We start from the raw sequence: 230686 nt of genomic DNA, 5'->3' as shown, positions 1-230686 counted from the left end.
GTACACCCTGGTCAAACGCGACAAGGGGCTGGTCATGAAGATCCGCCCGGAATTCGTGAACGCGCCGGAGATGCTCGAAGTCGAGCGGATCTTCGGCCTCCGGCCGGGTCTGTCCGGCTACCGGATCAAGTCCGACCTGACGGAGAACGCGCTCGACGCGCCGAAGGCGCTGGACGAAGGAGAGGAGACGATCTACCTCCACATGAGGTCGATCCTCCAGATCATGATCTTCCTGTCCAAGGGGGTCTGCGTCCCGGAGGAACACGTCGTTGGCAACGTCGCGCCCAACACCCCGGGGCCCGACGGACGGCCTTACGACTGGACCCAGATCACCGCCGGCAACTTCTTCGTCCGCTCGTCCAGGCACCGCCCCAAGGGTGCCGAGATCGCCGTGCACTACCGGGGCTACTGGTTCTCCATCCCCGAGGACGACGTCGCCACCCGCTCGATCCTGGCCATCGTGGAGATCCTCGTCTCGCTCGAAGAGTCCGAGGTCCGCACCGGCGGCCCGCTGCTGACGATCCCCGTGGGGAACTGAGGCTCGGCGTTGAGTGGCCGGCGTCGGCCCGCTAATTTTGGGGGACGCGGCGGCTTCGGGAAGTTCCGGCCGCCGCCCGGAGACGCCATGACGTCCGATCAGCCCGAGGCCCGCCCGCCGCGCTGGTGCCTGGCGGGGAACATCGTCGAGGAGCGGCGATACGGCCCGCTCGGCGCGGAGACGCGCCGAGGGACCCGACTCTTCGCGCCCGGGGCCAAGGTGTACTGCCTTCCCTTCGAGTACGACCGTCTCTTCGCCTTCGGCCGCCACCGCAAGTCGGGCCGATTCATCGGCTCGATCGTCCCGGCCCGCCTGGTCGTCGAGCGTCGCGCCCAGTTGGTTTACCACCCGGAAGTCCTCCGGCGGATCGAGGAGCGGATGGCCGCCGGCGAGCACGGGGTCAATTCCCGATACCCCTGGGACGATCGGGAAAGCGTCGAGAGCCACATCGCGGCGCTGGACGCCCTCGACTCCGCCTCCGCAGGGCTCGTCGATCCGCTCCCGGTCGAGATCTACGACGAACTGGTCGCGAGCGGGACGATCGCGAGCGGCGCCCCGTTCGAGCTTCTGAACGGGGTGCTCGTCTGGAAGCCGCCGAAGGAGCCCCGTCGCTCGACCTGCGCGGAGCGAGCCCACGCCGAGATCGAGCGGATCGTGCCGGAAGGCTTCCATCTCCGCTGAGAAGGCCCGGTCCGGCTCCCTCCCTACAGTGAGCCCGAGCCCGCGATCTCGGTGGCGCGGGGCGGCACGAGAGACTACGACGTCAGGCATCACGGCCCGGCCGACGTGGTGCTCCTGATCGAGATCGCGGATTTTTACCACCTCGGTCGTCTCCGCGGCGAGAAGCGGAGCCTCTACGCCAGCGCCGGCGTCCCGATCTACTGGATCGTCGATACGGGGGCGGCCTGCGTCGAGGTCTACGAGCGCCCGCGCGGCGGCTCCTATTCCTCCACCTGCCTCGTCCCCAGAAGCGGGGCGATCGACCTGATCGTCGATGGGACGCTCTGGGGCTGCCTGGACGTCGCCGCGATCCTGCCCTGACGCGAAGGCCGTCGGGCTCAGGCCAGGACCTCGGGGATGACCTCGGCCTCGGCGACGAGCGGCAGGGGGCGGCCCAGGCGGTCCTGAATCATCGTGTTGGGGTCGATGCCCAGCAGGTGGTACATCGTGGCGAGCACGTCCTTCGGGGAGACGCGGCGATCGACCACGTCGCCGCCGATCTTGTCGGACTTGCCGACCACCCGGCCCCGGGCGACGCCGCCGCCGGCCATGAGGATCGAGTAGCAGCGCGACCAGTGGTCGCGGCCCCCGCCCTGCACGCTGCCGATCTGCGGCGTGCGGCCGTGCTCGCTCAGCAGCACCACCAGGGTCTCGTCGAGCATCCCGCGACGGTCGAGGTCCAGAATCAGGCCGGAGAGGGTCCGGTCCAGCCCCGGCAGCAGCTCGTCCTTCATGCGCGGGAAGTGGTCCCAGTGGGTGTCCCAGCCGGTCCCGGCCAGGCCGTACTCGTCCCAGAAGACCGAGACGAACCGGCCGCCGGCCTCGACCAGCCGACGGGCCGTGAGCGTGGCCTGGCCGAACAGGTTCATGCCGTAGAGGGCCCGATTGTCCCACGTCTCGGCGTCGATATCGAACGCCTGGCGGAAGGTGGGCGACTGGAGCATGCGGTAGGCCGTCTCCCGGTGGCGATCCGCCCCCGCCGAGCCGGGGGTCGCCGCGCGGCGCGCGTCTTCGAGCTGCTGGAGGAGGGAGCGGCGGCGGTCGAGCTGGTCCAGGGTCACGCCGTCGCCCGCCCCGCCGACGCCGCCGATCTGGAAGCGACTCTCCGGGGTGACGCCGCGATACAACTCGTAATCGTCCCAGGCCAGCTTCGCGAGCGTCTTCTGCGCCTTCCGAGTCCCCGCGCCCAGGAACTCGGTGCAGATCGGGTCGTAAGCCTGGCCGAGGAAGCCGCCGTACGGGCCGGCGCGGGCGACCTCGCCGATCCGCTGGCTGCTGAAGGCGAACGGAAGCTGCAAATTGCGGGGGATCTCGGGACGATCGCCGGTCGCTCGGGCGCGCTCACCGTCGATGTAGTCGACGACCGAGCCGATGTAGGGCCAGTGCGCCGGGTCGCGCGGGCTGAGTTCCATCGCCAGCGGGACCACCGGATTGCCGGTCGTCGCGTAGGCGACGCCGTGGACCGGGTAGAGGTGCGAGACCGATCGCACGACTGTGACCTTGTCCATCACCTGCGCCAGATTCGGCAGCCCCTCGCAGACGTCGAGGCCGGGGACGGTCGTTGGGATGCAGCCGAACTCGCCCCGGATCTGGGAGGGGGCGTCGGGCTTGGGATCGAACGTCTCAATCTGGCTGTGCGACCCGTAAAGGAACAGGAGGATGCACGACTTCGCCTGGCCGAACCCCGGCAGGGCCGACGTGGACGATGCCGCAAGGCCCGCGGCCAGCCCACCACGGCCGGCTCCGAGACCAGTCCCGAGCAGGCCCAGCGAGCCCACCTGGAGAAGATCGCGCCGAGTCAGGCCGTCGCACAACCGCTTGGGACCGCCGAGGACTCGGATCATGGATCACCTCGCCTGACCTGACCTGAATTGATCTGGCTCGAAGGACGACGCCCAGCCAGGGATCCCGGCCGATTCATCCCCAGGAACCATACCCGCCCTTCAAGACTTATTCAACAATCTCGCTATCGAAGATCGGCCGGGTCGGTTCTCCCCCTTGGCGAATTCGCCAGCAATTGTTAAACTTCGGATTTTGAACGCCTTTGGGATTGGGAAGTGGGTTCGCCCGCTCCATGTGTCAGGCATTCCTTCCTCGTGACGAGGGCGACGGCGATGAGCCAGCGACAGGTTCGGGAATCGGTCGGCGCGCGGATGTCGAGGCGGGGGTTCGTGCAGGTGGGCGGCTCCGGGCTGCTCGGGATGTCTCTCCCCGGCTTGCTCGCGGCGCGCCGGGCCTCGGCGGCGGCGGCCGGAACGGCCGCCGGACGGGCGAAGTCGGTGATCGTGATCCTGCTCAGCGGCGGGCTGGGCCAGCACGACTCGTTCGACATGAAGCCCGAGGCGCCCGACGCCATCCGGGGCGAGTTCAACCCGATCCAGACGGCCGTGCCCGGGCTGCACTTCTGCGAGCACCTGCCGAGGCTCGCGGCCCGCGCCCAGGACCTGGCGGTCGTGCGGTCGATGTCGCACCCCGAGGGGAACCACCTGGTCGCCACCCATCACGTCCTGACCGGGAAGCCCTCCTTCCCGCGAGGGGCGAGCGACCTCGACCGGGTCGCGTCGCGCGACGACTTCCCGTGCTACGCGGCGGTCGTCGACCATCTCCGGGACCGCCAGGAAGGGATTCCGAACGGCGTGGCCCTCCCCTTGAAGCTGATCGAGGGGCCGCTGACGTGGCCCGGCCAGGACGCCGGCTTCCTCGGCCCTCGCAACGACCCCTGGCAGCTTCGGATCGACCCCCACAAGCCCGACGCCCGCGACGACAGCCTGTCGCTCCCCGAAGGACTCAACCCCGAGCGGCTCCATCGCCGCAAGCACCTGCTGACGCAGACCGCCCCCTCGGTCCCCGGCGACGCCTTCGTCGACCAGCAAGACGCGGCCATGGCCATGCTCTCCAACAGCACGGTCTCGCGCGCCCTCGACCCCGGCCAGGAAGACCCTCGACTGGCCGATCGCTACGGCAGCCACGTCTTCGGCCGTTCGCTGCTGATCGCGCGTCGGCTCGTGGAGATCGGCGTCCCGGTCGTCCAGGCGACGATGGGGATCGTCCAGACGTGGGACACCCACGTCGGCAACTTCCCCAGGCTGAAGGACGAGCTGCTCCCGGCCCTCGACCGCGCGGTCTCGACTTTGCTCGACGACCTCAAGGCTCGCGGGCTGCTGGAAGAGACGCTGGTCGTCATGCTCGGCGAGTTCGGCCGGACGCCCCGGATCTCCCAGCTGACCCCGGGCGCGGTCCCGGGCCGCGACCACTGGCCGGCGGTCTTCCCGGCGGTCTTCGCCGGCGCGGGGGTGGTCGGCGGCCAGGTGATCGGCAAGTCGGACAAGCTCGGCGCGTATTCCGTCACCAAGACCTTCGGGCCGCCGGATCTCGCCGCGACCGTCTACCGGGCGCTCGGGATCGACCCGGGGGTGGAAATCCGCGACCGCCTCGGCCGACCGCTCCAGCTCTGCTCGGGCGACGTCATCGACCCGCTCTACACGGCCGTCGAGGTCTGAGGGAACGCCGCGTCCCGGAATCGACCCGTTTCCTCCCCTCCCCCGTAATCGAGGATTTCATGCCCATCGCCGCCCTGCGCCCGCTCGCGTTCTGCGCCCTCGTCTCGACGTTCGCCGGTTCGTTCGCCCTGGCCCAGGAGGCGAAACCGGGCGAGCCGCCGCTCGTGACCCGCAACCGGGTGGAGCTGAACCTGAGGGGCGCCGAGGTGATTCTGGACCACGCCCAGGTGAAGGCCAAATCCATGGGACTGTTGATGAACCTGGCGGTGGTGGACGCGGGGGGCCACCTGCTGGCCTTCGCCCGCATGGACGGTGCGCGGCCGGCGAGCGGCCAGACCGCGCTGACGAAGGCGGTCGCCGCCGCGACCTTCCGCCAGGAGTCCGGCCCGCTCCCCCCCGGCGGGGAGCCCAACCTGCTGCTCAGCCTGAGCCTGCCGGCGGCGGCGGCGGCCTCGGGGGGCAAGTTGACGGCGCTCAAGGGGGGCGTGCCGATCGTCGTCGACGGCCAGGTGATCGGCGCGGTCGGCGTCGGCGGCGGCACCGGAGAGCAGGACGCCGAGGTGGCGAAGGCCGGCATCCAGGCTCTCCTCGACCTCCTGAAGGCTCCCGACCCGCACGCGGCCGAATAATGCCAGATCGCCTCGATCACCGACCCTTGGTCGGCGCGCGGAGACGGGGGCGTCGTCGGCCGATTCCAGCCGAGACGCCCCCGTTTTCGCTATCGCTTCCGTACTCCGTCCGGCTCGTCCCGCCTCAGCGGACGACGGCCTGGAACGAGACGTAGCCGGAGGCGCCGGGGGGGATGGTCTCGCGGAGGTCCCAGCGCAGCTCGGTGGAGCCGACCTGGTTCTCGGCGACGGAGAACGCGGCTCCCTTCGGGCCCTTGGCGGTCCCGGCGACGTACTCCAGCCTGGGCAGGAGGCTGTCGACGATGCTGACGGAGCGGATCGGCGTGTTGCCCATGTTGCGATAGGCGATGGCGTAGGTGACCACGTCGCCCGGTTCGGCCTCGCTGACGTCCACCCGCTTGACCACGGCCAGGCCGGGCCGGTTGGGGGGCGTCTCCACGCCGGTCATCTCCAGGGTCGGCTGGCTCCGGACGGCCTCGCCGGTCCCCTGCACCAGGTCGGCGATCACGGGCGATTCGGCCGTCTTGATGCCCGACAGCTTGACCTTGTCGCGAGCGACGACCGGGGCCTGCCGCCGCCGCTCGGTCCCGGCCGCCTGGGCCTGCGAGCCGATCTTGGGCTGCTGGACGTTGCCATACCCCATCGCGCCTCGGACCTCGGATCCGACGCCGGGATAGACCTGGCCCCGCGCGGCCTGGACCCGGCGGCGGTCGCGGGCCAGTTCGGCAGACTGGTTCTGGACCAGGCGGCGGATGTCGTCGGTCTTCTCCGCCTGGACGGGCCTCTGGGTGAGGGTGTTGAGATTCACGCCGTGGATCTCGACGTTCTCGATGGTCCCGGTGCTGACCCGGACCTCGGCGAATCGGGGCGCGTAGATGCAAACCCGATTCGTCGGGAGGATCTTGGGGTCGGGATAACTGTCGACGCCGACGTCGAACCGGACGACGGCGTCGCGAGGGTCGATGCCCCGGATGGCACCGCCGACCCCGGCTCCGGCCTTGGCGCCGTGGTCGCCGCCGTCGCACAGGTATTCATCGCGAGGGAGCAACGGGCGGGCGCCGGGCTCCAGGGGAGGACAGGCCGGGCCGCTGGGGAGCGGGCACGGGGTCGGGCCGCAGGTGAACGGGCAGCGCCCGGCCGACGGGGCGGCCAGGTGGTCGAGGGCGACGTCGCCGGTCGCGCCGGCCTGGATCTCGTCCAGCGTCGGCCGGCGACCGCCGATGCGGACGACGGCGACCACGCGCCCCAGGGCGGCGGCCACGCGGACCGGGTCCTCGGCCGCGCCGACCTCGACCGCCGGGATCTGGTCCTTGCCCAGCTTCAGCGGCAGGGCCTGCTCAGGGTCTTCCAGATAGATGACCTTGGTGACCAGCCGGCCGCGGTCGACGACGTCCCACAGCTCCTCGTCGCTGAAGACGACGCGGATCGGGTACTTGCCGGGGTCGACCTCGGGCGGGCGGTGCATGTGACCGACGACCTGGACGACCGGGAAAAGCTCGACTCCCGGCCGGTTGGGGATCTCGCCGATCCGGAGCCGGTAACCGACCCCGCGCTGGAGGCCGGCGGTCAGGATCCCGCCGCCGTCGCCGACGCTCACCGGGATCGTCTGCGGGGCCAGAACCTCGACGGTCAGGCCCTGGGGCCCCTGGAACCGGACGACCTGGACGTTCGGGTCGAGCTGCGGGCTCACGGGGAGGCCGTGGCCCTCGGGCGTGACGATCCCCGGCGCGTTCGGGCCCGTCGCGGGGGCGGCCGGGGCCGGGGCCGGGGCCGGGCTTGCGGGCGCGGGTTCCAGGGGCTGCGCCGGGGTGAGTTCCGGGGCGACGCCGGCCGGCGCGGGGGCTGCGGGCCCGGGCGGGATCTCCTGCGGGGCCGCGTCCACCCCTCGCCATGCCGGCGCAAGGCCCAGGGCGATCGCGACGAGGCCACCTCTGATCCACCGGTGGTCGAGTGGTTTTGCGTGTCGGCTCATCGACCTCGATCCTTGCTCGTGAGGGAAGGGAACGGACGCTCGCCCCGGGCGGTCGTCGAAGGCCCCGACGGAAGGCGTCGCTGGTACGCTTCCGCCGGGGCCTTCGGGTTCGGGACGTCTTTCGCCGTCGGCCCGGAGATCAGAATTCCGGGGCCTCGGGGGCCGGCTCGGGGGCGGGGGCGGGGGCGGGGACGTCGGCCTGGGGCGGGGCCGGCGCGACCGGCTCGAGGCCGGGGGCCGGCGGAGCGTCGAGCGGGACCGCCTCGGAGGCCGCCGGAGCGGTCACGCCGGGGGGCAGGTCGCCCGGGGGCAGTTCGGTGACCGGCGGGACGAGGCCCGCGGCCGGGGCCGAGCCCGGGGTCGAGTTCAGGTTGATGACGCCGCCTTCGATCGGGGTCCCGACGACCGGGCCCGCGGGCACGCCGCCGACCACGCCCGAGGAGTTCTCCAGGTCGATGGCGCCGAGGCGGACGATCAGCAGGATCGTGCCCCGCTTGTCGGCCTCGATGATCGGGTCGACGCCCGGCTCCAGCCGCGTCGAGACCAGGGTCTCCACGCCCGAGACGGCGACTTCCTGATACTTGGGATCGGGGAGGTAGATGACCTTCGTGACGAAGTTGCCGCCGTCGACGACCTGGTCGAAATCCTCGGCCGTGAACTGGACCGGGATCGCGTTGTGCGCCAGGTAGGCGTCGGTGGCGGGGGTGGTCGGGGCGACCTCGATCGTGGGATACAGGGCGACGTTCTGACGGCCCGCGATGTTCGTGAGCTTCAGGCGGTAGATGTAGCCCTGGTTGAAGTTGTAACGGCCGGGGACGACCAGCGGGGCCCCGCCGTAGCTACGTTCGCCGGCGGGACCGGTGCCGGTCTGCCAGCTGATGTTCATGCCGTCGGGGTCCAGGAAGTAGACCTGGCTCCGCGTATTCACGAAGCGACGGCCCGCGGCGGCGCCCGCGGCGGCCCCGGGGCCCGCCATCGTGGCGGCGTTGAACTGAGGCCCGCCCGGGGGCGGGGTGTGCGAGCTGGCCACGACGTGCGGCCGCAGCCACTTCTTCAGGCCGACTCCGGCGTCGCCGTAGCCGAATCCGTCGCCGGTGGCGGCCGCCGCCAGCAGCAGCATTCCGATGGTTTGCATGGAAATCCTCTCCAGCTCCCGCGACCGAAGCCGGCCGGCCCTTGGCCGATCGCTTCCGATCTCCCGATCGGGGAGAATGCGTGTCGTCCTGACATCCAATGCGACCGAGCCGGCCCGTTCGAGCCGTCGTGTCCCGCGACTCGCCCGTGACCGTCCCCGCCCGTCCCCGCGTCGATCGCGAGGTCGGACGGTCCGTCCGCCGGACTTGCGTCTCCAGACGCCCAGGGATATGATCGGGCATCTTTCCCGTACCCTTGAGAAATTGCGTACACCCAGACCATGCGCATTAACCGGATCGCCCGTCCAATCACGCTCGCCGCGTCCCTCGCCGGGGCCTGGATCGCCTCGACGGTCCTCGCCCAGACGCCGGGCGGTCCGTCGCCGTCCACGCCGGGCCAGGCCCCCGCCGCGAACGCCCCCGCCGTCCCGGGCGGTCCCCAGGCCGAGAAGCCCGAGGAACCCCCCACCGAAGCCGAGACGGTCATCGATGAGGCGATCAAGAAGATCGCCGGCATCAAGGCCGTCTCCGCCGACCTGACCCAGGACGTCCGCATCCTCGGCCAGAAGTTCCAGATCAAGGGCCGCTACATCAAGGCCCCCTCCGCCCGGATCTATCTCCGGCTGGACGTCTCCGGCCTCCCCGGCGCGGCCGGGACCATGCTCCAGGTCTGCGACGGCGACGTCCTCTGGGATTACCAGAAGATCCTCGACGCCCAGTCCTACCGCAAGCTCAGCGTCAAGCCGATCCTCCAGCGCCTCGAGTCCCCCGAGATCGACGCCAATCTCCGCGAGCAGATCCTCTCCAGCCTCGGCTTCACCGGGCCCGAGGCCCTGCTGGCCGGCGTCCGCAAGGCCGTGAAATTCGACGCCCCCAAGGAAGAAGGGGAGCTCGACGGCAAGGCCGTCTGGATCCTCAAGGGAGGCTGGCGCGACCGCACCGGAATCGTCGCGCCGAACCAGACCCCCATCCCGGGCGTCGGCATGCTTCCCCCCTACATCCCGAGCTTCGCCACCCTCTACCTCGACAAGCAAAACGGCTGGCCCTACAAGCTCGACCTCCGGGGACGCCTGGTCACCTCCCTGATCGACACCCGCCAGGTCGGGATCGACGGCAAGAAGATCGGCGCCAAAAGCAGCATCGAGAAGCAAGACCCCAGCGAGCTGACCCTCACCTACACGAACATCCAGTTCGAGCCGACCCTCACCGACGCCGACTTCGCCTTCCAGGCCCCGCCGGACGCCAACGTCGAGGACAACACCGAGATCATCCTCAAGTCCCTCGACCAGGCCATCGAATTCCAGGCCCTCCAGAAGCGGACCGAGGCCGCCAACGCCGCCGGCTCCGTCCTCCAACAGCCCATCGAGGTCCCCGCCGCCCCCCCCGCGGCCGAGATCCCCAAGTAACCCTCCCGGGCCCGCCCCCAAGGAGCCGCCGTCGGAATTTTCCGACGCGCGGCCTCCGTTCCGTTTTGCCCCTGGTCAATACACGACCAAGTTCGCTAAGATAGTAAGGATTGAGTCGAGGTTCCGCGAAGAGGTGCGATCATGACCGAAGCGAACGGGGGCCCGCAAACGCCCAAGTTGAGCAAGAACGAGGGCCTCAAGGCGGCCAGCCGCTACCTCAGGGAGATGCTGGCCGACGAGGTGCACAACGACCGACCGACCTTCTCCGAGGACGCCAGCCAGGTCCTGAAGTTCCACGGCTCCTACACCCAGGACGACCGGGACCTTCGGGCGCGGCGGAAGAAGGAGAAGCAGGACAAGGCCCACATGATGATGGTCCGCGTCCGCCTGGTCGGCGGCCGCCTGACGTCCGAGCAGTACCGCGTCTGCGACGAGCTGGCGCGGGTCGTCGGCAACGGCACGCTGCGGATCACCACCCGGCAGGAGTTCCAGTTCCACGGCGTCCTGAAGCAGGACCTGGCCGTGGTGATCCGCCACCTCAACGAGAACCTGCTCTGCACCCTGGCGGCCTGCGGCGACGTCGAGCGCAACGTCCTGGCTTGCCCGGCCCCGATCAAGGACGCGGTGCACGACCAGTTGAACCTCGACGCCCAGACCTGGGCCTCCCACGTCGCCCCCCGCACCAGCAGCTACTGGGACATCTGGCTGGACGGCGAACGGATCCAGACCCTCCCCCCCGCCGGCGCCCCGCTGCTGAAGCAGCCCGGCGACGACCCGGTCGAGCCGATCCTGGGCAAGACGTACCTCCCGCGCAAGTTCAAGACGGCCTTCGCCTTCCCGGACGACAATTGCACCGACGTGCTGGCGAACGACCTCTCGTTCCTGGCGCACGTCGAAGGGGGCTCGATCGTCGGCTACAACGTCCTGGTCGGCGGCGGCCTGGGAACCACCCCGAGCGCCGATAAGACCTTCCCGTTCCTGTCGCAGCCGCTCGGCTACATCACCCGCGATCAGGTCCTGGCCGTCGGTGAGGCCGTCGTCCGGGTCTTCCGCGACTTCGGCAACCGCTCCGACCGCAAGCGGGCCCGGATCAAGTACCTGATCACCGACTGGGGCATGCCCGCCTTCCGGGCCAAGGTCGAGGAATACCTGGGCCGCCCCCTGGAGGACCCCAGAGACCTGCCGATCACCGACGTCGACGACCACCTGGGCTGGAACGAGCAGGGGGACGGCAAGCTCTTCCTGGGCCTTCCCGTGCAGAACGGCCGGATCAAGGATTCGGGCTCGATGCGCCTCTCCAGCGGCCTGAAGGCGTTCTTCGAGAAGTACCAGACCCCCGCCCGGCTGACCTGCCAGCAGAAGATCCTCCTGATCGACCTCGACCCGGCCTGGCGAGACGAGATCAACGCCTGGCTGGAAGAGTACGGGATCGCCAGCGTGGAGCAGGTGTCGACCGTCCGCCGTTGGTCGATGGCCTGCCCCGCCCTCCCCACCTGCGGCCTCGCCGTGACCGACGCCGAGCGGGCCCTCCCCTCGGTCATCGACATGCTCGAAGCCGAGCTGGCCCGCCAGGGACTGGAAGCGGAACGGCTGACGGTCCGCATGACCGGCTGCCCCAACGGCTGCGCCCGGCCCTACAACGCCGACATCGGCCTGGTCGGCCGCTCGGCCAAGCTGGGGCCCGACGGCATCCCCGGCCCCGGCACCTACACGGTCTTCCTCGGCGGCCGAACGCTGGGCGACCGGCTCAACGTCGAGTTCAAGGACTACGTCCCGCACGACCAGATCGCCGCCGAGCTGGCCCCGGTCTTCGCCCGCTTCAAGAGCGAACGACAGGCCGGCGAGAGCTTCGGCGACTTCTGCCATCGCGTGGGCGTCGAGGAGCTGGCCCAGGTCGGCGCGGCCGCCGCGGCCGACTGACCCTTATCGGATCGATCGCGCGACGCCGGGACGGAGGACGCGGACCGATGCTCTCCGACGACGATCTTCGACGCCTGTTCGAAGCCGCTCGGGAAGCCTCGGCCCGCGCCTACGCCCCGTACAGCGGTTTCCGCGTCGGCGCGGCCGTACTGAGCGGCCGGGGCGAGGTCTTCGCCGGCTGCAACGTCGAGAACGCCTCCTACGGGCTGACGATCTGCGCCGAGCGGAACGCCGTGTTCGGGCTCGTCGCCTCGGGCGAGGCCCCGCCGACGGTCCTCGCCGTCCTCGTCTACACGCCGACTCCGACGCCGACCGCCCCCTGCGGCGCCTGCCGCCAGGTCCTCAACGAGTTCGGCACGGCCTGCGAGATCGTCGCCGTCTGCGATGGTGCGGAGAGGCTGCGGACCACCCTGGACCGGCTCCTGCCGGACGCCTTTGGCCCCCGCAACCTGGGCTGACCCGGCGACGCCCCCGGCTCGCTTGAATCGTCCCGCCCGCGCGGGCTACAATGGGTCGGGTCGATCCCCTGGACCAAGCTAAGGTCGTGAAGCGTTATGCCTGATCGCGATTACTACGACGTCCTCGGGGTGGCTCGCGACGCCACCCCCGACGCCGTCAAGAAAGCCTACCGGAAGCTGGCCAGGCAATATCACCCGGACGTGAATCCGGGCGACAAGTCCGCCGAGAAGAATTTCAAGGAAGTCCAGCAAGCCTACGACGTCCTGTCCGACCAGGAGAAGCGGTCGATGTACGACCGCTACGGCGCCGCGGGCTTCGAAGGCATGGGCGCGGCCGGGCCGCGCACCAGCGCCTCGGAATGGACCGCCCGGTTCGGCGAGCCCGGCCAGGAGACCGTGGACTTCAGCGAGTTCTTCGGCCAGTTCGGGCAGGGCGGCGGCCGAGGGGCCGAAGGGGGGGCGGGCCTGTTCGACGACCTTCTGGGGCGGATGCGCGGCGGGAAGGCCGCCCGTCCCCGCGCCGGCCGCGACGTCGAAGCGCACCTGTCCATCCCCTTCCTCACCGCGGTCCGGGGCGGCCAGACCTCGATCGAGCTGCAGCGCGGCGACGGCCGGCGTGAGAGCCTGGTGGTCAAGATCCCGCCGGGGGTCGACGAGGGCTCCAAGCTCCGGCTCAAGGGCCAGGGGGAACCCGGCCCCAAGGGCTCCCCGGCCGGCGACCTGACGATCACGCTCGCGATCGAGCCCCATCCTTACTACAAGCGCGAGGGCCGGGACCTGCTGGTCGAGGTCCCCCTGACCGTCGCCGAGGCCGTCCTCGGCGCCAAGGTCGAGGTCCCCTCGCTCGACGGCATGAAAGCCCTGCCGATCCCCGGCGGGGCGTCGAGCGGCCAGAAGCTCCGGCTGAAAGGCCAGGGCGTGCCGGGCTCGGCGGGCAAGCCCGACGGCGACCTCTTCGTCGTGGTCAAGATCGTGGCCCCGAAGAACGTCGACGACGAAAGCCGCCGACTGATCCAGGAATTCGCCGACCGCAACAAGCAGAACCCGCGGGCGGGGTTGTGGTGACCCCCGGCCCTCCGTCGGGAAGGAGCGGCCCCCCTCGCGCAACCGAGACGCCTTATCCGAATCCGAGCCGGCCATGAACGAACGGATCATCCCCCGCGAAAGCGTCGCCCGGCATCTCTCGATCTCGGTCCAGATGCTCGTCCGCTACGAGGAGTTGGGCCTCGTCCACTCCGCGCGCGAGGGAGACGTCCTTGGCTATGAGCCCTCCCAGGTGCGCCGGATCTGGTCCATCATGACCTACCAGCGCGACCTCGGCGTCAACCTGGCCGGGGTCGAGGTGATCCTCCGACTCCGCGACCGGATGTCCCACCTGCATGACCACCTGGCGGACCTGGCCGACGAATTGCGGACCCTGGTCGACGAGCCCGGCTCCTCCGACCGCCCCTCTTGACCCGAACGGACGGCGTCCGCCCATGACGCGCGAGCAGCCCCAGCCGCACGACCCCCAGGCCCCGGCCGCCCCGGAGCCCAAGACCCGGCTGGGGCGGATCCTCCGCGATCATCCCGAGGCCCGCCCCCGGCTCGGCCGGGCCGTCGGCGGGTTGCTCGGCGCCTTGCTCGCCACGCTCGCCGCCGTCGGAATCCTCCTGATCTGGCACTTGCGACGCCGGGCCGACCTCGTCCGCGACCGCCTGGGAAACCTCCCCGCGGCCCCCCTCCCCGACCCCTCCGAACGGCGCCCCGAGCCCGACAAGGATCGCCCCGCGTGACGACCCCGGACCTGAGCTTCCGCCCCCACGAGCGCATCAAGGACCCCGCCGACTTCCGCCGGGCGTTCGATCGCAAACGCTCGGTCTCCGACGGCGTCCTGATCGTCTACGGCGCCGAGAACGGCCTCGGCCACCCCCGGCTGGGGGTCTCCGTATCGCGCAAGCGCGTCCGCAGGGCGACGGCCAGGAACCGGATCAAGCGGCTGATCCGCGAGGCCTTCCGGTTGTGCAAGGCCGACCTCGCGCCGGGCGTCGATCTCGTGGTGCTGCCGCGCGCCCCTCGGGCGGAGTTCGCCCAGGTCCAGGCCTCGCTCGCCGTCCTGGGCCGCGACGCCGCCCGCCGCCTGGGCGTCCGGAAGCGGGAGCGGGAGCCGAAGCCCGCGCCTCCGGCATGACCGCCCACCGCCCGCCCCGCTCGCGCTCGTTCGCGTCCGGAATCGCCGCCCTCCCCGGCCGGCTGGCGGTCGGCCTGCTGATCGCCGCCGTGCGGGCCTACCAGGCGACGATCAGCCCCCTCCTGGGGAACGTCTGCCGCTTCCATCCGAGTTGCAGCCGATACATGATCGAATCCCTGCGCAAGTACGGCCTGATCGTCGGCCTCGCCAAAGGTCTCCGGCGACTGTCTCGCTGCCACCCCTGGAACCCCGGCGGCTACGATCCGCCCTGAGCCGGGGTCCGAGGGACGGCTTCAGGCCGTGCCGTTCGTCAGAGCGAGTCCGACGAGACGACTTCGCCGCCGTTGCGGGTGGCGATCGACCGCCAGGTCGGCAGGCTCACCGAATCCTTGACGAACTGGACGTGGCCGTCGCAGAAGAGGGCGGAGACGCCCCCGGCGTGGTTGCTCCGGGCCGTCTTGATCGCCGGGTTGTGGGGCGGGCTCGACTGCCAGCAGTCGAACTGCCGGGCGTTGGGCGCCAGGTAGTGATTATACAGCGTCGTGCGATAGTCGCCGTCCCACCAGCCGAAGCCCTTGTCGAGCCGCCAGCCGGTCGGGGCCGCGCATCCGGCGTCGCTCAGAGGGGTGGAGCCGATTGCGGCGGCGCGGCGGACGTCGACGGGAGGGTTCGCGCCCACGACGGTCGCGGCTCCTCCGCCGGCGGTGCCGATCAGTTGCTCGGACGCGGCGATCGTGCCGCTCAGCCCGTCGGAGATGCTCGAAGCCGACTGCGGCGGCCCCAGCACGAACGCGCCGTTGGCCCCGACCGACAGCCCCGCGTCCCCGGGGGTCGCGCTGCCGGGCGAGCCGTCGCCGGTGCAGAACTGGTAGTTCGAAGGCCCCGAGAGGACGCCCCCCGGCAGGGTCGTCGGCGGCGGCGTGGAGTCGCTCGGGCAGAGGAAGAACGCGACCTTCGCCGCCATCACCGTCGTGTTCGCCCCGAACGGCGTCCAGGGCGAGGTCCCCAGCACGTTCGACGGTCCCGCCGCGATCGGCCAGTCCATGTTGAGCGCGTTGTAGACCGTGGACTGCTCCAGGTACGGCGACAGTTGCGCCAGCACCGACCACCGGTAATGCAAAGCCGGAACCCCGGGGTAGACCTGGCTCGCCCTCGGGTAGAGGAAGCCCACCGGGAAGACGTTCAGCGACGAATGATAGTTGTGCATCGCCAGCCCGAGCTGCTTCAGGTTGTTCGTGCATTGCGCCCGTCTCGCGGCTTCCCGCGCCGCCTGCACGGCCGGCAACAGCAGCGCGATCAGCACGGCGATGATCGCGATCACCACGAGAAGCTCGATCAGCGTGAAAGCTCTTCGCTTCGACATATTATATTCCGCCCCTTTGCAGATGGATCCCTCGGTGCGCGCGGCCGCCCGCCCCGGGGACGCCTCCAGGCGTTCGACGGGCGCGGCGGGCGCGGTCTCAGCTCCGATCAAATCGAATGCGGCGAGCCCCGAGCGCGTCGCGAGGAAGCGCGCGGGACGGCCTCGGCGGCGCAGGCCGCGAGGCTCAGGAGGCCGAGGGAGCTGGCTTCGGGGGTCGGTCGAGACGGTCGGGCCCTTCGGCGGGGAGCCGATCGGACGCGGGGGGCGGGATGCGGCCTTCTTCGCAGTCCGCTCGTCCACCGAACCCGGCGGCGAGGGCGTCATGTCCCGGTCGGATCGGAGCGGCTTTCGTCGGCGCGACGTCGTCGCCGCCGGGGTCCGCACCGAAGCATGGCCCGGCGGGGGCGGGCGGCGTGGGTTCGGCCGCGACCTTCTGTCTTGTCTCCGGCCTCGACCTGGGGGAGGGCTTCGCGGAGGGCTTCGGGACGCAGCAGCAGACGCCTCCCCGGCATCGCGGCCCGCATTTGCAGAAGCGGGCGTGCTCGCCCGGATCAGACGCCCTGGCCTCCCCTCCGACCGCCGCGAACAGCCCGAGCGCGAACAGCGCCGCGAGGACTCGCGAGCAGAAGGAGGACCGGGATCGACGCCGGGGCGAAGCGGGCATTCGTGTGTCGAGCCGGGGTGGGGAGAGAAGTTGGAGGAGGCCGCATGTGCGATGGGTCTATCTTTCAACGGGGTCGGGGCGCTGTCAAGCATCCAGCTTCCGGCGGCGACGCTCGGCCGGAGCGATCCTTGACAAAGCGACGGCGGCGTGCGACGTTGAACGTTCGTTGAACAGCCCTCCCACCACCCACCGCAGCGTCCACCCTCCAAACCAGAACGGGCGCGTTTCAACAAGTGCACGGAGCTGGATTCATGACTCGAGCCGGGCGATGCGGCCTGCTGGTATTGGGATTCCTGGTCGTCGCTGGGTCGGAGGCGTGGGCCGACCCGCCGAAGGTCAACGACGCCTCGCCGTTCGGGGCGCGTCGCGGCGAGCCCGCGGAGGTGACGTTGACGGGGACGGGCCTCGCGGCCAACCCCCGGCTGATCGCTTCGTTCCCCTTCCAGGTCGAGGCCCTCCCGCCCGAGCGGAGCAAGCCCGAAGGCTGGGCGTTCCGGCTGACCGTGCCCGCCGGCGTGCCGATCGGCGTCTATCCGATCCGGGTGCAGACCGATGAAGGAGTGTCCAACCCGCTCCTGTTCGCCGTGGGACAGCTCGCCCAGGTCGCCGAGGTCGAAGCCAACGACGGCTTCGAGACGGCCCAGGCGCTCGCCGCGACCCCCGTGGTCGTGGAGGGCCGTACGGCGGGCAACGACGTCGACCAGTTTCGGTTCGCGGGCAAGAAAGGGCAAAAGATCGTCGTCGACGCCCAGTGCGCGAGGATCGGGTCGGTGCTCGATCCGTCCATCCGCCTGACGCAGGCCACCCCTTCGCGGCGCTTCATCGCCGCCGCCGACGACACGCCGGGGCTGCTGACCGACGCCAGGCTGATCGTCGAACTCCCGGAAGACGGCGACTACGTCGTCGAAATCTCCGACTCGCGCTACGCCGGCGGGGGTCGGCCGGTCTATCGCCTCCTGGTCGGCGAGATTCCCATCGCCGAAGAGGTCTACCCGCTCGGAGGCCGCGACGGAGAGACGGTCGGATTCGAGCTGCGTGGGGGGACCTCGCCGGAGCCTCGGGCGGCCGTCGCCCGCCTGGAACCGATGCCGCTCGCCGAGGTCGCCTGGCCCCGTTTCGCGGGCGGGGCGAGCGGCATCGACGTGGAATCGATCCGTCCGCTGGTCGTCTCGCGCGTCCCGGAAATCCGCGAGCCGACCGACCCGGCCGCGCCGCCGATCCGAGTCGCCGCGCCGGCGGTGCTCAACGGCCGGATCGATCCGCCGGGCGACGAGGACCGTTTCGTCGTGGCGACCAAGCCGGGGGCCAAGCTCCGGGTCCGGGTGGAGGCCGCGAGCCTCGGCTCCTCGCTCGATGCCGTGCTCCAGGTCCTGAATCCCAAGGGAGCCGCGATCGCCCAGGGGGACGACCAGTCGATCGCCGGGGCGATGCGCGCCGGGGCGGCGGTGAACACGATCAATCCCGACCCGGCCCTGGCCGTGGACGTGCCGGCCGACGCCGACGAGGTCACCCTCGTCTTGCGAGACATGGAGAAGCGCGGCGGGGTCGGCTTCCCCTACCGGATCGTCGTCGAGCCCGCCTCGCCGAACTTCGGCCTGGCCCTGGATGCGTCCGAGGCCAACGTCCCGCGCGGCGGGACGAGGGTCGTCGGCGTAACGCTGACGCGCGAAGGCTATGACGGCCCGGTGAGCCTGACGGTGCAGGACCCGCCCGCCGGGCTGACGTTCCGGCCGGGGAGCGTGGCGGCGGGCCAGGCGATCGGCAAGCTCTCGCTCTCGGCCGCCGCCGACGCGACGTTCGCGATGGCCGACCTCAAAATCGTCGGCGAGGGCCAGGGCCCCGACGGCCCGATCCGCCGGGTCGCCTCCCGCCGCGACGTCTTCGCACAGCAAGAATACCTGGCGACGAACGCCCTGGAGCGAGAGACCCTCGCCACGGCCCCCGCGCAGCCCAGCGTCGTCACGCTCGACGCCCCCGCCGGGCCGATCGAGGCGATCCACGGCCAACCGGTCACGATCCCGGTCACGATCGCCCGGACGCCCGGCGCCGACGCGGCGATGGATCTGTCGGCCCTGCCCCCGGCGCCGGGCTTCACGGCCGCCGTCGTGAAGGTCGCCGAGAAGGCCGCCGACGCCCCGTTCGTCGTCGCCGTGGCCGCCGAGGCCGCCCTCGGGACGACGACTCTGGGCCTCTCGGCCAAGGGCAAGTTCGGCGAGGTCGAGCGGACCATCGAGGCCCCCGCCGTCACCCTCCAGGTCGTCCGTCCGATCGACCTGACACTGGAGACGCCGGCCGTCGAGGCCGCGCCCGGAGCGACGGTCGAGATCAAGGGGAAGGTCGTCCGCAAGGGAGCCTTCAAGGAGCCCGTCGTCGTCAAGCTCGACGGCCTCCCCGCCGGCCTCAAGGCCGAGCCCGTCACCGTCGCGCCGGAGGCCACCGACTTCGTCGTGAAGGCCGTCGCCGACGCCGACGCCAAGCCGGCCGAGGCCGCCGCCACGGTCGCCGCGGCGTTCCAGATCGACAAGAAGGACTACGCGTTCCCCCCCGCCCCGCTGGCCGCCAAGATCGTCGCCGCCCCGCCGAAATGACCCCGTTCCCCGCCCTCGCCCCAGCACCAGCACCAGCCCCAGCCCAAGAACCTCCGGGAGCCTGCGTATGTTCCGGCCCTGCTCGTCGCGACGACGCCTGATCGCCACGGTCCTGCTGCTTTCCCCGCCCCTCGCCCTGCCGGCCTCGGCCGAGGAGCCGACGGACCCGAAACCCGTCAGCTTCATGGCCGACGTCGCGCCCATCCTGGTGCGGAACTGCATCGCCTGCCACAACCCCAAGAAGCCCGAGAGCAAGTACGTCATGACGAGCTTCGACAAGCTCGCCAAGGGGGGAAAGGTCGGCGAGGACATCACCCTGGAGCCCGGCAAGCCCGACGAGAGCTACCTCATCGAGCTGATCCGCCCCGAGGGCGACCCGCGCATGCCGTTCAAGCAAGATCCCCTGGACGCCGCCGAGATCGCCCTGCTGGAACGCTGGGTGGCCGAGGGCGCCAAATACGACGGAAAGGCGGCCGACGAGGACTGGACGTTCCTGCTCCGCAGGACCCGGAAGGTCGACGTCCCCGACTCCTACCCCGTCGCCGTGCCGATCACGTCCGTCGCGTTCACGCCCGACAATGCCCGTGTCGAGGCCGCCGGCTACCACGAGGTGACGGCCTGGAACGTCGCCGACGCCGCGCTCGCCGGTCGGCTCCGAGAGCTTCCCGAGCGGACCTACGACGTCGCCTTCAGCAAGGACGGCAAGTGGATGGCGACCGCCGGCGGCGACCCCGGGCTCTACGGCCTGGCCAAGCTCTACGCCCTGGAGCCGGGCGCCGAGCCCAAGCTCGTCCGCGACCTGGCCGAGGCCCAGGACGCCGTGTTCGCGGTCGCGTTCACGCCCGACGGGAGCAAGATCGCCACGGCCGGCGCCGACCGCATCCTCCGCGTCTTCGACACGGCGAAAGGTGACCTGCTCTTCCAGGTCGAGGACCACGCCGACTGGATCCTCGACATCGCGTTCAGCCCCGACGGCAAGCTTCTGGCCACGGCCAGCCGCGACAAGTCGAGCAAGGTGTTCGACGTCGAGAAGAAGGAGTCACTAGTCACGTTCCCCGGCCACGGCCAGCCGGTCTACGGCGTGCTGTTCGCCCCCGACGGCAAGGCCGTCGTCTCGGCCGGCGGCGACGCCCAGGTGCGGATCTGGACCATCGACGGCGAGGCCAAGGAAGTCCGCAAGATCGCCGGCTTCGGCGCCGCCGTGTTCGCGATCGCCCTCACCCCCGACGGCAAGACCCTCGCCGGCGCCGGCGGCGATAACAAGGTTCGGGTGTACAACTTCGAAGACGGCAAGGCCCTCCGCACGCTCGAAGGCCACAAGGACTGGATCTACTCGACCGCCTTCTCCCCCGACGGCAAGCTCGTCGCCTCCGGGAGCTGGGACGGCGAAGTCCGCCTCTGGAACCTCGAAGACGGCAAGCCGCTCCAGACCTTCCTCGCCGCCCCCGGCTTCAAGCCCCCCGGCGACCAGGCGGCCCGCTGACCGTCCGCGAGGACGCGAGCCGTCGCCAGGCACCCTTCTCCCCTCGTGGGAGAAGGTGCCGCGCGGCGGCGGATGGATGAGGGGGGCGAGCACGAGAGCCGTCGCTTCCTTGGTCCATCCGCGACGACGATCCCCTCATCCGGCCTTCGGCCACCTTCTCCCACCAGGGGAGAAGGATATGATCCTATCGGCGCATGAATTCGTTGCGCCGATTCAGGCGATGACGGGAGCCGCGACGGGCTCGGAGAGGGCGTTCCACCAGGCTTCGGCCTGGTCCTCGTCCCAGTCTCGCGCCGAGGCGCAGGCGGCGAGGTCGCGGGCCAGCGCCTTCACGTTGGCGTAGCGGTCGTCGGGGGCCTTGGCGAGGCAGCGGAGGATCACGCGCTCGAGGTCCTCGGGCACGCCTTCGACGACCTGGGAGGGGGGGACGACGGGGTCCCGGACCTGGGCGATCATGACGGCCATCGCGGTCGTCCCCTCGAAGGGGGGGCGGCCGGTGAGGGCGTAGTAAGCGATCGCGCCCAGGGCGTAGACGTCGGTACGAGGGTCGACGGGACGGTCGCCGGTCGCCTGCTCGGGGGCCATGAAGGCGGGGGTTCCGCTCACGCTGCGATCGGTCGTCAGCTCGGGCGCGTCCGGGTCGGCGGTGAGCTTCACCAGGCCGAAGTCGAGGATCTTGGCGACGTCGGCCTCGCCCCCCCGGAGCGCGACGAAGATGTTGGCCGGCTTGAGATCGCGGTGGATGATCCCCAGGGCGTGCGCCTCGGCCAATCCTCCGCAGACCTGACGCAGCAGGTAGAGGAGCCGGCCGGGGGAGACCGGCCCGTGCTGCGAGACCAGGTCCTGGAGGCTCATGCCGGGGAGGTATTCCATGACGTAGTAGAACGTCCCCTCGTCGGTCCGGCCGTAGTCGTAGATCGCGATGGTGTTCGGGTGCGAGAGCCTCGCCGCCGACTTGACCTCGCGTTCGAACCGCGCCAGGGCCAGCGAGTCGCCGCCGGCGTCTCCCTTGATGAGCTTCAGGGCGCAGGGCCGTTTGAGGAGTTGATGCTCGGCCAGGAAGACCTCTCCCATGCCGCCGACGCCGATCCGGCGGCCGAGCTGATACTGCCCGAACTTGCGCGCGTCGTGCAGGTCCTTGCGGAGGCCGTTGAGGACGTGGGCGCAGTAGATCGCCAGCGAGGCCCCGCACAGCAGGGCGACGACGTTCGACCCCGAATGTTCCGAGGACCGCATCGCCTCCAGTTCTTCCACCAGATCCGGATGCTCGAATTCCAGCAGGAGGGTGAAGGCGACGACGGGGACGAGCGCCATGCTCAGGATGACCTTCGCGGCCGTCGCCGCGTCGTTGGGGATCAGGGCGCCGTAGAGGAGCATCAGGACGATCGACCCGATGACGCCGTTCTTCAGGTAGGTCGCCATCCCCAGCGCGTCGGACTGGCGGAGATATTCGACGCCGAGCAGGTACTGCGCGGCCCCGATCGAGAGCGCGATGGCCCCGAAGAGGCCGAATTCGAGTCCCTTGACCGTCCTCCGGGAGAGCGGCTCGCGGCTCAGGAGGACCGCCGCCACCCCGGACGAGAGGACGAACTGCCCCACTCGGATCAGGCTCGCCCCCCAGTTCCGGCCGAAATGGCCGGCGAGGAGGGACCAGGCCAGGAGCCCCGCCGTGATGAAGGCCAGGAACAGGGCGGCCGACGCCAGCCGACGCCGCCTCAGGTCCTGGGTCTCGGCCGCCAGGCTCCCCGAGAACTCGGTCGCCGCGCCGACGTGGGGCTCGAGGCGAGCCGTCATCAGCCCGTCGTCGGCCGGGGGGAGCTGGAACTCGGTGGGTATCAGGTCGATGTAGGAATCCCCGGCGGGTTCCGTGCGCATGTGGTCCGTGCTCATGGTGCGACTCGATTCCAACGAGGGTTCAGCGGCCGCCGACCTGGGAACTCGACCGGCCGTCGATCTTGGCGGCCTTGGCGCCGGACAACGAGGGGATGAACGCGAACGCCAGGATCACCAGGCCGATCGTCAGGATCGGCGTCACGACGCGGTGGGTGGGCCGCCTCAGCTTGTTCCAGTGGTCGATCGCATATTTGATCGTGTAAGGCGGGAACAGGAACAGGAGGCCGGTGGCCGGCCCCTCGCGGAACGGCACGGCCAGGATGTTCGCCAGGCCGCTGATGATCCGGCCGATGTTCAGCAGCACCACGGCCTGGGCGCCGAGCAGGGCCAGGCCCCGGTTGTGGGCCGTCGCCCCCAGGAGGATGAGCATCAAGAACGGGATCGAGAGCAGATAGGCGAACTCGTTCACCCGCCGGAAGAATTTCTGGACCGAGCCCAGGCCCCGCCTCCAGGCGATCCTGACCTCGCCGGCCGCTCCAGACCCCCGCCCCTGCTCGACGACCGGGATCTTGTAAGCCTCGACCAGGCCGTAGGGCTTGGAGTCTCCCAGGTCGTCCAGCGGGGTCGGCTTCGGGATGGGCTTGCGCAGGCCCGGCATCCGCTCGATCGTCAATGGTGCCAGCCCGACCTGGCTGCCCATGCGTTCCAGCCACCCGGGGCCGCCCGCGACGGACGCCGCCGCCGGAGTCGGAGCCGCCGCCGACTGTGCGGGGACGGTGATCCGCTCGCCGCAGCGTTTACAGCGGCCCGGCTTGCCGGCCGCCTGTTCGCCCACTTCGAACCTCGCGCCGCAATGCGAACAGAAGAAGATGATGCTCATCGTGGCCGCCCTCCTCGAAGGCCCGCGGGGCCCGTCGCTCCACGTCGCGTCACCTCTCGATGCGTCCGGTCGACACCGCCACCGTCAGGAGAATAGCTCGTAAATCGGTTCCGCGTCGGTCGAACCGGCGATCGGCGAGGGATCGACCCCGAGCGCGTGGTACATCGTGGCCACCCATTCCTGGGGCGAGACGGGGCGGTCGACGGGCGTCGCGGCGTGTACGTCGCTCGCGCCGATCACGCGGCCTCCCCGCACGCCTCCGCCGGCCAACACCGCGCTCCAGACGCCGGGCCAGTGGTCGCGTCCCCCGGAAGCGTTGATCCGGGGCGAGCGGCCGAATTCGCCGACGGCGGCCACCAGGGTCGTCTCCAGCATCCCGCGATCGTGCAGGTCGTCGAGGAGTGCGGAGAAGGCCCGGTCGAACGTCGGCAGGACCTCGCGCCGATAGTCGTCGAGCGTACTGAACGGCCGCGCGCCGTGGCAGTCCCAGGTGACGCGGTCGAACACCGATTCGTACATGTTCACCGTCACCACCCGCACGCCGGCCTCGACCAGTCGCCTCGCCGCCAGGCAGTCCCGGCCGAACCGGGTCGAGCCGTAAGCCTCGCGCCTTCGCGACGGTTCGTCGACGGTCGACAGGGCCCGCCGCAACCGAGGATCGGCGAGCGGCTCGGACGGGCGGTCGGCGGCGAGGAAGGCGGGCTCCCAGTCGGTCCCGAGTTCGCCGGCCGTCTGGCCGCGGGGGAGTTCGACCCCCGTGTTCCCGATCGGGCCGGGGACCGCCGCGAAGGCGGGCGTCGAGGCGTCGCGACGGCGGCCCAGGAACCTCGCGGTCGTCGCCCCGAAGTGGGGATGCTCGTCGGTTCGGCTCAGGCGGCCGGTCTGAAGCAGTTGCAGGCCCGTCTCGTGGATCGGCGCCTCATCGTGATTGAGCGACCGGATCAGCGCCAGACGGTCCATCCGGGCCGCGAGCCGGGGCAGATGCTCGCTGACGCGCACGCCCGGCACGCGGGTCGCGATCGAGCCGAACGGCCCGCGGACCTCCTCGGGCGCGTCGGGCTTCGGGTCGAAGGTCTCAAGCTGGCTGGGCCCGCCGACGAGCATCAGCAGAATCACAGCGCGATCCTTGGTCCCTTCGCTCGCCGCGAGTCGCACTCCGGTCCCCGAGAGGGTCAAGGCTCCCAGCCCCACGCCCCCGGCCCGCAAGAACTCGCGACGGTCCACGCCCCTGCAACGACGCCCCGATTTCGGTTCGTTCTGGCTCATCTGCGGCCTCGCTCCCATGCCCGGCTCGGCCCTTCGGAATCGACCCGAAGGGACATCCCTCGGATAACGTAACCCGCTCAAGTCCCGCAAAATAGAGTTTTCCAGGAAATCGCCGCGCCGGATCTGGTCCGACGACCACTCCGACGCAGATCACTTCCACGACAGGAAGGCTCTCCGGGTTATAGCGATAACAGGAAAGGCCGGCGGTTCCTTAAGTTTCGGTAACCCTGGCCAGATAGGTTGGTTCGATTCAACCGCTTCCGAGTCGTAGGCCGATAAGCCATCCGGAGCAGGATGCTCGAGGATTCAGGGTCGGTGATGGTCGGGGAGACGGCTTGCGTCGCCCTCAGGAAGTTAACGAAGGAGGAGCTTGTGACGACCCGAAGCGGCAGGAGGCGGCGGGACACGTGGGCCTGGGTTCTGGGGATGTCGTGCGGCCTGCTGATCCAGGCGACGACCTCTGAGACGGCGCTCGCCCAGGGGGGTCCGGGCTCGGCCGAGGAGGCGCTGCCCAGGGCGATGGGGGGGATGACCCCCGGCTCGCGGGAGTCTCGATTGGGGACGGCGCCCGGGACCGACTCGGGACCGTTCGGGATCCAGCCCGGTCAGGATCAACCGCTTCTGGGGGCAGGCGGCGGGACGGCGGTGCCACGCGTGCCGGCCTCGATCAGCATGCCCGAGGAGGGGCCGACCCCGCGCGCCCGGTCCCTCGGCGCTCCGGAGGCCTTGCCGATCCCCCGCGCGCCGCTGTATGGCTCGCTGTCGCTGCCGGACGGCGAGGAGTCGGAAGGCCCTCCCGGCGGCATGACGATCGAGGAGGCGATGGACCGGCTGATCCGGGAGAACCTCGACCTGCGCTCGAAGTCGCTGGAGATCCCCCAGGCCCGCGCCGACGTCCTGACGGCCAGCCTGCGGGCCAACCCGATCTTCTTCGCCGACGCCCAGATGATCCCCTACAGCCGCTACACCGAACAGCGGCCGGGCGGCCAGACCCAGTACGACGTCAACATCTCGCACCCGGTCGACTTCTCGCGCAAGCGGCGGGCCCGGACCGCCTACGCGGATCAGGTGATGCACATCACTGAAGCCCAGTACCAGGACGCCGTCCGGCTCGAGCTCAACAACCTCTACACGGCCTACGTCGACATCCTCTCCGCACGGCAGATCTTCCGCTACGCGCAGGCAAGCTCCGAGGGGTTCGATCGGCTGATCCGGGCCACCGAGCTACTCTACGAGAAGGAACTGGCCTCTCGGGCCGACGTGAGCCAGGTCCGTTCCCAGAAGGAGATCGCCGCCGTCGGGGTGCTCGACAGCGAGGAGAACCTGAAGCGCGCCAAGCGGACGCTGGGGATCATGCTGAACCTGCCGCCGGACCAGGCCGAGGCGCTGGAGTTCACCGGCTCCATCGAGGACCGCGCCCCGCCGCCGCCCCCCGTCGAGGAACTGGTTCAAATGGCGCTCGCCTGCCGTCCCGACGTCGTCTCCTACCGCCTGGGCGTGCGCGCGGCCGAGGCCGGCGTCCGGCTGGCGATGGCGAACCGCTACCAGGACGCCTACGTGCTCTTCCAGCCCTACACGTTCCAGGACAACTCGCCGACCGGGACCAAGAGCGCGCATTCCTGGGCGCTGGGCCTCACCGTCCCGATGCCGCTCTACAACCGCAACCAGGGGAACATCGAGCGGGCCCGGATCAACGTCCAGCAGTCCCAGCTCGAACTGGCGAACGTCGAGCGCCGGGTCCACAACGAGGTCGTCCAGGCGGCCCGGGAATATCAGATCACCCGCGACATCGTCGGCCGGATCCGGTCGGAGATCATCCCCGCCTCGGAGCAGTCGAAGAACGACCGGTTCATCCTGTTCCAGAGCGGCGAGGCGAACGTCGTGTCTTACCTGGAGTCCCAACGAGTCTACAACGACAACGTCAAAGCCTACCTCGACACGGCGGTCCGGCACCGGCGGAGCATGCTCAACCTGAACACCGTCGTCGGCCGTCGACTGCTCCCCTGACGGACTCGCCGGGTCGATCGGTCCTGATCCGGCCCGGAACCTGGATGCGGACGACGAAACAAGGCCGTGGCGACGTCGTCGCCACGGCCTTGTTTACGTCTTACTTTGAGCGGGGCCCGGCCTCGCCCTGGCGATCGCCGAGGTCAGGCGATCAGGTTCTTGACCACGCGGGCCAGTTCGGCGCCGGTGTCGGTGAGGCTGTAGAAGTTGTTCTTCCCCTGGCGGCGGGGGGCGATGATGTTGCCGTGGCGGAGCAGCGCCAGGTGGTGGCTGACCGCCGGCTGGCTCTGGCTGAGCTGGTCGCAGAGGGCGCCGACGTGGCGCTCGCCCTCGGCCAGGATCAGGATGACCTGGAGCCGGGTCGGGTCGCTGACGTGCTTGAGCAGGATGGAGGCGCGCTTCGCCTGCTGGAACCGCTGGTCGGCCGCCTTGACCGACTTGGGCCGGCCGGAGGCGGCCTTCGCCAGGGCGGAGCCGGAGGTCGCCTTCGCTGCGACGGGGGTCGCCTTCGACGTTGCGGCCGCCTTGGTCGCGGCGGCGCTGGGGGCCGCTTTCGTCGCGGCGGAGTTGGCGGCCGCTTTCGTCGCGGCGGATTTGGGACCGGCTTTGGCCACTGCCATGACTTCGTCCTCCTAGGCTGTACGTGATTTTGGCGATGCGACCGGGGTCGACGCCCTGGACGCGCTCCCGCCTCGCGCGGGGGGTCGGGCGGCGGATGAAGGCCGCAAGGGCGTTCCTCAGGAGGGCGGGCGTCGCCGGGGGGCCGACGCGATGACGCGACCAGCCGCGAGGACGGACCGAGCCGCCGGCACGCACAACGAGACGCTCACAGTCTTGCGCGAACGTATCTCAACGTGGGTGCTTGTCGATATCTTATAGTTAGTTTATTTCGTGTCAATCGCAAATCGCAAACTTTCATCACGTTGATTCGTGCATTTGTCCGCGCAAGGGGCCCGTCGGGCGGCGGCGTGGGGCCGCGGGCCGCCCGACGGGCCCGCCGGCCCGGGCTTTCGGCGGGGAGGGGGACGATCAGGGGGCGGCGGCGGGGAGGGCTTCGGAGATCGTCTTGAGGAGGTCCGCGGTCGTCCAGGCGTTGGACTTCGTCCCGACTTCGAGCCGGACCAGGCGGCCGTCGGGCCCGATGACGGCCGTGCAGAGGTTGTGCACGATTTCGTTCTTGACCGGGCCGAAGGTCAGCCCCAGGGCGGGGGCGATCCGCCCCAACTCCTCGTGCGACGCGGTCGCGAAGGTCCAGACCGGCGGCTCGGCCCCCCGGATCCGCGCATGTTCGCGCAAGACTTCGGGCGTGTCGTGGTCGGGGTCGAACGAGAGCGAGACCAGCCGCACCCGGGACGACCGGCTCGAAGTCGCCGAGATCGATCCGGATAGTTCGGAAAACTTGCGATCCATCATCGGGCAGAATTCCGGCAGCGGGCAGCGGGTGTAGATGAAGGTCAGCACGACCACGAACCCACGGAGGTCGGACAGCTTCCGCGACTCGCCGGCCTGGTCGGTCATCGTGAAGTCGGGCACCTCGTCCCCCGGTTGGAGCCGCGCGGGCTGGGCGACGAGCTTCGGGATCCCCTTCGTCACCTCGAGCAGCAGGGGCGAGCCGATCGCCGGCTTCGTGACTTCCAGGTCGACCAGGTCGTAGTCGACCGTCTCGCCGTTGCGGGAGAGGACCCGGAGCTTCCCCTCGACGACGTCGCCGGCCCGGAATTCGTCGAAGTCGGTCCCCTCGGGCATCTTGAACGGCATCGTCATGGCCGGCATGAAGCCGGGGATCGCCTCGTGGCGGATCTGGAGCTCGCGAGCCCCGGCGTCGACCTTACGGACCTCGCCACGGAGCGCGTAATCCTTCGTCTCGGTCGGGGGCTCGGTTTTCTTGGACGACCCATCGGCTTTCGAAGACGCGGCGGGGTCGGCCGGCCGGGGCGAACATGCGGCCGTCGCGAACACAACGAGCATCAGGCCCAGCCGAACGCCGACGCCGAGTTCCGACATGCCGACTCGCGTGGTCATGTTCCGATCTCCAAGCAGGACACTTGAGCATTCCTAATCGCGTTACGGCGACCCGTCGGCTTATTCCGAGGCGGGTCGGAACGGGAAGTCGGCGTCGAGGGGAGCGGCGGCGAGTTCGGCCAGGAACGCCCCGACGCGGTCGGCGACGAGTTCCGCGTACTCCTCCCCCTTGGCGGCGGTGGCGGCGCGGGGGTCGCCGGAGCCGGAGTTGGTGGTGAGCAGATGCCAGGGGCGGGTGAGCTCGACCCATCCCCGGGCGACGGCGTCGAACCGGGAGGGCCGCACGGCCCCTTCGTCGGCCTGGTCGAGCGTCACGAGTCCGGGGAAGAACGCCAGGCCCATGCTGGTCTCCATCTCGCCGGCGTGGTCCTCGGGCACGTCGAAGATCGCGGCCGAGCGGTCGGCGCCGACCTTGTACCAGTTGCACAGGAACAGGTGGACCGGGGTCGTGCCGTGGAGTTCGCGGAGGATCCACTTGAGGTCGTTGCCTCCGTGGCCGTTGAGCAGCAGGAGCTTGTGGACGCCGTGCTTGGCGAGCGAGGCGACGAGGTCGGCGATCACCCGGGCGAGGGTCGAGGGGTTGAGGTTCATCGCCAGGGGGAACTCCATCTGGTTGGTCTCGGTCCCGTAGGGGATCGAGGGGAGCTGGAGGACCCTGGCGCCCCGGGCCGCGGCGTGCTCGCAGGCGCGGGCGGCGATCACGTCGACCTGGAAGGTGTCGGTGCCGTAGGGGAGGTGGAGGTTGTGGGGCTCGGTCGCTCCCAGGGGGAGGACGGCCGCCTGGAACGGGGGTCCGGCCTTGACCTGTCCATAAGTGATCTCGGCGAGCTTCCAGGAGGACATCGCGCGGGTACCTTCTCGGGGGGAAGTCGGATCCGGGCGGCGGGCGACGCCGGCCTCGACGGGGGTGGGCCGGTCGCGCGATCGCCTTGCGGGTGGGGGGGAGGTCCGGTACGATCGGACCGGGTCGTCGGGCCATCCGTCATGGCGGGACCTCTCTGCTCCGTTATCCTTGGATCGGCGTCGCGATGCAAGCGTTCGAGGCCACCAGCTTCTATTTCGACCAGGCCGCCAGGCTGCTCGACCTGTCCGACAACATCCGGACGCTGCTCGTCACGCCCGACCGCGAGGTCCGCGTCGAGGTCGTCATCGAGATGGATTCGGGCCGGATCGGCAACTTCATCGGCTACCGGGTCCAGCACGACAACTCCCGGGGGCCGTTCAAGGGAGGCCTGCGCTATCATCCGTTGGTCGATCAGGACGAGGCCCGCTCGCTCGCCAGCCTGATGACCTGGAAGACGGCCCTGGTCGACCTCCCGTTCGGCGGCGCCAAGGGGGGGGTCAACTGCGACCCGTCGAACCTCTCTCGGGGGGAGCTCGAGCGCCTGACCCGCCGATTCACCGAGAAGATCCAGGACGTCATCGGCCCCGTCAAGGACATCCCCGCGCCCGACATGGGGACCGACGCCCAGGTGATGGCCTGGATCATGAACGAGTACGGCAAGTACGCCGGGTTCAATCCGGCCGTGGTGACCGGCAAGCCGGTCGAGCTGCACGGCTCGGCCGGGCGCGAGGCCGCCACCGGCTACGGCGTCGCGATCGTCGCTCGCGAGATGCTCGGCAACATGGGCCGGACCATCGGCGGCTCGACGGTCGCCATCCAGGGCTTCGGCAACGTCGGCGGCCACACCGCGCGGTTCCTGGCCAAGGAGGGGGCGAAGATCGTCGCCATCTCCGACGCTTACGGCGCCGTCTTCAACCCCGACGGGATCGACGTCGCCGCGCTCGACCGCCACGTCGCCGTCACCCGCAAGGTCGTCGGCTTCGAGGGCGCCCAGGCCTCGACCAACGAGGAGTTGCTGAGGGCCGACGTCGACGTCCTGATCCCCGCGGCCCTGGGGGGCGTGTTCGACAAGGCGACCGCCGAGGCCGTCCGCGCCCGGCTCGTGGTCGAGGCCGCCAACGGCCCCACCTGGCCAGAGGCCGACGCGGTCTTCAACGCCCGGGGCATCCCCGTCGTCCCGGACATCCTCGCCAACGCCGGCGGCGTCATCGTCAGCTACTTTGAATGGGTCCAGAACCTCCAGAACTTCAAATGGCCCCTGGAGCAGATCCAGCGCGAGCAAGAGGCCAAGCTGGTCACCGCGTTCCACGACATGCACGACCTGGCCGTCCGCAAGAACATCCCGATGCGGACGGCCGCCTTCTACCGGGCCATCGCCCGGGTCGGCCGGGCCCACGCCCTGGCCGGCATCTGACCCGACCCGGACTCGCGGGCGAGCCGAGACGTCGACGTTCGCCCTCGCCCGATCCCCCCCTTCGCCCCCCTTCCATTGATCGATCGGCCCATGAAAGACTATCAGACCTACGACAACCCCCTGATCCAGCGCTACGCCAGTCGCGAGATGGCCCACCTGTGGTCGCCGCAGGTCAAGTTCTCGACCTGGCGTCGTCTCTGGGTGGCCCTCGCCGAGGCCGAACGCGCCCTCGGCCTGAACATCTCCGAGGATCAGATCGCGGCGATGCGGGCCGCGGTCGAGGCGATCGACTTCCCCGCCGCCGAGGCCTACGAGCGGCGGTTCCGCCACGACGTGATGGCCCACGTCCACGCCTTCGGCGACGCCGCCCCGGCCGCACGGGCGATCATCCACCTGGGCGCGACGAGCTGCTACGTCACCGACAACACCGACCTCATCCTCACCCGATCGGCCCTGACCCTGGTCCGCGACCAGCTCGTGGGGGCGATCGAAGCCCTGGCCGACTTCGCCGCTCGCTGGAAAGACCTCCCCTGCCTCGGTTACACCCACTTCCAGCCCGCCCAGCTGGTGACGGTCGGCAAGCGGGCGACCCTCTGGTGCTATGAACTGGTCCTCGACCTCGGCGAGATCGAGCGTCGGCTGGACGACCTGCGGTTCCTGGGCGTCAAGGGGACCACCGGGACGCAGGCGAGCTTCCTCGCCCTGTTCGACGGCGACCACGCCAAGGTCCGCGAGCTGGACGCCCGGGTCGCGGCCGCCTTCGATTTCGACAAGACGTACGCGGTGTCGGGCCAGACGTACTCCCGCAAGGTGGACTCGCTGACCGTCGCCTCCCTGGCCTCGATCGCCGAATCGGCGCACCGCTTCGGCATGGACCTCCGGCTTTTGGCCCATGAACAGGAAGTCGAGGAGCCCTTCGAGGCCGAACAGATCGGCTCGTCGGCCATGGCCTACAAGCGGAACCCGATGCGAGCCGAGCGGATGTGCTCGCTCGCCCGGTACGTCATGAGCCAGGTCCCGGGCATCGCCGACACGGCGGCGACCCAGTGGCTGGAGCGGACCCTCGACGACAGCGCCATCCGGCGGCTGATCATGCCCCAGGCGTTCCTGGGGATCGACGCGGTCCTCACGCTCTATAACAACGTCGTCCCCGGGCTGGTGGTCCACCCGCCGGTCATCGCCAGGCACCTGGCCGAGCAACTGCCGTTCATGGCGACCGAGAACCTGCTTATGGCGGCCGTCCAGGCCGGGGGCGACCGCCAGGCGCTCCACGAGCGGATCCGGGTTCACTCACTGGAGGCCGCGGCGCGGATGAAGGTTGGGGCCGGCGTGAACGACCTGGTCGACCGTCTTCGCAACGACTCGGCGTTCCCGAAACTGGACTTCGAAGGGATCATGGACCCGGTCCGCTTCACGGGCCGCTCGTCCGCCCAGGTCGACGAGTTCCTGGAAGCCGAGATCGAGCCGATCCGCCGACGCTACGCCGGCCGCGCCGCGACCACGGCCGAGGTCCACGTCTGAGAGCCTCGGCATGAGCTTCGGCTCGGCTCGACCGCATTCGAGCCGAGCCGGGCGGATTCGAACGAAGCACCGCCCGGCGGCGCGAGGAGACGAAACTCCTGGCGCCGCCGGGCGGTCCTGATTCGTTCGAAGGGCGAGACGGGATCGTCAGGCCGGATCGTCGCGGGTCAGACCCGGGAGCTCTGGTGCTGGCGAGCCTTGCGGAGTCGCTTCAGTTCCTCGCGACGGCGCCGCTCGCTGGGCTTCTCATAGTACGCCTTCCGGCGCATCTCTTTGCGGAGCCCGCTCCGCTCGCAGAGCTTGCGGAACCGTCGGACTGCTTCCTGGATCGACTCTCCCGCGCGAACCCGTAACTTCACCACGTTGATCTTCCCTCATTTCCCTTCAGTTGGATCGGACCGGTAGCGCCTTCCAAACCGGCGGCCCCGAGGAACTCAAACACCCGCGAGCCTTGCGAATCGACCGCACTCCGGGCTTCGACGCGGCCTCCAGGCCAGGTCGGGAGCCGACTTCGGGCTGGGGGCCCGGGGCTCCGCCTTCGGCGTCGCGGGTCGCAGGTACCGGCGAGAAATCCAAAGTATACCCAGGGGGGTCGCCTTTGACTAGCTTCAGCTTCGGTCCTTCCACGCGAATTCGCGTCGGATCTCGAGGCGAGGTTTTCCGGCCGCGGCGAGGTCTGGCCAGGGGCGTCCCCGGCGCCGGAAACTCGGAGGCGGGCTCATGTCCGCCGACCTGGATCGCCGATCCAACTCCAACCGTCGTCAGGTGGGGGGTCCGAGGGAAGACTCAGACCCCGGCCAGGGCCGGCTCGGCGTGGCGATCCGCGGTCTGCTTGACGAGCAGCTCTTCGCGGTAGATCTTCACGTGGCCAGGGGCTTCGATGCCGATGCGGACCTGGCCGCCCTCGATCTTGACCACCGTCAGCACGATTCCACCGTCGATGACGATCTTCTCATTGACCTTGCGGCTGAGAACCAGCATCACGTTCCTCCTTGCTCGATGGCTGTAGCGTCTTGCGATTGAGTTAGCGTCCTTCGCCGGGTTCCTTACGAAGCCTTTCCGGTTTCGTGTCTCGAACCCCCAGCCTGGGTCGCCCTTGACACGGTTCACTCTAAGCAGCCGGGATGCCGAAGTCACCTCGGATTATCCTGAGAATAGCCGCAAACCCTTTGATTGACTAGCCTTGATTTTATTTAAGGATCCCGACGCGGATTGCCGATGGTCTAATCAAAAGTACAGGACCTGAACCTTCTCTTCCCAAAATTCCCAGCTCGAATGGGCAAACCTTCAAAATGGGAACGGTCGGCCGAGGGTCCCGTTGGGATAGTCAGCACTGGGCGCACCGGGTACCATCTCGTGCGCATCGCGATGCGTCCCGACCGCCGACGGCGTGAGGGGCGTCGAATCCCTGTCGGGGCGGGCCGGCACCCTCCGGGGGCTGGGCCGCCCCGGCGAAGAGAGGTTGGGAAGCGGACCCGTGCGCGTAGGAATCGGTCACGACACGCATCGCCTGGTGGAAGGTCGGCCGCTGATCCTGGGGGGCCTCCGGATCGAGCACCCGCTGGGCCTGGCCGGGCATTCCGACGCCGACGTCGTCTGTCACGCCGTGGCCGACGCCCTCCTCGGCGCCGCCGCCCTGGGAGACATCGGCGAGCATTACCCCGACACCGCCCCCGAATGGCGCGACCTGGACAGCACCCGGCTCCTCGCCGAGGTCGTCGCCCTGATCGCCGCCGAGGGCTGGAAGCCGGTGAACTGCGACGTCATCGTCCACGCCCAGGCTCCCAAGCTCGGCCCCCACAAGGCGATGCTTCGCGCCAACCTGGCGAGGCTCCTCGGGCTCCCCGACGGGGCCGTCAACGTCAAGGCCAAGACCGGCGAGCACGTCGGGCCGGTCGGCCGGGCCGAGGCGATCTCCTGTCACGCCGTCGTCCTGATCGAGCCGATCGACCCCGGGCGTTGACGCCCCGGACCGCGGCCCCCCTGCCCCCTTCCTTCCCCGCGAGAGCACGCGAATCCCATGGCGCTTCGAGTCTACAACACCCTGAGCCGGACCAAGGAGTCGTTCCAGACCGTCGCGCCGGGCAAGGTCGGCATGTACGTCTGCGGCCCCACGGTCTATTCCAAGAGCCACATCGGCCACATGGTCGGGCCGGTCATCTTCGACACAGTCAAACGCTACCTCGCCTATCTCGGCTACGAGGTCTCCTGGGTCGTCAACATCACCGACGTCGACGACAAGCTGATCGTCCAGGCCCAGAAGGACGGCACGACCGTCAAGGCCCTGGCCGAGCAGGTCACGGCCGACTACCTCGACTGCCTGAAGGCCCTGAACGTCACCGGCGTCGACCACATGCCCCGGGCGACCGAGCATATCGACGACATCATCGACATGAACCAGGGGCTGATCGACAAGGGGTTCGCCTACGCCTCCGGCGGCGACGTCTACTTCGACGTCTCCAAGGCCGACGCCTACGGCAAGCTCAGCCATCGCGACCCCGAGGAACTCCAGGCCGGCGCCCGCATCGAGCCCTCCACCCTCAAACGCAACCCCGGCGACTTCGCCTTGTGGAAGGCCTCCAAGCCCGGCGAGCCCTCGTGGGAAAGCCCCTGGGGGCCGGGACGGCCGGGCTGGCACATCGAGTGCTCGGCCATGAGCCTCAAGCTCCTGGGCCGGCATTTCGACATCCACGGCGGCGGCCTCGATCTGGTCTTCCCCCACCACGAGAACGAGCTCGTCCAGTCCGAATCCTTCACCGGGGGCCCGTTCGCCTCCTACTGGATGCACAACGGCCTGCTCACCCGGGAAGGCCGGAAGATCTCCAAGTCCGACCCCGACACGATCGTCCTGATGAGCGACCTGCTCGATGAGTACGAGCCCGACGTCATTCGGATGCTCCTCCTCTCCAGCCACTACCGTCGGCCGATCGACTACGGCCCGACCCGTCTGGCCGAGATCAGCCGCAGCCTCCAGACGTTCCACCGGGCCTTCGAGCGGTTCGAGGAGCTGACCGGCGAGCGTTTCGACGCGCTGGAGGCTCCGACCCGTCGGCACGACCAGGAGGGGGATGCGAGCCCGGAGCTGACCGAGCTTCGCCAGGGCTTCCTCGACGCCATGGACGACGACTTCAACACCGGCGGGGCGGTCGGCGAGCTGTTCGAGATCGTCCACGTCCTCAACCGGACGGCCGCGGGGCTCTCGCCGGACTCGCCGCCGCAGGAGCTGACGCAGTATCGCGAGGGGATGGTGGCCCTCAAGGAGCTGAGCAACCTCCTGGGCCTCTTCGCCAGGCTCCCGGACAAGAGCCAGGTCGGCGGCGACGCCCTGACCGGCGACCTGATGAGCCTCCTGATCGAGCTTCGGGCCCGCCTCCGCAAGGAGAAGCACTACGCCCTGGCCGACGAGGTCCGCAACCGCCTTGCGGGCCTGGGGGTCGTCCTGGAAGACGGCGCCGACGGCACTCGCTGGCGGGTCGAAGCCAAGCGCTGAGTTGAGAGCCCGGGGGCGGCCCAGAACCGCCTCGTCTCCCGACGGAGGAGTCGCCCCGATGACGTCCCGATCGTGCGAGTCCGAAGGGAGCCTCGACGCCGTCAAGCCCGGCGACGGCGCGAGCCCGCCGGTCTGGAGCCGGGTCGTCGGCATCGACCCGGGCCTCAACGTGACGGGCTACGCGGTCGTCGACCCCGGCCCGCGCGGGCCGGTCGTGGTCGAGGCCGGCGTGATCCGTCCCGGCTCGTCGAGCCGGGCCATGGGGCAACGTCTGGACTACCTCCATCGCAACGTCGTCGAGCTGCTGGCCGCGTACCCGCCCGGCGCCCTGGCGCTGGAGCAGGTGCACAGCCACGTGAAGTTCCCGCGCACGGCGATCCTGATGGGCCACGCCCGGGGCGTCATCGTCCTGGCCGCCGCCTCGCGGGGCATCCCCGTCTTCGGCTACGCCGCGGCCCGGGTCAAGAAGACCCTCACCGGCAGCGGCCGCGCCCCCAAGGAACAGATGCAGCGCGCCATCCAGACCGAACTGGGCCTGGACGAACTCCCCGAGCCCCACGACGTCGCCGACGCCTGCGCCCTGGCCCTCTGCCACTTCCAGATCGGCCGCACCCTGCGGAGCCTCAAGGGGATGTAGGACGAGCCGGTATTGGGTTCGTTCGCGCGAACCAACCCAGGCCGCAACGGACCTCTCCGGACGTGCCCGGCCGCTCCAGGAAGCGAGAATCCCCCTCCGCACGCCTCGAGAAAATTGGGTTCGTTCGTGCGCTTTCGACGCCTCGCGCGATCTGCGTAGGAGGCGGCCGAAGCCTGGACGAGGTCCACCTCGTCCGCCGCGAGGGAAGGAAGGAATGCTGGCGCGATCATGCCTTCCCCCCTGGTGGGGGTGGCCGCAGGCCGGATGAGGGGGACCTTCATCGCGGACGAAGGGAAGATGCGTCGGCTTGCGTGCTCGTCGCCCCCATCCGCCGCCGAACGGCCGCTTTCCCGTCCGAGGGACTGATCGTCCGAAATGGCACTTCTCGGCGGGTCACGCCCGGCGCGCGGGGCGTCGGGCGCTTGATCGCCGAAGGAACCGAGACTACATTGCCAAGGAACAGGCCGGGGACGGAGTCCTCCAAGCTGACAATGCGACGCTTCGCTCGATTGGAGCGGCTCCCGCGCACGAAACGCCCCCTTCCCGCCCGATTTCGCACCGACGCCCTCCCCCGCCGCATGAGGATGCCCCCATGAGATTCCTCCAGATCGCGCCCGCCCTGGCGGCGGCGCTCGCCTTCGTCTCGTCGCAGATGGTGAGAGGGGCCGACGACCTCGTCTGGGACGTGATGGCCGACACCTGGACGGCCACGGACGGGCTCGGGCGGACGACGCCGGGGTTCGACGAGGCGGGGCCGCCCCGCGCGGATCGGACCACGGGGATCTTCTACTTCCTCTGGAGCGAGGGGCAGAACCCCGTCTACGACCTCTCCAAGATCCTGGCGGCGAACCCGGACGACCCGAAGTTCGGGCCCAACCAGGCGTTCCACCACTGGGCCGAGCCGCTGTTCGGCTACTATCGGGACGACGATGCGTACGTCATCCGAAAGCATATTCAGATGCTCAACGACGCCGACGTCGACGTCCTGTTCTTCGACGTCACCAACGCCCTGACGTACGACTCGGTGCGCGACGCCGTGCTGAAGGTCCTCGACGAGTTCCGCGCGTCCGGCCAGCGGACGCCCCGGATCGCGTTCCTGACGAACTCGGCGAGCGCCAGGACGGTCGAACATCTCTACAAGACTTTTTACAAGCCGGGGAAGGGCCGTGAGCACTGGTTCGCCTGGGGCGGCAAGCCCCTGATCCTCGCGCCGACCGACGGCCTGAGCGACGAGGTCAAGGACTTCTTCACGATCCGCCGCTCCTGGGCCTGGACGAAGGGGCATTCCTGGTTCGGCGACGGCCGCGACCGTTGGCCCTGGCTCGACAACTCGCCCCAGACCCCCGGCTGGCATGAGGCACCCGACAAGCCCGAGCAGATCTCCGTGACCGTCGCGCAGCACCCCACGGGGAACATCGGCCGGAGCTTCCACGACGGCAAGCAGCCGCCGCCCGAGGAACGCCACCCCGAGCGCGGGCTCTACTTCGCCGAGCAGTGGAAGCGGGCCCGCGAGGTCGATCCTCCGTTCGTCTTCATCACCGGCTGGAACGAATGGATCGCCCAGCGGTTCATCGACCCCAAGGGGGAGATGTCGATGGGGGGCGTCCGGCTCAAGCCGGGCGGCACGTTCTTCGTCGACCAGTACACGCCGGAGTACTCGCGCGACATCGAGCCGGTGAAGGGGGGCTTCGGCGACGCGTACTATTACCAGCTCGTCTCCGAGGTCCGGCGCTACAAGGGGGTGCGCAAGCCGGCCGACGTGGCGAAGGCCAAGGTCCGGGTCGACGGCGCGTTCGGCGACTGGAAGGCCGCCGCCCCCGAATTCCGCGACACGATCGGCGATCCGGCCCGACGCCGGCACCCCGGCTGGAAAGGCGAGCCCGACTTCGTCAACGAGACCGGCCGCAACGACCTGATGGCTGCGAAGGTCGCGCCCGGCGACGAATTCGTCTTTTTTTACATCAGGACTCGCGAACCCCTCACCGCGCCCGCCGAGCGCTGGATGACGCTCTGCATCGACGCGGACCACGACCCGAAGACCGGCTGGCTGGGCTACGACCTCGTCGTCAACCGCGAGCAGATCGTCGACGGCATGGCGACCGTCGAGCGCCTCAAGCCCGACGGCGCGACCGAGCCGCTGGACGCCGCCGCCGCGGTCGCCTTCGACGGGAACGAGCTGGAACTGGCCCTTCCCCGCTCCGCCCTGGGCTTGGACTTCCCCGGCGACGGCTCCAGGCGAGTCGCCTTCGACTTCAAGTGGCTCGACAACGTCCCGATCGGCGGCGACGCCTCGACCTTCACCCTCGACGGCGACGCCGCTCCCAACGACCGATTCAACTACCGGGCGACGTGGGCCGAATGACCCCGATCCGGCTCCTCCCAGGACCGACCCCATGCACCGCTTCTTGCTGAGTTTCCCCCTCTGGCTGGCCGTTTCCGCCGTCGGGCATTCCGTCCGGGCCGAACCGCCCTGGACCGTGCGCGAGCACATCCCGCCGGGCGAGTTCATCGTCCAGGCGCATCGCGGAGCGGGCGAACTGGCGGAAGAGAATACGATCGAGGCGTTCGAACTGGGCTGGTCGCTCGGCTGCATCCCGGAGGCCGACGTCCGCACCACCAAGGACGGCGTCATCGTCCCGTTCCACGACGCGACGTTCGCTCGCGTCGTGCGGGGCGTGGACGCGGAGACGGCGAAGAAGGGGGTCGGGGACGTCACCTTCGAGGAGTTGAGCAAGCTCGACGTCGGCGCCTGGAAAGGGGAACGGTTCTCGGGCCGTCGCGTCGGCCCGCTGCGCGACGTCTTCGCGGCGATGGGTTCCGATCCGGCGCGTCGGCTCTACCTGGACATCAAGCAGGTGGACCTGCCCCAACTCGCGAAGGAAGCGGCCGAGGCCGGCGTCGCGTCTCGCGTCATCCTGGCGTCCACCAACTACCCGCTGATCCGGCGCTGGAAGGCGCTTTCGCCGGAGTCGAAGACGCTGCTCTGGATGGGAGGAAGCGAGGACGCCTTGCTCAGGCGGTTCGAGGAACTTCGCGCGACCGACTTCGCCGACGTCGATCAGCTCCAGATCCACACCAACCTCGCGCGTCCGGTCGCCGAGATTCGCCGGGACTCTCGGGACCCGTTCAAGGAGTCCGACGCGTTCCTGATCGCTCGCGGCGAGGAACTGCGCCGCCACGGCGTCCTCTACCAGACCCTGCCGTGGGGAGGCTCTACCCCCGACGTCTACGCCAAGCTCCTGGACCTCGGCTTCATGTCCTTCGCCACCGACCACCCGAAAGCGACCTGGGAAGCCGTACGCCGGTATTACCAGGTGGACTGACGCGGCGTGCCGCGTTTCAGACGGCCGGCCCTGTGCGTTCGGCCTGGTCGAACCATTCGGCGAGCGGGAGGCGGAAGCCGGGGAGGACCGCACCGCCGTCAAGGACGTCGGCGGCTGTCAGGGTGACGGGGTCGGCGGGGGACTCATAGACTCGGACCTCGCGGGCCTTGGGGTCGACGTACCAGACCAGCCGCACGCCGGCCTGGAAATATTCGTCGAGCTTCCGGGCCATCTCCTTGCGGGTGTTGGACTTGCTCAGGATCTCAACGGCCAAATCGGGGGCCACGGCGGGGATCTCGCCCGGTCGCAGCCCCTTCGGATAACGCCCCCACGAGATGAACGACACGTCGGGGATGCGGACGAGGCCGGGGAGCAGCTTCACCGTGCCGTCGGCACCCAGGACGACGCCGAGGTCGGTATCGCGGAGGAAGGCGATCAGATAGCTCGCCAGGAGGATCGCATAACGAGATTCCTCGAACCCCATGGTCTTCTCCACCAGGACGCCGTCGACGAGTTCGAAGAGTCGGTTTTCGCGATCGTGGGCTTCCACCACGTCGCGCTCGGTGGCGGTGCCGAGGGGTGGGTCCAGGCGAACGCGGAAGGCGGGGACGTCTCCGAGGCGTTCGAGGAGATCGGCCACGGTCTCGGGGGGCGACGTCTCGGTCTTGACGGACATGGACGTTCCTCGTGGGGGGTGGCGGGGCGCTCTCCTGGATTCTGCGCCCAGGTGGACTCGGAAGACAAGGGGCGGCGAGAGGAAGCGCGGGCGGAAAATCGGCGGTCGGGGCGGCATGGGAAGATCGCTCGCGGGGAATGTGAGCGAAAAGGCGACCTGAAAGCGAAAAACCGCCGATAATCCGACCTGTGCCGATGGGATCGACGTAGAATTTCGAGAGTCGGCGCTCCGGTCGGCCTTCGCTGTCGAGGGAAGTCGGGCTCTCGTCGACGCCGGGAAGCTGGCCCGCGATCCGAGCTCGCGGCGAAAACCTGGCGGTCGGCCGTCCCATTAAGTGGATCGTGAAAGCCGAAAGGCCGGCGTGGGGAGACCCACCGTCGCGGTTGACGAAATCCGTAAGTCCGTTGTAAGATGCAGTATTGCAATGACTTGCTGCAACGTATCATTCGCACGGGGACCACGCGGCAATGGAAGTGCTGACCGAGCTTTGGGATAAGACGACCGACGCCCTGTCGGCCCTGTCCGAGGGGGTTTCGGAAGGGCTCGTGCGAGTTTTCGGCAGCTCTAACGAACGGCGCATCCGGCAGATGCGTCCGATCGTGGCCCGGATCAACGAGCTGGAGCCCTCGGTCCAGACGCTGTCGGACGACGCCCTGAAGGCCAAGACGGACGAGTTCCGCCGCCGCCGCGAGGCCGGCGAGACGCTCGACCAGCTGATGCCCGAGGCGTTCGCCGTCTGCCGCGAGGCGGGCCGCCGCTATCTGAACATGCGGCACTTCGACGTCCAGCTCATGGGCGGCATGGTCCTGCACGGCGGCAACATCGCCGAGATGGTCACCGGCGAGGGCAAGACGCTGGTCGCCACCCTGGCCGCGTACCTGAACGCGCTGGACGGCAAGGGCGTCCACGTCATCACGGTCAACGACTACCTCGCCCGCCGCGACGCCGAGTGGATGAGCCCGCTTTATCAGGGCCTGGGGATGTCGGTGGGCGCGATCCAGTCCGAGATGGACTCGACGGAGCGCCAGGAGATCTACGGCCGCGACATCACCTACGGCACCAACAACGAGTTCGGCTTCGACTACCTCCGCGACAACATGAAGCCGACCGCGGAGTTGCAGTGCCAGGGCGAGCTCCACTACGCCGTCATCGACGAGGTGGACAGCATCCTGATCGACGAGGCGCGGACCCCCCTGATCATCTCGGGGCCGGCCTTCGACGACGTGCGGAAGTACGCCGAGGCCGACCGGATCGCCCGGCTCCTGAAGCGGAACGACCATTTCGAGGTCAAGGAGAAGGAACGGACCTGCCACCTGAACGACGCAGGCATCCGCGAGGCCGAGAAGATCGCCGGGCTGGAGAGCTTCTACACCCCGGGCAACATGGAGTGGCCCCACCTGATCGACAACTCGCTGAAGGCGCACCACCTGTACCGTCGCGACCGCGACTACGTGGTCCAGCCCAACGGCGAGGTGGTCATCGTCGACGAGTTCACGGGCCGGCTCATGGTCGGCCGCCAGTGGTCCGACGGCCTCCATCAGGCGGTCGAGGCCAAGGAACGGGTGAAGATCAAGGAGGAGAACCAGACCCTCGCGACGATCACCCTCCAGAACTTCTTCAAGCTGTACAGGAAGCTCTCGGGCATGACCGGCACGGCCATGACCGAGGCCAACGAGTTCTACAAGGTCTACGGCCTCGACGTGGTCGCCATCCCGACCAACCGGGGGCTGAGCCGGGTGAACTACCCGGACGTAATCTTCCGCTACGACCGCGAGAAGAACCAGGCCCTGCTCGACGAGATCAAGGAGGTCCACGCGACCGGCCGGCCGATCCTGGTGGGGACGGTCACGATCGAGAAGTCGGAGGAGCTGTCCGAGTACCTGACGCGGTACGGCATCGCCCATCAGGTGCTCAACGCCAAGCACCACGAGCGCGAGGCCGAGATCGTCGCCCAGGCCGGGCGCCGGGGGGCGGTCACGATCGCCACCAACATGGCCGGCCGCGGCACCGACATCATCCTCGGCGGCAACCCCGAGTTCATGGCCTGGTTCGACCTCAAGCGCGAGGTGAACGAGGACGGCCGGCCGCTCTACGAGACCCGCCTGGACGTCCCGCCCGAGGTCTGGCAGGCGGCCGTGGACAAGTACGAGCGAGAGATGAAGGCCGAGGGCCGCGAGGTCGCCGCCGCCGGGGGCCTGCACATCATCGGCACCGAGCGGCACGAGAGCCGCCGGATCGACAACCAGCTCCGCGGCCGATCGGGCCGCCAGGGCGACCCCGGCTCGTCGCGGTTCTTCCTCGCGCTCGACGACGACCTGATGCGGAAGTTCGCCGGCGAATGGGTGTCGGCCGTCCTGACCCGCCTGGGCATGCAGGAGGGGGAGGCCATCGAGAGCAAGATGGTCAGCCGCCGAATCGAGGGCGCCCAGAAGAAGGTCGAGGAGCGCAACTTCGACATCCGCAAGAACCTCCTCGAATACGACGAGGTCATGGACGAGCAGCGGAAGCGGGTCTACTCGTTCCGCCAGGCGCTGCTGGAAGGGTCGTCCCCCAAGGATCGCATCCTGGAGATGATCGACTCCCAGATCCAGGACGCCGTCGACCGCTTCCTCGCCGACGACTACGGCCAGGCCAGCTTCGCCGAATGGGCCTCCCAGCGCCTGGGGGCGGACATGACCGCCCGCGACTTCCGGGGCGTCGAGTTCGAGGACGCCGGCGAGATCGTCCGCCGCCGCGCCGAACGCCATCTGTACGAGGCGATCCGCGAGGCCCTGGACGAGAACGTCCCGGCCGACGCCGAGCCCGCCGACTGGACGTGGGGCGCCCTGGTCAACTGGGCGAACACCCGCTTCAACCTCTCCCTCAAGGATAAGGACCTCCGCAAGTTCGAACGCCGCGACGGCGACGAATCGGACCTCGACCGGCCGGGCCTGGAGGAGTTCCTGTACGATCAGGCCAAGGCCTCGATCGAGGGCCTCGACCTCGAGCCCGCCAAGGAGTTCCTGGAGCCCGACTGGGGCCGTCGCAGCCTGGCCGGCTGGGCCCAGCACAAGTTCGGCCTCACGGCCGAGCTCGACTCGTGGAAGGGGCTCGACCGGAACCGGATCGCCCGGAGCCTCAAGGAGCAGGCCCGAGAGCTGTACGTCGCCAAGGAGGCGGAGCTTCCCGTCCGGATCGCGACGACCCGCTTCCTGGGCGATCGCTCGCACGCCCAGAACCAGACGCCCCGCTACGACCGCGAAGGGCTCGCCGCCTGGGCTTCGGAGCGGCTGCACTGCGTCGTCGACCCGGCCGAGCTCCAGACGATGCTCCGGCCCGAGATGGAAGCTCATCTCATCGCCCTGGCCCACAAGAAGTACGACGGCGCCCGGCTCTCCGACGAGTTGACGGCCCGGCTCGACGCCGCCTTCCCCCACTCCTCGGCGCGCGACAAGCCGGCCCCGCCCGCGTCCCCGGCGGCCCTCGCCGGGCTGGTCGAATGGGCGCACAAGAACCTCGGCTCCTCGACGACCGCCGAGGAACTCGCCGCCAAGACGGCCGAAGAGGTCCGCAAGGAGCTCACGGCGGCCCTCGACGCCAAGATCCGCCCCGAGATGCGCGAGATGGAGAAGGTCCTCCTGCTCCAGATCCTCGACTCGAGCTGGATGGAACACCTCCGGGCGATGGACCACCTCCGCAGCTCGATCGGCTTGCAGGGATACGCCCAGATCGACCCCAAGGTCGAGTTCAAGCGCGAGGGGATGCGAATCTTCGGCGAGATGTGGAACGGGATCGGCGACCGCGTCACCGACCTGATCTTCCGCGTCGAGCAGTTCGATCCCGAGTTCCTGTCGTACCTCGGCTCGCGCTGGAAGCTCGACCGGGCCCAGGCCATCCATCAGGACGCCGACTCGGCCTCGTCGTCGCTGGCCGCCGTCCCCGACTCCGGCAACGGCGTCCGACGGGCCCAGGACGCCGCCATCCACGCCGGCGAATCGGCGTCCGACAAGAAGAAGGAGCCGGTCCGCAACGTTGGCAAAAAGGTGGGTCGCAACGACCCCTGCCCCTGCGGATCGGGAAAAAAGTTCAAAGCCTGCCACATGCGCCAGACGTCGTCCCCCGACATCTTCTGAGCATTCGTTGCATCCCCGCCGACCCCCCAGCCCCCCGGGACGACCCCCGGAGGGGCCGGGCGTCCGGGGCCGCCCGCGGCCTCGGGGCGTCCCGAGCGACGCCCCTATCCCTTTCGGATCAAGCGTTTGAGTCGACATCCGCTGGCCGTCGTGGGTTTTCCCATGCCGGCGGTGGCAAGCGAGGGCTCGGACGCCGCGACGGTTCGCGAAAGGTCGGTCAGGGGTCTCGAACGGCGGCGGGCACGGCGATTGCTTGATCAATTCGCGTCTCGTCGAGCGGACCACTCGCTCTCTATCGGGAAAGGATTCCCCGGGATGCCGCTGGTTTTGAACCTGATCTATGCCGCGACGTTGATCGTGCTGTCGCCGATCCTCGTATTCCGAATGGTGCGCTCGGGCAAGTATCGCGACGGGCTCTGGGAGAAATTCTCGGGGGATGCGCCCAACCGGATGGGGGGAGGCCCCTGCCTCTGGTTCCACGCCGTGAGCGTCGGCGAGGTCTTGCTGCTGCGCCCCCTGGTCCGCGAGATGGCCCGCCGACGGCCGAACTGGGAGGTCGTGATCTCAACGACCACCCCGACCGGCCTGGCCGTGGCCCGGCGGACCTTCCCCGAGCTGATCACGTTCTACGCCCCCTTCGACTTCAGCTGGGCGACCCGGCGGGCGATGACCCGCGTCCGGCCGACGGTGCTGGCGCTCGTCGAGTTGGAGCTGTGGCCCAACCTGATCAGGTCGGCCAAGCGGTCCGGGGCCAAGGTGGCGGTCATCAACGCCCGCCTGAGCGAGCGGAGCCATCGCGGTTACCGGCGGATCCGCCGCCCGCTCGGCCCCACGCTCCACCGGATCGACGCCGTCGCGGCGCAGGACGAGGACTACGCCCGCCGGTTCGTCGACCTGGGCGTCCCCGTCGACCGCGTGAGCGTCACCGGCTCGGTGAAATTCGACGGCCTGGAGAGCGATCGCAACAATGCCCGCACCCGGGAACTCCGCGCGGAGTTGGGGCTCATGGCCGCGGACCTCGTGTTCGTGGCCGGGAGCACGATGGACGGGGAAGAGGAAGCGGCGCTCGCCGCCTACCGCGGGGCGCGTCGCGACCACCCCCGGCTCCGGCTCGTCCTGGTCCCCCGCCACGCCGAGCGGTTCGAGGCGGTGGCCCGTTGGCTTGAGTCCGAGGGGGAGACGGTGGTGCGCCGCAGTCGCGGCCCCGTGACGCCTTCTCCGGCCGGCAAGCCGGCGCCGATCGTCCTGATCGACACCCTCGGCGAACTCGGGGCGGTCTGGGGCCTGGCCGACGTGGCGTTCGTGGGCGGCAGCCTCCTGCCCGGGCGGGGGGGCCAGAACATGATGGAGCCGGCCGCCTACGGCGCCTCCGTGATGTTCGGCCCGCACACGGCCAACTTCCGCGAGACGGTGGCCCAGCTCCTGGCGCGCGACGCCGCCCGACGGGTGGCCGGCCCCCGCGAGATGGCGATCCTCCTTCGCGAAGATCTCGACGATCCCGAGAAGGCCGCGGCGCGGGGCGAGGCGGGCCGTCGGTTCGTGCTCGCCCAGCACGGCGCCTCGGGGCGGACCCTGTCCGAGCTGGACCGGCTGGTCGAATCCTCCGGCGCGCAAAAATCGGCTTGATCGATTTTTTCGTTTCGCGATAGTCTGCACCTGATATCGTGGACCCGGGACCGAGAACTCGCCGTGGACTCCTCTCCCGGACACGGTCCAGGAACCGCACGGCGGCCCAAGCAAGAATAGGATGGATCTGGAAATGAGCGAGCCTGAGAACCCCACGCAGCAGCAGCAGGTGACCACCGAAGTCGTCGTCGACGATTCGGCCACGGTGCCGTCGTACTCGAACTTCTGCCGCGTGACGGCGACGCCGGAGGAGGTCATCCTCGACTTCGGCCTCAATCCCCAGCCGTTCGCTCAGGGCCGGCAGGACGTCAAGGCGAACCAGCGGCTCGTGATGAACTTCTACACGGCCAAGCGGCTCCTGACCGCGCTGGGTATGACGATCCAGCGGCACGAGGGGACCTTCGGCTCGATCGAGCTCGACGTCCGCCGCCGCGCCCACGTCCCGCAGCAGGCCCAGTCCGGCGGCGCCCCGGCCGGCCCCAAGGGCGTCGTCGAGTAAGTCGACCGACCCCCGATCGAATCCCGGAAATCCAATCGCGGGAGATCGCGAGGAGCCGTCCGCTCCTCGCGATCTCCCGCGTTGCGTTCGGCCCCTCCCCGCCCCCCTCCGGCCGGTCCTCGGCCTCGCCGCCCGCCCCACGGCCCGGAAATAGCGATTTTTCCGCTTGCGAAGCCCCTTTCGCTGATCGACGCCGCCGTCGCCGACCGATTCAGAAGGTGAGAAAAGATCCGAGTGCGCGGGTTGCAACCCGAGTCCGGGTCTTGCCGGATGTTTCGACTCATCGTCAAACGCCAGGTGCGCCGATACTGAGGATTGCCGGGCGTCTCGGCCTCGGTTCAGGACGGACGAGTCCAGCGTTAGGAGATCATGGAATGTCTCAGCCATCCCGACCGCGGGCTCAGGGCCCAGCGAAGCGGCGTCATCGCAACATCAAGCTCGAAGGCCCCACCCCCCTGGAGCAGCGCGCCCTGCTCGCCCCGGTGGTGCCGATCTTTCCGACGCAGGCCGTGTTCACGGCGGCGGAAACGCCGACCAACAATTTCCTGGGGACGGTCGTCGTCAGCTCGAACACCGAGGCCGACACGCTCACCAGCCCCGCGCCGATCACGTCGGTGGCCGAGCTGACCCCGCTGTCGTCGTTCGGCGGCGACATGGTCCGGATCCAGGCCGGGCCGGGCGGGATCTTCGGCAACGGCCTCTACGCCGTCTCCCGCGGCGGCGGCGACGTCGAAGGGGCCGTGGACCGCCCGGGCGTGATCTACCGGATCGACCCGGCGACGGGCAAGGCCAGCGTGTTCTTCGACCTGAACACGGTGATGAGCCAGATCGATCCCAACGCCCTGAACACTGACGGGAGCAACCCGGCGGCGAACTCGCTGGGCGGGGCGACCGGGGATGCGGTCGACGCGACCGGTCTCACCAACTGGTACGACATCGCGTTCGACTCCGAGGGCTACATCGACGGCAAGGCGTCGATGCTGGTCACCACGGCGGACCGCTCCGACCCGGCCAAGAACGCGATCTACCGGATCGGCGCCGACGGCTCGTTCATGGGGGCCTTCGTCACCCTGACCGACGGCCAGGCGGCGACCAAGTTCAACATCAACCCGACGGCCGTCGTCGTGCCGGGACCGGAGTTCCAGAAGTTCCTCCGCGGGGTGATCGCCGGCAGCGGCGTCAGCTCGACGGGCGGGACCATGGCGGCCCTGTTCTTCGACGCCAACCAGTACTCGCCGGGCCAGGTCATCTCGAACGCCGCGAGCCTCCCGAAGGGAGTCTCGGAGACCGGGATGTCGTTCGGGCCGATCGTGGGCATGACCCAGGCGAACATCGACTACTTCTCGCCGGTCTACTCCGCCTTCACCGACTTCGGCACGCCCTCGGGCGGCGGGATCCCGGCGACGCCGGGGTTCAGCGGCGTCCAGGGCTCCAACGGCGACTTCCTGATCGGCGCGACGGTGGTGACCGACGCGACGACCGCCGAGACCCTGGTGGTCGACGAGTCGTCGATCCTGAGCACGCCGTTCCGGCGGTTCCAGGACATCGCCTTCGACCAGTACAGCTACTTCGCCCAATCGATCGGCCTGGAGGCCGCCGACGCCGCCACCACGACCGGGACCACCACCGGCCTAACGATCACCGGCCAGCCGACCTACGCCGGCAACCTGTTCGTCAGCGACCTGGCGTCGGGCCTGTTCGTGCCCGTCACCTCGGTCGAGGAAGGGGACATCCCGGCCGGCGTCATCGTGAACGTGCCGGTGCAGGGGAGCGGCTTCATCGGCATCGAGAAGGCCGACCCGACGCAGCCCTACAACGCCGCGACCAACCCGCTGGTGCCGATCGTCCGCAACGGCAACACGACCGGCGGCAGCAACGTCGGCGGCCGGGTCATCCGGATCACGCCGGGCGGCGTCATCTCGGTGTTCGCCCAGGGTTTCAACACCTCGGGCGCCCAGGACTCGACCAGCTTCATGGATTCGACCCTGAGCATCACCTTCTCCGCCGACGGCACGACCTTCTACGCCTCGGACGGCGACGGCATCTGGCAGTTCAAGACGAGCTCCAGCCTCGCCGGCTCGACCTCCGGCTCGCTGATCGGCCTGAACGACCTCCGCACCCTGGGCGTGCCGTATGACGGCCGCGGCAGTGCGGTGGCGGTCGTCGACACGGGCGTCGACTCCCTCTCCTCCCCCTTCCGGGGACGCGTCGGGGCCGGCAAAAACCTCTACACCGGGGGCAACGGCAACATCGACGTCGCCTCGCTCGACACGAGCACCACGACCACCGGCGGCGGCGGCACCGGAGGCGGCACCGGCGGCGGCACCACCACCACCGGCACCGTCCTCGCCAACAGCTTCGACGGCCACGGCACGCCGGTGGCGGGCGTGGTCGCCCAGTTCGTGCCCCAGGCGACCCTGGACCCGGTGTCGATCTTCTCCCCCTACTTCGGCAACCGGACCATCTCCATCGGCGGGACCACCGGCGGCGGCGGGACCGGGGGCGGCACCGGGGGCGGCACCGGCGGCAACACCGGCGGGACCACCAGCCTGACCGCGGCGGCCAACGCCCTGACGACCACCAACGGCGTCTACAACGGCCTGGCCTACGTCGCCTCGCGGCCCTACGTCAACGACCCGGTGCGGCCGGGCCAGGTGTCCCGCGTCATCGCCTCGACGATGGCCTTCGGCACTACCCAGACCTGGACCAGCGAGGCCCAGGCGTACCGCAACTACCCCCAGATCGTCATCGCCCTGAAGCTCCAGCTCAAGAAGTTCCGCCAGCTCGGGATCGCGCCGATCGCGGCGGCCGGCCAGTTCGGCTCTCCGCTCGGGTTGGGCTCGGGCGGCGGGACCACCGGCGGCGGGACCGGCGGCGGCACCGGCGGCGGCACCACCACCGGCAGCACGAACACCGGCCAGTTCCGGAGCAACGCCGACGATCCCTCGCTGGGCGACACCAATGGCATGTCGCTGCCGGCCATCCTCAACGAGACGATCTCGGTGACGGGCGTCTATCCGTTCCCGTACGCCGGGGACGTCAACACGACGCCGAACAACGTCCCCGTGGGGGCGATCCCCAACCCGCGCGGCCCGATCCTGGTCTTCGGCAACGCCATCTCGATCGGCGGGACGGCCACCGCGGGCGGGACCAACGCCGGCGGCGGCGGGACCGGCGGCGGCGGGACCGACACCAACGTCGCGGGGAACGTCGACATCTTCGCCGGGGCCGACTTCAACATCTGGAACGACCGCATCCCGGGGGCCGTCAACCGCGGCATCGCCACCGACTTCGCCGCCCCGGCGATCGACGTGCCGACGTTCCGCAGGCGGTTCTCCGAGATCCAGGCCGGGAGCACCACCGGCGGGACCACCGCCGACAGCACCGGCGACGCCGCCAACCGCCTGACCTTCACCCAGGTCGGGACCTCGATGTCCACCGGCATCCTGACCGGCGCCTACGCCATGGTGGCCTCGGCCCTGGACTACTGGACCAACATCAACAAGGACCAGGGGATCACCTCGGACGCCTACCTGACCACCCCGGTCGGCGTCCGCACGCTGAACTTCGGCCAGCACGCGATCGGCGACCTCTCGGCCTACAACTCGCCCGACGGGATCAACGGCATCCTCGCCTGGACGGCCGTCCCCGCCTTCGACCTCAACGACGGCGGCAGCCTCGCCACCCCGGCCCTGGTCAGCTCGACCGACAAGCAGAACAAGTTCGTGGGGGCCAACGAGCCGCCGGCCTACGCCCGCGTCTCGGTCAGCAACGCCGTCGCCGCGATCGAAGGCACGATCGCCCTGAACTACCTGATCAGCCACAACATCCTGCCGATCATCGACGCCAACAACGACGGCGTCCTGACGGCCCAGGAGGTCCAGGACTTCACCGACACGGCCGCCACCAAGGGCATGCCCGAGGCCGGCGCCATGGCCCGGTTCCTCGGCGGCACCGCCACCTACGCCCAGCCCGAGGGAGGCATCAACAACCTCCTCTTCAACGAGAATCCGGACCAGCCCGCGGTCCTCCAGCGGCGGTTCAACTTCTTCGACTTCATCGCCAACGGCCAGCTCAAGGGCGGGGTCAGCCTCGAGAGCCTCAAGATGCTCTCGCAGACCCTCCTCCCCAAGCCGGACGACTATGTGGTCGTCGACCGCCAGCGGGCTTCGGTCAACGGCTTCCTCGTCGACCCCACGGCCCAGCGGAACACCACGGCCCTGCAGCACAAGCTGCCGAACTTCATGTGGGTCCCCAAGGCCGCCGTCGCCCGCTATCGCGGCATGTCGCCGGCCCGGTTCAAGATCGACCGCAACGAGGCCCCCGGCACGTCGTTCCCGGTCTACACGCTGTTCCAGAACTCCCCGCAGCACCAGCAAAGGGAGTCCAGGGCCATCTCGACCACCAAGGTGGTCAACGGCCAAAAGGTCAACCTCATCAGCGTCGTCCAGGGCGGGGTGATCTCTCAGAATCAGACCCCGACGCCGATCCCGGCGCCCACCCCGACCCCGACGCCGACCCCGACGCCGACCCCGACCCCGACGACCACGACTCCGGCCGCGACCGGCGACCAGTCGAACCAGATCGTGGCCGCCCTGGTCAACCTGGCGAACCAGAACCAGCAGACCGGCAAGCCGAGCACCACGCTGCCGACGGCCACGCCCCTGGTCGCCGACCAGACGACCGATCCGGCCGCCGCCGCGACGCCCGTGTCGACGGCCGCGGTCTCCACCGAAGTCCCGACGACGCCGACGACCCCCGACCCGTCGGCCGCCGCCAAGACCGCCGCGGCCGAGCTGGCCGCCCAGCAGCAGGCCGCCGCCCAGGCCCAGGCCGCCAAGGCCGCGGCCCAGAAGGCCGCCAAGGCCGAAGCCGGCAAGAAGAGCGCCCTCGAGAAGCTCTGGGACGACATCAAGAACCCGTTCACCTGATCCCGAACGGCTGAATCGTCGTGAAAAACGCGGCCGTCCCCGATCCCTGCCGGATCGGGGACGGCCGTTTTCCGTTGCGACCCGCCCCCGATTCCCGTCTACCGCCGAGACGGCCGAGCCACTCCGGAAGGAAGGCCTCGTGGTCCTCGACCGAGGCCGGATCGACACCCCGTCCCTCCTCGAAGATGTCGACGGAATCGGCCATGCGACCCAGCCTGGGTCACGGCACTCCGCTCCGGGGCCAACGCTCCATCACGCATCCCCGCCGGGTCGGAATCGGCTCCTCATTCCGATGCGGGGGCGATCTCGTCGCCGGCCCGATTGATCCACCTCCCCCAATAGTCGTGCAGGCACCTTGCCCCACCCCGATTGATGACGTCGCGCTCGACGATCTCGCCGTCGCGATTCCGAGAGACCTCGACCTCAAGGCGGAATCGGAGGTGATGCCCCTCGCCCAGGGGGAAGTCCGTCCCCTGATGGTTCAGAAAATGAAAAAACGATCGTATGAACCTGTCAGCCGAGGCCTCCGCCAGGAGGATTGCGACCTCGCGCTCGTCGTCGGCCAACTCCGAAGCCCCGTCGAACGGACGCCGCTGGATGGCCCCCAGCTTCGATCTGGCGACGGAATCCTCCGTCAGCGTCCTCGTCGATTCGTGATTCCTTCGCCGCAGCCACATCAGATAACGACCGAACAGGTCGACGATCGCTTCATGACGGGCCGTCGCGTCATCAGACATCGCGCCGTACCGCACATCGGCGCCGGGGAACAGCGGTGAACTCATGACAGCCTCTTTTGTGATGGCCGACCCCGGGGGTCCGCGAAAGACCGACCGCCCAGGATTCGGGCGGGGGCAACGGTGGGGAACGAGTGGGGATGGTGATGAGATGGGAGGAGGGGCGGGGATTGCCTTGATGGGCCGGGTGAGGGCCCTGACGCCCCGCCGCTTCGACGACGGCCGGCGACCGCGCGGCGGTGGGCGCCGCCACCATGGCGACCGGCTCCGGAACCTTCGGATCTCCGCATCATCGCGGGGCTTCCGCCGATGCGACGTCCGCCCCAGGGTCCGGGACGGTCAGCCCTTTCCTCGTATTGAAAATCGGGAGCCACCGGAAGCGACGCGAAGGCCTGGCCGCCGCAGCCTCCGCCGCCACTCTCCGGGTCGGATCCAGGCTTCGCGTCCACTCCAGGTAGAACTCCTCCTGGACCTGGACGGAGACCGGGTCCACGTCGGGCCCGTCGTCGAAGATGGAGACGAGGTCCTCAACGGCCCCCGGACGCCCCAGAAACATACGATAAGCGCGCATGCCGCCCCAATCCCGAGTCAATCGGGACGGGTACACGTTTCGACTGGCGCCGTAGCAGCGGGGAGCGAGGCCTCGCGGTTCGAGAGCCGACCGGATCGCGGCGAGGGCCGAGAAATACTCGCAATCGGCGACCGCGATTTCCTCTCCGTCGAACCTCAGCACCAGGCGATGGCCCTGGACTTGATCGCCGTCCACGGTCGAGAGCAGGAACTCCCCCGCCAGGACGTCGCCGGACACGAAAACCAACGTCACGGGTAGTCTCGTCGTCATGGACTCCATGATCGCCGCCGTCCTGTACGGATGGAAACGCGCCGGACTTCTCGTCGCATCGAAATGAGAGTAGGAGACCGAGGGCGGTTCGACAAGGGGCGGATCGTCTCCGTCGAGACGGCCCCTGGGTACGACGTCCGGCCTGTCGGGGATCGGTCCGACGACCATCCTGCAGCCCGTACGGGACGTCGCCGCTCCTCGGGCGGTCCGTTCATTCGAAAGCGACGAGGCCCGACGGCGATCGTTGGATCGCGGCCGGGCCTCGGGGGTTTGCGACGGCTTCGGCGCCGGCGTCAGATGGTGAAGTGGAAGGTCTTGGTAAGGAGCCGCCAGAGCCACCAGCCGAAGGTGTGGGTGCCGGCGTCGATCTTGGCGAACCCGCGCTGGCCGGGGTGGAACTCGAGGTTGGGGTTCTCGATGGGGATGACGACCTCGTAGACGGCGGACTGAGGCTTGATCTGGCCGGTCTTGGGGTCGGGGGAGGCGGCGATCTCACCTCCGGCGGTGTTGGAGAGCTCGATGGGGATCTCCTCGCGGTTCCGCTTGGCGATCTGGGCGACGGTGCTCTTGAGGGTGATCTCGGAGCGGCCGTAGACCTTGACCCAGGCCTGGGGCGGGGGCGAGAGGCGGATCAGCTCGATGTCGGACTGGTCGATGATCAGGTGGGCTTCGAGGTGGTGGGGGTCGGCGACCTCGCAGAAGGGCTTGCCGGGCTTGACCCACTGGCCGACCGTCTCGGGGTGGGGGACGCCGATGACCTGGCCGTCGCGGGGGGCGGTGAGGACCAGCTTGCCGAGCTGCTCGTTGATCTTGGCGAGCGTGGGCTCCAGCTCCTCGGCCATCTGCACGCTCTGGCGGGCCTGGGCGCGGCCCTCGTTCTCGGGGCTGCGGCCGTACCAGAGGGCCTTGAACCAGTAGGCGTCGTGCTCGGACTGGCGCTGGATCAGCTCCTTCTGCTTCTCGTGGTTGACGAGCTTGGCGATCACGTCGCCTTCCTTGACCCACTGGCCGTCGAGCACGGCCAGCTCGACGAGCCGGCCCTCGACCTCCGAATAGATCTCGGTGGGCTTGGCCGGCGAGAGGACGAGCGTCCCCTGGATGCGCAGCGGGGTGGGGATCAGCAGGACGCCGGCCACGAGGGCGACGAACGCCGCGGCGAAGGCGGCCGCGCGAGCTTTCTTCACTTTGCGCATCCTCCCGGGGGTGCGTAGGAATTTACCGATCTGGTAGATGGGCATCCCCAACAGCGGGACCAGCGAGCCGAGGGCCAGCATGTAGCTGAGCGCCTGGAGCTTGTACGGCTTGAGGACCTGGGACAGGAAGAACAGGATGCTGAAGGTGACGACCCAGCGGTACAGGTAGCTGGCGATGGCGTAGGTGACGAACAGGCTCCGCCGCGACCGCGGCATGTAGCTCTGGACGGGGATCTCCAGGCCGAGCACCTTCTCCTGGATCAGGTAGGTGAAGAACTGGGTGCTCTTGATCCGCAGATTGGGGATCTCCAGCCAGTCCGACATGACGTAGTAGCCGTCGTACCGCAGCAGCGGGTTGGCGTTGAACAACACGGTGTTGACCGAGCAGATGAACATGACGGCCATCGCGAGGCTGTTGAGGAGCCCCTGCTCGGTGTTGAACCAGACGAAGGTGGCGATGCTGGCGAGGAACAGCTCCACGTAGATGCCGGCGGCCGAGATCCAGATCCGATGCCACTTGTTGGGCAGGAGCCAGCTGTCGGTGACGTCGCAGTAGAGGGCCGGGGTGAGGACGAGGAAGAGCATCCCCATCTCGTGGACCTCGCCGCCGAAGTGCTTGGCGGTGAGGCCGTGGCCGAACTCGTGGATGATCTTCACGACGGCGAGGCTGATCCAGAAGGTGAAGATCGTCCACCAGTTGAAGAAGCTCTGGAACTCGGGGAGCTTGGCGTAGAACTGGCTCCACTGGCTGACCACCAGGGTCACCGCGGCGAGCATCAGGAAGACGCTGCCGGCGACGAACGCGCGGGTGAAGAGCCAGCGGAAATAGGGGTACATCCAGGTCAGGAGCCGCTCGGGGTCGATGACCGGGATCTTGATGAACAGGATGTTGGCGAGGAAGCCCCAGACCTTCTTCCACTTGTTCTTGCGACGGCGGCGGATCAGCGCGGCGGCCTGTTCCGGGCTGTCGATCTGGACGACGCCGGCCTCGTGGAGCTGGGCCACGAACCGGGTGAGGTCCTCGATCGAGATCGTCTGGGGCCGGTACTTGCGTTCGAAGGCCCGCTTGACGTCCTGGAGGTTGTTCTTGCCGTCGAACTGCTGGAGGAGGAAGTATTCCTCGATCTTGAACCGGAAGTACTTGAGGGCCAGCGGGTCCTTGATGACGTAGTGGGTCATCCCCTCATAGAACTGGGGCTGGACCACCAGGTCCCGGCGGAGCTTGACCCTGAGATGTTCGGCGGCCTGTCCGAAGGGCGCCGGGGTGGTGGAGGGTGCTGCGCTCATCGATCGGCGATCCTCGGCAGGGCCGTGCGGGGCGTCTTCGTGGGGGGGTTGCGGGCCCTCCCCGGCCGTCGAGGCCGGGTCGATCGGGCCCGCGTCGCGTCAGGTCAGCGGGCCGGTCGCGACGAGGGCCGGGCGGCGACCTCCTCGTCGTTGAGGTAGATGGTCATGGCCGCCTTGAGGCCGGGACGCAGCTCGAGGTCGGGGTTCTCGAACTCGGCGCGGATGCGGACGGCGCTCTCGGCGATCGCCTGGACCTCGGGGTCGACGAACTTGATGACGCCCCGGAAGGTCTTCCGCTCGATGGACTGGTCGCCGCGGCTGCCGTCGAGGCGGGGCTGAAGCTCGACGACCTGGCCGACCTTGACGCGGTAGGCGTAGTCGAGCGGGACGAACGCCGTGGCCGCGAGCCGGGAGAGGTTGCCCATCTGGACGACGGCCTCGTTGGCCTGGACGCTCTCGCCCGGCTCCTTGTAGCGCTTGATGATCATGCCGGAGAACGGCGCGTAGATCGTGTGCTCGCGGAGCATCTGCTCGGCCAGGGCGAGCTCGGCCATGTTGATCGCGATCTGCTCCTCGGCCTCCTTGACCTGGGCGACGGCGACCTTGAACTCGCCCTCGGACTTGGTCATCTCTTCCTGGGAGACCAGGTCGGCCTTGCGGGCGACGAGGCGGCGGTTGCGGGCGACGGCCGCCTCGGCGACCTCGCTGGCGGCCTTGGCCTTCTCGACGGACCCCCGGCTCTCGGCCGTGAGCTTGCTCTTGGCGACGCTCAGCTCGGCGATCTCCTTGTGGAGCGAGCCGATCTCGGCGCCCGCCTGGGCCGCGTCGCCGAGCCGCAGCTCCATCTTCTCCATGACCCCTTCGCGGAGGGCGGCGACGTCCGACTTCTCGATCCAGGCGATGGTGGCGAGCTGGTCGTGCGAGTCGAGGACCAGGGTGGCGGTCGGCGCCGAGGCCGGGGCCGTGGCGGGCCCGTTCTGGCCGAACGCGGCGACGGAGAGGGTCGCGAGGGCTCCGAGGGCGACGGATGCGGCGGTCTTCAGGGGGGACATGGGTCGGCGGACCTCCACTCGGGATGATCGATGGCGGTGTGGGGGAGGCGGCCCGGCCGACGCGCCGGGCTCGCGGATTCGGGGTTCTCGACGGCCTCGTCTCACTGGAGGAACGGCCAGCGGAAGAGGACCGACTCGTGCCAGACCTGGACGACCTTGCGGAAGAGGACGTAGGCCAGGCGGGCGTCGCCGCAGTCGATCCGGGCGCGGACCTCGGCGCCGGGGCGGAACTCCTGGTTGCGCTGGAGGAACTCGGCGCGGACCGCGTCGCTGAAGCCGACGGTGACCTTGACGGTGTGCCGCTGTTCGGCGCTCTCGGTCTTGGTCTCGGCCTTGGCGGCGATCCGGCGGACGTAGCCCTGGTAGCGGTGCTCGGGCTCGGTCATCACCACGAAGTAGGCCGCCAGGGTGGACCCGGCGGGCTTGGTCCCGGCGGCGACCTCGGCGTCGAGCCGGGCCTGGGCGGCCAGGACCGGGCCCATGTCGTCGTCCGGCACCTCGACCTCGAGCACCCATTCGCCCTCGGTCTCGGCGAGCTGGAGCAGGTCGGTGCCGATGTCGACCGGGCGGCCTAGCAGCGTCTTCTTGACGTCCCAGGTGGTGATGAGGCCGTCGTGCGGGGCGCGGATCGACATCTCGTCGATCTGCTCCTTGGTGATGTCGATCTGCTCCTTGGTGCTCCGGGCGGTGATCTGGGCCTCGGTGAGCTGGGCCTGGAGCTGCAGGCCTTCCTGCCGGTTCCGCTCGCGCTCGTTGGCCGACTCCTCCTGCTGGCGGAGGATCAGGCCCTGGGTGTTGGCCTTGTTGTACTCGGCGGTGAGCTTCTTGAGCTCCTTCTCCAGCTCGCGGCTGTCCAGGCGGGCGATCACGTCCCCCTTCTTGACGCGGTCGCCGTGCTCGACGGGGGCCTCGACGATGATGCCCGGGTTGGGGGCGTAGACGGTGTGCCGCTCTTCGGGGAGGAGCGAGCCTCGGCCCTCGATGCGGAGGTTCCAGGGGACGAAGGTGAGCGCGCCGATCAGGGCGACGATCAGGGCCAGCACGGCCAGGATCTTGGCCAGGGTCCGGCCCCGCAGGAGCCGCCAGGGGGAGCCCATCGCCTTGAGGACGGGCCGGAGGAAGATCCGGTGGTGCTCCTGGGCGTTCCAGAGGGCCGTCGAGGCGTGCCGCGAGACCACCTCGGTCCGGGCGTGCATGTCGGTCGGGGCGATCTCGTCGCCGATCTGCTCGGCGACCAGGCAGCCGTAGGCGACCTTCTCCTTGCGCTCCGGCCCCTCCTCCTTCTCGGGCTTGTAGAGGAGGACGACGGCGACGGCCTTCGAGCCCGACTCGTCGACGTAGAGTTCCAGGGCGTCGCGGATGTCCGGGGCGAACCCCTCGGTGTGGCCGGTGTAGACGAGGTCCTCGCCGGAGCGGAGCACCGCCTTGCAGAGCTTGGTCAGCTCGCGGACCTGGTTCGACCGCTGCTCGACGACCTCCTGGCCGCTGATCGCCTCGACCAGGGTCCGGCCCGAGATCTTCATGGCCACGCTCAGGCGGTCGCAGCCGACCAGTCGCTTGCCGTCGTTGACGACGGCGTAGGTGGTCTCCTTGAAGTCCAGCGTGTGGTGGATCTGGTGGGTGAAGGTCTCCAGCTGATTCCACATCCGCTGCTGCGAGACCATCTGCCGCATCTGGCGGTTCTTCAGATAGTTCGCGGCCAGGTCGGTGAGGTCGCCGACGAACCGCAGCGTGCTCTTCTGCTGGGCGGCCCGGCGGTTCGGGTCCATCAGGATTTCGAGCAGGCCGACCACCTGCTTATCGACGATCAGGGGGGCGAGGATGATCGTCAGGTGGGTCGGGTTGAACGCCTGTGGCATCCCCTCGATCACCGCGCCGGGGGGGATCACCTGGGGCTGCGAGGCCTGGACCATGCAGCCGAGCAGCGCGTCGTGGGAGGCGGTCTTCACCCGCCCGTCCATGAGGCCGGTCTGGGCGAAGTCGAGCTGATACTGGAGCCGGAGCCCGCCCCGACCGTCCAGCAGCCAGAACGCGCCGCCGGACGCGGCGGTCGCCGCCACGGCCCGGTTCAGGAATTCCCCATAGAATTCGCCGGGCTGGACGTCCGACTCGGCCAGATCGGCGATCTCGGCCACCAGCTTGCGGATCTGATTCTTCGTCTGCTCGAGCAGACCGGCGTCGATGGTTTCTTCCGGCATGGTGGTACCAGTTCGTTGAGGACCGGGGTCGTCTCGCACCCCGGCGGGATCCATGTCCACTCGGCGACGGCCGCGCCCCGACCTCCAAAGCTCCCGAACCGGCGCGCGACGCAGCTTGACATGGACAACGGGACGGCGACTCCCGGCACATTCCTGACGTTCCCGTCGAAAATCCGCGCGGGCGTCTCCCGGCGGGTTCCGACTTCAACGATCGGGGAATCAAGACCGTCCTCCGCAGGGTCGATAAAGCCCATGCCGGCTCATGCATTTGGGCCGTGATCCGTCGCGCCGCCGTGCGATGCGGCGATCTCGCGAAGGCAGGCGAAAGAGGCGGGCTGCGAAACGGATGAAGCCCAGGGCGATCCTCACACTCGCGGCGCTTTCCATCCCGGTCGGAGGCGTCGCGGCCGACGGACCCCCGACCGATCCAGCCCCCTCGCGCGCCGAGGCTCCCGCCGGCTCGCTCGACGCCCGCTTCCGCGACCTCGAGTCGATGAACCGGGCCATCCTGGAACGTCTCGACCGGTCCGAGCGCGACCGCCGGGCCGCCGACGAGCGCTATCGCTCGCTGGAGTCGAAGTACGAGGAGCTGCGAGACCGCCTTGAACGCCAGGACGGGCGGAACGCGGACGAGGGGTCGCCGGCGACGGACCTCGAACCCCTGCTCGGCTCGGAGGGATTCCGGGATTCGCCCTCGGACCACGACGAATCGACGGGCGACCAGGCGGACGAGGCGTCGGACAGGCCGACGTTCCCGGAGCTTCCCCTCCGCGCGGCCTTCGGCGAGGAAGGGGTCGCCCTGCGGTCGTTCGACGACGAGTACCAGCTCCGCTTCCGCATCCTGGATCAGACCGACTTCAAGCTCTTCTCGCCGGGCGACCAGATCCCCGCGTCCAGCGGCCTGTACATCCCCCGCGTCCGCATCTACTTCGAAGGCAGGCTGACCCGCCTCTTCGACTACGAGGTGTCCATCCAGAGGAGCGTCGAGGGAGTCTGGGACCTGCTGGACGGCAACGTCGACGTCAACATCGACCCTCGATTCCGGATCCGGTTCGGCCGTACCCTGGTCCCGTACAGCTATGATTGGTACGACCACCTGGAGCAGTACTTCATCACCCCGGAGCGTTCCCTCTTCCCGCTCAATTTCGGGCTCTCTCGGTCGGCGGGGCTGATGGCCCACGGCCTGCTGTTCGACGACCGCATGGAGTACGCCGTCGGCGGCTTCGACGGCCACCTGACCGGCCTGGCGGACGAGAACACCACCCGAGACGCCGTCTCCTACCTCAACTTCAAGCCGTTCCTGAAGACCGAACGGTTCCCCCTGCTTCGCGACTTCAATTTCGGCTTCTCCGGATATCTGGGAGAGCAGGTCGTCCCCCAACGGCCGCTCCCCTTGCGGACCTCGCTCCAGTCTTCCGAGAACGACGAGGCCGCCCGCCGCGCGACCTCGCTGTTCCTGGATTTCGAGGAGGACGCCTACCTCAGCGGCGACCATAGCGCGATCGCCGCGCATCTCGCCTGGTACGTCGGCGGGATGTCGTTCGAGGCCGAATGGCAGGGGAGCCGCGACCACTACACCCGAAGCGGGATGCCGTTCCGGCTGTTCTCGGTGCCGGCGACCGGCAGCCATATCACGCTCGCCTACTTCCTCACCGGCGAGAAGGTCCGGGATCGAAGCCGGGTCGACCCGCTCCGCCCGTTCGATCCGACGCGGAACTCCTGGGGTCCCGGAGCCGTCGAGCTGTTCGCCCGGTTCAGCGAGCTTCGCCTCAGCGACGAGGTCTTCCGCGCCGGGCTTGCCGACCGCGAGAAATGGACGAACGGCCTGGCCCTGACCGACATCGGCCTGAACTGGTACCTCACCAGCTACCTCAAGATCTATCTCGACTGGCAACGCTCCTACTACGACTCACCCGTCGAGCTCAACCCCCATCTCCACAGCCGGATCAACGACCTGTTCTGGATCCGCGGCCAGCTCTATTACTGACCCCGCCCGGGGGCCGGCCCCAAGGTTGCCGCTTGTGCTTTCGGATGGTTATCCGATAATTCAAGTGCCTGAGGCCGGCGACGGGCGTCTCGGAGCCGCCCCGTCGCGCCTCGATCACGAGGAAGACGCCGTTGAGCCGAAACACCGAGCCGCATGAGGCGATCCGGCGATCCATCCTCGAAGCGGGCCGTTCCCTGAGCGCCGTGGAAATCCTGGAACTGGCCCGGAGGGACGTCCCCGGCCTGGACGCGGCGACGGTCCAGCAGGTCATCGAGAGCCTGCTTGAAGAAGGAACCCTGATTCCCGTCCGGATCCCGGGCGCGGCCGACCGATACGATCTCCGGGACGCCGCCTCGAAACACCACCATCACTTCATCTGCAGCGCCTGCGGCCGCTCCTTCGACGTTCCAGGCTCCTCGGTGGGCTTCCAGATCCTGACGCCGCCGGGATTCGTCGTCGGCAGCCATGACGTGGTACTCTACGGCTGCTGCGATCGGTGCCCTGCGCCGGCGTACGACTTCTAATACATCCCCCGAAAGCGATCGAGGCCGACCCTATGAGCCGATTCGAAGGACCCCGACGCGCCCTCGTCACCGGGGCCACCGGCTTGCTGGGCAGCCACCTCGTCGCCAGGCTGCGCGCCCGGGGCGACCACGTCCGCGCCCTCGTCCGTGCGTCCAGCGACACGACCTTCCTGGACGAACAGGGAGTGGAGCCGTCCCAGGGCGACCTGCTCGACGTCCGCGCCGTGGAGCGAGCCCTCGACGCCGTGGACGTCGTCTACCACTGCGCGGCGAAGGTGGGCGACTGGGGAAGCTGGAGCGAGTTCCAGGTCGGCTGCATCGACGCCACGCGCGTGCTCGCCGAGGCGTCGGCGAAGGCCGGCGTCGGTCGGTTCGTCCACGTCAGTTCCACCAGCGCCTACGGCCATCCCCACGACCGCGAGGAGCCGATCCTCGAGTCCCACCCGCTCGGCGAGAACATCTGGGCGCTCGACTACTACACCCGGAGCAAAGTTGAGTGCGAGCGGCTCCTCTGGAGGATGGCCGAGACCGACGGACTCCCGCTGACCGTCGTCCGGCCGAGCTGGATCTTCGGCGAGCGCGATCGCACGACCATTCCCAGGCTGATCCGGGAGTTCCGCTGGGGCCGGGTCTCGATCGTCGGCAAGGGGGACAACCCCCTGAGCGCCGTGTACGCCGGCGTGGTCGCCGACGCCATGATCCTGGCGGCCGACGACCCGGGCTCGGTCGGCGAGGCGTACAACGTCACCAGCCATTCGGAAATCACCCAGCGCGAATTCCTCGACATGCTGGCCGACGCGGTCGGCGTCCCCCGCGTCACCTGGCGCTATCCGTACTGGTACGCCTTCTACGGCGGCTACGCCCTGGAACTGCGGGAGCGCCTCCTGCGGAACCCGAAGCCCCCCCGCGTGACGCGGTACGGCGCCTGGCTGCTGGGGCGCCGACTGAGCTACAGCACGGAGAAGGCCCGACGAATGCTGGGCTGGACGCCCGCCCTGACCTATCAGGAAGCCATTGAGCGCACGGTTCGCTGGTTCCTCGACGACGAGGAGGCGCGCATCCCCCGCCGTCGCACGCCGACCCTGGTGGCGATCCGTCGCGCCCTGTCGCCGGGGGGAATCAGAACGGCACGACCGGAGCGGCCGACTTCGTCGCCGGGCTCGCCGGATTCGACGCCGGCCGCGACGGCGACGACGGCGGAGCGCTAGCCGGGACCGGGACCGCGATCTCCGGCGCGGGGGCGAGCCGTTCGACCTGCAAGGCGCAGCGGAATCCGACGTAGGTGAGCCGCTTGTCCGGCGCGATCGGTTCGCGGCTCGACGCCGCGCCGAGCTTGCCCCCCTTCACCACCACGTCGTAACGACCCGTCCGAGGAGGAGCGGCGCCGGCGGGGTCGTCGACCACCCGCCCGGCCAGCGAGCGATAGTAGTTGCGGTCGAAGGCGTCGGCCGTCCATTCCAGGACGTTGCCCGCGAGGTCGAACACGTCGTAGGGCGAGCGATCCTCCGGGAACGACATCACCGCGTCGACCTGGCGCGGGACGCGCTTCCTGGAGTAGTTCGGCGGCTCGTCGCCCCAGGGATAGAGGCGGCCGTCGGTGGTCCGCGCCGCGGCTTCCCACTGCGCCTCGGTCGGCAGCGCCTTGCCGGCCCACTCGGCGAAGGCCATCGCGTCGGCCTGGCTGACCAGGACCATGGGCATCGCCTCGGCCGCCCTGGCCTTCGCCTCGTCCTTCTCGTCGATCGCGGGCCAGTTCCCGCGATAGCGGGTCTCGGAGACGAAGCGGCGGAACTGGCCGACGGTCACCTCGTGGCGGTCGATGTAGTAGGCCCCGAGGCGGACCTTGTGCTCGGGCGAGGCGAACTGCGGGTCGCGTTCCTCGCCCATCAGGAAGACGCCGCCGGGGACGAAGACCATGATCGCGCCGTCGCGGTCGCCGACGATCGCCAGGGGCCAGCCGCTGGGATCGACGCCGGCCTCGGGACGGGCCGCGAAGCCGGGCGGGAGCCTCCGATCGGGAGCCTCGCCGGGCGATGCGGGCTGGACCGCGACCTCGCCGGGGGCGGGAGGAACGACGAGGGTCTCGGCCGGATTGACCGGCGGCGCGAGCCGGGCGTCGCCGCCGACCTGGGCGTTCGGCGGTCGGGCGTCCACGACGGCCGGCGGAGGCTCGGGCGCGGCGGGGGGCTGGGGCGCAGGCGCATCGGCCTTGACGGTCGGGCCGTCCAGGAACAGGGGCAGGTTCTGCGAGGGCCGCTCCAGGGCCTCCTGCGCCTGGGCGGCGGTCCGGGTCTTGGGATACGCCTTCTTGAGCTGCTCCAGGAGGGCGATCGCCTCATCGGTGCGGCCGTTCCTGGCGGACTCCCGCGCCCGCGAGAGCATGGCGCGGGCCTCGAAGTCCAGGTCCGGCTTGGTCGGCGGGGGGGCCGCCTCGACGACGTAGCCGTCGTCGGGGGGGAGGTCGTCCATCGGGAACGGGTCGTAAAGGAAGAGGCTGTAGACGATGTAGACCGCCAGGCCGACGACGAAGACGAGCATCCCGCCCGTGGCCAGCCGGACCCGCTGGCGGGTCTCGTACGTATCGAAGACAGGGGTGTCCTCGATCAGGACTTTCTTCTCCCCCTTCTCGTTCAGGTCGGGCTTGGGTTTCAGCCCGGTCTTCCGGGTCGATCCCCCTTCGGCGGCGGGTGCGCCCCTCCGCGACGGCGGCGGCGGGGGCTCGGCGGCCCTGGGTTTCGGGCTCGCCGCCGGGCGTACGGGTGCGTCGTCGGGTTCGGACTTCCACATCCGAGGCAGCGGCTGTCCCGGGACTCGCGGGGCCGTGGGCTTCGGCGGAGGCGGCGGCTCGGAATCGAGCCGATCCGGCTCCGGAACGTCGGCCAGATCGTATTCGTCCGGTGCGTCGCCGTTCATGATCCGGGGTTCCCTGGTAATCGTCCGGGAGAGGAATTGGGGATTCCTCAAGCCTACTCCGTGACGGCCACGCGTGACAGGCGGAATCGCGGGACTCCACGGGAGTTCGGGCCGCGTCGCTTCGGACCTCGGTGGTAGAATGGGCCATCGATCGATCCGACGACGGGAGGCGAGGTCCATGCAAGAGCGAAGGTTCGGGCGGCTGGGATGGCGAGTCAGCGAGGTCGGATACGGCATGTGGGGGCTGGCCGGCTGGACCGGCAACGACGACCAGGAGACCACCGCAGCCCTGGAGCGGTCCGTCGCCCTGGGCTGCAATTTCTTCGACACCGCCTGGGGATACGGCGAGGGCCGAAGCGAGCGGATCCTCGGCGACCTGCTCAAGCGGCATTCCGAGAAGCGGCTCTACGTCGCCACCAAGATCCCCCCCAAGAACTTCCAGTGGCCGTCGCGCCGGGGGATGACGCTCGACGAGTGCTTCCCGCCGGACCATATCCGCGAGTACACCGAGAAGTCGTTGACCAACCTCGGCGTCTCGACGATTGACCTCCAGCAGTTCCACGTCTGGGAAGACGCCTGGGCCGACGACGACCGCTGGCTCCGCACCGTCGAAGACCTCAAGCGCGAGGGGCTGGTCCGGGGCTTCGGCGTGAGCGTCAATCGCTGGGAGCCGACCAACGTCCTGCGCACCCTGCGCACCGACGCCATCGACGCGGTCCAGGTGATCTACAACATCTTCGACCAGGCCCCCGAGGACGAGCTGTTCCCCCTCTGCCGCGAGCGGGACGTCGCCGTGATCGCCCGCGTCCCGTTCGACGAGGGGACGCTCACCGGCACCCTCACCAGGGAGACGAAGTGGCCCGAGGGGGATTGGCGGAACACGTACTTCGTCCCCGAGAACCTGTCGCGGAGCGTCGACCGCGCGGAGGCCTTGCGTCCCCTGGTCCCGGCCGGAATGACGATGCCGGAACTCGCCCTGCGGTTCATCCTCCAGGAACCGACCGTCTCGACGATCATTCCGGGCATGCGGAAGGTCCGCAACGTGGAAGCCAATCTCGGCGCGAGCGACGGCCGACGGCTCCCGGACGACCTGCTGGCCGAGCTTCGCAAGCACCGATGGGATCGGACGCCGACCTCCTGGTCGCAGTGACGCGACTGCAGGATCCGAACCTTCGCCTTGACCGATCCCGGGCGTTCGACCACGATCGCCGCCGCGTGGAGGATCCGCGCCGATCGCAGTCGATCTCGCCCGGTGGTCGCAAGGAGGTTCACGGATGCCGCTCTTGACCGCAATGCTCATGGCCGCAGGCGTCGGGATCGGACAGGCCCACACCCCCAGCAAGCTCGCCGAGGCGGCCGTCGCCGAACTCTCCTCGAAGACCACCGCGGCCGCCGAGCCTCCGCACATCGCATTCGAGATCCACGACCTCACGGCCGCGAACCCCGACTGGCGCGGGAAGATGCTGGCCAAACTCCAGCCGATCGCGCGGCGGGACGGCGTCGCCGTCTGGGCGCTCGACGCCGACGGCGTCCGCGAGCTGGTCGCGACCTGCCAGTCCGACCCCCAGGCCCGCGTCCTCCAGGCCCCTCGCATGGTCGCCCGGCTGGGCGACCCCGTGCGGATGTCGAACGAGGACGAGACCCACTACGTCGCCCACCTGAACCGGGTCTCCGACGGCCCGCCGAACGAGGGGACCCACATCGCCTTCCAGCCCGTCGTCGACCAGATCCACGACGGCGTCCGCGTCGAGCTCTCCCGGACCCGGATGAAGGGCCCGGTCCTCTTCGCCCACATGATCGTCCAGCACAACAAGCTCCTCGGCTTCGTCACCACGAGCTACAAGGAGAGCGTGACGAACCCGGAGGCCGACCCCGAGGTCGTCAAGACGTCGCTCCTGGGCAAGCTCCGGCCCGAAGCCGCCGACAAGACCGCCATCGCCGGCACGATCCAAGTCCCCGAAGTCTCCACGCGACGCATCGAGGGAGACTGGATGATACCCTCCCAGGGGGGCCTGGTCGTCAGCCTGGGCCCGCATTCCCTCGGTGTCAGAGGAGTCGGCCGCAAGCATTACGAGGAGCGCCTGATCGTCGTCACCGCGCGCCCCGAAGCCGTCGTCGCGACCGAACCCTCCGCGCCCACGCCGCCCGAGAAGTCCTCAGCGAAGGCCTTGCCCGGCGCCGAATAATCTTATCTGCTCCGACCTAGCGTCCCCGACCGGCGAGAAGCCTCGACATGCGCCCGTATCTGGATCTGTTGAAGGACGTGCGCGAGAACGGCCTGCGCAAGCCGACTCGGGCCGTCCTGCGCTCGACGGGCGAGAAGGTCGACGCCCTGAGCGTCTTCGGCCGCCAGATCCGGTTCGACCTGGCCGACGGCTTCCCCCTGGTCACGACCAAGAAGACGGCGTTCAACGCGATCGCCCACGAGCTGATCTGGTTCCTGCGGGGGTCGACGAACATCGCCTACCTCCGCGAACATGGCGTCACCATCTGGGACGAATGGGCCGACGAGGAGGGCGAACTGGGTCCGGTGTACGGCCGGCAGTGGCGGTCGTGGCAGGCCCCGGACGGTCGCGACATCGACCAGATCGCCGAACTCGTCGCCGGGATCAAGGCCGTGATCGCCGACCCGACCGCCTCGGTGGGACGGCGGCTGATCGTCTCCGCCTGGAACCCGGCCGAGATCGCCGAGATGGCCCTCCCCCCCTGCCACACCCTCTTCCAGTTCAGCGTCGCCGCCGGTCGGCTCTCCTGCCAGCTCTACCAGCGCTCCGCCGACCTGTTCCTGGGGGTCCCGTTCAACATCGCCAGCTACGCCCTGCTCACCCACCTGACGGCCCACGTCACGGGATTGGAGCCCGGCGAATTCATCCACACGTTCGGCGACGCTCACATCTACACCAACCATCTAGATCAGGTCGACGAACAGCTCGGGCGCGATCCCCTGCCCCCGCCCCGGCTGGAGATCGACGCCGGCGTCCGCGACCTGGCGACCGTCGAGCGGTCCCAGATCCGGCTGGTCGGATACCAATCGTGGCCGGCCCTGCGGGGAGAGGTCGCGGTCTGACCGCGAAGGAGCCGTGATGGACGTTTCCTTCGTGGTCGCCATGGCCCGGAACCGCGTGATCGGCCGCGACGGGGCCCTCCCCTGGCGGCTCCCGCGCGACCTGCGGCACTTCCGCGCCCTGACCTGGGGCAAGCCGATCATCATGGGCCGCAAGACCCACGAATCCCTCGGCCGAGCCCTGCCGGGCCGGTTGAACATCGTCCTGTCGCGAGGCTCGTTCCCGCACACGGCGGAAATCCAGGTCGCGCATTCGGTCGAACAGGCCCTGGAGCAGGCCCGGCTCGCGGGGGCCGAGGAAGCCATGATCATCGGCGGCGGCCAGGTCTACGAGGCATTCCACGCCCTCGCCACGCGGATCCACCTCACGCTCGTGGAAGGCGACTTTCCCGGCGACACGTACTTCCCGTTCGACCCGCTCGCCGCGCCCGACTGGCGGGCCGTCCACGACGAACGATGGGAGGCCGACGCATCGAATCCGTTCGATGCGTCGTACCTGGTCCTCGAACGCGGCTCGGGCCCGGCCGGTTCGGCCGACGCCTAGAAATCGACGTCCTGGCGGGCGATGGAGACGACGTCGCCGTCGTTGACGACGTAGACGACCCGCTTTTTCGCGCTCTTCCCCTTCTCGTTGACGAGGGTCAACTCGACCGGCCACTGGACGCCCGCGCCGAGGGGTTGGCCCTCGCCCTCGATCCGGTAGTCCGTGACCTTGGTCCCCTTCTGCCAGTCTCGGTCGAGGACCTGGACCGGCGGGGACTTCGCGGAGAGGTCGGCCTGCGCGCCGCCGGCCTTCCAGGCGTCGAGCGCGGCGGCGAGGTGGACGCGGGAGGCGGCCGGGTCGGTGGGCGACGGGGCCGCGTCGCCGCATCCCGCCGCGCCCCAGGCGGCGGCGACCAGGGCGACGGCCCAGGAGGATCGGACGATTCGTCGAACCTTCATATCAAGAATCCTCCGGCCGAATCACAGGGCGTCGCTGCTGATGATCTCGCCCATGTTGCGAGAGCCCATCGCGCGCCAGGTCTGGATGTTGACCGAATCCTTGACGAACTTGACCGAGCCGTCCCCCAGCAGGACGTTGACGCCGCCGGGGTGCTTGCTGTTGGCCGTGGTGGCGATCCGCAGCGGCGGGAACATGCAAGACCGGCTCTGGGGCGGGCCGACGTGGTAGTACGAGGTCGTCGAGTGGTAGCCGTAGAGCCAGGGGGCGCCGACGTCGGAAAAGCCCTGCTTGGAGAGGTCCTTCCAGTTCATCTCGCGGCAGGCCTGCACGGCCTCGTCCTGGGTGGCCGGATAGGCGCCGGGGTTGAACGTGTCGCCGTGCTCGCTGGCGATGGCCTGGCTGAAGTCGCCCAGGATGTGCTCGCTGAACATCGCGGTGTTGGACGTGCCGTCGCTGAGTTCGGCCATCCCCTTCGCCTCGTTGGCGAAGAAGACGCCGTCGGGGCCGCGGAGGGCGGCGTTCACGCCGGTCGGGTCGGACTTGCCGTGGCCGAACAGGAAGTTCGACCCTTCGCTGGCGCGGTAGTTGGTCCCGGCGTAGCCCTGGGGCACGGTCGTCACGGCGTCGGACGGGCAGAGGAACGCCGAGACCAGCGTGGCCCTCGCGGTCTTGTTGCCGTCGTAGCCGCCGTTGTTCGGGTCGGGGTTCCAGGTCAGGTTGAAGTTGATCGCCTGATACAGCGGCGACTGCTCGACGAACGGCAGGATCTGGCTGTGGGGCGAATAGGCTTTGTTGATGCTCACGGCAGAGCCGGCGACCTCCACCACCCGACCCAGCGGGAACTTCTGGTGGGTGTCGTGGTAGTTGTGGACCGCCAGGCCGATCTGCTTCAGGTTGTTGACGCACTGGGCGCGGCGGGCGGCCTCGCGCGCCGCCTGGACGGCCGGCAGCAGCAGGGCGATGAGGACGGCGATGATGGCGATCACCACCAGCAGCTCGATCAGCGTGAAACCACGGCGGCGAGACGTTGCGAGAGCGGTCGTCATGCGTGGAGCCTCCGGTCTAGGTTCTGATGAAGGGATGAAATGATTCGGATTCAAGGTCTCGTCAGAACTCCAGGGGGAGTCCGGCGGCCTCGGTGACGCGGCCGAAGAACGAGGCGACGGTCACGAAGTAGACGACCTCGGCGGTCTCGCGGTCGTTGTAATGCTTGCGGACGGCTTCGACGTCGGCGTCGGTGACCATGGCCGGGTCGACGGTCAGCTTCCTCGCCAGGTGGAATGCGGCCTTCTGGCCCGGCGTGAAGCGGTCGTCCGGGGCGTCGAGGGCGAAGATCGCGTCGTCCGACTGGCCGAGTTCCTGGAGCCGCTTCTTGGCGTGCCCGAGCGCGTACCAGGCTCGGTCCTGGCGGGCGGCGATCCAGGCGATCTGGGCGCGAAGCGTCGGGTCGAGGACGCCCTTGTCGGCCGAGGCCCCGGCGGCGAGGCTCACGATGCGGGCCTTGCCGGCCTCGGGGAAGTTCGCGAGGAGGCGGACCCAGTTCGGCAGCGGGGCGGCGGACCAGTCGTCGGGGAGGATCTTGCGGGCCTTCTCCTCTTCGACCAGCGGCAGGCGGGGCTTCCGATCGCGGGCCGCGGCCAGGCGGGCCTCCACGTCCGACCGCGACTCCAGCGCCGGGCGGTTCGCGGCCGAGGGCTTGCAGACGGCCTGCGCCGCCGCCCGACCCGGGTCCAGCGGCGCGACCAGGCTGGGGAGCTCGCGATAGGCCGCGGCGGTCGGGGTCAGGTAGTCGCGATGGTCCTCCTGGGGGATCGCCAGGCCGCCGGTCCAGCGGGTCATCGCGCAGTAGTTGCCGGTCGAGAAGATCATGTCGAGGATCGCGAGGTCGTCATGATGGCCGCGCAGCGCGTCGAGGTCGGCGTCGGCGATTTCCTGGGGAGCCTTCGCCAGCGTCTTCACGAACGCGAACGCCGCAGCGTCGGCCTGTGGGAACGCCGACCAGTCCGTGTCGAGCGCCGCGAGCTGGTCGTCGGTGACGCCGGCCGCCTTCAGTTTGACCTCCTGATGGCCGAGGCAGTAGTAGCAGTTGTTCGCCCTCGCGACGAGCCAGAAGAACATGATCCGCACCGTCGGGTCGAGCGGCATCGCCGGGTCGCCCGCGCCCATGCGGAGGATCGATTTGGGGTCGGTCTTTCCCACGTCCGACGGCCGCACGTAGAACTCGCTTCGGAACTCGGGGGCGAGATAATAATTGCGCATCCGGCCGTTGTTGACGATCCCCGCGAACACGCCGCGCTTGGGGTCGGCGGCGGCCTTCTCGGCGCGGGCCTTGTCCTCCTCGGTCAAGGGGGGGAGCGGCAGCCGGGGCTTGCTCTGCTTGGAACCTTCGAGCACCTGCTTCAAGCCGGGCCGCGTGACCGCCACCGGCGAGGGAGCGGAGGGCGATTCGTCGCCGGCCGTCGCGTGCAAGGTCGACAGCGCCGCCAGGACCGACGACGCGGCCATGAGTCGTCTCGTGATCATGAGAAGACCTTTCAATCGGAATGTTCGGGGATTCGGGGAACGGCGGTCGCGCACGCTTCTTGGGGCGCGACGGGGCGTCGTCGGGGCCGGTCCTCAGGCGCATCGTCGAGCCGGTTCGCCGCGACGCCGCGAGGGCGTGGACTGCGAACGGGCGGGGGCGACGCGACGGGACGCGGTGGTCGGCCCGCGCGTTGCATCTCCCGACTCGAGAGGGCGCGGGGCGCGATCCGGGCGTGAGGGGGCCGAGGGATCGGCGACGGTCAGCGGGGGGGGTGGAAGATGAGATCGCGGCGGAGGATCGGGTGGAGTTCGACCGAAGCAAGGATCGTCCGCGAGCGGCCGGGGCCGAGGAGATCGGCCCGGTCGACGGCGTGGGCCCAGAGTTCGACGCGGAGGTCGACGCCGCCGCTGAAATCCATGCCGCCGGAGTTGATCGGCTTGGAGCAGAAAGCCCCGGTGCAGCCGCCGGGCTTCAGGGGGGCGTCGCCGAACTCGGCGGCCGCGCGGGCCGCGTCGATGAGATCGGGCGAAAGCCCGAGAACGTCCGTCGTCTGGTCGCTCCCCCGATGCGCCAGTCCCACGCAGCCCGCGCGAGCGTTCGACGGCGAGGCCAGGGCGAGGGCCCCGGCGGCCAGGAACACTCCCAGGCGGAGCGCGAACAGGGATAGGCTGGCGCGTCGGTGCGTCATGTATTCGGGATCGTCGCTCGCGGGTTTGCGGCCCCGTCATGGAAGGGAGACGGGCGGGGCCTGACCGGATCGAACCGTTCTGCGAACTTAATCTATATCCCGACGACAGGTTAGTTCAAGGCGCAAGTCGAGATTTCGTCGCGTTTTCAGGACGAAGGAATTCAGAGCGGCCCCGAGGGCTGGGAGCGGCCCGAAGCCTTCGCGGCGGGGGCCGGGCCGATCGAGACGACCTGCGCGGGCTCGCGGCCTCCGCCCGCCGAGCACTTGCCGCAGGCGGCGCCGCAGCCGGCCGACTTCTCGCCGGCGACGCCGCGCCAGACGAGGCTGATCAGGTAGAGGGAGGCGCCCAGGACCACGCCGATCGCGACCGCGTCTTGCCAGCCCATTCCGCGCCTCCTCGCCGGGCCCTCACGAGCCGAGCCACGTCCCCACTTGATAGGTCAGGAAGGCCCCGATGTAGGCCAGGATCGTCATGTAAGAGAATGAGAGCGCCGGCCAGATCCAGCTCCCGGTCTCGCGCCAGACGACCGCCAGCGTGGAGACGCACTGGGCGCAGAGGGCGAAGAAGACCATGATCGAGAGCGCGACCGGGATCGTGAACAGGGGCTTGCCGGAGTCCGGCCAGGTCGCCGCCTGGAGGGCCTGGGTGAGCCGCTGCTCCCCCTCCCCTTCGGCCACGTCCTCGCCGACGTCGAAGATGACGCCGAGGGTCGCCACGACGACCTCGCGGGCCGGGAACGAGGCGATCGCCGCGCTGCCGATCCGCCAGTCCCAGCCCAGCGGGCGGACGACCGGCTCGATGACCCTCCCCATCCGGCCGAGCAGGCTCTGCCGCTGCTGGGCCCCGGCGATGTGGTCGTCGGCGGCCTGCACGGCCTCCTCGGCGTCGGCGGCCTGCGCCTCGTCGCCCGCCGACCGCGCCGCGTCCAGCTCGCGCCCGGCCTGCTCCTTCACGGCGAGCATCGGCGCCAGGTCGGCGTCGGAGAGCCGGGGGTAATACAGCAGGCCCCACATCACGATGGAGACGGCGAAGATGATCGTGCCGGCGTTGTAGAGGAAGTCCCAGCCCCGTTCGAGCATCCGTTTCACGACGACGACCGGCGAGGGCCACTGGTAGGCGGGCATCTCCATCAGGAAGATGGGAGTGGCGCCGCGGAGGAACGTCCGCTTGAGGATCAGGGCCACGGCCGCGGCCACGACCACCCCCACGAGATACATCCCGACCATGGTCAGCCCCTGGAGCTGGACCCAGCCCCCCAGGTACGCCCGCTTCGGGATGAACGCGCCGATCATCAGGACGTAGACCGGCAGGCGGGCGCTGCAGCTCATCAGCGGGGCGATCAGGATGGTCGTCAGTCGGTCGCGACGGTTCTCGATCACCCGCGTCGCCATAACGCCGGGGATGGCGCAGGCGAACGAGGAGAGGAGCGGGATGAACGACTTGCCGCTCAGGCCGACGTGGACCATGATCCGGTCCATCAGGTAGGCCGCGCGGGACAGGTAGCCGCACTCTTCCAGGACGGCGAGGATGCCGATGAGGATCATGATCTGGGGCAGGAAGATGACCACGGCGCCGATGCCGCCGACGATCCCGTCGACGAGCAGGCTGCGGATCGGCCCTTCGGGCATCGCCCCTTCGATCGCGGCCCCGACGGCCCCGATCCCGGCGTCGATCCAGTCCATGGGGATCGTCGCCCAGGCGAAGACCGCGCTGAAGGTCAGCAGCAGGACGGCGATCAGGATCAGCGAGCCCCAGAACCAGTGCGTGAGGACCGAATCGAGGCGGTCGGCGACTCGAGGGCCCGCCTCGACGCCGTGGACGACGACCCCCTCGGTCGCGTCGGCGATCCAGGCGTATCGCGAGGTCGTCTCCACCTCGGGCGTGCGGCAGCCGGCCTCGGCGAGCCGGTCCCGGACCTCCTGGACGCGGCCTCGAAGTTCCTGCCGCTCGGCCTCCGGGAGCCCCAGCGCCTCCTCGACGTACGAGCCGGCGTCCAGGACCAGGCGTTCGACCAGATATCGCGTCGAGTGGGCGCCGGTGAGGTTCGCCCCGAGCCGGCCGTCCAGATCCGCGGCCAACCTGTCGATCTCGCACTGGAACGGCTCGGGGAACAGGCCGTCGATCGTCGGTGGGTCGCTCACCCCCGCCCGCTCCACCGCATCCTTGAGGGCGTCGAGCCCCACCCGGCGCTGGGCCTGGACGGCGACGACCGGGATGCCGAGCCGTCGCGACAGGGCCTGGGCGTCGACCTTCGTCCCCTCGGCCTCGGCCAGGTCGTTCATCGTCAGGGCGAGGACGACCGGACGGCCCATCTCCATCGCCTGGCTGACCAGGTAGAGATTCCGGTCCAGATTGACGGCCGACGCGACGCAGATGATGACGTCGGGCGGCGGGACGTCGGCCCGACGCCCCAGCAGGACGTCGACCGTGACCATCTCGTCGGGCGAGCGTGGGGCCAGGCTATAGGTGCCCGGAAGGTCGACCAGCGACCACCGCCGGCCGTCGTGGGCGACCTCGCCCGTCCGCTTCTCGACCGTCACCCCCGGATAGTTCCCCACCCGCTGGGCGACGCCCGAGAGCGCCCCGAAGAGCGTCGACTTGCCGGTGTTGGGATTGCCCACCAGCGCAATCGTCCAGGTTGTCTTGTCCGAGGCGACCGCCATGGCAGGTTGATTTGGGTCCAAAGGGGAGGGAAGGACGACGAGACGGCGTCTCGCCGCCCGAGAAGGCGGGCGCGGGGCGAGGGCTCAGGAGGCCATCGCCGGGATGCGGACCAGGACGCGGGCGAGGTCGTCGCACCGGAAGCCCAGCCGCTGGCCGGCCAGGCCGATGATGCAGGGGCTCCCCTTGCGGATCATCTTGACCTTCGCTCCGTCATAAAACCCCATCTCGCGGAGTCGATGGACCAGATCGACGTGGCCGAGCACCTCGCCGACGCACCCGGTCTCGCCGACCCGGAGCAACGACAAGGGAACCATCTCCCCCGTCTCCTCTCCCTGAACCGCAAGCGTCTGCGCCTTCATGCTTGGACCTCGACCCACAGGATGCGGAAGAAGACTCGCCCCGGATCCCGCCCCAACGCGTGCGCCGAACGGGAGAAGACCTGCTCAGAATCGACCTCGACATTGAGATTGAATCTCAACAACAGATTATAACCGCGACGACGACGGATGACAATCGGTTTCGGAACCCAGTGCGGATCGTGGGTCCTCGCGACACGGGCCGAAGACGACCCACGGCACTCAAAGTCCGAACTCCAGGCGTGTGGGGCCACCCGAAGCCGGGAGACAGACGCCGTCCCGGACGGCCTTCCACCGAGCATCCGCCAGACGCGGGCCGGTCAGGACTTGAGCCTAACTACAACGCCTGCCGCCGAGGCCCCCCGCCTCGGCCCCGACTCCAATAAACGACGAAGGGGCCGAGGCGATGATGCATGGGCCGGCCTCCGCATCCGGTCGGTTTTCCACGCTCAGGCACCGTGAACGTTCACGCTGTAGATCGAGAAGTTGTTCGTCGGATTGATGCGAGATCGGGTCATATAGATTCGCACATACCGTCCTCCCGCCTTGAGATTCGCGTGTTCCACGACGCCCCCCGTCGTGGCCCCAACGACGTCCCGAACCATCGTCCAGTCGCTTCCGTCGTCGCTCACCTGGATCTGGTAGTCGACGCCGAAGGCGGCCTCCCAATTGAGTCTGACGCGGTCGATGTCGAATCGGGCACCGAGGTCGATCACGAGCCACGCGATCTGATTGTTCCGGGACCACTGCCCACTGGACCAGCGAGTCGTCTCGTCGCCGTCCACGACGTTGCCGGGGCCGAACGAGGAGCTTTCATTGATCAACGACGTGACGCTCTTGCCGCGGGCGAGGTCGATATTCGGGATCACGACCTCGACGCCCCCGACCTTGGGTTGGTCGGGTTGACCGGTGCCGTCGAAGTTCACGACGATCCTGCCGAGGGAATCGGCCGTCGCGTCGATCTCGCGCACGACCGCCTTGTATTGGCCCCCAGCCGCGGCGAGGATGTCGAAATGATCGAGCGCGAGCGATCCATTGACGGCAACGTTGAACGTGCGCTGGCCGGGCGCCGTCCAATAGTTCTCGGCGAAGTGGAGACGCACCTTGTACTTGCCGCCGGGTGCCAGCCCCGAGATCGTGTACGTGAAGTTCCCGTTTCGCTCGTTCTGATAGATCGACTGGGGGGCGGGGTCGACGACGGCGCTCACGTCGATGAACTGTCCGGTGGAATAGAAGTTGCCGCCGCTCGCGTGGGCCGCGTCGTCGCCCCACCCCGCGACCGTCGCCGAGCCGGCCTTGACCGCGAGGACCCGAGAGGTCTGGAGAGCGATCTCACCCACCTGGATGACCGAGCCTCGGTCGCCGTTGGCGTCCTTGCCGGCGAGGATGTCGTCGAATTTGTAGTATTTGAACGCCGTGGTGTTCGAGAAGCGATACGTCCGCGACGTGAAGTTCGCCGTGATCGCCTCGCCGCGACGCGAATCGAGGATCGTCCAGTTCGCGCCATCGTTCGACCCCTTGAGAATCCAACTCTCCGGGGCCCGAGTGGGAAATGTGGCCGTGTCGTTCGCGCTGGTGATCGTGTACTGCGTGACCACGTGCGCCGCCCCCGCCGCGAACTGATACTGGATCCAGCTCGAACCGGCGAAGTCCAGCCACTTGGTCTGGGCCGTGCCGTCGAACGCCTGCGCGGCCCCCTCGCCGCCGCCGGGGTTGCTGCCGCGAGCGGTGACGATCCCAGACGGAACCACCCGATTCGCGAGCATCGGAAGCTTCGCCATCGCGTGGATCGAGCTTATCACCACCGGGGGCGGCGTCGGCGCGTCGGTGTAGGTGATGTTGATCGTGAAGTAGCGTCCGGTCTCGTTCTGGTAGGGCTGGATGTACAGGTCGGCCGTGGTTCCGTTGCGGACCAGAACTGCCTTGTCCGTCGTCCCCGTGTCGCCGAACCACCAGGTGCCACCGCCCTGGCCATCGATCTTGACCTTCGAGATCGTCTTCCCCTCCGGAAGCCCCGAGAGCACCAGATGGACATCCTGGAAACCGTCCGGGCCCGTCGAACTCGAGCCCGAGCCGATGAAGTCGCGCCCGTCCTGCCCCCGAGAGAGCCCGGTGACGAGGGACGCGCCGGGCAGGTTGATCGTCCGCAATGGAGACCCCACGCCGTCGACCAGCGCCGCCGTCACCAGGATCGTCCCCTCGCCCCCCGCCGAGGCGTCCGCCCACCAGTTGTTTTGCGTGGTCAGCCGCAAGGCGCCCGGAGTGATCCAGGGATGGGCGCTCTGGGCATAATCCTTAAGGCCGATCTGCATCCCGGTCCCGGAGCCTCCCTCCCGGATGAACTTGTTGTTCGTGAACCTCCCCGTGAGGTAGGTGCGTCCGACCGTCGACGCCTTGTCGTGCGAAACCCCGATGACCCCCGTGTTCCCCCGGAACGTGTTGCCGTCGACCGTCAGGTCGAAGACGGGCATCAGCATCTTCCCCCAGATCACCTGGGAGGGATTCGAGCCCGGCGGATATTCCTGGGTTGCGTCGGCCTGGATTCGAAGGCTGTTGTTGCCGACGAAGGTGTTGTCGAGGACGCGGGTCCCCCAGGCGTTGTTCGTGATGACGAGGCCGACGGTCTCGTTGTGCCGCCCCGTCGTGTCGATCTCGTTGCCGCGGATGGTCGCGTTGACCAGCCCTCGTCCGATCGAGATCACGTAATCGCCCAGCGGCAACGGCTCGGTAAGCAGATACTCCGTGTCGCTGAACTTCGCCGCGATCATCCGCCACTGGCCGGCGTGGACTCCAGTCAAAATCGAGACGACGTCGCCGGCTTCCGAGACGGCCCCCTGGACGTAGGGAACCCGGACCACGTAGCCATCCGGGGAGATCGCCGACGGCTTCCCCTCGAATCGCGGCAGATACTGCTCGAACAACATGATCTCGGGGCTATTTCCCCCGAGCGGGGCGTAATTGTCGGGGGGTTGCCGATCCCCGCGCGAACCTTGTTGTTCTCGATGGCGAGGTTGAACCAGCGGCCGTGGTCCGACGAGCCGAACGAGAAGAACCGCAGCGCGTAGCCCTCCGCCTCCTCCTGTCGCAGATCGTTGCCCCGGATGACCACGTCGTGAAGGTGATAGCCCGCCAGGAAGGATTGAGCCGTCGTCCTCGCCACCGCCCCTAGATACTTGTTGTCGGCCACCAACCAGGGGCCGTGCCCCAGAACTACACTCCCCCCCTTCAGAACGTTGCCGGAAATGACCCCTGAGTCCTTGTCGTCGAAGTGCATCAGATCGAGCGCCTTCTGGTGGGGCTCACTGGGACCAGGCCGCGGAGCCTCGACATCCAGATTCGTGATCGACACATCAACATCCTGGTCGTCGGTTTTCCCCCGGATGACGGCCCATCCGTCCGGCGGCGAACCCAGAACGTCAGTGTATCCCTGAAACCGGATGGCGAAGCCGTCGAGCGCGACGTGGCTTGAATTCACGACGAAGGCTCCGGCGCTGCCGTAGTTCGTGTTGTTCAGAGCGAACGTCAGAGTCACTGTCACTCCCGGAGCGGCCTTGATGCGAACCGGGTAGTTGAGCGTGAGCGGCCCGTTGAATGTATAGGAGCCCGACTGAAGCTGGATCAGCGGCTTTTGAGCGTTCAACGCCGAGATCAGACTCGCCGCGCTGTTGACGTCCCAGGCGGTCTCTCCGATTCGCGAATCGGGATAGCGGCGGTTGATGTCGCTTTCCACTCCGGCGAAGCGGGCGAACGCCTTCTTGCCGTCGGCGAAGGTCAGAACCAGCGTGAGGTTCGATCCTCGCTCGTCGCGGACGGGGAGGAAGTCGAAGCGTCCCGCTCCCGCGTCGTACTTGAGTTGGTAAAGGTTGCCGTCGCTCAGGTCCATGTCCCAGGTCGTTCCGTGCTGGTTGCCGAGCCGGGCCTTCACGATCGCAGACGTCGTGGGCAGGCTCCCCGGAACGATCCGGATTCGGCTCTTCCCCGTGGCCAGATCCTGCGGCTCGCTGTACGCCTGGAACTGAGGCTGGTTCGCGTTCGCGACGGCGGGCATGGCGGCCGTCGCGCTCGTCACCGAGGTGACGGTGAATGTGACGCGGTGCGGCTTGTCCTTCCGATTATATTGGATCGGATCATCTGGGTTTCCCGGTTTGCCGTCGGCGTAAGTCACGGTCAACGTGAACGTCTGATTCAGGAAGTTCTCGTCCGCCCCGACGAACAACTCGGCCGTGGAGCCGGTGACGCCGGTTCGATTGCGAAACTCGGCGGTCATGTGGTCTTCCACGGCGACGGCTTCATTCTTGTTCCACCCCCAGCCCCAGATTCGGCCTCCTGAAGGCCCCTCCAGAACGACCCGGCGGATATCGGAGGGCGAGAGGTTCGCCAACTGGATACGCACGTCCTGGACGCCGTCGGGGCCGACGTTGAGGCTAGGGCTCGTCCAGTCCTGCGCTACCTGCGCCAGCGACGTGACTTGCAGTTGCTTGCCTGGCGCCCGCAGGGCCAGGTCGACCGCCGCCGTCGCCCTCGTGGTCGTCGTGACCGGCGCCGAATCACCGACGTACTAGACGGCGATCTCCTGGAAAAGATGGTTGGCGGAATAGGGATCGCGCGGCTCGATGTAGACGTGGCCGGTCGTGCTGTTGACCGAGTCGCGCGTGAAGTAGGCGGACTGGCCCTTGCCGGTGTTCCACCAGGTCCAGTCCCATCCTCCTCCTTCTTTCGCGACGTGGACCTTGGCGACCGTCTTGTTCGGGTCCAGACCGTCGAGCCGGATGTGGACGTCCTGGTAATCGTTGGGATAGGGGACGGCCCTCCCCACGCCGTCGGGCCCGCGATCCGTCCCCACGTAGTCGAGCCCGTCCTGACCGAGGTAGGCGGCCGAAAGGGCCAGCAGGCGACGCGATTCCAGCAACTCGATCGAAGGCGCGCGCAGCCGCCGCGACGCGCGGGTCTTCACAGTGGATACTCCCAAAGGTGTTCATCAAGGATGAATGTCACGCGAATCCGAGTTCGCGCCGAGCCGGCGATCCAAAACGTCGAACGCCGACGACATTCCCACGAAATACGACTTGACGCCGCCGTTGTCAAAGGTGCGGCGGACATTTTCGGCGGTCATTCCCGTCTCGACCGTCTCAACCAGACTTTCGGGCGAGCCGGACACTGGCATTGACCGATCGGACCATCCCAGCTACCGTCCCCGCAGGCGGCTTAAACAAGCGGAGGCGTTGGAACGCCCCCCCGCGACACCACGCAGGCACTCCAGGAAGGACGTAAACCCATGCCTCGCATCACCGGCCGTCTCCTCCCGCTTTATTGCATCGCGGCCTTCGGACTGCTCGCCCCAGCAGTCTCCGCAGCCCCCCTGCGCAACTACACCTTCACCAATCTGGGCCCCTACAGTGGGAAGGGAGGGCTCGACAACGGCGGCAACCTCATCGAGCGGCCGATCCGCACCATTCCCAATGGGCCGACGTACCGGGACGGTAAAGGATGGAGCGGAGGATCGAATCTCCATCTGCCGTCCTACGGCCATTCCACCTGGGCCGAGGTCGCAGACGGCACCCCCGACGGAAGCCTCATGATCACCAGCCTCGGCAACGGCTCCCCCGGCCGGTACATGTATAAAACCGTCGTACACACGCCCAACTCCCTCCCCAACCCGACCGGTTGGACCACCAGGATGCTGACGGACGACTACTGGAACTCCATCCAAGGAACCAAAATCAACGCCGCCGGCGAGATCATCGGCCAGATCTCGCGGGTCAACGATTACAGCAGGAGGGAGGATGGGGGCTATTTCTACGCCGCCGCGGGCGAGACGACCATCCACAGGCTGGCCGAACTCCTTCCCCCTGGATTGAACTGGAAGAACCTGAGCCTGCTGGACATCAACGACAAGGGCCAGATCCTCGGCATGGGCAATAATCCCGACGGGGTGTCCTCGAACTTCCTCCTGACGCCGAACAGCGTGCCCGAGCCCGGCGCGTGGGCCGTCTTCGCCCTCGCCGCCGCCGCCGGATGGGGGATGAAGCGACGCAACCGGGATCGGGAGAGGCGGCCGTCTTGACCAGCAAGCCTCTCAGGTGCGAGAACCGGCCGGCGTCCCCTGGCGTCGGGGCGGAGGAGGGGCCAAACTGGGCGAAATGAGTCTGGTCGGCCCGTCGCGGGCCCGTTCGATCGCGAGAGGTGCAAGGGATGCGTTCTCAAAGCTGGAACCGTCGTGATTTCGCTCGTCTGGCGCTGGGTTTCGGCGCGTGGTCGGCCCTTGGAGGCGCGCCGGCGCGGGCCTTCGCGGCCGGGCGCGATTACGGATTCAGCAGCACGATCTCGCGAGAGGTGCTAAAGAACTACCTATCGCGAGCGATCACGACGCAAGATCTGTTCATCGGTCAGGGGGACTTCGCCGACAACTTGCGCATGCTCACCTCCGTCGGGGCGAAGTTCCTGGGACGGAGTCTCTGTTTCTGGGGGGGCGAATCCCACCTGCTCGCGAAGATGGAGCGGGCTCAGGGGCTGATCCCGAAGGCCCACGAGGCCGACCCGGAGATGATCGCCCAGGCCTGCATCTTCGAGATCGTCTCCCACGAGGTCGACCGGGTGCCGATCCCGGCCTGGGCCTTCGAGGCGTTGGGGCTCCCGGCCGAGTCCCGCAACTTCCGATTCGCCGACATGGCCTTCCCCGACGGCGCGTTCCGCGATCAGTGGGGGAAGGGGACGATCGTCCCGGACGTGAGCCGGACGGAGACCCAACTCTGGTTCCACTTCCTGGCCGCGTCGTACATCGACATCGGCGTCGAGGCGCTCCACTACGGCCAGGTGGAGTTGATGAACCGCAACGACCGCGACCTGGCGCATTATGCGAAGGTCTTCGAGCGGGCCCGGGCGCACGCGGCGAGGAAAGCCCGGCGAGGGATCATCCTCTGCGACGCCCACGTCCCCGGCGGCGGCCTGGTCCGCGACGGCAAGCTGCTCCTGGACTTCCACTCGTTCCCGCTCCGGGTCAAGGAGATCCCCGAGAAGCCGATGGAGGGAGTGCTGGAAGTCGGCTTCCTCGACAGCTTCTACGGCCGCAGCCGGGGCGGAACGACCTTCAGCGGCTGGACCTGCGAGCACCTGCCGTATCTCGTCGAACTGGACAACTGGGGCCCCTGCGACAAGCCGGGCGAGCCCGGCCAGGGGGGCGTGTGGTGCTGGGGCTACGACGAGATCGGCTGGTTCGCCCACCTGCCCGCCGATCGCCGATCCGCCTGGCTCCGGTACGCCTGGGACTGGATCCGCGAGCACGCCCCGAACGGCCACCTGCAAATGCCCGGCGACCGCGTCCTCCACACCCCCGTCGGCGACAAGCACTGGTACTACGCCAACGCGGCGAGCCCCGCCGTCCCCCACGGCTTCGGCGACGAGTCGACCATCCGCGCCATCTGGGAGGCCGACTCGAAGCCCTGATTTCGATCCCGGCCCGGTCAGCCGAGGACGTCGCGGGGCTTGCCTCCCGTCCAGGTCCCCCGTCGCAGCGGGACGCCCGCCTTGGCCAGGCTGGTCAGCACCGCCGCGACGAAGAAGGCCAGCCCGATCACGATGTAATCGAGGCCCGGGATGTGGGACCGCAGCGCGTCGTAGCCCCGCCAGCCGCCCGCCGCCAGCCACGAAGCGGCGACCAGGGCGGCGGCCCAGAGCGGCGTGGGGTCGCGCACGATCAGGCCGTAACCGCACAGCGCGAGCCCGACGGCCGGCGGGTACGCCGCGACCGCCCACGGCGCGATTCCCGCAGGCGCCTCGATCGAGCCGATCGTCGCGACCAGGCAACTCAGCACGGCCATCGCCACGCCGAGCCCCCGGGCCAGCCGGGCGAAGGCGTCGTCGAACACCGCTCCGACGACGAGCGAGGCCGCCATGATCAGGTGGAAGGCGGCCGGCTCACGCCAGCCTGTCAGCGGGATGCCGACGCCCGACGGCGCGACGATCACGGCCGTGAGGGAGGCCGCCCCGATCAGGCAGCGCCAGGAGCTTCGATCCCGGAGCCCGATGGCCGTCTGGAGTGCGGCGATCGCCAGGAGCGGCAGCGGGCGGAGCGCCGCCAGCCCGTCCAGGCCGCGAGTCTCCGTCGCGACGAACGCCAGCGCGGCAAGGGCGACCGTCAAGGCCTCGATCGCCAGCGGGACGCGTCGCAAGGCCGCGACGGCGTAGAACAGCCCGGAAATCGCCAGCGTGAGGTGCAACGGGCTCCCCCCCAGCCGTCCTTCGAAACGGCCGAGGAACTCCTGGTAGGCCAGTTCGGGGCGATGCCCGATCGCGGCCAGGACCGTCGCGATCGCCGGCAGGGCGAGAGCGACGAGCTTCACGCCGGACCGCCGTTCCACCACGCCGATCTCCATCAGCACCGCCGCCACGGCCAGCAGGAACGGGGCCAGAAAGTAGCCGCCGAAGATGTAGGGCTCGGCGCCGTAAGCCTTCCCGGCGTGGTGCATGGACCAGCAGAGCATCGCCGACCGCGCGACGACCCCGAACGCGAGCAAGCCGAACAGCGTCCACGGATACCACGCCCAGCGCCACGGACTGCCGTTGTCGGCGACGTATCGCCGGCCGCGCCGGACGGCCGGGAGCAGGGTCAAGGCGATGAGCCCGGCCGCGGGCGAGAAGCCGAAGAGCGCCCATTGCAGGGCCTCGCTCTCGGGCTGGTCGAGGAGCGGCGCGAGAGCGACCGGGTACAGGAAGAACAGGGCCAGCGTCAGGTGGTACGGGACCCGGAACAGCGCGGGAAGCGCCAGGCGAGTCCCTCGCAGCAGGCCCTCGCTGACCGCCACGGCGAACAGCAACCCCAGGAGGTAGCAGGCCGCCCCTCGGACCGGGTCGCGCGTGAACACGTCGTCGAACGTCACCGACGTGGCGAGGATCAGGAGCACCACCAGAAGCATGATCGTCCGCACGTCGTCCCAAACGCCCACGCGACGCACCAGCAGGCACGCCGTGACCGCCAGGAGGAGCGTGTAACCGGCCATCCCGCCGAACAGGGCCCACGTCTGCGAGGCGTCGGCGTGGGCCCCGAACGACACCCGCAACCCCATACAGACCATCCAGGCGCTGAGAATGTAGAACGGATTGCTGGTGCAAATCCGGCGGGCCAGCCAACGAGGAAAGAAACCCGTCGCGCTGGCGCGTTCCGGCCGAGCTTCGAGCGGCATCATCGTGACGACCCTCGACGTGAAAGGGGAGGTTCCGGGGGCCCGAAGGAGACGAAAGGAGGTCCCGCGCCATCACTAACGGCCCCGGAGCCAGCCTGTGACATCTGTAAACGGTCGAATCCGGCGGGGAAACCGAACCCCGAGGGTCGGACGCCGAGCGGGCGTGTGGTCGGCTCGCGGACCTGCTAAAATCGGGGGAGTTCGCCGATCACGGTCTACGGGCCCTTCCCGCTCGCCCCCGCGGCCAGGACGCCATGCGCAAGATCACGCTCAAGCACAAACCGCCCGAGGGGCTGGCCCGGCAACTGGCGGAGGACCTGAATCCGTCGCAGCGCGAGGCGGCGGCGGCGCCGGACGGTTACAACCTGATCCTGGCCGGCCCGGGGTCGGGCAAGACGCGGGTGATCACGTATCGGGTCGCCTGGCTGATCGGCCGAGGCGTCCCGGCCGAGTCGATCCTGCTGGTCACGTTCACGCGACGGGCGTCTCGGGAGATGGTCGGCCGGCTCGGCGGGCTCGTCGGCAACGAGGCCGGGCGGGTCTGGGCCGGGACGTTCCACCACGTCGGCAACCGCCTGCTCCGGCGCTCGGCCCGCGAGCTGGGCTTCGAGCCGAACTTCACGATCCTCGACGGCGAGGACCAGACCGACCTCCTCCGGCTGGCGATGGACGACGGCGGGCTGGCGTCGAAGAACAAGCTCGCCCCCAAGCCCTCGCAGGTCCAGCACCTGATCAGCTTCGCCCTCAACACCAGGAAGTCGCTGGAGGAGGCCGTCGCCGAGACCGCCGGCGACCTCGTCGAGTGGACCGCCGAGATCCAGCAGGTCGCCGAGGCCTACGCCGCGCGCAAGCTGGCGAGCAACTGCATGGACTACGACGACCTGCTCGTCCTCTGGCTGAAGCTGCTGAACGAGCATCCCGCGCGGCTCGCCGAGCAAGGCAAGATGTTCCGCCACATCCTGGTCGACGAGATGCAGGACACCAACGCCCTCCAGATCGAGGTCGTCGAGAAGCTCGCCGCCGCCGGCGCGGGGAACCTGACGGCCGTCGGCGACGACGCCCAGTCGATCTACCGTTTCCGAGGGGCCGACTACGACAACATCCTGAAGTTCCCCGACCGCCACCCCGGCTCCAGGATCTTCCGCCTGGACGTCAACTACCGCTCGACGCCCCAGATCGTGGCGCTGACGCAGGCGTCGATCGCCTGCAACCAGACGGGGTTCCCCAAGTCGCTGGTCTCGACGCGCCCGGACGGCCTCAAGCCGGTGGTCGTCGCCGTGGCCGACGTCTACGAAGAGGCGGCCCTCGTCTGCCAGGAGATCCTGGAGACGCGCGATCGGGGCGTCCCCCTGTCCGAGATGGCCGTCCTCTACCGCAACCATTACGACAGCGTCGTCCTCCAGGGGGAACTGCTGGCGAGGAACATCCCGTACAACGTCCGCAGCGGCATCCGGTTCTTCGAGCAGGCCCACGTGAAGGACGTGCTGGCGTTCCTCCGCGTGGTCCTCAACCCCCGCGACGAGGCGTCGTGGCGACGGCTCCTGCTGCTCCTGCCCGGGATCGGCCCGGCCAAGGCGGGGGCCGTCTACCAGAAGCTCGCGTCGTCGGGCGACCCGTTCTCGGCCGTGGCCGCCGCCGGGACGATGGCGGCCGTCCCCCCCAAGAGCCGGGGGCTGTTCGCCGCGTTCGTGAACGACCTCAACCTGATCCGCGCGACCGACCCCGAGAACCGTCCGGCCGCCGCCATCCAGGCCGTGCTCGCCGGCGGCTATCCCGCCACGATCCGCCAGCGCTACGACAAGCCGGAGAACCGACTCAAGGACGTGGAGCAGTTCGCGGTCCTCGCCGCCAAGTACGAGAGCCTGGAGCGGCTGGTGGCCGACCTCATGCTGGCCGGCGACCTCTACGGCGTGGACGCCTCCGGCGGCGAGGACCCGACAGACCTGCTCGTCCTCAGCTCGGTCCACCAGGCGAAAGGCCTGGAATGGTCGCACGTCTTCGTGATCCGACTCGTCGACGACGGCTTCCCCAACCGCCGCGCCGTCGACGAACCGGGGGGCGAGGAAGAAGAACGGCGCATCTTCTACGTGGCCGTCAGCCGCGCCAAGAACGAGTTGATGCTGTCGTACCCGTCGACCATCAGCCGGGGCGGATACGGCCCGACCGTCTTCTCCACGCCGAGCCGCTTCATCACCGAGGTCGACCCCGAACTCTACGAACGCGCCGAGCTGGAACACGACTTCGAGGTCCTCGAAATCGAGGCGAAGCCGGGCGACGGCGACGACGAACGCCCGACGAAATGAGGGGGCTCGGAATGTCAGGTTTCCGGATTCACGCGCGGGTGGGATGGCTGGCGGCGGCGTTCGCGTGCGTCGCGACGGCCTTCGGAGAGGAGCCGGCGACGGCCGCGCGGCCGTTCCGGATCGTGGTGGTCGACGAGCAGACCGGCCGGGGCGTGCCGCTGGTCGAGCTGCGGACGGTCAACCAGATCCTCTACGTCACCGACTCCAACGGCGTCGTCGCGTTCGACGAGCCGGGGTTGATGGGCCGTCGCGTCTTCTTCTCGATCAAGAGCCACGGCTACGAATACGCCAAGGACGGCTTCGGGATCGTCGGCTCGGCGGTCGAGACGAAGCCCGGCGGCGAGGCCCGGCTGAAGATCAAACGCATCAACATCGCGGAGCGGCTCTATCGCGTCACCGGCGGCGGGATCTATCGCGACAGTCTGCTGACGGGCGTCCCGGCGCCGATCCGCGAGCCCCTCCTGAACGGGCAGGTCCTCGGCCAGGACAGCGTCCTCAGCGCCGTCTACCGGGGAAAGGTCCACTGGTTCTGGGGTGACACGAACCGGCCCGCCTACCCCCTGGGCAACTTCCACACGCCGGGGGCGGTCTCGGACCTGCCGGACCTGGGCGGCCTCGACCCGTCGAAAGGCGTCGACCTGACGTATTACGTCGACGAGAAGGGGTTCGCGAAGCCGACCTGCCAGATGCCCGGCGACGGCCCGACCTGGGTCACGGGCCTCGTCGTCCTGACCGACGCGGAGGGTCGCGAACGGATGTTCGCCAACTACGCCAAGATCAAGCCGCCGATGACGACCTACGAGCGCGGCGCCGTCGAATGGGACCCGGAGAAGAACGAGTTCGTCAAGCGCGCCGTGTACTCCGGGCCGCCCGAAACCAACCCCGGAGAGACCCTCAGCGGCCACACGTTCCAGCACCGCGACGGCGACCGCGACTACATCTACTATTGCAACCCCCTCCCCTTCACCCGCGTCCCGGCCGACCCCGAGAAGATCATCGACGAGGACGCCCTGGAGGTCTTCACCTGCCTGGAGCCGGGGACGGCGCCCGAGGACGGCAAGGTCGACCGCGACCCCGACGGCCGACTCCGCTACGGCTGGAAGACGAAGGCCCGACGCGTCGACCAGCGGAGCCAGGACGTGCTCATCAAGGACGACAAGCTGAAGCCCGAAGAGGCCCTCGTCCAGCTCCGAGACGCCACCACCGGCAAGCGGGTGACGGCGCACGGCGGGTCGGTCTACTGGAACGACTTCCGCAAGCGATGGGTCCTGCTGTTCGTCGAGATCGGCGGGACCTCGATGCTGGGCGAGATGTGGTTCAGCGAGGCCGACACGCCGCAAGGCCCCTGGACGTTCGCCCGCAAGATCGCCACCCACGACACATATTCATTCTACAACCCCAAGCAACACCCCATGTTCGACCAGGACGGCGGTCGCGTCGTCTACTTCGAGGGGACGTACACGGCGAGCTTCTCGGGTGCCAAGGAGCAGACTCCTCGCTACGAGTACAACCAGGTCATGTACCGGCTCGACCTGACCGACCCCCGGCTCAGCCTCCCCGAGCCGATCTACCAGGTCGACGCCTCGGTCGCGACCGGGGGCCTGGCGACGGGTCCGTCGCTGGCCGACGGCCCGAAGGGCAAGACGATCGCGTTCTACGCCCCCGATCGCCCCGGCGAGGCCGGGGTCGCGGTCGTGGAGGTCCCTGACGGAAAGGGTGGGAAGACGCTGGCCCTGGCCGGAGAAGGCGCGAATCCCGCCCCCGAGGGCTCGACGCCGCGGTTCTATCTCCTGCCGCCGGAATCCCGGCTTGCGGAAACGACGCCGATCTACGAATACTCCAGGGAAGGAACCGCGCGACGGGAGTACTCCATCGACCCGGACCGCGCGGAGGCGGGGTGGCGGCGCTCGCCGGAGCCCGTCGGCCGCGTCTGGAAGAACCCGGGGCCCTCGCAGGTCTGGTGACGAATGGATTCCCCCGCTCGACGGATCGAGACCCTCGCGGCCGAGCCGCCCCCCCTCTCCAACGACCCGATCGGGGCCCCCTCCCCGATCGACGAGTTGCTGGAAGGGCTCCGACTCGACCCCGAGGATTGCTGGGACGCGTTCCTGGGCCTGGAATCGCTCGACCCGGAAATCCGGGGGCCGATCGTCGAGGAGCTGCTCAAGGCCCCTCCGAGCGAAGGCCTGACGAGGCTCCTGCACCTGCTCGGGGCCAGCCGAGACGACCTCGTCCGCGCGACCGTCCGCGAGGCGCTCGGGACCGAAAAGCGGGGAGCCCCCGGCTCGCCCCGGAACGGGCCGACGCCCGCGCCCGGGCCGAAGCCGGGGCCGCCCCCAGGGTCCACGCTGCCCGCCGTCCACCTCGAGCCGCCGCGATTGGTCCGATCGCTGGCGACGGCCGTCGACGGCGAAGGCCTGGGGACGGTCGTCGTGTCGGGAGTGCGCGGCGGCCGGGCCACCACCGCCGCCTTCCTCTGCGACGTCCGCCGGGGCATCCTCGAGGTGCTGGGCGAGGCGGAGGAGGACTTCGACGCCGAGATCGACCTCTTCGAGCGGTTCCCGGAAATCGCCCGCGGGCCGCTCGTCGAGGACGTGCCGGAACTGGCGACGGGCCTCCTGGCCGGGAGCCTGATGCTCTCCGGGCGCGAGACGCCCCCCCAGGTCCGGGAGTGGCTGGACGCCACCCTGGGGCGAGGCTTCCACGCCGGGGCCTTCCTAGCCGCCAAGCCCGAATGGACCTCGGCGGCGGCCGAGCCGGCCGCCCTGGCCGAGCGCTCCTGGCGCGTCCTGGAAGCCTGTCCGGGCTGGCTGGACCGCTCGCTTTTGACGTTCGACCTCGCCGAGGAGATCACCGTCCGCGAGCGCCGGGCCGCCGCCGACCCGTTGCGCGACGCCGGAGCCTACCGCTTCCTGTTCGAACGGCGGATCCTCCACCGGCTGGAACTCTACCGCCGAATGCTCCTCTGGATGGCCTTCTTCTGGGACGCGGCCGACGAGCCCGCCCTGTCGCTCGCGGCCGGGGTCCTCGCCGACCAGCTCGGCGACCCCCAGTACGCCGTCCCCGCGCACCCCTTCACGGTGGCCCTCACCACCCGAAGCCTGCACGAGGCCCAGCGGCTCCTGAATACGCCCGCCGACCCCCGCCGACGCTGAAAACGGCCGCCTCGACGATCAAAGGCCGGTGCCGAGCCTCCTGATGGGGACGCACAGCGGCCGGCCTTCGTTGGGATCAAGGCGATGACGGCCGCGAGCGGCGGCTCATTTCTTCGGCGTCTTGGTCTCGGTCTTGGAGGGCGCGGCCGATTTGCCCGTTTTCGATTTCTTCTCGTCGGCCTTCTTCTTCTTGGCGATGTCGCGAGCGTCGCTCATGGGTGCGTCACTCCTTCGGATGGATGGACCGAACGGCCCGGCGGAAAGGGGGAGGCGTCGCCGTCGAAGGGGCGGCGACACTTCTGAAGATGCCGTTCCGATCGATGAATTTCAAGGTGCTTGGCGGAAATTCCCATCAGAATCCCCCACACCCGTTCGGATCAGCCTTCCCGAGTTTTCGCGATCCTGCTAAGCTCCCCCGCCGGTACGGACGCCCCACTACGATTCGACCCCATTCGTCACCCAACCAAGGAAGGCGGGCACGCTTATGATCAACCCCCGGAACTCCCACTCTCCCCTCCCGGACGATCGCCGCCGGCGCTGCCCGGTCTGCCGCCAGTCGGTCTACTCGAAGGCCGGGATTCATCCCCAGTGCGCCATCAAGCAGGCCGATCCCCTGCAGGCCGACGACGACCTGGACGTCGAAGCCGCCGCGCTGGAATCCGTCGGCGGCTCGTCCTCATTGGCCGTCAAGGCCCCCGAGAAGCTCAAGCGACTCGTCAAGAAGTGAGCGGACGGGCCCGAAAGTCCGGTCGCGCGGCGACCGCTCAGGGCTCGATCGGCAGGTCCGACCGCTCGCTCCACTCGTTCCACGAGCCGTCGTAATTGGCGAGGTCCGTGTAGCCGAGCCGGGCGAGGTTGAACAGGACCACCGTCGCCGCGACGCCGCCGTTGCAGTACGCCACGACCGGCCGACCGGGATCGAAACCCTCGCGTTCGGCCAGCGCGCGGAGGTCGTCCATCGACAGGAACCCGCCCCCCTCGGCGATGAACCGCTCGCGGGGGACGTTGACGGCGCCCGGGATATGCCCGCCGCGAGGCCCTCGACGCCGCGCCCCGGTGTACTGGCCGGCGTCGCGCGCGTCGACGAGCTGGAGGCCGGGCTCGCCCAACCTGGCGGCGAGCTGATCGACCGTCAGCCGGAGCGCCGGGCGCTCCTTCGGGGTGAACGTGGCGCGGGGGGGGGACGGGACCTCGGTGGTCGTCGGCCGGCCCTCCTCGACCCAGCGATTCCAGCCTCCTTGCAGGACGCTCACGCGGTCGTGGCCGTAATACGAGAGCGCCCACCAGAGCCGGGTGGCGTTCTGGGCGCCCATGTGGTCGACGGCGACGACGTGCGTCTCGTCGCCGATCCCCCGGATGGCCATCGCCTCGGCGAAGGCGGCGGGACGGGCGATCTGAGCCTTCACCGGATCGTCCAGGTCGACGATGTCGCGAGTCCAGTCGACGTAGACGGCGCCCGGGATGTGGCCGGCAGCGTACTCCTGCGGGGCGCCCTTGTAGTCGGCGTCCTCGACCCCCGGCGCGAGGGGACGGGAGACGACGTAGCCCCGGATGTCGACGACGCGCAGCTCGGGGTCGTCGAAGTGGGCTTCGAGCCATTCGGGCGTGACGAGGAATCGGTCTTCGGCCATGAGTGCGTCCCCTTGTGGGTTTTTCTTGGGCCTCGATCCTAGGATAATCAGGTTCCGACGTTTCCCCAAGAGCCCCGCGCCGGGCCGACCGCCCCGCCGCCGCCCAGCCGGAAAAGAAGCGAATCGACATGAAAGCCGCCGTCTTCTCCTCGTTCGGAGACCCTGCCGAGAGGCTCCAGGTCCGAGACGTCCCCACCCCCGAGCCGGGCCCCGGAGAGGTCCGCGTCCGGATGATCGCGAGCCCGATCAACCCGTCGGACACCATGGTCGTGGAAGGCCGCTACGGCGTCCTCCCCCCCCTGCCCGCCATCCCCGGCTTCGAGGGGGTCGGCGTGGTCGACAAGGCCGGGCCGGGCCTGATGGGCCGATTCGTGGTGGGCAAGCGGGTCGTGGTCATCAATCACAAGGGGGGGAACTGGGCCGAGTACGCCGTGATCCCCTGGAAGCAGGCCCGGCCGATCCCCGACGACATCTCCGACGAGCAGGCCGCGACGTTCTTCGTCAACCCGGCCACCGCGCTGGCGATGGTCCGCCACGTTTTGGCCGTCCCCAAGGGGGACTGGCTGCTCCTCTCCGCGGCCGGCTCGACGCTGGGCAAGATGATCATCCGGCTCGGCCGGCACGACGGCTTCAAGACCCTCTGCGTGGTGCGACGATCCGAGGCCAAGCGCGAGCTGATCGACCTCGGGGCCGACGCCGTCGTCAGCTCATCGGAAGGCCCCGTCCCCGAGCAGGTCCGGCGGATCACCGGCGACGACGGCCCCCGATTCGCGCTCGACCCGATCGGCGGCGAGGCCGGGACGGCGATCTATCAGGCCATGGGCCGAGGGGGCCGGCTGGTCGTCTACGGGTCGCTGACGGACCAGCCGATCGAGGTCGACCCGAGATCCCTGATCTCGTCGCGGAAGTCGATCGAGGGCTTCTGGCTGGGGTACTGGATGGGCGAGCGCTCCATCCCCGGGGCCTTGCTCCTCTTTCGGGAGATCGCCTCCCTGATCCGCAAGGGCGTCCTGACGGCCGATGTCGGGACCTCCTACCCGCTCGACCGGGTCCAGGACGCCGTCCGCGAGGCCGCGGCCGTCGGCCGAGGGGGGAAGGTCCTCCTGAGGATGCCGCAAGCCGGTGGCCCCCCCGGCGAATGACCCCGCCTCGCCGCAAGCCCCTGGCGGATCGCCGGATTCCGACGATCCCACGGACCGAGGGGGTGGTGAGTTTTTGAGATTTTATTCGCCGGTGCTCGGGGGAAACGCTACAATTCGTCGTGTAGAGACCATCAGCGAGATGTAGCTCCGGGAACGCGCCACGCCGATCCTTTGCGAACGGCCCGCCGCGCTTCCGTCGCATTTCGTTGGACCCCCGCCACCTCCGGCCTCGCCTTCGTCATCCATCGCGCTGGCATCATGGAGATTCGGCCCCAAGCCGCGTCTTCGTGTTTTCGTCGCGCGGGGTGTCGATCGCCGGCGCGACTCGGCCCGATGGTTCTACTCGATCAACGACTTGCAAGACGATGCCCGGCCGAGCTTTTCAACGGGTCGTACAGAACAAGTCCCGACGCGACGTGAAGTCGACAAACCAGGCCGCAGGATGCGGCGATGGTTGCGTCGGGCGGGGAATAATCGACGATGAGTAGCGGAACCAGTGGTGCTCAGGACTGGCGAGCGATCGCATGCCTCGCCCCCAACGGCGAACGTCTCCTCTGCGTGGGTGAGAGCTCCTCTCAGGTCCGCGCCGCGTACGCGGGGGCCTGGGGCGAAGTGATCCGGGACGAGGACCGTCCCACCGTGCGCGCCATCTCCCTGCAGCGCTGGACCGGCCAGTTCTGGTCGGGGCAGTGGGAGCACCAGACCTACCTCGCCGTCCCGGCGACCCGCACCGGCAAGGCCCCCGGCGGCGACGCCGACGCCGAGACCGATGGTGAGGAAGTCGAGGCCGATCTCGAAGGCGGCGTGGCCGTCGCCGTCGAGGACGAGGAAGACGATCTCCAGGAAGCCGGCGATACCCAGGCCTCCCAGAATTGATTGTGATCGATTGAATTGAAAGTCCCGGGCTTCGGCCCGGTCGACTTCTCGTCTTCCCCTCCTCCCCCGGAACACTCCGGGGGTCTTTCATTTCGAAGCGTTCTCGTCAGTGCGCCGCTGGAAGCAAGGCCCCCAGGCGACGTCTTCGATTCGACTTACCGGACCTCCGCCGCTGGAAGAAGCCGAGCACGAGGGCCGTCCACGTGACGGCCCGCGCTACGATCGGCGCGGGTCGGGGAGGATGGCCAGGGGGTCGGTCTCGTCGCGGCTAGGCCAGACGAGCAGGTCGGGGAAGGCCAGGGCGATCTGCTCGGCCAGGTCTTCGACGCCCGGCCGTTCGGTGGCGTAATGGCCGGCCACGATCAGGCCGACGCCGAGCGCGCGGGCCTCCAACGTCCGGTGGAATCGCGCCTCGCCCGTCAGCAGGACCTGGGCGCCGAGCCTCGCGGCGTCGACCAGGAAGTCGTCCCCCGCGCCGCAGGAGACGGCCACCCGCTCGACCGGCATCGCCAGGTCGCCGACGAGTTGGAGCATCGCGCCGCCGAGCGCTTCCGAAGCGGCGCGGGCGAACTCGCCGAAGGGTCGGGGTCCCTCCAGCTTGCCGATCCTCCCCGCGCCGAGGCCCCCGGGCGGGGTCTCGATCGGGTAGACGTCGATGGCCGGCTCCTCGTAAGAGTGCCGCGCCCGGATCGCCGCCAGGACCGCCGAGAGCCGATCGCCGGGGCAGACCATCTCGATCCGAAGCTCCGCGACGGCCTCCCGACGGCCCCGGGCGCCGACCGTCGGATCGGTCGACTCGCCTCCGAAGAACGTCCCCGCGCCGGGGATCGCGAACGAGCATTCGGTATAGTCGCCGATCCTCCCCGCGCCGGCCTCGAACGCCCCGGCGAGCACGGCGTCTCGATCCGTCTCGAGGGCGAAGACGACGACCTTGAACGTTGACGGCCCGGCGATCGGCCGGATCGGCGCGGCGTCGACCAGGCCCAGGCGTCGGCAGAGCCCGGCGTTGATCCCCTGCTCCGCCGAGTCGAACGCCGTGTGCGGGCTGGCGACGGCCACGCCGGCGCGGGCGAGCTTCCAGAGCGGGGCCGTCGCCGGGATGTCGGCGCGGATGCGCTTGGTCTCGCGGAACAGGATCGGGTGATGGCTGACGATCAGCCCGGCCCCCTCGCGCACGGCCTCCGTCGCCGACTCGTCGGTCACGGTGAGGCAGGTCATGACCCGCTCCACGGGCGCATCGGGATCGCCCCAGAGCAGCCCCACGTTGTCCCACTTCTCGGCCAGCCGCGAAGGGGCGAAGCCCTCCAGCCAGCCGGCCACCTCGGCGACGGTCCTCATCATGATCCTCCCGTTTCCAGCCACTTCAAGACGTCCGCGGACAGCCGTCGGGTCGTCGGCCCCGGCGCGGGGAATCGGGCTTCGCCCCAGCGGCCGACGGGGATCACCCCCCGCACCGCGTTGGTCAGGAAGACCTCCTCGGGGTGGAGCCGCCGGTCGAGCAACGAGAGCGACGCCTGCTCGACTCCGATCCCCAGCGACCGGGCCCGCTCGACGACCAGGCGACGCATGATACCCGGCACGATCCGGCCGTCGGCGGGAGGCGTGACGAGCCTCTCCCGGACGACGAAGAAGACGTTGGTCCGGCTCCCCTCGCACACCGCGCCGGTCTTGTCCACGAGCAGGGCCTCGTCGCAGCCCTCGGCCCGCGCGCGCTCGTGGAGCAGGCGGTACGGCCAGTAGTTCAGGGACTTGTAACCGGCCAACGGGTCCTGCCGGGCCGGGCCGATCGTCCCCAGCCGGGCGCCCTCGGGCGACGGAGGGGGCGGCAGCGGCGAGGAACGCATCCAGAGCGTCGATCCGGCCGTCGCCGAGAGCCCGCCGGTCAGCGTGATCCGCAGCAGGGCGTCCCCTTCGCGACCGTCGGCCTCCAGGAGCGCCCGCACGTCGTCGGCGGTCGGCTCCGCGTCTGCATCCACGGGGAGGCCGAGTTCCCCGGCCGAACGTCGCAGGCGGTCCAGATGCCGGGGGAGGAGCGCGGGCCGACCGTTCCAGGTGCGAAGGGTCTCGAACAGGCCCAGGCCGTGCTCGAACGTCCGGTCCAGGATGCTCACCTTCAGGGCGTCGTCGGCCACGATCTCGCCGCGAGTCCAGATCATCGGGCGTCCTCCCCCGTCAAAACCCGGCGCAATCCCCGGCCCTTGTGGAGCGTCTCCTCGTACTCGGCCTCGGGATCGGAATCGGCGACGATCCCCCCGCCGACCTGATAGCTGACGCGGTCCCCCTCGACGATCGCGGTCCGGATCGCAATGTTGAAGCCGCTGGTCCCGCCCCGGCTCAGGTAGCCGATCGCCCCGGTGTAGAGGCTCCGGCGCGTCGGCTCCAGCTCGTCGATGATCTCCATCGCGCGGATCTTGGGCGCGCCGGTGATCGAGCCGCCGGGGAACAGGGCGCGGACGACGTCGATCGGGCCGACGCCCTCGCGGAGCGTCCCCTCGACGGTCGCGACGAGGTGGTGCACCTGGGCGTAGCTTTCCAGCGTCAGGGGGTCGACGACCTCGACCGAGCCGTACCGGCAGACGCGGCCCAGGTCATTGCGCTCCAGGTCGACGATCATGATCAGCTCGGCGCGGTCTTTCTCGGAGGCGGTCAGCTCGGCGGCGAGCGCCGCGTCGGCCTCGGGCGTCGCGCCCCGGGGGCGGGTCCCCTTGATCGGCCGCGTGACGATCCGCCCGCCTCGGGTCTGGTAGAACCATTCCGGGCTCGCCGAGACGACCGCCAGGTCCCGCCACCGCAGGAACGCGGCGAACGGCGCGGGGCTCTCGTCCTGAAGCCGCAGGAACAGCCCGAGCGGATCGACGCGGCCCCTCGCCGCGAACCGCTGCGAGAGGTTGATCTGGAAGACGTCCCCGGCGCGGATGTAGTCCAGCACGCGGCCGACGGCCGCCACGTATTCCTCGCGCGTGAAGCCGCCGGTGAGCGGGCCGAGGGCCGTCGCGCCCGGCGGCCTCGGCGACGCGACGGCGTCTCGAAGCGCCCGCCGCCAGAACCGGGCCCGGCGTTCGACGGCCTCGCGACCCTCTCCCAGCAAGTCCCAGGCGTGGATCGCGGCCGTCCCGGCCTGGCGGTCGATCGCCACGGCGGTGTCGTGCAGGGCCATGCGGACGTCAGGGAGCCTCGAATCGCGGGCCGCCTTGCGCGGCAGGCGCTCCAGCGACGGGGCCAGGTCATAGCCGAAGTAACCGATCAGGCCGCCACGGAACGGGCAGGCGTCGGGATCAGGGCCGGGGTCGTCGGCGGGGTCGGCCAGGCGGAACTCACGGGCCAGGGCGTCGAGCCGGGCGAGCGGGTCGTCGCCGGCCTCCACCGCGCCGGAGTCGGTGCGGATCGACCACCGGCCGCCGACGGCCTCGAAGACCCTCCTGGGATAGGCGGCCAGGATGCTCCAGCGCCCGGCGGGGCCGAAGCCGGGTCCGCTTGCCAGGATGGCCGGCTCGGGCCATCCGCCCACGGCGGCGACCAGCCGGTCGGCCGGCAAGTCGAGTGGAATCCGCACGGTCGTCGTCGTCAGCGGCTCTCCCACGGGGGATTGACCTCTCCAAACCTGTCGGCGTCGCGTAACCTAGGGGAAGTATACGGGAGTCGATGATCGTCAACAGCCCCGACGGCTTCAACCCAGGCTCGATCGACCGCTACGATGATACGAAACCCACTTGGACTCAGGCTCGACCCAACTCAACCCATCCGCGGCCAGATCCAGCAGGCCGCCCGCCTCGGAGCCAAAGGCGTGGTCCTGGAAGCGTCCGGCGACCTCGCGCCTCATCGGCTGGGGGAGACGGGCCGGCGCGACCTCAAGCACCAACTCCGCTCGGTGGAGGTCGCCCTCACCGCGATGGTCCTCCCCACCCGCCGGCCGTTCGACTCGATCGACCAGCTCGACGAACGGCTCCGCCGCGCCGACGCCGTCTTCGCCCTGGCCTTCGACCTGGGGACGCGGCTCGTGCTGGCGCAGGCCGGGCCCGTCCCGGCCGCCGACGACGCGGCGCGTCGCGAGACCTTCACGAACGTCGTGGCGTCGCTCGGCGGCCGCGGCGACCATCGCGGGGTCCGCCTGACGCTGGAGTCCGGCTCCGAACCCGCCGACCACCTCCGCGCGTTCCTGGACGTCCTGGCGCATCCGTCGATCGCCGTCAGCATCGATCCCCCCAACCTCCTCCGCGCGGGGATTGACCCGGTGGCCGCCACGCGAGAGCTGCACGCCTGGGTCGCCCACGCCTACGCCGGCGACCCGACCGGCGGCACGCTCACCGCCCGCAACCCGCGAGGGATCGGCTACCCCGCCGGCGCCCTCGACTGGGAGGAGTACGTCGGCGCCCTGGAGGAGATCGCCTACCACGGCACGCTGACCGTCTGGCCCGAGCCCCCGGCCGACCCGTCGCGACTGTTCAAGGCGGTCGTCGAACGGGTCGCGGAGATCTCCTGAGGCTTGTCCACCCCTCGCGCCCCCGGCTACCATGGGCCCATCGGGGAGCCTCCCTCCCCCTTCGCCTCGAGACGACGAGGATGGAACCGATCATGAGCGAGAACGAATCGACGCCCGTCCCGGCGGTCTCCTGGGTGCCTCTCACCGCTCGCGAGCGGCGCGTGCTGGGGGTCATGGCCGAGAAGGCCAAGACGACGCCCGAGTACTACCCGATGACGCTCGCCGCCATCGTCACCGGCTGCAACCAGAAGAGCAATCGCGACCCCGTCGTCAACTACGACGCCGACGACGTCGAGGACACGCTCCACTCCCTCCGCAAGAAGGGGGCCGCGATCCTCGTGGAGTCCGGGGGCCGCGTCTCGCGCTGGAAGCACACCCTGTACGAATGGCTGAAGGTCAGCAAGGTGGAGCTGGCCGTCGTCGCCGAGTTGCTCCTGCGAGGGCCGCAGACCGAGGGGGACCTCCGGGCGCGAGCCAACCGGATGGAGCCGCTCACCGACCTGCCCGCCTTGCAGGCCCAGCTCGAAGCCCTGTCGGGCCGCAACCTCGTCGTCTACCTCTCGCCCCCCGGCCAGCGTCGGGGGGTCGTGGTGACGCACGGACTCTACCCGCCGGAGGAGTTGGAGAAGGTCCGGCAGGCGTTCGCGCACGCGGCCGTCGCCGAGGACGACGAGGCCTCCGCCCCCTCCCGGTCGTCCTCCGCTCGCGGGGAGTCGGCCCCCGGCTGGCGTGACGAGGCCGCCGGCCTGCGCACGGAGATCGAGGAGCTTCGCAGCCGGGTCGACGTCCTGACCGCCGAGCTTCGCGAACTCCGGACCGCCCTCGGAGCCTGATTGCATGAGCACGCCCGACGCCGCGCCGAACGAGCCCGCCCCCGAGTCGCCCTCCGGCGTCTTCGAGCCCTACACCGAGCCCCCCGCCCCCGAGCCGGTACCGGAAGCTCCCCCCGCCCCCCCCCGGACCGGATGGACGCTGACGGCCCTGATCCCCGACGCCGGCAAGGAGCCCTCGGCGGGCCTCACCGACGCCGAGGCCCAGGCCGCCTGGTGCGCCGTGACGGCCCTGTGGCACCCGTCGCTGCTGGCGAAGGCCGCGGCCACGCCCCGCATCGAGTCGATCACCGCCCCCACGCCGCCGGGCCCGGACGAGGTCCGCCTCGCGGTCGACGGCCTGCTCGACCGGCTCCCCTCGGGCTACCGGACCCAGGCCGAGGAATCCGGCGCGATCCTCCTCGAATCGAGCCCCGACCGCGACCGGACGATCCGGGAGCTTCAGGAACGGCTCGGCCTCGGCGAGCCGAGCGGAGACGCCGCGCTCGAGGCCTCGGCCCGCGACTTCCTGGCGCTGGGCCTGGTCCGCTGGATGGTCCGCGACCTCGCCGCCGCGATGGGACGGCCGGACGCGATCAACGAGGACGCCCTGGCCCGCGAGGCCCTCGCCGCCGCCGACGCCTGGGCGGCCGGCGACGCCGACGCGGTCCCCGGCCGGCTCAAGGCCGCCTTCGAGATCCTGACCCAGGCTCGCGAGCACGTCTATTCGGTCGACGCCTACCTCGTCGACCTCTGCCTGCTCGACCCCGCCCTCCCCGCCGGCGCGATCGCCACGGCACTGGAGACGAACGTCCCGATCACGTTCCTGGCCCAGGCCCAGGCGATCGAGGTCCAGGCGAAGCTCGACCCCGACGTCATCCCGGTCCTCGGCCAGGCGATCACCGACGGCTGGGTGGACGTCGCCGGCGGGACGTACGCGGAGGCCGAGGACCCGATCCTGCCGATCGAGTCGACGCTCTGGCAGTACCGCCGCGGCGCCGAGGTCTACCGCGAACACCTGGACGACCGGAACGTGGAGACCTACGCCCGCCGCCGGTTCGGGCTCTGGCCCCAGGTGGCGCAGCTCGGCCGCCGCCACGGCTACCGCTTCGCCGTCCACTTCGCGCTCGACGGCGGCCGGTTCCCGGTCCGCCGGGAACCGAAGCGGCTGTGGGAGAGCCCCGAAGGGTCCACCCTGGAGGCCCTCTTCCGGCTGCCGATCGCGGCCGACCGGCCGTCGCAGGGGCTGATGTTCCCGTGGAAGCTGGCCGCGACGATGCGCACCGACATGGTCGCGACGCTGCCGCTGGTCCACTGGCCGTCGCCGGTGGCCTCCTGGTACGTCGACCTCCGCCGCGCGGCGACGATCTCGCCGGTCTTCGGCCGCTGGGCCACGCTCAACGACTACTTCCAGCTCACCGACCGCCCCTACGAGACGTTCCGACCCGAGCCCGACGCCTACGCCTCGCCGTTCCTGGCGCAGGCCGCCGCGAGCCGCGATCCCGAGCCGATCGCGCGGTTCGCCCGCCACCACCGGCTCCGCGCCCGGCTGGAGGCCGTCCACTGGCTGCGGACCCTGGCGCGGGCCGTCGACGCCTCGCATCCCGACGCCGCCGCCATCGACCCGGAGGCGGTCCGGACCGAGCGGGAGGCGATCGAGGAAGCCGAGGCCGCGATCGAGACCCGCCGCCACGACGAGGCCGCGACGGCCCTCGACGCGCTCGAAGCGCAGTGGACGGCCGCGCTGGCCCGGAGCATCGGCTTCGGCGCCGAGCCGAAGGCCGACGCCCGTCCCGGCTACCTCGTCTTCAACCCGCTGGACGTGCCGAGGAAGGTCGCCGTCGTGCTGCCGGGGGCGTCCCCCGACCTGCGTCCCGAGGGGCCTTTGATCGCCGCGCAGCTCATCGACGAGGGGGTCGCGGCGGTCGTCGACCTGCCCGCCTTCGGCTTCGCCTGGGTCCCCCGCGACACCGACCCGGAACGGCCCGCGGCCGAGCAGGGCAAGGTCTCGGCCAGCGGGAACGTGCTCAAGAACGAGACCATCGAGGTCGAGTTCGACCAGGAGTCGGGCGGCCTTCGCGGCGTCCTGGCGATCGGCGAATCGACGGCCAGGCTCGCCCAGCAGGTCGTCGTGACCGGGCTCGACGGGGCCGACGGAAAGCCGGCCGCCTCGCGGATGAAGCGCGAGTCGTTCGAGGTCGAATACGCCGGGCCGGCGGTCGTGCAGGCCGTCGCCACCTCGCAACTCGTCGACCCGACGAGCGGCAAGGCCCTGGCGCGCGTCATCCAGCGCTGTCGGCTCTGGGTCGGGCGGCCGGTCGTCGAGCTGGACGTGAGCGTCCGCGAACTCGACCCGATCTGGGCCGAACGGGCCGCCGAGACCGACCCGTGGTCGCGACACCTGGCCTGCCGATGGGCCTGGCCGGACGCCACCTCGATGGTCCGTCGCCTGGCGTTCCTCGCCCCCGAGACGACCGACTCCGAGCGCCCCGAGACGCCCGACGCGATCGACGTCTCCACCCGCCGCCAGCGCACCGCGATGGTCTTCGGCGGCCTCCCCTATCACCAGCGGGCCGGCGGCCGGATGCTCGACACCCTGCTCGTCGCCGGCTCCGAGACCGGGCGCGACTTCCAGCTGGCCGTGGTGCTCGACTCCGAGCATCCCCACCGGGCCGCCCAGGAGTTCGTCACCCCCGCGATCGTGATCGAGACCGACGCCGGCCCGCCGCCCCTGGGCGACCGCGGCTGGCTCTTGCGGACCGACAGCCAGGCCGTCGCCGTCACCCACGTCGGCTTCCTCCACGAGACGTATGACGAGCGCGGGTGGGGGATCGACGTCCACCTCGTCGAGACCGCCGGCTACCACGCCCGCTGCCGCCTCCGCTTCTTCCGCAACCCCACCTGGGCCCGCCAGTACGACCTCCAGGGCGACGCGCAGGGCGACCTCTCCGTCGACGGCGACGGCGTCTGGCTCGACCTCATGGCCGGCGAACTGTACCGCGTCGTCGTGGCGTTCGGATGAGCTGAAATCCGCCAGTCGCACCCACCGCCGATTGGGTTCGCTCGCGTCATCCCGCGAGCGAACCCAATCGACGCAAATCCATATCCAATCGAAATTTAAATCGGATATTCCGATCACCGAATTGGCTTCGTTCGGCGTTTTTCATCAACGCGCGTCGCCTCACGCCGCCCGAGTCCGATCACTCTTCAACCGTTGCCGCGCGCAGCATCCCCTGACTGGATGATGCGACGTGTTCTCGAAATGCAAACGCGGAATCCGACGCGGCGTCCGGGCTCGTCCGGCCTGGCGAGCCCCACGTCCGTCATCACGGCTCCCTTCGGCGGCTTTCCCTAAGAAACCTCGACCGGCGTCGTCTATCATAGGAAGAGGGCGCCACTCCGGCAGGGAACGCCGACTCCGAATCCCGACCGTCTCGCGCGAGGCCGAAATGAAAATGTTCACCTTCGCTCTGCTCGCCGCCACGGCGTCTCTGGTCGTACTCGGCGGCGCGGTCGTCGGGTTCCCGGGCGCGGAACCTCCTCAGGCCCGGTCCAAGGCCGAGGCGGACGCCCTGATGGGCCAGGGGAATTTCAAGGACGCCTATGACGCCTACCGGGTCCTGGCCCTGGCGGCCGGGACCGATCCGGCCGAGGTCGAGGACTCCCTGAAACGGGGCCTCGAATGCCTGGCGCGGCTGGGCCGGCCCGACGAGTCGGACGAGTTCCTGGAGGCTGCGCTCGCCGTGAGGAAGGGAGACGCCCGGACGGCGATCGCCGTGGCCTCCTGCTACATGGACTCGATCAGCCACCAGGGCTTCGTCGTCGCGGGCGAGTTCTCGCGAGGCCGCCAGCGGCGGCAGGACGGCCGCTACGTCGACGCCTCCGAGCGCGACCGCGTCCGGGCCCTGCAACTCCTGACGGGATCGTTCGACGCCGTCCGGGCCGACCCCGACCGCGCCCGCGCCGGGCGGTTCTTCCAGACCCTGGCTCGCGCCCTGGCCTGGGGGCGGCACCCCGGAACGGCCTGGCGATTCCAGAGCCTGACGGCGCTCGACGCCCTGCCCGACTTCGAGGAGGGATATCGGTTCATGGGGGGCTGGGGAGGCTCGCAGACCGGCGCGCCGGTGGACGCCGAGGGCTCGCCCGTCTATTACCACGTCCCCGAGGGATTCGACAAGGCCGCCAACGACGGCGAGCGCTGGCGATGGGCGCTGGCGCAAGCGGTCGAGGCCGACGCCGAGTTGCTCAACGCCGTCCGCATGACGCTGGCCGACTTCGCCCTCAGCCAGTTCGGCCCCCAGACCCTGGGCGGCGGCCCCGAGCCCCTGTTCGTCGACGAGGACGGCGACGGCGAGCCCGACGCCCCCACGACGAGCATCTACGCCCTGGAGACCCTCAAGGACGACGAGACGGTCGCCCGGCTCGCCTCGGGGATCAAGCGGTTCACGCTCCCCGACGAGTTCAACCCGATCAAGATCTACCAATCCATCCTCGACGACCCCAAGACCGGCTGGGCCCAGGACGCGACGAACGCCCTGGCGGGGCTGTTCGAGAACCGCCGCCAGTTCGTCCGCGCGGCCGAATACTGGAAGCTCGCGAGGTCCAAATACGGCGACCCCGACGGGACGTATCAGCAGCGGCTGGCCCAGATCGAGGCCCCGTGGGGCCGGTTCGAGCCCGCCTCGACCCACCCCGCCGGCCGCGGCGCGACCTTCGATTTCAGCTTCCGCAACGGCCGCAAGGTCCATTTTGAAGCCCATCGCATCCTCGTCGACAAGCTCCTCAAGGACGTCAAGGACTACCTCAGGAGCCGCCCCGCCGAGGTCGACTGGCAGCGGACCGACGTCAACGAGGTCGGCGCGCGGCTCGTCTCGCAGAACCAGGCCCAGTACCAGGGCGAGTCGGTCGCCCGGTGGGACATGGATCTCGACCCCCCGGCCGACCACTTCGACCGGCGAATCACCGTGACGGCCCCGCTCCAGACGGCCGGCGCGTATCTGGTCACGGCGCGGATGGAAGGGGGCAACGTCGGTCGGATCGTCGCCTGGATCGACGACACCGTGCTCGTCCGCAAGCCGATGAGCGGCCGATCGTTCTACTTCGCGGCCGACTCCCGTACCGGCGCGCCGGTCGCCGGCGCGGACGTGAATCTGTTCGGCTGGCGCGTCCGGCAGATCGACGGCGGCCGACGTTTCCAGGTGGATGTCAAGGAGGAGGCCGGCAAGACCGACGCCAACGGCCAACTCGTCGCCGCCGTCGCCCAGACCGACCTGGAGGGCGGGATGTTCCAGTGGCTGGCGACCGCCCGGACCGCCGAAGGCCGGCTCGCCTACCTGGGCTTCACGCCCATCTGGGGGCTCGGCGAGCCCCAGGAAATCTACGACCAGGTCCGGGTGTTCACGATCACCGACCGCCCGGTCTACCGCCCCGGCGGGCCCGTGAAGTTCAAGTTCTGGATCGCACGCTCCCGCTATGACCAGGAAGGCGGCTCCGAGTTCGCCGGCCGCGAATTCCTCGTCGAGATCAACAACCCCAGGGGCGAGAAGATCTTCAACAAGGCCCTGACCGCCGACGCCTTCGGCGGCCTGGCCGGGGAGTACGAGCTGCCCTCCGACGCCGCGCTCGGGGTCTACGCCGTCAACGTCGTCAACCAGGGCGGGGGGACGTTCCGGGTCGAGGAGTACAAGAAGCCCGAGTTCGAGGTGAAGGTCGACGCCCCCGACAAGCCCGTCGCCCTGGGGGAGAAGGTCAAGGCGACGATCAAGGCCGACTATTACTTCGGCGGCCCCGTCACGCAGGCGACGGTCAAGTACAAGATCACGCGGCGATCCGCCGACGACCGCTGGTTCCCCGTCGACCGTTGGGACTGGCTGTACGGCTCGGGCTACTGGTGGTTCGCGTCCGACTACTCGTGGTATCCCGGCTGGAACACCTGGGGGATGCGGGCGCCGTCCCCCTGGTGGTGGCACCGCCCCGAGGGGCCGCCGGAGGTCGTCGCCGACGCCGAGGTGGCGATCGGGCCCGACGGCAAGGTCGAGGTCGAGATCGACACCGCCTTCGCCAAGGCCGCCCACCCCGACCGCGACCACCGGTACGAGGTCCAGGCCGAGGTGACCGACCAGTCGCGCCGCACGATCGTCGGGAGCGGCGAGGTGCTGGTGGCGAGGAAGCCGTTCACCGTCTACACCTGGGTCGACCGCGGCCACTACCGCGCCGGGGATACGATCCAGGCCGAGGTCCGCGCCCAGACGCTCGACCACAAGCCGGTCGTCGGCGAGGGGACGCTCCGGCTCCTGAAGGTGACGTACCAGGCCGACGGCAAGCCGGTGGAGACGCCGTTGGAGACCTGGCCCCTGAAGCTCGACGCCGACGGCCGAGGCTCGCAGCCGATCAAGGCCGCCGAGCCGGGCCAGTTCCGGATCTCGGCCACGGTCGACGACGGCCAGGGCCACACGATCGAAGGGGGATACCTGCTGACCGTCGCCGGCGGGGGCTTCAACGGCGCGAGCTACCGGTTCGGCGACCTGGAGATCATCCCCGACAAGAAGGAGTACAAGGCGGGCGAGAAGGTCCGCCTGCTCATCAACACCGACCGGGCCGACTCTACCGTCCTCCTCTTCGTCCGCCCGTTGAACGGGATCTACCCCGTCCCGTCCACGTTTCGGATGCGCGGCAAGACCGAGACGGTCGAGCTGGACGTGGCGACGGCCGACATGCCCAACCTGTTCGTCGAGGCGATGACGGTCTCCAACGGCAAGGTCCACGACCAGGCCCGCGAGATCGCCGTGCCCCCCGAGTCTCGGGTCTTGAACGTCGAGGTCAAGCCCTCGCAGGAGACGTACAAGCCGGGCGAGAAGGCCCGGCTCGCGCTCAAGCTCACCGGCCCCGACGGCCAGCCGTTCGTCGGCTCGACGGTCCTGACGGTCTACGACAAGGCCGTCGAGTACATCTCGGGCGGATCGAACGTCGGATCCATCAAGGACGCCTACTGGAAGTGGAAGCGGTCGCACGACCCCCGGACCGAATCGAGCCTCGACCGGCGGTTCTCCAACCTGCTCAAGGATCAGGAGACGCCGATGCTCGACCTGGGCGTCTTCGGCGGCGGCCAGGCCCCCGGCCGCGGCATGGGCGGCATGATGGGTGGCATGGGTGGCATGGGAGGAGGCATGGCTCGCGGGATGGCGATGGCGATGGCGCCTGAGGCGGCGCCCGCTCCCGTGATGGCCGGTGGTCGGTTGGAGATGGCGAAGACCGCCCAGGTGATGGCGGACTTCGATCAGGCGGCCCCACCTCCGGGCGGGGGCGAGGCCGGGCCGGCCCCGGCCGTGCGGACCAACTTCGCCGACACGGCCTACTGGGCCGCCGCGATCGAGACCGGGCCCGACGGCGCCGCCGAGCTGGAGTTCCCGGTCCCCGACAGCCTGACGACCTGGAAGGCCCGCGCCTGGACCCTGGGCGCCGGCACCCGCGTGGGCCAGGCCGAGGCCGAGTTCGTCACCTCCAAGGACCTGCTCGTCCGGCTCCAGGCCCCCCGGTTCTTCGTCCAGAAGGACGAGGTGGTCCTCTCGGCCGTGGTCCACAGCAAGCTCAAGGAGGCGAAGTCCGTCCAGGTCGCGCTCGAGCTGGAAGGCGGCGTCCTGGAGCCGCTCGCCGAGACCTCCAAGACGATCGAGCTGGCCGCCGGCGGCGAGGCCCGCGTCGACTGGCGCGTGAAGGTCGCGCACGAAGGTCAGGCCGTCGTCCGCATGAAAGCCCTGGCCGACTCGGACTCAGACGCCGCCCAGATGACCTTCCCGGCCTACGTCCACGGCATGCTCAAGATGGAGGCGATCGCCGGGACGATCCGGCCCGAGGAGTCCGAGGCGAAGGTGACGATCCGGGTCCCCGCGGAGCGTCGGCCCGAGCAGACCCGGCTCGAAGTCCGCTACTCGCCGACCCTCGCCGGGGCGCTTGTGGACGCCCTCCCCTACCTCGTCGACTATCCTTACGGCTGCACCGAGCAGACCCTCAACCGCTTCCTGCCGACGGTCATCACCCAGAAGGTCCTGATCGACCTGGGGGTCGACCTGAAGGCCGTGCAGGCCGCGCACACCAACCTCAACGCCCAGGAACTGGGCCCCAACCGGCCCCGCTTCCAGGGCGACGCCCAGCGCAAGAAGAATCCGGTGTTCGACCTCGACGAGGTCGTCAAGATGTCCCGCGCCGGGCTCGACCGCCTGGCCGACATGCAGCTCTCCGACGGCGGCTGGGGCTGGTTCTCCGGCTACGGCGAGCGGTCCTACGCCCATACCACGGCGCAGGTCGTCCACGGCCTCCAGATCGCCCGCCGCAACGACCTGGCCCTGGCCGAAGGGATGCTCGAACGGGGCGTCGCCTGGCTCACCAATTACCAGGCGGAGCAGGTGAATCTGCTGAAGAACGGCCTGACCGAGACCAAGCCCTACAAGAAGTCCGCCGACGAGCTGGACGCCCTCGTCTTCATGGTCCTGGCCGACGCCGACGTCCGAACGCCCGGCATGCTGGAGTTCCTGGAGCGCGACCGCCCCGGACTCTCGGTCTACGGCAAGTGCCTGTACGGCCTGGCCCTGCACAAGTTCGGCGAGGCCGACAAGCTGGCGAAGGTCCTCCAGAACGTCGCCCAGTTCGTCGTCGAGGATGAGGAGAACCAGACCGCCTGGCTGAAGCTCCCCAACGAGGGCTTCTGGTGGAACTGGTACGGCAGCGAGACCGAGACCGGCGCCTTCTACCTCAAGCTCCTCGCCCGGACCGACCCCAAGGGGCGGCTGGCCTCGCGGCTGGTGAAGTACATCCTCAACAACCGCGAGCACGGCGCGTACTGGAAATCGACCCGCGACACGGCCTACAACATCGAGGCCCTAGCCGACTATCTCAAGGCCAGCGGCGAGGACAAGCCGAACCTCTCGCTCGCCATCGCCGTCGACGGCGAGACCCGCAAGGAGCTGACGATCACCCCGGCGAACCTGTTCAGCTTCGACGCGTCCCTCGTCCTCGAAGGCGCGGAGCTTGATTCCGGAGAGCACGTGATCTCGTTCGTCAAGAAGGGATCGGGTCCGCTTTACTTCAACACCTATTTGACCAACTTCACCCTCGAAGACCCGATCACCCGCGCGGGGCTGGAAGTGAAGGTCGACCGCAGGGTCTACCGGCTGATCCGCGACGACAAGGCGGTGGACGTGGCCGGAGGCCGCGGCCAGGCGGTCTCCCAGCGGGTGGAGAAGTACCGTCGCGAGCCGCTGGTCGACGGGGCGACGCTCAAGAGCGGCGAACTGGTCGAGGTCGAACTCGCGATCGACTCCAAGAACGATTACGAGTACCTGATCTTCGAGGACTTCAAGGCCGCCGGCTTCGAGGCCGTCGAGGTCCGCAGCGGCTACAACGGCAACGACCTGGGCGCGTACGTCGAGTTCCGCGACGAGCGCGTCGCCTTCTTCGTCCCCAGCCTCTCGCGCGGCCGGCACAGCGTCGCCTACCGCCTCCGCGCCGAGATCCCCGGCAAGTTCCACGCCCTCCCCGCCCGCGCCCAGGCCATGTACGCCCCGGAGCTGAAGGGGAATTCGGACGAGATCCGGCTGGAGGTCGCGGACTGACCGGCGCCGCCCCCCGCGAGAAAATATAGATATACTGGCACGACCATGCCTTCCCCCTGGTGGGGGGGGCGGCCGCCGGGTGAGGGGGACCGTCATCGCGGACGAGCCGAAACGCCGACGGCTCGCGACGATCCCCGGCGCGAGCCGCCTTCCGGCAAGGCGGCGACGGCTCGCGCGGGACGGTGGGAGCGAGATCAGGTCAGCGGGTCGCCGTAGGCCGTCTTCCATTCGGGGGAGGCGGCGAGTTGGAGGCCGAGGCGGGCGAGTTCCTGCTCCTCCTCGGGAGAGAAGGGCTTGTACGCGGCGACGGCCGCGGCGGCCTTCTCCAGCTCGGCGACGCCGTCGACGCCGATGACGGCGACAGCCAGGCCCGGGATCGAGAGCGCGTAGCGCACGGCCTGGTCGTAGTGCTTGTCGTCCATCTTGAAGCCGGCGTCCGATCCCTTGGCGCCGCCGAGGACCTTCATGGCGACGAGGCCCAGGTTCATGTGCCGGGCGCGCGACCAGACCTTGTGTTCGAAGTCGTAGTTGTGGCGGACGATGAAGTTGACGGCGTTCATCAGGACGTCGATCTCGCCCGAGTCCATCGCCGCGTGGAAGCGGCTGGGGTGCAGGTGGCCGCTGGCGCCGATGAACCGCACCAGGCCCTCTTTCTTGGCCTCGCGGAGCGCTCCCATCGCCCCCTTGTCGCCGAAGACCAGCTTGTCGTCGCCCCAGATGTTCGAGTCGCCGAAGTTGTGCAGGTGGACTAGGTCCACGTGGTCGGTCTGGAGCATCTTGAGGCTGTGGCGGAGCGACTTCCAGGTCCCCTCGTAGGTGGCGTCGGGCGTCTTGGTGACGAGGAAGACCTTGTCGCGGACCTCCTTGTCGCGGAGGGTCGGCCCCATCTTCTCCTCGGCGGTCCCGTAGGCGGGCGCGGTGTCGAGGTAGTTGACGCCCAGCTCCAGGGCGCGGCGGATCGTGGCGCCGACGTCGTCGGGCGTGACCTTTTCGCGGTTGAAGTAGGCGCAGCCGATGCCCATCCTGGACACCTTCGCCCCGGTCCGCCCCAGGACGACCTGGGGGATGGGGCCGGTCGCCGCGTCGTCGCCCCGCGCGGCGGTGGTGGACGTGGCGGTCAGGGCCGCGCCGCCGAGGACGGCCCCGGCCCCGACGAAATGCCGTCTCGAGATCGTCGAATCCCTGGATTCCATACATGCCTCCGGTTTGGCGCCTGTCTGGGGCCCGGCCCGGCTCTCACGACGCCGGGGGCCTCGTTCCAACCCATCGTATCAGGTCCGTCCGGAGGTCTCGTCAGACTTCCAGCCAGTCTTCCTCATCGCGGGGCTTGGTCGGGAGACGCTGCGGTCCGTGGTCGAACCACTGGACCAGCCCGCAGCGCTCGCAAATCAAGGTCGTCGCGACGCGGGGCCTGTTCAACCGAGCCCATCCCTCCGAGAATCGAGCCCCGCCGCAGTGGGGGCAGGCGAGCGTTCGACCGCCGGCCGAGTAGGACGAAGGATTCCACCCTTCGACGAACGACCTCCTGGCACGCTTCAAATCGCCCCAGATCGAATTCCTGGCACGCCTCAGCCCTTCCCAGACGCCCATACGCCCCTCCTCCGATGGCGACGCCACGCCTTCATTCGGGGCGGGGTGGCGCGGCGAGTGTCCGCTTCGCTCGATCCCGTCGCGGCGCCTGCGCCGATTCAGCCTTTATTCGCCGGGAGCGGGTCGCTTATTGGCGGCGACCCAGTCGATCCCCTGGAGGACCAGCTTCCCGAAGTCCGGGTTCCGCAGCGGGTCGTCCTTGTCCGGGCCGAAGTCGCGGTGGCCGAAGACGGTGTGGAAGACGCGGCCTTCGCCGTACGTCCGGGTCCAGGCGACGGGCCAGTCGACCCCCTCGTACTCGACGACGGCCAGCGGCTTGAGGTCGGGCTCGGCCTGGAGGTGGTAGTACAGCTCGTCGTTCAGCTTGAAGTCGTGGAGGCCCTGCGCGACGGGGCTCGACGGGTCGACGAGGCGGACGGTGTACTCCCCCTTGCGGACCTTGCCGTCGGGGAGGCCGAAGTGGGAGAAGACGGCGCCGAGCATCGGCTTCCATTCGGGCTCCCAGTCGGCCGGCGCGTTGTCGGCGCCGTGGATCGAGACGTAGCCGCCGCCCCCCCGGACGTAGGCGAAGAGCGCCTCCTGCTGCCCCTTGGTCATCTTGAATTCGGGGTCGCGGCGATCCGACAGGCCGATGACCAGGTCGTACTTGGCCAGAGCGGGGGTCTCCAGGACGGCGGCCTCCTCGGTCTGCGTGACCTCGTACCTGCCGGTGTCTTCCAGCGCGGCGCTGAGGTAGAATGCCTGATCGCGATACCCGTGGTGCTGCCGCTGGCCGCCGGAGAGCAACAACACCTTGGCGCCGTCCGGGGCCTTCTTCTGGGCGGTCGCGGGGGCGCACCAGCTCCCGGCGAGGATCAAGAACGTGCAGGTCCGGGCGATCGCGGTCCGAGTCATGACGGCGCTCCTTGGCGAGCCGGGGGTCGAGTCGATTCGAGTCGAGATCCGAAAGCCAGGTCAGCGTATTCGCAATCCCGGGGCGTCGCAAGCGGCGGCGTCCCCCGACAGGCGTGAACAGCGAGGCCGAGACATGAATTTCGTACGTTCCACGGCGGCCCGGCGGTGGTCGACCCTCACGGCCGGCCTGGCCGCGGTCGCGCTCCTCCTGGGTGCCGACGATCCCAAGCAGAAGATCGAGGCCCGCGGCCTGAATTTCCAGGCCCCGGCGAGCTGGAAGACGGTCCCGACCACTTCGCAGATGCGCGCCGCGCAGCTCCGGGTGGAGCCCGTCGAAGGAGACGACTTCCCGGCCGAGCTGGTCGTCTACGTCTTCCCCGGCGGCGCCGGCTCGGTCGACGCCAACGTCGAGCGCTGGCAGAAGCAGTTCAAGGGCGCCGACGGCAAGCCCCCCAAGGTCGAGACCAAGAAGGTGAAGGCCAAGGGCGTGGAGGCCTCGCGCGTCGAGATCGCCGGCCACTACCACCCGACGGCCTTCCCGGGCATGCCCGCCGAGCCCGACCGCCCCGAGGCCCGGCTCCTGGGCGCGATCGTGATCACCGACAAGTACGGCTACTTCCTCAAGATGGTCGGCCCCGACAAGACCATGAAGGCGATCACCCCCGACTTCGACGAGCTGGTCTCCACCCTCGAAGCGGGCGCGAAATGAACCCGGAAGGGGCCTGAGCGATGTCGTCCGCGACGATCGTCTGCGCGCGTTGCACGTCGGCGAATTACGGGACGGACCGCTTCTGCGCGGGCTGCGGGCTGCCGATCGGCGGCGCGCAGCCCGACGCCGACGCGGGCTCCGACGCCCTGGGACCCTATGAAACCCCCGAGCCGACCGACCCCGACGTCGGCCGCGCGATCCAGCAGTTCCTGACCCGCTCCGGCGCCCCGCTCTCCCCTTCGGGACGGGGATGGAGGACCACCGTCCTCCTCGGCGGCCTCGACCGACGTCAGGCCGTCTACATCGGCCCCGGCGGGATCGACGCCGAGGGCCGCTCGCTCGTCGCCTTCGTCTCGGTCTGCGGGCCGGTCGTGGAGCGCGACTGCCGCAACCTGCTGAAGCTCAACGCCCGGACGACCGACGGCTGCTTCGCCATCCGGGTCCTCCGCGGCGAGGAGTATTTCGTCTTCGTCGAGAACCTTCCCGTCGACTCGCTCGCCTCGCTCGACGCCGGCGACCTCCTCCGCCGCATCGCCGCCGCGGCCGACGGCCTCGAAGGCCGCCTCTCGCGCGGGGGCGACATCTACTGAGACGCCGGCCCGCGCCTCGCGTCGGCCGCCCGATAGATCGCGATCGTCGAGTCGTCCGTCAGGGCGACGGGGGCGACGCCGTCGAGCGATCGGAAGAACCCGTCGGGGCCCCAGGCGCCGAACTGGAGCGACGCCGAAACGGCGACGAACGGCGTCGTCGCATCTTCGACGCGGGTCGGCGGCGACTGGCCCTCGTCGGCGTTGATGACGTGGTGCACGCCCTCGACGCCGTAATACGACGGGTCGACGTCGCCGAAATAGAAGAGCGTCAGGTCGCGGAGCTCGGGCCGCTCGCGCTGGAGACGCACGAGCGAACGGAGCCCCTGGCCCCAGTCGAGGTTCGAGTCGGCCAGGATCCGCCGGCCTCCCGTGCGACCGCCCGCGATCGCGTTGAAGTACGTCAATTCGTCGGGATGGACGCTCGCCACGGCCGCCGCCTGGCCCAGCAGCGCGACGGCCAGGACGACCCGGCGGAACCTGCCGAGGCGCGGTCGATCGTCTCCCTCGTCGTGAGCGTCGGCGCCGTCGCCTCGGGCCAGCCGCGACAGCCAGACGACGGCGAGCGGGGCCATCGGCAGCAGGTAGCGGACCCCGTAGTTCCGCGACGATCCGACCGACGCGGCGGCCATGAACAGCAAGGCCGCCTGGAGCAGCATCCGATCCGGGGCCTTTGTCAGGCAGCCTCGCAGGCCGTCGATCCGCACCCGGCAGGCCGCGAGCAGCCAGAACGTCAGCGGGACTTTCACGACCATCGCCACGAGGTAGTAGTACCGCCAACCCCCCAATCGGCGCTCGCCCAGCAAGTAGCCCGGCCCCCCCGACGCCTGATGCCGCACCTGCGCGGCGAACCCCACCAGATCCTGGGGGATCGGCGTCTCGTAGAGCCGAGAGACGAGCGAGCCCAGCGGGCCGAACCAGGCCGAGGCGCTGGGGTGGTCGCCCGACGTCGGGCTCAGCGGGAGCGTCGCGAAGCCCGTCAGGGCGAAGTCGCTCGCCAGCAGGGCGGCCACATACGCCGCCATCCCGGCCGCCATCCCTCCGGTGCGCCGCAGTCGGGCCGCGAAAGCCTCGTCCCGCGAGAGTCCGTCCAGCCACCAGATCACGCCGAGGATCGGCGGGTAGAGCACCACCGTGAACTTGCACGAGAACGCGACCCCGGCCATCGCCGCCGACGTCCAGAACCAGCGGCGACGGCGCGTCGTCAGGAAGCGCTGGAAGGCCAGGAACGATCCGGCGGTCGCCACGGTCACGGGCATTTCCATCGTCACCAGCGCCCCGTGCGCGATCAGATTCGGGCTCAGCGCGTAGAGCCAGGCGGCGAAGGCCATCGCCCAGGGCCCGTTCAGCCTCCGAGCCCACCAGGCGACGAGGCCGAGCCCCAGCAGCCAGATCCACGACGCGCCGATCCTCGCCAGCGGGAGCAGCTCGGCCTGGCGGCGGGGCTGGTCGACGATCAGCTCGCCCCGGCCCAGCAGGTCGAGCGCCCAGAAGACGGGCGCCTGCTGGAGCTTCCAGAACAGGATCGGCGAGCCCATGCGGGTGATCCCGACCTGGTCCCCTTCGCACCACCACCGCGAGCCGGCGTTCAGGTAGGTGGTCTCGTCGTACGTCGCCGAGGATGCGATCGCGGCGTGCCAGACGAGAAGCAGGCCGACGACGGCCGCTGCGGCGGTCCAGAACATCGGCCGTCGATCATGGTCATTTCTTGAGGAGGCTATGGGCACGTCTGGATCCTGCTCAGGCATGTCGGCTTCGCGCGTCCGACCGCGTCATTCCGGCTCGGGGGGATCTTCGGGCATCGAGAGCCAGGGGTGGCGACCGTAGTAATCGTACTTCCGGCGCATGGCTTCGTGCCACTTGCCCTTCTCGGTCGTCATCCCGATGTAGGCGGGCCCTTGTTCGGTGAGGATCAACGCCCCATCCATACCGGCGTGACCGGAGTGTTCGAGGGCGATCTCCAGGAGCCGGTTCCGCCGCCTGGCCAGCCCGACGCCCACGCCGAACAGGACGGCGACCACCGCAACGGCCAGGATCAGGTTGCGAACCGTGAGCCCGATTCGGAACCGGAGCCTGCGGAGGACGCGAGCCACGGCCGTCCGGAACGAGATGTACACCTTCCGATCCTCCTCCAGGGCCCGGTTCGGGGATCAGCTCGGCGGCGAATCCGGGCGAGGGACGACGCCCCCCCCAGACTGGCCTCGTTCCATGTCGCGGACGAGCCGGGCGATCTCCAGCGCGTCCCGGATCGTGGGCGCGGACGGGTCTCCCTGGTGGACGAGACGGTGGAACTGCTTGTTGAGCACGTCGCCCACGGTGGGCTCCGGGGCGAGGCGTTCCTCGTGGGCGCCATCGGCGTCCCACCACTGGATCCGGTCGGGCGGCTCCAGCCATGCGACCCCGCGTTCGGCGAAGACCTGGACGCCCGCCGGAGGGAGGAATCGGACGGCCTCGCCCCATTCCTCGCGATGGTAGCGCCCATAGGAGAGCTGGGCCGTCGCCCCGCCGGGGAAGACGGCCGTGAAGCTCTCGAAATCCGGCGCGTCGCCGCGAGACGGCAGCACGACCGAGCGGGCCGACGCGATCGAGGTCGGCGGGGAGCCGAGGACGAACGCGCACCAGTCGAGCAGGTAGCTCCCGGGGTCGACGGCCAGGGGGGCGGGGACGAGCTGGGAGGTCGGGCCGGGCAGGGCGTATCGGTCGAAGTCGGAGAGGCGGGAGTGGCCGACCACGAGCCTGGGCTTCCCCAGCTTCGTCGCGAGCAGCTCCCGGAGCCGCTGCGTGGCCGGGTAGCAGCGGCGGGCGAATTCGGGCATGAAGACGACCCCGGTCCTCTCCACCCGCGCCGCCAGCCGCTCCAGCTCCGGCAGGTCGCCGGAGAGCGGAAGGGCGCAATAGACCGGCTTGCCGGCCTCGCAGGCCAGGTGCGCCGCATGCAGGCCGAACCACTGGGGGGAGAGGAGATAGACGACGTCGACGTCGGACCGCTCGATCAGGCTCGACAGTCCCTCGCAGGCGACGCAGCCGAGCTGGGCCGCCTCGATCTCGGCGCGGCGGGCGACCTGGTCGTAGACGGCCGTGACGCGGAAGCGGTCGCGAAGGCGTATGAGCGACGGTTTGTGGCGGCTCTCCCAGAGGCGGCCCGGGCCGACGACTCCCACCCGAAGCCGTTGCGGTCTCGACGCGTCTTCCAAGTCCCGCCTCCTCGTCCCCCGCCCCGCCGCCACGCCACCGGACGGCCGCCTCCCGGCCCCGGCCGTCGCCCCCAAAGGTTATCACCTCCACGCCCGCCCGGCCACCCGGATCGACCGCCCGGCCCGGGGGCCGCTCGAACTCGCAGCCCGGGCGGCCGGGCCTTCTCGGAATGGAGACCGGCCCGGCCGCCCCCCTCGCATGGTGCGGGGGCACGGCCGGGCCCGACGGAATGGTCGACCGCTCGGCGGCGGCGATCGCGCCGGCTCTCGACGTCAGATCTCCTGGTGGTGCGGGCGGATGCTGACCTCCACCACGTCGCAGCGCTTCGGCTGGGTGAGGCAGTAGTAGACGCATGCGGCGATGTCTTCCGCCTTGAGCATCTCTCCTCGGTCCGCCTTGGCCGCGTGCGTCTCCTTGGCCGGCTGCATGTCGCTGCCGACGGCCCCGGGCTGGATCAGCGTCACCTTGACGCCGTGCGCGTTGACCTCCTTGCGGAGCGCCTCGCTGAAGCCCTGGATGCCCGCCTTGGTGGCGACGTAGACCGAGCTGCCCGTCTCCCGGACGTCCGCGCTCATGGAGCCGATGTTGACGATGTGGCCCGATCCGGCCTCCTTCATCCGGGTCACCGCCTCCTGCGCGCAGGCGAGGTAGCCGATCAGGTTGGTGCGGATTACGTACTCCCAATCTTCGCGGGCCTGGTCGACGATGCTCCCGGCGCCGAGGGCCGCGTTGTTCACCAACACGTCCAGGCCCCCCAGGACGCGGTCGGCCTCGGCGAAGACCCTCGCCACGTCCTCCCGCTTCGTGACGTCGGCGGTCAGGCCGTGGACCTCCCCGCCCGCCTTGCGAAGGTCGGCCATCGCGTCGGCGAGCTCCGGCTCGTGACGCCCGAAGACCAGGACCCTGGCCCCCCGCGCCGCGAGCAACAGCGCGATGGCGCGGCCGATGCCGGTGGTCCCGCCGGTGACGACCACCGCCTTGCCGGCGACCACCTCGGGGACGTCGTCAAGCTGCGTGTTCTTCTTCATCGTCGTCCTCCTCGTCCTGGCGTGTGTCGAGATGCAAGCGGGCTCACGGTTGGGGATGCTCGCGAGGGCTCGCCGTGGCCCGCCTGCCCCCGCCTTCTTCCCGGCGCTTCGGGCCCGGCCTCGGCGACGATTCGCCGACGTCTCGCCGACCTCCTCGCTGCGCTCCCACTCCAGGGTCGCTTCGGCGTCGCCGGGAAGGTCGAAGACGAGGCAGCCGAACTCGGTGCGACGTGCCTCGACCGCGCCTCGGCCTTCCACCGTGATCCGGGCCTCGGGCATCGGCGTGGTGTGGTCCGCCACCACCCAGGCCTGCCAGGTGCAGCGGCGGTCGCCGAGCGCCCGGAAGCGGGCCGTACCCCCGCGCGGCGTGGCCTCGATCTCGGGCCCCTGGATCGGGTAATTGCAGTGCAAGCCGAGGGCCGACCCTTGCAGCTCGTAGCCGTGCCGGGTCACGAAGACGAAGGGGGCCGCCGCCCCGTACACCTCCTGGCCGACCGTGCCGGCGCTGGTCCATCCGTCGTAGAGATCTTCCAGAGGGATCGAGAGCTGGCGGTTGAGGTGGCCCGACCGGGGCTTCTCCGCCAGGACGTCCGCCGGCAGCTCGCTCGGATAGTGATACCACGCCCGGTCGATCAGGTACTTGCAGTATTCCGGGAGCAGCACCCGCGCCGCGGGATGCACGTCGTCGCCGGCCTCGCGAAGGTAGTCGTGGAACGCGGCCAGCACCTCCAGCTCCTCGTACATCGCCAGGTAGCGCGCGTCCTGGAGAGGTGGCAGGCCGAGGAAGGTGCTGTAATGCCGGGCGTGGCCGTAGTCGCACTCCCAAAGCCAGAAATTCTTGACGAGGTTCGCCAGGCAGACCAGGCTGAGGTCGCGGAACGACTCGTCGCCCGTCTCGCGCCAGAGCCGCAGCAGCCCTCCGGCGCCGAAGCTGGTGTTGTTGAACTGGTAGCCGAGGCGGAAGCCGAGGCCGCGCAGGGCCTGGGCCGACCGGACCGCCTCGTCGAGGAAACGGCGCTCGCCGGTCAGGTCCCACGCCAGGAGCATGACGTGCGCGTACTGGGCGCCGACGTCGTTCTCGCCCCCTTCGCCGGGCGTCGCCTCGGCCTTGATGATCTCCAGAGTGTGCGTGTCGTAGAAGACGGGCCAGCGGTATTCGAACCGCTGCGCGACGCGCACGCCGTACTCGATCGAATCGAGGAACAACCGCTTCGCCGTCTCGTCGCCGCCGTGCCCCAGGCGGCCGAGGTTCAGATAGGTATGATAGAGATACCAGGAGTCCATGATGCGCGGCCCCATGTGCTCCTCCTTGCCCTCCAGGAGCCGCTCCTCGCCGGGCAGCCAGCGGACGACCGTGCCGATCTCGGGGTCGAAGAAGGTCGGCAGGTTCGCCCTCAGCGCGTCGATCAGCGGGATCTCCCGGTCCCGCGACCGGGCGTACTCGACCAGCGGGACCAGGACCGCCAGTTGCACCATGCTCTCCGGCGGTCGGTCGTCGGCGCCGACGTAGGCGAGCAGGTAGCGGTGCCCCTGCTTCTCCACGGCGCATTCCGGCGAATGCGTCAGCGAGGCGAGCGTCTCGTCGAGCCGCCGCGACCAGTCGCGATGGATCGGCTCCGGCCGGGGGAGGGCGAGGTAGATCTCGGCGTAGAGGTCGAGGAACTGGCGAGCGGCGGCGAGGTCGTCGTCCGGGGGCTCGGGGGCCGGCAGGACGTACGCGTCGGACAGGACGACCTCTCGCCCCGCCCCAAGCGGCTTGGCGGCCGTCGGCGGCGCGAAGCCCAGCTCCGGCCACGAGCCGCCGACCCGGTCCGCCGGCGACGCGCCGGTCTGCTCGCAGTAGTCGTTCAGGGAGGTGAAGTCCTGGACGTAGAGGAAGGAGCTTGCCTCCGGGCGGGTCGTCGACGCGTACAGCAATCCCCCCTTCGGTCCCTTCTGCGCCGCATGGACGATCCCCCGCGTGTTCAGCGGGTCGCCCGCCTCGTCGATCGGGAAGACGTCGCGGGGCCAGTAAGGGAGCACCAGATCCGTGGCCGGGAGCAGGGACGTCTTCCAGTGCAACACCCGCCGTGAACCGGCCGGCAGCTCGACCCGGACCCTCAGCACGCCGACGGCGGTGTCGAGCCGGGCGTCGAGCGTCGAGTCGTCGCTCCGCTCCACGACCAGGCTCGACCCTCCGGGCGCGTAGGCCGCGCAGAAAGCCACCCGGGCGCCGGACGGCCAGGACGCCAGGATCCAGAGCGAGGCCCCGGCGTGGCGCACCTCGAAGGTGCAGCCGCCCGCCTTCGCGCGAAGGAGCGGATCGCCGTCGAGCTTGCGCAGCTCGTCGCGCAGGAGCAGCAGCCACGGGCTGACGCCGACCACAGGGCTCTCATCGGCGATTCTCGATTCCACCACGTCCATTCCCTCCTCTCTTACGACCCTCAGATCGCCGCACGGCCCGCAGAGATCGGCCCACGCAAACGGCATACCCACTCGTCCCGACCGCGTCCGAGCCCGACGTCGCGGGGGTTCCGGGCACTCCCTACCGCGCGGGCTTCGGGACGGCTAAGATGTCCGGCGTTTCGATGATCCGTGCTTGCGAAGGAGCCTGCGTGGGATGCGAGCCGTCGTGCAACGCGTGTCGCGAGCCTCGGTCGAGGTCGAGGGCGAAATCGTCGGGGAGATCGGCCGGGGCTGGCTGGTCCTGCTGGGGGTCGCCCGCGAGGACGCCCCGGAGGACTCCGCCCGCCTGGCCGAGAAGATCCTGAACCTCCGCGCCTTCGAAGACGAGGCCGGCAAGATGAACCGCAGCGTCGTCGACGTCCGGGGAGGACTGCTGGTCGTCAGCCAGTTCACCCTGATGGCCGACTGCCGCGCCGGGCGTCGTCCCGGTTTCAGCGACGCCGCCGATCCCCAGACCGCCGAGACGCTCTACCTGGACTTCGCCAGGCGCGTCGGCGAGTCCGGGCTCGACGTCGCCACCGGGGTCTTCCGGGCGGATATGAAGGTCGCGCTCGTCAACGACGGCCCGGTGACGTTCCTGCTCGACAGCCGCCGCCAGTTCTGACATCGTTCGCCGAAACTCAAGGTCCTTCCCCCCTCGCGGGGAAGGTGGCCCGAAGGGCCGGATGAGGGGGAAGACGAGCACGAACACCGTCGGATCGGCACGCGACGCAATCCCAGCCACCTCCCCCAACCGCCTCCCCTCTCCATCGAAGACGAGACCTCCCCATGAGCAGCAAGCAACCGATCGTCCTGGGGCTCGACGTCGGCACCCAGAGCCTCCGCGCCGCCCTGGTGGACCTGAGCGGGAGGACCGTGGCCTTCGGCGTCGAGCCGATCGAGACGACCTATCCCAGGCCGAGCTGGGCCGAGCAGCACCCCCGCGACTGGTGGAACGCCGCCAAGTCCGCGACCCGGGCCGCGCTCGCCAAGGCGGGCGTCAGTCCCGATCAGGTGGTCGCGATCGGCCTGGACTGCACGGCCTGCACGGTCGTCGCCTGCGACCTGGACGGCGCCCCCCTGCGTCCCGCCCTGCTCTGGATGGACCAGCGGGCCTTCCGAGAGGCCGACGAGATCAGCGCGACCGGCGACCCGGTGCTCCGCTACGTGTCGGGCCGGGTCTCGCCCGAGTGGATGCTCCCGAAGGCCCTCTGGCTGAAGCGCAACGATCCCGAGACGTTCGCCCGAGCCGATCGGATCGTCGAGTGCACCGACTGGATGATGCACCGGCTGACCGGCGCGTGGACGCTCTCGCTGAACCACCTGGCGGTGAAGTGGAACTACGCCCGCCCCGACGGCGGCTGGCCGCTCGCCATGATCGCCGCGGTCGGCCTGCACGACCTCCCGGCCAAGTGGCCCGAGGCGATCGTCCCGCTGGGCAAGGGAGACGCCGTCCTGAGCAAGTCGGCCGCCGAGGACCTGGGCCTGAAGGCCGGGACGCCCGTGGCGCAGGGGGGCATCGACGCCTATCTCGGCATGCTTGGCCTGGGCGCCACCGGCGACGGCGACGTCGCGCTCATCGTCGGCTCCAGCACCTGCCACCTGGCGCAGACCCGCGAAGGGGTTTTCGGCTCCGGCGCCGGCGGCTGCTATCCCGACGCCACCGTCGAAGGGCTCTACACCATCGAGGCGGGCCAGACCGCGACCGGCTCGATCCTGGACTGGTATCGCCGCCACTTCGCCGGCCACGAGCAGGCCGAAGCCGACGCCCGAGGCGTCAACGTCTACACCGTGCTCGACGAGAAGGCCGCCGCCGTCCCCCCGGCGCCGAGGGCCTCGTCGTCCGCGAGGACTGGCAGGGGAACCGATCCCCCTACAAGAACCCGCAGGCCCGAGGCGCGATCGTCGGCCTCTCCCTGGCCCACGGCCCCGGCCACGTCTTCCGCGCCCTTTATGAAGCGACCGCGATGGGGACCCGGCACATCCTCGACGACGCCTCGCGACACGGCCTGAAGGTCGAGCGCGTCTTCATCGGCGGCGGCGGCGCCAAGTCCCCGCTCTGGCTCCAGATCCACGCCGACGTCCTGCAGAAGCCCATCCACCTGACCCGCGAGGGCGAGTCGTGCGCGCTGGGCTCCGCGATGACCGCCGCGGTCGCCGCCGGCGTCTACAAGGACTTCGACGAGGCCGCCGGAGCCATGGTCGCCATCGAGCGCGTCGTCGAGCCCGACCCGGCGAACGCCCCGGCCTACGACGAATTGTTCGTCCGCTACGTCGACCTCTACCGCCGACTGAACGATCCCGCGTGACCCGGATTTCCGAGGTCCTGACGACCCCTGTCGACCTGGAGTCGCATCGATGCCCCCCGACGACGAAGTTGCGACGCTCGAGCCGCCCGACGTCTATCGGCCGAGCGGCCGGATCGACTTCCTCCGACTGATCCCGCGACTCGTGGCCGGGGGGATCGTGGCCCTGGTCATGGCCGTGGCGCTCTTGCTGACGGAGGGGGGGTTCTATTTCTATCTCATCACCCCATTGATCCTGGCCGTCCCGGTCTTCGGGATGGTCTGGGTGGTCGTGCGGGGGGGCCGCTGCCGCAACCGAGGGTTCGCGGGCTTCGTGGGCATGGCCTTGGCGTTCGTGTATTACGCGGGCTACTGGGAGCTGAGCTACCTGGCCAACGTGGTCTCCCACGGCCCGGGAATGGTCGCGCTGACCGAGGCCGTGGGGGGCCTCCCGGGCCTGCCGGGGTACGTCGCCTTCCGCTGCAAGACGAGCCGGCCGGTCGACGTCGGCCGAGGGGGGGCGAACCAAGCCGCGCGTCCTCCCGGGGCCGTCGACGTGATCTTCAACGGCGTCTTCTTCGGGATGGAGACGCTCCTGATCGCCGGCGCCGCGATCGCGATCGGGCGTTCGTCGGCCTCGCGCGTCTACTCGGAACGGCTCCGGCGCTGGGCGAGTTCGACGGAGTGCAGCCTCCCCATCGCGGCGACCGACGGCGTGCTCGCCGCCGTAGAGGCGGGGGACTGGGCCGCGATCGGGGCCCTGCCCCGGTCGTCGAGCAAGATGAACGGCGGCGCGCCGAGCGTCGTCGTCCGGATCGAACACTTCCCGGAAGACGTCACGGAGCCTTCGTACGTCAGCGTGCTCGGCGGCAAGACGGGCCTGATCGCCCAGCGGTCGATCCCCGCCGACCAGATGGCCGCCGTCGCCCGCGAGTTCCCCGATGTGAAGCGGCCCGCGGGCGACGTCGTCGGGGACTCGCCGTCGGCGCTCCAGGAATCGATCGACCGCCTGGGCCTCGCCGCCGAGTCTCGCCCCGAGGCCGACGCCGACTTCCGCGCAGCGGCCGTCGCCGCCAGCCTCGCCCGTCTGAAGGGGAGACCGATCGAGGGGTTGGACGTCGTCCCGACCTCGCTCTGCACGCCCGCCTCGGAGGACGGCCGCCGCACGATGAGCCGAACATCCTGGGCCGTGTGCCTCCTGATACTCGCGCCGATCGTCGCGGCGTTCGGCTGGATAGGGGCGATGCTCTACCTGGCCTCGCGGGTGAATGGTCCGAACGGCGCCCCGACGCCTCTCAGCGAGACCTATTCCGTCGCGGGAATCCTCGGATTCTTCGGGTTCCTGGCGGCCGGAATGTTCATCTGGTTCGGCGGGTTCCGCCACTGGAGGGGGTTCCTCGCCCGACGCATCCACGGCCGCTCCGGCACGCCGGTCGACGGCCGTCCCGACCTCCCCTCGCGCGTCCTCGCACTTGAGGACGCCCGGACGTTCGACAAGCCGAAGCTGGTCGGCGACGACCTGGGGATCGCCTTCTTCGACCGGGCGGGCCGTCGTCTCATCTTCGAGGGCCTGACCCATCGCTACGTGATCCGGGGCGAGGACGTCGCGGCGTTGTGGCCGGTGCCGAGCCAGTCGAACGTCGCCGTCCGGATCGATTATCGCATCGGAGAGATCGTGCTCCCGCTGGTCTTCGCGACCCCGAACCCCTGGAACCAGGTCCCCCTCGCGGGCGCGCTAGCGAACCGACTCGTCATGGGCTACTTCGCCGACTTCACCGAGGCCCTGGGCTGCGAGATCGGCGCGGCCTCCACTCCATAGGCGAACGGTCGCGCCGGGCGGGACGTCCGGACGCGGGACGCTTGATTCGCGGGGCCGTCCGAGGCATGCTCTGGCATGGGCCTGAGCCCCGGGCGGTCGTCGTCCGGCCGGGCCCTCGCCGATCGCGAGCCGGAGACGCCCCATGTCCGACGATTCGACGATGGCCCCGGGAACGCCCGGGGCAGCCCCTTCGAGGCGCCAGTTCCACAAGGCCGCGGCCGCGGCGGCCCTCGGCGTCTTCGCGGCCCCCGCCTTCGTCCGGGGCCGGAACCTCAACGAGAAGCTGGACATCGCCTGCATCGGCGTGGGCGGGCGAGGCGCGGGAAATCTGGGCGACGTCTCCTCCGAGAACATCGTCGCCCTCTGCGACGTCTACGACGTGGCCGTCGAACGGGCCGCCGAGACGCGTCCCCACGCCAGGAAGTATCGCGACTTCCGCAAGCTCTACGACGACCTCAAGAAGTACGACGCCGTGGTGGTCAGCACCACCGAGCACACCCACGCCTTCGCCGTCCTCCCGGCCCTGCAACTGGGCAAGCACGTCTATTGCGAGAAGCCCCTGACCCACGACATCTGGGAGGCGAGGCTGATCCGCGAGGCCGCCGGCAAGGCCAAGGTCGCCACCCAGATGGGGACGCAGATCCACGCCGGCGACAACTACCGGCGCGTCGTCGAGTTGATCCAGGCCGGGGCGATCGGCGCCGTCAAGGACGTGCACGTCTGGGTCGGCCGCGCCTGGGGGCGGCAGTCTCCCGAGGAAGCCAAGGCCAACGGCGACATCGTCTCCGTCACCGAGCGGCCGGCCGGCTCGTCGCCGATCCCCGCCGGGCTCGACTGGGACCTCTGGATCGGGCCGGTCAAGTCCCGCCCCTTCCACGAAGTCTATTTCCCGGGCCCCAAGTGGTATCGCTGGTGGGACTTCGGCAACGGCACCATGAGCGACCTGGGGAGCCACTGGATCGACCTGCCGTTCTGGGCGCTGAAGCTGAAGGCCCCCAGCACGATCGAGGCCTTCGGCCCGCCGCCGCACGCCGAGATCGCGCCCGCCTCCATGAAGGCGGTCTATGAATACGAGGCCAAGGGGGACCAGCCCGCCACCCGCCTCACCTGGTATCAGGGGGCGATGAAGCCGGAGCCCTGGTCGTCGGGCGCCATCCCCAAGTGGGACAGCGGCGTGCTCTTCGTCGGCGAGAAGGGGATGCTCCTCTCCGATTACGGCCGCCACCTCCTCCTCCCCGAGGACGAGTTTCGCGACTACAAGCGGCCGGAGCCGACGATCCCGGCGTCGCTGGGCCACCACGCCGAGTGGATCCACGCCTGCAAGACCGGGGCGCCCACCACCTGCAATTTCGAGTACGCCGGCTGGCTCACCGAGGCCAACCACCTCGGCAACGTGGCCTATCGCGTCGGCGGGAAGCTCGAATGGGACGCCGCCGCCCTCAAGGCGACCAACGCGTCCGAGGCCGACGCCCTGATCCGCCGGGACTACCGACCGGGCTGGTCGCTGGGCTGAGACGTCGCGAGGGGAGAGGGGACGGCCGCCTCTCCCCTCCTCGGCTCACTCGGACTTCGTCGCGATCGGCCGGGCCGGGACGCCGACGACCGTCGCGCCTTTGGGGACGTCGTTGTTCTTGGTGACGACGGCGCCGGCGCCGACGACGGCCCCCTCGCCGACCGCGACGGGGGCGATCAGGACGGCCCCCGAGCCGATGTGGGCGTCGGCGCCGATCGTGGTCGCGTGCTTGCGCTCGCCGTCGAAGTTGGCGGTGATCGCGCCGCAGCCGACGTTCACGTTCGCGCCCACGCGGGCGTCGCCCAGATAGGCCAGGTGGCGGACGACGACCCCCGCGTCGAGCGTCGAGCGGCTGACCTCGACGAACGCGCCGACCTCGACGTCGTCGGCCAGCTCGGCACCCGGCCGGAGGTGGGCGAACGGGCCGATCTTGCAGCGGTCGCCGACCTTCACCGCGCCGTCGAGCACGCTGAACGGCCGGACGACGGTGTCGCGGCCGATCTGGGCGCGGCCGTCGATGTAGGTGTTCCGGGGATCGACGATCGAGACCCCCTCGGTCATCCAGTGGTCCTGGATCCGGGCCTGCATGATCTCCCCGGCCTGGGCGAGGTGCTGGCGGGTGTTGACGCCGAGGATGTCGTCGGCCGAGAGCACGTTGAGGGCCAGGACCTTGCGGTCCATCCGCATCAGCTGCTCGGGGGCGTCGGTGAGGTAGTATTCGCCCTGGGCGTTGCTGGTGCCGATCTGTTCCAGGGCCTCCCAGAGCGCGGGAAGCTCGAAGACGTAGCAGCTCGGGTTGACCTCGCGGATGGCCCTCTCTTCGGGAGTGCCGTCGCGTTCCTCGACGATCCGCAGGAACCGCCCGGCGGAGTCGCGGAGGATGCGGCCGAAGCCGGTCGGGTCGTCGACCTCGGCCGTCCCCAGCAGGCAGGCGGCCCGCTCGCGCTTCTGGCGATCGAGGAGGTCGGCCAGCGGCTCGGGGCGGAGCAAGGGCTCGTCGCCGACGAGGACCAGGATCGGGCCTTCGTAGCCCTCCAGCAGCGGCCGGCAGACCTTGACGGCGTGGCCCGTGCCGAGCTGTTCCTCCTGGACGGCGAATCGGATGTCAGGCTCGCCGTCCAGGGCCTCGTAGAGCTGATCGGCCGCATAGCCGACGACGACCACGATGGTCTTCGCCCCCGCACCCCGGGCCGCGTCGACGACGTAACTGATCATCGGCCTGCCGCACACCTCGTGCAGCACCTTCGCCCTGTCCGAGTTCATCCGCTTGCCCTGGCCGGCCGCCAGGATGATCGCCACCGGACCTTCGATCGCCATGAATCCGCCCCGATCCTCAGAGTAAGTAGTCCCCCGGCCGTCGCCCCGGCATCGCGAGGCCGGCTCGGCGTCGGGCCATCTTAGAAGCTCGCAGGGGCGGTCGTCAAACCGTCGCGGGTGCCGACGACGGCGGACCGGGCTTTAAGTTTCACCTAAAATGATTGCTTTCGCGTTTCTCGGCCGGTAGGATTCGGCCGTTCCACCACTTTTCCGCCTCCAATCGACGCCTCGGCAAGCCCCTTCGGGTGCCTCGCGAGGCGGTCTCCCGGCCCCAGTGGAGCCCCCCCATGAAGCGCATCGTCCTTTGTTTCGACGGCACCTGGAACGTGCCGGCCGATGAAGGCCGCGACCCGAGCGAGCGGGTGGAGACGAACGTCAGTCGGTTCCACGAATCGGTCCAGCCGGTCGGCCCCGACGGCGTCGTCCAGGCGAAAGCGTACTTTCGCGGCGTGGGGACCGACCACTGGGATCGGATCACCGGCGGCGTGCTGGGCGCCGGGCTTGCCGAGCACATCCGTGACGGCTACGGGAAGCTCATCGAGCTGTACGACGAAGGGGACGAGGTCTACATCCTGGGATTCAGCCGGGGCGCCTACACGGCGAGGAGCCTCGTCGGCATGATCCGCAACAGCGGCCTGGTGAGCCGGCGGTACGCCAAGCTCGCGGCGGCGGCGGCGTACCTCATCTATCGGACCCGGGGCGACGGCCCCGACACCGCGCGGGCCCGACGCTTCCGCGCCCGCTTCTCGCGCGAGATCCCGATCCGGTTCCTCGGCGTCTGGGACACCGTCGGGGCGCTCGGCATCCCTCTGGAGCTGGCGGGTCGGCTGAACGCCTCATATTTCCAGTTCCACGACACCGAACTCAGCGCCATCGTCGAACGGGCCTACCACGCCCTGGCGCTGGACGAGCACCGGGCCGACTATGAGGCGGCGCTCTGGAACCCCAAGGAGAAGCCGGGCCAGACGGTCGAACAGCGCTGGTTCGCGGGCGCCCACTCGGACGTGGGGGGCGGCTACGACGATCGGAGACTTTCCGACATCGCCCTGCGGTGGATGCAGGACCGGGCGGCCGACGCGGGCCTCGGGCTCTCCCGGGTCGCGGTCGGGGCCGAGAGCTTCAAGGGGACGGCCACCGACTCCTACGCGAAGTTCCTCCTGGGGCTCTACGCCCACCGCCATCCCCGGCACTTCCGCTCAGTGCTGGAGACGAAGGGGAACGAGGCGATCGATCCCTCCGTCGACCTGCGCCGCGGCGACCCCGCGCTGGCGTACTCGCCGCGCAACACGGGGCTGCCGGACCTGATCCTGACGGCCTGAGGACCGCGTCGGTCATTCGCCCAGCGGGTTCTCGCTGCGGGCGGCGGTCATCTCCGGGGCCCCGGGGACGGGCTGGGCGGCGGGCGTGGCGCCGGCGTCGTCGCCGCCGACCGGCCCCCGAGCCGTGCGTCGTCGCCGGCTCGGACGGCGGCGGAGAATTCGGCGTGGACGCGGGCGCGCTCGCGGTCCACCTGGTCGGGCGTGGCGCCGAGGCGGTGGAGCAGCGACTCGGTCATCGCCAGGGCGACCTCGCCTTCGCCCGAGAAGACGCTGTCGGCGCCGGCGGCGCGCATCTCGGCCACCTCGCGCAGGTAGGTCGTTCGGGCGAGGATGAAGACGTCCGGGTTGATCTCGCGGGCGAGCCGGATCGTCTCCTTGCCGCCGCTCATGGTCGAGCTGCTGAGGATCAGGCCGACGGCCTTGTCGACGCCCGCGTGCTCCAGGACCTCGCGATGCATGGCGTCCCCGTAGAGCGCCCGCACGCCCTCGTCTTCCAGGCGGCGGACGGTGTCCATGTTGAGCTCGACGACGACCGGGTCGATCCGGATGTCGCGGAGCAGCCGCGAGAGGGTCTTCCCCACCGGCCCGTAGCCGATCACGACGACCCGGTGCCGTCCCGAGGCCTCGGGCTCCTCCTCGTCGTGGTGGACCCGGTTCTCGACCGGGCTCGGGTCCTTCATGAAGCGCTTGAGGAGCCGCTCCATCGGGCCGATGGTCCGATAGAGGATCGGGTTGAGCGTGATCGTGATGATCGCCGCGGCGATCAGGACGTTGTTCGCTTCGTCGTCGATGATCCCGAGCGCCTTGCCGCCGGTGGCCAGGATGAACGAGAACTCGCCGATCTGGGCCAGCACGACCCCGACCGAGGTCGCCGCCCGCAACGGATAGCCGAGGAGGTGGACGATCGACCAGGCCGCCAGCGGCTTGCCCACGAGGATCACGACGAGCGTCCCGGCGAGCAAGCCGGGGGAGTCGAGCAGCGACCGGGGGTGGAAGAGCATCCCGACCGAGACGAAGAAGAGGACGGCGAAGGCGTCCCGCATCGGCAGGGCCTCGGTCGCCGCCCGCAGGCTGAACTGCGACCGGCCCACCACCATGCCGGCGAGGAAGGCCCCCAGGGCCATCGACACGTCGAACAGCTTCGCCGCCGACACGGCGATCCCCAGCGCCACCACGAGCACGGTCAGCGTGAACAGCTCGCGCGAGCGCGTCGCCGCGGCCTTGTCGAGCAGCCAGGGTATCGCCCGCTCGCCGACCACGAACGTCAGCGCCACCATCACGCAGAGCTTCACGGTCGCCATCCCGACGGCCGACCCGACCGCCCCCGCCCCCGACGCCCCGGGCCGAAGAGCGCCGGCAGCATCACCAGCAGGAAGACCGTGAACAGGTCCTCGACCACGAGCCAGCCCACGGCGATGTGGCCGGTCTGCGTGTGCAGGTCGCCGTTGTCCGCCAGCACTCGCACCAGCACCACGGTGCTCGCCACCGAGATCGCCATGCCGAAGACCAGGCCCGCCGACCAATCCCAGCCGTGGTAGTGGCCCAGCAGCGTCCCCAGGACCGTCGCCACCACGCTCTGGCAGACCGCGCCGGGGATCGCCACCCGCTTGACGGCGAGCAGTTCCTTGAGGTGGAACTGCAACCCGACGCCGAACATCAGCAGGATGACGCCCACCTCGGCGAGCTGGTCGGCCAGGTGCTGGTCGGCCGTGAATCCGGGCGTCGCCGGCCCCACCGCGATCCCCGCGAGAAGGTAGCCGACGATCGGCGAGAGCCGGAGCCTGAAGGTGATGTAGCCGAGGACGAGCGCGGCGGCCATGCCGCCGGTGAGGGTTACGATCAGGTCGATGTCGTGCATGGCGCGAAACTTTCCCGCAGAAGGCGCTCCGGTCTCCTGGCCCTTCCCCTCGCGAGAACGAACGGTTCGGCCCCGTGTTCGAGGGCCCATTATGGAGGATCGACCGGGCCGACACCAGACCGATTAACGGCCGTCCGCCGCCCCGAAGCCCCGGGGACTTCGCCGCCGGCCGCCCCGGGAACCCCCGCGGTCGAGGGCGGCCCCCGAGGCGTCCCCGCGCCTTGAAGCCGGGGGCCGGATCTGTCAGACTGGCCCGGTGCGCCGGGTCCGGTCGGGCCCGGCGGCGGGAATCCCAGGCGCGAGCGAGGAGAGAGCCGGACGATGTCGCTGTCGACCGAAGAAGTGGCCAAGGTCGCTGTGCTGGCGCGGCTGCGCCTCAGCCCCGACGAGTTGCGGACGTTCACCGGGCAGCTCAACGCGATCGTCGATTACGTGGCCCAGCTCCAGGAGCCCGACACCTCGGGCGTCGAGCCGCTGGCCCACGGCGTCGAGGTCCGCAACGTCTTCCGCGACGACGTCCGCGGCCCCGCCCTCCCCCGCGAGGACGCGCTCGCCAACGCCCCCAAGAGGAACGCCGAGAGCTTCCTCGTCCCCGCCGTCCTCGACTGAACCTCCCGACCCGCCGCCATTCCCGACGGATCGAACGACCGCCCGAACGACCGAGCCGAGATCCCGCCCCCATGAACGCCGACCTGCTGAAAGACGCCACCGCCGCGAGCCTGCTGGCCAAGCTGAACGCCGGGGAGATCCGCAGCGAGGAGCTCGTCCGGGGATACCTCGACCGCGCCGAGGCGCTCAAGCGGCTCAACGTGTACGTCCACCTGGACCCCGAACGGATCCTCGACCAAGCCCGGGCGATCGACGCCCGCCGCGCGGCCGGCGAGCCCGTGGGCCCGCTCGCCGGCGTGCCGGTGGCGATCAAGGACGTCCTCTGCGTCGAGAAGGAGCCGACGACCTGCGGCAGCCGGATGCTCAAGGACTTCCGGCCCCCCTACGACGCGACCGCGATCGTCAAGCTCCGCCGGGCCGGCGCGATCCTCTTCGGCAAGACGAACATGGACGAGTTCGCGATGGGCTCGTCCACTGAGAACAGCGCCTACGGCCCGACCCTCAACCCCTGGGACGAGACGCGGATCCCCGGCGGATCCTCCGGGGGCTCGGCCGCCGCCGTCGCCGCCGACCTCGCGCCGATCTCGCTCGGCACCGACACCGGCGGCTCGATCCGCCAGCCGGCCGCCGTCTGCGGCGTCGTCGGCCTCAAGCCCACCTACGGACGGGTCAGCCGATACGGCCTCATCGCCTTCGCCAGCTCGCTCGACCAGATCGGCCCGTTCGCCCACGACCTGGCCGACGCCGCGCTCTTGCTCGGGGCCATCTCGGGCCATGACGACCGCGACGCCACCAGCGTCGACCGGCCGGTCCCCGACTACGTCGCGAGCCTCGACCGCAAGCCCGAGTCGCTGCGCATCGGCGTCGCCCGCGAGTTCTTCGGCGAGGGGCTCGACCCCGAGGTCGAGGCCGCCGTCCGCGAGGCGATCCGGGTCTATGAGAAGGCCGGCGCGACCATCAAGGACGTCTCGCTGCCGAACTCCAAATACGGCGTGCCCGCCTACTACATCGTGGCCCCCGCCGAGTGCTCCAGCAACCTCTCCCGCTACGACGGCACCCTCTTCGGCCACCGCGCCGAGGACTGGTCCCCGATGCACCCCGGCGAGGAAGACCTGCACCCGCTGGTCCGCATGATGATGGCCAGCCGCGCCGAAGGGTTCGGGGCCGAGGTCAAGCGGCGGATCATGCTGGGGACGTTCTGCCTCTCGGCCGGCTACGCCGACCAGTACTACAACCAGGCGCTCAAGGTCCGCCGCCTGATCCGCAACGACTTCGACGCGGCCTTCCACGACGTCGACGTGATCCTCGGTCCGACCTCCCCCTCGCCGGCCTTCAAGCTCGGCGAGCGCACGGCCGACCCGCTGGCGATGTACCTCTCGGACATCTACACGATCACCGCCAACCTCGCCGGCATCCCCGGCCTGAGCCTCCCCTGCGGCTTCACGAAATCGGGCCTGCCCATCGGCTTGCAGCTCCTGGCGCCCGCGTTCGCCGAGGAGAACCTCCTCCGCACGGCCCGCGTCTTCGAACGCGAGACCGACTGGAACCGCAGGCGCCCGGGGCTGTCGTGACGCCCGGTCCGGCGGCGCGACAGGTCGCCGAGAACGCCCCTTTTTGAATCGAGAAAGCCCGGCGGGTCCCCCTCCTATGAGCCATCCCTACGACGTCGTCATCGGCCTTGAAATCCACGTCCAGCTCCAGACCGAGAGCAAGATGTTCTCGTGGTGCGGCACCGAGTTCGGCCTGCCGCCGAACACGCAGACGGACCCGGTCTCGCTGGGGATGCCGGGGACCTTGCCGGTCATGAACCGCAAGGCCTTCGACCTGGCCCTCAAGACGGCCCTGGCGCTGCACGCCGAGATCGCGCCGTTCACCAAGTGGGACCGCAAGAACTACTACTATCCCGACCTCCCCAAGAACTATCAGATCAGCCAGTACGACCTGCCGTTCTCCCTCGGCGGCTGGCTCGACATCCCCGTCCGCAAGGACGGCGGCGGCGGCGGCCGGTGCGCCCTGACGCGGGTGCACCTTGAAGAAGACACCGGCAAGCTCACCCACGGCGTCGGCGAGTACTCCGAGGTCGACCTCAACCGCGCCGGCATCCCGCTCTTGGAGATCGTCGGCGAGCCCGAGATCCGCTCCGCGGCCGACGCCCGAGGCTGCCTGGAGGAGCTTCGGCTCACGCTCCGCTACCTGGGCGTCTCCGACTGCGAGATGCAGGAAGGGTCGCTCCGCTGCGACGCCAACATCAACCTGCACATCCACAAGGACGGCCGGACGATCGCCACCCCGATCGTCGAGATCAAGAACCTCAACAGCTTCCGGGCCGTCGAGAAGGCCCTGAACTACGAGACCGATCGCCAGTACCGCAAGTGGGAGGAGGACGGCCTCACCATCACGGACTCGCCCAAGACCACCCGGGGCTGGAACGACGCCGAGGAGGTGACGAAGCCCCAGCGCGAGAAGGAGACGGCGGCCGACTACCGCTACTTCCCCGAGCCCGACCTCGTCCCCGTCGTCGTCGACGACGAGTGGCTGGCCCGGATCCGCGCGACCATCGGCGAACTCCCCGCGGCGCGCCGCGAGCGGTTCCAGACGGCGTTCGGCCTCTCCCCCTACGACGCCAACGTCCTCGTCGAGCAAGGCGAGGACGTGGCCGACTACTTCGACGCCGTCGCCAGGGAGACCAGCGAGTACAAGCTGGCGAGCAACTGGATCCAGCAGGACGTGCTTCGCACGATCAAGGACAGGAAGCTGGCGATCGCCGATTTCCCCGTCCGCCCCGACGCCCTGGCCGACCTGATCAACCGCGTCAAGCGCGCCGAGCTGAACACCAACCAGGGCCGCGAGGTCCTCGGCCGGATGATCGAGACCGGCGATCCGGCCGAGAAGGTGATCGAGCTGGGGGGCTACAAGATGGTCTCCGACAGCGGAGCCATAGCCGACGCCGTCGACGCGGCGCTCGCGGCCAACCCCCAGGCCATCGAGGATCTCAAGAAGGGCAAGAAGAAGCCCGAGGCCGTCAAGGGCTTCCTGCGCGGCCAGGTGATGAAGCAGACCGGCGGCAAGGCCAACCCGGCACTCGTGGGCGAGTTGCTGGAAGCCAAGCTCGCCGAACTCCTTGCGTGACGAAAGGCTCGAACCCATGCAGAGGCTCAACATCGACCGACGAGGATTCCTGGCGGCCGTCGGCGGCGTCGCGGCGGGCGCGGCGCTCCGCGGCCCTTCGGCGCTCGCGGCCGACGCCCCCAAATGGAAGCGAGCCTTCATGCTCGGCGGCCTCACCAAGGGCCCCGTGCTCCCCACCTTCAAGCTGCTCAAGGAGGCCGGTTTCGAGGGCGTCGAGCTGATCAGCCCCAACGAGCTCGACCTGAAGGAAGTCCTCGCCGCCCGCGACGAGACGGGCCTGGTCATCCACGGAGTCAGCGGCGGCCGACACTGGTCCGACCCCCTCTCCGACCCCGATCCGGCCGTCGTCGAGCGTGGCGTGGAGGCCATCAAGCAGGAGTTCCTGGACTGCAAGGCGTACGGCGGGACCACGGTCCTGGTCGTCCCGGCCGTCGTCAACAAGAACGTCTCGTACCGCCAGGCGTGGGAGCGGTCCCAGGCCCAGATCCGCAAGCTCATCCCGCTGGCCGAGGAGGCCGGGGTCAAGATCGCCGTCGAGGAGGTCTGGAACAAGTTCCTCCTCAGCCCGATCGAGTTCGCCCGCTACATCGACGAATTCGAGAGCCCGACCGTCGGCGCGTATTTCGACGTGGGCAACATCGTCGAGTACGCCTACCCCCAGGAATGGATCCGCGAGCTCGGCAAGCGGATCCTCAAGATCCACATCAAGGAATACGCCAAGCCCAAGCGGTTCGGCTACCCGCTCGGCGAGGGCGAGATCGACTGGCCGGAGGTCAAGCAGGCCCTCGTCGACGTGGGCTACGAAGGCTGGATCACCGCCGAGGTCGGCTTCGGCGACCTGGACGCCATGAAAGACGTCGTCGCCCGCATGAACCGGCTGTTGTTCAGCTGAGGACGCCGGCCCCGCCTCCGAATCCACGAACCGAATCCGGCCGCCTCGCCCCCCCGGGCGTAGGCGGCCGGCGTCGCGCTTCGGGCGAATCGTGGGCTTTCGTCGAGAAATCCGCATTCGTCGGGGGCCGGATCGGCATAATGGGTTAGAGCATGTGATTCGAAGGGGGCGAGGGCCGGAATCGCGATGATCGAGCGGGCCACGGATGCGATCTTGCTGAAGCGCTTCGCGGAGGAGCGGGAGGAGGCCGCGTTCGCCGAACTGGTCGAACGTCACGGCCCGCTCGTCCGGGGTGTCTGTCGGCGGCTCCTCCGCAGCGAGCACGACGTCGAGGACGTCTTCCAGGCGACGTTCCTGCTCCTGGCCCTCCGGGCCTCGGACGTGGCCTGGCGGGCGTCGATCGGCGGCTGGGTGCGCGACGTCGCCCGACGGCTGGCCCTGAACGCCCGGACCGAGATCGCCCGCCGCCGCCGACGCGAGACGCCGGTCTCCAACCTCTTGCCGGGATTGCGTTTCGGCGAAACCGGAGCCCTGCCCGACCGGGCCTGTCCGCTCTCCGTCTTCACGGACGAGGTCGAGCGCCGGGACGTTCGCCGGGTGATCGACGGCGAGGTCGACGACCTGCCGGAGAAGTACCGCGAGCCGTTGGTCCTCTGCTACCTGGAAGGCAAGACGAACCACGAGGCCGCCGCCGCGCTCGGCTATCCGGTGGGTTCCATGTCCCGTCGCCTGGAGAAGGCGCGAGGGCTGCTCCGCAAGCGGCTGATCGGCCGTGGGGTGACGCTCGGCGTCGTCCTGGCGCTGGTCGGCTGGCTCGTCGCCACCTCGCCCCGACCGGGAGGCCGGCCCGATCCGGGCCCCGGTTCGCCCCCCCTCGGCTTCGCGGCCCAGGCGGTCGAGTCGTCGAGTCGGTCGGAACTTCGAGAACTTCTCGCGGCTCTCCAACGTAATGATGGGAATGGCCTCGGCCGGGATCGGCTCGGACTCGCGGTCCGGCACGCCGCCGAAGCCGCCGAACTCGCCCCGGCCGCGAGCCGGGAGCGGCTGCTCGGATTCGCGGCCGAGACCCGGCTGGCGGCGCTCGACCTGTCGGGGATCGGCCCCGACGACGACCGGGCCGACGTCCCGCGACTCCTTGCGACGTGCGTGCGCTGCCACGTCGCGCTCCACTGACCGACCCGCCCGCCGGCCCCGACGAGGCTGTTCGCCCGTAGGGGCCCTGGTTTAGAATCGACGTATCCTGGGGCGGCCGGCGACGGCCCGTCCCAACCCGCCCGGCTCCCCCCCGATTACGATCCTCCCTCCTCGGCAGGTGCGACATCATGGCGACGGCCACCAAAAAGCCCCCCGGCCCCGTCCCTCGGCCCCCAGCCCCGGGCGGTCGATCGGCGGGCGGATCCTGGGCGCGATCGACGCGATCTACAAATTCCTCGCCTCGCTCAAGCTGGCCGTGCTCTCGCTGTCGAGCCTGGCCGCCGCGCTGGCCTTCGCCACCTGGTTCGAGTCCACCTACGGGACCCGGGCCGTGCAGTCGTTCGTCTACAAGAGCGCGGGGTTCGCCGTCCTCCTCGCGTTCTTGGCGATCAACATCTTCTGCGCGGCGTCGATCCGCTTCCCCTGGAAGAAGCGGCAGACCGGCTTCGTCATCACGCACGCCGGGCTCCTGGTCCTGATCGCCGGCTCGTACGTCCACTTCAAGTCGGGCGACGAGGGAATGGTGGGGATGCTCGAAGGGGAGTCGCGGAGCGAGATGCTCCGCACCGACGCGCCGATGTTCCGGCTCCGCGAGGTCGACCCGCACACCCAGAAGCCGTCGGCGAATTACGAGCTGCCGTTCGACGAGTCCGGTCCGTTCCCCTGGGGCGGGGGCTCGCAGCGGATCCGCAACCTGTTCGACCTGACGCTCAACCGCCTCACCGGGGGCCGTTATCCGATCGTCCGGGACGAGGCCGACGTCCTCAGCAAGGCGGGCGACCCGTTCAAGTTCGTGGTCAAGCAGTATCTGCCGGCCGCCACGCCCGACACGGTCCGCCGGAGCGATCCTTCCGGCCAGCCGATGGCCCGGCTCCTCCTGCGGTTCAAGGCCCCGGGGATGCCCGACGCCCGGCTGGCGAACGCCGAGGACGCCGCGCAGTGGTTCCAGCTCGACCGCCGCTTCTACCGGACGGCCCGGAGCGACGGCATGCCGGCCCTGGTCTCGTTCTCGTACGTCGACCGTCCCGAGTACGTCGAGGACTTCCTGAAGCCCCCGCTCGCCGAGAGCGCCGTGGGGGTCGCCCGGATCCGCTATCGGGACAAGGACGGCAAGGAACGCTCCCACGACTTCAAGCTGGAGACGCCGGCCGACCAGCCGGTCCCGCTCCCGGACAGCGACCTGATCGTCTCGCTCCAGAAGCTCGCCAACTTCCCGACCGCCGAGGCGGGCCTGGCGCGGGTGGTGGGCGCGGATTCGATCCCGATCGCCGTCTTCGACGTCCGCAAGGGGGACGCCCCCGTGGTCGAGCACGTCGCGATGGGGGCGATGCCGATGTTCCCCAACATCATCCCCCGCCCGACCGTCGACGGCGGCAAGCCCCCCGAGGCCCTCGTCAGGATCCACCTGATGCTCCCGCCGGACCTCGACCCCAAGTCGAGCGGCCTGTTCGGCCAGATCGACGTCCTGGCCACGCCCGAGAAGACCCTCTACCAACGCGTCTTCGGCCGCGGCAAGGACGGCAAGCCCGAACTGCGGAGCGCCGGCCCGATCGAGACCGGGAAGTGGATCGACGCCTTCGGCGGCGGCGCCGGGGCCGCCATGACCATCGGCTTCCAGGTCGGCGAATACCTGCCGACCGCCGTCGAGAAGCGGATCTTCCGCCCTCTGTTCCTGATCGGCAGCCAGATGGACGAGGCGATCCCCGCCTGCCTCGTCGAGCTGACCGTCGACGGCAAGACCGAGGAAATCTGGATCCAGCGCAGCGAGGCGCTGGAGGCCCCGGTCTTCCGTCCCGTGCCGTTCGGCGGCCGACTCTTCGAGATCGCCTACGACGCCGACCGCCGTCCCCTGGGCTTCGACCTCACGCTCGAGGACTTCGAGGTCGGCTTCGAGCCGGGGACCGAACAGGCCACCAAGTTCGTCAGCCAGGTGAAGGTGGACGACCTGTCGCAAGGGGTCCGGGACCAGCTCCACACGATCTCGATGAACGAGCCGATGACCCATCGCGGCCTCACCTTTTACCAGATGCGCTACTCGCCGATCGTCGATCCCCGCACCAACCAGCGGACCGGCCAGTTCCAGTCGGTCTTCCAGGTGGGGAGCAACCCGGGGAGGCCGATCATCTACGCGGGCAGCCTGCTGATCGTGCTGGGGACGTTCGTGCAGTTCTACATGCGCGCCGGCCTCTTCACCGACGGCGGCAAGCGGGAACGCGAGCAGGCCGCGAAGAAGGCCGGGGCGCCGACGCCCGTCGAGCCCCCCACGCCCGCGCAGTCCGATGAAGACATCCTGTGATGACGGGCGCGACGACCGTCCGGCCGAGGCCGGACCGGTCCCGACGCCCCTCGACCAGACCGCCCCAATCCGATCGACAGCCATCTCCGGGAGATCCGCGATGAGACGATACGGCCGACTTCTCTTTGGACTGGGCCTCTTCGCGGTCCTGGGGATCGCGACGGCCTCCGTCACGCCCCCCGACGGCGGGGGCTCCAACGGCGGCAAGCTGGGCGTCGGCCCGGCCTACGACCGCATCGGCCGGGTGGCCGTCATGCACCAGGGGCGCGTCAAGCCGCTGGACACGGTCGCCCGCGAGGAGGTCAAGCAGGTCTTCGGCCGCGAGTCGATCAAGCTCCTCGACGACCGCAACCAGATCGTCGAGACCTGGGGACCGGTCGGCGCGTTCGTCGACTGGATCGCGCGTCCCGAGTTCTGGGACTCGCAGCCGTTCATCCTCGTCGACTATCTGCCGCTCAAGCGTCAGATCCTCCTGGGCCCGATCCGCGCCCGCCTGGCGGCGATCGCGGCCCGGCCGGAGACCCCGGGCGAGGACAAGGAGCGGCTCGCGGTGCTGGCCGAGGACGACGGGCTCGACGCCGGCTCGCTCCTGAAGTTCGTCGAGACGTCGAAGATCGAGGAGGTCGACCGCAAGGCCGTCCTGGACATGGCGGCCAAGCTCCACGAGGACCGCAAGTGGCTGTCCCCGGACGACCTGGACGAGGCCAAGATCAGCCACGGCGACCACGAAGAGCCGTTCATGGAGTGGGTCGGCCAGCTCGACGATCAGAAGCGCAAGTTCGATTCCAACCCGACGCTCGCCGAACGGCTCACCGAGGTCGAGCGCCGGGCCATCGACGTCGGCCATCGGCTGGCGACCTACAAGGCGTATTCCGGCGAGGAGATGCGCACCGCCGGGCTGATCCGCATCATGCCCCGACCGTTCAGCCGGGCGGCCCTCGACTTCTACAAGGAAGTCATCCCCAAGGCCCGCACGGCCGCCAACCTCCGCGACCTCTCGCCGGTCGAGTTCGACACCCTCAAGGCGCTCGACACCTACTGGAACGACGTCCCCAGCAACGACCGGCACGACCCGGGCGAGGACGCCGGATTCGACGCCAAGTTCTCCTCCTGGCTCGCCGAGAACTCGGTCTGGACGCCCCTGAAGGTGCTGCTCAAGGCCGACGCCGAGTCGCTCGTGAAGGCCGGCTTCCCCGAAGCCGAGACCCGCGCGTTCCTCGACGCCTACAAGGCGTTCGAGCAGGCCGAGAACCAGAAGCCGGGGGCGATCCCGATCGAGACGGCCGACGCCCTGCTGGCGTCGTCGCGGGCCCTGGGAGAGGCGCTCAATCCGGAGCACTACCCCACCGCGGCGGCCGTCGAGCGCGAGTCCCACTTCAACGCCGTCAACCCGTTCTACCAGGCGCCGTTCGCCTACGGCGTCTCGATGGTCCTGCTGGCGATCGCGCTGGGGTTCTCCGGCGGCCGGGTGGGCCAGATGGGGACCGCGGGCCGGGCGCTGCACTCGCTGGGGATGCTCGGCCTGCTGGTCGGCATCGGCCTGGAATGCTACGGCTTCTACCTGCGGATCCTGATCACGGGATGGGCGCCGGTCACGAACATGTATGAGACCGTCATCTGGGTCGCCCTGGTGGCGGCGGTCCTGGCGTTCGCCTTCGAGCTGGTCTACCGCCGCACGTTCACCGCGCTGGCGGGGGCGGGCGTGGCCCTGCTGGGGACGATCACGGCGGCCAACGTGCCGCTCCTGGACCCCAGCATCAAGAGCCTCCAGCCGGTGCTGCGGAGCAACCTCTGGCTGACGATCCACGTCTTGACGGAGGTCTCCAGCTACGCCGCGTTCGGCCTGGCCTGGGCGCTCGGCCTGATCGCGACGGTCTATTACATGACCGCCACCTACCGCCGTTCCCCCTCGTACGGCGAGCTGGCCTCGCCGCTGGTCCCCGCCTTCCCGCTCCTGTCGGTCGGCGTCGGCGGCATGGCCGCCTCGTACGGGGCGTTCGGGCCGCAGTGGACGACCGGCGATCCGCTCTTCTACGTCTTCTCCACGATGGCGGCGATCGGCGGCATGGTCTCGCTGGGGACCGTCCTGGCCCTGCTGGGCGAGGCCGCCAACCGGCTGACCTCGCGCGGGATCGACGACGCCCCGGCCGTCGCGGCCGAGACGCCGGCCCCGGCCGTCTCGCCGCAAGCGCCCGGCGTGCGGCCCTCGGTCGAGGAGATCCGGGCGATGGCCGCCCCCGCCACGCTCGACGCCCGCGGCCAGGCCATGCAGGAGACGGCGGCGATGATCAAGCCGCTCTCGAACTTCATCTACCGCGCGATGCAGGTCGGCGTCCTCTTGATCGCCGCCGGCACGATCCTCGGCGGCGTCTGGGCCGACTACTCGTGGGGACGCTTCTGGGGATGGGACCCGAAGGAGGTCTGGGCGCTCATCACGCTCTTGGTCTACCTGATCCCGCTCCACGGGCGGTTCGCGGGCTGGGTCACCACCTTCGGCCTGGTCTTCGCGTCGGTGGTCTGCTTCCTCTCGGTCGTCATGGCCTGGTACGGCGTCAACTTCGTCCTGGGGGTCGGCCTGCACAGCTACGGCTTCGTGGAAGGGGGCTCGCAGGGCTTCATGGGCGTGATCCTCTCCGCCATCATGGCCCTGCCGCTGGGCGCCTACTGGCGTCGACGGCTGGGCCAGCTCCGCCCGGCCGCAACGGTCGCGTGAAGACGCGCACGGCCGAGCCCTCGGCGACGACGGGCTCGGCCGGCGGATCGTCGGCCACGGAGCGGGCGAAGGCGATCAGGGCGTCGAGGTCGAGCCCCAGGAGCGAAGGGCCGACCTCGGCGCGCACCTCCGCGAAGTGGTCGGCCGCCCTCCTCGCGTGCGATCGCACGCCCCCAGGCCTCCCCTGCCGGACCTTGACCCCGGCCGCGGCCAGCTTGATCAGGCCCTGCAACACCGCCGCAATCGGCCCCCGGCGGCCGTGCGCCAGCCAGAGCGGCTCCCAGGCTTCATGGGCCTCCCAGTAGCATCCGGCGTTGAACAGGTCGACCCCCCGCAGGTAAGCCGGCGACTCCGCCCAGGCGTCCCCCGCGATGGGCGGCGGCGACGGTCGGGCCTCGTCACGCGGGGGCTTCGGGCGGCCGGCTCCGGGGACGTAAGTCCGCGCCGGCGGCTCCTCGTCCTGGTATGATCGGATCGTCTCCCGCATCCTCCCCGCCTTTCTGGAGCCGGTCTCCGCGATGTCCCCACAGCCCTTCGTCGTCGTCAACGCCGTGGGACTGACCCGGCGTCTCCTCGTCCACGCCCCGCGCCTGAAGGCCCTGGCCGAATCCGGCTGGGTCCGCTCGCTGGAGGAGGTCTCCCCCGCCGTGACCTGCACGGCCCAGGCGAGCCTGCTGACCGGAAAGCTCCCGCAGGAGCACGGGATCGTCGCCAACGGCTGGCTGTTCCGCGACACCCGCGAAGTCCGATTCTGGCAGCAGTCGAGCGCCCTGGTCCAGGCCGAAACGGTCGAGACGACGCTCCGCCGCCGCGCCGGCGAACAGGGCCGCGAGATCCGCATCGCCAAGCTGTTCTGGTGGTTCAACCAGGGCGCCGACGTCGACCTGAGCGTCACGCCCAAGCCCTATTACGGGGCCGACGGCGCCAAGGTCTTCGGCATCGCCGGCACGCCCGACGGCCTCTGCGAGCGCCTGGAATCCAGCCTGGGCAGGTTCCCGTTCCACACCTTCTGGGGGCCGAACGCCGGGCTCCCCTGCACGGAATGGATCGCCAGGGCCGCCGCCGACGTCCTCGAACGCGACCGCCCCGACCTGACGTTCGTCTACCTGCCGCACCTGGATTACGAGCCCCAGCGCCGGGGGCCGTCCGGCTGCGACATGCCGAAGCTCGTCCGCGAGCTCGACGCCGCCGCCGCCCCTCTGCTCGACCGCGCGAAGGCCGAAGGCGCCCGCGTCTGGGTCGTCAGCGAGTACGGCCATTGCGACGTGAGCCGTCCGGTCCTCCTCAACCGCGCCCTCCGCCGGGCGGGCCTGCTCTCCGTCCGCCCCGGCCCCTTCGGCGAGATGATCGACACGTTCGGCAGCCGCGCGATGGCCGTCTGCGACCACCAGCTCGCCCACGTCTACGTCTCCCGACCCGAAGACGTCCCGGCCGTCCGCGACCTGATCGCGGCCCAGCCTGGGGTGGCTCGGACGCTGGCCGGCGCGGAGCGGGCCGAGATCGGACTCGATCACGCGCGGTCGGGCGAGATCGTCGCCCTGTCCGAGCCCGACGCCTGGTTCGCCTACCCTTACTGGTTCGACGACGCCCTCGCCCCCGACTTCGCCCGTACGATCGACATCCACCGCAAGCCGGGCTTCGACCCCTGCGAGATGTTCTTCGACCCCGCACTGTTCTGGCCCAAGGGTCGCGCGATCCGCCGCCTGATCCAGAAGAAGCTGGGCTTCCGCACCCTCTTCGACGTGGTCCCGCTCGACCCCTCCCTCGTCCGAGGGAGCCACGGCCTCCCCGCCGCCGACCCCCTCGACAAGCCCCTCCTCCTGGCCGACGGCCCGCTCCCGGCCGAGGATCGGCTCAGGACGACCGACTTCCGGGACCTGCTCCTGAACGCCTTTTCGCAGAGATGATCATGAAATCACCCTTGATGATTCTGGCGGCGGCGATCCTCTCCGCGACGGTCCCGGCGACGTCCGGCCGGGCGCAGCCGCCCGACGGGAAAGCCGACCGGCCCAACGTCGTCGTGATCTTCTGCGACGACATGGGGTACGGCGACCTCGGCTGCTTCGGGCAGACGAGATACGCCACGCCCAACCTGGACCGGATGGCCGCCGAGGGGGCGAGGTTCACCGACTTCTACGTCTCCAGCGCGGTCTGCTCGGCCTCGCGGGCGGCGCTCCTCACCGGGGCGTACCACGAGCGCGTCGGCATCCAGGGGGCGCTCGGGCCGAAGACGAAGGTGGGGCTGTCGCACGACGAAACCACGATGGCCGAGATGTTCAAATCGGCCGGGTACGCCACGGGGATGGCCGGGAAGTGGCACCTGGGATACCGACCCTCGCAGGCGCCGGTGCACCACGGCTTCGACGAGTTCCTGGGCCTCCCCTACTCGGGCGACATGTGGCCGCACCATCCCGAGCGGCCCGAGGGCTATCCGAAACTGCCGCTGATCGAGGGAGACCAGCCGGCCATCGCCGACGTCACCGCCGAGATCCAAAAGACGCTGACCAGCCGCTTCGCCGACCGCGCCGTCGACTTCATCAAGCGCCACAAGGACGAGCCGTTCTTCTTCTACCTCGCCCCCAACATGCCCCACGTCCCGCTGTTCGTCCGCGACGAGAACGCCGGCCGGAGCGGCGCCGGGCTCTACGGCGACGTGATCCGCGAGATCGACGACGCGGTCGGCGCGATCCTGTCGACCCTCCGCGCCGAGGGGCTCGACGAGCGAACCCTGGTCGTCTTCACGTCCGACAACGGCCCCTGGCTGAGCTACGGCGACCACGGCGGCTCGGCCGGGCCGCTGCGCGAGGGGAAGGGGACGAGCTACGAGGGGGGCGTCCGCGTCCCGTTCGTCGCCCGGTGGCCCGGCAAGGTCCCCGCCGGCCTCGTCCAGCGCCAGCCCGCCGCGACCATCGACCTGCTCCCGACGTTCGCCGCGATGATCGGCGGCCACCCGCCCGCCCTGCCGATCGACGGCCTCGACGTCCGCCCGCTCCTCTTCGGCGAGCCCGACGCCAGGAGCCCCCACGAGGCCCTCTTCTTCTACTACGGCGACGGCGAACTCCAGGCCATGCGCTCCGGCCCGTGGAAGCTCCTCTTCCCGCACGCCACGCGCACCATGAACGGCCAGGCCCCCGGCGGCGGCGGCGTCCCCGGCAAGTACCGCCCGCTGGCCGTCGGCCTGGAGCTGTACGATCTCGATGCGGACCTCGGCGAGACCCACAACCTCGCGGCCGACCGCCCCGAGGTCGTCGCTCAGCTTCAGGGCATGGCCGACTCGATGCGCGCCCGGCTGGGCGACCGGCTCACGAAAGCGGACGGCCCCGAGATCCGTCCCGCCGCGACGGCCGCCGACTGAGCGTGAGCGTCGATCACGCCTCGGCTCCACAGCCGCGCAGGTTATGCGCATCGTTCACGATCGCGGCCGTGAAGGAGGCGAGCACGGCGTCGACGTCGGCCGTCGATCGACATTCGTGGAGGTCCGCCGACGCGATGGTCCGCAGCTCGTCGCCGCCGGCCGAGACGTGCACGGCGACGAGCCGGACCCAGTCCCAGCTGCGCTCGTAGGAGATCGAAACGAGTTCGCCGGGTCGGCTCCAGTCGAGGAATTGCGGCGACCTCGTCCAGCGAGGACTCCTGCCGACGAGGAGGAAGCCGGCGTCCCGGAGGGCGGGGTCGACGGCGTCCCGAACGTCGGCCAGCAACAGGCCCACGCCGACTCCCTTGTAACGATTCGGGTCCCCTCGGCGACCGCGATCGTCGTCCCCGCACGACTCCCGGTCCATCACGTCCTCCCGATGGGAAAACTCAAATCAACCTTCAGGCACCCTTCAAATACACCGTTCCGTCAACCAGCCTCCCGCCTCTAGACCGACGACGACCTCTTGAGTTCGCGACGGGGAGCCGCTACTCTGGGCTAGCTCGACAGGTGCCCCAGGCCGAGGCCGCTCGGGGGGGAGAATAGGGAAGCCGGTGAGAATCCGGCGCGGGGCCGCCGCTGTAATCGGCCAGGCTTCGGACCGCAGGGCCACTGCCCCCCACGGGGGCGGGAAGGCCGTCCGAAAGCCGTCATGAGCCGAGAGCCAGAAGACCTGCCCGTCGAGAGCTGTCAGGATGCCCGACCGCCTGCATCCTCGGTGAACGCCTCAGCGGATCGTCCGCTCGGCGTGCGCCCGGGACGGTCGCGCCTCCGCCACGCTGCCCGTCCCGGCGGAAAGGTCCCCATGATGGTAGCTCCCTCGTAAGCTCTCGCGCGCCTTCCGGCGCGCCTTGCTCGTCGCGCGGGCCGCACGCCTCGCCCGGACCTCCTAGCCGGGCATTGAGCGGTCGTGCGCGCCGTCTCTTTATCCCTCCCGGTCGACGCCCCGTCGCGAGCCGGCCCGGTCGCCTTGCGCGCCGAGGCGGCTCCGCGGCCTTCGCTTCCACGCTTTCGATGTCTTCAGGATTCCATTAGATGAAATCGCGATCACTTTCTCTTGTGACATCCCTGGTCTTCGTCGGCCTCCTCGGCCTGGCTCCCGCCGCCCGCGCCGGCGTCGTCGACTTCGAGGATCTGAGCCTCTCCCCCGACTCCGCCACCGCCGGCCCGATGTCGGGAGCGACCTCCGCCCCCGGCTCCTGGGGCTCGACCGTCTGGACGGGGACGTTCGCCTCGGGGGGGGCGGAATTCGCGAACCGCTTCGCCGACTACGGACAGGGCGTCTCCACCTGGAGCGGCTTCGGCTATTCGAACCGGACGGACGCGACGACCGCCGGATACGGCAACGAGCTCTCCGCCTACGCCGGCTCGGCGCACTCGGGCGGCAACTTCGGCGTCGCCAGCGGGTACAGGAACCCGCCCTTCGCCCCCGCGAACCCGGCGGACCTGGCAGGCCTGCCGACGTTCTCGATCCCGACCGGGGCGTCCCTCGCGGGGATGTTCGTCACCAACACGACCTACGCCGCCCTCTCGATGCTCAACGGCGACTCCTTCGCCAAGAAGTTCGGCGGCGACTCCGGCGACGACGCCGACTGGTTCAAGCTCACGGCCTACGGAGTCACCGCGGCGGGCTCGCTCCTGGGGACCTCCGTCGATTTCTACCTGGCCGACTACCGCTTCGACGACAATTCGCTGGACTACGTCCTCGATACGTGGGCCTACATGGATCTGTCGTCCCTGGCCGGCGCGTCGCAGCTCTCGTTCAACCTGACCTCCTCCGACGTGGGCCGCTATGGGATGAACACGCCCGCCTACTTCGCAGTGGACGACCTCACCTACCGCCTGCCCCCCGCCGCCGTGCCCGAACCGGCGTCCCTGGCCCTGGCCGGTGCCGCCGCCGTCGTGCTGGGAGCCGCCCTGCGCCCCCGCCGCGCCGCGGCTTCGTCGAAAACGCCCTGAGGAGCGCTCAAGCGAGTTGAAGCCGCGCCTCTCTTCGACCTCTCGAGGAAGGTGGGTCGACCTGCCCGTCCTCCCCCAAACCTAACGGTCTTCCCCCCTCGCGGGGGAAGACAGACCCCGCAGGGGTCAGATGTGGGGGAGGACCAGCAAGTCGATCGTCGAAATTCGCAATCCAGTCCGAGTGTCCGCCGACGGTCTCCGTGCTCGTCCTCCCCCTCATCCGGCCCTGCGGGCCAATACTGTTCGGCACGAGATTTGAGCCGCAATAGGCATCCTGTAAGTCATTGGCCTGCAAAGGCTTGCCAAGACGATCTCAGGTGTGGATGACTCGCGGGAAATTAACAATCATAAATCAAGCTCCCCGTGGGCGTCCTTTTCGCTCTCGCCGAAACTCGACGTAACTCCTTGAGGCACCGTGCCGGCGAAGGTCTGGAGGCTGGTCCGTCGATCTTCTTCGTACGACGCTCTGATATGCAAGTCGTGCCGAACAGTATTGCCCTGCGGGCCATCTTCCCCCGCGAGAGGGGAAGGAATAGAAGGGAAACGGGTGCCTCGGCCTGGCGGCGCATTCCGCGTACGCAATTCGTGGGCGGGATGTATCGTGACTTCCAGGGGGTCCGGGTAGCCGGCAGGTCGATGATCGAACGGGGCGGGTCGCTCGCGAGACGAGGGAAAAGTGCCGAGCGAAGCCAATCGCCGAACCGATAAACCCACGCCAACTCTTTAACTAACAAGGATTTACGTCAAATGGCTTCGATTTCAGGCGACGGCGAGCGAAGCCAATTTCGCGGGTCCCGGGGTCAGTCGGCCGGGAGGATGGGAGGGGCCCAGGTGGGGAGGTCGCAGAGGCCGCCGCCGCAGTAGAGGTGGTGCCAGAGCTGGGTGGTGACGACGCAGGTCAGGCCGACGTCGTAGGTCAACCGAGGGATGGTCACCCTGGGGATCCGCGTCTGGCGAAGCCTCTGCCTGCGGACCCCTTCGGGGTCGAAGTAGCCGGTCTTCGCGAGCGATTCGGGGCTCAGGAGTTGGTCGACCCAATGGGGGCGGTGCGGGCCGAGGAACGTCCCGGACATGCTGGTGCGGAACATCGTCTTGGGGCGGTTGGCGATCTGCTTCGGCAGGATCCGCTCGGCGACGCGCCGGAGGATCCATTTCTCGGTCATCCCGCGCAGCTTGTATTCCGGGGCGATCCCGGCGGCGAACGAGACCACGTCGTCGTCCAGGAACGGATAGCGGGCCTCGACGGATGAATTCATGGCGATCCGGTCTCCCTTGGAGATCATCAGGAGGCCGGCGAGCATCACCTTGTAGCCGAGGTAGAGCGACTGGTTGAGCGGATCCCAGCGCGACATGCGCTCGTTGGGGACGTCGAGATCGGCGTACGGGTCGTGGCCGTCGAGCCTCAGCTGCATGCCGTCGGAGTAGAGGATCGGCTTGCACTGCGAGATCATCTCGTACATGTCTTGCTGGGCCGTGCGGACGCCGTGGACGGCCCCCTCGGGGGGGACGGCGAACCGTCGGCCGCTGATCGAACGGCCGATCAGGTTCCGAGCCATCCGGGGGAGCGTCCGACCGACGACCCGATACGCGGCGTCGCGGACTTTCTGGGTCTTGTACCAGATGTAGCCGGCGAGCGCCTCGTCGGCGCCCTCGCCGGTGAGCGTGACCTTGTAGCCCTGCTGGTGGACGGCCTGGGCCAGGCGGAGCAAGGCCGCGCACGACGTGTCCACGATCGGCCCCTCGGCCGCGAGGACCAGTTCGGGGAACGCCTCGGCGACCCGCGAGCGATCCATGACGATCGTGGTCAGGGGAGAGCCGAGGGTCTCGGCGGCCTCGGCCGCATGCGCGCGCTCGTCGGGTCCCGCCCGGTCCAGGCCGATGGTGAAGGCGGGGATCGGGTCCTTGCGGAGCCGGCTGCAAAGGCCCAGGACGACGGTCGAGTCGAGCCCGCCGCTGATGTAGGTGACGACCGGCACGTCGCTGCGGAGCCGTCGCTCGACGGCCGTCTCCAGGCGGCCCTGGAGCTCGTCGACGAGGGGCGTCGGATCGCTCATTCGGATCTCGTCGCCGGCGTCGGGGAAATCCAGATCCCAGTACACCTTCGGTTCGATCCGGTCTTCCCGCACCTTCAGGAAGTTGCCGGGGGGGATCGAGGAGACCCCCTGGAAGAAGGTCCGCGAGGTACCCGAGCAGAAGAACGTGAACAGATGATCGATCCCGCGCACGTCGGCCTCGGCGCGGACCAACCCGGAGGCGAGGATCGCCTTGATCTCGGAGCCCCAGAGGAGCCAGCCGTCGACCTTCGCGTAGTAGAGCGGGCAGATGCCGATGCGGTCGCGGCCGAGGATCAAGGTGCGGGTCTTGCGGTCCCAGAGCGAGACGGCGAACTGGCCCCGGGCCTGCTCGAACATCCCCTCGCCGAGGTCCTCGTAGAGGTGGACCCAGGCCTCGGTGTCGCAGCGGGTCGCCAGGTGGTGGCCGCGGTCGAGGAGCTTCTGGCGAAGCTCCGGGTATTCGAACAGCTCGCCGTTGAAGGCGACCCAGACCGAGCCGTCCTCGTTGGAGAGGGGCTGTCGGCCGCCGGCGAGGTCGATGATCGCCAGCCTGCGGGCCCCCAGCGCGACGCCGGGCTCGATGTGGATCTGCTCGTCGTCGGGGCCGCGATGGGCGATCGCGGCGGTCATGGCGAGCAGGCGGCGGGCGGGGAATTCACGCTGGCCGGTCAGGTCGTAGGCGCCGGCGATGCCGCACATTCCAGGGCTCCGGAGAGGGGGGACGAGGCGCCCGCGCGCCCCGCGTCCGTCCCTCGGCGTCGAGGGGCGGGCGGGGATCGATTCACTCGGCGTGGAGCGAGTCGAGATGGGGCGACGACGGCAGCGTGGGGTTGAGGAAGGTCAGGTCGCGACGGCGGTAGGCCTTGCGATAGATCACCCCCCCCATGACGCCGATCAGGAAGGTTCCAAGGCGGAAGACGCCGCCGCGCGGGCCGAGTGGGATGTAAAATGCCACGCCTTCAATCCTCGCTTCGCATGAATGGTGACGGGGGCCAACAGGAGATCGGGGCCGAGGCCGGCGCGGACCGGCTCGCCGTGGCGGCCGTCGCAGATGCTGCTGAGCCCGGCGAATCGGTCGTGGATCGTGGTGTGCAGCAGGGGGATGCGGGTCTGGGTCTCGCCGCACTGGTTGGCGAAGACGACCGGCACCCCCAGGTCCTGCGCGACCCGCGCGGGGATGTCGCTGCAGAGCGGCCCGACCCGGCCCAGGAGCCAGTGTCGACGACCGGTCCCGCGATCGGCGAATTCGGGCCAGGCGGACGAGACCACCGCGAGGTCGATCTGGCCGCGGTAATCCTGCCAGACCCGGTCGTAGATCATGTCGGCGCAGATGGCGAAGCCGATCCGGCCCCAGGGGGTCGGCACGATCAGGTTGCGGCGGCCGGGATGGAACCGGAAGCGTTCCCAGAAGACCAGGTTCCGCTTGCGATAGACGTGCAGGTCGCCGCCGGGGGTGCAGAAGGCGAGCGAGTCGTAGAGGTGCCGCCCATCGCGCTCGGCGTAGCCTGCGGCGATGTGCATCTTCCACTGCCGGGCGCGGCGGAGGAGGTAGGTGAGGGTCGGGCCTTCGGGCGTCTCGCTGTGCGGGCCGAAGTCGGGGCAGAGGCTGTAGCCCGTGTTGAACAGCTCGGGCAAGACCACGAGCTCGGCCCCGGCGTCGCGAGCCTGCCGGAGCAGGACGTCGGCGCGCTGGAGGTTGGCCGAAAGGTCGAGCAGGTCGCTCGGCATCTGTACGGCGGCGGCCAGTAACTTCACTTCAGTCCACCTCCACATCCCTGAGGACGGCGAACGCGATGTCGGGATCTCGGTTCGCGGGGGTACGGCTCCCCCGGTTCGGTTCGACCCCGCCGCTACCCCATCTTCGGTCGCGGCGGCGAGGTCGCTTGAGCCGGACGGCCCGGCTCGTTTCGGTTTCGGTTCAAATTCGGATCGGATCAGATCGGCTCAGGCCAGGTCAATCAAAGCCCAGCCAGGCGAAGAATCCGCGACGCCTCGGCGTGGGGGGCGCCTGGGACTCGGCCCGAAGGGCGTTGGCCCGATCGTACAGGTCGTTGGCCGCGGGCGCCTGCGCCGGCTGGAGTTCGTACTTGTACTCGCGCTCGTCGCGCAGGGTGAACGGCACCACGTTCTCCGCGAAGAACTCGGTGAGCAGGTTGTCCCACCAGGGAGCCGGGACCGGCTGGATGACGGTCTTGGTCTCGAAGCCGTCCTTGACGAGGGTGATCTCGCGATCGCCGTAGAAGGTGAACGCCTTCGAGACCGGCGTCGGGCCGATCTCCTCATCATTGACGATCACCTGCGCGCCGGGGGGCTCGCTCCGGATCGTGTAACGCCGGATCACGCAGCCCGTATCCAGGACCAGGCACGCGGCCGACAACACGAGGCTCGCCGCCGCGCGACGGCCTACCTTCGGGGATCTCACCATCCTTGGCTCTCCCATCTCGCCGGCCTGACCCGGCCTCTTCCGAGGACGACCCGCCGGGGCGCGTCGGCGCTCGGGGGGTCGGGGGCGGCCGGGATTCTAACCTTGACGGCGAAACCCGACAAGGCGGGTTAATCCGCCAAATCGACGTCGTCGTCAAGCCTCATCCGCCCCGGCGAGCGTCAGATGCAGCAGGGGGAATGGGTTGCCCTGGCCGTCGCGCGGCGAACGCCCCGCCTCGCGGAATCCCATCCGCAGGTAGAACCCGACGGCCTGCGGGTTTTGTTCGTTCACGTCGACGTCGACGCAGCCCAACCGGCCGACCGCATGTTCGACCAGCGCCCGCCCCACGCCCTGGCCGCGATGCTCCGGGGCCACGAACAGCATCTCGATCTTCCGACCGGACGTTCCCAGGAATCCGAGCAGAGTCCCCTCCCCGTCCCGGACCGCCGCCAGCTCGACCGCCCCGAGGTATTCGTGCAGGAGCAACGGCTTCATGACCTGGATGTCCGCCTCGGTCAGGAAATCGTGGGTCGCGCGGACGGACGCCTCCCAGATTGCGACCAGGCGGGGGTACTCGGCCTCGGTGACGGAGACGATCGTGATCGTCATGGGGGCGCGGCTCCCGGGGCGTCGGCGACGGCGCGGCGGTCCTTCTTCTTGCCGACCAGCCGACGATCGCCTTCGTCCATGATGCCGCCCCGGGCCCGCCGTCGCGAGGGGGAATCGGCTTGGCGCGTCCGGAGATCGTTGCGATCATCGGGTTTCGAGGTCCCGGTCGATGGTCGCGACGAATTCGATGGTCCGGGCCCGCTTCACACCGCAAGGACCGAGCCCGCCATCATGACGATCAGCATCATCCGGCAGCCGCTGGCGACCGTGGACGCCCCCTGGGTCGCCGCCGGGATCTTCGACAAGGACGGCGGGCCCGCGTCGGACCTCCGGGGCTCGGCGGTCGAGGCGCTCGTCGTCCGGCTGCTGGAGGAGAAGGAGATCAAGGGCTCGGCCGGCGAGACGATCGCCCTCCACGAGCCGGTCGGATTCCGGACCAGGGCGCTGCTCCTGGCGGGACTCGGCGCCAAGGCCAGGTTCGACGCCCGCGCCGCCTACACGGCCGGCGTCGCGCTGGCGAAGCGGCTGGCGAGCAAGCCCAGGGAGAAAGTCGGGGTGAGCCTGGCCGCCGTCCTCGAAGCGGGCGACCCCGCGCTCGTCTCCTCGCTGGTCGAAGGGGTCTGCGTCGGCATGCAGGGCCCCGGCCTGCACAAGACCGAGCCGAACCGCCACCCGTTCGAGGTCGTCCTCATCGCCCCCGAGGGGACGACCGACGAGGCCCTCGCGGACCTGGAACGCCTCGCCGCGCGGGGCGGAATCGTCGGCCAGGCCGTCAACCTGGCGCGGATGCTGGCGAACACGCCGCCGTCGGAGAAGCCCCCGGTCGTGCTGGCCGAGGTGATCCGCAAGGCGGCCGAGGAGCACGGCGTCGACGTGCAGGTCTGGAACGAGGCGCGGATCCGCGAGGAGCGGTTCGGCGGGCTGCTGGGGGTCGCCGCCGGCTCGGCCGAGCCCCCGGCCTTCGTCACGCTCGAATACCTCAACGGGGGGGACGCGCCCGTGGTGGCCCTCGTCGGCAAGGGGGTCACGTTCGATTCGGGCGGCCTCAGCCTCAAGCCCTCCGCCTCGATGGAGGACATGAAGAGCGACATGACCGGCGCGGCGGTCGTCGTCGCCTCGATCCTGGCGGCGGCCCGGCTCCGGCTTCCGATCAACGTCAAAGGTTATGTCGCCCTGACCGAGAACATGACCGGCGGCCGGGCGATGAAGCTGGGCGACGTCCTCACCATGCGCAACGGCAAGACCGTCGAGGTCCTCAACACCGACGCCGAGGGCCGGCTGATCCTGGCCGACGCCCTGAGCTACGCCGCCGAGGCCGGGCCGGCGCGGATGCTCGACCTCGCCACCCTCACCGGGGCCTGCCTCGTCGCCCTCGGCCCCAAGATCGCCGGCCTGTTCAGCAACGACGACGGCTTCGCCCGCGACCTGGCCGACTCGAGCCGGAAGGTCGGCGAGCGGCTCTGGCAGATGCCCCTGGACGACGACTTCAAGGAGGCGCTCAAGAGCAGCGTGGCCGACCTCAAGAACGTGGGGGGCCGCTGGGGGGGCGCGATCACCGCGGCCAGGTTCCTCCAGGAGTTCACCGCCGACGTGCCGTGGGCCCACCTCGACATCGCCGGCCCAAGCTGGGTCGACGCCGAAGGCGCGGCGCGCGACGCCGGAGGGACCGGCTGCTTCGTCCGAACCCTGACGGCCTACCTTGAAGCCGCCGCCGCCGTTGACGGCGTCGCCAGGGACTGAGCGGAGATGGGATGGAAGGCCCGGATCAGCCCGCCGCGTGGCGATAGCGCGGTCGGGCCGGGTCGAACTGGCAGGAGAGCCGCGAGCTGTTGACGTCGAGGAGCGTCAGGATCGCGCGGACCTCTTCCATGGGCTGGCCGACGTCCATCGCCCACTGGATGATGTGGAGGTTTTCCTCCCCCCACCGGAAACGCTCGACGATCGTCTCGGCCAGCGGAGAGTCGACCAGCCCCGGCCTCCGCAGGATGGCGAAGGTCCTGGCGTCGAACTCGATCCAGTGGACATCGCCGGCGAGGTGCTCCAGCCAGTGCTGGCGCAGGAACCGATTCCAGAAGCGACCGATCCAGAGCCGGATCGCCGCCTCCCCAAGATCATGCCCCGCCTTCTCGCTCTCGATCCACTTGAACCGCAGGGCCTCCAGCTCGGCACGTTCCTGGAGACTACATCGAACCGCCGGATCGATCTCCACTTCAGCCATCGAAAGAGGCGGCATCGACCCCTCCAAAGCAAGGACGCGACCCAATTCCCGGGGCCTCTCCCCACAGCTCACGAGCGCTGGCGAATCATACGAGCCATCGGCCCTACCCTCTACCTACTGGTAAACGGGCGGAAACGTGGGAACGTGATGATCACTCTTTCATCGAGCTCGGGCTTGGATCGAGGTTACGTCCTTTTTCTCCCATCGGCAAGTCTCTTCTCGATCCCCCGCGCGCCGTCGAGGCCGGATGCCCCCCCTTCGGCGAGTCCGCCCGGCTCGCGATGACTTCACGCAACATCCGGGCCAGAGGCGTCCCGAGGCGAGGATCAGCCGGTTTTCCCGTTGGAGAACCAGGCGAGGTTGCCGCCGATCATCACGGCGACCCCGGCCCGGCCCGCCGCGCACGGGCCGACCGGCTGGGGGGCGACGAGCCGCCAGCGGATGCGGCCGTCGAACCCGGCGCAGAGGACGTGGACGTCCTTGCGGACGACGCGGAGGGGGCGGCCGTCGGCGTCGAGCAGGTAGACGTCGTTGGCTCCGCCGCTGGGCCCTCCCTCGTGGCGCACCTCCCCCGAGCCGTCGAACGCCAGGGCGCGGCCGTCGGCCGCGGCGATGACGGCGAACGGGCCGAGGCGGGAGAGGGACCAGGCCTCCCAGGGGAGGCGGCGGGTCCAGAGGACGTCCCCCGCAGGCTGTGCCCCTTCAGCTCCTGCGCCCGGCGGGCGAGCGTGATCCAGGCCAGCCCCGGCGGCGAGCCCTCGGGCGCCTCGATGAGGAACGGGGGGTCGGCCGCCTCGAAGCCGGGGGTCGGCGTGATCTCGCCCGCCGGGTCGAAGACCAGGAGCCGGCCGTCGTTGGTGGTGGCCGCCGCGAAGCCCTCGACGCCGATCGCCAGGTCCTCGATCGCCGTCGGCAGCTCGTGCTTCCAGACCCAGCGGCCCGAGGCCGTCGCGCGGCCGATCCGGTCGCGCTCCTGGACGATCGCCAGGCCGAACGAGTCCGGCTTGATCGCCAGGTGGGTCAGCTCGACCAGCCGCAGGTCCACCCGGCGCTGCTCCCCTCGCCTCAGGTCGCACAGGGCGACCTGGCGGTCGGTGGCCGCCGCCAGCCACCCCGGCGCGGCGCGGAGGATCCGGCCGACGCCCGTCGTCTCGGGCCCCTTGCCCAGCTTGCGGCCGTCCGTGCCGAACAGCTCCAGCCGGTTCGGGCTGGAGAAGAGGGCGATGCAGGGCGGGTCGTCGCAGACGATCGACACGACGGTCTCGGCCTGCTCCTCCGATTGCACGGCGGGGACCGACCAGTCCGGATTCCGGATGGAGCCGGTCCCGCCCTGCCCCCTCCCGCCCCTCGCGGCCGCGCCCGAGGACGCCGCCGACGCGCGAGCGGGCCGGGACGACTCGCCGCCGGGGGGCGGTCCGAAGAAGTCCAGGCGGGTGATCTCGCCGGTGGCCCGGCCGTGGATCGCGAACCGCCCCAGGGGGTCGATCTCCAGCGCGATGGCGGGGCGGTCGAGGCGGGTCCGCCAGCGGACGTTCCCCGCCGAGTTCATGATCGCCAGCTCCCCCTCGATCGTCGCCGCCGCGATCGTCCGGCCGGCGAAGTCGGGGACGGCGTGCGAGACGGTCCCCCCCGGGTGGTACGCCCCCTCGTTGCGGCCGTCGAGGCCGAACCGCTGGATGCCGTGGGTGAAGCAGCTCGCCAGGATCATCGAGCCGTCGCCGCTGGTCGTCAGCCGGCCCACGTTCGACATCAGCCGGTCCTGCCAGACGACCTCGGGCTCCAGCCGGCCCGGCGTCCGCGACGGCTCGATCTCCACCCCCGCCAGCATCCCGAACGCCGCCGCCCCCACCAGGAACGGCCGATCCGGGATGAAGCAGAGGTGGGCCATCGGCTGGATCGTCTCGATCCGCCCCGCCGCGCGGCCGTGGCGGTTCACCAGTTGCACCGCGCCCAGGCGACTCCCCACGGCGACGTAGCGGCCGAACGGGTCGGTCGCCACGAACGACGCCTCCCCCGGCGCGGCGCGCTCGGCCTGGATCTCCAGGTCGCCGCTGAGCAGCAGCAGCCCGGCCTCGTCGTTGTCGCAGAGGATGGCGACCAGTGAGCCGTCGTCGCTGATCGTCCCGGCCAGGACCCGGTTCGGCGACCGCGTCGACGACGTCATCTCGCCGTGGACGTTCAGGAGATAGAGCTGGTTCCCCTCGTCCCAAGCGAAGATCCGGCCCGCCTCGCGCGCGAACGCCATCCCCTTCAAGGGGGACTCGGTGACGACCGTCCAGGACTCCTCCGGCTCCAGCCTCGTGCTGCTGCGACCGCTCATTTCGGACATGGGGAGCGTCTTCACCCTCGTCGAAGTTCCGGGGAAGTCGGATCCGACGAGCGTCGGACTCACGACGTCGATCGTCGCGTGCCGGCCCCCGAAAGGCAACCCCCACGGCGGTCGGGTTGACAGGATCGCCGACCGGGGTATGAAGGGGCCTCTCGAACGGGCGGACAGCCCGGCCTCGAAAACGGTCTTCCCCCCTCATCCGGCCCTGCGGGCCACCTTCCCTCGCGAGGGGGGAGGGGCGTGATGACGGCCCCTCCAAAATCCGTGACGCTCAGGATCATCCACACCGGCCGCGTCGAGGACCCAAGTGCATTCCCAGCCTTTCTCGACCCCAAGGACTCAAAGACTCGCCCGGATCGCCGCAACGGGCGCCTGGTGGGGCCTGGTCTTCTGGTGTCTCCGGGCGACCTTGCGGACCCGCGACGCCGGCGCGGAGCACCTGATCGCCGCGACGGTCCTGGCGTACCTCGCCGGATGGGGCCCGCCGCTGGCGCTTGCGCGATGGAGCCCGGCCGGGAAGCTCGCGCGGTTCGCGGCGTGCACGGCGTCGATCGTCGCGGCTTTCCTCGTGGTCGAAATCCCCGCCGCGCTGGGGGTCGTCGATTATCGCGAGGTCTTCCACACGCCGACGCCCCCCTGGAGGCGATCCGGGAATCTTCCCGACCCCGACCTGCTCTACGCCCGAAAACCCAACCAACGGCTGCGGCTCTGGTTCCAGGGATCGGATCGGCACGGGCTCCGCGACGCCCCCCCGCGCGGGCCTACGCCTGCGACGCCACGCTCGACGGCCTGGGCTTCCGCAACCCCGACGGGCTCGAGGCGGCGGAGGTCGTCCTGATCGGCGATTCCTTCGTCGAGGGGCTCCAGGTGGGGGACGCGCAACTGGTCTCGGCCCGCCTCGCCGATCGGATCGGGGCGCCGGTGGCGAACCTCGGGCGGACCGGCTACGGACCTCCACAGGAACTGGTCGTGCTCGACCGTTACGCGGGAAGGTTCAGCCCCCGGACGTGCGTCTGGTTCTTCTACGAAGGGAACGATCTCCAGGACCTGAACGGCTACGAGGCGGAGCGGGCGCGCGTGCGGGCGCTTCGGGCCGAGTCGCCCCGGCGAGCCTGGTACGGCCGGTCGTTCGTCCGCAACGCCGCGGGCTGGTCGTCGCGGTCGGGGACCGCCGCCGCCACGTTCCCCGCGCGGTCGCGGGCCGGGACGTTCCGCGACGCCTCGGGCGCGACGACCGAGTTCTATTTCTCCTGCGGCGTCCACGAGGGGGCCGCCGACGCCGTCCCCGAACGCGCCGCCCCGGAGACGATGGATCGCCTGAAGGAGGTCTTCGCCGAGGCCGGGGCGCTCTGCCGGGCGCGGGGCGTCGATCTGGTCGTGGCCTTCGTCCCGGCCAAGTTCCGGGTCTACCGGGACCTCTGCCGGTTCGAGGCCGACTCCCCCTGCGCCGACTGGCCGATCGACGACCTGCCGGGAGCGGTCGAGAAGGTGGTGCGCGACACCTCGCCGGCGATCGGCTTCGTCGACCTCACCCCCCGGCTCCGCGCCGAGGCGGAGGCCGGAGGGTTGGTCTATTTGACGGACGACACCCACTGGTCGGCCGAGGGTCATCGCGCCGCGGCCCTCGCGGTCGCCGAGCTGCTCGACGACCGCGGGCGGGAGCGAGAGCGAGGCGACGCGGCCGACGCCTCAGCTCGCGGTCACTTCGGGGCCGTCGCCGCGCCCTGAGCCGGGGCCGGGCTGGCGGACCGGATCGAGCGGACGAAGGCGATCAGGTTTTTCAGGTCCGCCGGCGTCAGGTCCTGTTCGAGCCCCTCGGGCATGAGCGAGATGCCGGTGGAGGCGATCTGCTCGATCTGGTCGCGGGGGACGACCTCGGCGACCCCTTCGGCCCGCTTGAGCACCAGCGCGGCGGCCGACTCGGAGGCGATGAGGCCCGAGATCACGCGGCCGTCGACCGTCGCCACGTTGTAGTTGAGGTAGTTCGCCGCGACCTCGCGGTTGGGGTCGAGGACGTGGGTCAGGATGTCCTCCGGCGACCGCGCCGCGACGGTCGCCAGGTCGGGCCCGACCTCGACGCCCTGGCCCTCGGCCCGGTGGCAGGTGGCGCAGGCCTTGAGGTAGACGGCCAGGCCCTTCTCGCGATCCCCCTCGCCGTCGAGCGCCGCGCGGTACGCCGTGATGACCGCCGAGCGTTCGCGGGGGGCGTCGGCGGAGCCGAACGACTTGAGGGCGCGGTCGCGGATCGTCGCGTCGGGGTGCTCGCGAAGCTGCTTGAGCCGCAGCGGGTCGATCTCGGCCGTGGCGAGCCTCTTGGACTCGACGGCTTCCAGAAGGGCGTTGATCCACTCGACCCGGCTGAACAGGACCTCGGCGGCCTCGCGACGCGCCGAGGGGCTCATCGCTTTCCACTGGCCGAGGACCCCGTCCGCCACGGCGGGCCCCCCCTGCTCGGCCAGCGCGCGGAGCGAGGCGAGCTGGATTTCGGAGGGCTGGCGGGCGTCGAGCAATGGGGGCAGGGCTTCGAGCGCCCGGTCGGGGCCGCTGAGGCCGACGAGGGCGACCGCGACGGCCCGGCGGCCGGCTGGCTGGTCGGATTCGGCCGTCTCGACGGCGGCGTCGAACAGCGGGTCCAGCCGCTTCCAGGTCGCCTCGGAGAGCGTCGCCTTGAGCGAGCCCCGGGCCCGCTTGAGGCCGGCGCCGACGGCCAGGACCACGCGGCCCCGAAGGTCGTCGGGCAACTCCTTGGCGAACAGGTCGGCGACGACCTTCTCGATGACCTCGGCGTCCTTGGCCTGGCCGATCATGGTCGCCAGGTCGTCGAGCCAGGGACCGCCCTCGGGTTCGGCCAGGAAGCCGCCCTCGGCCAGCCGGGCGAGCAGGTCGGGGGCGCGGCCGCCGATCGAGGTGAGGACCGCCGCGCGGGTCCAGCGGTCGCCGGCGTCGCGGCGGGCGATGGCCGCCAGGGCGTCCAGGGCGCGGCGGTCGTCGTTCACGTCGCCCAGGGTGAGGGCCGCCTGGAAGCGGACCATCGGGTCGGGGTCGTCGGCCAGGGGGAGGACGTTGGCGATCAGGGCGCGATCGGAGATCACGCGGCCCTCGGCGAGCTTCGCGGCCCGCTCGCGGACGCGAGGGTCGGGGTCGGCCAGGGACATCGCCACGTCGGCGTCGTCGAGGACGCCCAGGGCGTCCATCGTCCAGAGGGCGTGGAGCCGGGCGAGCGCCGTGGGCCGGTCGGCGGCCAGCTTGCGGAGCGCGGGGGCGGCCGAAACCTCCTTGCGCTCGATCAGGAGTCGCTGCGCGGTCTCGCGCCACCAGGCGTCCGGGTCGGCCAGCAGCGCGACCAGTTCGGCGGCCGGGGCCTGGCTCAGCCTCGGCTTGCGGAGCGGGCGCGGGCCGTCGGCGAGCAGCTCGTAGAGCCGGCCCCGGTCCTTGCCGCTGGTCAGGTCGAGGTGCTTCTTGATCGGCTCGGGGATCGAGATCGGGTGCTCGATCGTCTCGCGGTACATGTCGACGACCAGGAGCGTCCCGTTGGGCGTGTTGGCGAAGTTCACCGGGCGGAACCAGTTGTCCTTCGACGCCAGGAACTCGACCCCCTCGTCGGCCCGGTCGGCGACGTAGGTCGCCCCGGCGACCTTGAGCGTCTTGCGGTGCACGAGGTTGCCGCCGACGTCGCCGACGAAGGCGTTGCCGCGATAGGCCTCGGGGTAGGCCGAGCCCCGGTAGATCGTGACGCCGGTGGCCGACGTGAAGTAGCCGAAGGCGAACTGCTCGGTGTGCGAGAGCCTCTTGAGCATCTCCGGGTCGGCGACGCGCTGGCGGGTCCGGACGATCCGCCAGGGCTCGGGGTCGCTGATGCGGAAGACGGGCCCGGAGGGGCCGTCGCTGGGGATGTCGAGGATCACCGCCGGCGGCACGTAGGCCGGGTTGCGCTCGACGTCTCGCGACGGCAGGACGATCTGGCGGATGTGGTTGCTGTTGCCGCAGGTGAACTCGTGGCCCCAATCGTCGGTCGTGAAGCCGAACTGGCCGCCGCCGGAGATCGCCTGGAGTTCCAGCGTGTCCGGCTTGAAGCGGAAGTCTCGGCCGCGGACGGAGACGGCCGGGCGGTCGGCGTGCTCGACGGTGCGGATCAGGCCGCCGTTGCTGCTGGTGACGCCGTGGATCCAGCCGTCGTCGCCCCAGTGCAGGCTGTTGACCAGCCCCTGGACGTTGCCGGTCTCGAAGCCGGTGAAGACGACCTTGCGGACATCGGCCTTGCCGTCCCCGTCGGTATCCTTGGCGTAGAGGATCTCGGGGGCGACGGCGATGAAGACGCCGCCGTCGTACGGGACCACGCCGGTCGGCCACATGAGGCCGTCGGTGAACACGACGCGGGAGTCGAACCGGCCGTCGCCGTCGCGGTCCTCCAGCCGGGTCACCGAACCCGAGGGTTTGTCCTCGAGGAACGGATAGCCGCGCATCTCGACGACGTAGAGGACGCCGTCGGCGTCATAGGAGACGGCCACCGGGCTCTTGACGAGGGGCTCGGCCGCGATCTGGTCGAGCCGGAACCCGGGATGAACGGCGAACGTCGCGAGCGCCTCGGCCGGCTCCTTCGCCGGGATCCTCGGCAACTCGCGGGCCAGATCGTCCTGCGCGCCGACCATCGACGCCGCCCCCAGCCACGTCGCCAGGGCGAGACCTTGAATACGCTTCAGCATCCTTCCGCGACTCCTCGATAGGTGTTCCGGAACCGGGCCGAGAAGGACCCGGCCGGCGACACGACGAACCATTCAGCGATGGCGGGAGAGGAGGCCGAGGTCGCGCCTCGGCGCACCCAAGGGGAAAGAAAGCGGGAGCGGGGGCCTCAGCCCTGGATCGCGTTGGTGCGTCCCAGCGCGATGTCGAAGTCGCCGACGGCGGGCACGAGCATCGCCATGAGGGCGAAGCCGTAGACCCCGGCGCTGACGAGCAGGGCGGCCATGAAGTCTCCGTTGAGCAGGCTGATGATGCAGTAGAACGAGCAGAACGGCGTCAGCAGGGCCACCAGCGCGATCGCCCGCGAGGGGTTCTTCGCCCCCAGCGATCCGAAGAGCGCCACGCTCCCCGCCCCGATGAAGATCATGAAGCTCAAAAGCTGACGGCCGAACTCGCGGTCGCTGAAGATGATCAGGTAGGCGCAGAGCAGGATGCCCACCATCAGGAAGAAGATCGTCCCCAGGCTGTGCGCCACGGCCGTCCGGCTGCTGATATAGGTGATCGCGTCGTGCAGGCCGAGCATCGCCGCGAAGTGGCAGAAGAGCAGGTAGTCGATCAGGAAGAAGGCGAGATTCTCTCCCGACATCCGACCCGTCCACCAGAGGTAGGCCGCCAGCAGCATCGGCAGGAGGACCATCTCCTTGGCGTTGTACAGGACGCCGAAGAGCTTGCCGTAGATGAAGTCGCCCGGCGACAGCTCGGTGACCAGCAAAAGGTCCAGCGCGCCGGTGTCGCGTTCGCTCGTCAGCGAGGTCACCCCCTGGGCGTTGATCAGGACCAGGCTGAGGATCGCCAGGCCGACGGGGATGAGCCCCAGCCCGGTCGCCAACGGCTCCTCCAGGCCCTGCGAGAGCCCCAGGAAGAAGCCGACGCCCAGCGCGAAGAGCAGGAGGTAGCAAGCCTTGATGATCAGGGGACGGGAGCCGTAAGCGCGGGTCATCAACTCCCGCCAGAGGATCGGGTTGGCCCAGGGCTTCCTGTAGGGCCGGGGCGCCGAGGCCAGCCGGCGGTGGGTGCGGCGAGGGACGTGCAGGCCGGTCGTGCCGCCCGCTCCGGCGTCGGCGTCGCGGCCGGCGTCGGGCCCGCCCCCCAGGGCCGCCGCGGTCGCCGTCCGACCGACGGCCGCCGCGGGCTCGCCGCCGATCGCGGCGGACGCCCCCGAGAGCGCCGGGACGGCCTCTTCCTCGCGGACCTCGACCAACGTCTCGACGACCTCGGCGTCCTCCTCGCCCTTCTCCCTCGGCTCGTTGTGGCCCGGGTTCCAGACCCGGAGCATGGCCGTGCCGATCGCCACGATCGAGGCCGCGAACGTCAGCCGGACGCCGATGTAGACGAGGCTCGTCGTCCGGACCAGCCCCGTGGCCTGGTCGGACGTCGGATAGAGCACGGCGAGCATCGCCCTGTAGGGGTTCAGGACCTCCGCGACCGGTACGCCCAGGAACTCCAGGTCGGGGAAGAAGACGCTGAAAAGCTCCACCCCCGTGACCGAGAAGACCACCATCAGGATCGTCAGCGAGATCGACTGGAACGTCCGATCCCGCCAGAGCGCGACCAGGAGCCCCATCGCCCCGCCGGCCACACCCGACGCCGCCGTCACCGCGAACAGGTTCACCACCTGGCCGAACGAGATCCCGCCGAACAGCGCGCAGAGCGACAGCAGGCCGATCCCCGCGCCCAGCATCACCACGATGTGCAGGAGCCCCGCGACCAGCTTGCCCAGGACGATCTCCAGGTCGCTGAGCGCCGTCATGAGCAGCAGGGTGAAGGTGCGGCGGTCCTTCTCATAAGCGACGGCCGCCGCCGTCGCCAGGGGGGCGAAGAAGAGCATCAGCGTGAGCTGGAGCATGGCGAACATGCCGTAGAGCACGCCGCCGAACCGGGCCATCAGGCCCAACTCGCGGACGTCCTGCCAGCCCACGATCGACTGCCAGGCGGTCCAGAGCAGGATGAACAGGAAGCAGGCGAAGGACGCCCGCCAGAGGTAGTACCGCAGGCTCCGCGGCGAGGTGAGCACTTCCCGGGCGATGATCGGTCCGGCGAACAAGAGCGGATCCCCCAACGAGCGGAGAACGGGCGGACGGGGCACGGGCTGATGGATGAAGGAAGAGGAGGGCCCCCGGAAGCGTCCCCTGATCTGAAAGTGTAGCAAACCCGGGCGCGGCCGACCAAGGGGTCGCGCGACGAGCCGATTGACAGGATTCCGACCGGTCTCGTAAAGTGCGACGATCCCTCTCAGCCTCGCCTGTTCAATCGTGCGGAGCCCTTGGACCTTGGATGACTCCGGTCGCCCGAAGATGGGACGATCCCGGCCCCGCCTGGCGATCGCGGTGGCGGCCCTGATCCTCGCCGTCTCCGCGCGCGACTCCCGGGCCGGCGGCTGCCACGTCCCGGATCGCCCGATCCTCGCGCGATCGACGTCGTGGGACGCCTGGGCGACGACCGGCCCGGCGATCCTGGTCGAGTTTCCGGCCGCCCCCGCCGCCTTCCGTCCGCTCCCGTGCGAGGTGGAGACCCCCTCTCACTCGGGCCGAGACGTCCCCCCGGCCCCGTCCGCCTCGACTGCGTCGCTCGCGATCGCGACCCCCCCGGCCGTCGGCTCGCCGCTCCGCCCCGCCGAGGAGCCCATCGCCCCCACCTTCATCGCCACGCCCCCGACCGTCCCCCCGTCCCTCCTGACGTCCGTCTCCTCATCGGAACAACGCGACTTTCCAGGCATGGGAAAGGGTTAAGGCGTGGCTCACGCATCGCTCGTCCTCGCGCGTCGCGACGTCGGCATCGGCATCGTCGCGTCGGTCCTGATCCTCTTCGGGTCGGGGTGCGACCTCTCGTCGACGGCCCCGACGGCCGCCCCCCCGCTCGCGCTCTCCGGGGCCTGGAAGCCGGTCGACCGCTCGACCTGGCTCGCCCCCGGGGTCCGGCTGGCGGCCTGGTCGGGGCCCTCGGGCTCGTCGCTCACCGTCTACCGAAAGCCGCCGATCCCCGAGGGGACGGCCGAACAGATCGTCGAATCGATGGTCAACCGGATGACCCATCTCCCGGGCTTCCAGGTCGTGGAACGTCGCGTCGAGACGATCGCCGGCGTCCCCGCGGCCCGGGTCGAGATCGTCGCGCCGGGGACGGGGTCCGAGATCGCCCCCAGCGGCCTGAACGCGGCCGTCGCCCCTCCGGGGGCGACCCTGACCCCCACCCGCGAGATCACCGTCGGATTCGCACGCTCGGAGGGGGCCCTGTTCCTCGTCTGGCGGATGCCCGAGTCGGCCCGCGACGCCGTCGCGCCCGAGGTCGATTCGACCCTCGCGGCGCTCGCGCTGCCGCCGGATCGGACGCCGGCGACTTCCCGTTACTGATCCCGGATCGGCCCTCCATCCCGCATCATTCTTCCTTCTTCCAGATCCTCGACGAGTTCGCCTCGCCGGACGCGCGGCGGGGGACCGGAGCCCATTCATGTCGACGCCCACCGCCACCCCCCGCGACCGCGCCGGGAGGGTGTACAAGCCCGCCATCGGCCCGAAACTCCGGCCGCTGCTCTGGGCCATCCTGATCGCCTTCGCCGTCCTGGCGGCCAACGGCTTCTATCTATCGAGCGTCACCGCGCTGACGTGGTACACCGCCAGCGTGCAGCAGACCTATTTCTACTTCCTGATGGCCCTCCTGCACGTCCTCCTGGGGCTTTTGCTCGTCGTCCCGTTCGTGGCGTTCGGGCTCGCGCACCTCGTCACCTCGTGGAAGCGGCCGAACAAGTCGGCGGTGAACTACGGGCTGGCGCTGCTGGCGGTCGGGATCGTGGTCCTGGTCTCGGGGATCATGCTCGTGCGGATCGGCGGCTTCGAGGTCCGCGACGTCCGGATCCGCGACGCGGGCTACTGGGCGCACGTCGTCGCCCCGTTGCTGGCGGTCGCGCTCTACGTCAAGCATCGCCTGGCCGGGCCTCGGATCCGCTGGGTCTGGGCGCGTCGGTTCGCGATGCCGGTGGTGGGGTTCGCGGTGGTCATGGGGGTGCTCCACTTCCAGGACCCACGGACCTTCGGCGCGCGGGGGCCGAAGTCGGCCAAGCAGTACTTCTATCCCTCCGAGGCCGTCACGGCCAACGGCAAGTTCATCCCGGCCGAGACGCTGATGATGGACCAGTACTGCCTGAACTGCCATAAAGACGCCTACGACGGCTGGTTCCACTCGGCGCACCGCCTCAGCTCGTTCAACAACAAGGCTTATCTGGCCAGCGTCCGCGAGACGCGGCAGGTCTCCGTGGAACGCGACGGCACCACCCAGGCGGCCCGCTGGTGCGCCGGCTGCCACGACCCCGTCCCCTTCTTCTCCGGCCAGTTCGACGACCCGAACTACGACGACGTGAACGACCCCACCGCGCACGCGGGGATCACCTGCACCACCTGCCACGCCATCACCACCGTCAACAACACCCGAGGGAACGCCGCCTATACCATCGAGGAACCCGAACACTACCCCTTCGCTTTCAGCGAGGACCCGATCCTCAGGTGGATCAACCACACGCTGGTGAAGGCCAAGCCCGAGATGCACAAGAAGACGTTCCTCAAGCCGGTCATCCGCTCGAACGAGTTCTGCTCGACGTGCCACAAGGTCGGCCTGCCGTTCGCCCTCAACGAGTACAAGGACTTCACCAGGGGCCAGGACCACTACACGACGCACCTGCTGTCGGGCGTCTCGGGCCACGGGGCCCGGAGCTTCTACTACCCGCCAGTCGCCAAGTCCAACTGCGCGGATTGCCACATGGAGCTGAAAGACTCCAACGACTTCGGCACCCAGGACTTCGCGAGCAAGGGGGGGCGCCAGATCCACGATCACACGTTCCTCGGCGCCAACACCGCGCTCGCCCATTTCCAGGGGGACTCGAAGACGGCGACGGCGCAGGAGAAGTACCTGGCCGACAAGAAGGTCCGCATCGACCTGTTCGCCCTCCGCGAAGGGGGCGAGATCGACGGCCCCTTCCTGGGCCCGCTCCGCCCCGAAGTCCCGACGCTCAAGCCCGGCGGCAAGTATCTCGTGCAGGCCGTCGTGCGGACGCTGGGCCTGGGCCACCCGCTGACGCAGGGGACCGCCGACTCCAACGAGATCTGGGTCGAGCTGATCGCCCGCGACGGCGACCGGATCGTCGGCCGCTCGGGCGGGATCGGCGAGGACGGCGCGGTCGACCCGTACTCGCACTTCATCAACGTCTACATGCTGGACCGCCACGGCAACCGGATCGACCGCCGCAACCCGCAGGACATCTTCGTCCCGCTCTACAACAAGCAGATCCCCCCCGGAGCCGGCCAGGTCGTCCACTTCGGCCTCGACCTGCCGACGGGGACCTCCGGTCCGATCACCCTGGAGGCCCGGGTGAACTACCGCAAGTTCGACCGGACCTACATGAACTTCCTGTTCGGCAAGGGCGAAGGGCCCGAGATCCCGATCGCCCTCATGGCCAGGGACTCCGTGAAGCTGCCGGTGGAAGGGGGCCCTTCGGTCGAGAACGAGCCCTCCCCCATCAAGGAGACCTGGCAGCGCTGGAACGACTACGGGATCGGCCTGCTGCTCGAAGGGGGCGACAAGGGGGGCCAGAAAGGCGAGCTGAAGCAGGCCGAGCCGGTCTTCCTCAAGGTCGCCGAGCTGGGCAAGGCCGACGGCTGGGTGAACCTGGCGCGGGTCTACCAGAAGGAGGGTCGCATCCCCGAGGCGCTGGCGGCCCTGGAGAAGGCCGCCGCGCACGAGGAGCCCGCCGCCCCCTGGACGATCAACTGGCTCACCGGCCAGATCAACGCCCGCAACGGCCTGCTCGACGAGGCGGTCGCCAACTTCGAGTCGGTCCTGAACACCCGCATCCCCGAGCGGAAGTTCGACTTCAGCCTCGACTACGTCGTGATCAACGAGCTGGCCCAGGCCTGCTACAGCCGCGCCCGGATCGAGCCGATCGAGAGCGAGGAGCGCAAGGCGTGGCTCACGAAGGCGATCCGGAACTACCACCGTACGGTGAGGATCGATCCCGAGGACGTCGCCTCGCATTACGGCCTGGGGCTGGCCCTGGGCGACCCGGCCTGGGGCCCGAAGCCGGACGAGCCCGACGCCCCGGGCGAGCCGATCGACCCCGAGAGCCTGGCGGCGCAGGTCCCCGGCGTCGCCGACGCGGGCGCCCCCGTCGCGGCCCGCAAGGAGCGGGCGCTCAAGCTGGCCGCCGACGTCTCCCGCTACATGAAGGGCCCGCGACCCAGGGACCAGTCCCGTCTGGAGCCGCTGTACGAGGTCACCGACGGCCTCGCCCTCGCGTGGGAACAGGCCGCGGACCCCGAGGTCCGGTCGGCGATCGGCCGGATCCTGGAGGTCGGCCACAAGGCGCTCCACGAGCGGCTCAAGCCCGACGAGACGGCCGAGGGCCGGGCCTTCGCCATCGCCCGCCGGAACGACCCGGCCGCCAACATGAACGCCCAGCCCATCGTCATCCACCCTCTGAACCGCCCCGGCGCGCCGGGGATCGACCCGCCCCCGAATCCGACTCCGAACCCGACCGCCGCGACGACCGCGCCGGAAGGCCCCGCACGCTCCGAGGAGAGTGGACTATGACCTACCGACCGATCCCGTCGCCGTCGCCGCGCCGCCTCCTCACGCCGGCGCTCGTCGCCGCGCTCGCCCTGGCGGCCGGCGGCTGCTCCAGGGCCCCGGAGCCGACGACCGTCGCCGCCGCGGTCGCGCCCACGCGGCCCAAGGTCGTCGAGCCCGCCTCGCTGCCGACCGTCAAGTTCGTCGACGTGACGAAGGAGTCGGGCGTCGACTTCACCCATTTCAACGGAGCCAGGGGCGAGAAGCTCCTCCCCGAGACGATGGGCTCCGGCGCCGCCTTCCTCGACTACGACGGCGACGGCGACCAGGACCTCCTGCTGGTCAACTCATCCCCCTGGCCCGGCGACCAGGCCGATCCCGCCCCCACCCAACGCCTCTATCGCAACGACGGCCGCGGGAAGTTCGAGGACGTGACCCGGGTGTCCGGGCTCGACAAGACGTTCTACGGCCAGGGGGTCGCCGTGGGCGACTACGACAACGACGGCCACCCCGACGTCTACATCACCGCCGTCGGCCGGGGCCACCTCTTCCGCAACGACGGCAAGGGGAAGTTCGAGGACGTCAGCGAGGCCGCCAACGCCAGGGGCCCCAACGGCTGGCTCTCCGGCGCAGCCTTCTTCGACATGGACAACGACGGCGACCTCGACCTCTTCGTCTGCAACTACATCACCTGGACCCCCGACATCGACAAGGTGCAGGGCTTCCAGCTCACCGGCCTGGGCCGCGCCTACGGCCCCCCCACCTCGTTCAACGGCTCGCTCTGCGTCCTTTTGCGCAACGACGGCGGCCGGTTCACGGACGTCAGCGAGGACTCGGGCGTCCAGGTCCGCACGCCCGACCTCAAGGCCCCGCTGGGCAAGTCGCTGGGCGTCGCCCCCTTCGACGTCGACGGCGACGGCCTGGTCGACGTCGCCGTCGCCAACGACACGGTCCAGAACTTCCTCTTCCATAACAAGGGAGGCGGCAAGTTCGAGGAGATCGCGCTCCTCTCCGGCGTGGCGTTCGACCAGTCCGGCTCGCCCCGGGGGGGGATGGGCTGCGACTGGGCCTACTTCCTCGACGACGACCGCCTCGGCCTGGCCATCGGCAACTTCGCCAACGAGATGACCGCGCTCTACGTCACCGACCAGCCGTCGAGCCTGCAATTCTCCGACCTGGCCAACCTCTACGGCCTGGGGGCCGCCACCCAGCCCCCGCTGAAGTTCGGCCTCTTCTTCTTCGACTACGACCTCGACGGCCGCCTCGACCTGCTCTCGGCCAACGGCCACCTGGAGCCTGACATCTCCAAGGTCCAGGCCAGCGAGGCCTACGAACAATCGGCCCAGCTCCTGTGGAACTCCGGCCGGCCCGGGCGCGAGCTGTACGTGAACATCGACGCCCAGTCCGCCGGCCCCGACCTGTTCAAGCCGATGGTCGGCCGCGGCAGCGCCTACGCCGACATCGACGGCGACGGCGACCTCGACGTCGTCCTCACCGCCAACAACGCCCCGGCCCGGCTGCTCCGCAACGACGGCGGGAACGCCAACCGCTGGGTCCGCCTCGAACTGACCGGCGACGGCAAGGCGTCCAATCGCGACGCCATCGGCTCCAAGGTCGCCGTGAAAGTCGGCGACAAAACCAGCCGACGCCAGCTCTTCCCCGCCAAGAGCTATCTCTCGTCGGTGGAGCACCCCCTGACCTTCGGCCTCGGCCAGGCCGAGAAGGTCGACGAGATCACGATCACCTGGCCCTCGGGCAAGGTCGTGCGGCTCGAAAATCTCGACGCGGGCCGGACATACCACGTCGACGAGATTTCCGGTCTGCGCTGATTCCGCACCTCGTCCTGCGAGGCCTCCCCGATTCACCCTGGATTCCCGTCCGTGGGGGGTTTTCTCGTGTGTTATAATTCGAATCGAGCGGGGGACCCGGTGGAATTCGGCCCCCGTCGATCGACCGATCTCGAGCCGGCCCGGGCGGGCGGGCTCGGCGTACGTCGTGACCGCCTGATTGAACGACATCTATCGATTTGCAACAGACGGATGCGGTGCTTGCGAACGCAAATCTCAGCAGGCCAGTGGGTTGAATCCTCAGGATGACCGTCGGAGCCGGACTCGAAAGCCCTCGACCGTCGTAATCCTCGATCGACGACCACCCTAGCGGCGCCTGATGCGGGTTGGCCTCCTTCCCAGCACCGCCTCCTTCCGGGAGGACGGTCGACCATGCGCCGGATCGGAACCCCTCGCTTGGCCTGGTTGCTCGCGGCGCTGCTATTCTGGACGCCCGGCTCGTCGAGCCCGGCCGCGCCGCTCGAGGGCCCGGCCGCATCGAACGCGTCGATCGAGCGTTCGAACGGCGAGGCCCCCGACGCCGCGCTCGAGCGCGGCCTGGACCAGGAGCGTCGCCGGAACTGGTCGTCGGCGATCGAGACTTACCGGGGCGCCCTCGAGCAGTGGCCCAGCCGCACCGACTTCCGGCGCCGCCTACGCCTCTGCGAGCTTCACTTCAAGCTGGGCAAGCGCTACCATGACGCCAGCTTCCGGACGGTGCTGCTCAAGCTCCCCCGCCACCAGGCGTCCGAGCTTTACACCGAGGTCCTGGAACGCATCCAGAACTTCTACGTCGACGACGTCCCCCTGGAGCCCCTGCTCCGCCACGGCCTCGACAACCTTGAAGTCGCCCTCCGCGACCCGACCTTCCTCAAGCTGAACGCCACCGCCACCGAGCCGGAGCGGATCGCCTGGCTCCGCGAGCAGTTCAAGACGATGCGGGGCCGGCTGGACGTCGCCGATCGCGACGGGGCGCTCGCCCTGGCCCTGTCGGCCGCCGACCTGGCCCGTCACGGCCTGGGGATGGAAGCCACGCCGGTCCTCCTGGAGTTCACCTACGGCGCCTGCGACGCCCTCGACGACTTCACGAGCTACCTGACCCCCGACAAGCTCGAAGACCTCTACGCCATGATCGACGGCAACTTCGTCGGCCTGGGCGTCGAGCTGAAAGGGACCCCGGAAGGGCTCAAACTCGTCGGCGTGATCCGGGGCGGCCCGGCCTGGGAAGCCGGCCTGGGCGCGGGCGACCAGATCACCAAGATCGCCGGCCAGCCCGTCAAGGGCCTGGCCCTCGACGACGCCGCCAATCGCCTGCAAGGGACCGAGGGGACCAGCGTCGAACTGGAGATCATCAAGCGCGACGCCACCATCCGGACGGTCCGCCTGGTCCGCCGCCACGTCGACGTCGAGAGCGTCACCCGCTCCAAGATCGTCGACGAGTCTCGCGGGATCGGCTACATCCAGCTCGCCGGCTTCCAGAAAAGCTCGACCGAGGAGATGGACCAGGCGATCTCGGGCCTCGTCGACCTCGGCATGCGGACGCTGGTGCTCGACCTCCGGGGCAATCCCGGAGGCCTCCTGAACGTGGCCGTGGACATCGCCGACCGGTTCCTCGACGAGGGGGTCATCGTCTCGACTCGCGGCCGCGCCTCGGGCCAGAGCCAGGTCTTCCAGGCCGGGGGCCGCCCCCGCTGGAGGATGCCCATGTACGTCCTCGTCGACCGCGACAGCGCCAGCGCCAGCGAGATCCTCGCCGGGGCGCTCCAGGACCACAAGCGGGCGGTCATCGTGGGAGACCGGACGTACGGCAAGGGCTCGGTCCAGAGCATCTTCTCGCTCCGATCGGCCCCGGCCGGGCTCAAGCTGACCACCGCCAAGTTCTATTCGCCGCACGACCGGGCGTACAGCGAGCGGGGCGTCTCGCCCGACATGCCCGTCCAGACCCGCGTCGCCGCCAAGCCCGTCGCCCCGGACGCCGATCCCGAGAAGGATCCGGCCGACGAATCGACCATCGGCGACCCCCGCTATGACATGGTCCTCGCCGCCGCCCTCCGCGCCTCCAGGGGCGAGTCCCAGACCCAGGCCGCGGCACGCTGAACCGACCGCCTACCCGCCGCCCCCGGGCCTTCCCCGGGGGCGTTCGCTTTTCGAAGGATGAATCCACCGTGAAAATCGTCGTGCTCGATGGGCGGACCTTGAATGACGACCCCAAAGCCTGGGCCGGGCTGGCCCCCTTCGGCGAAGTCGCCTACCACGACGTCACCGAACCCGATGAGGTCCTGGAGCGCGCCTCCGGGGCCGAGGTGCTGATCGTCAACAAGTGCGCGATCCGCCGCGACGTCATCGCCGGCCTGCCCGACCTGCGGTTCATCGCCGTCACGGCCACCGGCTTCGACTGCGTCGACGTCGAGGCCGCCAGGGAGCGCGGGATCGTCGTCTCCAACGTCCGGGGCTACAGCACCGACTCGGTCGCCCAGGTGACGTTCGCCCTGCTCCTGGAACTCACCCTGCACGTCGGCCTCCACTCCGACGCCGTCTTCGCCGGCGAATGGGCCGCCCAGCCCGACTTCTCGATCCGCAAGACGCCCCTGATCGAGCTGGCCGGCAAGACGATCGCGATCGTCGGCCTGGGCCAGATCGGCCGCCGCGTGGCCGGGATCGCCCAGGCCTTCGGCATGAACGTCGTCGCGCACCGCCCCAGCGGCAAGCCGGCCGACCCGAACGACCCGATCCCCGCCCTCACGCTCGAAGAAGCCTTCGAACGCGCCGACGTCGTCAGCCTGCACTGCCCTCTAACGCCGACGACGCAGGGGATGGTGAGTCGCGAGCGGCTGGCCAGGGCGAAGCCCTCCGCCTTCCTGATCAACACCGGCCGGGGCGCCCTGGTCGTCGAACGGGATCTGGCCGACGCACTGAACGAAGGCGTGATCGCCGGCGCGGCCGTCGACGTCGTCACTCGCGAACCGATCGCGCCCGACAACCCTCTGCTGAAGGCGAAGAACTGCATCATCACGCCGCACATCGCCTGGGCGACCGCCGAGGCTCGCGAGCGGCTGATGGCCGCCACGGTCGAGAACGTCGCCGCCTACGCCGCCGGCAAGCCGATCAACGTGGTCGGCTGAGGTCGCGGGGGGTCACGGCCTCGGAGCCTTCCGGACCCCTCATGAACCACAACCGCAAGCGTCGCGAGGCGGAGGACCGGGAGCGGCGTCGGCGCGAGGCGGCCATGAAGGACGCCGTCCCGGTCGACCCCGCCGCCCTCTCGCCCTGCAACAGCTACTTCCCGCCCGATTTCGTCGAGCGCGGCTACTACCTCGACCTCCCCTTCACCTGCGCCTCGTGCGGGTCGGACGAGGTCTGGACCGCCGCGCAGCAGCAATGGTGGTACGAGACGGCGAAGGGCTCCCTCTACTCGGGGGCGAGGCTCTGCCGGCGATGTCGTCGGGACGCCCGCCTCAACAAGGGGAAGGCCCACCCCTTGCAGGATTTCAATCGCTGGCTCGCCCTGCTCCGGGACGAGCTTGAGCCGACCCTGACGGCCGCCGACTGGACCCCCGTGGTCGGCGTCGGCGAGACACGGCCGGGCCTGTTGAGCTACGACCGAAACGACGTCCTGGTGCGCTTCCGCTGGGACCACGGTTGCCATCACACGACCTTGCTCCTCGAGCGCCGAGACGGGCGGGACGCCCCGTTCGAGACGCTCGCCCAGGTCGAATGCGATTCCCGCAACATGACCCACCAGGAGCTGCAACGTCGCTTCGACCGTCTCCTGACGGATTCCCGGATCGCCCTGGGCCTGGTCGAGAAGCCGTGATCCGGGCGACCGCGTTCGAAACGCCGACGGGCCGGGCGTCGCGGTGAGGCGAGCCCGGCCCGTTCGGTCGTTCGGTCTGCTGGATCAAGGGGCGATTCGCCCGCTCGATCCAACTCACTCGTTGACGGCGGCGGCCCGGACGGGGGCGGCGGCGAGGACCTTGGAGCCGAGGGTCAGGTAGTCGCCGACGATCCGGAGGACTTCGTCGTTGTAGAAGTCGCTCATCCAGACCTCGCGCTCGATGTACTTCTTCTTGGCCTTCTTGTCCTTCTTCTCCTTCTCGTCGTCCGCCTTCTCCTCGTCGTCGGGGACGAACACGGCCTTGAACTTGGCCTCGTCGAGCGGGATCGAGTGCTTCGCCTTGCGTTCGACGTACAGCTTGATGCGCTCATCCAGCTTCTGGAACTTGGGGTCGGCCTTGCGACGCTCGGCGGACCGGGCTTCGAGGGCGGCGACGAGGTCGTCGGGCGTCCGGTTGTAGTTGTCGTGGGCCAGCGGGGCCACCTTCTCGAACTTCAGGGCGTTGTCCATCTTCCCCTCGCCCACGTCCATGTAGTCGCGGATCGAGGGGATGTGGATGTGCGGGGCGACGCCGTTGATCTGGGTGCTGTCGCCGTTGGCCCGGAAGAACTGCTGGATGGTGAGCTTCAGGGCCCCCCGGTTCTTGGTGCGGTCGCGACGCCGGGCGTGCTCGCCGATGTTCACGATGCTCTGAACAGTCCCCTTGCCGAAGGTGCTGGAGTCGCCGATGATCAGCCCGCGGCCGTAGTCGCGGATCACGCCGGCGAAGATCTCCGAGGCGCTGGCGCTGGACTTGTTGATGAGGACGGCGAGCGGGCCGTCCCAGGCGGTCCCGTCGTCGTCGTCGTCCAGGTGCTTGACCCCGACGACTTCCTTGATCTGGACGACCGGGCCGGTGTCGATGAACAGGCCGGAGAGGGTCTTGGCCTCTTCCAGGAGCCCGCCGCCGTTGTCGCGGAGGTCGACGATCACCGCGTCGACGCCGGCCTGCTTGAACTCGCCCAGGAGCTTGCGGCAGTCGGCCGTGGCGCTCACGGCGTTCGGGTCGCCGCGGAGGATGGCCATCGTGTCGCCGTAGAAGGCGGGGAGGTTGATGACGCCCAGCTTGATCGCCTTGCCGTCGACCTCGGAATCCAGGACCTTGCCCTTGGCGTGCTGCTCGGTCAGCTCGACCTTCTCGCGGACGATCGAGTATTCCTTGCGCTCCTTGGTGCCGGCCGGCTGGACGATCAGGTGGACCGTGGTGCCGCGGGGCCCTCGGATGTAGCGGACGACGTCGCTCAGCTTCTTCTCCACCAGGTCGATCTCGCCGCCTTCATCCTTGCGGATGGCCACGATCTTGTCGTCGGGCTGGAGCCGGCCGTCCTTGTCGGCGGCCATGCCGGGCACGACCTCGGCGACGACCGCATAACCGTCCTCGGACCGCAGCGACGCCCCGATCCCCTCCAGCGACAGGTGGAGCTGCTGGTTGAGCATGTCCTCCAGGTTCTTGGCGCTCAGGTAGGACGAGTGGGGGTCGAAGGTCCGCGTCAGGCTCGACAGGTAGACCTCCAGCAGCTCGCTGGAATCGAACTGGTGGAACAGACGGTTGCGGTCGCGGTAGCGCACGGTCAGCTTCTGGACGACCTCGGCGGGCTCGATTGAGCCGTCGATCCGGAGCTGGAGCTGCTCATACTTGAGCTTCTTCCGCCACCGCTCGTCGGCCTCGGCCTTGTCGACCGCGTAGTCGATCTTGTCGGGGTCGTCGGCCAGGAACTCGTCGACCGTGAAATCCATCGGCTTCTGGAGCAACTCGGTCACCGTCTTGTAGCGCTCGTCCTGGCGCTGGAGATAGCGCTCGAAGACCGTGCGGGCGAAGTTGATGTTCCCCTCGCGAACCTGGTCGTCCAGATCCTTGGAGCTTTTCTTGAACTCCTCGACGTCCGCCTTCAAGAAGTAGTACTTCTGGGGGTCCAGATCCTTGATGAAATTGTCGCACCACTTCTCCGAGATCTCGTCGTCGATCACGGGACGGGCCATGTGGCCGCGTTCGAGCAGCTCGATCACGGTCCGGGCGATTTCCTGATCCTCCGTGGTCGGCACCGGGGCCTGGGCACCCACGATCGCCGCCATCAGGAACAGGATCGCGACTAGCGAGAGCGGACGTAATGCAAGTCGGGGCATAGGGATGTGTTCCTGAATACCTGATCTGGAGGTGAACGGGAGGCGCCCTGTCCGTCGCGCCAATAGTAGCTCTAGGCTCCGGTTCGGACAAGGTCGTCCCTACAATCGACGAATTCGCCAAAACCTCTCGAAAACGAGACTTCGACGGATCGGCGGATGTTGCGAGGACTCCTTCCTTTCGCCGGCGGCCCCCCGAGAGTTCGGCGAAATCGGCGCCGTACCGGCGCGTTTCGCTCGGCGCCCACTCCTAATCAGTCGTCAATCGGCTCCGAGATGCGCCGCCGGAACGCCCCGAAAAAATGATTCAAGTCGGCGGGCGAAACCGTCGACCTGAATGAATAAGGATGAGGCGCAGTCCCTCCGACGACGCCCCCGCCCCCTTCGAGACGCGCACCATGAACCGCCAGATCCTACCCAGCATGCTGCTGAGTGTGTTCATCGTTTGCTTCTTCGCTGTGGTGCTCCGCCCCGTCGAGCCCGCGGGGGGGAGCACGACGATCGCCACGTCCTCCCCCGGCCGAACCGAGTCGTCGGTGAAGCCCCAGGCCGATCCCGAAGCCCCGCCGCCGCCACCTGCGACTACGGAGCCCGCCGCCGACGCCGCTCCGGCATCGACGGAACCCGCCGCGTCGGGCTCGCCCCCGATTCCCCAACCGGAACCGGCTTCCGCCTCCGTCTCCGGACCGTCGCCGGCTCCCGCCGAGACGACCGCGCGTCCGGTGCAACCGATCGCCCCGATCGCGAGCGTCACGCCCGCCAGTCCCCCCGCGCCGGTCGTCGCCGCTGTCGCGGAGGCGGCCCCAGCCCTGGCCCCGACCCCGCCGACTTCCGAACCGGAACCGAGGCCCGAGCCGCCTCCCGAACGGCCCGCGCCGAGGCGCCCGGCCGAGACGTCGACGAGGATTGCGACGACCCCGGCGCCGCGACGCTCGCCGCCCGTCACCGTCCCCTCGCCCGCCGCCGCCGCCCCCGCCCCGGCGCCGCAGCCTCCGGCGGCCGTGGCGATCGAGACGGCGCCGGCCTCGGAGCTGATCGTGATCCCACGCGGGGAGCCGGAGACGACCGTGGCGGCCGCGGGAGAGACGCTCGAAGACGTGGCCCTGCGGGTCTACGGCGACCGGAGCGGCGTGGAGATTCTGCTCCAGGCGAACCGCGGGCTGGCCTCGCGCCGAGGGCCGCTCCGCGCGGGCGCCCTGCTTTGGACCCCTTCGCGGTAGGACCGGCCGACGAGGCCTTCCCCGCACGGCGGGCGACGGCCGAGGGCGGCTCAGGGGGCGGCCGGCTCGGCCAATCGAGCTTCCAGCTGGTCGAGGCTCTTTTCGAGATCGGCGAGAGTCTCCGGCGACAGGTCCCGGTCTCCGAAGCGGACCTGATAGAACGCCTCCACGACCTTCTCGGGGAGCGCGGCGACTTGCTGACCGCCGTCGCCCCGCCCGTTCAGGAATCGGAAGGCGCGGTGGGCGAACTCGCCCTGGGTCTCGGCCGGCGCCCGCCTCAGGTCGTAGTCGGCCAGGAGGTGTGCCAGTCGGCGGTAGAACAGAATGCCCGCGGTCGCCCCGGGCCCGTCGTCGGACGGCCCCCGCCACCAGGCCGCGATCCGCTTGATCAGCCAGATCGCCCCCTTGACGACGACCGCTAGGAGGGTGAGGAGCAGGAACGAGACGACGAAGCCCTTGACGCTGATCAGCGACTGGAGGTTGCGGAACTGGAAGAGGCCGACGAAGGTCTCGGAGGCCCATTTCCAGAGGATGGCGTAGCCGGCGTTGATCTGCTGGGCCAGCAGCTTCACCGGGCTGTAGATGAGCTTGGTCTGGCGGTTCGAGTCGTAGCCGAGGATGTAGAAGACCCAGACGTAGCGGAAGAGGTCGGTGAAGCTCCGGAAGTTCGAGGCGAGGCCCCCCACCTGCGCGACCGAACGGTCGCGCTCGTTGCCGGGGGTGGGGTCGAACGTGACCCAGATCGGCTGGCCCTGCTCGGTGCGGCCGAGGTAGGCCTCGACCCAGCTGTGGGCGTGCTTCTGCCGCACGGTCATCGACTGGGTGAAGTCGTTCCAGTCCCCCCCCTTGAAGCCGTTGACCAGTCGCGAGGGGATGCCGACGGATCGGAGCATCAGCGCCATGGCGCTGGCGAAATACTCGCAGTGTCCTTCCTTGCGGTTCAGGACGAAGTCCACGACGGGGTCGATCGCACCGTCGACGGAACCCATCTCCAGGGTGTAGGCGAAGATCCGGGAGTCGTGGAAATAGGCCTCGATGGCGCCGGCCCGCCCCCGGACGTCGGCGGCGGGGATCGCGGCCACGATCGGCTCGGCGACCTTCTTCAAGGCCTCCTCGACGTCCTCGGGGCAGGCCAGCAGGACGTTGCGGAGCCGATCCTCGGAGGGGGTCTCCTCGCCGTTCTGGATGGCGGCGGGATCGGCGTCGGAGATGACCTCGTAGTCGTAGGCGCCGCGGGACTCGGCGCGGAAGACGGTGCCGTCGACCGCGTTGAGCGACGGCGCCAGCCGCCGGCCGGTGGAGACCTCCACGAACGGGCGGAGGCCGAAGAGCGTGGGGGAGTCGTTGGCTTCCAGCTTCACGGCCTGGCGGATCACCTTGCGGCGGCCCGCCCGGTAGGTCGGGAAGGTCCGCATCGAGCGGTAGTTCTGGCGTCGCCAGCGGCCCTTCTCATAGCTGTTCAGGGTCACGCCCCGCCAGAGCGGCTCGGGGGGGGGAGGGACCGGGGCCCGGTCCTCGTCCGAGAACTCGACCGTCATCACCGGGGAGTCGTTCTCGAGGATCTCGCCGAGCTGCCCCAGGGCGACCTCCTCGTCGAAGCCGGTGAGGTGCTTCGTCGCCGTCGTCCCGAACCGCGCCCGAGTCACCCCCTGCTGCCGGGGGAGGACCAGGAAGAAGAAGAAACCGAGGCCCAGCGTCAGGGCCAGGACCCGCACCGTGGCCGAGAAGTAGGCCCCGTCGAACAGGTTGCGGTAGGGGTCGTCCGGCAGCGGCTCCAGGGGGACGCGGGCCCGCGCCGGGGCCGTCGCCAGGAACCTCCGGGCCTCGCGCTGGAGGAAGAACTGGCCGAGCACCCAGACGGCCAGCACGGCCCAGACGAAGAGCCATACCCCCACCTGATCGCCCACGTTGATGACCGCGCCGATGAGCACCTGCATCAGCCCGACCAGGAACAGGACCCAATCGTCCTCGCTCGACTTGGGGAGGAAGTACTTGATGAGCTGGAGCGAGACCAGCCAGTGGCCCAGGCAGCGGACGGCCTGGCTGTCGTCCATCGAATACTCGACGTAGAGAAGCGCCAGGGAGCCCAGGCCCAGGAGCGAGGCCAGGCCGGTGGGCAGCGCCCAGTTCGGGTTGCGGTCCACGGTCAGGAAGGCGACGAGCCCGGCCGCGCCCACCAGTGGGGGGAGCAGCCAGCTCACGGGGTCGTCGGAGGCGTCGACGCTCAGGGCCGTGGCGGCCACCGTCATCATGACGTAGAAGCTGGCGCGGTAGACGAGATAGCTGTTCACGACCGCCCCCCCTTCCATTCCCGCCAGGCCGGGGGCTCATCGGGCGCGACGGTCTCTTCGATAATGACCCCTTCGTCCTCGACGTCACCGGAGAACATCCCGCGCCGGCGTTCCTCCTGGCTGGTGTAGCGGTCGCTCTCGGCGTTGGAGACCCGCTGCTCCAGCAGACCCCGCGAGTCGGCGTCGGCCAGTTGGATCAGGCCGTCGAGCTCGCCCTGGGAGGCGTTGAACGCCATCACCCGGCCGGCGAAGTTCCGGGCCGAGCCGGAGCTCAGGTGGGTCGAGCGCTCGGCCTCCTCCATCAGGTTGACCGGCCGGGTCGAGGCCACGATCAGGAGCGCGTCCCGCAGGGTCGCCTGGGGAAGCGCGTCGAAGAGTTCGGCCAGGCCCCCCTCGTTGATCGGACGGAGCAGGGAGAGCTGCTCCAGCATCTCGTGCAGCAGCTTGACCGAGGCCGGCCCCTGGATCACCCCGGGGGTCGCCCCGGTCCAGCCCAGGACGAGCCGACGGCCCTGGCGACGGCAGGTCTCCAGGCAGACCGTGGCCGCGAACGAGATCGCCTGCTCCATCGCCTCGCGCTGCTGGGGGGAGACCTTGGTGCGCGGCAGCCAGGGGTCGATCAGGATCGCCAGATCCTGCTCGTTCTGCTGCTCGAACTCCTTGACCATGAGTTCGCCGCGGCGGGCCGAGGTCCGCCAGTGGATCCACCGCAGGCTGTCGCCGGAGCGGTAGTCGCGGAGGCCGTGGTACTCCTCCTGCTGGGCCGATCGGTCGTGCCGCCGCCCCAGCCGGTTCTCGCTGGTCTGGCGCTGGAGCTGGAACCAGCGGCGGGTGAGGCGGCCGATCCGGGGATAGACGTAGAGCTGCTCCGGCAGCGGGATCGTCACCCGACGCTCGACGATGCCGAACGGCGAGCGGGTCCCCAGGTCGAGGCTCTGGAACTGGTACCTGCCTCGCCCGGGAGCCTCCCCTTGCCAGCGGACCCGGCCGCGGTCGCGGGCGGCGATGCGGGGGAAGAAGACCCGAGGCGACGAGATCGCGCCGGTCGCCCCGCGCTCGCCGGGGACGAGTTGGTCCTCCAAGAAGAGGGCCAGGGCCGCCATCCGCCGCCGGCCGTTCTCCAGCGTGTAGTCGACCGCCAGGGGGTCGCCCGCGAAGATGTAGCCGGGGGAGCGCCGCAGCACGCTCAGCCGCCGGAGCATCGCCCGGCTGCCGAACCACGAGGCGATGAACGGCCCGACCGCCGTGGTCGCCACCAGGAGGATCAGGTTGATCTGCTGGAGCATCCCCGCCGCCAGCAAAACCAGCATCACCGCGAAGTAGCAGAACCCTTCGCGGGTCACCAGGGTGCGCTCGGTCGGCACCAGGGCCTGCATCAGCCCCCTGGCGAGGCGTCCGGCCCCTCGTCGGGGGCGGGGGGTCCGGGGTTTCTCCTCCACGCTCATCGTTCGATCCCTCCCGGTCGCGTCGGATCTCCTTCGGGGCCTGCGCCCCCTCGTCCCGCCGGATCGGGCGGGGGTCAGGTGGGGACCTTGACGCGATCGACGATGTCCCGGATGATGGCCTCCGCCGCGCCGAACTCGCCGGCTTGGAGGAACGACTTGCCCAGGACGCGGTGGGCCAGGACCGGCACCGCCAGCGACTTGACGTCGTCCGGGACCACGAAGTCCCGGCCCGAGACCATCGCCAGGCTCTGGGCCGCGCGATAGAGGGTGAGGGCGCCTCGGGTGCTGACGCCGACGTGCAGGTCCTCGCTCCGCCGGGTCAGGTGGACGATGTCCAGCAGGTAGTCGGCGATCGCCTCGTCGACCCGGACCCCGCGGACGCCGTCCTGGAGGTGCACCACGTCCGCGGCCGTCAGCACCGGGCGCAGGGTGGTCACCGGCTCGCCGGCGCGGTGGTCGTGCAGCAGCCGACGCTCCTCGGACCGGATCGGGTAGCCCATCCGGATCCGGATCATGAAGCGGTCGAGCTGGCTCTCGGGCAGGACGTAGGTCCCCTCGAATTCATACGGGTTCTGGGTCGCCAGCACGATGAACGGCGCCTCCAGCGGGTAGGTGACCCCTTCCACGGAGACCTGGCGGTCGCTCATCGCCTCCAGCAGGGCGCTCTGGGTGCGGGGGGTGGTCCGGTTGATCTCGTCGGCCAGCACGACGTTGGTGAAGACCGGGCCCGGCTTGAAGACGAAGTCGCTCGAAGGCGCGTGGAAGACGCTCGATCCCAGGACGTCCGACGGCAGGAGATCCGGGGTGAACTGGATTCGCCGGAACGAACAGTCGATACTGGCCGCGAGGGCCCGCGCCAGCAGCGTCTTGCCGACGCCGGGGACGTCCTCGATCAAGACGTGGCCCTGGGCCAGGAGCGCGACCACGGCGAGCTTGATGGGCTCGGCCTTGCCGAGCACCACCTGACCGACGTTGTCCAGCAGCCGGCTCGTCAGGGCGTAGAGGTGTTCCTGAGTGGGGGCGGCGGCGGTCGATTGCTGTGGGGTCATTCCGTGGGCTCGACGGGTTCGCGGGCGCAAGTTGTGCCGATCATTCGGACGGGATCACTATAATCCAGCCGCCCCGCGATTCCAACGGCCGCGCGGGGCCGCGAACGACGAACGTCGCCGAGATTTCGGGAGAGGGGGCCGGTGGCGGACGGAGAAGACGGCGACATCCCCCTGGACGTGGTGATCCTGGCCGGCAGGCTGGGGCTCGACGACGACGGCTGGCCCCTGGGCCCGTTGCTCGACCGCCTGGAGGCGCGCGGGATCGCCCCCCGCGCCATCTGCACGAGCCGGGCCGACGCGCTCGACGACCCCCGGGTCTCGGCGATCCCCGCGCTGGGGCGACGCTGGCTCAAGGGCCTGGCCGTCCGCCGGGTCTTCCAGGGCCGGACGGTCCCCCGCCCCGCCGTGCTCCACGCCGTCCACGAGGAGACCGCCGAGACGGCCCTGGCGATGGCCGAGACCTGGCGCATCCCCTACATCCAGACCGTCGACGACTTTCTGGTCGCCGAGGACGGGCTGCGGATCAGCCGACGCTGGCTGCACACCTTCGTGGTCTCCAGCGAGGAGCTGCGAGACGTCCTCGTCGACGAGCTGGGCGTCCCGGCCGATCGCGCCCTGGTGATCCCCCCCGGGGTCGCCGTCGAGCCCTCCGCGCCCCGGGTCGCCTCGAGCAAGGTCCCGGTGGCGGCCGTCGCCGGGCCCCCCCTGGCCGAGACCGGCTTCGACACCTTCCTGGAGGCCGCCCGGATCGTCCTCGCCCGGGGCCGCGACCTGGAATTCCTGATCGCCGTCCAGGGGGGCGACTCGATCGAGGTCCGCCGCCGCGCCACGGCCCTCCGCATCCACGAGCGCGTGACCGTCGCCGAGTTCGACGTCGTCGGCCCCCGGCTCTGGTCGGCCGTCGACGTCTACTGCCAGCCGGCGCGGGAGCCCAGCACCGGGCGGACGCTCACCCTGGCCCTGGTCCAGGGCGTCCCCTGCATCGCGTCCAACGTCCGGGGGCTTCGCGGGCTGATCCAGGCGGGGCGGTCCGGGCTCCTCGTCCCCCCCGACGACCCCGCGAGCCTGGCCGACGCCCTGCTCCACCTCGTCGACCACCCCAAAGCCGCCCTCGAACTGGGCGCCGCCGCGCGGACGGACCTCCGCGCCCGCTTCGACCTCGACGCCGAGGCCGACAAGCTCGCCGCCCTCTACCGCAGGGCCGCCGAGCCCCCCGCCTCCCCCGCCGTCGTCGCGATCCCGGGCCTTAGGCCCCCGTCCACGTCCTGACGGAACAGGAGGTAGGCCCGCACGGCCGCGCTCCAGAAGAAGGCGAACGTCCAGGCCTGGAGTGCCAGGCCGACGACCGCCGTCCAGGCCTCGATCTCTCCCCCGATGGCCCCCGGCCGGGAGGGGAAGGCCGCCAGGCCCATCCCCCAGACTCCCAGGTGCATCCCCGCCCAGAGGAAGACCTCGAACGCCGCCAGGCCGAGCGTCCCCAGCGCCCAGGCCGCCGCGACGCACGCCGCCAGCGTCATGGGCCGATGCTTGACGTAGCCGTACGTCCGGCCGATCGCCTCCACGGCCTCCTCGGATTCGGCCGCGATCGCCGCGTGGATCAGCGGCCAGGTCGCGATCGCGAGGACCAGAAAGGCCGCCGACGTCAGCCCCAGGAGCATCGGGACGGCGAACAACGCCGCCGTCAGCGACGGCAGAAACCGCGCGACCAGGCCGAATCCGGCCGACGCCCCCCCCAGCAGCAGCACGATCGCCAGGGGATAGAGCGGTGCGGCCGAAAGCCCCCAGGCGTTGCGGAATGCGAACCCGAGCGATTCGCGGAGCCCCGCCCGATCCCCCGTACCGGCCTCGGCGACCGCCAGCCGGCAGATCGCGCCTCCCACGACACCCATCACGACGACCGCGAGCACCAGCCTCCCCAGCGAGGAGAGCACGTCCCCGCCGAGACCGTCGATCGCGAAGATCGCCGACAGCGGCTCGACCAGCAGCCGCACCGGCCGGGTCAGATTCCAGGCCGGACGTCGCAGCGCCTCGACGAAAGCCCCAGGCGGCTCGAATAGTTCGCCGTAGAGGCTCGCGAACCCCAGGACGCGCGGGGAGTCCAGGTGGGGGTCCGGCGCGAGCCGGCCGATCGCCGACCAGCCCGCCTCCAGCACGAGGAGGCCGACGGCGGCAAGGAGGAGTTTGCGGACGTCGAAGGCCGCCGGGACGGCCCGGGCCAGGCCCAGCCAGTCGCGAAGGTGGACCCGATCCGGGTCGTTGGGATGTTTCGGTTCCTCGGCCATGGGGTCTCCGGCGACGGCTCCGCGCGATCTCGATCAGGGCTGCTGACAGGCCAGGACGACGGCCCGGCCCACGGGGATGATCATCGTCGGGCCGATCGTCGCCGGCAAGAGGACCGTCTCCCCCTTGCGGAACGTCAGGTCGCCCCGAGGCCCCCGCGCCCGGACCTCGCCGTCGAGCACCATCAAGATCGTGAACCGATCGTCGCGGCCGATCTCGGCCGGGGCTTCGATCGTCCAGCGCTCCAGTTCGAAGTATCGGCACCGCACCAGCGGCTCGCGGACGTCGCCGTCCTCCAGCACGAGCGGGGCGGGGACGATCGGGTCGACCGGCCCCCGGCCGAAGTCGATCGAGCGGAGGGCCTGGTCGACGTGCAGGTCCCGGGGCTTCCCCGCGGCGTCGACCCGGTTCCAGTCGAACACCCGGAAGGTCGCGTCGGAGGTCTGCTGGATCTCGGCGAGCAGGACCCCGGCGCCGATGGCGTGGACGGTCCCCGCCTCCACCAGCACGCAGTCGCCCGGCCGGGGCTCGAACTGGTGGAGCAGCGGCTCGACCGCGCCCTCGCGGATCGCCCGCTCCAGGTCCTCGCGGCCGACGCCCGCCTTCAGCCCGGCGTAGATCCGCGAGCCGGGATCGGCGGCGAGGACGACCCAGGCCTCGGTCTTGCCGCGGTCCCCGGCCAGTTCCCTCCCCAGCGCGTCGTCGGGGTGGACCTGGACGGAGAGGGGCTCGCGAGCGTCCAGGAGCTTGACCAGGAGAGGGAATTGCGCCTCGGCCCGTCCCCGGCCGAACAGCTCCGCCGGGCGGTTCTCGACCAGGTCGCGGAGTGTCGTCCCGGCGAGCGGGCCGTCGCGAACGACGCTCACGGCGTCGTGGTAGTCGGCGATCTCCCAGCTCTCGGCGTAGTCGTCGCCGTCGCCGATCGGCTTGCCCAGCACCGTCCCCAGCCTGCGGCCCCCCCAGACGAGCCGTCGGAGGATCGGCGTGAACGCGAGTGGTTCGAGGGGGGGCGGCTGCATCGCGAGGGTCTCCATCCTGGGTTGCGATTCGTGCGCGGGTGGGGCGATCCGTCCTGACCCCAGCCAGTTGTAACGTCGCGGCGCGTCGTCGTCCATCTCCCCCCGGGCGTCGGCGAGGCCGGACGAGGCCTGGCAATTCCGGGGTCCGGGTGCTAGACTCGTCACCACAGGAACGCCCCCGCGCGACCGGCCGTCCCAGAGAGGCCGACACGCGGCGCCGCCCGCCAAGGGCTCCGGCCTCGGGACTGGCCGCGGCAGCCCGCGTCTCCTCCGCATTCCATCCGACGCCACGCCCCTTCGCGGCGGGCGCATCCCCCCCGTTGGTTCACGTCCAATGCCCAGCGATCGCGACCTCTTCACCGAAGAGCAGACGATGGTGACGATGAGTTTCGGCGAGCACCTCGAGGAGCTGCGCGTGCGGCTCATCCTGGGGCTGGCCGGCCTGTTCGTCGGCGTCCTGATCGTCTTCATCCCCCCCCTCGACATCGGCAAGCGGGTGATGGAGAGCATGGAAGCCCCCGCCAAGGGGGCGCTCGTGGATTTCTACCGCGAGGAATACGCCAAGAAGGCCCAGGCCGCCGAGGACGCCAAGACGGTCTCCCCGCCGGTCCAGGCCGAGGTCGCCGCCGGCGCCTTCTTCGACGCGATCCGCCAGGTCGCCCCCGACCTGAAGCTCCCCGACGCCGAGGCGGTCCAGGGCCGGACCCTGAGCTTCCCGATCCGCTACAAGCTGGCCGACGTGATCGGCCTCAGCGAGAAGTCGACGTACCAGATCGACAACTCGCTGATCTCGCTGGGCCCGTTGGAGACGATCACGATCTACTTCATGGTCTGCCTCGTCTCGGGCCTGGTGATCGCCAGCCCCTGGGTCTTCTACCAGATCTGGGCGTTCATCGCGGCGGGGCTCTATCGCCACGAGCGGCACTACGTGATGCGGTTCCTGCCGGTCTCGCTGGGGCTGTTCATCAGCGGGATCGTGCTCTGCTTCGCGTTCGTGCTGCCGCTGACCCTGGCCTTCCTGCTGGACTTCAACGTCTGGTTGGGCGTGGCCCCGACGCTCCGGCTGAGCGAGTGGATGAGCTTCGCGACGATCCTCCCCCTGGTCTTCGGCCTGGCCTTCCAGACCCCCCTGGTGATGCTCTTCCTCCAGCGGATCGGGATCTTCACGGCGGACGACTACCGGTCCAAGCGAAAGTTCGCGATCCTCATCATCACCGTCGCCGCGGCCCTGCTGACCCCCGGGGCGGACCCGATCAGCATGACGCTCCTTGCCGCGCCGATGATCGTCCTCTACGAGCTGGGCATCATCCTGATCAGCCGGGGCTCGAAGCCGACGGTCCCGGCCCGGACCTGACCCGACCCCGTCCCGGTCGGCTTGCGGATCGAGCGGCCGGGACCTAGACTTGAGCGCCGCCCTCCGGGGCGGCCTCATCCCCTTTCTTTTCTCCCGGGACGCTTCACGGCGATCGCGATGCAACAGGTCAGTGTGGGATTGGTCGGACTGGGGACCGTGGGCGCGGGCGTGGCCCGACTCCTGACGCAGCAGGCCGACCGCATCGCCCGTCGCGCGGGGCGTCGGATCGACTGCAAGTGGGCCGTCGTCCGCGACCTCTCGAAGCGGCGCGAGGCCGATTTCGAGGGCGTGCGAATCATCGACGACGTCCGTCGGGTGATCGACGACCCGGACGTCGAGATCGTCGTCGAGTTGATCGGCGGGGTCGACGCGGCGCGGCGGATCGTCCTGGAGGCGCTCCGGGCCGGCAAGCACGTCGTCACGGCCAACAAGGCGCTCCTGGCCGAGCACGGCCCGGAGATCTTCGCGGCGGCCCGTGCGGCCGACCGCGCCGTGGCCTTCGAGGCCAGCGCCGGCGGCGGCGTGCCGATCGTCAACGCCCTCAACGTCGGCCTGGCGGCGAACCAGATCCAGAGCCTGGCGGCCATCCTCAACGGCACCTGCAACTACATCCTGACCCAGATGACCCACGAGGGGATGGCCTATGCCGACGCCCTCGCCGACGCCCAGGCGCTCGGCTACGCCGAGGCCGACCCCACCCTCGACGTCGACGGCACCGACACCGCCCACAAGCTCGCCATCCTGGCGCAGCTGGCCTTCGGGGCGAACGTCAAGACGGCCGACATCCCCCGCGAGGGGATCGACCGCCTGGAGCTGGCCGACCTGACCTACGCCCGCGAGCTGGGCTATACGATCAAGCTCCTGGCCCACGCCAGCCTGGTCGACGGCGGCCTGGAGCTGCGGGTCGCCCCGACGCTGGTCCGCCGGGACGCCCCGCTCGCCCAGGTCCACGGGCCTTACAACGCGATCCGGGCCGTCGGCGACGCCGTGGGCGACACCCTCTTCTACGGCCGGGGCGCCGGCATGATGCCCACCGCGTCGGCCGTCGTCGGCGACCTGATCGACGTCGTCGCCGGCCGCGCGATCCTGACCTCGCGCATCCTGGACTTCTGGTCGGCCGACGCCCCCCCGCCACCCTCCTGCCGGAGAGCCGGTTCCGCCGCCGCAACTACCTCCGCTTCCTGATCGCCGACCGCCCCGGCGTCATCGCGGCCATCGCCCAGGCCCTGGGCGACAAGGGGATCAGCATCGCCAGCGTCATCCAGCACGAGCCCACGGAGTCCCCCGGCGACGAGCCCGGCCCCGTCCCGCTCGTCATCATGACTCACCAGGCCGTCGAGGAGCATCTCCGCGACGCCATCCGCGAGATCGACCGCCTCGACGTCGTCCGCGCCCCCAGCGTGCGACTCGGCGTCGAGGAGTGACCGGGGACGCCTCGCCCCCGCCCCCGTCTCCGCCGCCCCCCTCCCCGCATCGATCCCAGGAGCCGCCCGTGCCCGCCAAGTACGTGATCGTGATCCCCGACGGGGCCGCCGACGAGCCGTTCGAGGGGCTAGGCGGCCGGACGGCCTTGCAGGCGGCCGACCTGCCGGCGATGGATCGGGTCGCCGCCGAGGGCCTCGTGGGCCGTTCCCGGAACGTCCCCGATCGGTTCCTCCCCGCCAGCGACGTCGCCACCCTCAGCCTCTTCGGCTACGATCCCGAGGCGTACTACACCGGCCGCGCCCCGCTGGAGGCCGCCGCGATGGGCGTCCCCCTCGGCCCCGACGACTGGGCCGTGCGCTGCAACCTGATGACGATCGCCGACGGCCGCCTCGCCGACTTCACCGCCGGGCACATCACCAGCGAGGAAGGCGCGCCGATCATGGCGACCCTCCAGGCCGAGCTGGGCCGCCCGGACGTCGAATTCCACGCCGGCGTCAGCTACCGCAACTTGATGATCTATCGCGGCAAGCCGGGCGAGCCCCGGCTCACCGCCGAGACCCGCACCGTCCCCCCCCACGACCATCCCGACCAGCCGGCCTCCGACTACCTGCCGCAAGGCCCCGGTGCCGACCTGCTCGTCGACCTGATGAAGCGCGCCGAGCCGATCCTGGCGAATCATCCGGTCAACCTCGCCCGGATCGCCCGGGGCGAGAAGCCCGCGAGCGCGATCTGGCTCTGGGGCCAGGGCCCCGCCCCCCACATGCCCACCTTCCAGGAGTTGCACGGCCTCAAGGGGGCCATCATCTCGGCCGTCGACCTGGTGCGCGGGGTCGGCGTGCTAGCCGGCTGGGACCGGATCGACGTCCCGACCGCCACCGGCTACCTGGACACCGACTACGCCGCCAAGGGCCGAGCCGGAATCGCCGCCCTCCGCGACCACGACGTCGTCTGCGTCCACGTCGAGGCCCCGACGAGGCCAGCCACGAAGGCCGCGCCGACGCCAAGGTCGAGGCGATCGAACGCATCGACCGCGACATCGTCGCCCCAATCTTCGAGCATCTCAGGAACTCCCGCGACGCCTGGCGGATCCTGATCTCCCCCGACCACTCCACCCTGCTCCGCACCCGGGCCCACGACCGCGCCCCCGTCGCCTGGACGATCGCCGGGACCAACATCCCCGCCTCCGGCCTCCGCTACGACGAACAGCACGCCCGCGACGGCGGCGGCCCCTTCTTCGACCAGGGCTGGCGTCTCATGGCCAGGTTCCTCGACCTGAACTGGACGGGCCGGGATCAATCCGAAGCGTCGGCGTAGAAGACCGCCAGCCAGATGGTCGGCTCGTCGGGAGACGTCCACTCGACGCGGTGGCGGCGGTGCGCGTGGATGGTCAGATGGTCGCCCGGCCCCAGGACGACCTCCTCATCCGGCGCCTGAAGCCGAAGCCGGGCCGCCCCCTGGAGCACCGCGACGAATTCGTGCTCGTCCTGGTCGTACCAGAACCCCTCGGGCGACGCCTGGCCGCGCGAGATGATCCGCTCGACGCGGGTCCGCCCCGAGCCCGCCAGGACCTCGATGAACTCGTCGATCGGCTCCGGCCGCGGGGGCGTGTAGAGATTCTTCATGCGCGAGTCCTCCAAAATGGTTCGTCCCCGGTCGCCATGTCTTCATCATGTTCCATGATCTCTCCGGGCCGATCTCTCGACGTCGACCGCCTCACGACCTCGGGCGGGTTCGAGGGGAAGGAAGAGACATCGAAACCCAGGAGAAAGCGCCGAACAAAGCCAATTCTCCTTGTTCTCAAAATCCAACATGACAACGACTTGCGCCTCGATTGGGTTCGTTCGTCCGGGGCGAACGAACCCAATCCGCCGGGTCGGTTCGGGCGTGCGAGGCGTTACGGCGTAAGGATTGCAGAGGATGGGCGAGGCTGAACTGCGGATTGACCGATTTTCAGCATCCGCGTATCTTGCGAACGTGTACGACCGCGCCTCCCCGTCCCGTCCCTCTCGATCGACGTCGTTGAAATTTTGCGACCGCGGGCAGGTCGTTTCCCATCACTCCGTCGCTTGCCGTTCGATGGGGGTTTGATGCGAAGGAAGCTCTCGAAAAGGTGGAAGTTCGTCGGCGTGCTGGTCGGCCTGGCCGTCCTCATCCCGACGGCCGCCTGGTTTTGCCTGACGTATGAGCCGCGCTATTATCGGGAGATGGTCCCCCTGGACCTGCCTCGCGACCAGATCGAGGGGCGGGCGAAGCATTTCGTGGCCCAGAGCCTCCAGCTCCGCAACGACATCAGCAACGAGCCGACGTGGGAGGCGGTCTTCTCCGACCAGGAGGTGAACGCCTGGCTGGCCGAGGATCTGGTGACGCACTTCGCGGACCAGCTCCCGCCCCAGGTCCACGAGCCCCGCGTCCTGTTCGAATCCGGGCGGGTGATCCTGGCGTTCCGCCTGGAACGCGGAGGCCTGTCGTCGGTCATCACCGTCGTCGCCCGGCCGAGGATCCCCGCCGACAACACCGTGGAACTGACGCTGGAGAAGATCCGCGCCGGGATCCTGCCGGTGCCGGCCGACCGCGTGCTCGACCGGATCATCGAGATGGGCCGGGGCTACGGCGTGGACGTGGTCTGGCGGAAGGTGGACGGCTATCCGGTCGTCCAGCTCCATTACATGCCGAATCGCCAGCGCGACGACGTGCGGCTCGACGACGTCGAGATCCGCACCGGGCGGATCCGCCTGGCCGGCCGCTCCGACCGGACGCGGGGCGCGTTCTACACGCCCCGGCTCCCCTCGCGCCGGATTCTTCAATCGACGTTCCCCAGGGAGATCTTCCAGCCCGACTCCTCGGGATCGCTCGGATCGCGTCGAGGTCGCCTCGTCAGGAGGACTTCGCCCACGAGTTGACGCCCCTCCAGCCGGATGCGGACGCGGTCGTCCGACCATTCGAGCGGGATGTAGACGCCGACGTCGACCCGCGCGACCGTTCCTCGATCCCCAGAGACCGGGCCTTCATAGTCGAGATACGCCGCGCGGTGGTCCGGCAGGGCCCGAGCGGCGCCCTCTTTCCCAGGCGCGGGGGGGCGTCCAGCGCCCAGGTCTTCAGGACCCGCCCCGCTCCAGCATGAAATCCCAGTGGACCCCGTCCCAGCGGTGCTCCAGCAGCACGAACCGGGCCGGGGAGACGTCTCGACCGAGCATGGCGCGACTCCTCGACCGGGGGGATGATTCCGCGTAAGCTGGGGGGGAGCCCGATCCCGGGTCGCCCCAGCCCCCCTCCCCTCGGTTTCGATGGTAAGCTCTCTCGACTCGAAGAGACAGGGCCGAGAGCCACCCCCCTGGAGCAGCCCGCGTGACGCCCAAAGAAGTACTTGCGCAGATCCGGCAACGCGAGGTCACGACGGTCGACCTGCGATTCATGGACTTCCCCGGCGTCTGGCAGCATTTCTCCATCCCCGCCGACGCCCTGACCGAGGAGACCTTCGAGGAGGGCCTGGGCTTCGACGGCTCCAGCGTCGTCGGCTGGCGGGCCATCAACGAGGCCGACCTCCTGGTCGTCCCCCAGCCCGAGACGGCCCTCGTGGACCCCTTCATGGCCCAGCCCACGCTGACCATGATCTGCAACATCCACGACCCGATCACCCACCAGGACTACACCCGAGACCCCCGCAACATCGCCCGCAAGGCCGTCTCCTACATGCGGAGCACCGGCGTCGCCGACTACTGCCTGCTCGCCCCGGAGCTGGAGTTCTTCGTCTTCGACCACGTCCGGTTCGACCAGCGGTCCAACGAGGCCTTCTACCACGTCGACTCGGCCGAAGGCGCCTGGAATCGAGGCCGAAGCGAAGGTCCCAACCTCGGCTACAAGCCGGGCTCCGGCCTGGGCTATTTCCCCTGCCCCCCCACCGACTCCCTGGTGAACCTCCGCTCCGACATGGCCCGGATCATGGCCGAGTGCGGCATCACCCCCTCCGCCCACTTCCACGAGGTCGCCACCGGCGGCCAGTGCGAGATCGACCTCAACGCCCACGACCTGCTGGAGATCGCCGACCAGGTGATGATGGCCCGCTACATCATCCGGAACGTGGCCGCCCGCAACGGCAAGACCGCCACCTTCATGCCCAAGCCGCTGTTCGACGACAACGGATCGGGCCTGCACACCCACCTGTCCCTCTGGAAGAACGACGAACCCCTGCTCGCCGGCCACGGCTACGCCGGGATGAGCGACCTGGGCCTCCACGCGATCGGCGGCCTGCTCAAGCACGCCGACGCCCTCTGCGCCTTCGCCAACCCCACGACCAACAGCTACAAGCGGCTGATCGAGGGCTTCGAGGCCCCCACCAAGGTCGCCTACAGCCGCCGCAACCGTGCGGCCATCGTCCGCATCCCGGTGTCCGGCGCCAGCCCCCGCAGCCGTCGGATCGAGTACCGTTGCCCGGACGCCGCGGCCAACCCCTACCTGCTCTTCTCGGCCATGCTGATGGCCGTCCTGGACGGCGTCCAGAACAAGATCCGCCCCGGCGACCCGCTGGACAAGGACATCTACGACCTGCAACCCGAGGAGATGGCCAAGGTCCCCACCACCCCGCGCTCGCTCGACGCCTCGCTCGACGCCCTCCGCCGCGACCACGAGTTCCTGCTCCGGGGCGACGTCTTCACCCCCGACGTCATCGACACCTGGATCTGGTACAAGCAGACCTACGAGGTCGAGGCGATCCGCATCCGCCCCCACCCCTACGAATTCAACCTGTACTACGACGTCTGAGCGGACGAGCGCCGGGTCGCGGACCGATCCCCGATCGACGCGAATCCCGGCTCACGGGGTCGGCAGCGACTCCGCATCCCTGGCGTGGGACGGGGACGGGGCCTCGTCGGCCGGCGCCGGGATCGGATCGGGCCGAAGGGCGAAGAGGACCAGGGTCAGGGCCCCGGCGACCAGCATGTTGTCGGCGAAGTTGAAGATGGCGCAGTCGAAGTTGATCGCGTCGATGTGGAAGTGCACGAAGTCCCGGACGTGGCCGAACTTCAGGCGGTCGTAGCAGTTCCCCAGGGCGCCCGCCATGATCAGCCCCAGGGCGATCGTCAGGGGGAGGCTCGACGCCGCGCCGGCGACGAACAGCCAGGCGACGATCGCGATCCCCGCCACCACGGAGAGCCCGGCGAAGATCAGGCTGCTGTGGGGCATGTCGCGGCCGAAACCCCAGAGCGCGCCGGGGTTGTGGCTGGTGTGCAGCTCCAGCACGTCGGGGATCAGCGTCACCGGCGCCGACGGGGGCGGGCCGACCCGTTCGAAGACGAGGGCCTTGGTCGTCAGATCGAAGGCGGCGCCCCCAAGCGCCAGGGCCCAGAACAGGATCCAGCGGCTCATCGCGACCCGTCGAGTCATTCCGGGTTCTCCAGCTTCCGTGCGCATTCGATGCAGTAGCGGGTGTAAGGGAGGGCCTCCAGCCGGGCCCTGGCGACGGGCTGCTCGCACTCGAGGCAGCGTCCGTAGTGGCCGTCCCGGACCCGACCCAGGGCCTCGCCGATGAGCTTGAGCGTCTCCTGCTCGTTCTCGATCAGCCCGAGGGTGAACTCCTGGTCGTAGTTCTCGGTCCCCACGTCGGCCATGTGCAGAGGGACGTTCGAGAGGTTCGTGCTCGCCTCGTTCTGATTCCGCCGCAGGGCCTCGTCGGTCATGCGGTCGACGTTGCCGCGAAGCCGGTCGTCCAGGTCCACCAGCAGGCGACGAAACGATTCGATCTCTTCCGGCTTGAGGCTGGCGGCCATGACGACCCATTCCTTCCGTCTACACGATCCCGACCCGGTCGGCGCGGCTCCTCAGATCGGATCGGCGCCGCGTCGCGATTCCCGCACGACTCGAAGTGGAAAGCCCCGCCCGCGGGGCGGCGGCGACGAGATCCACACCCTCCAGACTACACCGAGCGACGATCCCAAGGCCACCCCTAACTCCGTCGCGGGGCGGCCGCCCCGGCGAAGGCCGGTTTGACCGCCGCGTCCCATCGGGTAGGATCGAAGAGGGTCGACGTCGAACCCTCCCGCACCGAGCGGACCGGCAGCCTGACCGCGCCCGGACCGTCGGCGGCATCCCTCCCGCGGTCGAGATCCGAGAGCCATGAGCAGCAGTCCCAAGACGATCTTCGTGACCGGCGCCACCGGCCTCGTGGGGGGCCACGCGGTCGAGGAGGCCCTCAAGCGGGGCCACCGCGTCCGCGCCCTAGTCCGGCCCACCAGCGACGTCCGAAAGCTGGACGAGTGGGGCGTCGAGAAGGTCGTCGGCGACCTCGAGGACGCCGACGCCCTCGCCCGGGGAGCGGCCGGCGCCGACTGGATCTTCAACTGCGCCGCCAAGGTCGGCGACTGGGGGACCCTCGCCGAGTTCCGCCGGCTCAACGTCGACGCCCTCCGCCTCCTCCTCGACGCCGCCGTCGCCGCCAAGGTCGAGCGATTCGTCCACGTCAGCTCGCTCGGCGTCTACGAGGGCCGCGACCACCACGGCACCGACGAGACCACCCCCCCGCCGCCGACTCCCTCGACGCCTACACCCGCTCCAAGACCGAAGCCGAGGCCCTGGCCCTCCGGTACGGCAAGGAGAAGGGCCTGCCGATCGTCGTCGTCCGCCCCGGATTCATCTACGGCGAGCGCGACCGCACCGTCCTCCCCAAGCTCCTCACCAACCTCCGGCGGGGGACCTTCGCCTACTTCGGCTCGGGCGAGCAGGCCCTGAACTGCATCTACGCCAAGAATCTCGTGCACGGGATCTTCCTGGCCGCCGAGGCCCCCGGGGCCGTGGGCGAGGTCTTCAACCTCACCGACGGCGAGGCCGTCAGCAAGCGCCGGTTCATCGGCCGCGTCGCCGAGCTGGCCGGGCTCCCCGCCCCTTCGCGGAAGATCCCCCTGAAGCTGGCCAAGTTCCTGGCCACCATCGTCGAGGGGGGCGCCCGGCTCCGCGGCCGCAAGGACGCGCCGATCATCAACAAGGCCCGATACAAGTTCCTGGGCCTCAACCTCGACTTCTCGATCGACAAGGCCCGCAAACTGCTGGGCTACCAGCCTCCCTTCGGCTTCGAAGAGGCCATCAAGCGCTCCATGGTCGAGCACGCCTCCGCGGACCGCGCCACGTCCGCCCGCGGCTGACGCTCGCCCCAGGCCGCACACCCGTATCAAACCCGCACAACCACCCCAGCGAAGGAACCCCCATGAGCAATCTGAGCGGCAAATCGGCCGCGGTCCTGGTCGAGAAGTTCTACGAGGACCTGGAACTCTGGTACCCCGTCTATCGGCTCCGCGAGGCCGGCTGCGACGTCAAGATCGTCGGCCCCAGGGCCGGCGAGACCTACGCCTCGAAGCATGGCTACCCCGCCAAGTCCGACGTGGCCGCCGCCGACGTCAAGGCGGAAGACTTCGACCTGGTGGTGATCCCCGGCGGCTACTCGCCCGACCACATGCGGCGCACCCCGGCGATGGTCGAGCTGGTCGCCCGCGCCGCCAGCCTCGGCAAGGTCGTCGCGGCCATCTGCCACGGCCCCTGGATGCTCTGCTCGGCCCGTTGCATCAAGGGTCGCAACATCACCGGCTTCTTCGCCATCCGCGACGACGTCGAGAACGCCGGCGGCGTCTGGCAGGACGGCGCCTGCGTCCGCGACGGCAACCTCGTCACCAGCCGCACGCCCGAAGACCTCCCCGCCTTCATGCAGGGCATCTTCGCCACCCTCTCGGATCGCCCCTGATCGGCCCCTCGGGCCGAGAAATCCGCGCGTCGCGGAGCCCTGCGCGTCACCCATTCGGATCGCGCAGCTCCGCCTCGACGCTTCCTTTTCAGGTGGGTCGGCCCTTTCCGCGGTGCCTCCCGCTTCAAAATCCTGGGTCGGTGATGAATCCGCTGATCTGGATCATCTGGGCCGTCGGGCTTTCCTCCAGGCGGCTGGGAAGCGTCCAGTGCGGGTCGAGGGGGTGCATCCTGAAAGGCGAGTGGATAGCCTCAGGCTGATGTCGCCTCTTCGGTTCCTCCCTCGGTCGTCCCGCCTCGGACGCCGTCCGCCAACGCCCTCTCTAGCGGGCATTCATCCACGACCGGCTCGCCGCTGCGATAGCGCTGCAACAGCTCCTGCGACCGCCGGGCCAGCAGCCGACGGACCTCCCGCCGTTTCCCCTTGACCCTGGGGATCGTCATGCCGTCGTAGCCGGTGGTCTGGTGCCGCATCCAGGCGATCACGGCGGCCTCGGCCCGCCGCTCGATCGGGATGCGTTCGGTCCGGGCCACGGTCCCGCTTCCCACCGGCGTGGCGTGGTCGGCGACGGCCCGAGCGAGGCGATCGGCGAGCCCGGCGTGATCGGCGTGGAAGCCGAGGAACGCCACCACGGCCCCGTGGAAGTCCTCGACGTACTCGGCCTGCGCCTGCTCTCGCCGCCGAGAGGCGGCCTCCCTCTTCCTGGCGTAGCCCTCGGTGGATCGCTCGGCTTCGAGTTCGGCCCGAATCCGCTCGATGCTCTCCGCCGCCGCCCACACGCCCCTGGAGAACGTCCTGCGCCCCACCTTCTCCTGGACGATCCAATGATCCCCGGCGGCCTTCACCCGACGAGTCAGCCCGGCATCCCCCGGAGGGAGCAGCGCCCAGCCCTCCGGTATGGCCACGACCTTCCCATCGGCGGCCCGTACGCTGTCCGGTGTCGGGCCTGGTTGGTAAGTTTGGCTGTCCATGCCTTGCTCGTTCGCCTCCGTCTTGTTCATGGATCATCCGCCGAGCTTGAACGGCCTCGATCTTCGGTCGTTTCCGCCTCGGCTCAACGGCCCTTCCTGATCGCCCGGAATTCCGACTCGTCGCCGCCGTGGAAGACGATCAACCCGTGGAGTTCGTCGCCCCTCGCCACGGTCCGGCCTCGGCCCTGCGCCGGGTCCATCTCGTCGTTGCCGTCCCAGGTCCACACGAGGGCCGGTTCGCCCTCCCGTGTCGCCGGTCGGCAGTCCATTATGGCGCAGTCAACCTGCGTCGGTCTCGCGGAAATGCAGGCTGGCGGCGAGGTCTTCCGGCCGATCTGGCTGGACTTTCCTCGTAGAATGGGAGGGGTCGTCCAACGGCCCCCAGCCATGCCGATCGCCCTCTCACGCCACGTCGGGACGCCCAGCCGATGCCAATCTACGTCGATGCCGACGCCTGCCCGGTCAAGGATGAGATCTACCGGGTCGCCCGACGCCACGAGGCCAAGGTCTTCGTGGTCTCGAACTCGCTGCTGTTCACGCCCAGGGACGCGCTGATCGAGCTGGTCGTGGTCCGGGGCGGATTCGACGCGGCCGACGACTGGATCGCCGATCGCGTCGGCGTTGGGGACGTCGCGATCACCTCGGACATCCCCCTGGCGGAGCGCTGCCTGAAGGCCGACGCGCGAGTGCTGAACCCGAAGGGATACGCCTTCACCGAGGACGCCATCGGCGAGGCGCTCGCCACCCGCGCCCTGCACGATATGCTGAGGCAGTCGGGCGAGTTCGGCGGCGGGCCGTCGGCCTTCTCCAAGGTCGATCGGTCCCGCTTCCTCTCCAAGCTGGACGAGACGCTCCACGCGATCCGAAGGGGAAAGCGCTAGCGCGATCGGCCCGGTTGAACCGCGTCAGGCCTTCTTCTCGAAGATCGGCTCGCCGTCCTGGGCGATCGCGGCGACGATCTCGCGCTCGGCGTCGTTGAGGGGCGTCAGCGCCCCCGCCTGGGCCAGCTCGACCGCCATCTTGAAGAGGTCCCAGTGTCCCGGCGGGATCATGGCGTGGACCGGCAGATCGTTGGTGAACCGCAGCCCCAGCGACACCTGATCGAGCTGATCGAAAGGCTCGTACCAGGTCTTGTTCCACTTGCGATCCTCCGGCTGGACCGTCCATTTCCGGTGGGCCATCGCCTTGAGGGCCAGGATCGCCTTCCCACCTTCCTGGGCGCGCTTGTGGACCGAGGGACCGAACCCCTCCTTGATCCAGGTCGGGAAGCCCAGGGGAAACAGGATCGAGTCGAAATCATGGCGATCCATCGCCGCATGGGCCGCCTCCTCGCTGTGGGCCGAGAAGCCGAGGTAGCGGACTTGGCCGCGCTCCCTGGCCTTCAGGAAAACCTCCATCGCCCCTCCCGGCGCGAAGGCCCGGTCGACGTCCTCCAGGCTCGTCAGCGCATGGAGCTGATAGAGGTCGAGCCGATCGGTCTGCAGGACCCGCAACGACTCCTCCAACTCCCCGCGAGCCCCGGCCGCCTCCCGCTCGGTCGTCTTGCAGGCGAGGAAGCAGCCGTCGCGATGGGGCTTGAGGGCCGGTCCGAGCCGCTCCTGGGCGTTGCCGTAGGAAGGGGCCACGTCGAAGTAGTTGACGCCTCGATCCACGGCCTCGCCGACGTATCGCGAGGCCTGCTCGGGCGTCACGTCCATGACGATGATGCCGCCGAAGCCGATCATCGAGATCGAGTCCTTCGCCCTGCCGTAAGGCCGCTTCGGCACGAGCTGGGAAGGCGGCGAGCCGGCCTGGAAGGCCTCCCTGGCCCGCACGTACGCGGGATCGAGCAGGGCCAGAAGACCGGCGGCGGACGTGCCCTTGAGAAAGCCTCGACGTTCCATCGGATGCGTCTCCTGTCTGGGATGACCCGGGACCGCTCGATTATACCAGGAGGTCCGGACGGCGAGGGCGAGTCTCGATCGCGGCGACGCGGGAGCAGTCGGCGTTCCTTCCCGGGTCCCGTGATCGAAAACGTCGGAGCGGGTCGGGTCGGCACGCCCCTTGCTTTGAGACGATCGGCGACGCGACGGCCGGACGCCCGTCCATTCGGCGTCGCTCGCGGTCTCACCTTCGAAGGAGCCCGGGATGGGTCGCCCCCCCCGCCTCGACGCGCGCATCGGGTGCGCCGGCTGGTCCATCCCCAAGGAGCACGCCGGGAGCTTCCCCGAGGAGGGGAGCCATCTGGAGCGCTACGCGCGGAGGTTCCCGGCCGTCGAGATCAACTCGTCGTTCTACCGCCCCCATCGGCCGTCCACGTACGCCCGATGGGCGGCGGAGACGCCGGCCGGCTTCTCGTTCTCGATCAAGGTCCCCCGGGAGATCACCCATGATCGCCGCCTCGTCGGCGCGGGCGAGCCGCTCGACCGCTTCCTCGACGAGACCGCCCAGCTGGGGGCGAAGCGAGGCCCGCTCCTGGTGCAACTCCCCCCGAGCCTGGCCTTCGACCGCGGGGTCGCCGCCGCGTTTCTGGAGGCGCTGAGGCGGCGGTACGACGGGGGCGTCGCCTGGGAGCCCCGACACCGAAGCTGGTTCGAGCCCGAAGCGGACCGGCTGCTCGCCGATCACGAGGCCGCCCGCGTCGCGGCCGATCCCGCCGTCGTCCCCCGGGCGGCGGAGCCCGGCGGCTGGCGAGGCTTGATCTACCACCGCCTGCACGGGTCGCCGGTGATGTACCATTCGGCGTATCCCGACTCCGATCGCGACGCCCTGGCGGATCGGCTCGCCGCCGAGGCCGGCGACGGGCCCGTCTGGTGCATCTTCGACAACACGGCCGAAGGCGCGGCGACGAGCGACGCCCTGGCCGTGCTGGATCGGCTTCAGGCCCCGCCGCGATGAGCGTCGATCCGCCGCCGCTCCGCGTCGACGCGATCCCAAACAAGCCCGAACAGCTCGTCGGCGGAGTCCGCGGCGACGATCGTCACGCCGGGTTCCGCCAGCGGCGTGCCGCTGGGCCGGTAGGAGATCCGATAGGCGCCGTCGCGCTCGGCGGCGCCGACGACCAGGGCGAAGAACGGGGAACGCTCATCTCCGGCCGTCTCCTCGCTCCGGACCCTCAGCGTGACGTCGCCCCCCTGCGCCTTCAAGGCGAGGCCCACCGCGGGGACGTCCCGGAGTTCTTCCCGCAGGCGGACGAACAGCTTGACGAGATTCTCATCGGTCCGGGTCATGTCGCTCCAGCCCTTCCGGTTCAGCGTCGCCGGATCTCGGCCGCGGTCGCCCTCGAACCCGCAGGAGATCCGGGCGAGGACATTCTACGCGAGGGGGCGTCGACGCGGGCCATTTCACGCGTTTGGACGGATGTTGAAAAAAATCTCGTTTTTCCTATTCATCGTTTCCAGCTTCTGTTATGCTTCACTCGGTTGGTCTGTCGACCGAGCGGCGCCGCTGGCACTCCCCGAGGCCTCATCGCCCATCTCTCGCCTTTTCCAGCCTTTCGGGCCCACCTGGGGCCCACCGGGGCCCATCTAGGGCCCACCTTCCTTCTCGACCCGGGGAGCACCATGCGGGTCGAATCTTTCGCCTCGGAGCTGATCTTGTCCAGAAAGCTTTACGTTGGGAATCTGACCTACAACATCACCTCCACCGATCTGGAGGAGCTGTTCACGCCCTACGGGACCGTGCAGAGCGCCCAGGTGGTCGTCGATCGGGACACTAACCGCTCGAAGGGCTTCGGCTTCGTCGAGATGGGCTCGGACGCCGAAGCCCAGGCGGCCATCCAGGCCCTGAACGGTCACAACTACGACGGCCGCAACCTGACCGTCAACGAAGCCAAGCCCCGTGAGCCCCGCACCGGCGGCGGCGGCGGCTACGGTGGTGGTGGCGGCGGCGGCTACGGCGGTGGCGGCGGCGGCTACGGTGGCGGTGGCGGCGGTCGCCGCTATTGATCAGCCTGATCGATGGGCGCGGAAGGGTTTGCAACCTCAGCCCCTCCCGCCCCGTCGATGAAGTCCTCCTTTCCAGCGTTCCCATCGACGAGCTGATCGATGGGCGCTGGAATGCGGCCTTTCTCCGGATTCGTCCGGACGATCCGCGTTCGAGCCGGGAGAGTCCCCCCTCCATAGGGGACGTCCCGCGAGCCGGGGATCGGGGCCCCGTGCATCGAACCCGGCCCTCGCACAGGAAGGCCTCTCGATGACAGCGATCCGGCGGAAGCCGGACGATATCGAATGCGAGAGCGGGACCGGAGCCGCAGGGCGATGGTCCCGACATCCTCGGAGAGCTTTTTCGCCGTCGGCGAGAGCCTCATCTTCGCCCTCGCCCCATTGCAACCGGGCGAGGAGCCCCATGACATGCACGGCGATTCGATTCGCATCGCCGAGACCAGCGAGGCCGCCTCGCCTGGTAATCAACCGGGAGCCCCTGAGGCTCCTCATCGCCTCCGCATGCGCCGGGGCTCGATCGCGTCTTGGCTCTCGGCCCCGACTTTCGGCGGCTCGAAGCGCCTGACGCCCGTCCGGGCGGCCTGATCCTGATGGTCCTCCCGGAGTCGCCTTACCCCTCTGAGGAGGCACCATGTCGACAAGGCACTATCACACTCCTCCCACCTCCGTTTCGGGACGGGCCCAGTGCCCGGTCTGCCACAAGGCGGTCTACTCGCAGGCAGGCATCCACCCCCAATGCGCCGTCCGGCAGTCGGACCCCCCTCGACCGAAGGTCAAGCCGGAAGCGCCCGCCCCCGCCGAATTGCTCGCCGAAGGCTCGCCGAAAGTCGAGTCCCTCACGGTGAAGGTCCCGGCGAAGGCGAAAGTGAAGGCCTTCAGCCGGTCCGCTCCCGCCTGAGCCTCGGCCCGCCCTTCGACCCTCGCCGACGCACCCGCGCCTTCGCGCCCGGGGGCTGATCGCTCCACGCCGGGCGCCTCGACCGAGTCGAGGAACGCGCCGGTCCGTCGGCGTCGATCGATCGGGAACATCCTCGATCCGTCTGGAGTCCCCCGCGACGCGCGGCGGCTCCTCCGGCGCGCCATCGAGGGGCTTCCCGGGTGGAGACGGCCCGGCGCGTCCGACAGGCGTCGGAATCTCGGCCGGGGAGGACGCTTTCCCCTGTCCTCCCCGGCCCTTCGCGCCTAGCATGGACAGAGAGTTTCTCTCTTCACCATGTTATTAGGGGACGAACGCCATGCCCCCACGGCTGGTCTCGGTAGCCATCCTGGTCTACTGGTCGATCGCGGCGTTCTTCCTGCTCAAGTGGGAGGTCCTGCCGGAGCTGAGCCTCGGCTATCCCCCCGACCTGAGGTCGATCGTCTCGGCGGCCGGAGACGACGCGGGCCCGGCGTCGTGGTCGATCGACGTGCTCGACGACCCTCGGAACCCCGAAGCCCGCCGGAACGTCGGCGAGGCCCGGACCGAGACGAAGCGGCTCCCCTCCGGCGGGTACGAAATGACCAGCACGGTCGAATTCGACGCCGGCGAACTGCTCAAGCGGACCCCGCTGGCGAACAGCCCGAGCGTACGGCTGACCATCGACGGCGACTACCGGGTCGACAGCCGGGGCGACCTTAAGTGGTTCATCATGAAGGTCAGGGGCGCCGACGAGGGGGCCGACCTGTTCAAGGTCGAGGGGAAGGTCAGCGGCGGCGTGATGGACGTCAGGGCGCGGGGGATCGCCTCGGTGTTCAACCTCCACAAGACCTACCCGTACGAGTCGCGGAGCGTGGTTTACGACGCCCTCCGCCCGCTCGACCGCCTGCCCGGGCTGAACGTCGGCCAGAGGTGGGATGTGCAGGTCGTCAACCCCCTGTCCGGGATGGTCGAGACGGCCCGCGTGGAGGTCAAGCGGCGGACCCTGATCGTCTGGAACGGCGAGGCCGTCAGCGCGTTCGAAGTCGAGCAGCACGCGGGGCCGATCACCACCAAGACCTGGGTGCGGCTGGACGGGGCGATCCTCCGTCAGCAGGTGCCGCTGCCGTTCGTCGAGATGATCCTGGAACGGCTGCCGGACAAGTCGACGAAGACGGCCGCCGAAGCCGACCGGAAGGGGGAGCAATGATCGAGCTTCGCGGCGTGAGCAAGTCGTTCGGCGCGAAGCGCGCCGTCGACCACCTGGACCTGACCGTCCGGCCGGGGGAGCTGTTCGCGTTCCTCGGCCCCAACGGGGCCGGCAAGACCACCACGATCAAGATGATCTGCGGCCTCCTCGCCCCCAGCGGCGGCACGGTGACGGTCGGCGGCTTTCCCGCGTCGTCGGCGGAGGCCCGCCGGCAGCTCGGCTACGTCCCGGACCAGCCCTACCTTTACGACAAGCTGACCGGCCGCGAGTTCCTCCGGTTCGTGGTCGAGATGTACGGCGTCGACCGGGAGGCCGGCACGGCCCGGATCGACGAGATGATCGACACTTTCGAGATGGCCGACTTCATCGACGAGCTTTGCGAGAACTACTCGCAGGGGATGAAGCAGCGGGTGGTCTTCGCCTCGGCCCTGGTGCACGAGCCCCGAGTCCTGGTGGTCGACGAGCCCCTGGTCGGGCTCGACCCCCGCAGCGCCCGGATCGTCAAGAACATGTTCGTGGCGCAGGCGAGGGCCGGAGCGGCCGTGCTGATGTCGATCCACCTCCTGGCGATCGCCGAGGAGCTGGCCGACACCATCGGCATCGTCGACCACGGCCGGATGCTCGCGGTCGGCTCGCTCGACGAGCTTCGCAAGCAGGCCCAACATGACGGCAGCCTGGAGGACCTGTTCCTCAAGCTGACCGGCGACGGCGTCCACCGGGCGATCAGCCCCGTCGCCCGGGCCCGCCTGGAGACGCCGAAATGAGCCTCGCCCTGCCGGAATCGCCGGCCGCCGCAATCGACGCCCCCCGCCCCTCGGCCGATCGCACGGCCCGCGCCCTGCGCTGGCTGCGATGGCGGCTGTTGCGCAACGCGACGGGAGTCCTGGTCGCGGACGCCCGCCTGCGGATGTCGATGATCGTGTTCTGCAGCGCGGTCTTCTGGGCGGGGCTGTTCCTGCTCTTCCTCGGGAGCTTCCAGTTCATCGCGTCGTTCATCGACCTGGCGAACACGCTCATCGAATACCTGTTCAGCATGTTCTTCCTGTCGCTCCTGGCGATGCTCCTGTTCTCGACCGGAATCATCGTCTACGCGGCGCTTTTCCACTCGCGCGAGGCGGCCTATCTGCTGACCACGCCGGCCTCGACCGACCGGATCTTCGCCCACAAGTTCGCCGAGGCCGTGGGGTTCTCCTCGTGGGGGTTCTTCCTGCTGGGGAGCCCCCTTCTGGTCGCCTACGGGCTGACGATCAAGCCGGCCGGCGGCGATGCGGGCGCGCCCTGGGCCTACTACCCGCTGTTCCTGATCTTCCTGCTGGCGTTCGTGATGATCCCGGCGAGCCTGGGGGCGATCGTGGCGATCCTCGTGGCGAACGTCTTCCCGAGGCGCGAGCGGACGATCCTCGCCCTGGCGACGCTCGGCGCGGCGGCGGGCCTCTTCTACGTCGGCTACCGGCTCTGGACGACGCCCGGCGAGGCGCTCAGCGGCGACTGGCTCGGAGGGGTGCTGAACCGCCTGGCGTTCTGCCAGCACCCGCTCTGGCCCAGCCGATGGATGTCCGCCGGGCTGCTCGCCTCGGCGAAGGGGGACTGGCCGGGCGCCGCGTACTACCTGATGATCCTCTCCTCCCACGCCGGACTCGGGTATCTGACCGCCGCCGTGCTGGCGCGCGACCTCTATCGACGCGGCTACAGCCGGGTCCAGGGGGGGCGGTCGAAGCGGAAGCGGGTGGGCTTCCAGTTCATGGACGCCGCCTTCCACCGCCTCTTCTTCTACCTCCCCCACCCGATCCGGCTCCTGATCCTCAAGGACCTGCGGACCTTCCTCCGCGACCCGACGCAGTGGTCGCAGTTCGTGATCTTCTTCGGGCTCCTGGCGTTCTACTTCCTGAACATCCCCCGGCTGGGATACGGGGCGCAGAGCCCGTACTGGCGGAACCTCGTCAGCTTCCTGAACCTGTCGGTGACGGCCCTGATCCTCTCCACGTTCACCAGCCGGTTCATCTTCCCGCTGCTCTCGCTGGAGGGGCGGAACTTCTGGGTCCTGGGCCTGCTCCCCCTGCGACGCGACCAGATCCTCTGGGGCAAGTTCGCGTTCTCGGCGGGGATCTCGCTGATCTCGACCGAGTTCCTGGTGATCCTCTCCGACTTGATGCTCCAGATGAACCCCTGGATGATCCTGCTGCACGTCGGGATGATCGCGGTCCTCTGCCTGGGGCTCTCGGGGATCAGCGTGGGGCTGGGCGCGCGGCTGCCCAACCTGCGGGAGAGCGACCCGTCGAAGATCGCCGCCGGGTTCGGCGGGACGTTCAACCTGCTGGTGAGCCTGGTCTTCATCTTCACGATCGTCACGGCCCTCGCCGTGCCGTGCCACCTCTACTTCGTCGGCCAGGACAACCCCGAGTCGGCCCGCTACATCCTCTCGCGCGGGGGGCTCCGGTTCTGGCTCACGACGGCCGTGGTCGCCAGCCTGATCGTCGGCGCGGCGGCCACCATCATCCCGCTTCGGATCGGGATCAAGGCGTTCAACCGGATGGACTTCTGACCCCGACGGCGTCTCCTTTGCGGTCTCGGCTCGGGGTACAATCACGGCGATCGAGGGCCGGGGCCCCGGTCGCCAGGCCGAACATTCGGGAGGAGACGTGATGAAACGCTCATGCTTGTGCGCCGTCGCGACGCTGGTCCTGGCGACGACCGGGCCGATCCGGGCCCAGGACGCCCCGCGATCGAAGGAAGCCGCCGCCGTGATCGTCGACGGCGCGGTGCGCGACGTCTTCCGCAGCGCCCGGCCGGAGCAGGCCGACGCCCTGGTGCAGATCGACGTCGCCCGCACGGAACTGGGCCGAGCCCCGGCCGACGTCCGCCGGCCGCCGATCCCCGCGCCCGGCGACCCGGTCTACGTCCACGTCCCCCGAGGCGACCGGCCGATCCCTCCCGTGGGGTCCGCGATCCGCGCCTACCTCGCCCCCCGCCCCGGCGGCGGCTGGCAGGGTGCCTCCTCCGACTGGTTCGATCTGGCGGCCGAGCCGGACGTCGCCGCGCGGCCCGCCCCCTCCCCGACGCCGGGTCCGTCGTCGGGCGCCTCGTCCGCCTCGGGCAAGACGATCCTCGGGGACTTCGGCGTGAAGGCCGACCCGGTGGAGGCCAGCGGCCGGTTGGTTCTGAAGATCACCGACGTCCTCCCCGACACCCCGGCCCAGAAGGCGGGTTTCGAGAAGGGGGACGTGATCATCGGCGTGAACAAGTCGGGCTTCGCCAGCCTCCAGCAGTTCGCCGACCTGCTCTCCCAGGGCCCGGCGACGGCCGAACTCGCGGTGCTCAACGTCCGCACCAACGAGCAGGCCGCGGTGCCGGTCGACGTGACCGGCATCATCAAGCAAGGCCCCCCGCGCCGGCCCGCGCCCTCGCCGAACTCTCCCGTCCCGACGCCCCCGAAGCGATCGCTGGGCATCGAGGTCGAGCCGGTCCGCCTGGGCCTGAAGGTCACGGAGGTTCGGCAGGACGGACCCGCTCGGAAGGCCGGATTCGAAGTGGGCGACGTGCTCGTCGAGGCCGGCGGCGCGGCCCTGACCGACGAGGCCAGGCTCCAGGAAGCCGTCGACAAGGCCGGCGCGACGCTCACGGTGACCGTCCGCGACAGCCGGACCGGGAAAAACATCCCCGTCGAAGTCTCCCTCGGCGCGCCCGAGCCGTCGCCCCGGCCGACCCCGCTCCCCTCCCCCGCGCCCGAAGCCGACCCGGCTCCCGGCGGGGGCCTCACCTCGCGGCGCTTCGGCCTGACCGTCAAGCCGGGCACGGCCGACCTGCTCCCGGTCGTGAAGGTCGCGGCCGTCGCCCCCGGCAGCCCGGCGGACCGCGCCGGCCTGCAAGTCGGCGACGCCATCGTCGGCGTCGACGACCGCGTCGTCTTCGCCCCCGACCTCTTCGAGGAAGCCCTCAAGGGCGTCAGCAAGACGACCTTCACCCTGACCGTCCTGGACGTCAAGAGCGGCAAGAAGACCCCCGTGAAGGTCGACCTCCAACAACGCTGATCGGAACGCTCCCCGGCGCGCCGCCCCCGGGCGCGCCGGGAGTCGCCATACCGCCATTCCTCAACGAGCCGCACGCCCGCGCCGCATCCGTCGACCCGTGATCGCCAGGAAGCCCCCGCCCAGTCCCATCAGCGCAAGGGCCGACGGTCCGGGGCGGGCGGTCGAGCCGGCCGACGCGGCGAGCCCGCCGTCGGCGACGTCCGCGACGAGCCGCCATTCGTTGGTCTGGCCGAAGTTGGTGAGCGAGCCGAGTGCGGCGAACAGTTCGTGCATGTCTCGCGGCGCGGAAGCACGCCGACCATGGGTTCGTGGCGAACCGTCGTGCATCGAACGGGGAAGGTCGCGGAAATCGGCCGATTCTCGGTCGCTTGATCCCACGCCGTGGACCGGGCTACCATGAAGTTCCTGGGTTCCGAGCGGGCCCGTCGCCGCGCGACTCGGAGGGGTTCGAAGTCATGGGTGGAGAACGAGACGGCGACGAGCAACGGGCGGCCGTGGGCGATCGCTCGGCCGTCGCGGCGCGGATGCTCCGCCGGTTCGAGGGGGAGGCGGAATGACCGCGCCGAACGGTGGGACGTCGAGCGGCGGCCCCCTTTCCCGCTGGCTGGCCCGCTACCACGAGGCCCTGGAGCAGGGCGAGACGCCGCCGGAGCTTAGGCCCGAGGAGATGGGGGTGGACGAGGCCGACCTCGACCGCTTCCGCTCGTTCCTCCACATGCTCGACCGCACGCTGCGGCCCCCGGACACGTCCGGCCCCGGGAGGACGATCGTCGACCTCTCCGACGGCCCGACGGCGGCTTCGGAGGAGGCGGCCCTCCCGCAGGCGATCGGACGTTTCCAGATCGAGAAGAAGTTGGGCCGCGGCGGCTTCGGGATCGTCTTTCGGGCGTTCGACCCGGGCATGGGGCGCTGGGTCGCCCTCAAGATCCCCAGGGCCGAGGCGCTCCTCGCCCCGGGCGTCCGCCGCCGATTCCTCGGCGAGGCCCACGTCGCGGCGCAGCTCGACCACCCGAACCTCGTGCCCGTGTTCGAGGCCGGCGAGGCGGGGACGATCTGCTACATCGCCTCGGCCTACTGCGAGGGGCCGACGCTCCGGCGCTGGATCAAAGCGGGGAACTCCCCGGTCGAGCCGCGCCGCGCGGCCCGGCTCGTCCTGGCGATGACCCGGGCCGTCGAGCACATGCACGCCCGAGGCCTCCTCCACTGCGACCTGAAACCGGAGAACATCCTCCTGGACCTCCCCCCCGATGACGAGCCCGACGCCGACCCGACGCCGCGGATCACCGACTTCGGCCTCGCCCGCCTGATCGATTCGCCGATCGGCGAATCGACCGCGGCGAAGGCCTGGGGCACGCCCCCCTACATGGCGCCGGAGCAGATCGAGCAGCGCCGCGAGGTCGTCGGCCCGGCGACCGACGTCTACGCCCTTGGCGCGATCCTCTACGAGTTGGCGACCGGCCGCCCGCCCCACAAGGCCGAGTCACCCTGGGAGTTGATGCGGGCGGTGGTCGCCGACCCGCCGGCCTCGCCCCGCTCGGTGAACCGGTCGGTCCCCCGCGACCTGGGCGCGATCGCGATGATGTGCCTGGAGAAGCGGTCGAGACTCCGCTACCCGGACGCCGCGACCCTGGCCGACGACCTGGAATGCTTCCTCGAGCGCCGGCCGACCAGCGCCCGCCCCCTGGGGCCCCCCGCCGCCTGGCCCGCTGGTCCGCCCGCAACCCGGCCGCGACGGCCCTGATCGTGATGAGCCTGGCGACCCTGGGGGTCAGCGTCTCCTACTCGATCGCCCTGCGGCGGACCGTCGCCGAACGGGACCAGAACGTCGACGATCTGAACCGCGCGAACGTCGACCTGCAGCAGGCGAAGGCCGAGACCGAGGCGGCCCTGGCCCGCGCCCTGGAGGCGAGCGACCGCGAGCAGCGGCAGAGCTACGCCGCCACCCTCGCCAGGGCCCAGCGTGAGATGGACCAAGGCCGATCGGCCCAGGCGCAGCGGCGGCTCCGCGAACTGATCCCCGCCGCCGACTCGGCCGACCCCGACCCGCGGGACTTCGCCTGGCACTACCTCTGGAGGCAGTCGCGCCGCGACCGTACGGTCCTGGACGACTTGTTTCCCGGCGGGACTTGCCAACTCTCGGCGGGCGAGGGAGTGCTCCTGGGGGTGACCCCCAGCCGGCACAGGGGGGGCGTGTGGAGGACCGACCGGCCGGATGCGCCCACCCTCGCCGTCGTACGGCCCACGATGCGCTTCGAGCCATGGGACCTTCCCGGATCCGAGATCGACCACGTCACGGCGATAGCCGAGGGCCGCATGGCGATCGCCTTGAATGATTCGGAGGAGCGAGACGGCGTCCTCTCGGTCGTCGACCTCTCCGACGGCGGGGTCAAGGCCACGACGTCGAATCCGAGGTTCGGCTCGGAAACAATCGCGACGTCCGTCGATGGCCTCCGATTGGCCATAGGCATCCAGGCCGCCAAGACGGTCCGGCTCGAGCGATATCCCCTGGAGTTCGACGGACGGAGGTTGATGGTTTTCGGAGTTCCGGAAGCGGGGACGGTCGTCTTCGCGGCCGACCAGCGTCGGATCGTCTCCGCGCGGCACTGCTGCGCCGCGAACGACCGTCGCCTCCTGGACATCTGGGACGTCAGGACCCGTCAACGCGTCATGGCGCGCGACGACGGGACCATGGGCCCGGCGCTCGCGGTCTCGCCCGAGAAGGGAGGGCCGATCGCGACGGGAACGCTGGATGGAATCGTTCAGCTCCGACATCCCTCCCGGGGGACCGTGATCGCGACCCTGCCGGCTCCGGAGGGCAACGACGATCACCGCGTCGAGTCCCTGGCCTTCTCGGCGGACGGGAAGCTGCTGGCGGCCGGATACAACCGGCGCGCGATCCTCTGGGACGTGGCCGAGCGCCGCCGGATCGAGTCGATCGAGGGCCTGGGGGACTGGGTTTCTTCGGTCGCCTTCCTGCCGGAATGGCCGGGGGACGTCGCCCTGGGGCTCGGCACGGGCGAGGTGGTCATCTGGCACACCGAGCCGATCGAGGACGCCGTCATCCCCGGCGGTCACGACGAGGAGGTCTGGGGGGTCGCGTTCACGGCCGATGGAGACCTCGCCACGGTGGGCGGGGACCGGCGGCTCAAGCTCTGGGACGGCCGCACCGGGGCGGAGCGCCGGTCGCTCGGGGGGCATGAGGCGTGGCCGTCGTGCCTCGCGTCCGCCCCGACGGCCGGGCTGCTCGCGTCGGCGGACTTCGACGGCCGGCTCCTGATCTGGGACGCCAAGGAGGGCCGGCTGCTCCACAACCTGCAAGCCCACGAGGACCGCATCCGGGCGGTGGACTTCTCGCCCGACGGGCGTCTGATCGCCACGGGGGGCCGCGACACGACGATCCGCCTCTGGGACGCGGCTTCCGGGGATCTCGTCGCGACCCTGCCCGGCCACGAGCGCAGCATCCGAGGGCTGGCGTTCGGCCCCGACGGCCGCACGCTGGCTTCGGCCGGCGAGGACCCGGCCGTCCTGCTCTGGGACGTCGAGTCGAGGCGGATCCTGAAGCGTTGGGAGCCGACGACCCATCCCACCTGCCTCGCCATCAGCCCCGAAGGCCTCACGATCGCCGCCGGCGACGCCCGCGGCGCGGTGATGGCCTGGGACCTCGAGAGCGGGGCCTTGCGAACGTCGCTGCCGGCCGTTCAAGCCGCGGAGATCAGCGGCCTGGCGTTCAGCCCGGACGGGCGGGCTCTCGCCGCGGGCGGGCAGAACGGCGTCGTCTCGCTCGTGGACGTCGGGATGGGGCAGGTCCATGTCACGCTCGCCGGCCATCAAGGGGGCGTGAACGCCGTGGCGTTCAGCCCGGACGGCCGGACGCTGGCCTCGGTCAGCCATGACCGGACGCTCCGGCTCTGGTGGGCGGGGCCTCCCGAGGCCTCGGGGTCCCGCTAGGGTCCGGTTTCCCGAGGTCGGCTTGTCGCGGCCGGAAATCCGTCTACAATTTCAATAAGGATTGAAAGAACGGCGGCGACATCCATTCCGGTCGCCGCGAAATCCGAAGAACGGGGGGCGGCGGGCCGAGGCCGCGAGGGAGGGGCGATGGTCGGTCCGATCCGGGTGGGGGCGGTCAGCTACCTGAACGCCAAGCCGTTGTACTACCGGCTCGAGGAGTTCGCGCCGGGGGCGCGGCTGAGCATGGAGGTGCCGAGCCGGCTGGCGGAGAAGCTGTCGGCGGGGGAGCTGGACGTGGCGTTGATCCCGTCGGTCGAGTACCTGCGGGGGGCCTCGCGGGGCTACGAGATCCTGCCGGGGTTCGCGATCGGGGCGAGGGGCCCGGTGCGGAGCGTCAAGCTGTTCAGCAAGACGCCGATCGCCGGAATCGAGCGGCTGGCGCTGGACGTCGGCTCGCGGACGAGCCAGGCGCTGGTGCAGGTCTGGCTGGAAGCGGCGCACGGCGTCCGGCCCCGGACGATCGAGGCGTTGCCGCTGGGGGTCTCGGCCCTGGAGAGCACGGCCGACGCGGTCCTGGTGATCGGCGACCGGGCGATGAAGGTGCCGGACGAGCCGTTTTCCGAGGTCGTGGACATGGCGGAGGCCTGGCGCGAGCTGACCGGCCTCCCCTTCGTCTTCGCCCTCTGGGTGGCCCGCGCCGGGGCCGACCTGGGGGAGATCCCGGCCGCCCTGGATCGATGCCGGGCCGAGGGCCTGGCCCACGCCGACGAGCTGTCGCGAATTCACGGACCGCGGCTGGGCCTGGATTTCGGGACGTGTTACGATTACCTGACGCGAGTCCTGTCCTACGATCTGGGCGAGCCGGAGCTGGCGGGCCTGAGGCGATTCGCCGAGATGGCCGCACGCCTGGGCCTGGCGCCCGAAGGAGTGAACCTTGTCTTCCACCGCCCCCGCGACCTTGCGACGCGCCGCTGAAGGCGGCCGCCTGACGTTCGAGGAAGGCGTCGCCTTGTTCCGGGAAGCCAGCCTGCTCGATCTCGGCCGCGCCGCCGACGCCGCGTGCCGCCGGCTCCACCCCGAGCCGTACCGAACGTTCAACATCGACCGGAACATCAACTATACGAACGTCTGCACGGCCGTCTGCGACTTCTGCGCCTTCTACCGGAAGGTCGACGACGCCGACGCCTACGTCCTCGACCGCGAGGTCCTGTTCGACAAGATCCGCGAGACCCTGGAGCTGGGGGGCGACCAGATCCTCCTCCAGGGAGGGCTGCACCCGAAACTCAAGCTGGAGTGGTACGAGGAGCTGCTGCGGGACATCCGCGCCACCTTCCCCGCGATCAACGTCCACGGCTTCAGCGCCCCGGAGATCCACCACTTCACCAAGGTCGCCAAGCTCCCCCTGCGCACCGTGCTGGAGCGGCTCAAGGAAGCCGGCCTGGGGAGCCTCCCCGGCGGCGGGGCCGAGATCCTGGTGGACCGGGTCCGCAAGGCGATCACCCGGGGCAAGGTGAACACCGACGACTGGATCAACGTCCATCGCGTCTGGCACCAGCTCGGCGGGCGGTCGACGGCCACCATGATGTTCGGCCACGTCGAGACGATCGAGGAGCGGGTCGAGCACCTGGACCGGGTCCGCAGCTTGCAAGACGAGACCGGCGGCTTCACGGCCCACATCTGCTGGACCTTCCAGCCCGAGAACACCGAGATGGCCCACGTCCCGACCGCCGGGGCGTTCGAGTACCTCCGCACCCAGGCCATGACCCGGCTCTACCTGGACAACGTGCCCAGCATCCAGTCGTCGTGGGTGACCCAGGGGGCCAAGATCGGCCAGATGGGGCTGTTCTTCGGGGCTAACGACATGGGGAGCCTGATGATCGAGGAGAACGTCGTCTCCTCGGCCGGGACGGTCCACCACCTGAGCCTCGAAGAGATCAAGCGGTGCATCCGCCAGGCGGGCTACATCCCCCGCCAGCGCAACGTGTTCTACGATTACATCGACGAGGCGCCCGTGGCGGCCGTCGAGGTCGCCTGAGCCAGCCTTCCCGACCCCACCCCGAGCAGGAACGGGCCGTCGCGTGATCCAAGTCGAACACCTTGGCAAGTCGTTCCATGATTACCAGCGCGGCTGGGTCGAGGCGGTCCGGGACGTGTCGTTCGAATGCCGACCGGGGGAGATCTTCGGCCTCCTCGGGCCCAACGGGGCGGGCAAGACCACGACCCTGCGGATCCTCAGCACCGTGCTCCGCCCCACGGCGGGCCGGGCGGTCGTGGCCGGATACGACGTCGTCGACCACCCCCGGGAGGTCCGCCGCCGGATCGGCTTCATGTCGGCCGGCACCGGCATCTACGACCGCATGACCGCCTGGGAGCTGGTCGAGTACTTCGGCCGCCTCTACGGCCTCCCCAAGGCCCAGCTCCGGGAACGGATGGAGACGGTCTTCGGCTGGCTCAAGATGGACGACTTCCGAGACGTCCTGGGGTCGAAGATGTCCACCGGCATGAAGCAGAAGGTCTCGATCGCCCGGACGATCATCCACGACCCGCCGGTCCTGATCTTCGACGAGCCGACCTCGGGCCTGGACATCCTGGTCCAGCGCGTGGTCCTGGACAAGATCCTGGAGCTTCGCGACCTGGGGAAGACGATCGTCTTCTCCACCCATTCGATGAGCGAGGTCGAGCGGCTCTGCTCCCGGGTCGCGATCATCTATCGGGGCGCCGTGCAGGCCCAGGGGCCGATCGACGAACTCCTGGCGAGCCACGGCCAGCCCGACGTCGAGGAGCTGTTCTTCGCGCTCGTCGAGCGGGCCGACGCCCTCGGCGGGGCGGGGGCGGCCGATCGCGAGCGATCCGGAGCGGGCTCGGACCGAGCCGAGGGGCCTACGTCATGAACTGGTCGAACGTCCTGCTCATCTTCCGCCGCGAGGGGATGGACCAGCTCCGCGACCGTCGCACGCTGTTCATGGTCGTCTTCTTCCCGATCCTCCTGTACCCCTTGATCGGCGCGGGGGTGCTCCAGTTCGCCGCGGCGCTCCAGGAGAAGCCCCGTCGGGTGGTGATCGTCGGGGCCGAGCACCTGCCGGCGGAGCCGCCGCTGCTCGACGCCGAGGGGACCGGCTTCAACCCCGCCCTGTTCGACTCCCCGGCCGAGGCCGGCCGCCTGGAGGTGGAACGCCAGCCCGACGACGGCCCCTGGGGCCGGCCCGACCGCCGCGAGCAGGCGGTGCGAGGCGGCGAGGCGTCGGCCGTCATGGTGATCCCGGCCGACCTGCCGGAGCAGTTCCGCGCCAAGGACGACGTGGCGATCCCGATCCACTACAAGAGCGTCGACGAGACCAGCCAGATCACTTACCTGCGGCTCCGCGAGGCGCTCGACCGCTGGAAGACCGGGATCGTCGAGGAGCGCCGCAAGCAGGACCACCTGCCGGCCGGCTACGCCCAGCCGATCGAGGTCAGGGCGCTCGACGCGGCCACGGCGCAGGAGGTCGGCGGCAACGTCTGGGGGCGGATCTTCCCGTTCCTCCTGGTGCTGATGTCGCTGACCGGGGCGTTCTATCCGGCCGTCGACCTGTGCGCCGGGGAGAAGGAGCGGGGGACGATGGAGACCCTGCTCATCAGCCCCGCCGGCCGGGCCGAGATCGTCATGGGGAAGTTCCTGGCGGTGCTCGTCGCCAGCGTGACCACGGCCGTGCTGAACCTGGTCAGCATGGGGTTGACCGGCCTGCAGATGGCCCAGCGGGCCAGCGGCTTCGGGGGTGCCGACCCCGCCCGGCAAGCGGCGGCCGCGCTCGCGCCGCCGACCTTGCAGTCGGCCCTCTGGATGATCGTCCTCTTGATCCCCCTGGCCGCCTTCTTCAGCGCGATCTGCCTGGCCCTCGCGGCCATGGCCCGGAGCATGAAGGAGGGGCAGTATTACATGACGCCGCTCTACCTGATCTGCCTCCCCCTGATCTTCCTGACCATGGCGCCGGGGATCGAGCTGAACCCGTTCTACAGCATCGTCCCGGTGACCGGCGTGGCGCTCCTGCTCCGGGCCCTGATCGTGGGCGACTACGCCACGGCCTTCCGCTACTTCCCCCTGGTCCTCATCCCGACCCTCGTCTACGCCTGGCTGGCCCTGCGCTGGGCGGTCGAGCAGTTTCAGGACGAGGAGGTGCTGTTCCGGGAATCGGAGCGGTTCAACCTGGTGCAATGGCTGCGGAGCCTCGTCCGGGACCGCGGGCCGAGACCAACGTCGACGCAGGCGGTGCTCGCCTTCGCGCTGATCATCTCGGCCTCCTGGCTGTTCGCCCAGTCCACGATGGCGATGGGGATGGAGACGGGGCTGGGGGCGGTCGCGGCCGGACAATCGCTGATCCTGCTGGTCCCCATGGGGATGGCCTTCCTGCTGACCACGGACCCGCTGGGGACGCTCCGCCTGCGACGGGCGCACGCCCGATACTTCGGGCTGGCGGCGGCGATGGCCGTGGCGTTCAACCCCGTCGCGGCCGAGCTGAGCCGGCTCGTCCAGTGGACCTTCCCGATCTCGGACGCGACCCGGGAGCTGCTCCAATCGCTGATGTTCGGCGAGTCCGGGATCGCTCCGACGCTCCTGGTCCTGGCCCTCTTGCCGGCGATCTGCGAGGAGGCGGCGTTCCGCGGCTTCATCCTCTCGGGGCTGCAATCGGGCCGGCGGACCCGGTCGGCGATCGTCCTCTCGGCCCTGCTGTTCGGCTTCCTGCACGTCTTCCTGAGCCTCTTCCAGCAGCTCTTCAACGCGACCCTGCTGGGGGTGTTCCTGGGGCTCCTGGCGATCCGCAGCCGCAGCCTCTGGCCAGGCGTCCTCTTCCACGCCCTGAACAACGGCTTCGCGATCGGCCTGGGGGCGTGGGCCGGCTGGCTGGGACGCGTCGGCGTGGTCGATTTGGTCTACCTGAACGCGGAGGAGGGGCTTTATCATCGCCCCTGGGTCGCGGTCGGGGCGGTCGCCTCCGCGGCGCTCTTCGCTTATCTGTGGAAGGTCGACCGCCCGGACGCCGGAGAGGCCTGATCCGATGAGGCGAGGCACGCTCAGCCTGGGGGCGCGATACGTCTTCCCCGTCGAGGGGCCGCCGATCGCCGACGGCGTCGTCGCGATCGAGGGGGGCCGGATCGCCTGGGTCGGCCCGGCGCGCGAACGGACCGCCGACCTCGACCTGGGGAACGTGGCGATCATCCCCGGCCTGGTCAACGCCCACACCCACCTGGAGTTGGGCCGGCTCGCCGACGACGGCGCCGCCCCGCCCGCCTCCCCCGAGAACGAGGTCGAATGGCTGCGGCGGGTCATGGCCCAGCGCCGGGCGGGCTCGTCGGAGGAGGCGTACCGGGAGAACGTCGGCCGGAACCTGCGAGAGTCCATCGAGGCGGGGACGACCCTGGTCGCCGACACCACGACCGCCGGCCTGAGCTGGGACGCGATCGCCGCCGCCCCCGTCCGCGCGGTGGTCTTCGCGGAGGTCCTCGGGCTCAAGCGGTATCGCGGCCTCCAGACCAATGAGGCCGCCTGGAAATGGCTGGGGTCCATCAAGCCCGAGGCCCAGGTGGCCGCCAACGCCCGGGCCGGGCTGTCGCCGCACGCCCCCTACAGCACGGCGGGCTGGCTCTACCACGCCGCCGCCTCCAGCCGCCTGCCGCTCTCGACCCACCTGGCCGAGATGCCCGAAGAACTGCGCCTGCTGGAGACCCGCGACGGCCCCCTGCGGAGCTACCTGGAAGACCTGGGGGCCTGGGATGAGGAGTGGGAGCCGATCGGCCCCCGGCCGACCGACTACATCCGCAAGGGGGACCTCCGCCACGCCGACTGGCTGGTGGCGCACGGGACGTACATCGAGCCCTCGGAGTTCTGGCAGTTCCGGCCCGAGGCGTCCTCGAACGGGCATCGAGCGGCGATCGCCTACTGCCCCCGGACCAACGCCCGGTTCGGCCACGACGCCCACCCCTATCGGGCGCTCCTGGCGAAAGGGGCGATCGTCTGCCTGGGGACGGACAGCCTGGCGTCGAGCCCGAGCCTGGGCGTCCTCGACGAGGCCCGGTTCCTCCACGCCCGCGACGGCTCGCTCTCCGGCGAGCTGCTCCTGACCATGGCCACCCTCTTCGGCGCCTGGGCCCTCCGCGCCGAGACCGCCGTCGGCTCGATCCGCGCCGGCAAGTCCGCCGACCTCGCCGTCGTCCGCCTCCCCGACCGCGACGAGGACGACCCCCACCGCCTCCTCTTCGAGACCGACGAGCCCGTCGTCGCCACCCTGTTCGAGGGCCAGTTCGTCTCCGGCCCCTGGCAAGGGACCTGAAGCCGCGAAGCCCCGCCGAAATTGGCTTCGCTCGGAGCCCCCAGCGAACGAACCCATCGGCCACAAATTCTTGATACAAGACATTTTACGAATCTCGCCGCCAGCCTGAAATTGGCTTCGTTCGGCGATTTTTCGATGTCGCGCCCGAGCCTGGGGGACGCCGCCGTCCCGTGAAAGGCCCGCTGCGTCCCCGGCCCCCGGCAACAATTCCGAGGCCACGCAGCCTCGCGGAAATTGGCTTCGCTCGCAGCCCCCCGCGAACGAAGCCATCAGACGTAAGTCTTTACATGCCATATTTTTGATCTCACTTTCGGCTTCTGAGAATTGGGCTCGTTCGGCGGTTCTTCATCGTCCCGGCGAGGGCCGGACTGCGAATCGCCGACGGCCTCCTCCACGGTTTTCCCCCCTCGCGGGGGAAGACAGACCGCGAAGCGGTCAGATGAGGGGGAGGACGAGCCGGGAAGCCGTCGGGATTCGCGATCCGGCCTTTCGATGACGCCGATGGTCCTTGTGCTGGTCTTCCCCCTCATCCGGCCCTGCGCCCCGCGAGGGGGGAAAGACGTTAGGGGCCGAACGCCTCTTCGGATCAGGGCGGACCATCCCCCACTTGACCATGGGGCCGAGTCGCCGAGTTTGGACGGGAAGCGGCGAAAATCAGACGGCGCGGCGGGGGGCTCATCAGTGCGGGTCGAGCTGGCGTTCGAGGCGGTAGACCGCCTGCTGGGCCTCGCGGTCCAGGGGGTTGTTCGCGAGGGCGAGGCGGGACCAGGCGATGGCCTCCGGGATTCGGCCGGCGGCGGCGCAGGCGGCGCCGAGCTGGGCGGGGAGGGTGGGGTCGGCGGCCCCTGCGGCGGTGGCGGCGCGGAGGATCAGGGGGGTGATCGCGTCGTGGCGGTCGGCGACTTCGAAGCACTTCGCGGCGGCGTCCGGGTCGCCGGCCAGGCGGAGCGCGGTCCCCAGGCCGTGGAGGACGGCCCGGTCGTGGGGCGAGGCTTCGAGGGCCAGGCGGAAGGCGCGGACCGCGCCGTCGGCGTCGCCCCGCTTGAGGGCGAGTCGGCCCCGGACCTGCGCCAGGTGGGGGTCGTCGGGCGGGCCTTTCCGGAGTCGTCGCTCGGCCTCGTCGTCGTCCTCGCGCTCGACGGCGAGCAGGGCGCGGAGGGCCAGGGCCTCGGCGTCGGAGTCGGGGAGCGGGGCCAGGACGGCCTCGGCCTCCTCGATCTGGTTCATCCGCCGCAGGCCGTCGGCGAGGACCAGGCGGGACGCGCGGTCGTCCGGGTCGGCCTCGACGCACTTCGCCAGGATCAGGCAGTCTTCGCGGGGGTTCCAGGTCGCGTGCCGGGCCTTGCCCCAGTGGAGCAGGCGTTGGAAGCTGAGGCCGCCGCGATCCGACAGCGCCAGCATCACCCGGTCGAAGTCGTCCCAGCGATGCTGGAGGTTGTCGATGTAGGCCAACTCCTCGTAAGGCTGGGCCTCGCGCGGCATCGCCTCGGCGGCCTTGAGGAAGTGGGCCTCGGCGGCCCGGAGGCGATGGCGTTCCACCTCCACCCGTCCCGCCAGGAGCCGGGCGAGGGGGCCGAGGGCCGGGTTCTCGAAGATGGCGGCGGCCTCGGCCAGCGCGTCGTCGGCGAGGCCCCGCGCCTGGGCGACCTGGGCCCTCGCCATGTGGTCCATCGGCGTCGGGGGGCGGACGGCCGCCAGGCGGTCGAGCGCGGTCGCCGCCGCCTCGAGCCGCCCGGCCTGGAAATCCGCCTGCGCCTCCGCGAGGAGCCGGGACGGGTCGGGCGGCCGGGTGGCGATCCAGCCCAGGGCGACGGCCGTCGCGACGATCGCGGCGAGGGCCGCCCAGGCGAACCATCGCTTCCGGGTCCCGTCCATCCCACGCCCTTTCCGATCGAATCGACGATCTCAGCCGGCCTTCTTTGGCGTCTTGACCTTGGCCGACTTGTCCATCATGTTCTTCATCGCGTCGAAATCGGCCTGTTTCGGGGCGTCCGGGGACTTGGGGATCTCCGAGTCGTCGCCCCCGCAACCGGGGAGGACCGCCGCGATCATCGCCGCCAAGAGTGCGGGGACCAGCTTCTTCCGCATCAAACCGCTCCGTAAACGGGTGAAATGATAAAAAATCGCCATCAAAGGGCACCGAGGCCCGGTGGTCGACGTGTGGTCGAGGAATACGGAGAGGGCCCCGACGGGATGCGTCGGAGCCCTCGACCGTCGTGGACGATCGCACGTCCGGGATCAGTAGGCGTCCGAGCTGACGATCTCGCCGCCGGCCCGGGTGCCGAGGGCCCACCAGGTGGGGACGCTGACGGTGTCCTTGATGTACTTGACCGAGCCGTCGGCGAAGGCGACGTTCACGCCGCCGGGGTGGTTGCTGCTGGGGGGCATGCCGTCGTTGGGGTTGCCCCAGCCTTCGGTGTTGCCGTCGGCCTGGTTGTAGCACCCGGCCGAATTGGGCGTCAGCCAGTGGTTGTAAGCGTCGTAGATGAACGTCGAGCCGATGTGGCCCGAGATCCAGAAGTTGCCCTGGGCCGGGGCGAGCCCGCCGTATCCCGCCGTGGTCCCGGGGAGGGCGCGGCAGGTGGTGACGAACTGCATGGCCTGCTGGGCACCGTTCACGCCCAGGTTGGGCTGGATGTTCAGGCCGCTGGGGAACAGGTACGTGGACTTCCGTCGCGTGGTGGCGATCGTCACCGCCCGGCCGACCGGCCCGGTGCCCACCATGGTCTCGCTGAACATCGCGGTGTTGGACGTGCCGTCCATGAACCCCTCGACGCCGAAGGAAGAGCAGTTGCTGTTCTGGAGGCCGTCGGCCGTGGAGAAGCCGGGACGATCGCCGGGGTCGCTGCGCAGCGGCGTCAGCGCGCCGTCGAAGACCGCGACGGGGGCCGGGCCGCCGGCGTTGGCCACGTAGCTCTTCCAGCCCCACTGGTTCGTGGGGACCCGGATGTTCTCGGACGGGCAGGTCATCGACCCGACCATCGTCCGCAGCACGGTGGTGTTCTGGGCCGTGCCCCCGTTGCCGGCGCCGAACGACCAGTTCAGCGAGTTGTAGAGCGGCGCCTGCTCGATCTGCGACAGCAGCGAGGCCGTCCAGTCCAGGGGCCAGTGGTCGCCCATCCCCAGGTCGAACGTCGCTCCGACGCGGTTCTGCACCAGCGGCGGGAAGCAGTTCTGCTGCGAAAGATAATTGTGCGCCGCCAACCCGATCTGCTTCAGGTTGTTCACGCACTGGGCGCGCCGGGCCGCTTCGCGGGCCGACTGCACGGCGGGCAAGAGCAAGGCGATCAGTACCGCGATGATGGCGATCACGACGAGCAGCTCGATCAGCGTGAAGCCGATCCGTCGGCGCAAGGCGAAACGTCGCATTCGGGCTTCCTCCGAGAGAATCCGAAGAAATTAGGTGTAAACCCGCACAAGCATGCACGAACCAGCGAAAAGACTTGAACCACGCGGATTCTAGGGCATTGCAGCCGTCGTTGTCGAGCCATAACAAGCCCGCGGCCCGGTTTCGACGGCTCCTCGACATCGCGAGGCCTGGTGGGGGCCTGGGGATTCGCCAGGGCCCATCGACGATTTCGCCGATCCTGATTTATACCGCGTCATCGAGGGTCTGCTCGGCCGCGAAAAGGCGATCGAAACGGCCGGGTTCATGGAATATCGGAGAGGTCCGAACGCGGCGCGCGATTCGCATTAGGCTTACGTCGACGTCTCACGAGCAGGGAGTTGATCGAGAGGCTGGCCGAATCGCCGGCGTTTCTGATAGGCTCCTCATCTCGATGGGCCCCGTCCGCATGCGGACGGATCAAAAGGGAAGCCGGTGAGAATCCGGCGCAGGGCCGCTGCTGTATTCGGCGAGAGACCCGGCCACATAAGCCACTGCGACGCTCGCGTTGCGGGAAGGCCGCCCGGGGATCGATCGTAGCCGTAAGCCAGAAGACCTGCCCGTCGAGCATGCCAAGGGTGCCCCGGCTCCGGGTACGCGGCAGGCCAGGCCCCTCCGCGCGTGCGGAGCCCTCCTGCGCATTCGATCCGGACGCCCCAATCTGCCCGGACCGGCAGGAAGATTCAGGCCGCAGCGATGAATGTCATCGAGAGTTTGCAAGATTACGTCGCGGACAACCTCTCCCTCCTCAGCCCGATCGACCAGGCCTGGCAGCCGACCGAACTCCTGCCGGACCTGACCGCCGAGGACTGGTCCGAACAGGTGCAGCGGTTGCGCGAGTCCTCGCTCGTCCTGCCCGACGAGCTCCTGGTCGTGCTCGTCGGAAATATGGTGACCGAGGAGGCCCTGCCGAATTACACCGTCTCGCTCGAGCACATCGTGAAGGACCCGACGGGGACCAGCGAGACCCCCTGGGCCCAATGGCTGCGGAGATGGACCGCCGAGGAGAACCGCCACGGCGACCTGCTCAACGCCTACCTACGGCTTTCCGGCCGCGTCGACATGGCGGCGATCGAGCGGACCATCCACCATCTCATCAGCAACGGCTTCTCTCCGGGGAACGAGGGCGACCCCCACTCCGGGCTGATCTACGCCGCGTTCCAGGAGCGGGCGACCCGGATCAGCCACGGGAACATCGCCAGGCTCTCCCAGGGGCGCGGCGAGGAGAACCTCGCCCGGATCTGCCGCAAGATCGCCGCCGACGAGACCCGCCACGAGGTCTTCTACACCCGGGTCGTCGGCGAACTCTTCGAGCGCGACCCGGAGAACACGCTGTTCGCCTACCGAAACATGCTCAGGAAGCTGATCTCCATGCCCGGCAGCCAGATGACCGACGGACGCGATCCGAACCTGTTCGACCAGTTCGCCGCCGCCGCGCAACGGATCGGCGTCTACACGTCCCGGGATTATGCGTCGATCATCCGACACCTGAACACGGCCTGGAACCTGGAAAGGCGTTCGTTCTCCGGCAAGGCGGCCAGGGCCCAGGACTACCTCTGCCGCCAGCCCGAACGCTATGAGATGCTCGCGGATGAGATCGGCGGGCGGATCGCCGAACAACCTCCCACCCGGTACTCCTGGCTGGGCGGCCGGGTCGTCTGATCGAAATCCCCCGCGGCCGGTTGGCCTGGGCGTCGAAAATAGGATATGCTCCCAGCATCGACGGGTTCCGTCCGCGTTCGGACGGATGAAAAGGGAAGCCGGTGAGAATCCGGCGCAGGGCCGCTGCTGTATTCGGCGAGAGATCCGGCCACATAAGCCACTGCGACGCTCGCGTCGCGGGAAGGCCGCCCGGGGATCGATCGTAGCCGTAAGCCAGAAGACCTGCCCGTCGAGCATGCCAAGGGTGCCCCGCTCCGGGTACGCGGCAGGTCAGGCCCTTCCGCGCGTGCGGAGCCCTCCTGCGTACCGGTCCGGACGCCCCAATCTGCCCGGACCGGCAGGAAGGATCGCGCCTTGGATTCGCCTCGAACAGGCCCGGTCGCGGCCGACGGCCCGCGTCCCGCGCTCTTCGTCCGCCCCGTCCATCCGGCCGCCGCCGTTCCGGCCGTGACGACCGTTCGGCTCCTCTCCCATCCGCCGAATTTCGCCCCCGTCGCCGCGACCTGACGGCCGATCCGGCCGGGGGCGCTCTCGGGCGGTCCCGGCCCTCCCCCCTCCAAGGAACAGGAGCCGAACATGAGTCTGGAGTTGAAGAACGCCCCCGCGAACGGCGAGGCGCCTCGCGCGGGGGCGGCCGACGAGGACGGCGGCATGCGCGTCCGCAAGCGGAACGGCGGCCTGGAGCCGGTCGACGTCAACAAGATCGTGCGGGCCGTCCGCCGCTCGTCGGGCGGGCTGGCGGCCGTCGACGTGATGCGGATCGCCGTGAAGACGATCGGCGGACTCTTCGACGGCGCGACGACCCGCGAGCTCGACCAGCTCTCGATCCAGACGGCCGCCTCGCTCATCGCCGAGGAGCCGGAATACTCCCTGCTCGCGGCCCGTCTCCTCGACTGCTTCATCGCCAAGGAGGTGATGAACCAGGACATCCAGTCGTTCTCCCAGGCGATCGCCGCCGGACGCCGCCTGGGCCTGGTCGCGGAGGCCACCGCCGACTACGTCGCCGCGAACGCCCGCAAGCTCAACGCCGCCGCGACCCGGCCCCGCGACGACTTCGAGTACTTCGGGCTCCGCACGATCTACGACCGCTACCTGCTGCGGCATCCCAGCACCCGCGACGTGATCGAGACGCCCGCCTATTTCTTCCTCCGGGTCGCGTGCGGGCTCTCCCGCGACGTCGCCGACGCCCTCGACCTGTTCGAGCTGATGGCGTCGCACCGCTACATGCCCAGCTCGCCGACCCTGTTCAACTCCGGGACGCCCCGGCCGCAGATGTCGTCGTGCTACCTGCTCGACTCGCCCGATGACAGCCTGGAAGGGATCTACGGCCGCTATACGGACGTGGCCAAGCTCTCCAAGTACGCGGGGGGGATCGGCCTGGCCTTCCACCGCATCCGCTCGAGAGGCTCCTACATCCAGGGGACGAATGGCCACGGCAACGGCGTGGTCCCCTGGCTCAAGACGCTCGACTCCTCCGTCGCCGCCGTGAACCAGGGGGGGCGGCGCAAGGGCGCCTGCTGCGTCTACCTGGAGACCTGGCACGCCGACGTCGAGGAGTTCCTGGAGCTCAAGGACAACGCCGGCGACGAGGCCCGGAGGACCTACAACCTGAACCTGGCCAACTGGGTCCCGGACCTGTTCATGCGGCGTGTGGAGGAAGGCGGGGCCTGGTCGCTGTTCGATCCCAAGACGGTCCCCCACCTGCCCGACCTCCACGGCGAGGCGTTCGAGGCGGCCTACGCCGAAGCCGAGGCGCGGGGCCTGGCCGTCAAGACGGTCGCCGCGCGCGACCTCTACGCCCGGATGATGAAGACGCTGGCCGAGACGGGCAACGGCTGGATGAACTTCAAGGACGCCTGCAACCGGAAGTCGAACCAGACGCGCACGCCGGGCGCCGTCGTCCACTCGTCGAACCTCTGCACCGAGATCGTCGAGGCGACCTCGGACGGCGAGACGGCCGTCTGCAACCTCGGCTCGATCAACCTCGCACGGCACGTCGGCGACGGGGGGTTCGACTTCGAAGCCCTGGCCGAAACCGTCCGCACGGCCGTCCCGTTCCTGGACGCGGTGGTCGACGTGAACTTCTACCCGACCCCCGAATCCGAGGCGTCGAACCGGCGATGGCGGCCGGTCGGGCTCGGCGTGATGGGGCTCCAGGACGTCTTCTTCCAGCTCGGCCTGCCGTTCGACGCCGCCGAGGCCCGGGAACTCTCCGCCAGGATCCAGGAAGAGATCTACTACCACGCCCTGACCGCGTCCTGCGACCTGGCCGAGCGCCTGGGGCCGCACCTGGCCTTCGCCGAGACCCGGGCGGCCGAAGGCGTGCTCCAGGTCGACCTGTGGGACCGCGAAGGTTCGGACGCCCCCCGGTGGGCCGAGCTTCGCGGGCGCGTGCGCCGCGTCGGCCTGCGCAACTCGCTCCTGGTGGCGGTGGCCCCCACCGCGACGATCGCCTCGATCGTCGGGGCTTACGAATGCATCGAGCCCCAGGTCTCCAACCTCTTCAAGCGAGAGACGCTCTCCGGGGAGTTCCTCCAGGTCAACCGCCACCTCGTCCGCGACCTGAAGGCGCGCGGCCTCTGGACGGAGGCGGTCCGCAACCGGATCAAGCTCGCCGAGGGCTCGGTGCAGGGCGTCGAGGAACTCCCGGCCGACCTCCGCCGCGTCTACCGCACCGTCTGGGAAATCCCGATGCGGTCGCTGATCGACATGGCCGCCGACCGCGCCCCGTTCATCGACCAGAGCCAGTCGCTCAACCTCTTCGTCGAGAGCCCGTCGATCGGCAAGCTCTCTTCCATGTACATGTACGCCTGGAAGCGCGGGCTGAAGACGACCTATTACCTGAGATCCCGCCCCGCCACGGGGATCGCCAAGACGACCGTCCCGCAGGCGCCGCCGACGCCCCGAGACGTCGCGTGCTCGCTCGAGAATCCCGAGTCGTGCGAGTCGTGCCAGTAACCAGAACCCCTCTCCACGGAAGGACGAACCGATGCTGCTCGATCCCGGCATGGACCTGACCCTGCGTCCGATGCGATACCCGATCTTCTTCGAGATGTACAAGGCGGCGATCAAGAACACCTGGACGGTCGAGGAGGTCGACTTCTCGACAGACCTGGCCGACCTCGACCGCCGCGTCACGCCCGCGGAGAAGCACCTGATTCAGCGCCTGGTGGCGTTCTTCGCCACGGGCGACTCGATCGTCGGCAACAACCTGGTGCTGAACCTCTACCAGCACGTCAACTCCCCCGAGGCGCGGATGTACCTCTCGCGCCAGCTCTACGAGGAGTCGCTGCACGTCCATTTCTATCTGACCCTGCTCGACAACTACCTCCCCGACATGGCCGAGCGCGAGCAGGCGTTCGCGGCGATCGACAACATCCCGTCGATCAAGCGGAAGGCCGACTTCTGCTTCCGCTGGATCGACTCCATCGAGCAACTCGACCGGCTTGAGACCCGCGAGCATCGCCGGCGGTTCCTGCTGAACCTGATCTGCTTCGCCGCGTGCATCGAAGGTCTGTTCTTCTTCGCGGCCTTCGCCTACGTCTACTTCCTGCGATCCAAGGGCCTCCTCCACGGCCTGGCGACGGGGACGAACTGGGTCTTCCGCGACGAGAGCGCGCACATCGCCTTCGCGTTCAACGTCATCTCGACGGCGCGTCGCGAGGAGCCGGACCTGTTCGACGCGGCGCTGGAGGGCGAGGTCGTGGCGATGCTCCGCGAGGCCGTCGACTGCGAGACGGAGTTCGCCCGCGACGTCCTCTCCCACGGCGTGGTCGGCCTGAGCCTCCAGGATCTGCGAAAATACCTGGAGTACGTCGCCGACCGCCGGCTCGAATCCCTCGGCATCGCGCCGGCCTACGGGTCGAAGAACCCGCTGGCGTTCATGGAGCTCCAGGACGTCCAGGAGCTGGCGAACTTCTTCGAGCGCCGCGTCTCCGCGTATCAGGTCGGCGTGACCGGCGACGTGGTCTTCGGCGAGGAATTCTGAATCGCGGCGATGATCGAGGCCGCCGAGCGCGAGGTGGCCGTCCAGGAGCGTCGCGGCCTGCTCGCGGACGGCCGGGGGGAGTTCGAGTTCCGCCAGCAGGCGCGACGAACGGCCGAAGGCGTTCGCGAAGCCTCCGCACGTATAGACGCCCTCGGCGACGAGGCGGTCGAAGCCGGTGTTCCGCAGGTAGCGATCCCGTTCCGGCTTGCTGAGCGCGCCGTCGGCGCGCACGGATCAGAGTCTGAACAGGCATGCTGACGGCAGACATCGACTCATGTCGTCTTCCCTCTCGGAGCGATTCCAGCGGCCGGAATTCTCCACGGCCGCGCGTCACGGATTTTCGGCGCGGACGCCCGACGGGGGAGTGGTCCGACGCCCGTCGTCGAGCGCGAAGCGCGCGCCTCGACTTGCGGCGGGGAGCACGACCGACCCGTGATTCTCCTCAACGAATTCGCGGTACTCGACCGACAGCCCGGGAACGCCCGCCGCGTCCATGCGGTCGACCATCTCCTTCGCGGACCCGGCCAGGCGGCGATTCTCCAGGAGCCGGGCCCGTTCCTTCGATTCGATCGGGGCCGTCTTCCGCTCCAACTCGCCCGAGGTGAGCAGCACGCGCGCCGCCGCCTTCCCGGCCGGGCCCCCTTCGAGGAAGCTCTTCTCCTCCATCAGGATCGAGCCGCCGTTCCACCAGAGCGACGGGCTCGCCGCCACATACGTCTGGAACGTTTCGGGGCGGGTGAACAGGACGTGCAGGGTGAACAACCCGCCGAACGAGTGGCCGAACAGCGTCTGCCGCGATCGATCGATCCTGTGCCGCCGCTCGACGACCGGCTTCAACTCCGTCTCGATGAAATCCAGGAACCCGTCCTCGCCGCCGGTCTTGAAGGTCCCCATCTCGCGGGCGTCGGACTTCATCCACTCTTCCGAGGTTTGCGGCGTCAGATCGAACGCCCGGCGCTCTCGATGCTTGACCGGATCCTCGCCGGGGTAGCCGATCCCGACCACGACCGCCTGCAACGCCTCGCGGGATTGCTTCCGGGTCGCGGCCAGCAGGACGGGAAAATTCTCGTTGCCGTCCGTGAAGTAGATGACCGGAAAACCCGGCGCGGGGGCGGGACCCGGAGGGGCGGCGACGAAGATCCGATACTCAAGGCCCGACTTCGCGCGGATGTCGAACCGCCGAGCGCCGGGCAGCGTCACCGGGCCGCCCTCGACGACCGGAGTCGAGACGGGGCTCGCGTCCTCGGGCGGGTTTTGAGCCGACGTCCGGCTCGAAGCCCCCGCGCCGCCCCAGGCGGCGTCGAGGGCGAACAGGACGGCCGCCGCCCCGGCGAACGCCCGGAATGTCGTCGTGTCGGGGTGGGGTTCGTTCGCTCGACCTTGCCGCGGCGAAGGGAGGATCAATAATCCGAGGCGGACAGGATTTCCCCGCCCGCTCGCGTCCAGAGTCCGCGGTAGACGGCCAGGTCGATCGAGTCGCGGAGGAAGTGGACGCTGCCGTCGCAGAAGAGCGCGTTGACGCCCCCCGGATGATTGCTCCGCGCCGCGGTCAGCTTGGACGACGACGACACGCTGTCGGCCTTCTTGCTGTTGGGGGTCAGGTAGCCGTTCATGACGGGGCCTTCGGGGATGGACCCGCGCAGCCAGGAGCAGAGCCGACGACCGTCCCAGGACGTGTGGCCGCTCCCCGTATCCGCCATCGCGTAGAAGTCCGTCCCCCCCATCGCTCGGTACTTGAGGACGTTGTCGATCGGAGCCGAGCTGGTCAGCCGGCTGCCGTCGCCGCGCGTCGACTCGGTGAACGCCAGGGTGTTCGAGGAGCCGTCGGTGACCTGGCTGAGCTTCGTACCGGAGCCCACCCAGGACAGGCCGTTGCCGGGATTCATGGGATGGACCTGGGCCGCGATCCCGGTCCCGAGGTTGGTGCCGTCGCTCTGGTTCATCGCGTAATTGGAGCCGGCGTACTTCACGGGCGTCGAGGCGTAGGTCAGCTCCACGGTCGGCGAGACGGCGGCGTCGCTGGGGCACAGGAACATGGAGATCACCGTGGAGGCGACGGTCCGGATCTCCACCGGCAGGTCGACCACGGCGGGATGCCCCATCTGGAGGTTGAAGTCGATCAGGTTCGTCTGCTCGGTGTAGGGAAGCAGGCGCGCCAGCGGCGAGTGGTCGTTGGGATAGCTCGTCCCGAGACGACTCCCCGCGTTCGGCAGCGTCTCCGGCCAACTGGTCATGTAGTTGTGCATCGCCAGGCCGATTTGCTTCAGATTGTTCGTGCACTGGATGCGGCGGGCCGCCTCGCGGGCCGACTGGACGGCCGGGAGCAGCAGGGCGATCAGCACGGCGATGATCGCGATGACCACCAGCAGTTCGATCAGGGTGAAGCCGGAACGGGCAGGTCGCATCGGGGGGACCTCATGGAAGCAAGAGACAAGGTGGGTATGCAATCAGCGGGGCCCCACCGATTCCTGGGCCCGGAGTCGGGCCCGGGGGTCGGACGGGATGCTGGGGCGGGCTGGCTGATGCATAATGCGACTGAGACTTAATGTCAATTTGCTGCCGAAGGTCGTATCGGAAGTTTCCAAACCTCTTTTTCGATCGCTCCCCTCTTCGGTCCCGGCGAAAGCTTCCTACGTGGAGCGTGGGTGGCGGACGCCCCTGGTTCATGGGACCTCGGGCGACTGGCGAAGCCCGAAAATCAAATCCCGAGCCGAGGAGACGCGGGCCGCGGCCCCCCCTTGCAACTCCCCTGATTCACGGCCTCCGAGGGCTTTTCGAGGCTATCGCAGGCCTGGAGAGCGGCCCTAGTGCAGGATCACTGGAGTTGCTGTGTGAGGCGACCGATGTGTTCGCAGCCGTAGTAGCCGCAGACCCGCTCCTCGACCTCGGCCGCCGTCAGTCTCCTCCCCGGCTCGACGACGGCTCTCTTGCCGTGGACCCACTTCGGTTCGATCGCGTTGAGCCACGGCGCCTTCACCGGCAGGTGGCACGCCACGATCCGCACTCCGCCTCGGGCCTTCGCCAGCCGGTTGTGGGCCTTGATCCAGGCCCGCACCCGGCGGCTGACGTGCCAGGCGGCGTTGTCCCAGACCAGCAGCAACGCCCGCTTGCCCTCGGCGGCCAGCCGGTCGCACGCCCAGGCGAGGAAGTCCTCGGTCACCTGGCTGACCGGGCGCCCCTGCACGAACCGCAGCAGCATCCCGCCGGAGTCGCCGCGCAGCAGCCCGTAGCAGGCCAACGCCTTGGGGTCGCCGTCGGCGGCGTCGGCGGCCGGCTCGTGCAGCCGCAGCGGCTCGCCGCCGGCCCAGGCGTGCAGGCCGGGCCGGGCCAGCCGGCTCCACCAGACCTCGTCCTGGAAGCCGAGGGTCCAGCCCGGATGGGCCTCGGCCAGGCGGATCAGCCGGTCGCGCGCCCCTTTTTTCTCAGGTACGCCGGGTCGGGGCTGGTGATCCAGGTCTTGGCCCGCTTCCAGCCCACCCCCAGCCGCTTCAGCGCCCGGCGGATCGACTCGCCGCTCATCACGCGCGGGGTGAGGCCCTCGGCGAACGCCGCCTCGGCGGCCAGGTGGAGCGTCCAGAGCGAGGTCGGCTTGTCGAACTCGCGGGGGCTGCGGTGCAGCAGGGCGCGGAGCCGCTCGCCGGCCGCGGCGTCGAGGGCGGGCCGGGCCGATCGGGGGCGGTGGGACTTCTCGCGGAGGCAGGCGAGCCCCTCGGCGGCGAAGGCGCGGATGGCGTCGCGGACGGTCTGGGTGGCGCAGCCGAGCCGGGCGCGGATCGCGGAGGGCTTGAGGCCCTCGGCGCCGGCCAGGAGGATCTGGCAGCGCCGCAGGGTGAAGGCCGAGGGCGAGCGGAGGCCGGCCCGAAGGGTCCGGGACTCCTCGGGGGAGAGCGGGCGGACGAAGAGGGGTGGTTTCATACCCCTTCTACGACGGCCGTCTCGCACGGGATCAGTCGTGACTCTCCACTAGGGGAAGTCTCCGACGACGGGGGTTTGTCCGTCGCCAGCGGAAGTCTCGACGCTCGATCGTCGCCGAGGAAGCCGTCGCCCCGCGCAGGACGCAATCGCTCCAGAAAGGAACCAGATCGCCTTAATTGAGATTCGATGTCATTCAGAACAGAGGTGATGTCGATGCCGCGCCGCGTGGAGCAGGCAGGACGTCGAGAACCGCCCCGCGAGGCGGGTCGTCAGGATCGGGACGACGGTTCGTCGAGGCCGTCGGCGAGGGCGTTCCAGAGGCGGACGGCGTAGTAGACGGGCGCGTGGTCGGCGAGGCCGGCGATGAGGACTGGGGCCTCGCCGATGGCGAGTCGACCCTCCTTGACCGACAGCCGGACGGCGGCGAGGAGGGTTTTGACGCCCTCGTTCCATTCGCGCCAGGGCTTGCGGGGAGGGGTGCCGGGGACCGCGTGCAGCTCGCCCGCGTCGTGATAACCGAACGTCCCCTTGGGGGGGATGCGGGGAATCAGATCATCGCGATGGACGAATCGGCGGTGGATGCACGGCGGGAGGGTGGCGACAAACTCGGCGTCGCCGACGCGGGGGGCCCCATAGGTGTAAATCCCCTCGACCGCCTGTTCACGCAGGTGCGAGCCCGCCAGCACGGCGAGCGCGCCTCCGAGGCTGTGGCCGGCGAGCCAGAGCTTCTGGCCGGGCCTCCTGGCGGCGGCGACCTCGTCGATCCGGTCGCTGAGGGCCTCGAACGCATTGAGGAACCCGGCGTGGACGCGGCCGCCGGCCTTGCGGGCGGCCGGCAGGAAGCGGCCGTCGATCCTGAGGTCTTCGTTCTTGAGGATCCAGTCGACCAGGCCGAGCGCCTCGGCGGGGGCGAGGTCCGGGACCGGAATCCGCGTCCCTCGGAAGACGACCACCAGCGCCCCGGGCCCGTCCAGCACCATCGCCCGGGAGCCGTCGTCGTCGAGGAGGGGGGCGACGGTCCAGCCCAGGCCGGGCAAGGGGGAGTCGACGAACCTGGCGGCGATCAGGTCGGCGTCGCCGTAGGCGAGCATCGACGCATCGGCGAGCCACCACGCGTTGGCGTCGACGAAGGCGCCGGAATCCGTCCGGATCGAGCCCCGCGCCTCGGGTTCGAAACGGACGGCGTCGGCGAAGGCGAAGTAGGGGAAGTCGGCGGCCGGGGGGGTGAGCCCTTCAAGGGTCTCCCTCGGGGACGGGCGGCTCGGGAACGGCAAGGGGGTCGACTCCGGGAGGCGGACGGAGACGGGGGTCGGAACACGTGATCTCGTGGCGCTTCCAGCGTAAACTGATTGGGCCGCGCAGTCAGCGCGGCGACGGCGCGTACGAGCCTGGCGAAGTGGTCGGGCGCGTCGTCGATCCATCCCTCGGCGGCGGCCTCCAGGCCGAGAGACTTCCCGACCCGAGGGCGGGGCCGTTCGGCACACGGGCTGCATGAAGCTTAATTCAGTAAGACCGACGGGCCGGATGGTCGAGCCCGCCCTCAATCATCCAGATGAAAAGGGAAAGGTCGAAGTATGGCAGTCACCACGAAGAAGAGCGGCGAAATCCAGGGGCAGGCCCCGTCGAAGCCGGAAGAACACAGCCAGCCGTGGGTCCACATCGGCGGCGGCGAGATTCAGAAATTCGGGACCGTCCGTCAGTTCCCGCTCGGGCTGTCGTACGACGCCCGGATGTACTCGTGCCAGCGCCTGAATCAGGTGCTCGCGGACAGCCAGATCCTGTTCGCGCTCTACAAGAAGCACCACTGGCTGATGCGGGGCCACACCTTCTATCAGCTCCACCTGCTGCTGGACAAGCACGCCGAGGAGCAGTTGAAGCTGATCGACGAGGTGGCCGAGCGTATCCAGACGCTGGGCGGGATCGCCGTCGGCGACCCTCGCCACGTCGCGGAGCTGACGCGCATCCCCAGGCCGCCCGACGGCTGCGAGGAAGTCCCGGCGATGCTCTCTCGGCTGCTCGAGGCCCACGAGATGATCCTGGTCGACGCCCGCGACGCCGCCCGCAAGACCGCCGACGAGGGGGACGACGGCACCAACGACCTGCTCGTCTCCGACGTCGTCCGCATCGGCGAGACGCAGGTCTGGTTCCTCATCGAGCACCTCGTCGACACCCCGCTCGGCCGGGTCGACGGCCCCCCGAAATCCTGAGCGTCCGGCTCACCGAAATCGAGTCGAGTCGCTTCGAGTCGACCGCCCCGGGCCCCCTCCCCCCCTTTCGGGGGGAAGGAAGGCCGTCGGCGAGGGCTCAGACGGCGACGGGCTGGTCGATCAGCTTGGAGACGAGCTTCTCCAGGCTGACGATGTCGGCGGCGAAGCGGCGGATGCCGTCGGCGAGCTTCTCGGTGGCCATCGCGTCTTCGTTGAGCATCCAGCGGAAGGTCTTCTCGTCGAGCGAGATCTTGGGCTCGGGCTGGCCGTCGGCGGCGTCGGGCGAGAGCTTGCGGTCGAGCTTGCCGTCGGCGTCCTGGAGTTCCTTGAGCAGATCCGGCGAGATGGTCAGCAGGTCGCAGCCGGCGAGTTCGACGATCTCGCCGATGTTGCGGAAGCTGGCGCCCATGACCTCGGTCTTGTAGCCGTGGGCCTTGTAGTAGCGGTAGATCCGCTGGACCGACTCGACGCCCGGATCTTCGGTCGCGGGGATCGCCTTGACGCCGCGGTCCTTGAGGTGCCAGTCGAGGATGCGGCCCACGAACGGCGAGATCAGGGTCACGCCGGCCTCGGCGCAGGCGACGGCCTGGGCGTAGCTGAACAGGAGGGTCAGGTTGCAGTGGATCCCCTCCTTCTCCAGCCGCTCGGCGGCGCGGACGCCTTCCCAGGTGGAGGCGACCTTGATGAGGATCCGCTCGCGACCGACCCCTTCCTCGGCGTACATCTCGATCAGGCGGCGGGCCTTGGCGACCGTGGCCTCGACGTCGAACGAGAGCCGGGCGTCGACCTCGGTGGAGACGCGGCCGGGGACGATCTGGAGGATCTCCTTGCCGAAGCCGACGGCGAGCTTGTCCATGCAGGCTTCGAGACGGGCCTTGCGGTCGCCGTCGACCGACCGGGCGAACTCCACCGCGCCCTGGACGATCCGCTCGTACTGCGGCATCTTGGCCGCCTTGTAGAGCAGCGACGGATTCGTGGTCGTGTCCCGAGGCTTGTAACGGGCGATGGACTCGATGTCCCCCGTGTCGGCGACCACCACCGTCATCGCACGCAACTGGTCAAGCAGGCTCATTCCTCGGTCCTCGTTCGCTGGCGTCTAGGTTCATCAGGGGATTCGTCTCCTCGGCGGCTCCCGACGATACTCGATATTATAACGGCGCCAGGGGCGTCGGACCA

179 protein-coding genes, 6 pseudogenes and 3 riboswitches (1 of these 188 running past the window's edge) are annotated in these 230686 nt (G+C 69.7%); of the genes and pseudogenes, 107 read left to right on the top strand and 78 right to left on the bottom strand.

What is annotated here, in order from left to right; translation table 11 throughout:
• The 3 genes and pseudogenes from VT85_RS14335 to VT85_RS14325 all read left to right on the top strand — a co-directional run.
• Positions 1–538, top strand: the 3' portion of a protein-coding gene (locus VT85_RS14335) for a hypothetical protein (protein ID WP_197490707.1). Its footprint begins 758 nt before the window's first position; the window shows 538 of its 1296 coding nt (coding positions 759–1296); its start codon lies beyond the left edge, outside the window; the stop codon is at positions 536–538.
• An 87-nt stretch (positions 539–625) separates the two neighbouring features.
• A complete protein-coding gene (locus VT85_RS14330; protein WP_068416408.1) occupies positions 626–1219 on the top strand; it encodes a hypothetical protein in 594 nt (197 codons plus the stop codon).
• A gap of 18 nt (positions 1220–1237) precedes the next feature.
• Positions 1238–1579, top strand: a pseudogene (locus VT85_RS14325) (Uma2 family endonuclease); the annotation flags it as partial.
• Positions 1580–1596: 17 nt separating this feature from the next.
• Here the strand turns inward: VT85_RS14325 and VT85_RS14320 are convergent.
• Positions 1597–3102: a DUF1501 domain-containing protein gene (locus VT85_RS14320; RefSeq protein WP_068416402.1), complete on the bottom strand. Its 1506-nt coding sequence runs from the start codon at positions 3100–3102 to the stop codon at positions 1597–1599.
• Positions 3103–3372: 270 nt separating this feature from the next.
• Between VT85_RS14320 and VT85_RS14315 the strand changes: the two genes are divergently transcribed.
• Complete coding sequence (locus VT85_RS14315) at positions 3373–4758, top strand: DUF1501 domain-containing protein (protein WP_068416400.1); 1386 nt, start codon at positions 3373–3375, stop codon at positions 4756–4758.
• 59 nt (positions 4759–4817) lie between these two features.
• Positions 4818–5387: a GlcG/HbpS family heme-binding protein gene (locus VT85_RS14310; RefSeq protein WP_068416397.1), complete on the top strand. Its 570-nt coding sequence runs from the start codon at positions 4818–4820 to the stop codon at positions 5385–5387.
• A gap of 124 nt (positions 5388–5511) precedes the next feature.
• On the opposite strand, the gene VT85_RS29750 is transcribed toward VT85_RS14310, so the two are convergent.
• Positions 5512–7359: a DUF11 domain-containing protein gene (locus VT85_RS29750; RefSeq protein ID WP_156512875.1), complete on the bottom strand. Its 1848-nt coding sequence runs from the start codon at positions 7357–7359 to the stop codon at positions 5512–5514.
• A 139-nt stretch (positions 7360–7498) separates the two neighbouring features.
• Positions 7499–8494: a hypothetical protein gene (locus tag VT85_RS14300; RefSeq protein WP_156512874.1), complete on the bottom strand. Its 996-nt coding sequence runs from the start codon at positions 8492–8494 to the stop codon at positions 7499–7501.
• A 279-nt stretch (positions 8495–8773) separates the two neighbouring features.
• Here VT85_RS14300 and VT85_RS14295 point away from each other — a divergent pair, with 279 nt between their 5' ends.
• The 8 genes from VT85_RS14295 (at position 8774) to yidD (ending at position 14718) form a co-directional block, all read left to right on the top strand.
• Positions 8774–9898: a LolA family protein gene (locus tag VT85_RS14295; protein WP_068416388.1), complete on the top strand. Its 1125-nt coding sequence runs from the start codon at positions 8774–8776 to the stop codon at positions 9896–9898.
• Positions 9899–10039: 141 nt separating this feature from the next.
• Entirely contained in the window at positions 10040–11818 is a 1779-nt protein-coding gene (locus VT85_RS14290) for an NADPH-dependent assimilatory sulfite reductase hemoprotein subunit (RefSeq protein WP_068416386.1), read from the top strand.
• A gap of 47 nt (positions 11819–11865) precedes the next feature.
• Positions 11866–12276: a cytidine deaminase gene (locus VT85_RS14285; RefSeq protein ID WP_068416383.1), complete on the top strand. Its 411-nt coding sequence runs from the start codon at positions 11866–11868 to the stop codon at positions 12274–12276.
• A gap of 96 nt (positions 12277–12372) precedes the next feature.
• The gene (locus tag VT85_RS14280) at positions 12373–13341 is read left to right on the top strand and encodes a DnaJ C-terminal domain-containing protein (RefSeq protein WP_068416381.1); all 969 of its coding nucleotides are present in this window, start codon (positions 12373–12375) and stop codon (positions 13339–13341) included.
• Positions 13342–13414: 73 nt separating this feature from the next.
• Positions 13415–13732: a chaperone modulator CbpM gene (locus VT85_RS14275; protein ID WP_068416375.1), complete on the top strand. Its 318-nt coding sequence runs from the start codon at positions 13415–13417 to the stop codon at positions 13730–13732.
• A gap of 22 nt (positions 13733–13754) precedes the next feature.
• On the top strand, positions 13755–14051 hold the full coding sequence (locus VT85_RS14270; RefSeq protein ID WP_068416372.1) for a hypothetical protein: 297 nt from the start codon (positions 13755–13757) through the stop codon (positions 14049–14051).
• Positions 14048–14446, top strand: a complete 399-nt coding sequence (rnpA, locus tag VT85_RS14265) for a ribonuclease P protein component (protein ID WP_068416370.1) — start codon at positions 14048–14050, stop codon at positions 14444–14446. The genes VT85_RS14270 and rnpA overlap by 4 nt, the downstream gene beginning before the upstream one ends.
• Positions 14443–14718 carry a membrane protein insertion efficiency factor YidD gene (gene yidD / locus VT85_RS14260; RefSeq protein ID WP_082858602.1) on the top strand — a complete coding sequence of 92 codons (276 nt, stop codon included), beginning with the start codon at positions 14443–14445 and terminating at the stop codon, positions 14716–14718. Before rnpA ends, yidD begins: the two co-directional genes overlap by 4 nt.
• 38 nt (positions 14719–14756) lie before the next feature.
• Here yidD and VT85_RS14255 read toward each other — a convergent pair whose 3' ends face one another.
• Positions 14757–15809, bottom strand: a complete 1053-nt coding sequence (locus VT85_RS14255) for a DUF1559 domain-containing protein (protein WP_068422034.1) — start codon at positions 15807–15809, stop codon at positions 14757–14759.
• A gap of 915 nt (positions 15810–16724) precedes the next feature.
• Between VT85_RS14255 and VT85_RS14250 the strand changes: the two genes are divergently transcribed.
• Together VT85_RS14250 and VT85_RS14245 are read left to right on the top strand one after the other, a co-directional pair.
• The gene (locus VT85_RS14250) at positions 16725–19061 is read left to right on the top strand and encodes a hypothetical protein (RefSeq protein ID WP_068416363.1); all 2337 of its coding nucleotides are present in this window, start codon (positions 16725–16727) and stop codon (positions 19059–19061) included.
• Positions 19062–19128: 67 nt separating this feature from the next.
• Complete coding sequence (locus tag VT85_RS14245) at positions 19129–20544, top strand: c-type cytochrome domain-containing protein (RefSeq protein WP_068416361.1); 1416 nt, start codon at positions 19129–19131, stop codon at positions 20542–20544.
• 213 nt (positions 20545–20757) lie between these two features.
• On the opposite strand, the gene VT85_RS14240 is transcribed toward VT85_RS14245, so the two are convergent.
• The 3 genes from VT85_RS14240 to VT85_RS14230 form a co-directional block, all read right to left on the bottom strand.
• Positions 20758–22434: a serine/threonine-protein kinase gene (locus tag VT85_RS14240; RefSeq protein ID WP_068416359.1), complete on the bottom strand. Its 1677-nt coding sequence runs from the start codon at positions 22432–22434 to the stop codon at positions 20758–20760.
• A gap of 25 nt (positions 22435–22459) precedes the next feature.
• A complete protein-coding gene (locus VT85_RS14235; protein ID WP_068416358.1) occupies positions 22460–23257 on the bottom strand; it encodes a hypothetical protein in 798 nt (265 codons plus the stop codon).
• An 84-nt stretch (positions 23258–23341) separates the two neighbouring features.
• The gene (locus VT85_RS14230; RefSeq protein ID WP_082858601.1) at positions 23342–24523 is read right to left on the bottom strand and encodes a DUF1501 domain-containing protein; all 1182 of its coding nucleotides are present in this window, start codon (positions 24521–24523) and stop codon (positions 23342–23344) included.
• A gap of 372 nt (positions 24524–24895) precedes the next feature.
• Between VT85_RS14230 and VT85_RS14225 the strand changes: the two genes are divergently transcribed.
• The gene (locus tag VT85_RS14225) at positions 24896–26530 is read left to right on the top strand and encodes a TolC family protein (protein WP_197490706.1); all 1635 of its coding nucleotides are present in this window, start codon (positions 24896–24898) and stop codon (positions 26528–26530) included.
• A gap of 143 nt (positions 26531–26673) precedes the next feature.
• Here the strand turns inward: VT85_RS14225 and VT85_RS14220 are convergent, their stop codons facing one another.
• From VT85_RS14220 to VT85_RS14210, 3 genes are all read right to left on the bottom strand, one after another.
• Positions 26674–27150 carry an ArsR/SmtB family transcription factor gene (locus VT85_RS14220; RefSeq protein WP_082858600.1) on the bottom strand — a complete coding sequence of 159 codons (477 nt, stop codon included), beginning with the start codon at positions 27148–27150 and terminating at the stop codon, positions 26674–26676.
• Positions 27151–27559: 409 nt separating this feature from the next.
• Positions 27560–28552 carry a copper-binding protein gene (locus VT85_RS14215; RefSeq protein WP_082858599.1) on the bottom strand — a complete coding sequence of 331 codons (993 nt, stop codon included), beginning with the start codon at positions 28550–28552 and terminating at the stop codon, positions 27560–27562.
• 60 nt (positions 28553–28612) lie between these two features.
• Positions 28613–29395, bottom strand: a complete 783-nt coding sequence (locus VT85_RS14210) for a creatininase family protein (RefSeq protein ID WP_068416346.1) — start codon at positions 29393–29395, stop codon at positions 28613–28615.
• Between the two features lie 185 nt (positions 29396–29580).
• Here VT85_RS14210 and VT85_RS14205 point away from each other — a divergent pair, with 185 nt between their 5' ends.
• Positions 29581–30810 carry a Glu/Leu/Phe/Val family dehydrogenase gene (locus VT85_RS14205; RefSeq protein WP_068416343.1) on the top strand — a complete coding sequence of 410 codons (1230 nt, stop codon included), beginning with the start codon at positions 29581–29583 and terminating at the stop codon, positions 30808–30810.
• 90 nt (positions 30811–30900) lie between these two features.
• Positions 30901–32331, top strand: a complete 1431-nt coding sequence (gene purB, locus VT85_RS14200; RefSeq protein ID WP_068416338.1) for an adenylosuccinate lyase — start codon at positions 30901–30903, stop codon at positions 32329–32331.
• A gap of 167 nt (positions 32332–32498) precedes the next feature.
• Here the strand turns inward: purB and rpsU are convergent, their stop codons facing one another.
• Both rpsU and csrA read right to left on the bottom strand, forming a co-directional pair.
• Positions 32499–32693, bottom strand: a complete 195-nt coding sequence (gene rpsU / locus VT85_RS14195) for a 30S ribosomal protein S21 (protein WP_197490704.1) — start codon at positions 32691–32693, stop codon at positions 32499–32501.
• Between the two features lie 424 nt (positions 32694–33117).
• Positions 33118–33312: a carbon storage regulator CsrA gene (gene csrA / locus VT85_RS14190; protein ID WP_068416331.1), complete on the bottom strand. Its 195-nt coding sequence runs from the start codon at positions 33310–33312 to the stop codon at positions 33118–33120.
• Between the two features lie 496 nt (positions 33313–33808).
• On the opposite strand from csrA, the gene ispF reads away from it, so the two are divergent.
• The 5 genes from ispF (at position 33809) to VT85_RS14165 (ending at position 39781) form a co-directional block, all read left to right on the top strand.
• Entirely contained in the window at positions 33809–34294 is a 486-nt protein-coding gene (gene ispF / locus VT85_RS14185; protein WP_068416323.1) for a 2-C-methyl-D-erythritol 2,4-cyclodiphosphate synthase, read from the top strand.
• A 57-nt stretch (positions 34295–34351) separates the two neighbouring features.
• A complete protein-coding gene (gene cysS / locus VT85_RS14180) occupies positions 34352–35821 on the top strand; it encodes a cysteine--tRNA ligase (protein WP_068416320.1) in 1470 nt (489 codons plus the stop codon).
• 58 nt (positions 35822–35879) lie between these two features.
• The gene (locus tag VT85_RS14175; RefSeq protein WP_082858598.1) at positions 35880–36458 is read left to right on the top strand and encodes a crossover junction endodeoxyribonuclease RuvC; all 579 of its coding nucleotides are present in this window, start codon (positions 35880–35882) and stop codon (positions 36456–36458) included.
• A 592-nt stretch (positions 36459–37050) separates the two neighbouring features.
• The gene (locus tag VT85_RS14170) at positions 37051–38820 is read left to right on the top strand and encodes a hypothetical protein (RefSeq protein ID WP_068416317.1); all 1770 of its coding nucleotides are present in this window, start codon (positions 37051–37053) and stop codon (positions 38818–38820) included.
• 31 nt (positions 38821–38851) lie between these two features.
• Entirely contained in the window at positions 38852–39781 is a 930-nt protein-coding gene (locus tag VT85_RS14165) for a glycerophosphodiester phosphodiesterase (RefSeq protein ID WP_068416314.1), read from the top strand.
• A 16-nt stretch (positions 39782–39797) separates the two neighbouring features.
• Here VT85_RS14165 and VT85_RS14160 read toward each other — a convergent pair whose 3' ends face one another.
• Positions 39798–40457 carry a Uma2 family endonuclease gene (locus VT85_RS14160; RefSeq protein WP_068416311.1) on the bottom strand — a complete coding sequence of 220 codons (660 nt, stop codon included), beginning with the start codon at positions 40455–40457 and terminating at the stop codon, positions 39798–39800.
• A gap of 467 nt (positions 40458–40924) precedes the next feature.
• Here VT85_RS14160 and secA point away from each other — a divergent pair, with 467 nt between their 5' ends.
• The 4 genes from secA (at position 40925) to VT85_RS14140 (ending at position 51625) form a co-directional block, all read left to right on the top strand.
• Positions 40925–44569 (top strand): preprotein translocase subunit SecA, encoded by a 3645-nt coding sequence (gene secA, locus VT85_RS29870; protein WP_068416308.1) that lies wholly within the window; start codon positions 40925–40927, stop codon positions 44567–44569.
• 315 nt (positions 44570–44884) lie between these two features.
• Positions 44885–46195: a 3-deoxy-D-manno-octulosonic acid transferase gene (locus tag VT85_RS14150; protein ID WP_068416305.1), complete on the top strand. Its 1311-nt coding sequence runs from the start codon at positions 44885–44887 to the stop codon at positions 46193–46195.
• Positions 46196–46328: 133 nt separating this feature from the next.
• Positions 46329–46694 carry a DUF3467 domain-containing protein gene (locus tag VT85_RS14145; RefSeq protein ID WP_197490703.1) on the top strand — a complete coding sequence of 122 codons (366 nt, stop codon included), beginning with the start codon at positions 46329–46331 and terminating at the stop codon, positions 46692–46694.
• Between the two features lie 374 nt (positions 46695–47068).
• The gene (locus tag VT85_RS14140) at positions 47069–51625 is read left to right on the top strand and encodes a hypothetical protein (RefSeq protein WP_068416297.1); all 4557 of its coding nucleotides are present in this window, start codon (positions 47069–47071) and stop codon (positions 51623–51625) included.
• Here the strand turns inward: VT85_RS14140 and VT85_RS14135 are convergent.
• From VT85_RS14135 to VT85_RS14110, 6 genes are all read right to left on the bottom strand, one after another.
• Positions 51618–51830, bottom strand: coding sequence for a hypothetical protein (locus VT85_RS14135; RefSeq protein WP_068416292.1), 213 nt, complete (start codon positions 51828–51830; stop codon positions 51618–51620). The two genes, VT85_RS14140 and VT85_RS14135, sit on opposite strands and share 8 nt — an antisense overlap.
• A gap of 79 nt (positions 51831–51909) precedes the next feature.
• Positions 51910–52407 carry a hypothetical protein gene (locus VT85_RS14130; protein WP_156512873.1) on the bottom strand — a complete coding sequence of 166 codons (498 nt, stop codon included), beginning with the start codon at positions 52405–52407 and terminating at the stop codon, positions 51910–51912.
• A 241-nt stretch (positions 52408–52648) separates the two neighbouring features.
• Positions 52649–53182, bottom strand: coding sequence for a hypothetical protein (locus VT85_RS14125; RefSeq protein ID WP_156512872.1), 534 nt, complete (start codon positions 53180–53182; stop codon positions 52649–52651).
• A gap of 311 nt (positions 53183–53493) precedes the next feature.
• Entirely contained in the window at positions 53494–55680 is a 2187-nt protein-coding gene (locus VT85_RS14120; protein WP_068416279.1) for an HlyD family efflux transporter periplasmic adaptor subunit, read from the bottom strand.
• 104 nt (positions 55681–55784) lie between these two features.
• A complete protein-coding gene (locus VT85_RS14115) occupies positions 55785–56732 on the bottom strand; it encodes an efflux RND transporter periplasmic adaptor subunit (protein WP_068416276.1) in 948 nt (315 codons plus the stop codon).
• A 101-nt stretch (positions 56733–56833) separates the two neighbouring features.
• The gene (locus VT85_RS14110; RefSeq protein WP_068416271.1) at positions 56834–58930 is read right to left on the bottom strand and encodes an efflux RND transporter periplasmic adaptor subunit; all 2097 of its coding nucleotides are present in this window, start codon (positions 58928–58930) and stop codon (positions 56834–56836) included.
• A gap of 346 nt (positions 58931–59276) precedes the next feature.
• Between VT85_RS14110 and VT85_RS14105 the strand changes: the two genes are divergently transcribed.
• The 3 genes from VT85_RS14105 to VT85_RS14095 all read left to right on the top strand — a co-directional run bounded on the left by VT85_RS14105 (position 59277) and on the right by VT85_RS14095 (position 62649).
• Positions 59277–60917: a porin gene (locus VT85_RS14105; RefSeq protein ID WP_068416266.1), complete on the top strand. Its 1641-nt coding sequence runs from the start codon at positions 59277–59279 to the stop codon at positions 60915–60917.
• A 131-nt stretch (positions 60918–61048) separates the two neighbouring features.
• Positions 61049–61441 carry a Fur family transcriptional regulator gene (locus VT85_RS14100; RefSeq protein ID WP_068416263.1) on the top strand — a complete coding sequence of 131 codons (393 nt, stop codon included), beginning with the start codon at positions 61049–61051 and terminating at the stop codon, positions 61439–61441.
• A 32-nt stretch (positions 61442–61473) separates the two neighbouring features.
• The gene (locus VT85_RS14095) at positions 61474–62649 is read left to right on the top strand and encodes an NAD-dependent epimerase/dehydratase family protein (protein WP_082858596.1); all 1176 of its coding nucleotides are present in this window, start codon (positions 61474–61476) and stop codon (positions 62647–62649) included.
• Here VT85_RS14095 and VT85_RS14090 read toward each other — a convergent pair.
• Positions 62561–64354, bottom strand: a complete 1794-nt coding sequence (locus VT85_RS14090) for an SUMF1/EgtB/PvdO family nonheme iron enzyme (RefSeq protein WP_068416262.1) — start codon at positions 64352–64354, stop codon at positions 62561–62563. The genes VT85_RS14095 and VT85_RS14090 overlap by 89 nt on opposite strands.
• Positions 64355–64532: 178 nt before the next feature.
• Here VT85_RS14090 and VT85_RS14085 point away from each other — a divergent pair, with 178 nt between their 5' ends.
• From VT85_RS14085 to VT85_RS14070, 4 genes are all read left to right on the top strand, one after another.
• Positions 64533–65504: an aldo/keto reductase gene (locus VT85_RS14085; protein ID WP_068416260.1), complete on the top strand. Its 972-nt coding sequence runs from the start codon at positions 64533–64535 to the stop codon at positions 65502–65504.
• 124 nt (positions 65505–65628) lie between these two features.
• A complete protein-coding gene (locus VT85_RS14080) occupies positions 65629–66540 on the top strand; it encodes a hypothetical protein (protein ID WP_156512869.1) in 912 nt (303 codons plus the stop codon).
• Between the two features lie 47 nt (positions 66541–66587).
• Entirely contained in the window at positions 66588–67421 is an 834-nt protein-coding gene (locus tag VT85_RS14075) for a thymidylate synthase (RefSeq protein WP_068416253.1), read from the top strand.
• 16 nt (positions 67422–67437) lie between these two features.
• Entirely contained in the window at positions 67438–67962 is a 525-nt protein-coding gene (locus VT85_RS14070) for a dihydrofolate reductase (protein WP_068416248.1), read from the top strand.
• Here the strand turns inward: VT85_RS14070 and VT85_RS14065 are convergent.
• The 11 genes from VT85_RS14065 to VT85_RS29685 form a co-directional block, all read right to left on the bottom strand.
• Positions 67959–68360, bottom strand: coding sequence for a hypothetical protein (locus tag VT85_RS14065; RefSeq protein ID WP_068416247.1), 402 nt, complete (start codon positions 68358–68360; stop codon positions 67959–67961). The genes VT85_RS14070 and VT85_RS14065 overlap by 4 nt on opposite strands.
• Positions 68361–68381: 21 nt before the next feature.
• Positions 68382–69407: a DUF1559 domain-containing protein gene (locus tag VT85_RS14060; RefSeq protein WP_068416242.1), complete on the bottom strand. Its 1026-nt coding sequence runs from the start codon at positions 69405–69407 to the stop codon at positions 68382–68384.
• A gap of 61 nt (positions 69408–69468) precedes the next feature.
• Positions 69469–70866, bottom strand: a complete 1398-nt coding sequence (locus VT85_RS14055) for a carboxymuconolactone decarboxylase family protein (protein ID WP_068416240.1) — start codon at positions 70864–70866, stop codon at positions 69469–69471.
• A 278-nt stretch (positions 70867–71144) separates the two neighbouring features.
• A complete protein-coding gene (locus VT85_RS14050) occupies positions 71145–71573 on the bottom strand; it encodes a hypothetical protein (RefSeq protein ID WP_068416239.1) in 429 nt (142 codons plus the stop codon).
• Between the two features lie 161 nt (positions 71574–71734).
• Positions 71735–71959: a hypothetical protein gene (locus VT85_RS14045; protein WP_068416234.1), complete on the bottom strand. Its 225-nt coding sequence runs from the start codon at positions 71957–71959 to the stop codon at positions 71735–71737.
• 22 nt (positions 71960–71981) lie between these two features.
• Entirely contained in the window at positions 71982–74195 is a 2214-nt protein-coding gene (feoB, locus tag VT85_RS14040) for a ferrous iron transport protein B (protein ID WP_231871378.1), read from the bottom strand.
• 126 nt (positions 74196–74321) lie between these two features.
• Entirely contained in the window at positions 74322–74552 is a 231-nt protein-coding gene (locus VT85_RS14035; protein WP_197490702.1) for a ferrous iron transport protein A, read from the bottom strand.
• A gap of 491 nt (positions 74553–75043) precedes the next feature.
• The gene (locus VT85_RS29210; protein ID WP_231871525.1) at positions 75044–76360 is read right to left on the bottom strand and encodes a discoidin domain-containing protein; all 1317 of its coding nucleotides are present in this window, start codon (positions 76358–76360) and stop codon (positions 75044–75046) included.
• A gap of 1028 nt (positions 76361–77388) precedes the next feature.
• Positions 77389–78987: a hypothetical protein gene (locus VT85_RS29205; RefSeq protein ID WP_231871377.1), complete on the bottom strand. Its 1599-nt coding sequence runs from the start codon at positions 78985–78987 to the stop codon at positions 77389–77391.
• A 165-nt stretch (positions 78988–79152) separates the two neighbouring features.
• Entirely contained in the window at positions 79153–79548 is a 396-nt protein-coding gene (locus VT85_RS14020; protein ID WP_068416215.1) for a hypothetical protein, read from the bottom strand.
• Positions 79549–79572: 24 nt separating this feature from the next.
• Positions 79573–79707 (bottom strand): hypothetical protein, encoded by a 135-nt coding sequence (locus tag VT85_RS29685; RefSeq protein ID WP_255376938.1) that lies wholly within the window; start codon positions 79705–79707, stop codon positions 79573–79575.
• A gap of 162 nt (positions 79708–79869) precedes the next feature.
• On the opposite strand from VT85_RS29685, the gene VT85_RS14015 reads away from it, so the two are divergent.
• Both VT85_RS14015 and VT85_RS14010 read left to right on the top strand, forming a co-directional pair.
• Positions 79870–80658: a PEP-CTERM sorting domain-containing protein gene (locus VT85_RS14015; protein ID WP_068416212.1), complete on the top strand. Its 789-nt coding sequence runs from the start codon at positions 79870–79872 to the stop codon at positions 80656–80658.
• 128 nt (positions 80659–80786) lie between these two features.
• Positions 80787–82037 carry a hypothetical protein gene (locus VT85_RS14010; protein ID WP_068416208.1) on the top strand — a complete coding sequence of 417 codons (1251 nt, stop codon included), beginning with the start codon at positions 80787–80789 and terminating at the stop codon, positions 82035–82037.
• Positions 82038–82054: 17 nt separating this feature from the next.
• On the opposite strand, the gene VT85_RS14005 is transcribed toward VT85_RS14010, so the two are convergent.
• Positions 82055–83776 (bottom strand): hypothetical protein, encoded by a 1722-nt coding sequence (locus VT85_RS14005; protein ID WP_068416205.1) that lies wholly within the window; start codon positions 83774–83776, stop codon positions 82055–82057.
• A 251-nt stretch (positions 83777–84027) separates the two neighbouring features.
• Between VT85_RS14005 and VT85_RS14000 the strand changes: the two genes are divergently transcribed.
• The 4 genes from VT85_RS14000 to VT85_RS13985 all read left to right on the top strand — a co-directional run bounded on the left by VT85_RS14000 (position 84028) and on the right by VT85_RS13985 (position 89958).
• Entirely contained in the window at positions 84028–86076 is a 2049-nt protein-coding gene (locus tag VT85_RS14000; RefSeq protein ID WP_068416203.1) for an ATP-dependent helicase, read from the top strand.
• An 11-nt stretch (positions 86077–86087) separates the two neighbouring features.
• Entirely contained in the window at positions 86088–88040 is a 1953-nt protein-coding gene (locus tag VT85_RS13995; protein WP_156512868.1) for a hypothetical protein, read from the top strand.
• A 3-nt stretch (positions 88041–88043) separates the two neighbouring features.
• Positions 88044–89231 carry a hypothetical protein gene (locus tag VT85_RS13990; RefSeq protein WP_068416200.1) on the top strand — a complete coding sequence of 396 codons (1188 nt, stop codon included), beginning with the start codon at positions 88044–88046 and terminating at the stop codon, positions 89229–89231.
• 484 nt (positions 89232–89715) lie between these two features.
• Positions 89716–89958: a hypothetical protein gene (locus VT85_RS13985; RefSeq protein WP_068416197.1), complete on the top strand. Its 243-nt coding sequence runs from the start codon at positions 89716–89718 to the stop codon at positions 89956–89958.
• 37 nt (positions 89959–89995) lie between these two features.
• Here VT85_RS13985 and VT85_RS13980 read toward each other — a convergent pair whose 3' ends face one another.
• A complete protein-coding gene (locus tag VT85_RS13980) occupies positions 89996–90862 on the bottom strand; it encodes a sulfurtransferase (protein WP_068416194.1) in 867 nt (288 codons plus the stop codon).
• 128 nt (positions 90863–90990) lie between these two features.
• Between VT85_RS13980 and VT85_RS13975 the strand changes: the two genes are divergently transcribed.
• Together VT85_RS13975 and VT85_RS13970 are read left to right on the top strand one after the other, a co-directional pair.
• Complete coding sequence (locus VT85_RS13975) at positions 90991–92004, top strand: zinc-dependent alcohol dehydrogenase family protein (RefSeq protein ID WP_068416192.1); 1014 nt, start codon at positions 90991–90993, stop codon at positions 92002–92004.
• 480 nt (positions 92005–92484) lie between these two features.
• Positions 92485–92880 carry a hypothetical protein gene (locus VT85_RS13970; protein ID WP_082858594.1) on the top strand — a complete coding sequence of 132 codons (396 nt, stop codon included), beginning with the start codon at positions 92485–92487 and terminating at the stop codon, positions 92878–92880.
• A gap of 216 nt (positions 92881–93096) precedes the next feature.
• Here the strand turns inward: VT85_RS13970 and VT85_RS13965 are convergent, their stop codons facing one another.
• From VT85_RS13965 to pabB, 3 genes are read right to left on the bottom strand one after another with little or no spacing between them, the layout of a single operon-like run.
• Positions 93097–94221 (bottom strand): Nif3-like dinuclear metal center hexameric protein, encoded by a 1125-nt coding sequence (locus VT85_RS13965; protein ID WP_197490701.1) that lies wholly within the window; start codon positions 94219–94221, stop codon positions 93097–93099.
• On the bottom strand, positions 94218–95036 hold the full coding sequence (locus VT85_RS13960) for an aminotransferase class IV (RefSeq protein WP_068416191.1): 819 nt from the start codon (positions 95034–95036) through the stop codon (positions 94218–94220). The genes VT85_RS13965 and VT85_RS13960 overlap by 4 nt, the downstream gene beginning before the upstream one ends.
• Positions 95033–96433 (bottom strand): aminodeoxychorismate synthase component I, encoded by a 1401-nt coding sequence (pabB, locus tag VT85_RS13955; protein WP_068422009.1) that lies wholly within the window; start codon positions 96431–96433, stop codon positions 95033–95035. The genes VT85_RS13960 and pabB overlap by 4 nt, the downstream gene beginning before the upstream one ends.
• Positions 96434–96574: 141 nt before the next feature.
• Here pabB and VT85_RS13950 point away from each other — a divergent pair, with 141 nt between their 5' ends.
• From VT85_RS13950 to VT85_RS13935, 4 genes are all read left to right on the top strand, one after another.
• On the top strand, positions 96575–97360 hold the full coding sequence (locus VT85_RS13950; protein WP_068416188.1) for a sugar phosphate isomerase/epimerase family protein: 786 nt from the start codon (positions 96575–96577) through the stop codon (positions 97358–97360).
• A gap of 92 nt (positions 97361–97452) precedes the next feature.
• Complete coding sequence (locus VT85_RS13945) at positions 97453–98193, top strand: YceH family protein (RefSeq protein WP_068422004.1); 741 nt, start codon at positions 97453–97455, stop codon at positions 98191–98193.
• 4 nt (positions 98194–98197) lie between these two features.
• On the top strand, positions 98198–101191 hold the full coding sequence (locus VT85_RS13940; RefSeq protein WP_068416185.1) for a glycosyl hydrolase family 38: 2994 nt from the start codon (positions 98198–98200) through the stop codon (positions 101189–101191).
• A 433-nt stretch (positions 101192–101624) separates the two neighbouring features.
• Positions 101625–107777, top strand: coding sequence for an alpha-2-macroglobulin family protein (locus VT85_RS13935; protein WP_197490697.1), 6153 nt, complete (start codon positions 101625–101627; stop codon positions 107775–107777).
• A 194-nt stretch (positions 107778–107971) separates the two neighbouring features.
• Here the strand turns inward: VT85_RS13935 and VT85_RS13930 are convergent, their stop codons facing one another.
• From VT85_RS13930 to VT85_RS13920, 3 genes are all read right to left on the bottom strand, one after another.
• The gene (locus VT85_RS13930; protein ID WP_068416179.1) at positions 107972–108970 is read right to left on the bottom strand and encodes an aldo/keto reductase; all 999 of its coding nucleotides are present in this window, start codon (positions 108968–108970) and stop codon (positions 107972–107974) included.
• 100 nt (positions 108971–109070) lie between these two features.
• Positions 109071–109196: a hypothetical protein gene (locus VT85_RS29680; protein ID WP_255376937.1), complete on the bottom strand. Its 126-nt coding sequence runs from the start codon at positions 109194–109196 to the stop codon at positions 109071–109073.
• Positions 109197–109472: 276 nt separating this feature from the next.
• The gene (locus VT85_RS13920) at positions 109473–110261 is read right to left on the bottom strand and encodes a ThuA domain-containing protein (protein ID WP_068416175.1); all 789 of its coding nucleotides are present in this window, start codon (positions 110259–110261) and stop codon (positions 109473–109475) included.
• Between the two features lie 133 nt (positions 110262–110394).
• On the opposite strand from VT85_RS13920, the gene VT85_RS13915 reads away from it, so the two are divergent.
• Positions 110395–110970: a hypothetical protein gene (locus VT85_RS13915; protein WP_068416172.1), complete on the top strand. Its 576-nt coding sequence runs from the start codon at positions 110395–110397 to the stop codon at positions 110968–110970.
• Positions 110971–110990: 20 nt separating this feature from the next.
• A complete protein-coding gene (locus VT85_RS13910) occupies positions 110991–111560 on the top strand; it encodes a hypothetical protein (RefSeq protein ID WP_068416169.1) in 570 nt (189 codons plus the stop codon).
• On the opposite strand, the gene VT85_RS13905 is transcribed toward VT85_RS13910, so the two are convergent.
• From VT85_RS13905 to VT85_RS28545, 4 genes are all read right to left on the bottom strand, one after another.
• A complete protein-coding gene (locus tag VT85_RS13905) occupies positions 111554–113242 on the bottom strand; it encodes a glycosyltransferase family 39 protein (RefSeq protein ID WP_068416166.1) in 1689 nt (562 codons plus the stop codon). The genes VT85_RS13910 and VT85_RS13905 overlap by 7 nt on opposite strands.
• 87 nt (positions 113243–113329) lie before the next feature.
• Positions 113330–113674, bottom strand: a complete 345-nt coding sequence (locus tag VT85_RS13900; RefSeq protein ID WP_068416164.1) for a hypothetical protein — start codon at positions 113672–113674, stop codon at positions 113330–113332.
• Between the two features lie 33 nt (positions 113675–113707).
• A complete protein-coding gene (locus tag VT85_RS13895) occupies positions 113708–114751 on the bottom strand; it encodes a Gfo/Idh/MocA family protein (protein WP_197490696.1) in 1044 nt (347 codons plus the stop codon).
• 273 nt (positions 114752–115024) lie between these two features.
• Complete coding sequence (locus VT85_RS28545; protein ID WP_197490695.1) at positions 115025–118177, bottom strand: SDR family oxidoreductase; 3153 nt, start codon at positions 118175–118177, stop codon at positions 115025–115027.
• Between the two features lie 202 nt (positions 118178–118379).
• Here VT85_RS28545 and dtd point away from each other — a divergent pair, with 202 nt between their 5' ends.
• The 5 genes and pseudogenes from dtd (at position 118380) to VT85_RS13865 (ending at position 123821) form a co-directional block, all read left to right on the top strand.
• A complete protein-coding gene (dtd, locus tag VT85_RS13885; protein ID WP_068416156.1) occupies positions 118380–118829 on the top strand; it encodes a D-aminoacyl-tRNA deacylase in 450 nt (149 codons plus the stop codon).
• Positions 118830–118993: 164 nt separating this feature from the next.
• A pseudogene (locus VT85_RS13880) lies at positions 118994–120016 on the top strand (FGGY family carbohydrate kinase); the annotation flags it as partial.
• Positions 119926–120513 carry an FGGY-family carbohydrate kinase gene (locus VT85_RS29200; protein WP_231871524.1) on the top strand — a complete coding sequence of 196 codons (588 nt, stop codon included), beginning with the start codon at positions 119926–119928 and terminating at the stop codon, positions 120511–120513. The pseudogene VT85_RS13880 and the gene VT85_RS29200, both read left to right, overlap by 91 nt.
• Before the next feature lie 49 nt (positions 120514–120562).
• The gene (locus VT85_RS13870; RefSeq protein WP_068416143.1) at positions 120563–122308 is read left to right on the top strand and encodes a hypothetical protein; all 1746 of its coding nucleotides are present in this window, start codon (positions 120563–120565) and stop codon (positions 122306–122308) included.
• Between the two features lie 142 nt (positions 122309–122450).
• Complete coding sequence (locus tag VT85_RS13865) at positions 122451–123821, top strand: Gfo/Idh/MocA family protein (RefSeq protein ID WP_068416138.1); 1371 nt, start codon at positions 122451–122453, stop codon at positions 123819–123821.
• A 45-nt stretch (positions 123822–123866) separates the two neighbouring features.
• Here the strand turns inward: VT85_RS13865 and VT85_RS28530 are convergent, their stop codons facing one another.
• Positions 123867–125138 (bottom strand): bifunctional N-acetylglucosamine-1-phosphate uridyltransferase/glucosamine-1-phosphate acetyltransferase, encoded by a 1272-nt coding sequence (locus VT85_RS28530; protein ID WP_068416135.1) that lies wholly within the window; start codon positions 125136–125138, stop codon positions 123867–123869.
• 287 nt (positions 125139–125425) lie between these two features.
• On the opposite strand from VT85_RS28530, the gene VT85_RS13855 reads away from it, so the two are divergent.
• Positions 125426–126457, top strand: a complete 1032-nt coding sequence (locus VT85_RS13855; protein ID WP_068416134.1) for a DUF2235 domain-containing protein — start codon at positions 125426–125428, stop codon at positions 126455–126457.
• 47 nt (positions 126458–126504) lie between these two features.
• Here VT85_RS13855 and VT85_RS29675 read toward each other — a convergent pair.
• Positions 126505–128315: pseudogene (locus VT85_RS29675) on the bottom strand (cation:proton antiporter).
• Between the two features lie 321 nt (positions 128316–128636).
• On the opposite strand from VT85_RS29675, the gene gatC reads away from it, so the two are divergent.
• The 7 genes from gatC to VT85_RS13815 all read left to right on the top strand — a co-directional run bounded on the left by gatC (position 128637) and on the right by VT85_RS13815 (position 139148).
• The gene (gene gatC, locus VT85_RS13845) at positions 128637–128924 is read left to right on the top strand and encodes an Asp-tRNA(Asn)/Glu-tRNA(Gln) amidotransferase subunit GatC (RefSeq protein ID WP_068416132.1); all 288 of its coding nucleotides are present in this window, start codon (positions 128637–128639) and stop codon (positions 128922–128924) included.
• Between the two features lie 71 nt (positions 128925–128995).
• Positions 128996–130495 (top strand): Asp-tRNA(Asn)/Glu-tRNA(Gln) amidotransferase subunit GatA, encoded by a 1500-nt coding sequence (gatA, locus tag VT85_RS13840; protein WP_068416129.1) that lies wholly within the window; start codon positions 128996–128998, stop codon positions 130493–130495.
• Positions 130496–130571: 76 nt separating this feature from the next.
• Positions 130572–132053 (top strand): Asp-tRNA(Asn)/Glu-tRNA(Gln) amidotransferase subunit GatB, encoded by a 1482-nt coding sequence (gene gatB, locus VT85_RS13835; protein ID WP_068416127.1) that lies wholly within the window; start codon positions 130572–130574, stop codon positions 132051–132053.
• A gap of 16 nt (positions 132054–132069) precedes the next feature.
• Complete coding sequence (locus tag VT85_RS13830) at positions 132070–132945, top strand: sugar phosphate isomerase/epimerase family protein (RefSeq protein WP_068416123.1); 876 nt, start codon at positions 132070–132072, stop codon at positions 132943–132945.
• A gap of 213 nt (positions 132946–133158) precedes the next feature.
• The gene (locus VT85_RS13825) at positions 133159–134118 is read left to right on the top strand and encodes an RNA polymerase sigma factor (RefSeq protein WP_197490692.1); all 960 of its coding nucleotides are present in this window, start codon (positions 133159–133161) and stop codon (positions 134116–134118) included.
• Between the two features lie 139 nt (positions 134119–134257).
• Entirely contained in the window at positions 134258–136435 is a 2178-nt protein-coding gene (locus VT85_RS13820) for a cytochrome c biogenesis protein ResB (protein WP_068416117.1), read from the top strand.
• The gene (locus VT85_RS13815; protein WP_409999934.1) at positions 136419–139148 is read left to right on the top strand and encodes a cytochrome c biogenesis protein; all 2730 of its coding nucleotides are present in this window, start codon (positions 136419–136421) and stop codon (positions 139146–139148) included. The genes VT85_RS13820 and VT85_RS13815 overlap by 17 nt, the downstream gene beginning before the upstream one ends.
• Here the strand turns inward: VT85_RS13815 and VT85_RS13810 are convergent.
• Complete coding sequence (locus tag VT85_RS13810; protein ID WP_068416111.1) at positions 139075–139635, bottom strand: DUF309 domain-containing protein; 561 nt, start codon at positions 139633–139635, stop codon at positions 139075–139077. The two genes, VT85_RS13815 and VT85_RS13810, sit on opposite strands and share 74 nt — an antisense overlap.
• Positions 139636–139666: 31 nt before the next feature.
• On the opposite strand from VT85_RS13810, the gene VT85_RS13805 reads away from it, so the two are divergent.
• Complete coding sequence (locus VT85_RS13805) at positions 139667–141055, top strand: alkaline phosphatase family protein (protein ID WP_068416108.1); 1389 nt, start codon at positions 139667–139669, stop codon at positions 141053–141055.
• 2 nt (positions 141056–141057) lie between these two features.
• Positions 141058–142503, top strand: coding sequence for a sulfatase (locus VT85_RS13800; protein WP_197490691.1), 1446 nt, complete (start codon positions 141058–141060; stop codon positions 142501–142503).
• Positions 142504–142516: 13 nt separating this feature from the next.
• Here VT85_RS13800 and VT85_RS13795 read toward each other — a convergent pair whose 3' ends face one another.
• A complete protein-coding gene (locus VT85_RS13795) occupies positions 142517–142930 on the bottom strand; it encodes a hypothetical protein (RefSeq protein ID WP_068416102.1) in 414 nt (137 codons plus the stop codon).
• A gap of 124 nt (positions 142931–143054) precedes the next feature.
• Positions 143055–143259, top strand: a riboswitch (cobalamin riboswitch).
• Between the two features lie 339 nt (positions 143260–143598).
• Here VT85_RS13795 and VT85_RS13790 point away from each other — a divergent pair.
• Positions 143599–144522 carry a DUF4465 domain-containing protein gene (locus tag VT85_RS13790; RefSeq protein ID WP_082858592.1) on the top strand — a complete coding sequence of 308 codons (924 nt, stop codon included), beginning with the start codon at positions 143599–143601 and terminating at the stop codon, positions 144520–144522.
• A gap of 800 nt (positions 144523–145322) precedes the next feature.
• On the opposite strand, the gene asnB is transcribed toward VT85_RS13790, so the two are convergent.
• From asnB to VT85_RS13770, 4 genes are all read right to left on the bottom strand, one after another.
• Positions 145323–147275, bottom strand: a complete 1953-nt coding sequence (asnB, locus tag VT85_RS13785; protein ID WP_068416097.1) for an asparagine synthase (glutamine-hydrolyzing) — start codon at positions 147273–147275, stop codon at positions 145323–145325.
• Between the two features lie 195 nt (positions 147276–147470).
• Entirely contained in the window at positions 147471–148331 is an 861-nt protein-coding gene (locus VT85_RS13780; RefSeq protein WP_068416095.1) for a carbon-nitrogen hydrolase family protein, read from the bottom strand.
• A gap of 199 nt (positions 148332–148530) precedes the next feature.
• A complete protein-coding gene (locus VT85_RS13775; protein ID WP_068416093.1) occupies positions 148531–149001 on the bottom strand; it encodes a PEGA domain-containing protein in 471 nt (156 codons plus the stop codon).
• A 153-nt stretch (positions 149002–149154) separates the two neighbouring features.
• On the bottom strand, positions 149155–149604 hold the full coding sequence (locus VT85_RS13770) for an acetyltransferase (protein WP_068422000.1): 450 nt from the start codon (positions 149602–149604) through the stop codon (positions 149155–149157).
• A gap of 237 nt (positions 149605–149841) precedes the next feature.
• Here VT85_RS13770 and VT85_RS13765 point away from each other — a divergent pair, with 237 nt between their 5' ends.
• On the top strand, positions 149842–151350 hold the full coding sequence (locus tag VT85_RS13765; protein ID WP_068421997.1) for a leucyl aminopeptidase: 1509 nt from the start codon (positions 149842–149844) through the stop codon (positions 151348–151350).
• Between the two features lie 25 nt (positions 151351–151375).
• Here VT85_RS13765 and VT85_RS13760 read toward each other — a convergent pair whose 3' ends face one another.
• Both VT85_RS13760 and VT85_RS13755 read right to left on the bottom strand, forming a co-directional pair.
• A complete protein-coding gene (locus VT85_RS13760; RefSeq protein ID WP_197490688.1) occupies positions 151376–151843 on the bottom strand; it encodes a hypothetical protein in 468 nt (155 codons plus the stop codon).
• Between the two features lie 358 nt (positions 151844–152201).
• On the bottom strand, positions 152202–154157 hold the full coding sequence (locus tag VT85_RS13755; RefSeq protein WP_197490686.1) for a hypothetical protein: 1956 nt from the start codon (positions 154155–154157) through the stop codon (positions 152202–152204).
• A 307-nt stretch (positions 154158–154464) separates the two neighbouring features.
• Here VT85_RS13755 and VT85_RS28520 point away from each other — a divergent pair, with 307 nt between their 5' ends.
• Positions 154465–154995, top strand: a complete 531-nt coding sequence (locus VT85_RS28520; RefSeq protein WP_197490684.1) for a hypothetical protein — start codon at positions 154465–154467, stop codon at positions 154993–154995.
• Between the two features lie 29 nt (positions 154996–155024).
• Positions 155025–155885: an alginate O-acetyltransferase AlgX-related protein gene (locus VT85_RS28515; RefSeq protein ID WP_068416084.1), complete on the top strand. Its 861-nt coding sequence runs from the start codon at positions 155025–155027 to the stop codon at positions 155883–155885.
• Here VT85_RS28515 and VT85_RS13740 read toward each other — a convergent pair.
• Together VT85_RS13740 and VT85_RS13735 are read right to left on the bottom strand one after the other, a co-directional pair.
• Positions 155858–158860 carry a PVC-type heme-binding CxxCH protein gene (locus tag VT85_RS13740; RefSeq protein ID WP_068416081.1) on the bottom strand — a complete coding sequence of 1001 codons (3003 nt, stop codon included), beginning with the start codon at positions 158858–158860 and terminating at the stop codon, positions 155858–155860. The two genes, VT85_RS28515 and VT85_RS13740, sit on opposite strands and share 28 nt — an antisense overlap.
• 146 nt (positions 158861–159006) lie before the next feature.
• A complete protein-coding gene (locus VT85_RS13735; protein WP_068416078.1) occupies positions 159007–160941 on the bottom strand; it encodes an ABC transporter permease subunit in 1935 nt (644 codons plus the stop codon).
• Positions 160942–161191: 250 nt separating this feature from the next.
• Between VT85_RS13735 and VT85_RS13730 the strand changes: the two genes are divergently transcribed.
• From VT85_RS13730 to VT85_RS13700, 7 genes are all read left to right on the top strand, one after another.
• A complete protein-coding gene (locus tag VT85_RS13730; protein WP_068416075.1) occupies positions 161192–161626 on the top strand; it encodes a hypothetical protein in 435 nt (144 codons plus the stop codon).
• Between the two features lie 3 nt (positions 161627–161629).
• The gene (locus VT85_RS13725; protein ID WP_068416073.1) at positions 161630–162244 is read left to right on the top strand and encodes a hypothetical protein; all 615 of its coding nucleotides are present in this window, start codon (positions 161630–161632) and stop codon (positions 162242–162244) included.
• 97 nt (positions 162245–162341) lie between these two features.
• On the top strand, positions 162342–165470 hold the full coding sequence (locus VT85_RS13720; RefSeq protein ID WP_082858590.1) for a tetratricopeptide repeat protein: 3129 nt from the start codon (positions 162342–162344) through the stop codon (positions 165468–165470).
• The gene (locus VT85_RS13715) at positions 165467–167275 is read left to right on the top strand and encodes a CRTAC1 family protein (protein WP_068416071.1); all 1809 of its coding nucleotides are present in this window, start codon (positions 165467–165469) and stop codon (positions 167273–167275) included. The genes VT85_RS13720 and VT85_RS13715 overlap by 4 nt, the downstream gene beginning before the upstream one ends.
• A 414-nt stretch (positions 167276–167689) precedes the next feature.
• Entirely contained in the window at positions 167690–169369 is a 1680-nt protein-coding gene (locus VT85_RS13710) for a S41 family peptidase (RefSeq protein WP_197490682.1), read from the top strand.
• A 68-nt stretch (positions 169370–169437) separates the two neighbouring features.
• The gene (locus VT85_RS13705; RefSeq protein ID WP_068416066.1) at positions 169438–170394 is read left to right on the top strand and encodes a D-2-hydroxyacid dehydrogenase; all 957 of its coding nucleotides are present in this window, start codon (positions 169438–169440) and stop codon (positions 170392–170394) included.
• 41 nt (positions 170395–170435) lie between these two features.
• Positions 170436–171086: a zinc-ribbon domain containing protein gene (locus VT85_RS13700; protein WP_068416064.1), complete on the top strand. Its 651-nt coding sequence runs from the start codon at positions 170436–170438 to the stop codon at positions 171084–171086.
• Positions 171087–171200: 114 nt separating this feature from the next.
• On the opposite strand, the gene VT85_RS13695 is transcribed toward VT85_RS13700, so the two are convergent.
• On the bottom strand, positions 171201–173270 hold the full coding sequence (locus tag VT85_RS13695) for a carboxy terminal-processing peptidase (protein WP_068416062.1): 2070 nt from the start codon (positions 173268–173270) through the stop codon (positions 171201–171203).
• A 344-nt stretch (positions 173271–173614) separates the two neighbouring features.
• Between VT85_RS13695 and VT85_RS27670 the strand changes: the two genes are divergently transcribed.
• The gene (locus VT85_RS27670; RefSeq protein ID WP_156512865.1) at positions 173615–174487 is read left to right on the top strand and encodes a tail protein X; all 873 of its coding nucleotides are present in this window, start codon (positions 173615–173617) and stop codon (positions 174485–174487) included.
• Between the two features lie 50 nt (positions 174488–174537).
• Here VT85_RS27670 and VT85_RS13680 read toward each other — a convergent pair whose 3' ends face one another.
• The 3 genes from VT85_RS13680 to VT85_RS13670 all read right to left on the bottom strand — a co-directional run bounded on the left by VT85_RS13680 (position 174538) and on the right by VT85_RS13670 (position 179272).
• Entirely contained in the window at positions 174538–176778 is a 2241-nt protein-coding gene (locus VT85_RS13680) for a DUF3488 and DUF4129 domain-containing transglutaminase family protein (RefSeq protein WP_197490680.1), read from the bottom strand.
• The gene (locus VT85_RS13675) at positions 176775–178223 is read right to left on the bottom strand and encodes a DUF58 domain-containing protein (RefSeq protein ID WP_082858589.1); all 1449 of its coding nucleotides are present in this window, start codon (positions 178221–178223) and stop codon (positions 176775–176777) included. The genes VT85_RS13680 and VT85_RS13675 overlap by 4 nt, the downstream gene beginning before the upstream one ends.
• 74 nt (positions 178224–178297) lie before the next feature.
• Positions 178298–179272: an AAA family ATPase gene (locus VT85_RS13670; RefSeq protein ID WP_068416049.1), complete on the bottom strand. Its 975-nt coding sequence runs from the start codon at positions 179270–179272 to the stop codon at positions 178298–178300.
• 141 nt (positions 179273–179413) lie between these two features.
• On the opposite strand from VT85_RS13670, the gene VT85_RS13665 reads away from it, so the two are divergent.
• Entirely contained in the window at positions 179414–180541 is a 1128-nt protein-coding gene (locus VT85_RS13665) for a glycosyltransferase family 4 protein (RefSeq protein WP_068416047.1), read from the top strand.
• On the opposite strand, the gene VT85_RS13660 is transcribed toward VT85_RS13665, so the two are convergent.
• Positions 180463–181554 carry a hypothetical protein gene (locus tag VT85_RS13660; RefSeq protein WP_068416044.1) on the bottom strand — a complete coding sequence of 364 codons (1092 nt, stop codon included), beginning with the start codon at positions 181552–181554 and terminating at the stop codon, positions 180463–180465. The genes VT85_RS13665 and VT85_RS13660 overlap by 79 nt on opposite strands.
• A gap of 33 nt (positions 181555–181587) precedes the next feature.
• Positions 181588–182571, bottom strand: a complete 984-nt coding sequence (locus VT85_RS13655) for a type I phosphomannose isomerase catalytic subunit (protein WP_068421994.1) — start codon at positions 182569–182571, stop codon at positions 181588–181590.
• Between the two features lie 334 nt (positions 182572–182905).
• On the opposite strand from VT85_RS13655, the gene tatC reads away from it, so the two are divergent.
• The 4 genes and pseudogenes from tatC (at position 182906) to VT85_RS13640 (ending at position 186664) form a co-directional block, all read left to right on the top strand.
• Positions 182906–183925 (top strand): twin-arginine translocase subunit TatC, encoded by a 1020-nt coding sequence (gene tatC, locus VT85_RS13650; protein ID WP_068416041.1) that lies wholly within the window; start codon positions 182906–182908, stop codon positions 183923–183925.
• Between the two features lie 117 nt (positions 183926–184042).
• Positions 184043–185110, top strand: coding sequence for a homoserine dehydrogenase (locus VT85_RS13645; RefSeq protein ID WP_231871376.1), 1068 nt, complete (start codon positions 184043–184045; stop codon positions 185108–185110).
• Positions 185035–185235 (top strand): annotated as a pseudogene (locus tag VT85_RS29180) (ACT domain-containing protein); the annotation flags it as partial. The gene VT85_RS13645 and the pseudogene VT85_RS29180, both read left to right, overlap by 76 nt.
• 182 nt (positions 185236–185417) lie before the next feature.
• Positions 185418–186664: pseudogene (locus tag VT85_RS13640) on the top strand (cofactor-independent phosphoglycerate mutase).
• On the opposite strand, the gene VT85_RS13635 reads toward VT85_RS13640, so the two are convergent.
• Positions 186643–186972 (bottom strand): cupin domain-containing protein, encoded by a 330-nt coding sequence (locus VT85_RS13635; protein WP_082858588.1) that lies wholly within the window; start codon positions 186970–186972, stop codon positions 186643–186645. The pseudogene VT85_RS13640 and the gene VT85_RS13635 overlap by 22 nt on opposite strands.
• A gap of 465 nt (positions 186973–187437) precedes the next feature.
• Between VT85_RS13635 and VT85_RS13630 the strand changes: the two genes are divergently transcribed.
• Positions 187438–188250 (top strand): hypothetical protein, encoded by an 813-nt coding sequence (locus VT85_RS13630; RefSeq protein ID WP_068416038.1) that lies wholly within the window; start codon positions 187438–187440, stop codon positions 188248–188250.
• 445 nt (positions 188251–188695) lie between these two features.
• A complete protein-coding gene (gene glnA, locus VT85_RS13625; RefSeq protein WP_068416035.1) occupies positions 188696–190108 on the top strand; it encodes a type I glutamate--ammonia ligase in 1413 nt (470 codons plus the stop codon).
• A 51-nt stretch (positions 190109–190159) separates the two neighbouring features.
• Here the strand turns inward: glnA and lspA are convergent, their stop codons facing one another.
• Complete coding sequence (gene lspA / locus VT85_RS13620; RefSeq protein WP_068416032.1) at positions 190160–190729, bottom strand: signal peptidase II; 570 nt, start codon at positions 190727–190729, stop codon at positions 190160–190162.
• Positions 190726–191112: a TraR/DksA family transcriptional regulator gene (locus VT85_RS13615; RefSeq protein ID WP_068416030.1), complete on the bottom strand. Its 387-nt coding sequence runs from the start codon at positions 191110–191112 to the stop codon at positions 190726–190728. Before VT85_RS13615 ends, lspA begins: the two co-directional genes overlap by 4 nt.
• A 346-nt stretch (positions 191113–191458) precedes the next feature.
• Between VT85_RS13615 and VT85_RS28510 the strand changes: the two are divergent.
• From VT85_RS28510 to VT85_RS13605, 3 genes and pseudogenes are all read left to right on the top strand, one after another.
• A pseudogene (locus VT85_RS28510) lies at positions 191459–192093 on the top strand (NAD-dependent epimerase/dehydratase family protein); the annotation flags it as partial.
• Entirely contained in the window at positions 192094–192480 is a 387-nt protein-coding gene (locus VT85_RS28505; RefSeq protein WP_197490675.1) for a hypothetical protein, read from the top strand.
• 62 nt (positions 192481–192542) lie between these two features.
• Entirely contained in the window at positions 192543–193073 is a 531-nt protein-coding gene (locus VT85_RS13605; RefSeq protein WP_068416027.1) for a type 1 glutamine amidotransferase domain-containing protein, read from the top strand.
• A 251-nt stretch (positions 193074–193324) separates the two neighbouring features.
• Here the strand turns inward: VT85_RS13605 and VT85_RS13600 are convergent, their stop codons facing one another.
• Both VT85_RS13600 and VT85_RS27660 read right to left on the bottom strand, forming a co-directional pair.
• A complete protein-coding gene (locus VT85_RS13600; RefSeq protein ID WP_231871375.1) occupies positions 193325–194074 on the bottom strand; it encodes a DUF2293 domain-containing protein in 750 nt (249 codons plus the stop codon).
• Between the two features lie 53 nt (positions 194075–194127).
• Complete coding sequence (locus VT85_RS27660; protein ID WP_156512864.1) at positions 194128–194271, bottom strand: hypothetical protein; 144 nt, start codon at positions 194269–194271, stop codon at positions 194128–194130.
• A 201-nt stretch (positions 194272–194472) separates the two neighbouring features.
• Between VT85_RS27660 and VT85_RS13595 the strand changes: the two genes are divergently transcribed.
• Positions 194473–194925 carry a YaiI/YqxD family protein gene (locus VT85_RS13595; protein ID WP_068416024.1) on the top strand — a complete coding sequence of 151 codons (453 nt, stop codon included), beginning with the start codon at positions 194473–194475 and terminating at the stop codon, positions 194923–194925.
• Between the two features lie 24 nt (positions 194926–194949).
• On the opposite strand, the gene VT85_RS13590 is transcribed toward VT85_RS13595, so the two are convergent.
• Positions 194950–195927, bottom strand: a complete 978-nt coding sequence (locus VT85_RS13590) for an aldo/keto reductase (protein ID WP_082858587.1) — start codon at positions 195925–195927, stop codon at positions 194950–194952.
• A gap of 244 nt (positions 195928–196171) precedes the next feature.
• On the opposite strand from VT85_RS13590, the gene VT85_RS13585 reads away from it, so the two are divergent.
• Positions 196172–196921, top strand: coding sequence for a DUF72 domain-containing protein (locus VT85_RS13585; protein ID WP_068416021.1), 750 nt, complete (start codon positions 196172–196174; stop codon positions 196919–196921).
• On the opposite strand, the gene VT85_RS13580 is transcribed toward VT85_RS13585, so the two are convergent.
• Positions 196903–197253: a hypothetical protein gene (locus tag VT85_RS13580; RefSeq protein WP_068416019.1), complete on the bottom strand. Its 351-nt coding sequence runs from the start codon at positions 197251–197253 to the stop codon at positions 196903–196905. The two genes, VT85_RS13585 and VT85_RS13580, sit on opposite strands and share 19 nt — an antisense overlap.
• Before the next feature lie 366 nt (positions 197254–197619).
• Here VT85_RS13580 and VT85_RS13575 point away from each other — a divergent pair, with 366 nt between their 5' ends.
• The 7 genes from VT85_RS13575 (at position 197620) to VT85_RS13545 (ending at position 204100) form a co-directional block, all read left to right on the top strand.
• Positions 197620–197970 carry an RNA recognition motif domain-containing protein gene (locus tag VT85_RS13575; RefSeq protein WP_068421977.1) on the top strand — a complete coding sequence of 117 codons (351 nt, stop codon included), beginning with the start codon at positions 197620–197622 and terminating at the stop codon, positions 197968–197970.
• Between the two features lie 312 nt (positions 197971–198282).
• On the top strand, positions 198283–198552 hold the full coding sequence (locus VT85_RS13570; protein ID WP_156512863.1) for a hypothetical protein: 270 nt from the start codon (positions 198283–198285) through the stop codon (positions 198550–198552).
• Between the two features lie 46 nt (positions 198553–198598).
• Positions 198599–198865 carry a hypothetical protein gene (locus VT85_RS27655; RefSeq protein WP_156512862.1) on the top strand — a complete coding sequence of 89 codons (267 nt, stop codon included), beginning with the start codon at positions 198599–198601 and terminating at the stop codon, positions 198863–198865.
• 337 nt (positions 198866–199202) lie between these two features.
• The gene (locus VT85_RS13560; RefSeq protein WP_068416013.1) at positions 199203–200072 is read left to right on the top strand and encodes a hypothetical protein; all 870 of its coding nucleotides are present in this window, start codon (positions 199203–199205) and stop codon (positions 200070–200072) included.
• Positions 200069–200836 (top strand): ABC transporter ATP-binding protein, encoded by a 768-nt coding sequence (locus VT85_RS13555; protein ID WP_068416007.1) that lies wholly within the window; start codon positions 200069–200071, stop codon positions 200834–200836. Before VT85_RS13560 ends, VT85_RS13555 begins: the two co-directional genes overlap by 4 nt.
• A complete protein-coding gene (locus VT85_RS13550; protein ID WP_068416005.1) occupies positions 200833–202614 on the top strand; it encodes a putative ABC transporter permease subunit in 1782 nt (593 codons plus the stop codon). Before VT85_RS13555 ends, VT85_RS13550 begins: the two co-directional genes overlap by 4 nt.
• Positions 202615–202714: 100 nt before the next feature.
• On the top strand, positions 202715–204100 hold the full coding sequence (locus tag VT85_RS13545; protein ID WP_156512861.1) for a PDZ domain-containing protein: 1386 nt from the start codon (positions 202715–202717) through the stop codon (positions 204098–204100).
• 60 nt (positions 204101–204160) lie between these two features.
• Here VT85_RS13545 and VT85_RS13540 read toward each other — a convergent pair whose 3' ends face one another.
• Positions 204161–204373 carry a hypothetical protein gene (locus VT85_RS13540; RefSeq protein ID WP_068415999.1) on the bottom strand — a complete coding sequence of 71 codons (213 nt, stop codon included), beginning with the start codon at positions 204371–204373 and terminating at the stop codon, positions 204161–204163.
• A 280-nt stretch (positions 204374–204653) separates the two neighbouring features.
• Here VT85_RS13540 and VT85_RS13535 point away from each other — a divergent pair, with 280 nt between their 5' ends.
• The 7 genes from VT85_RS13535 (at position 204654) to VT85_RS13505 (ending at position 214353) form a co-directional block, all read left to right on the top strand.
• Positions 204654–205841, top strand: coding sequence for a serine/threonine-protein kinase (locus VT85_RS13535; protein WP_068415997.1), 1188 nt, complete (start codon positions 204654–204656; stop codon positions 205839–205841).
• On the top strand, positions 205745–208048 hold the full coding sequence (locus tag VT85_RS13530; RefSeq protein WP_068415996.1) for a WD40 repeat domain-containing protein: 2304 nt from the start codon (positions 205745–205747) through the stop codon (positions 208046–208048). Before VT85_RS13535 ends, VT85_RS13530 begins: the two co-directional genes overlap by 97 nt.
• A gap of 147 nt (positions 208049–208195) precedes the next feature.
• On the top strand, positions 208196–209023 hold the full coding sequence (locus tag VT85_RS13525; protein ID WP_068415995.1) for a menaquinone biosynthetic enzyme MqnA/MqnD family protein: 828 nt from the start codon (positions 208196–208198) through the stop codon (positions 209021–209023).
• Positions 208983–210083 (top strand): cyclic dehypoxanthinyl futalosine synthase, encoded by a 1101-nt coding sequence (gene mqnC / locus VT85_RS13520; RefSeq protein WP_068415990.1) that lies wholly within the window; start codon positions 208983–208985, stop codon positions 210081–210083. Before VT85_RS13525 ends, mqnC begins: the two co-directional genes overlap by 41 nt.
• A gap of 43 nt (positions 210084–210126) precedes the next feature.
• The gene (locus tag VT85_RS13515; protein ID WP_068415986.1) at positions 210127–210939 is read left to right on the top strand and encodes an ABC transporter ATP-binding protein; all 813 of its coding nucleotides are present in this window, start codon (positions 210127–210129) and stop codon (positions 210937–210939) included.
• Positions 210936–213077 (top strand): ABC transporter permease subunit/CPBP intramembrane protease, encoded by a 2142-nt coding sequence (locus tag VT85_RS13510; protein ID WP_068415984.1) that lies wholly within the window; start codon positions 210936–210938, stop codon positions 213075–213077. Before VT85_RS13515 ends, VT85_RS13510 begins: the two co-directional genes overlap by 4 nt.
• A 4-nt stretch (positions 213078–213081) precedes the next feature.
• On the top strand, positions 213082–214353 hold the full coding sequence (locus VT85_RS13505; protein WP_068415981.1) for an amidohydrolase family protein: 1272 nt from the start codon (positions 213082–213084) through the stop codon (positions 214351–214353).
• A 678-nt stretch (positions 214354–215031) separates the two neighbouring features.
• Here the strand turns inward: VT85_RS13505 and VT85_RS29745 are convergent.
• From VT85_RS29745 to VT85_RS13490, 3 genes are all read right to left on the bottom strand, one after another.
• Complete coding sequence (locus VT85_RS29745) at positions 215032–216228, bottom strand: tetratricopeptide repeat protein (RefSeq protein WP_068415978.1); 1197 nt, start codon at positions 216226–216228, stop codon at positions 215032–215034.
• Positions 216229–216258: 30 nt separating this feature from the next.
• A complete protein-coding gene (locus tag VT85_RS13495; RefSeq protein ID WP_068415974.1) occupies positions 216259–216441 on the bottom strand; it encodes a hypothetical protein in 183 nt (60 codons plus the stop codon).
• Between the two features lie 150 nt (positions 216442–216591).
• Positions 216592–217722 carry a DUF1559 domain-containing protein gene (locus tag VT85_RS13490; protein ID WP_068415971.1) on the bottom strand — a complete coding sequence of 377 codons (1131 nt, stop codon included), beginning with the start codon at positions 217720–217722 and terminating at the stop codon, positions 216592–216594.
• Between the two features lie 395 nt (positions 217723–218117).
• Positions 218118–218317, top strand: a riboswitch (cobalamin riboswitch).
• Positions 218318–218434: 117 nt separating this feature from the next.
• Between VT85_RS13490 and VT85_RS13485 the strand changes: the two genes are divergently transcribed.
• The 5 genes from VT85_RS13485 to VT85_RS13470 all read left to right on the top strand — a co-directional run bounded on the left by VT85_RS13485 (position 218435) and on the right by VT85_RS13470 (position 223646).
• Positions 218435–219400 carry an acyl-ACP desaturase gene (locus tag VT85_RS13485; protein WP_068415968.1) on the top strand — a complete coding sequence of 322 codons (966 nt, stop codon included), beginning with the start codon at positions 218435–218437 and terminating at the stop codon, positions 219398–219400.
• 45 nt (positions 219401–219445) lie between these two features.
• A riboswitch (cobalamin riboswitch) is annotated at positions 219446–219645 on the top strand.
• Between the two features lie 109 nt (positions 219646–219754).
• Positions 219755–219907, top strand: coding sequence for a hypothetical protein (locus VT85_RS27650; RefSeq protein ID WP_156512860.1), 153 nt, complete (start codon positions 219755–219757; stop codon positions 219905–219907).
• A gap of 144 nt (positions 219908–220051) precedes the next feature.
• Positions 220052–222358, top strand: a complete 2307-nt coding sequence (locus VT85_RS13480; RefSeq protein WP_409999946.1) for a ribonucleoside-diphosphate reductase subunit alpha — start codon at positions 220052–220054, stop codon at positions 222356–222358.
• 31 nt (positions 222359–222389) lie between these two features.
• On the top strand, positions 222390–223388 hold the full coding sequence (locus VT85_RS13475; protein ID WP_068415958.1) for a ribonucleotide-diphosphate reductase subunit beta: 999 nt from the start codon (positions 222390–222392) through the stop codon (positions 223386–223388).
• A gap of 9 nt (positions 223389–223397) precedes the next feature.
• On the top strand, positions 223398–223646 hold the full coding sequence (locus VT85_RS13470) for a hypothetical protein (protein ID WP_068415953.1): 249 nt from the start codon (positions 223398–223400) through the stop codon (positions 223644–223646).
• A gap of 72 nt (positions 223647–223718) precedes the next feature.
• Here VT85_RS13470 and VT85_RS13465 read toward each other — a convergent pair whose 3' ends face one another.
• The 5 genes from VT85_RS13465 to VT85_RS13445 form a co-directional block, all read right to left on the bottom strand.
• Positions 223719–224588 carry an alpha/beta hydrolase gene (locus VT85_RS13465; protein WP_197490673.1) on the bottom strand — a complete coding sequence of 290 codons (870 nt, stop codon included), beginning with the start codon at positions 224586–224588 and terminating at the stop codon, positions 223719–223721.
• Between the two features lie 200 nt (positions 224589–224788).
• Positions 224789–225793, bottom strand: a complete 1005-nt coding sequence (locus VT85_RS13460; RefSeq protein ID WP_068415947.1) for a DUF1559 domain-containing protein — start codon at positions 225791–225793, stop codon at positions 224789–224791.
• A gap of 410 nt (positions 225794–226203) precedes the next feature.
• The gene (locus tag VT85_RS13455) at positions 226204–226626 is read right to left on the bottom strand and encodes a transposase (RefSeq protein WP_197490672.1); all 423 of its coding nucleotides are present in this window, start codon (positions 226624–226626) and stop codon (positions 226204–226206) included.
• A 158-nt stretch (positions 226627–226784) separates the two neighbouring features.
• Positions 226785–227303 carry a helix-turn-helix domain-containing protein gene (locus VT85_RS13450; protein WP_068415941.1) on the bottom strand — a complete coding sequence of 173 codons (519 nt, stop codon included), beginning with the start codon at positions 227301–227303 and terminating at the stop codon, positions 226785–226787.
• A gap of 269 nt (positions 227304–227572) precedes the next feature.
• A complete protein-coding gene (locus tag VT85_RS13445; RefSeq protein WP_068415938.1) occupies positions 227573–228577 on the bottom strand; it encodes a lipase family protein in 1005 nt (334 codons plus the stop codon).
• A 300-nt stretch (positions 228578–228877) separates the two neighbouring features.
• Between VT85_RS13445 and VT85_RS13440 the strand changes: the two genes are divergently transcribed.
• Positions 228878–229510, top strand: a complete 633-nt coding sequence (locus VT85_RS13440; protein ID WP_068415937.1) for a Dps family protein — start codon at positions 228878–228880, stop codon at positions 229508–229510.
• A gap of 97 nt (positions 229511–229607) precedes the next feature.
• Here the strand turns inward: VT85_RS13440 and tal are convergent, their stop codons facing one another.
• Positions 229608–230582, bottom strand: a complete 975-nt coding sequence (tal, locus tag VT85_RS13435) for a transaldolase (RefSeq protein ID WP_068415935.1) — start codon at positions 230580–230582, stop codon at positions 229608–229610.
• Positions 230583–230686 lie beyond the last annotated feature (104 nt).

The sequence above is a fragment of the Planctomyces sp. SH-PL62 genome (assembly GCF_001610895.1).
Lineage (GTDB): Bacteria > Planctomycetota > Planctomycetia > Isosphaerales > Isosphaeraceae > Paludisphaera.
This window is presented reverse-complemented; position numbering and strand designations above follow the sequence as displayed.

Bases quoted from the DNA above. Each gene is read 5' to 3' on its own strand.
- VT85_RS13580 (WP_068416019.1), bottom strand. From the start codon at position 197,253: ATGACCCGGACCGATGAGAATCTCGTCAAGCTGTTCGTCCGCCTGCGG.
- VT85_RS14245 (WP_068416361.1), top strand. From the start codon at position 19,129: ATGTTCCGGCCCTGCTCGTCGCGACGACGCCTGATCGCCACGGTCCTG.
- VT85_RS29750 (WP_156512875.1), bottom strand. From the start codon at position 7,359: ATGAGCCGACACGCAAAACCACTCGACCACCGGTGGATCAGAGGTGGC.
- VT85_RS13905 (WP_068416166.1), bottom strand. From the start codon at position 113,242: ATGTTCTGGACCGCCGCAGCGGCCGTCGTCGGCCTGCTTCTCGTCTGG.
- VT85_RS13615 (WP_068416030.1), bottom strand. From the start codon at position 191,112: ATGGCCGCCAGCCTCAAGCCGGAAGAGATCGAATCGTTTCGTCGCCTG.
- VT85_RS14170 (WP_068416317.1), top strand. From the start codon at position 37,051: ATGAGATTCCTCCAGATCGCGCCCGCCCTGGCGGCGGCGCTCGCCTTC.
- VT85_RS13550 (WP_068416005.1), top strand. From the start codon at position 200,833: ATGAGCCTCGCCCTGCCGGAATCGCCGGCCGCCGCAATCGACGCCCCC.
- VT85_RS13555 (WP_068416007.1), top strand. From the start codon at position 200,069: ATGATCGAGCTTCGCGGCGTGAGCAAGTCGTTCGGCGCGAAGCGCGCC.
- secA (WP_068416308.1), top strand. From the start codon at position 40,925: ATGGAAGTGCTGACCGAGCTTTGGGATAAGACGACCGACGCCCTGTCG.
- VT85_RS27670 (WP_156512865.1), top strand. From the start codon at position 173,615: ATGAGGCGCAGTCCCTCCGACGACGCCCCCGCCCCCTTCGAGACGCGC.
- VT85_RS13475 (WP_068415958.1), top strand. From the start codon at position 222,390: ATGCTGCTCGATCCCGGCATGGACCTGACCCTGCGTCCGATGCGATAC.
- VT85_RS13535 (WP_068415997.1), top strand. From the start codon at position 204,654: ATGACCGCGCCGAACGGTGGGACGTCGAGCGGCGGCCCCCTTTCCCGC.
- VT85_RS13715 (WP_068416071.1), top strand. From the start codon at position 165,467: ATGACCTACCGACCGATCCCGTCGCCGTCGCCGCGCCGCCTCCTCACG.
- VT85_RS14070 (WP_068416248.1), top strand. From the start codon at position 67,438: ATGGACGTTTCCTTCGTGGTCGCCATGGCCCGGAACCGCGTGATCGGC.
- VT85_RS14240 (WP_068416359.1), bottom strand. From the start codon at position 22,434: ATGAGCACGGACCACATGCGCACGGAACCCGCCGGGGATTCCTACATC.
- VT85_RS13980 (WP_068416194.1), bottom strand. From the start codon at position 90,862: ATGGCCGAAGACCGATTCCTCGTCACGCCCGAATGGCTCGAAGCCCAC.
- VT85_RS29210 (WP_231871525.1), bottom strand. From the start codon at position 76,360: ATGCTCGCGAATCGGGTGGTTCCGTCTGGGATCGTCACCGCTCGCGGC.
- VT85_RS14085 (WP_068416260.1), top strand. From the start codon at position 64,533: ATGCAAGAGCGAAGGTTCGGGCGGCTGGGATGGCGAGTCAGCGAGGTC.
- VT85_RS13995 (WP_156512868.1), top strand. From the start codon at position 86,088: ATGTCAGGTTTCCGGATTCACGCGCGGGTGGGATGGCTGGCGGCGGCG.
- VT85_RS14280 (WP_068416381.1), top strand. From the start codon at position 12,373: ATGCCTGATCGCGATTACTACGACGTCCTCGGGGTGGCTCGCGACGCC.
- VT85_RS14015 (WP_068416212.1), top strand. From the start codon at position 79,870: ATGCCTCGCATCACCGGCCGTCTCCTCCCGCTTTATTGCATCGCGGCC.
- VT85_RS13490 (WP_068415971.1), bottom strand. From the start codon at position 217,722: ATGCGACGTTTCGCCTTGCGCCGACGGATCGGCTTCACGCTGATCGAG.
- VT85_RS13635 (WP_082858588.1), bottom strand. From the start codon at position 186,972: ATGAAGAATCTCTACACGCCCCCGCGGCCGGAGCCGATCGACGAGTTC.
- VT85_RS14250 (WP_068416363.1), top strand. From the start codon at position 16,725: ATGACTCGAGCCGGGCGATGCGGCCTGCTGGTATTGGGATTCCTGGTC.
- VT85_RS14285 (WP_068416383.1), top strand. From the start codon at position 11,866: ATGCTCTCCGACGACGATCTTCGACGCCTGTTCGAAGCCGCTCGGGAA.
- VT85_RS13910 (WP_068416169.1), top strand. From the start codon at position 110,991: ATGTCGTCCGCGACGATCGTCTGCGCGCGTTGCACGTCGGCGAATTAC.
- VT85_RS13485 (WP_068415968.1), top strand. From the start codon at position 218,435: ATGAATGTCATCGAGAGTTTGCAAGATTACGTCGCGGACAACCTCTCC.
- gatA (WP_068416129.1), top strand. From the start codon at position 128,996: ATGAACGCCGACCTGCTGAAAGACGCCACCGCCGCGAGCCTGCTGGCC.
- VT85_RS13815 (WP_409999934.1), top strand. From the start codon at position 136,419: ATGAAGACATCCTGTGATGACGGGCGCGACGACCGTCCGGCCGAGGCC.
- VT85_RS14210 (WP_068416346.1), bottom strand. From the start codon at position 29,395: ATGTCCTCCTGGAAGCTCGCCGAGATCACTTATGGACAGGTCAAGGCC.
- VT85_RS13510 (WP_068415984.1), top strand. From the start codon at position 210,936: ATGAACTGGTCGAACGTCCTGCTCATCTTCCGCCGCGAGGGGATGGAC.
- VT85_RS14165 (WP_068416314.1), top strand. From the start codon at position 38,852: ATGCACCGCTTCTTGCTGAGTTTCCCCCTCTGGCTGGCCGTTTCCGCC.
- VT85_RS14130 (WP_156512873.1), bottom strand. From the start codon at position 52,407: ATGAGTTCACCGCTGTTCCCCGGCGCCGATGTGCGGTACGGCGCGATG.
- VT85_RS13965 (WP_197490701.1), bottom strand. From the start codon at position 94,221: ATGATGAGGACCGTCGCCGAGGTGGCCGGCTGGCTGGAGGGCTTCGCC.
- VT85_RS13700 (WP_068416064.1), top strand. From the start codon at position 170,436: ATGAACCACAACCGCAAGCGTCGCGAGGCGGAGGACCGGGAGCGGCGT.
- VT85_RS13805 (WP_068416108.1), top strand. From the start codon at position 139,667: ATGTCCCCACAGCCCTTCGTCGTCGTCAACGCCGTGGGACTGACCCGG.
- VT85_RS13530 (WP_068415996.1), top strand. From the start codon at position 205,745: ATGCTTCCTCGAGCGCCGGCCGACCAGCGCCCGCCCCCTGGGGCCCCC.
- yidD (WP_082858602.1), top strand. From the start codon at position 14,443: ATGACCGCCCACCGCCCGCCCCGCTCGCGCTCGTTCGCGTCCGGAATC.
- VT85_RS13675 (WP_082858589.1), bottom strand. From the start codon at position 178,223: ATGAGCGTGGAGGAGAAACCCCGGACCCCCCGCCCCCGACGAGGGGCC.
- VT85_RS14065 (WP_068416247.1), bottom strand. From the start codon at position 68,360: ATGAAGGTTCGACGAATCGTCCGATCCTCCTGGGCCGTCGCCCTGGTC.
- tatC (WP_068416041.1), top strand. From the start codon at position 182,906: ATGCCCAGCGATCGCGACCTCTTCACCGAAGAGCAGACGATGGTGACG.
- VT85_RS14110 (WP_068416271.1), bottom strand. From the start codon at position 58,930: ATGCCGGAAGAAACCATCGACGCCGGTCTGCTCGAGCAGACGAAGAAT.
- VT85_RS13670 (WP_068416049.1), bottom strand. From the start codon at position 179,272: ATGACCCCACAGCAATCGACCGCCGCCGCCCCCACTCAGGAACACCTC.
- VT85_RS13865 (WP_068416138.1), top strand. From the start codon at position 122,451: ATGTCCGACGATTCGACGATGGCCCCGGGAACGCCCGGGGCAGCCCCT.
- VT85_RS13930 (WP_068416179.1), bottom strand. From the start codon at position 108,970: ATGGAATCCAGGGATTCGACGATCTCGAGACGGCATTTCGTCGGGGCC.
- VT85_RS14220 (WP_082858600.1), bottom strand. From the start codon at position 27,150: ATGGCAGTGGCCAAAGCCGGTCCCAAATCCGCCGCGACGAAAGCGGCC.
- VT85_RS13970 (WP_082858594.1), top strand. From the start codon at position 92,485: ATGAGTAGCGGAACCAGTGGTGCTCAGGACTGGCGAGCGATCGCATGC.
- VT85_RS14050 (WP_068416239.1), bottom strand. From the start codon at position 71,573: ATGACGCACCGACGCGCCAGCCTATCCCTGTTCGCGCTCCGCCTGGGA.
- VT85_RS27655 (WP_156512862.1), top strand. From the start codon at position 198,599: ATGTCGACAAGGCACTATCACACTCCTCCCACCTCCGTTTCGGGACGG.
- VT85_RS13450 (WP_068415941.1), bottom strand. From the start codon at position 227,303: ATGAAACCACCCCTCTTCGTCCGCCCGCTCTCCCCCGAGGAGTCCCGG.
- VT85_RS13870 (WP_068416143.1), top strand. From the start codon at position 120,563: ATGCCCCCCGACGACGAAGTTGCGACGCTCGAGCCGCCCGACGTCTAT.
- VT85_RS14270 (WP_068416372.1), top strand. From the start codon at position 13,755: ATGACGCGCGAGCAGCCCCAGCCGCACGACCCCCAGGCCCCGGCCGCC.
- VT85_RS13460 (WP_068415947.1), bottom strand. From the start codon at position 225,793: ATGCGACCTGCCCGTTCCGGCTTCACCCTGATCGAACTGCTGGTGGTC.
- VT85_RS13990 (WP_068416200.1), top strand. From the start codon at position 88,044: ATGGATTCCCCCGCTCGACGGATCGAGACCCTCGCGGCCGAGCCGCCC.
- VT85_RS13590 (WP_082858587.1), bottom strand. From the start codon at position 195,927: ATGGAACGTCGAGGCTTTCTCAAGGGCACGTCCGCCGCCGGTCTTCTG.
- VT85_RS14320 (WP_068416402.1), bottom strand. From the start codon at position 3,102: ATGATCCGAGTCCTCGGCGGTCCCAAGCGGTTGTGCGACGGCCTGACT.
- VT85_RS13505 (WP_068415981.1), top strand. From the start codon at position 213,082: ATGAGGCGAGGCACGCTCAGCCTGGGGGCGCGATACGTCTTCCCCGTC.
- VT85_RS14150 (WP_068416305.1), top strand. From the start codon at position 44,885: ATGCCGCTGGTTTTGAACCTGATCTATGCCGCGACGTTGATCGTGCTG.
- gatC (WP_068416132.1), top strand. From the start codon at position 128,637: ATGTCGCTGTCGACCGAAGAAGTGGCCAAGGTCGCTGTGCTGGCGCGG.
- VT85_RS14060 (WP_068416242.1), bottom strand. From the start codon at position 69,407: ATGACGACCGCTCTCGCAACGTCTCGCCGCCGTGGTTTCACGCTGATC.
- cysS (WP_068416320.1), top strand. From the start codon at position 34,352: ATGGCGCTTCGAGTCTACAACACCCTGAGCCGGACCAAGGAGTCGTTC.
- VT85_RS13595 (WP_068416024.1), top strand. From the start codon at position 194,473: ATGCCAATCTACGTCGATGCCGACGCCTGCCCGGTCAAGGATGAGATC.
- VT85_RS14055 (WP_068416240.1), bottom strand. From the start codon at position 70,866: ATGGCCGCGTCGTCGGTCCTGGCGGCGCTGTCGACCTTGCACGCGACG.
- VT85_RS13630 (WP_068416038.1), top strand. From the start codon at position 187,438: ATGCGAAGGAAGCTCTCGAAAAGGTGGAAGTTCGTCGGCGTGCTGGTC.
- VT85_RS14330 (WP_068416408.1), top strand. From the start codon at position 626: ATGACGTCCGATCAGCCCGAGGCCCGCCCGCCGCGCTGGTGCCTGGCG.
- VT85_RS13545 (WP_156512861.1), top strand. From the start codon at position 202,715: ATGAAACGCTCATGCTTGTGCGCCGTCGCGACGCTGGTCCTGGCGACG.
- VT85_RS13570 (WP_156512863.1), top strand. From the start codon at position 198,283: ATGGTCCCGACATCCTCGGAGAGCTTTTTCGCCGTCGGCGAGAGCCTC.
- VT85_RS13950 (WP_068416188.1), top strand. From the start codon at position 96,575: ATGATACGAAACCCACTTGGACTCAGGCTCGACCCAACTCAACCCATC.
- VT85_RS14235 (WP_068416358.1), bottom strand. From the start codon at position 23,257: ATGAGCATCATCTTCTTCTGTTCGCATTGCGGCGCGAGGTTCGAAGTG.
- tal (WP_068415935.1), bottom strand. From the start codon at position 230,582: ATGAGCCTGCTTGACCAGTTGCGTGCGATGACGGTGGTGGTCGCCGAC.
- VT85_RS14315 (WP_068416400.1), top strand. From the start codon at position 3,373: ATGAGCCAGCGACAGGTTCGGGAATCGGTCGGCGCGCGGATGTCGAGG.
- asnB (WP_068416097.1), bottom strand. From the start codon at position 147,275: ATGTGCGGCATCGCCGGCGCCTACGACCTGACCGGCCAGCGTGAATTC.
- VT85_RS13790 (WP_082858592.1), top strand. From the start codon at position 143,599: ATGAAATCGCGATCACTTTCTCTTGTGACATCCCTGGTCTTCGTCGGC.
- VT85_RS13470 (WP_068415953.1), top strand. From the start codon at position 223,398: ATGATCGAGGCCGCCGAGCGCGAGGTGGCCGTCCAGGAGCGTCGCGGC.
- lspA (WP_068416032.1), bottom strand. From the start codon at position 190,729: ATGACTCGACGGGTCGCGATGAGCCGCTGGATCCTGTTCTGGGCCCTG.
- VT85_RS14215 (WP_082858599.1), bottom strand. From the start codon at position 28,552: ATGACCACGCGAGTCGGCATGTCGGAACTCGGCGTCGGCGTTCGGCTG.
- VT85_RS14120 (WP_068416279.1), bottom strand. From the start codon at position 55,680: ATGAGCGCAGCACCCTCCACCACCCCGGCGCCCTTCGGACAGGCCGCC.
- VT85_RS14005 (WP_068416205.1), bottom strand. From the start codon at position 83,776: ATGATGCCGCTCGAAGCTCGGCCGGAACGCGCCAGCGCGACGGGTTTC.
- VT85_RS13495 (WP_068415974.1), bottom strand. From the start codon at position 216,441: ATGCGGAAGAAGCTGGTCCCCGCACTCTTGGCGGCGATGATCGCGGCG.
- VT85_RS13720 (WP_082858590.1), top strand. From the start codon at position 162,342: ATGTCGACGCCCACCGCCACCCCCCGCGACCGCGCCGGGAGGGTGTAC.
- VT85_RS13540 (WP_068415999.1), bottom strand. From the start codon at position 204,373: ATGCACGAACTGTTCGCCGCACTCGGCTCGCTCACCAACTTCGGCCAG.
- VT85_RS13915 (WP_068416172.1), top strand. From the start codon at position 110,395: ATGAATTTCGTACGTTCCACGGCGGCCCGGCGGTGGTCGACCCTCACG.
- VT85_RS13480 (WP_409999946.1), top strand. From the start codon at position 220,052: ATGCGCGTCCGCAAGCGGAACGGCGGCCTGGAGCCGGTCGACGTCAAC.
- VT85_RS14000 (WP_068416203.1), top strand. From the start codon at position 84,028: ATGCGCAAGATCACGCTCAAGCACAAACCGCCCGAGGGGCTGGCCCGG.
- VT85_RS13935 (WP_197490697.1), top strand. From the start codon at position 101,625: ATGTTCACCTTCGCTCTGCTCGCCGCCACGGCGTCTCTGGTCGTACTC.
- VT85_RS13810 (WP_068416111.1), bottom strand. From the start codon at position 139,635: ATGCGGGAGACGATCCGATCATACCAGGACGAGGAGCCGCCGGCGCGG.
- VT85_RS13440 (WP_068415937.1), top strand. From the start codon at position 228,878: ATGGCAGTCACCACGAAGAAGAGCGGCGAAATCCAGGGGCAGGCCCCG.
- VT85_RS14145 (WP_197490703.1), top strand. From the start codon at position 46,329: ATGAGCGAGCCTGAGAACCCCACGCAGCAGCAGCAGGTGACCACCGAA.
- VT85_RS14160 (WP_068416311.1), bottom strand. From the start codon at position 40,457: ATGTCCGTCAAGACCGAGACGTCGCCCCCCGAGACCGTGGCCGATCTC.
- VT85_RS29745 (WP_068415978.1), bottom strand. From the start codon at position 216,228: ATGGACGGGACCCGGAAGCGATGGTTCGCCTGGGCGGCCCTCGCCGCG.
- VT85_RS13795 (WP_068416102.1), bottom strand. From the start codon at position 142,930: ATGGACCGGGAGTCGTGCGGGGACGACGATCGCGGTCGCCGAGGGGAC.
- VT85_RS14290 (WP_068416386.1), top strand. From the start codon at position 10,040: ATGACCGAAGCGAACGGGGGCCCGCAAACGCCCAAGTTGAGCAAGAAC.
- VT85_RS13645 (WP_231871376.1), top strand. From the start codon at position 184,043: ATGCAACAGGTCAGTGTGGGATTGGTCGGACTGGGGACCGTGGGCGCG.
- VT85_RS13740 (WP_068416081.1), bottom strand. From the start codon at position 158,860: ATGCTGAAGCGTATTCAAGGTCTCGCCCTGGCGACGTGGCTGGGGGCG.
- VT85_RS14230 (WP_082858601.1), bottom strand. From the start codon at position 24,523: ATGAGCCAGAACGAACCGAAATCGGGGCGTCGTTGCAGGGGCGTGGAC.
- VT85_RS13655 (WP_068421994.1), bottom strand. From the start codon at position 182,571: ATGCAGCCGCCCCCCCTCGAACCACTCGCGTTCACGCCGATCCTCCGA.
- VT85_RS13765 (WP_068421997.1), top strand. From the start codon at position 149,842: ATGACGATCAGCATCATCCGGCAGCCGCTGGCGACCGTGGACGCCCCC.
- VT85_RS13730 (WP_068416075.1), top strand. From the start codon at position 161,192: ATGGGACGATCCCGGCCCCGCCTGGCGATCGCGGTGGCGGCCCTGATC.
- VT85_RS29685 (WP_255376938.1), bottom strand. From the start codon at position 79,707: ATGACCGCCGAAAATGTCCGCCGCACCTTTGACAACGGCGGCGTCAAG.
- VT85_RS14140 (WP_068416297.1), top strand. From the start codon at position 47,069: ATGTCTCAGCCATCCCGACCGCGGGCTCAGGGCCCAGCGAAGCGGCGT.
- VT85_RS13755 (WP_197490686.1), bottom strand. From the start codon at position 154,157: ATGTCCGAAATGAGCGGTCGCAGCAGCACGAGGCTGGAGCCGGAGGAG.
- VT85_RS13800 (WP_197490691.1), top strand. From the start codon at position 141,058: ATGAAATCACCCTTGATGATTCTGGCGGCGGCGATCCTCTCCGCGACG.
- VT85_RS13775 (WP_068416093.1), bottom strand. From the start codon at position 149,001: ATGGTGAGATCCCCGAAGGTAGGCCGTCGCGCGGCGGCGAGCCTCGTG.
- VT85_RS14205 (WP_068416343.1), top strand. From the start codon at position 29,581: ATGCAAGCGTTCGAGGCCACCAGCTTCTATTTCGACCAGGCCGCCAGG.
- VT85_RS13695 (WP_068416062.1), bottom strand. From the start codon at position 173,270: ATGCCCCGACTTGCATTACGTCCGCTCTCGCTAGTCGCGATCCTGTTC.
- VT85_RS13600 (WP_231871375.1), bottom strand. From the start codon at position 194,074: ATGAACAAGACGGAGGCGAACGAGCAAGGCATGGACAGCCAAACTTAC.
- VT85_RS14045 (WP_068416234.1), bottom strand. From the start codon at position 71,959: ATGGGCTGGCAAGACGCGGTCGCGATCGGCGTGGTCCTGGGCGCCTCC.
- VT85_RS13940 (WP_068416185.1), top strand. From the start codon at position 98,198: ATGAGCACGCCCGACGCCGCGCCGAACGAGCCCGCCCCCGAGTCGCCC.
- VT85_RS13855 (WP_068416134.1), top strand. From the start codon at position 125,426: ATGAAGCGCATCGTCCTTTGTTTCGACGGCACCTGGAACGTGCCGGCC.
- VT85_RS13945 (WP_068422004.1), top strand. From the start codon at position 97,453: ATGAGCGAGAACGAATCGACGCCCGTCCCGGCGGTCTCCTGGGTGCCT.
- VT85_RS14080 (WP_156512869.1), top strand. From the start codon at position 65,629: ATGCCGCTCTTGACCGCAATGCTCATGGCCGCAGGCGTCGGGATCGGA.
- VT85_RS14300 (WP_156512874.1), bottom strand. From the start codon at position 8,494: ATGCAAACCATCGGAATGCTGCTGCTGGCGGCGGCCGCCACCGGCGAC.
- VT85_RS14090 (WP_068416262.1), bottom strand. From the start codon at position 64,354: ATGAACGGCGACGCACCGGACGAATACGATCTGGCCGACGTTCCGGAG.
- VT85_RS14035 (WP_197490702.1), bottom strand. From the start codon at position 74,552: ATGGTTCCCTTGTCGTTGCTCCGGGTCGGCGAGACCGGGTGCGTCGGC.
- VT85_RS13660 (WP_068416044.1), bottom strand. From the start codon at position 181,554: ATGGCCGAGGAACCGAAACATCCCAACGACCCGGATCGGGTCCACCTT.
- purB (WP_068416338.1), top strand. From the start codon at position 30,901: ATGAAAGACTATCAGACCTACGACAACCCCCTGATCCAGCGCTACGCC.
- VT85_RS13920 (WP_068416175.1), bottom strand. From the start codon at position 110,261: ATGACTCGGACCGCGATCGCCCGGACCTGCACGTTCTTGATCCTCGCC.
- VT85_RS14010 (WP_068416208.1), top strand. From the start codon at position 80,787: ATGCGTTCTCAAAGCTGGAACCGTCGTGATTTCGCTCGTCTGGCGCTG.
- VT85_RS14105 (WP_068416266.1), top strand. From the start codon at position 59,277: ATGAAGCCCAGGGCGATCCTCACACTCGCGGCGCTTTCCATCCCGGTC.
- VT85_RS14310 (WP_068416397.1), top strand. From the start codon at position 4,818: ATGCCCATCGCCGCCCTGCGCCCGCTCGCGTTCTGCGCCCTCGTCTCG.
- VT85_RS13605 (WP_068416027.1), top strand. From the start codon at position 192,543: ATGAGCAATCTGAGCGGCAAATCGGCCGCGGTCCTGGTCGAGAAGTTC.
- csrA (WP_068416331.1), bottom strand. From the start codon at position 33,312: ATGCTGGTTCTCAGCCGCAAGGTCAATGAGAAGATCGTCATCGACGGT.
- VT85_RS14275 (WP_068416375.1), top strand. From the start codon at position 13,415: ATGAACGAACGGATCATCCCCCGCGAAAGCGTCGCCCGGCATCTCTCG.
- VT85_RS13975 (WP_068416192.1), top strand. From the start codon at position 90,991: ATGAAAGCCGCCGTCTTCTCCTCGTTCGGAGACCCTGCCGAGAGGCTC.
- VT85_RS14255 (WP_068422034.1), bottom strand. From the start codon at position 15,809: ATGTCGAAGCGAAGAGCTTTCACGCTGATCGAGCTTCTCGTGGTGATC.
- VT85_RS13585 (WP_068416021.1), top strand. From the start codon at position 196,172: ATGGGTCGCCCCCCCCGCCTCGACGCGCGCATCGGGTGCGCCGGCTGG.
- VT85_RS14075 (WP_068416253.1), top strand. From the start codon at position 66,588: ATGCGCCCGTATCTGGATCTGTTGAAGGACGTGCGCGAGAACGGCCTG.
- gatB (WP_068416127.1), top strand. From the start codon at position 130,572: ATGAGCCATCCCTACGACGTCGTCATCGGCCTTGAAATCCACGTCCAG.
- VT85_RS13525 (WP_068415995.1), top strand. From the start codon at position 208,196: ATGGTCGGTCCGATCCGGGTGGGGGCGGTCAGCTACCTGAACGCCAAG.
- VT85_RS13985 (WP_068416197.1), top strand. From the start codon at position 89,716: ATGATCAACCCCCGGAACTCCCACTCTCCCCTCCCGGACGATCGCCGC.
- VT85_RS28530 (WP_068416135.1), bottom strand. From the start codon at position 125,138: ATGGCGATCGAAGGTCCGGTGGCGATCATCCTGGCGGCCGGCCAGGGC.
- VT85_RS14115 (WP_068416276.1), bottom strand. From the start codon at position 56,732: ATGTCCCCCCTGAAGACCGCCGCATCCGTCGCCCTCGGAGCCCTCGCG.
- VT85_RS14135 (WP_068416292.1), bottom strand. From the start codon at position 51,830: ATGGCCGATTCCGTCGACATCTTCGAGGAGGGACGGGGTGTCGATCCG.
- VT85_RS13560 (WP_068416013.1), top strand. From the start codon at position 199,203: ATGCCCCCACGGCTGGTCTCGGTAGCCATCCTGGTCTACTGGTCGATC.
- VT85_RS13830 (WP_068416123.1), top strand. From the start codon at position 132,070: ATGCAGAGGCTCAACATCGACCGACGAGGATTCCTGGCGGCCGTCGGC.
- VT85_RS13760 (WP_197490688.1), bottom strand. From the start codon at position 151,843: ATGCCGCCTCTTTCGATGGCTGAAGTGGAGATCGATCCGGCGGTTCGA.
- VT85_RS14095 (WP_082858596.1), top strand. From the start codon at position 61,474: ATGAGCCGATTCGAAGGACCCCGACGCGCCCTCGTCACCGGGGCCACC.
- VT85_RS14295 (WP_068416388.1), top strand. From the start codon at position 8,774: ATGCGCATTAACCGGATCGCCCGTCCAATCACGCTCGCCGCGTCCCTC.
- dtd (WP_068416156.1), top strand. From the start codon at position 118,380: ATGCGAGCCGTCGTGCAACGCGTGTCGCGAGCCTCGGTCGAGGTCGAG.
- VT85_RS13960 (WP_068416191.1), bottom strand. From the start codon at position 95,036: ATGATCTGGACTCGCGGCGAGATCGTGGCCGACGACGCCCTGAAGGTG.
- VT85_RS14175 (WP_082858598.1), top strand. From the start codon at position 35,880: ATGACGTCCCGATCGTGCGAGTCCGAAGGGAGCCTCGACGCCGTCAAG.